This window comes from Miniimonas sp. S16, from assembly GCF_057748195.1.
This window is the reverse complement of sequence record NZ_CM173242.1, coordinates 916558-1147243: the sequence shown is the minus strand read 5'-3', so window position 1 is coordinate 1147243 and position 230686 is coordinate 916558. Positions and strand designations below refer to the sequence as shown.

Below are 230686 nucleotides of genomic sequence, written 5' to 3'. Positions count from 1 at the left end.
GGAGGCGCTGCGCGCGGCGGGGATCGACCCGAGCCGGCGCGGGGAGACGCTCACGATCACGGAGTTCGCGTCGATCGCGGCGGCACGCCCCGCCTGACCGTTCGCGAGGTGATCTTCGTCCTTTCGCGAGAGGATCTTCGTCCTTTCGCGAGGTGATTCCCGATGCGCGACGGCGAGTATCGCCACGCGGACAACCTCGCGCTCGCGGAGCGACGGACTTGCTCTCGCGAAAGGACGGACTTCCTCTCGCGAAAGGACGGACTTCCTCTCGCGAACGGGGCGGAGGGCGGGCGGAACCGATCGAGCCCGACAGCTACCCCATCGCCGTGGCGGTGTAGGTGTCGAAGGTGGTGGTGAGGGGGAAGGTGGCGGTGGAGCCGGCCCAGGTGCCGAGGCCGAGGGTGCCGGCGTCTTGGAGGGGCGTGGTGGTGTCGGTGGCGGTGGCGTGCCAGGTGGTGGGTTCGGTGGTGCCGGTGGGCCAGACGCGGGCGCGCAGGGTGGTGGGGTTGGTGCCTTCGGTCTGGACGCGCATGGTGAGGTTCTGTCCGGCGGTGTAGGTGAGGCCGGGGACGATGACGTAGGCGAGGGAGGTCTCGGTGGTGTTGATGGCCGAGATCTGCAGGACGACGGTGCCGGCGGGGTTGATGATCGTCTTGGTGCGGTACTCCTGGGTCCAGCCGGCGGCGCGGGTGGCGAGGAAGGCCTGGGCGGTGGAGGCGGCTGGTCGGGTGGAGAAGGAGAGCTGGGTGGTGACGTCGACGTCGCGGGTGCTGGCGGGTAGCTGGGCGAGGGTGGAGCCGGTGGCGGTGAGGGTGGCGCGTGCGGTTCCGCCGGTGACGGTGTAGCGGGAGGCGGTGCCGTTGACGGCCCAGGTTCCGCCGGTGTCGGCGGTGCCCCAGCCGTTGGTGGTGGTGCGGGTGAAGGTGTCGGCGGCCACGAGGGTGGTGGCTGGTGGTGCGGTGACGGTGACCGCAGCGGTGGTGCGGTGGGTGGCGCCGCGGTCGTCGGTGACGGTCAGGGCCACGGTGTAGGTGCCGGCCGTGGCGTAGGTGCGGGTCGCGGTCGCGCCGGTGCCGGTGGTGCCGTCGCCGAAGTCCCACGCGTAGGTCAGGACGCCGCCCTCGGGGTCGGTCGAGCCCGACCCGTTCACCGAGACCGTCAACCCGCTCACCGACGAGGAGAACACCGCCACCGGCGCCAGGTTCGGGCGCACGACGGCGAACGACCGCGTCGCGGATGACGTCGCACCCCGGGCGTCGCTCACCGTGAGCGTCACGGTGAACGTCCCCCCGGCGGCGTAGGTGTGCGACGCCGCCACGCCCGAGCCGGTCGAGCCGTCGCCGAACGCCCACGCGTAGCTCAGCGCGTCGCCGTCGGGATCGGTGGAGCTCGTCGCGTCCACGTCGACGCGCAGCCCGTCGGCGCTGCCCGTGAACGCGGCGACCGGAGCGCGGTTGGGCGCCGCCACCGTGACGTCCCGCGCCGTCGCATCGGTCAGGCCCTCCGCGTCGGTGACGACGAGTCCGACGCGGAACGTCCCTGCCGCCGCGTAGGTGTGCGAGGCGGTCGCACCCGAGCCGGTCGCGCCGTCCCCGAAGTCCCAGGCGTAGGTGAGTGCGCCGCCGTCGGGGTCCGTGCTCACGGAGGCGTCCACGGCGAGGGTGAGATCGGTGACGGTCACCCCGAACGCCGCCGTCGGCGGTCGGGGCGCGACGGAGACGCTCGCCTCGGTCCAGGCGGTCTCGCCCTCGTCGTCGGTGACGGTGAGGCGGACGGTGTAGGTGCCGGCCGTCGCGTAGTTGTGCGACGTCGTCGCCCCGGTTCCGGTCGCACCGTCGCCGTACTCCCAGGCGTAGGTGAGCGTCCCGCCGTCGGGGTCGTGCGAGGCCGAGCCGTCCAGCTGCACGGTGAGGCCGCTGGTCGTCGTCCCGAGCACGGCCGTCGGGCCGACGGGCGCGACCTGCACGGTGACGGTCGCGGTCGACGTGGCCGCGAGACCTCCCGGGTCGACGGCGCGCAGCACCACCGCGTACGTGCCGGCCGCGCTGTAGGTGTGCTGCGCCGTCGTCCCCGTGCCCGTGGCGCCGTCGCCGAAGTCCCACGCGTAGGTGAGCGCCCCGCCCTCCGGGTCGCTCGACGTCGAGGCGTCGACCCCGAGGGTGAGGCCCGTGACCACGCTCGTGAACGCCGCGGTCGGCGGGGCGTTCGGCGCCGTGGCCGTGACCTCGTGCGACACGGCGTTCGTCGCGCCGCGGTCGTCGGTGACGGTGAGCGTGACGACGTACGCGCCCGCAGCCGCATAGGTGTGGGTCGCCGTGACGCCGCTCGCCGAGCTGCCGTCACCGAAGTCCCACGCGTAGCCGGACACGCTGCCGTCGGGGTCGAACGACGAGGTGGCGTCGAGCAGCACCGTGAGATCCGTCGTCGTGGGGGTGAACGCCGCGACCGGACTCGCGTTGGGGGGCGGCGCGACCGTGACCGGGACCGAGACCTGGTTGGTGGCTCCTCGGGAGTCCGTGACCGTGAGCACCATCGGGTACGTGCCGGCCGCCGCGAAGGTGTGCGACGTCGTCGCGCCGGTCGCCGTGGCGCCGTCGCCGAACGCCCACGCGTAGGTGAGGGCGTCGCCGTCGGGGTCGGTCGACGTGCGGGCGTCGGCCGTCACCGTGAGCCCGGTGACCGACGAGGTGAGGCCTGCGGACGGCGCGCGGTTCGGCGGCGGCGCGAGGCGGCTGACCTCGAGCCGGTCCACCAGCACGGTGGCGGCGGCGGTCGCGGTGGAGGAGACGTACGCGGAGATGCCGACCCCGACCGTCGGGGTCTGGAAGCCGGCCGTCGCGTCGGATGCGGTGAGCGTCCAGGCGGTCGGCTCGGTGGCGCCGGTCCACGTGCGGGCACGCAGCCGCACGGGCGAGGTCCCCTCGGCCTCGAACCGCAGGTGGAGCATCTGGTTGGCCGCCGGCGTCGTGCCCAGACGCAGCGACGCGAGCGTCGTCTCGGTGCTGCCGACCTGCCGCACGAGGGTCAACGTGGGGGCGCCCGTGCTCGAGTACTGCACCTTCGCGGTGTAGAGCTGCGTCGACGACTTGCGCTGGACGGCGGACACGTACGCTCCAGACCCGGTCGCCGTCGCCGTCGTCGCGATCGACGTGAGCACCGAGACGTCACCCGCAGACGTGTCGAGCATCCCCTCGTACCGGCGCCCGACGTCGACCGCCAGGACGCCGGCCGAGCCGTTGACGCTCAGCCGGTTGAGGTTGTTCAGCACCCAGGCCTGGCCGGTGTCGGTGCTGCCCCAGCCGCTGGTCTGGGTCCGGTTGAACTCGTCGCGGACCACGACGGGGTCGTAGGGGGTGCGCAGGCGTTAGGTGGGCGACTCGGTGGTCGAGGTGCCGTCCGAGACCACGGCGCGCCACTCGTACTCCGTGTCACGCGCCAGACCGGCCCAGGTCGTCGAGGCCGTCTGTCCGGACGGCACGGTGACCGTCGCGATGGTCTGGAACGGCGCGGGAACCTGGCCGACGAGGTCGAACGGAAGGGTGAAGGCGGAGGAGTCGTCCGTCTCGTACTGGCCGAGGGTGGGGGAGTAGGTCGTCGCCGTGAGGGTCGCGGCAGCGGGGTCGAAGCGGTAGTACCGCAGCCACCCGTTGCCGCCGTTCGCGCGGTCCTGGTAGTCGGTCGTGAGCTGGTGCACGTCGTTGCCGCACGCGTTCTTGTCCGTGCGGCGGGCCTCGCCCAGGTCGTTGTCGTGCACGTGTCCGCTCACGACGAGCCGGATCTGGCAGTGCGTGCGCACGAACTGGTCCCACATCACCGCCGGCGCCGTGCCACCGGGCCGCTCGGGGTTGGTGTTGCGCGAGTTCGCCAGGTTGAGGAAGGAGTGGGTCGCGAGGATCGCCGTGCGGTTCGGGTAGGCGGCCAGCACGCGGTCGGCCCAGTCCAGGGCGTAGGTCGGGGCCTCGAACTCGAGCGAGAGCACGAGCCAGTCCACGCCGCCCGCGGTGAACAGGGCGTAGTTGTCCATGTTGCCGCGGTCCACGGGGTCGGGGCCGAACTGCTTCCAGTAATCGCTGACGAGGTCACCGAGGTGGGACACGAACTGGGTGTTCAGCTGCGAGCGGGAGTCGGCGATCCACTGAGCTTGAGCGTCGATGACCAGTCGCGGGCGAGGTAGGTGTAGTTCTGCGTGTCCGGGATGACGACGAACGTGAAGGGGGCGGCCGTCGAGGTACCGGGGACGGTCGCTCCGCGGCGGCGCCCCTCGAACCGAACGGTGACGTTGCCGCCGTCGGGGTCTGTCGGGGTGACCGCGAGCACGGGATCGACCTCCGCCGCGGTCGTGCCGTCGGCGGGTCGCACGAGCGTCGGCGTGCCGGGCGGTGCCGCGCCTGCCGGGACCGCGGTGGCCGCGGTGAACACCATCGCGGCCGCGGCGACACTGGCCAGGATCCGGGCTGCCTTGCGTCGCATCTCCCCTGATGCCCGCATGGCCACCACCCCCCACGGGAGAGCCGATCAGACGCGCCATGCTCCCACCGCGGCACAGTCGGCGTACAGGGCGAGTTTCCTCAGGCGTCCTCGGCGAGCTCCAGCCACTGCTCCTCGAGGTCCGCGACGTCGGCCTCGATCCCGCGCAGCCGTTCGGTGAGCGCGGCGAGGCCGGCGTAGTCGGCGACGTCGTGGGTCGCCATCTGCTCGTGCAGCGCGAGGGCCTCGGCCTGGCGCTTCTCCAGCCGCCGCTCGAGTGAGGCGAGCTCCTTGCGGGTGGCGTGCCGCTGCGCACCCCCGTTCGCGAGGCGATCTTCGTCCTTTCCCGAGATGATCGTGGTGACGGACTGTCCGGAAGAACGTCTCGAGAAAGGACGGACTTCCTCTCGCGAAGCGGCGCGGAGGGTGAGGTACTCCTCGACCCCGCCGGGCAGGTGCCGAAGGGTCGCGCTGCCCCCGCCGTCTGCCCTGGGCAGCACCGCGTACTGGTCGTCGGTCACGCGCTCGAGCAGGTACCGGTCGTGCGAGACCACGAGCAGCGTGCCCGGCCAGCCGTCCAGCAGGTCCTCGATCGCGGCGAGCATGTCGGTGTCCATGTCGTTCGTCGGCTCGTCCAGCACGAGCACGTTCGGCTCGCCGAGCAGCACGAGCGCGAGCTGCAGCCGCCGCTTCTGCCCACCCGACAGGTCCCGCACCGGGGTCGCGAGGTGCGCCGAGGTGAACCCGAGCCGCTCGAGCACCTGCCCCGGGGTCAGCTCGTCCCCGCCGACGGACGTGAACGCCGCGCGCAGCGGCGCGATGACGTCGGCCACCCGCGACCCGACGTGCGGCGTCAGCTCGGCGAGGTCCTGCGAGAGCCACGCCGCGCGCACGGTCTTCCCGCGCTTGACCCGCCCCGACGTGGGCGTCAGCGCGCCGGTCACGAGCCCCAGCAGGGTCGACTTGCCGGCGCCGTTCTGGCCCAGGATGCCGACGCGGTCGCCCGGCCCCAGGATCCAGCTCACGTCGTGCAGCACGTCGTGCTCGCCGTCGTAGCTCACCGAGGCGTCCACGAGCTCCACGACGTCGCGGCCCAGCCGGGCCGTCGCCGTGCGGGTGAGCGCCACGGTGTCGCGCACCGGCGGCACGTCGGCGATCAGCGCGTTCGCCGCATCGATCCGGAACTTCGGCTTCGACGTCCGCGCGGGCGCCCCGCGCCTCAGCCACGCGAGCTCCTTGCGCATGAGGTTCGCCCGCCGCGCCGCGACGGCCGAGGCCTGCCGGTCGCGCTCCACCCGCGCCAGCACGTACGCGGCGTACCCGCCCTCGAAGGGCTCGACCACGCCGTCGTGCACCTCCCACGTCGTGGTCGTCACCTCGTCGAGGAACCACCGGTCGTGAGTCACGACGGCGAACGCACCCTGCCCTGCGGCGTACCTCTCCTTGAGGTGCTCCGCGAGCCAGGTCACGCCCTCGACGTCGAGATGGTTCGTTGGCTCGTCGAGCAGCAGGACGTCGACGTCGGACGTGAGCAGCGCCGCGAGCGCGGTGCGCCGGCGCTGCCCGCCGGACAGCGAGCCGACCGTCGCGTCCCACGGCACGTCGGCGACGAGCCCGGTGATGACGGACCGGATCCGGGGATCGGCGGCCCACTCGTGGTCGGCGGCGTCGCCGACGATCGCGTGGCCCACGGTCGCGGCCTCGTCGAGCGAGTCCGTCTGGTCGAGCATCCCCACCCGGACGCCGCGGCGCGTCGTGACGCGACCGGAGTCCGGCGTCGTGCGTCCGGCCAGCAGCCGCAGCAGCGAGGACTTGCCGTCGCCGTTGCGGCCGACCACCCCGACCCGGTCGCCGTCGTTGAAGCCGAGCGAGACGCCGTCGAGCACCACGCGGTTGGGGTAGGCGAGGCGGAGGTCGTCCGCGCCGAGGAGGTGAGCCACAGGGATCAAGCCTAGGCGGGGGTGCGACCGCGGGCTTGGCTCCCGCTATTGACTACACCAACGGTACTGTGAATACTTCATCGGGTCAGTCAACCCGATGTCCCCTCTGGAGCCACGCATGAGCTCGTCCGTCCTTCCCACGGCGCAGACAGCGCTGTCCGCCTCGCCGGAGCCGCCGGCACCACCCCGCCGCCCCGCCCCCGGCGACATCGCCTCTCTCCGCGCGAGCCTCGCCGGCTCGCTCGTGCTCCCCGGCGAGCCGGGTTGGGAGGCCGCGAGCGCGCCGTGGAACGTCGCCGTCGCGGAGCGTCCCAACGCAGTCCTGGTCGCCGCGAACGCGGGTGACGTCGTCGCGGGGGTGCGGCTCGCCGTCGCCCGTGGGGTGAAGGTGGCCGTGACCGGGCCCGGCCACGGCGCGAGCGCGACTCTCGCGAGCACGCTGCGGGTGCGCACCGACAGGCTGCAGCGGATCGAGGTCGACCGGGCGGCGCGCACCGCACGTGTCGGCGCCGGCGTCTCCTGGGGCGCTCTGCAGGCGGCGCTCGACGGCACCGGCCTGACCGGTCCGGTCGGCTCGAGCCCGTCGGTCTCGGTGGTCGGCCTGCTGCTTCAGGGCGGCTACTCGTGGTTCTCCCGGCAGGTCGGCGCCGCGGCGGGCTCGCTGCGCGCCGCGGAGGTCGTCGCCGCCGACGGCTCGATCCGGTGGATCGACGACGGCGTGGATCCCGAGGCCATGTCGGCCCTGCGCGGGGGAGGGGGCGGGTTCGCCGCGGTCACCGAGGTGCTGCTCGACCTCATCGAAGCGCCGAACCTCGCGGGCGGCCGCCTCATGCTCCCGATCGAGGCCGCGCCCGCCGTCCTGGCGGCCTACGCCGCCGCGACGCGCACGGCGCCGCCGGAGATCACCCTGTGGTGCAGCGCGCTGCGCTTCCCGCCGCTGCCGGAGCTGCCCGAGCCGCTGCGGGGGAAGGCCTTCGTCGCCGTGGACGCCGTCTCGACGGCGGGCCTGGATGCCCTCGAGTTCGCACTCGATGGTGTGCGCGCGGCCGGCCCCGTGGTGCACGACACGGTCGGCGTCCGCACCGCGAGCGGCATCCCCGCGATCTGCGAGGAGCCGGTCGCGCCGACACCCACGGTGCAGCGCGGCTTCACGCTCGCCGACCTGCCGGACGATGCCGTCGCCGCCTTCACCGCGGCCGTCACCCAGCCGGGCCCGCACCTCGCGATCCAGCTCCGGCACACCGGCGGGGGGCCGGTGCTGCGGGACGGGCTGGGCACGGCGGTGGCCGACGGCTACGTGGTCAACGCGCTCGCCGTCGCGCCCACGCCCGCCGCGCAGGAGGCGGCGCGGCAGGCGAACCAGCGGCTCGCCGTCGCGCTCGCGCCCTGGCGGGGCGGGCGTCCGCTGCCGAGCTTCGTCGACCCGGTCGACGGTCTCGCGGCGGCGTACGACGGCGAGCAGCGCGCCCGCCTCGACGCCGTCGCTCGGCGGTGGGACCCGGAGGGCACGTTCGTGCGGTCGCTCGCGTGAGCGCACGAAAGGGCTGACGCGGGTCGCGAGTGCGAGCGACCCGCGTCGGACGACGGAGCGCGCCGGGGTGTGGGGGCCGGCGCGCTCCGTCGAGCGCAGGTGTCAGCCGTCGAGCACCCCCGTCGAGCGCGCAGCCTCAGCCGTCGGGGCCGGGCGTCAGTCGCCGAGCGCCGCTCGGTGCGCGGCCGCGATCGCGACGTACTGCGTGGCGTTGTGCTGCAGGTGCGCGCGCTCGTCGGGGGTGAGGTCGCGGACCACGCGCGCGGGCGCGCCGGCCACGAGGACGTGCGAGGGGAAGGACTTGCCGGGCGTCACGAGCGCGCCCGCCGCGACCATCGCGCCGGGGCCGATCACGGCGCCCGACATCACGGTCGCGCTCATCCCGACCAGGCAGCCGTCCCCGATCGTGCAGCCGTGCAGCACCGCCGCGTGGCCCACCGAGACGCCGTGCCCGACCACGGTCGGGAAGGCCTGGTCGACGTGCACCACGACGCCGTCCTGGAGGTTCGTCCGCTCGCCGATCGTGATGCTCGCGATGTCGCCGCGCACGACGGCGTTGTAGAAGACGCTCGAGGAGGCGCCGATCGTCACGGCGCCGGCGACCACGGCGCCCGGGGCGATCCACGCCAGGGGGGAGATGCGGGGGCGGGAGTCGCCGACGGCGAGCACGAGGTGGTCCATGAGGGCTCCGTTGCGATCAGGGGAGGGGTGGGAACGACGTGTTGAGCTGCGGTGGGAGCTACGGCGCGGCGACGGTCCGCGGCACGGGCACGGGCGCGCGGCCCGAGCGCGCGACGCCCGTCTGCGTCTCGTACCGGTGCAGCAGCGCGCGCAGCGCCTCGGCGAGCTCGCCCGCGTGCGGCACGCCGTCCTCGCCCGGCCCGTCCAGCGCCGCGAGCACGGCGCGCTCGCGGGTGACGAGGTCGGAGACCGCGGCGTCCACGGCGGCCCGACCCGCGGGGGTGAGCCGCACGAGCACGATGCGGCGGTCGTCGTTCGACCCCCGACGATCCACCAGACCGCGCTCGGCGAGCCGGTCGATGCGGTTGGTCATCGTGCCGGAGGAGACGTGCGTCTGCGCCACGAGCCGGCCGGGCGTGAGCTCGTAGGGTTCGCCGGCCCGGCGCAGCGCCGCGAGCACGTCGAACTGCCACATCGTGAGGTCGTGCTGGGCGAACGTGGCCGCGCGCATCGACTCGATGTGGTGCGCGAGGCGGTGCAGCCGGGAGAACACGTGCATCGGCTCGACGTCGAGCGTGGGCAGCTGCGCGTGCCACGCCGCCGTGATCGCGTCGACCTCGTCCGCGAGGTCGTTCGACGTCGGGCTCATGAGGGCAGCCTAATCTCTCGACGTCGAGATTTTCGACCCGTGGGGAATGATCGGGTGACGGCGACGCGCAGGTCGGCCTCCGCGGGCGCACGCCCTGCGAGCCCGGACCCGCGCGCCCGACGGCGAGCCTCGCCGTCGGGCGCCTGGTCGCCCCGCGCTCAGCGCGGGTTGCGAATCGCGGGCGACCCCTGGAGCGAGCCGAGCCCGTTCCAGGCGAGGTTGACCAGGTGCGCGGCCACGACGCGCTTGTCGGGCGAGCGCGCCTCGAGCCACCACTGCCCGGTGAGCGCGATCATCCCGACGAGCATCTGCGCGTAGATCGGGGCCGTCGCCGGGTCCAGGTCGCGCCGCTCGAACTGGTCGGCGAGCAGGTGCTCCACCTGCGTCGCGACGTCGCCGATCAGCGAGGAGAACGTGCCGGAGGCCTGGGCCACGGGGGAGTCGCGCACGAGGATGCGGAACCCGTCGGTGCTGGACTCGATGTAGTCCAGGAGCGCGAGCGCGGCGCGCTCCACGATGATCTTGGGGTGCCGGTTCGGCGCGAGCGCCGTGGTGAGCATGGACAGCAGCCGCTCGACCTCGCGGTCGACGATCACGGCGTACATGCCCTCCTTGCCGCCGAAGTGCTCGTACACCACGGGCTTGGAGACGTTCGCGCGGGCTGCGATCTCTTCGACGCTCGTCGCCTCGAAGCCCCGCTCGGCGAACAGCGCGCGCCCGACGTCGAGCAGCTGTTCCCGGCGTTCGCGCGCCGTCATGCGCGGTCGCGCCGCGCGGCGGGGGCGGACGCGGAGCGGTGCGGGATCGGGGGGCGTGCTCACGCCCCCATCATGCCCTGGCAGAATCGCCAGGGCCCGGGGACGTCGACGCGGTCCACCCGTCCGACGCCTGCGACGTCCCGGCGGTCCGCCCTGGTGTAACGGCAGCACGCCGGCCTTTGGTGCCGGGAGGTCCGGGTTCGAGTCCTGGGGGCGGAGCGGCGGCTGACGAGACGCACAGCCGGCGCGAAGCGTTCACCCGCCGTTCGGGCGGATGCCGTCGGCGCACTAGAGTGGGCAGGCCCGCTCGTGCCAGTCCCCCGGGAGACCGTTGCCGTGACCACCGCACGTCCCGCCGCCGTCGTCGTCCTCGCCGCCGGCGAAGGCACCCGGATGCGGTCCACCACCCCCAAGGTTCTGCACGCCATCGGCGGACGCACCCTGTTGGGCCACGTGCTCGCCACGGCGCGCGACCTCGCTCCCGAGCGCCTCGCCGTCGTCGTCCGGCACGACCGCGACCGCGTGGCGGCGCACGCGCTCGAGCTCGACCCCGGCGTCGTCGTCGCGGACCAGGACGAGGTCAAGGGCACCGGCCGCGCCGCCTGGTGCGCGCTCGCGGCGCTGGACGACGCGAGCCGCGTCGAGGGCCCGGTCCTCGTCCTCGCCGGTGACGTCCCACTCCTGGACTCCGGCACGCTCGGGGAGCTCCTCGGAGCGCACGTCGCGGACGGCAACGCCGTCACCGTCCTCACCACGCGCGTCGCCGACCCGGCCGGGTACGGCCGGATCGTGCGCGACGGCGAGGGGCACGTCGAGCGCATCGTCGAGGACCGCGACGCGAGCCCGGGCGAGCGGGCGATCGACGAGATCAACACGTCCGTCTACGCGTTCGACGCCGCCGTGCTGAGGCAGGGACTCGAGCACCTGCAGGACCCCGACTTCGCCGCGACGAGCAACGCGCAGGGCGAGGTCTACCTCACCGACGTCGTCGCGCTCGCGCGCACGCACGGCCCGGTGCGAGCGCTCGAGACCGACGACCCGTGGCTCGTCGAGGGCGTCAACGACCGCGTCCAGCTCGCTTCGCTCGGCGCCGAACTCAACCGCCGGGTGCTCGAGGACGCGATGCGCGCCGGCGTCACGGTCGTCGACCCGGCCACCACCTGGGTGGACGTGACCGTCGAGCTGGCGCAGGACGTCACGCTGCTGCCCGGCGTGCAGCTGCACGGGGCGACCCGGATCGCGGCGGGTGCCACGGTCGGTCCCGACACCACGCTCACCGACACCGAGGTCGGCGAGGGAGCGGAGGTCGTGCGCAGCCACGCGTTCGCCGCGCGGATCGGGGCCAGCGCGCACGTCGGCCCGTTCACCTACCTCCGTCCCGGTGCTGACCTCGCGGCGGACGCGCACGTCGGCGGGTTCGTCGAGGTCAAGAACTCGACCGTCGGTGAGGGCGCCAAGGTGCCGCACCTGTCCTACGTGGGCGACGCCGAGGTGGGCGCCGGCTCGAACCTGGGCGCCGGCGTGATCGTCGCGAACTACGACGGCGTCTCGAAGAACCGCACGCGGGTCGGGGCGCACGCGTTCGTCGGCAGCAACAGCGTGCTGGTCGCGCCGCTCGACGTCGCGGACGGCGCGTTCGTCGCGGCCGGTTCCACGATCACGCGAGACGTGCAGCCGGGTGCGCTCGCCGTCGAGCGTGCGCAGCAGAAGTCGGTGCCGGGGTGGGTCGCGCGGCGACTCCCCGGGACGCGCTGGGCTGCGGCCGCCGAGGCCGCGGCCGGGGCGGGCAGGGGCGAGGACGCCGACGGCAGTGACGGCACTGGAGGAGACCAGGCATGAGCGGCATCACCACGTTCGGGGAGCGCAGGCTCGTCCTCATCTCGGGTCGAGCGCACCCCGACCTCGCCGAGCGCGTGGCGCAGGAGCTCGGCGTCGACCTCGTGCCGACCACGGCGTACGACTTCGCGTCGGGCGAGATCTACGTGCGGTTCGCGGAGAGCGTGCGCGGCGCGGACGCGTTCGTGCTGCAGAGCCACACCGCTCCGGTGAACCAGTGGGTCATGGAGCACCTGCTCATGGTCGACGCGCTCAAGCGCGCCTCCGTCAAGCAGATCACGGCCGTCATGCCGTTCTACCCGTACGCGCGCCAGGACAAGAAGCACCGCGGCCGCGAGCCGATCTCCGCGCGCCTCATGGCCGACCTGTTCCGCACCGCCGGCGCGCACCGCCTCATGTCGGTGGACCTGCACGCCGCGCAGACGCAGGGGTTCTTCGACGGGCCGGTGGACCACCTGTTCGCGATGCCGACGCTCGTGGACTACGTCCGCACTCGGATCGATCTCACGAACGTCGTGGTGGTCTCCCCGGACGCGGGCCGGATCCGGGTGGCCGAGCAGTGGGCGGCCAAGCTGGGCGGCTGCCCGCTGGCGTTCGTGCACAAGACGCGCGACATCACGCGGCCCAACCAGTCGGTGGCCAACCGCGTGGTCGGTGACGTGGCCGGGCGCGACGCGGTGCTGGTCGACGACCTCATCGACACCGGCGGCACGATCGCCGAGGGCGTGCGGGTGCTGCGCGAGAACGGCGCGAAGTCGGTCACGATCGTGGCCACGCACGGCGTGCTGTCCGAGCCCGCGCCCCGCCGGCTCGCGGAGTGCGGCGCGCTCGAGGTCGTGGTGACCGACACGCTGCCGATCCCGCACGAGAAGCGCTTCCCCGGACTGACGGTGCTGTCGATCGCTCCGCTGCTGGCGCGGGCGATCCGCGAGGTGTTCGACGAGGGCTCGGTGACGAGCCTGTTCGACGGGAACGCCTGACCGCAGCGGCCGGATGCGGCGGGTGGGCGCCCGACCTACTTGCGATGCCAGCGTTTTGTGCCGCTCGCGAGGGCGGTGCCAGCGATTCGTGCCGGTTCATGGCTCCCACCCGGCACAGATCGCTGGGTTCGCGCTTCAGCCCGCGACAGATCGCTGGGTTGGGGGTCTGGGCCCGCGACAGATCGCTGGGTTCGCGGCTGATGCCAGTTGTTCGTGCCGCTTTCGCGTGTGGTGCCAGCGATCTGTTTCGGTTCGTGGCTCCCACCCGGTACGGATCGCTGGGATGGGGTGTTGCAGCCGGCGCGGATCGCTGGGTTCGTGTTGCAGTCCGCGACAGATCGCTGGGTTCGCACGACCGCGAGTGAAGAACTACGGACGCCGCTCGAGATGCTGCGCCACGCGCCGCACCATGCGACCGTGCGCCCCGAGGTGGACCGCCCAGAACTCGAGCACGGTGTGCTCCTCGAGCATGACGTCGTCGCGACGCTCTCCGTCGTCGATCACAGCGTCGGCATCCACGTGGTTCCGCCGGCCCTGGAGCTCGATCAGCAGCCACGTCCCGTCGCGCCGGAGGAACCCGATGTCTCCGCGGGCGACGAGTCGGCGTTGGGGGTCGCGGATCTCGACCTGGATATCCGTGGGCTGAAGGCCCGCAGCCACCAGGTCCCAGTACGCCCACGACTCCAAAGGTGACGCTCGTTGTCCGTCTGCCATCGCCCAGACCGCTTCGAGCTCCGGTAGCCGGTGCCGGGACGGTCCTCGGAGCCGATGTGTGAGCCGTCGGACCTGCGTGAGACCCTCGCCGCGGAGCAGCTGAAGGTGCAGGGCCGAGTCGAGAACGCCGAGAGCCTCACGCGGAGCGAGCTGCACCAGCGTCTGCGCGAGAGCGACGATCGGATCGATCGTAAGGAACCCGTCCGGGCTCACGACCGTCTCCGACGCGATGCACTCGCGGCATCTGACGCCGCCGCGGTCGCGGCGCGGTCCGCCGCCGGGCACGGTGACCTCGGGTGACATCGTCGACGGCAGCCCTTGCACGCCGTGCAGTGCGAGAGCCGACGGACCGATCGCGATCGCGTGCGGGCCGAACGCGAGCAGCGCGATCACCGCGGCTCGTCGTACCCGGAGCTGGGGCGTGAGTATTGATGGCGGGTTCGCGCCGAGGTCGACGACTCCCGACGTGGGGAAGCGCCACCGCTGCGATGCCCGACGGCGAGCGATCGCCGGGCGTGACACGCCGGCCTCGCGAAGCTGGGCGCTCGAGAGGCATCCCAGCTGTCGCAGCGCGAGCGCACGAACGTTCTCCGGGACGCCGCCGTCGGCGACCAAGGTGATCTCGTCCACGAGCTCGGTCCGCGCCTGGCTCGCGCTGCGGCTGAGCGTCCGGGCACGTCGCTCGCGAGCGATCGAAGGGCCTTCGGTGAGTGGGACGACGGGCGGAACGACGGCGCGCTGGCGCTCGCCGAGATCGAGGCGTCGCACGGTGTTCACCGAGCCAGTGCACAACAGTTCGCGTCACTGTGTCCGGTGGGTTGTGGAAGGAGCTTCGAACGCCCACGCCTCGCACGAGTGTGGACAATCGGACGCCGAGCCCCGCCCGGCGCCGAGCCCAGCCCGACGCCGAACTGACCGCGACCCGCCAGGCGATTCAGTCCCGCCCGTAGATGTCCCGCGTGTACACCTTGTGCCCGCCGCCCGCGGCGTCGAGCTCGTCCGACCGCCGGTTGGCGACGATCACGTCCGCGCGCTTCACGAACTCGCCGAGGTCGCGCACCACCTCGGAGTGGAAGAACTCCGGTTCCTCCAACGCGGGCTCGAACACGATGACCTCGACGCCCTTGGCCTTGATCCGCTTCATCACGCCCTGGATCGCGGAGGAGCGGAAGTTGTCCGAGCCCTCCTTCATCACGAGCCGGTACATCCCCACCACGCGCGGCTGGTGGGAGAGCACGTCCGCGGCGATGAAGTCCTTGCGCGTGGAGTTCGCGTCGACGATGGCCGAGATGAGGTTCTGCGGCACGTGCCGGTAGTTGGCGAGCAGCTGCTTGGTGTCCTTCGGCAGGCAGTACCCGCCGTACCCGAACGACGGGTTGTTGTAGTGCGAGCCGATCCGCGGGTCGAGCCCGACGCCCTCGATCACCTTCGCGGTGTCGAGCCCGCGGGTCGCGGCGTAGGTGTCGAGCTCGTTGAAGTACGCGACGCGCAGCGCGAGGTAGGTGTTGGCGAACAGCTTGATGGCCTCGGCCTCGCCGGACCGGGTGAGCAGCACCGGGACGTCCGGGGCGAGCGCACCCTCGCGCAGGAGCTCGGCGAACTGCCGTCCGCGCGGGGAGTCCGAGCCCACCACGATCCGGCTGGGATAGAGGTTGTCGTGCAGCGCCCGACCCTCGCGCAGGAACTCGGGGGAGAAGATGATCGCCGCGCCCAGGTGGGTCTCGCGCATGGCCGCGGTGAACCCGACCGGGACGGTCGACTTCACGATGATCGTCGCCTCCGGGTTCACCTCGAGCACGTCCCGGATCACGGACTCCACCGACGAGGTGTCGAAGTAGTTCGTGACCGGGTCGTAGTCGGTGGGCGTGGCCACGACGACGAACGCCGCTCCCGCGTACGCCGCGCGCCAGTCGGTGGTCGCCTCGAGCGACAGCGGCACCTCGGCGAGGTAGCGCTCGATGTCCGGGTCGACGATGGGGGAGTGGCGCTCGTTGAGGAGCGCGACCTTGCTCTCGTCGATGTCGACGGCGACGACGTCGTGGTGCTGGGCCAGGATGACGGCGAGGGAGAGTCCGACGTAGCCCGTGCCGGCGACTGCGATCTTCACGCCTCGATCCTAGGGACGAGCGACGCCGTCGCGCGCACGAGAGCCGACCGGGCCGAGGCGACCCGGCCGAACCGACCCGGGGATCGCGAGCGGTCAGACCCCGCTGATGGCGTCGAGCAGCTCCCGGGCCACGGCTTCGGACGCCGCGGCCAGCACCGACCGCGAGGCGAACGACCACTCCGCACCCGCCAGGTCGAGCACCACGCCGCCCGCCTCGCGCACGGCCAGCGCCCCGGCGCCGGTGTCCCACGGGTGGTTGCCGTAGAGGATCGCCGCGCTGGTCCGTCCGGTCGCGACCCACGACAGCTCCGTCGCCGAGCTGCCGACCATCCGCAGGCGCCCCACTCGCGCGGCCACCGCCGTGGTGAGCGCGGCGCGCCGCTCCAGCGGCCAGGGTCCGGTGTTGGTCCAGGAGAAGTCGCCCACGGTGATGCAGCCCGTGGCCAGCTCGCCGTCGGACGTGTGCGCGCGAACGGGTGGCTCGCCGTCGAGCACCTCCCACGTGCCCAGGCCGCGCGCGCTCCAGACGACGCGCCCGCTCTCGACCTCGCCCGTGGCCCCGGCCACGGGCGCGCCGCCGCGCGCGAGCGCCACGGTGCTGGCGACGAGGCCGATCCCCGCCACGAAGTTCGCCGTCCCGTCGACCGGGTCCACGATCCAGCGGTCCGGCACCGTCAGGTCCGGCGACCCCTCCTCGCCCTGGACGGGCAGGTCGGACGCGGCGAGCACGCCGCGGATGGCCTCCTCGGCCGCGAGGTCGGTCGCCGTCAGCAGGTCGGCGGGGTGCGCCTTCACGGCCACGACGGCGCGGGAGTCCGCCGCGCGGATCGCCGCCAGGCCGGCGCGCACCGCGGCAACGGCGAGCTCGGCGTCGGCGGTCGCGGTCGGGTCGTCGAGGGTGGGGGAGAGATGGGTCATGTCAACCATCCTCCCCTGCACAGCGGACGGGTCCGGCGTGCAGGGGGCGAACTCCGGGTGAACGGGGTCACCGACGACTCGCACGGGCGGTCCGCGTTCGCGCAGCAGTGGGGCGCTCCGGGCTGAGTGGGCGGGACAGTGTGCGCGAACGCGGACGGCCGATTATGCGCTAGCGTCGTAGAGTCATCCCTGGGGAGGGTTGGGCCCGCTGAAGCGGGTGAACGAGCACGACGGGGGCTACACGTGCGCGTCGACTTCTGGTGTCATTTCCGCCTGCCCGAGTTCGCGCCGACAGGCTCGGTTGGCGCGGACGCAGACGTCGTCGCGGCCCTTCCGTGAGCTCGTGCCACCCACCGCGGGCGTCCTCGCGCATCGCGTGGATGGATCTTCTCCGGGGCGCATCCATCTTCCTGGTCACGTTCAACCACGCCATCCTCTTCTCGGTGGAGTTCGGTGGAGCCCCACTCGTAGCGCAGGTCGCCAATCAGGCACTTGCCCCGGTTCGGATGCCGCTCATGGTCTTCATGTCCGGGCTCCTCGTTGGACCCTCTCTCGCGAAGGGTTGGCGGCCCTACGTGTCCGGGAAGGCGCGACGGGTCCTGTACCCGTACGTCGTGTGGTCGGTGATCGTCTTTCTGATGAGGTCGATCGGCGATCCATCGGGGATGGTGGCGCGGGCGCCTGAGTTCCTGCTCGCCGTGGCCATCGAGCCCGTCTCCCACCTGTGGTTCCTGTAGTACCTGTTCGTCTACTACGTGGTCGCGCTGCTCGCTCAGCGAGTCTCCGCGCTGTGGGTCGCGCTGCCGGCCGTCGGGGTGTGCGCACTGCTCGACGCCGAGAACGCAAGACGGTTCTTCCTTCTCATGGCGTTCTTCATGTTCGGCACGATGTTCGCGGGGCGGCTCGACGCCCCGATCCGCCTGGTGCGCACCCCGGCTGCGCGGGTTGCCGGCGTGGCGGCTGTCGTCCTCGCGGTCGTCCTAGCGTGTGTGGGTGTCAACGCGAGGTACGTAGCATGGTCGGCACCAATCGTCTGCGGCGGGATCGTGACCGCAGTCGTGGTGGGCCTCCGTTTCGGCGAGTCGCGAGTGCTCAGACCCCTGCGCTTCATGGGAAGGGAGAGTCTGGCGATGTATCTGGTGCACTGTGTCGCGCGTCAGACTTTGTGGCAGGACCCGTTGCTTGCGGGTCCGACGCTCGAAGGAGTCTGATCGATCATGGCGAGACCGACGGCCGTTACGGCTGAGGAGAAGACGAGGATCGTGCTGTCGATCCTGGCCGGAGAGGTGAGCGTGGCAGAGGCTGCTCGCCGGGCCAAGGTGTCGGAGCAGTCCGTGGGGAACTGGAAGCGGCAGTTCCTCGAGGCCGGTAAGACAGGTCTGGCAGCGGGCAAGTCCGGTCCCTCGACCCGGGAGAAGCAGCTCGAGGCCGAGGTAGCCGATCTGACCCAGGCACTGGGTGAGGCGCACCTGGAGGTCCGGGTCTGGAAGAAGTCCGCCGAGGGCCGCTTGGGCCCTTGGCGGACCTCGAGGTGATCCGCATCGAGGCGGGCATGCCGACCACGAGGTTCTGCGAGCTGATCGGCATGCCCGAACGGACGTGGCGCCGCTGGCAGGCCCGTGCCCGGGCCGGCGCGCCGGTCAAGGGCCCGTGGCCGCGCCCGGTGCGTCAGGGCGTCCACGACGCAGCCCGTCGGCACGCCCTGGCGCACCCGGCCTGGGGGCATCGCAAGGTCTGGGCGATGGTGCGCCACGAGGGCTACCAGGTCTCGGCGGCGACAGTGTTACGGCTGCTGCGCGAGGACGGGCTGATCCTGCCCGCGGCCTATCAGCGGGAACGGCGCCAGCTCGCCCAGCGCAGGAAGGCCGCGTTCGCGAACGAGCCGACCGGTGCCAACCAGGTCTGGCAGCTCGACTTCTCCGAGTTCGAGACCACGACCGGTGGCACCTGGCGGATCGCGGGGTGCCGGGACTACTGGAGCAAGTACGAGCACCCGTGGCACACCTCTGCGACGGCGAACCTCCCGCGACGCGATCGCGGCGATCGAGCTCGCGCTGTCGGACTACGAACGGCTGTTCGCGCGAGCGCTGATCGATACCTGCGCCCGGGACGAGAACGGGAACGTGATCCCCGCGGTCACGATCGTGACCGACAACGGCGGCCCGTTCCGCTCCTTCAGGTTCGAGGGCTTCATGACCGCTCACCCCGAGCTGCGCCACGTCCGCACCCGCGCACGCACCCCTGGCCAGAACGGCTCACGCGAACGCGGCTTCGGGTCCCTGAAGTACGAGCGCCTGTTCCTCGAGGAGATCGACGACGTCCTGCAGCTCGTCCACCACGCCGAGGCCTACCGAGCCGAGTACAACACCATCCGCCCGCACGAGGCCATCGCCTGGAACCGGCCACTGGACGTCCACCTCGGCCTGGCCGACCCCACCATCCCCAACTTCCCCACCCCCGAAAACCTGCCAACTACTTGACGCGGGACACACTGGTACCCGACGTTCTTCGGAGTCTCGGCCGGGTACCGCCTCGGCGGTCCGTGGATGGGACTACTGCTTGGGGTCGTGTCCGGCGTGGGCGTCAGTGTCTTGGTCGCTCTCGCCGCGCGCAGATGGCGCCTGGTGAGCTCGCTCTTCGTGATGCCCAAGCGCGGAGACTCGCCCCGGCGCGGCCGCAAGGGGGAGGCACTGGTCGCATGAGCAGAGAGAGCAGGTGGTGGCGCGTGGGTGGGACGGGCCTCGCGACCGCTTGACGCTGAACTGGCGCGGTCGGCTCGATCCGCGTTGGTCGAGTCCCGTCGACCGCGACCACGCGTGAGTACCACGACCGCCCGGCAGCATGAGGACCTACGCTGGCTGACGGGTGGCATCGCACGGACGCTCCGTAGCCGACGGTGCGCTGAAGTCGAAAGATCACGTGCAGCCGCCCGGGGGCCCTGAGTCCGCGCTGACGAGTGAGAGGAGACGACTGTGTCTCAACCAGACGATGTGAGCGCCGAGGTCTCCGAGGCCGTTGAGCGTGAGGTTCTGGTCGCGGCGGCACAGAAACCCAAGCTGGGGTCTTCTTCGGCGCTGCGTCAGGTGGGCTCGACTGCGGTGGTCAAGATCGCGGCGATGGCCCTCGCAGGTGTGGCCGGAGTGGTCACGGCTCGTCTCATCCTGCAGCACTACGGCATCGAGGCGTACGCGCAGTACGGCGTGCTCGCGTCGCTCCCCGCGTTGCTCCCGTTCGCTGATCTTGGCGTGGCCGCGGTGCTCGTCAACGTCATCGCCGAGTCGAAGGACCCGACGAACGACCGGGAGGTCCGCCGGACGATCACCTCGGCGTTTCGCATCCTGCTCGGTTCGGCTGCCGTCATCGCCGCGTTCTCGATCGTCGCGGGACTCGCGCACTGGTGGCCCGCTCTGATCGGCGATGCGCTGATGCCCAACGGGGGAGTGCTGGCTGTCACGCTCTGCGGGGTCGTCTTTGCCCTCGCCCTGCCGCTCGGCGTCGGCCAACGGCTCCTGGTCAGCTCGGGCAAGACGGCGCTTCAGACTGCGTTCACGGCGCTGGGGTCACCCCTCGTCCTCGGCCTCGTAGGCATCTCCGTGGTGCTCGCATGGCAGGTGGGGCCGTACGTCGGCGTGTACTCCTACGTGGCGAACGCTGTCGTGGCCGGACTCTGCTTGTTAACCGCGGCACGTCTCCTCCGGCCACAGGTTGGAGCGGCGATCCGCGACGTTCCGCGCGTGAGGAAGGTGCGAGGAGCGCCGGTGATCGATGTCGCCTGGCCCATGCTCCTCCAGATGATGGCGCTCCCCATCGCGATGCAGACGGGCCGTCTGATCCTCAGCCACATGGCCACACCGCAAGACATCGCTGAGTACACCATCGCCTACCAGCTCTTCAACATGATCGTCCAGACCGTCGGAGCCGCTGGCCTCTCGTTGTGGCCGTTGTACGCGCGGGCCAGGGCCGCCGGTCGTCCACGCTCACCGATGCCCGCAAGCTGGCTCTTTCTCGCTGCGGCAACGGTGCTTGCGCTCCTGCTCTGGGCCGTCATGCCGACCGCCGTGGATCTGATCTCGGCGGGGAAGGTCACCGTGTCGGCTGCTCTGTCTGCCTCGTTCGTGGTCTTCGTCGCGCTGCAGGCGTTCAAGTACCCCGCCGGCATGTACATGACTGACGCGGCGGGGTTGAAGTTTCAAGTCGTTCCGATCATTCTCATGATCCCTATCAGCCTCGGGCTCTCCTTCATCCTCGTGCCCAGCATGGGAGCTTCGGGGCCGGTCATCGGAACGTCAGCCGCAGTGCTCCTGTGCCAGGTTCTCCCGAACTGGTGGTACGTGAAGCGATCGCTGCGCCGCGGGGCTCCGGCGCCCGCAGGGGAGAGCGTGGGGCGGGAGTCATGACGACCAGGCCGAGCGAGGCATCCCTGAGCGTCGTGCAGCTGTACGACGTAGTCCGGACCGTCCATCTCGAACGAGTCCAAGCGCTCGGCGCCGAGACGCACAAGGTCACGATCCTCTATCGCGAGCGACGCTACGACTTCGACTCGGAGCTCGCGAAGACCTTAGCGCTCCAACGCGCAGGCGCGTGGCGGTCGTTCTGGTACGCCGCTCGGCACGACATCGACGTCCTTGAGGTCGCCGAGCCCTACGTGGTGCAGTCAGCACTGCGGAGTCTTCTCGTGATCGCCGCCGCGCGGGCGCGCTCTCGCGTACGCAGACGCCCGCCACCAAGGGTCGTCAGCTACGCGATCGAGAATCTCTCGCCGTACGAGTCCGCGCCGAGACTGCCGCTCAAGGCACGACTGAAGCGACGGGCTCTGATCGTGTTCGTACCAACCCTGTGGAAGCGGCTCGATCGAGTCGCGTTCGGCACCGGTGAGGCGGCTCGCTTGTACGGCGCGCAGTTCGGGGGCCACGAGCCGCCCGTGACTCGACTGTTCGAGTCGATTCCCACGGCGGAGAACCCGGGCGTCAAGGATCCTGCGCCCGTCCTCGTGTTCCTGGGCGACATGTCGATACGTAAGGGGTTCCCCGACGTTCTGTCGGCCTGGGCCCGTGTGGCAGCCGAGGCGCCGACAGCGCGACTGATGCTGGTGGGCCGTGGGGCCGGAGTGGCCGACGCACGCCTGCTCGCGGCGTCGGATGATCGCGTGGGTGTGCTCGTCGACCCCCCGCGGGACGCGATCTTCGAGACTCTGCGGAGCGCCAAGGTGCTTGTGCTGCCGTCTCGACGAATGCCCTTGTGGAAGGAGCAGGTCGGTCTGCCGATTCTCGAGGGCCTGGCACGCGGTTGCCTCATCGTGACGACCACGGAGACCGGGATCGCCGGCTGGCTGAGCGCCCACGGGCACTGGGTGGTCCCGGAGGCCGCGGTCTCCGAAGCCCTTCCGCACGCGCTGGTGGAGGCGCTCACCTCAGCTCGGTCGCCCGAGAGCGTGATCGCGGATCTGCCACCCACCGAGGGTCGTGCTGCGGCCCAGGAGTGGATGTATCGCGAGGAGTGACGTCAGGGCGGATCGAGGCACCGACGCTCATCGGGCGCGGCCGTCGGCGTCAGTCCGGCAGGAGCCGCGCGTTCGTCCCGAAGTCGGCGCGCAGACGGGGACCGGTCGCGGCGAGCTCGGCGAGGTACGCGCTGACCCACCCGCCGTACGGGGTGCTCGCGAGTGACTCGTTGGAGAACCGCCGGTCGTCGGTGAGCTCGGTGACGCAGAACGCCGGCACCTGAAGGTCGGTCACCGGGCCGGACCGCTCGCACTCGGCGATGATCAGCGGGTGGTTGGCGCCGCCGAAGACGTCCACCGACCAGCCGTCGCCGCCCGCCCACACCGAGTAGCGCGTCTTCACCATGGCCCGCCCGCCGCGGTGCACGAGCTCGAGGGCGACCTCGGGGTCGAGCCCGCGCTCGGCCTCGTAGCGCGTGCCCCCCACCGCGGGGCCCTTGACCGTCACCGTGGCCATCGAGATCTCGCCCCGGTGGTCGGCGAGGACGCTCATCGGCGTGGAGTCGGCGTCGAGGGCGGCGTCCAGGCCGCTGGCCTGCACACGGACCCGGAGCGCGTACCCCTCGTCGGCGAGGTAGTACGACTGGACGATCAGCGTGGGGGCGTCCCGCAGGTGCGCGGGGAACTCGGTGACGAGGAATCGGCGCTCGTACTCGAAGTCCTGCGCGTCGGCGAGCGTCTCCAGCGAGTCCCCGGTCACGGCGCCATCGTCGCACCCGCGCGGTGCGACGGCGCCGAGGCGCGCAGACGACGGCGAGCACCGCGTCCCGCGTCGGGTCACCATTTCCACGGGGTGCTGGCGTCGGCTCTCCGTCCGTTCCTTCGGCTCACGTGACGCGGGTGCGGGGAGAGTCGGCGGCTTCCGCATGGGTGCGCGGCACACGCGGTGCGGGGTAGACTCCTGCGGTTGCCTCGGCGAGGGACGCGAGTCGTCCGTGATCGACGCGGCGGGCCGACACCTCCGGGTGCCCGGCGCCGCGCCGCGTGCGCTCCGCCCCCCGCCGCAACCCGACCACACCCGTAGGAGGAACCCCATGGCAGATTCCATCGCCGCCGAGCTTCGGACCGAGTTCGGCAAGGGCGCCGCGCGCCGCGCGCGCCGCGCCAAGAAGATCCCCGCCGTCCTGTACGGCCACGGCACCAACCCGGTGCACCTCAACCTGCCGAGCCACGAGGTGTTCCTCGTGATCAAGCAGAGCGCCAACGCGGTGCTCGACATCGCCTTCGACGGCAAGAGCGAGCTCGCGCTCGTGAAGTCGGTGCAGAAGGACGTCGTGAGCAACGACATCGAGCACATCGACCTGCTCCTCGTCCGCCGGGGCGAGAAGGTCACGGTCGATGTCGCCGTCGTCACTGAGGGCGAGAGCGCGCCCGGCACGATCCACGCCGTCGAGCTCCAGTCGCTCACCGTTCTCGCCGAGGCGACGAGCATCCCCGAGCGGATCGTCGTGTCCGTCGAGGGCCTCGAGGAGGGCACCGTCGTGCGCGTCGCCGACCTCGAGCTGCCCGAGGGCACGACCACCGAGGTCGACCCCGAGGCCGCCGTCGTGCTCGTCACCGTCCCTCGGGGCGAGGAGGAGCCCGAGGCCGAGGGCGCCGAGGGCGAGGGCGCTGCCGAGGAGTCCGAGGAGGCCTGACCTCCCGTGCCACGCACAGGCGACGGCGCCCCGCCAGCTGGCGGGGCGCCGTCGCCCGTTCTCGCTGCGTGAGGCGCAGCCACCACCCAGACCACACGCGCGCCACGTCTTGCGCGCGACGTCGCTCCAGCACCCTCGGAGGTCACCGTGAGTCAGCCGTGGCTCGTCGTCGGGCTCGGGAACCCCGGACCGAAGTACGCCGGGAACCGGCACAACGTGGGCGCGATGGTGCTCGACGTCCTGGCCGGGCGGATCGGGGCGTCGTTCACGCAGCACAAGGCGCGTGCGGCGGTGCTCGACGGTCGGCTCGGGACGCTGCCGGGCGGCGCGCCGGGCCCGCGGGTGATCCTCGCGCGGCCGGCGACCTACATGAACACCTCGGGCGGTCCGGTCGCCGCGCTCGCGCAGTTCTACGGCGTGGACGCCGAGAACCTGCTCGTCATCCACGACGAGCTGGACATCCCCGAGCACCAGCTGCGCCTCAAGCGCGGCGGCGGGGAGGGCGGGCACAACGGGCTGCGCTCGATCTCGTCCGCGCTCGGCACCAAGGACTACGCGCGGCTGCGGATCGGGGTCGGCCGGCCGCCGGGCCGGCAGGACCCCGCCGACTTCGTGCTCTCGAACTGGCCAGGATCGGCCCGTGCCGAGGTGGGCGTGACGCTCGAGCTGGCCGCCGACGCGGTGACGGACGTGGTGACGCAGGGGCTGCTCGCCGCACAGAACTCCTGGAATGCCAAGGCCTGAGCGGTTCCACGAGGGATGGGCTACTCGACGAAGTCGAACCCCCCGAGCGTGTTGCGGTCGCCGAAGTCGTAGCCGTCGTTCACGCCGAACACCTCGGTGTGGATCGTGTCGGCGTTGACGTCGATCGTCAGCAGGCGGAGCGGGTTCGTGGAGTTGGAGTGGATCGTCGTGAGGTAGAACGCCTTTGTTCCGCTCGACGTCTGTGCGGTGCGGGTGAGCGCCCAGCCGGCATGCCCGGAGAGCACCACCTTGATGTTCGAGTGCTGAGAGAACAGGTTGTCGAACAGGTACTGCGGGGACGCGTCTCCGTAGCTGCACCGGGTCGGTGCGCAGTCGTTCCAGATACGGCCGTCGCTCTCCAGGAAGCTGTGCGTGGAGACGATGACGTTGTGGTGCGGGTGGGAGGCCACCACCTGGTTCGCCCAGTCCACCACACCGAGGCGGGGCCACAGCTCGAGGTTGAGGATCAGCCACTCGTGGCCCTCGGCGGTGAACGTCGAGTAGACGTTGTCGACCTTGCCGGGCTCGTAGGCGCCCCGCACGGCGCCGAATCGGTCGGCCGTGAAGTAGGAGTTGAATGTGGTCGTGGTGCGCTGGTACTCCCGCGTCAACTTCGAGTCACGCGCACTCCCGCCCTCACCCGTTGCCATCGAGTCGTGGTTCCCGATGCTCATCGAGTAGGGAATGCCGGCCTGGTCCAACGGAGCCATCGCGGCACTCGCGACCTCGTACTGCGCATGGTCCTCGGTGTCCCAGTTGACGACGTCGCCGGTGTGGTTGACGAATCGCAGGTCGAGCGCGTCTCTGTTGGCCACCAGCCAGTTCGTGCGGTCGAGGAACCGGGAGGTTCGGCGCACCTCCTGTTGAGTGTCCGGGTAGACAGCAATCGTGAGGATCCCGTCGCCCTCGCCGGGGATCCGAGACGTCCGGACCTCGGGGTTCGGTGAGCCGGCAGCGATCCACTCGTCGAGGGTGACGGGCCTGTTCATCGTCGGACCGGAGTACCAGATCGTGTCGGAGCCACGGTTGCGGTAAAAGGCGTCTCCCGGAAACCGGGTGACAGAGATCGGCGTGGGCCAGTTCTCAGAGGCCCAGGTTCCGTAGTCGATCCGGTATCCCTGGCCTGATCCGAGGCTGGTCATCCTGGCGATGTCGGGAGTCCGGGTGAGCTTGGCGAAGCCCTGGTCTCGATGGACGTTCGGCCAGGGCCGACCCATCGCGTTCCACTCGTCGAAGGAGAGCCAGTGGTATGCGCCAGCTGGGTCGATCAGGCCGATCTGGTCGTTCGTGTCCCACTTGTACACGTAGCTCCCCGGGACCCACGGCACTGACTCGGGCCACGGGCTGCCCACCGAGGTCCACTGGGCGTAGGTCAGCGGAGTCGACGTCTGCGGGGTCGCGGTCCAGGTCGTCACGCCGTACACGGTCGGAGACCACGCGTACTGCGTGTATCGGACCGTTGCCTGGGTCGGCGTGGGCCAACCGAGTGCCGCCCACTCGGGTTAGCTCAGCGCGCGTACCGAACCACCGTTGACCTGGTAGATGACACCGTTGTACGGAGTGATCTGATAGGTGACCGGGTCAGCCGCGGCCGACACCGCGCCGAGGGCAGTCATCGAGATCGCAGCGAGCGTGACCGCAACTCTCCGCACGAATGTCGTCGCCATGGTGAACGTGTTGTTCCCTTCGTCGAGGAACCGGCGCACCCCCACCGTTCCGGAACCTGGTCGATGCCGGTTGGGGCCAGCCGCGATGGCACATCGTAGGCGCCGCAGGTGTCTGGCAGCGAGGGTTGGGTCAGGAAAGGGACGCCAAGACGTCCGCAACCTCGGCTCGGTAGCGACTCACCGAAAACCGCTCCACGGCGCTGGCACGCCCTGCGCCTGCGAGACGGTCCGCGAGCTCATGGTTCTCGACGATGCGACGAACGGCGCGAGCGAGCGCGGGGGCCGAACCGGCCTCGGCGTGCAACCCGTCGACCTCGTCCGTCACGATCTCGGTCAATCCCTGGATCGCGGCGACGACCACCGGTCGATGCGCGAGCTGGGCTTCTACGGCGACGTTCCCGAACGGCTCCGTTCGAGACGGCACGACCACGATGTCCGCCGCAGCCAGGGACGTCCAGACCGGGCGTACGTAGCCGTGAAAAGTGACAGCCCCATCGAGGTCGGCTCGGGCCGCGCGCTCACGGAGATCGGCCTCGTACCACTCGTACCCGGGAAAGACGGCGCCGTACAGGTCGAGGTGTACGTCGACACCACTCGTTCTGAGCAGGGCTATCGCGTCGAGTGCGATGTCCGTGCCCTTGCGCGGGCTGAGCCGGCCGACCAGAGCGACATGAACGACGCCGTCTCGGCGACCTCGCGGCAACGGCTCGGTCTCCGGTTCCGGCACTCCGTTGTAAACGAGAACGAGCCGGGGTTCGAGCAGCGGTAGCACCTGGACGAGCGCGCGTGCCGCCGCCCTGCTGTTCACCACGGCGCGGCGTGCCAGCGCGGTCGGGAGGGTGAGCGCGGTCCGGACGAGGCGCGATCCGTCCTCCTCCGCCTCGTGGACGTGAACCACGCTGGGAACTCTGCAGCTCCATGCGGCAACGAGCCACACGGGCGCGGTCACCGTGTTGACCCAGACCGCCTTCGGCTTGAGTACTCCCAGAAGCTGACGGGCCCCTCGCCACGCGCGAATGGTCTCGATGGCGAAACGAGCGAACGCACGCGGACGAAGCAGAGAACGGCTCACGGTCGGGAACGGCGCCAGGAGCACCTCGGCGCCCCGCTCGCGCAGGAGCGGAGCGAGCGGGCCGCGCTCGGGCAGGGCCACGACCGTCCGCCAACCCCGGTCGACGAAGCCCGAGACGGTCTCCAGGAGCTGCAGGTCGGACCCGTACAGGTCGGGCGACGGGTGCGCGACGAGCACCGTGGGACGTGCGGAGGGGTTCACGAGGGTCACCTGGTACCGGGTCGGAGGCTTGGCCACGAGGACGCGACCACTGTCGCACACACGGACCTTCGGCTACGCTAGTGCTCGGCGTCAACCTGTGCTTGCCCTGGGAAAGCGGTACAGGCCGAAGGATCAAGGCGCCTGGTCACCGAGCGTCGGGTCCTGAGCGCTTACACGAGGTGGCGGGGAGATCGGGACATCGGGGGGAATCACTCATGGACACGCGTCCACCGGTCGTCGGGTATGTACCCGGCGGCTTCGACATGCTCCACATCGGGCACCTGAACATCCTGCGCGCCGCGCGGGAGCGGTGCGACCGACTGGTGGTGGGTGTGGCGACCGACGAGTCGCTCATCGCGATGAAGAACCGCGCACCCGTCGTCCCGCACCACGAGCGCATGGAGCTCGTTGCCCACCTGCGTTTCGTCGACGACGTGGTGACCGACGTCTCTCAGGACAAGCGTGAGGCGTGGCGCCGGCACCCGTTCGACGTGCTGTTCAAGGGCGACGACTGGGCCAACACCGAGAAGGGCGTGCGACTCGAGGCCGAGATGGCACAGGTCGGTGCCCGCGTGGTCTATCTCCCGTACACGCAGTCGACCTCCTCCACGATGCTGCGTCAGTTCCTGACGACCGGCGTCGCAGTCGACAACGCCGCGGCCGTCAGGTCAGCCTCGTGAACGCGACGAAGGATCCTGCCAGACCGCTCTCGATCGCGATGGTCGGCACGCGTGGTGCGCCGGCCCACTACGGCGGTTTCGAGACCGCTGTCGAGGAGATCGGGAGCCGGCTGGCTGCGAACGGCCACCGAGTGCGCGTGTACTGCCGCACCGGGAACAGCGAGATCACCGGCACCTACCGGGGCATGGAGCTCGTCACGCTGCCCGCACTGCGGCAGCGGACGCTGGAGACGCTGAGTCACACCGGGCTCTCGGCCTTCCACCTGCTGGCCCACCGCACCGACGCCGCCTTCCTGTTCAACGCCGCGAACGCGCCGTTCCTGCCCGTGCTCCGCGCTGCACGGGTGCCGTTCGCGACGCACGTCGACGGCCTGGAGTGGAAGCGCGCGAAGTGGGGCCGCAACGGCAAGCGCTACTACCGTGCTGCGGAGACGGCGTCGGTGTGGTTGTCCGATGCCCTGATCGCCGATGCTCAGGGCATCGCGGACTACTACCGGGCGGAGTACGACGTCCCGACCGAACTACTCACGTACGGCGCTCCGATCCTCACGGGCGTAGCGACGGACAGGCTTGCGACTCTCGGCCTGGAGCCAGATCGGTTCCACCTCGTGGTCGCGAGGTTCGAGCCGGAGAACCACGTCGATCTCATTGTTGCGGGCTTCGTCCGCTCGGAAGCAACGCTTCCGCTCGTCGTGGTCGGGTCCGCGCCGTACGCCGACGCCTACACCGCGCGGATACGTGAGCTCGCCGGCGATGATCCGCGCGTCCGCCTCGTCGGCGGGGTCTGGGACCAAGACCTCCTCGATCAGCTGTACGCCCACAGCCTCACCTACCTGCACGGGCACTCTGTCGGCGGCACCAACCCGTCGCTTCTGCGAGCAATCGGGGCGGGAGCCGCGACTCTCGCGTGGGACGTGTCGTTCAACCGCGAGGTGGTGGGGGAGCACGGGCGCTTCTTTCGGCGTCCGGCAGACGTGGCATCACTTGTGGAACGAGCCGAGACGGATCCCGAGGCCGAGCACTTGCGTGGGAAGAACCTCCAGGTGCGTGCCGGCGCCTACGACTGGGATGCTGTGGCCGATGGGTACGAGGATCTGGCGCGGCGCCTTGCCTCGCGGACCACGGCCGGTACCCACATCGGAGCACGGCGAAGCCGGTCCTTGACGCGGGATTGGGGGCGAGCATGACGGAGTCCTATCGCGACGTCGTAGCCCGCCTTGCCAGCGCCCAGAAGGGCGCCGCGCGGAGTGCTCCGGCGTACTCCCGGTTCGTGAACCGCAGGATCGGGCGCCTTCTGGCCGCCGGAGCGTACAAGGCCGGCCTGACCCCGAACCAGGTGACCGGCGCCAGCGCTCTGCACACCTTTGCCGGCATCGCGCTCCTGGTACTCCTCCCGCCCAGCTGGTGGCTCGGCGCGGTCGTGTGTGTGCTCCTAGTGCTCGGCTACGCATGGGACTCGGCGGACGGGCAGGTTGCCCGGCTGACCGGGACGGGCAGCCCTGCCGGCGAGTGGCTCGACCACGTCGTTGATGCTGTCAAGGTCGTGACACTGCCTCTCGCGCTGCTCGTGGGCCTGTACCGGTTCGGTGCGGCGGACGACGTCTGGCTGCTGGTGCCGCTCGTGAACGCGGTGACCTCCTCGGTGATGTTCTTCGGCATGATCCTCACGGAGCAGCTCCGGCGGGCTCACGGCGTGACGTCGAAGGCCGAGACCGGGGGGCGGATGCCGTGGCTGCGCTCGGTGATGGCTCTGCCGACGGACTACGGGGTGCTATGCCTGACGTTCCTGCTCTACGGCGCCAGGTCGCTGTTCGTCGGCATCTACGGCCTCATCACCCTGGCGACCGTCGCCTTCCTCGCTCTTGCGCTCCCAAAGTGGTTCCGCGACGTCAGGGCGCTTACCAGCTCGGACCATGTTGGGCGCGAAGGAACAGTGCTCGAAGCCGTCACTATGCGGGATCCGCGACGCGAGGCGGCGGGGCGATGACCGGAGGCGCGCGGCACGATCTGCGCTCCAGCCTTGCTCGCTGGTCATTTCAGATCAAGCACTCGACGGTGCGTAGGCGCTCAGGCCGATTCCTCGATGATCTCATGGCTTTTGAACAGCTCGACCGGGACGAAGTCCTGAAGGTCCAGACCTCCCGCGCCGCTTCGATTGCTAGCTTCGCAGCGACCCAGACGCAGTTCTACAGAGAGTCCCTCAGCCGCGCCGGTGTCGAGCTCACTGAGCTGGAGAACCCGGGTGAGTGGGCGAAGATCCCTGTGATCGGCCGGTCGGATCTGAAGGAGAACGAGACCCGAATCCTCTCGACGGAAGCGAGCCGACGCACCGCGGTTCCACAATTCACGGGCGGAAGTACTGGTGAGCCGCTCCGCATCCACCGTGATGTCCGGGTGCCCGCGCTCGCGTTCGCCTGGCGCTGGTACCGATGGTGGGGAGTGGAGCCGTGGGACAACCTCGCTCGCGTCGGTCGTTGGGGATTCGGCCGTCTCGGCTCGCTCAAGACGACAGTCGCGTGGTGGCCCTCCCAGCAGCTGTATCTGGACGCCAAGTACATCGACAGCGAATCGGTCGGTCACTTCCTGAGGGCCCTGCGCTCGTCAGAGCCGGCGCTGCTCGAAGGCTACGTGGGCGGCTTGCTCGCGCTCGCGGAACACGTGGACAAGACGGGCGCCTCGATTCCGGGCTTGCGAGCAGTCGCGACGACGGCCGCGCCGCTGTCGCCAGGTGTCAGGGCGAGCCTCGAGGCGGCTTTCGGGGTGCCGGTCTTCGATGAGTACCGCGGATCCGAGGTCAACTGGATGGCGGCGGAGTGTCGGGAACAGAGCGGCCTGCACATCAACGCCGACGCTCGCCTGATCGAGGTACTGAACCAAGAAGGCAAGCCTGCCGCTCCGGGTGAGGTCGGTGATGTGGTCGTGACAGACCTCATGAATCGCGCCTTCCCAGTCCTGCGATACCGCCCCGGTGACCGCGCGGCGCTGCTCGAGGAAGCCTGCCCGTGCGGAATTGGCCTTCCTCTCATGTCCCCGGTGCAAGGTCGAGTGACCGACCTTCTTCGGCTTCCAGGAGGCGTAGCCGTGAACCACGGCGTGATGGGCATGTTCTCGTCGAACATACGCTCGGTGAGGCTCTTCCGGGTTCACCAGGCTGCCGACTACTCCGTCAAGGTCTCGGTCATTCAAGGCGACGAGCCAGACGCGCGCCGTCACATCGAAGAGGCCGTGGAGGGTTTGCGCAAACAGGTGAAGTACGCCGTCCCAGTCGAGGTCGAGTACGTCGAGGAGCTTCCATCGGCGAACGGGAAGCTGCAGTTCCTGACAAGCGATGTGTCCGATGATGTGTGACAACGATCGCAAGCCCCGAAGCCAGACGCCGCGCGACGCGTCCGTTCGCTCGGCAGATCTCCGCATCGGCCCTTCTCCTCACAAAGCAGGCGCCGCCGCGCTCGTCGAGTCGTTCCGGGGGGAGCGCACTCGACGTACTGTCCCGCCCAGGAGGACCCATGCCTGAGACCCCGCGCGCCCACGGGCACGAGCCTGACGCCGTGATCAGCCTGAACCCGATGTACGTTCGTCCGCCCGAGTCCGCGACGATCGCGCGATGGCGGCTCGCCCCGGGCGAGACCGAGCCCTCGGCTGCGTACCAGGTGGTGCACGAAGAGGCTGGCCTTGACGGCAACCCCAGGCGCAACCTCGCCACTTTCGTCACGACGTGGATGGAGCCCGAGGCCGAAAGACTGTACTCCGAGTCCGTGGGAAAGAACCTCGTGGACAAGGATGAGTACTCGGCTACTGCCGCGATAGAGGAACGGTGCTGGAGGATCGTCGCCGACCTGTGGAATGCTCCAGAGCCGCTTGACACGATCGGAGCCTCCGCTATCGGCTCGTCCGAGGCGGGAATTCTCGGTGCCCTGGCACTCAAGCGCCGCTGGCAGCACGCGCGTCGCGCAGCGGGAAAGCCGACGGACCGTCCCAACCTGGTGATGTCGAGTGCCGTCCAGGTGTGCTGGGCGAAGTTCTGCAACTATTTCGAGGTAGAGCCCAGGCTTGTGCCGATCTCGAAGGAGCACCCGGTGCTCGACGGAAGCATGCTCGCCGACTACGTCGACGAGAACACCATTGGTGTTGTTGCGATCCTGGGCGTGACATACACGGGGATGTACGATCAGGTCGAGGACATCTCAAGGGCCCTGGATGAGATCGAGGCGCGCACCGGCCTGAGCATTCAGATTCACGTCGACGCCGCTTCAGGTGGGATGATCGCCCCTTTCCTTCAGCCTGAGCTCAAGTGGGACTTCCGCCTTCCTAGAGTTGCCTCGATCAACACTTCCGGACACAAGTACGGATTGGTCTACCCGGGGTTGGGTTGGGTCGTCTGGCGTGAGAAGACGGCCGTCCCCGAGGACCTGATCTTCTGGGTTCCGTACCTCGGGGGTAACACACCGACGCTGGCGATCAACTTCTCGCGTCCCAGTGCCCAGGTACTGCTCCAGTACTACGAGTTCCTCAGGTTGGGCCACGAGGGTTACAGGCGAGTGCAGCGGGCCAGTCAAGACGTTGCCAAGCACTTCGCCGCTGGAGTACGCACGATGCCGGAGCTCACCTTGTGGAGCGATGGGGGCGACATACCTGTCGTCGCGTGGCAACTCTCGAGCGCAGCCAACGGGTTCTGGACCCTTCACGACCTGTCCGATCGGCTCAGGATGCGCGGCTGGATGGTACCGACGTACGCGATGCCCCAGGACCTCACTGACATCGTGGTCCAGCGGGTCGTGGTCCGGAACGGACTCTCCCGAGACCTCGCTGACGTCTTCCTCTCGGACCTCAGGTCGGCCATCGCCGAGCTGCAGTCCGTGTCCTCGGTCTTGACGCTTCCCCCGCACCACGTCGAGTCGGCCCATGAGAGGGCCGTGAGCGTGTTCTAGCACGGCTCCGGTTAGCCGGCAGTCTCGTTCTCGACCTGGCGCCGCGGTCAGGCCGATAGTCCGTCTTCGCCGGCCGAGAGCGACGCGAGCACGGCACGGACCGCGTCGAGATCGAAAAGCCTTCTAGCGTCCCGCCTTGCGACGAGGTCAACGCCCGGGTCACCGAGCCTCTCCACCAGAGCCTCGGCGAAAGTCTCGGGCGTGTCGGCGATGCCGAACTGGGAGCGACACGCGGGGGGAAGTCCCGAGACGCCCTGACTCGTTGTGACGATCGGTGCGTCGGTCATCAGCATGTCGAGCATCTTGAGCTGGACACCACTTCCTACCGCCACTGGGTTCACCAGTACCCGAGCGCCGAACTGGTAGGGAGTCACATCCGCGACGTCGAAGTACGTCTGGACGCCCTCGATGGACGCGAGCTCGGCCACCAGATCAGGACGAGGAAACGCGCCTACCACTCCGAAGGTGACGCCGTGTTCGCTGACGCTCGGCTCCTTGAGGTCGTCAACGAGGACGGACGAGCATTGCCTCCGGGTGAAGTGGGCGAGATCGTGGTGACGGACCTGCTCAACCGGGTGTTTCCGATCGTGCGATACCGGCTCGGCGACCGGGCGGCGCTGATCGACGAACCGTGCGTGTGCGGCGTGAGCCTTCCGCGAATCACGCAGGTGGAGGGCCGAGCGGCCGACGTCATCCGCCTCCCTGGCGGCGGAGGAGCCAACCACGGAATCATGGGCATGTTCGGTAAGCACCCCGGGTCGGTGCGGCAGTTCCAGGTGCGACAGGACCGCGATTACGCGGTGCGTGTGCTCGTGGTCGAGGGCGACGACGTGGACGCTCGCGGCCACATCGAGGAGGCGGTCGCCGGCTTCCGCAGGCAGCTGCACGAGAAGGTCCCGGTGCGGGTCGAGTACGTCGATGCGCTCCCGTCGACCAACGGCAAGCTGCAGTACGTGATCAGCGAGGTGGAGAACTGACGATGGCCTCCGAAGCGTACGGTGACGTGGTCCGAAGGCTTGCTTCCGCGCAGAAGGGCGCGGCGCGAAGCGCGCCCGCGTACTCGCGCTTCGTGAACCGCAAGATCGGACGTCTCCTTGCCGCTCTCGCCTACAAGCTCGGGATGAGCCCGAACCAGGTCACTGCCGTCAGCGCCCTGCACACGTTCGCGGGTGTCCTGCTACTGGCGCTGGTTCCGCCGAGCTGGTGGCTCGGAGTGTTGGTCTGCCTTCTCCTGGTGCTCGGGTACGCCTGGGACTCGGCCGACGGCCAGGTCGCTCGCCTCACCGGCACTGGTAGCCCAGCTGGCGAGTGGCTTGACCACGTGGTGGACGCAACGAAGGTCGTGGCGCTGCCGCTCGCCCTGCTCATCGGCCTCTATCGCTTCGACGTCGTCGAAGACGGGTGGCTCTTCGTGCCGCTCGTGAACACGGTGCTCTCCTCGGTCATGTTCTTCGGCATGATCCTCACGGAGCAGCTACGCCGAGCGCACGGGGTGGCGTCAACTGCAGCGACGGGAGGGCGCGCGCCGTGGCTCCGTTCGGTCCTTGTCCTTCCGACCGACTACGGGGTGCTGTGCCTGACGTTCGTCATGTACGGAGCGCCGAGGCTGTTCCTCGTGGTCTACACCCTGATCACGGCAGCCACCGCGATCTTCATGCTCCTCGCGCTTCCGAAGTGGTTCCGAGACGTCCGCTCGCTCACGACTTCGGCGGTGGCCAACAGTTGACGTCCTTCAGTCAGTACGGCGCGATGCCTGCGGAATCGTTGCGAGCGCGTGGCTGATGGAGTGCAGATCGAACAGGCTACGCGCCGACTGCCTCGCGTCGCGGTCGACCGCAGGGTCGTCGAGTCGGCGGAGGATTGCGGCGGCGAAGTCCTCAACCGAGTTCGCGATGTCGAACTGATTCAGGCTGGCAGGCGGCAGGCCGGAGACTCCCTGGCTGGTCGTCACGATCGGCGCGTCCGTCATCAGCATGTCCAGCATCTTGAGCTGGACACCGCTCCCGACTGCCACGGGGTTGGTGAGAACGCGCGCGCCGAACTGGTACGGGGTGACGTCCGGGACGTCGTAATACGTCTGCACTCCCTCGATGGCGGCAAGCTCAGCGGTGAGTTCATCTCGGGGGTACGAGCCGACGACACCGAGAGTGGTGCCTGGCCGCTCGCGCCGAACTACCGGAAGCACCTTGCTGGCAAGCCAGCGGACCCCCTGGACGTTGTTGGGTGTTCGGAGTCCGCCGACGAAGAGGATGTCTGTCTCGACCCGCTCGGAAGACGGCGTGCGGAGCGCGAGCTCGGGAAGTGGAGGCAGCCATTGGGCGCCGCGAACGCCCAGGCCCCTCCAGAACGCGAGGTCGTCTAGGGAGATGTCGAAGACGGCATCGGCGCTGGTCATCATCGCGAGCTCGTACCGCTTGAGACCGATGCACGCGATCCGCCAGGTGATCTGGTCTTTGACGCGCGTGGCGGCCGACGCCTGTCGGCGGAGGTAGAGATGCTCCACGTTGTGGGACCGGTAGACAACAGGGGTCGTGCCGTCAGCCGAGAGCCTACGCGCGAGTTCTCCGAACCACGGTCCGTCGAGCCAGATCAGGTCGGGTTTGAACCGCCCGATAGCGGCGTCGAGCCGGCGCTGGTCGGCTGCACGAGGCGTGCGTTGCGCGACGTGAAGCGGCACACGCCAGAGGTTGATCATGTGGCCAGCGGCTCGCGCAAGCGAGTCGGCGTGAGGGAATGAGAAGCGCGACGCCAGCGTCACGTCCATGGTCGCCAAGTCTTCCTCGTCGGGAAGTCGAGGGCTGGTGGGGTCGTAGTTGTTGACGAGCATGACTTCGTGACCGAGTCGAGCGAAGGCTTCGATCCGACGCCAGATGTCGGCTCGTCCGCCGCCACGCGCGGGGTACGGGTAGTCGAGCGCACACACCAGGATTCTCATGCCCGGCCACCTCCGGTCCGCAGCGCGAGAACGAACGCATTCCGATGGCGGCGACCGGCGTCGTTCCAGTCTCGACGCGTCAGGTCTGGTTCGCCGCCGGCGTCGCGGCGTACCCTCGCGACGGCGTCGACGAGCGTTCTCGAGGAGAGCTCGCCGTCGAACATATGCACCCAGCGTGCTCCGACCTCGGACGCTAGGGCGCGGTTGAACGGTGTATCCGGCACCAGTACCGGTCGGGCGAGCGAGAGCACAGCCAGGACGCTGCCCGAGTTGTGCATCTCGTGGTACGGGAGCGCGACGATCTCAGCCTGGGTCACCTCGGCCACGAGGCGGGCGTCCTCGACGAACGACAGGTCGAGCGTGACGCGCTCGTCGTCGGCGGAGAGGGCGAGCAGTGACTCTGCCAGGTCGGCACTGGACGGGCTGCCGGCGACGTGGAGGCTGAACGACTCGTCGTCGACCTGCTTGAACGCGCGAACGAGTCCCTCGACGTTCTTGTAGCGCCGCACCTTGCCGATGAACGCGATGCGACCTCTGACGGGCTCCGACCGTTCGTGCGGCGCGAACCACGCGCGGTAGTCGCCGTGCTCGATCAGGACGTTGCGCGCGTTGGCGACCTCGGGCGTGAACTCATTGAGGACGATGCGGACTCTCGTGAGCCGGTCTACCACTCGTAGGTATAGGCGCTCGACGTTCGAGAGTCCGTCAGGAAGCTCGAGGTTGTGCACTGTTCGCACGACCGGCGTTCGGGTCACCCACAGCCGGGCGAGGAAAATCCCGAACAGCGCGCGGCGGACGGTCGTGGAGCGCCACCCGCGTCGCTCGATGAGCGCCTCGGTCCAGTGCGTGTGGAAGACGTCGAACCGGCCGGTGAGTGCGTCACGCCAGCTCCAGCAGGTCAGCTCGACGCCTGGCGACGCGCGCAGCGCGTCCCTCAGCTGGACGATGTAGGGGTTCGTCTGCTCGGAGGGGACGGGGAACGACTCCAGAACGCGGACCGTGCGACGAGACCGACCGCGCGAGCGTCCGAGCGCGAAGGGAATGGACGCGGCGAGTCCGCGCGCGTAGGCGCGCCACGGCCGCACGCTGTGCACGAGCTGACGACGGCCTCCGGTGAGGATCGTGCCCCACGCGACCCGGGGGGTGAGAAGTGCCCAACGGCGCCTGGACGCTGGATCCAGCCATTTGGCCGCGTACAGACTGCGGTTCCGGATGTTGTAGTAGTAGTACGTCTCGGACTTCGCCCGCCCGCCCCCGTCGGCATGCGTGCCGCCCTCGTCGTGGACCGCTATGACGGACTCGTCGACCGCCACACGGCCGCCTGCCGCTTGGACGCGGCGGCAGAGGTCGACGTCTTCCCAGTAGAGGAAGTAGTCGGGATCGAACCCGCCGGAACGACGCCAGAGGTCGGCGCTCAGCGCCATCACGGCACCTGACACCCATTCCATGACCTGGGCGCCAGGCGGCCGCCGGCGGCTGCTGGCGACCGACCCGTCGGCAAGCCGGAGATCCATGGTCGTGCCCATCCACGGCGTCCCGTCCGGGCGCTCGATCCGGGGGGCGAGAAGAATGTCCGCGTCTGCCTCCGTCTGGGAAGCCAGCCGTGCCACGTCCTCGGGCGCGAGTCTTGCGTCCGGGTTGAGCAGCACGAGCGACGTCGCTCCGCATCTGAGGGCTCGCGAGGCTCCGCGGTTCATACCGATCCCGAAGCCCGTGTTGGTGGCGGGCTCCTCGACCAGCCAACCGTGTTCGCGGGCCAGCCGGCGCACGCGTTGGCGCTCAGCATCGTCAGTCCAGTTGTCGACGACCACGACGAGATCGGTCGTGCTCGCGCTCGCCACGAGATTGCTCTCGAGCAGAGCACTGCTCCCGTAGTTCACGACAACGATTGCCGTCCTGCTGTTCGCCATCATGCCTCCAGTCCTCTCTGACGCGAGTGGACGTACGCGCGCAGCGATCTCAGAACACGCTACCGGGCCGGTTCGCGGCCCGCGACTAGACTGGCGGTGCACGCGCGGGACACAGGGGACCACGCGCGAGGTTCTTTGGGGGGAACAGATGTCTGGAGAAGCGCCGAACGCGAAGGCGTCTCGACCAAAGCGAGCGACTCTGGGATGGGTCGCTCTCCTGCTGCTCGTGACGGCGACGATCTCCGCATGTCAGGGGGACGATCAGTCTGGGGCCGTCGGCGCCACGGGAGCGTCCACCAACGACCAGCCGTCGGCGTCGACTGCTGGCAGCACTTCGGGCGAGTCGTCCACGACGTCGGACCCAACCGCTCCGAGCGCCGAGACGACGGACCTGGGCGTCCCACCGCTGGGTCCGGGCCCCGTGGAGAGCGTCCCGTCTGGAGGCGCGGGACAGCTCGGGGACTCGCTCCAGGTCACCATGACAAGTGTCGAGGCCACGGACGGCACGGCGTCTGGCTTGGGCGAGGTCAGCGGTCCCGCGCTCCTGGTGACTCTCGAGATCGAGAACACCAGTGGAGAGGCCATCGCACTGGACGGCACCACGGTCGCTGCGTACACCGGCGACGACGCGGCTCCTGCCCGTACGTATGCGCAGGACGACCGGCAGTCTCCGTTCGCGGGAAGCGTTCCCGCGGCTTCCGCCGTGAGCGCGGTGTATCTGTTCGGCCTGCCCGAGGGCACCGATCGGTTGACGATCGCGGTGCTGGCGTCCGACGGCTCGACGACGGCAGTGTTCGAGGACGTCGGAGCGGCCTCGTAACGTTTTGGTAACGCCATCCTGCCCGACTACCAGGCATCTGGGAGGACTGTTAGGGTTCGGCTGAGTCGTCCCCCGTGGGGGGTGGGCGACCACGCGGCGAGGGTGGGGCCTCGCGGGGGGAAACATGAATACACGCACGCTTCTGGGCCGCGCCGTCGCGACTGTCGTCGCGACGAGCATGACGTTCTTCGGGATCACCGCAATGGCTGCGGCCGACTCCAAACCACTCGATCCGACCAACCCGGCGACGCCGACGACTGTGACGGCGGACATCCTGCCCACCGTTCAGGTCAACGGAGTTGTCTGGGCGCAAGCCGTGGTGGGCAACACCGTGTACGCGGTCGGAAGTTTCACCAAGGCCCGCCCTGCTGGATCGGCGCTGGGCCAGAACGAGGTGGACCGTTCGAACATCCTCGCCTATGACATCCGTACCGGGAACCTGATCGACAGCTTCGCGCCCGTTCTCAACGGTCAGGCGCGAGACATCGAAGCCTCGCCCGACGGCAAGCGGATCTACGTGGTCGGCGACTTCAGCCAGGTGAACGGCCAGTGGCGCGTCAAGGCTGCCGCCTTCGACACCGCCACCAACACCCTCGTGGCGAACTGGCGTCCGACGCTGGCCTCGAACGCCCTCTCCGTGGCCGCGACCAACACGACCGTGTACATCGGCGGCGACTTCGTCAAGGCGGCCTCCGTGACGGGCGGAACGCTGGTAGACCGCAAGTATCTTGCGGCGTTCAACGCGTCCGACGGCTCGCTCACGAGCTTCGTCGGTGACGCCAACGCCAGCGTGACCGCGCTGACGCTCAACTCGACGAAGGACCGACTCGTCGTCGGAGGTCGTTTCACGACGTTGGCGGGTTCTGATTTCTATGGGTTGGGTTCACTCGATCCGGTGACTGGCGCACCCCAGGCTTTGCCGGCCAACGCTCAGATTCGAAATGCGGGTGATGCGTCGGGAATCACCTCCCTCACCGCGGACGCGGACGGCATCTACGGCTCGGGCTACCACTTCGGTGCCGGCGGGAACACCGAAGGCACGTTCATGATCGACAACGCCTCCGGGACGCTCGACTGGGTCGCAGACTGCCATGGTGACACCTACGGGGTATTTCCGCAGAACGGCGTCGTCTACTCGGCGTCTCACGCTCACTACTGCGGCAACATCGGCGGCTTCCCGCAGACCGACCCCTGGACCTTCCACCACTCGCAGGCGTTCTCCAAGGCCGCAACGACTGTCAACACGGCGGACATCTACGGATACCAGGACCACCCGGGACAGCCCGCTCCCTCTCTTCTGAGCTGGGAGAACTCCTGGACCGTGGGCACGTACACTGGAATGGCGCAGGCAGGCTTCAGCATCGCGGGCAACAGCCAGTACGTCGTGTACGGGGGCGAGTTCAAGGGTGTGAACGGTGTCGCCCAGCAGGGCCTTGTGCGATTCACCGTGCCTTCGAATGCTGCGAACAAGGGCGGTCCTGTTCGGTCGTTCTCCACCTGGGTCCCCACGGCTACGTCCCAGCAGGCGGGCGAGGTGCGGTTCAAGTTCCCGATCAACTGGGACCGAGACAACGCGACCCTCACTTACAAGGTGTACCGCGGATCGACACTCGTCAGCACGCAGGACATCACGCACAACTTCTGGGACTCCCAGATCAACTCGAAGTTCGTCACCGTCAAGGACACGGGCGCCACCCCTGGCTCGACCCAGACCTACTACGTCACGGCGACTGACCCTTTCGGCAACACGGCGCGCTCCAACAGTGTGACTGTCACCGTGTCGAACCAGGACCTTCTTGGCGCGTACGGCGCCAAGGTGCTGGATGACGGCGCAACGAACTTCTGGCCGCTCAGCGAGACGAGTGGCTCCGACGTAATCAATCTTGCCGATGGCGCCAACGCCACGGCCCAGGGCGGCGTGACGCGCGGTGTCACGGGCGCCATCCTCAGCCACGCCGGCACGGCGTCGCACTTCTCCGGCTCCGGCGACGGTCTCGCCGTCGCGAACGAGGCAACGAGCGGTTCGAACGTGTTCTCGGCCGAGGCGTGGATCCGTACCACGTCGACCAGCGGCGGCAAGATCCTCGGCTTTGGCGGCAGCAACAGCGGCAACTCCGGGTCTTACGACCGACACGTCTACATGACGAACGACGGACGGATCATCTTCGGTGTCTACCCCAACGAGGTGCGCACGGTCGGCAGCTCGACCTCGTACAACGACGGGCAGTGGCACCACGTCGTCGCGACTCTCGGCCCGAACGGCCAGACGCTGTACGTCGACGGCAAGCGCGTGGGTCAGCGCAGCGACACGACTACCGCACAGAGCTACACCGGCTACTGGCGGATCGGCGGCGACAACATCGGTGGCTGGCCGGACCAGCCCTCGAGCTTCTACTTCAACGGCGACATCGACGACGTCGCGATCTACCCGAGCGTGCTCACCACGGCGCAGGTTCGCGACCACTACACGACGGCCGGCTACACGTTGCCCGAGAATGTGGTCCCGACCGACGCATACGGCCGCTCGGTGGTCGGTGCGGAGCCCGATGTGTACTGGCGATACAGCGAGACCAGCGGATCGGTGCTGACCGACACGAGCGGAAACAGCAACGACGGCGCCCTTGTCGGGGCGACTGCTCGGACCTCCGACGGTGCGCTCTTCGGATCGACTGGCTCTGGACTGCAGATCGGCCCCGACAACGGGTGGGGCTACACGACGAGGCAGTTCTCCTCGCCGGGCTCGTTCACTCTCGAGACCTGGTTCAAGACGAGCTCGACCTCGGGCGGCCGGCTCATCGGGTTCGGCGACGGCACAACCAACACGTCGGGCAGCTACGACCGCCAGGTCTACATGGAGCGCGACGGCCAGCTGACGTTCGGCACGTGGACGGGCCAGACGAACACCGTGACGTCCCCGAAGTCGTACAACGACGGCACGTGGCACCACGTGATGGCGGTCCAGGGCGCGAGCGGTCTGGTGCTGTACGTCGACGGTGACCGCGTCGGTACCAACCCACAGACGTCCGCTCAGGACTACAGCGGCCACTGGCGAATCGGTGGCGACAACAACTGGGGCTCGGGCGGTCAGACTCTCAACGCCACGGTCGACGAGACGGCGATCTACGGCACCGCCCTGACCTGGGACGACGCGATCCTGCACTACGCGCTCGGAACCACAGGCCAGCCGCCCGTGCCGGAGGAGGGGCCGACGGCCACCTTCGACGTGCACGCCACGGACCTCGCGGTGACGGTGGACGCCTTGGCGTCGTCGGACCCGAACGACCGCGAGATCACCTTCGCGTGGGACTTCGGTGACGGCACCACGGCGACGGGCGCAACCGCGTCCCACACGTACGCCACCGGCGGCGACAAGACGGTGAGCCTCACCGTCACGAACTCGCGAGGGCTGTCGGCGACGACTACACGCACCGTCACGGTCCTCCCCGCCAACGTCTTGCCGACCGCAGCTTTCACGCCGACGGTCACCGACCTGACGGTCGCTGCCGACGCATCGGCGTCCGCGGACAGTGACGGAGCGATCAGCACCTACGCATGGGAGTTCGGCGACGGCGCGACTGCGACCGGCGCGTCGACCTCGCACACGTACGCCGACAGCGGCACGTTCACGGTGAAGCTCGTCGTGACCGACAACCGCGGCGGCACGGCGACCGTCTCGCACGACGTGACGGTGGTGAAGCCGAACCTCCCGCCGACCGTGGACTTCACGCTCGGCGTCAACGAGCTGGCCGTCTCGGTGGACGGTTCGGCCTCAGCGGACCCGGAGGGCACAGCGCTCGGCTTCGCGTGGGACTTCGGTGACGGCGCGCACGCGACCGGGGCTACCGCCCAGCACACCTACGCAGCACGCGGGTCCTACGACGTGACGCTGGTCGTCACGGACGGGGCTGGCAAGACGGCGACGAAGACGGTGCGTGTCACGGTCGCTCCCGCGAACGTCGGCCCGACGGCGGCGTTCTCGGTGACGACGAACGGTCTGCGGCTGTCCGTGGACGGCTCGCAGTCCTCGGATCCCGAGGGTGACGCGCTCACGTACGCCTGGGACTTCGGTGACGGCGCGCACGCCACCGGTGCTACTGCGGAGCACATCTACTCCAGCTCTGACACGTACACGGTCGGACTCACCGTCACGGACGGCAGCGGCGCATCGGGCAGCACCACCTCCAGCGTCACGGTCGTGAACGCTGACCCGACGGCGCTGTTCTCGCTGCAGCACACTGCTCTCGCGGTCTCGGTAGACGCCTCCGCGTCGAGCGACCCCGAGGGCCGGCCCCTGACCTACGCGTGGTCCTTCGGTGACGGTGCAACCGGTTCCGGCGCCGCGGCGAGTCACACGTACGCGACCGCCGGGACGTACACGGTGACGCTCACGGTGACCGACGCCAACGGCGGGAGCGCGCACTCCAGCCAGCAGGTCACCGTCGTAGCCGCGAACCAGGCGCCCACGGCGTCCTTCACGGTCGCGCTCGACGGGCTGTCGGTGTCCGCAGACGGCACGGGGTCCAGCGATCCCGAGAACGGCGCGCTGACGTACGCCTGGTCCTTCGGGGACGGGGCCACCGCCACTGGCGCGACGACCTCGCACACCTACGCGAGCGCCGGGCAGTACACGGTCACCCTGACGGTGAGCGACCCGCTCGGCGCGACCGGCTCCACGACCCGCTCGGTCACGGTGGTTGCACCGAACCGCGCGCCGGTGGCGCTGTTCTCGTCGTCGGTGTCGGATCTGGCGGTGTCGGTGAACGGTTCCGGTTCTTCGGATCCGGAGGGTGCTGCGCTGTCGTACGCGTGGGACTTCGGTGACGGGGCGACGGGTACGGGTGTGGCGTCGTCGCACTCGTACGCGGCGGCCGGGACGTACACGGTGACGCTCGTGGTGACGGACGACAAGGGTGCGACCGGGACGGTGTCGGCCCCGGTGACGGTGACGGCTCCGCCGGCCACCTCGGTGGTTGCTTCCGATGCGTTCGGTCGCACGACCGCTAACGGCTGGGGGTCGGCCGATGCGGGCGGCGCCTGGACGCTGGCGGGTGCGGCTTCTCGGTACGCGACCAACGGCTCGGCCGGGACCATGACGCTCACTGCGGGTGGGTCGACGTTCGCGCAGCTCGGGTCCGTGAGTGCCCGGGATGTGGACGTGACCACGCAGCTGTCCTTCGGGTCGCGTCCCTCGGCGAGCACGGTGCAGGGCTTCGTCTCGGTGCGTGCATCGGGTCAGACGTCGGACTACCGGGCGAAGGCGATCGTGAACGCGGCTGGTGTGGTGGTGCTGCAGGTGTCGGCGGTGAACACCACGGAGACCTCACTGGCCTACGTGATCGTGCCGGGCATCACTTACACGCCAGGTCAGGTGCTGAACGTGCGGTTCCAGGCTGAGGGCACCGGCACCACGACACTGCGGGCCAAGGTTTGGGCGGCTGGGGCGAGCGAGCCCTCGGCGTGGCAGGCGAACGTGACCGACTCCACGGATGCGCTGCAGGACGCGGGGACGCTGGCGCTGGCCTCGTGGGCTGGCTCCACCATCGGCGCGTTCCCGTTCACCACCACCTTCGACAACTACAAGGCCACCACCATCGGTGCGCCGGCACCGAACGCGGCGCCGGTGGCGCTGTTCTCGTCGTCGGTGTCGGATCTGGCGGTGTCGGTGAACGGTTCCGGTTCTTCGGATCCGGAGGGTGCTGCGCTGTCGTACGCGTGGGACTTCGGTGACGGGGCGACGGGTACGGGTGTGGCGTCGTCGCACTCGTACGCGGCGGCCGGGACGTACACGGTGACGCTCGTGGTGACGGACGACAAGGGTGCGACCGGGACGGTGTCGGCCCCGGTGACGGTGACGGCTCCGCCGGCCACCTCGGTGGTTGCTTCCGATGCGTTCGGTCGCACGACCGCTAACGGCTGGGGGTCGGCCGATGCGGGCGGCGCCTGGACGCTGGCGGGTGCGGCTTCTCGGTACGCGACCAACGGCTCGGCCGGGACCATGACGCTCACTGCGGGTGGGTCGACGTTCGCGCAGCTCGGGTCCGTGAGTGCCCGGGATGTGGACGTGACCACGCAGCTGTCCTTCGGGTCGCGTCCCTCGGCGAGCACGGTGCAGGGCTTCGTCTCGGTGCGTGCATCGGGTCAGACGTCGGACTACCGGGCGAAGGCGATCGTGAACGCGGCTGGTGTGGTGGTGCTGCAGGTGTCGGCGGTGAACACCACGGAGACCTCACTGGCCTACGTGATCGTGCCGGGCATCACTTACACGCCAGGTCAGGTGCTGAACGTGCGGTTCCAGGCTGAGGGCACCGGCACCACGACACTGCGGGCCAAGGTTTGGGCGGCTGGGGCGAGCGAGCCCTCGGCGTGGCAGGCGAACGTGACCGACTCCACGGATGCGCTGCAGGACGCGGGGACGCTGGCGCTGGCCTCGTGGGCTGGCTCCACCATCGGCGCGTTCCCGTTCACCACCACCTTCGACAACTACAACGCCGTCGCGCTCGGCTGACTCGGTGAACGCCGTGGTCGGGAGGCCTGCCTCCCGACCACGGCGCTACCGTGAGAGCAGTGGCGCCTCGCGGGCGCACCAGGAGACTGACAGGATCTGTCGAGCGCTCGACTCGGGGGAGGACTCGGTGCCGTGCTGAACCCTCCGGAGCAGGTCGTGCGGCCACGAAACTACCTCGGCATTCAGGCCCTTCGCTTCGTGGCTGCCGCGCTGGTCGTCGTCACGCACTCGACTCTGTACGCATCTGATCGTCTTGAGCCCGAGATGCCTGTCTGGCAGGCGGGGACGGTCGGTGTCGACATCTTCTTCGTGATCTCGGGTTTCGTCATGATGATCACGGCGCCGCCTTTCCGCCGCCTGTCCGGCGGGTGGCGGTACTTCGCGATGCGGCGGGTGACTCGGATCGTCCCGATGTACTGGATTGCGACGACGGTCAAGATCTTGACGGTGCTCGCGATACCTGGCGTCGCGATCAACAACGCACTCAACCCGGAGCACCTCGTTGCCTCCTACTTCTTCCTTCCGACGAGGAATGAAGTGGGCGTGGTCGAGCCCGTGCTTGGAGTCGGTTGGACCTTGACGTTCGAGATGTTCTTCTACGCGGTGTTCTGTGTCGCGCTTTTGCTCCGGGTCAGTCCGTACATCTTCTCGACCGTCGTCATGGTCCTGGTGGCAGCCGGGCAGGGCCTCGGGCTTGGCGAGGACTCGACGATCGTCTGGGGCTTCTACCTGGATCGCGTGGTGCTCTACTTCGTGATCGGCATGACGATCGCCAAGCTCGTCGTCAGCCCGCGTGTGCGGCGTTGGCTCGTTCCCCTGGCAGTGCTCGCGAGTGTCGTAGCCGTGTGTCTCGCCCTCGCGGGGCGCCTCGAGTGGTTCCGTGATGCGCCGTTCCGGATGGCGGTTGTCTGTGCGCTCGTGCTCACCGTCGTTGCTCTCGAGGACTGGCTGGCGCCCCGGCTGCCACGCCTCGTCCTCTTTCTCGGCGATGCCTCCTACTCGGTCTACCTCTTTCATCCTCTCATCGCGCCGATCGTCCCGGCCGTGCTTGCCTACCTCGGTTGGCGCGTGGGCTGGTTGTCGGTGATCGGATCGGTCCTCGCGGCGCTCGTGGGATGCTCGCTGATCTATCGGTTCGTGGAGCGGCCGATCATCCGAGCGTCGCGGCGTTTGCCCTTCGCTGGGCCGCTCCCCGGCGGCGGAGCGACGCGACCTAGAGCCGCCGTCAGCTGAGGCCACTGCTCGTCGGGATCCAGTCGGGTACGCTCCCGACCTGGTGCCGCCGCCACCAACGACGCAGACCGTGGAAGAGGGTGAGGGCATGACAGGGACACAGGTCGACCGCCTCGCGCTCGTAGGTCTCGCGTTCGTGTCGGCCGTCGCGTTCGGTTTGCTCATCCGACGGCGTCCCGTAGTCGGTCTCGTTGCCTTCATCGGGTCGGTCGCACTCGTGCCCTACTGGATGGGCGTGACGGTCAGCTGGTACTTCCCCCCGGCGACTGCTGCGGCTCTGCTCTCTGCGGCCGCGTTGATAGGGGTCGGCTCGCTTCGCCTCGGGCTGGTGGATCTCTGTTTGGCGGGGGTCGGTGGGCTCGTCGTGCTCATGTACCTCGCGGGGTTCGTCGGTTTCGGCGAGGTCTTCGACGTTCTGGTCGCATGGGGAAGCGCGTACCTGGCAGGACGAATACTTGTGAGCGTGCTCGGGGGGGACGCCGTCTATCTCTGGGTCTCTCGCGCGTTCGTCCTGGTCGCAGTGCTTGGCCTGCTGGAGGCCGCGACGCGCCGAAATCTCTTCGTCGAACTGCTCGCACGGGGAAACTCGTTCTACGCGACGTGGGGGCCGCTTCAGGAACGCGGGGGCCTCCTTCGGGTAGAGGGCGCGTTCGGGCACTCAATCGCACTCGGCGTTTCGCTCGCGTTGGCAATACCTTTCGTGCTCGCGGCCAGAATATCGAGTCGTGCCAAGGCTGTTGGAGTCACCCTTGTGCTCGCGGCGACGGTGCTCACGCTGAGCCGTCTTGGTATCGCGTGCGCCGTCATTGCGCTGATTCTCTCGCTCCTCGTGATGACGGACCGTGTGCAACCGCGTATTCGACGGGGTCTGGGAGTGGGTCTTGTCGCGGGCGCGGGCCTCGTCCTCCCGTTCATCGCGGGCGTGTTCAGCGACGCGGGCGACGAAGCGTCAGAGAGTGCTGACTATCGCGAGCAACTAACGGTACTGATCCCCGAGATGAGATTCGTAGGTACCTCCGACGCGCTGCAGCAGACTGCCGATGGCAGGGCGTACTTCGGAGCCTTTCGATCGATCGACAGCGAGCTGATCCTCATCGGCCTGCGCTTCGGGATCATCGTTCTGGTCGTCCTGGCGGCACTGTACGTGGCGGCGTTGGTGGCGGCTTTCCGTCGTCCGGCGAACCCCGGCGCGATCGCCGTGGCTGCGTCGCTTCCGGCGCTCACGAGCGTGGCGTTCATCACGCAGTACACGACGTTCCTCTGGTTCGTGGCTGGCGTCGCCGTCACGGTGGGCACCCTGCGTTCTACGGAGGAGACAACGCTCTTCACTGGGGTTCGCGCGGGCCCGAGCACAGAAGTACGTGGTAGTGGTCAAGCTGGCCTTCAGAGGCTTTTCGTTCAGGGGGAACTGACATGACAATGACCGGAGCGCTCGAGACGCTGAGGAAGCGATGGTGGGTGGTCCTCACCGCAGTGGTGGTGGTGGCGGGAGGGTTTATCGCTGCCTCACTGAACGCGGTCCCCATGTACCAGACGTCAGCCAGCCTCTTCTTCTCGGCCACGGCGAGCAGTTCGGGCACGGACCTGAACCAGGGTGCGAACTACACGCAGAGTCAGATGCTCTCGTTCGCGGAGCTCGCGACGATGCCGATCGTGCTCGACGACGTGGTCGATGACCTGGATCTTGATATGAGCGTGAAGGCTCTGGCCCGCACCATCACCGCCTCGACAGCCAAGGACAGCGTGATCTTGAGCATCACCGCGGTCAGTTCCGATCCGCAACAAGCGGCGGACGTCGCCAATGCAGTGGCCCAGCGGCTGACCGAGGTGGTAGCGACCCTGTCGCCGGAGAGCGAGGCGGGCCAGCCTCGAATCACCGCGACCGTCGTCGCGGATGCGGTGCCACCTCTCGCCCAGTTCGCGCCGAACACGCGTCGCAACGCGATCACAGGAGCGGCGATCGGCGCGATCGTGGGCGTGCTAGCGGCGCTGCTCTGGGCGGCCCTTGACACGCGAGTCCGGCGCGAGACCGAGGCAGACGCAGCGTCCGGTTCGACCGTTGTCGGACGGATCAGGCTCTCGCGCAAAGGCCCCGTCATTCTCGACACAGAAACGACCGGGGCATTGGCAGAGGACGTGCGCCGGCTCCGGACAAACCTGCACTTCCTTGCCGTGAAGGGTGAGGCGCTGCGGATCTTGGTCACGAGCGCGGTAGCGGGAGAAGGGAAGTCCACGGTCGCAGTGAACCTCGCGGTCGCTCTCGCCGGAGCGGGCGATCGGGTGCTACTGATCGACGGCGACCTCCGCAAGCCTACAGTCGCGAAGTACCTTGGGCTCGAAGGAGGAGCGGGGCTCACGGAGCTCCTGATCGGTGAGGTTGAGCTGGAGGAAGTCATCCAGCCCGTGTACGAGGGACTCGACGTGATCGCCTCAGGCTCCCAGCCGCCCAACCCTTCCGACCTCGTGAGTCGCCACACTCTGGCCGAGCTCGTCGATGCGCTCGAAGAGCAGTACGACGTCATCCTGCTCGATTCGCCGCCGGTCCTGCCGGTGGCGGACGCGGTCACGATGTCCCGCGTAAGCCAGGGCGCTCTCATAGTCGTCGACACGACGCGAACGAGCCGGACGCAGCTCCGACATGCCGCCGAGGGGTTGCGCACCGGCGGTGCGTCCGTCATGGGCGTGGTGCTCAACAAGGTGCGCACCGGGCACGCTTCTAGTTACGGATACGGCACCGACGAGCGCTAGTCGGCTCATCTGCGCCGATCGAGCCGGAGGGCCCGGGCAGTTGGGCGAGCCACCTCGTGACGAGGTGTTACCAGATCGTGACATCTTGCACGATCACCTGTGATTGCCCGTTCGGGCAAGGTACGGTGTGTCCCGGCGGGGGCGCCACCTACCCAGGAGTACGACCCGTGCGCTTCCTCGCCGAGCGGCCAGCCGGCCGCGCTCACAGCCATGTCCGTCGGGTGTCATTCGCCCTCATCGCAACCATCGCGCTCGTCACCACGGCATTGGCGCCTTCGACCGCGGCTCCCGACCAGTCGACCGGCTCGCTAGGTGTCGTCGGTGGCGCAGGGTGGACGGAGCAAGGTGCTTCGACGACCTACGAGACCGCCGGTCGGTTTCCGGCTGATGGCGTGGTAGACGTCTCCAAGGCGGGTTCCATGGCGCGATGGAGCCTCGCGGGCGTTCAGGCACAAGACGTCGTCCAGACGGTGTCGTTCACGACCACCAGCCTCGCCTCCGCGGGCTCGGGAGTGCGAGTCGCAACGGAGGCGCGTCGTGTCGGAGACTCGCTCTACCGAGCAGTAGCGCGGTGGGCGCCCGACGGGCGCTTGCTTATTTCACTCGACAGGATGGACGGCTCCGCTTCTGCCGTCACTTCGCTTGCGGCAGAGAAGCTGGCGCTCTCCGGGCTCGCCCTCGGCGACACCGTGACGCTCGAGCTCTCCGTCTCGGGGCAGTCTCCCGTCGCGCTCGAGGCGCGCGCTTGGAGGACGAGCGGTCCTCGTCCAGAGGTCGCATCGGTGTCGGCATCGGACGGGTCGGCGAAGAGGCTTGCGACGGGTGGCGTCTCTTGGTGGGCGTACTCGCCATCGGGGCAGTCGACGGGTGCGGTGCTCTCCCTGATCGGCTATCAGGCTCGATCCGGAGCTTCCGTACTGGGCGGCGCTGGGCGGTCGAGCACGTCGGCAACGTGGGACAGCCCGGCGAGCGGTGGTCCCATGACCTTCGTCAACAGGTCGATTTTCGGCGCCCCGGACACGATCAACCTCACCGGCGGGGGGGCGATGGGGAGTGCCACCTTCTCGGGCGTGAAAGCGTCCGACGTGCGCGTGACGTCAACGGTCGGGTTCGACAAGCTTCCGAGCTCCGGTGGAGGCGTCCGCTACGGCGTGCTCGCGCGCTCGAGTGGCTGGTCGGGCTACCGAGGAACTGTGACGGTGCAGCCCTCGGGCGCGACGAGAGTTCTGCTGGACCGTCTTGACGGGACCGCCTCAGCGGTGACCACGCTCGCCAGTGGCGCGGGTCCCACGGTCGCAGTCGGGTCTGAGGTGACAGTGGCGCTCGACTCGGTGGACACCAGCGCCGGTGTGAGTCTCACCCTCGCGGTGATGTCCGGGAGCTCGACCGAGACGGTGACCTTCACCGACTCATCCGCCGCAGCGATCAAGGCTCAGGCGAGTGCGGGGCTTTGGACCTACCTCGCTGGGACCAGCGACGCTGCGACCCTCCGGGTCAAGTCGCTCGACGTCACGGCCAGTTCCTCGGTTGGAGCGGTCTCTCCCACTCCGGCACCGACGACGCCAGCGCCGGCTCCGACTACGTCGCCGAGCCCTTCCGCTTCGGCCGCTCCAACGTCCGCGCCGGTGGAAGTTCCGGACGTGCCGACTCCGTCAACAGGAACGGTCGGTTCCGCGGTCGTTGGCACAACCGCCTACGCCATCCCTGCGGGTGCAGTCTTCGTCTCTCCGTCCGGCTCGGACTCGTCGGCTGGAACTCAGGCCGCCCCGCTCAAGACGCTGGCGCGAGCCCAGGAGCTCGCCGCAAAGGGGGCGACGATCGTCCTCCGCGCTGGCTCGTACCACGAGAACGTCAAACTGAATGCGAACAAGGCGCTCACGATTCAGGCATACCCCAAAGAGGCGGTGTGGCTGGACGGAAGTTCGGTCGTGTCTGGGTGGGCGAAGTCGGGCTCGGTCTGGGTGAAGTCCGGCTGGACTGCGGAGTTCGACGCGAGTCCCACCTTCACCAAGGGCGCGCCTGACGGTGAGGCCGAAGGATGGGTTTCCGTCAACAAGAACTATCCGATGGCGTCGCATCCCGACCAGGTCTGGCTGAGCGGCGTCGCGCTCGCTCAGGTGGGCAGTCTTGCGCAGGTCACTGCGGGGAAGTTCTACGTAGACTACGCGGCGGACAAGCTGTATGTCGGCAGCGACCCAACCGGGAAGGAGGTTCGAGCGTCAGACCTTGCCATGGCCCTCGCCGTGCAGACGCCCAACTACACGATTCGCGGAATCGGGATCCGGCGCTATGCGGTCCCTACCTTCGAGATGGGTGCGGTTCGGGTGGATAAGCCCGCCGTCGCGACGACGATCGAGAACGTGGTCCTCGAGCAGAATGGTTCGATCGGGCTGAGCTTCGATGCAATCAACGGCTCGATCACTAATGTCACGTCACGTGGGAACGGCCGCATGGGGTTCCATGCCAATAATGCAGACGGCCTCGTCGTAACGCGCGTGCTGGCGACCAACAACAATGTTGAGAAGTTCAACACTTCGCCGTTCTCTGGTGGCTTCAAGATGAGCCGATCTCGAAATGTGGAGTTCCGACAGAGCATTTTCTCGGACAACACCGGAACGGGGCTCTGGATGGACGAGTCGGTGTTCAACTCTTCGATCGTGTCAAACGAGATCTCGCGAAACACCGGGAACGGACTCGTTGTTGAACTGTCCTCGAAGTCTCTTGTGTCCAACAACGTGGTGATCGATAACGGCGCCACCGGTCTGGTCGTGATGAACACGGATCGCGTGGACCTGTGGAACAACTCCATCGGGGGGAGCCGAATCGCGCTGATGTTCCAGCAGGACTCGCGTACCTATGGTCCCACCGCAACTGGGCGTGACCCCCGCTACCCCAACGACCCCGAGATGACATGGAAGATCGGCAACTCGACGGCGCGCAACAACGTGATCATCGGTCAGACGGGATCGGACCGCTGGTGCGCGGCGCTCTGTGTGTACGACGGCACGAAGGCGCGAACGGCTAGCCAGATGGGCTTCACCTTCAACGGGAACGTGTTCTACCGGGCGACTACGTCGACTCCATCCGAGCTAGTTCGTTGGTCGGTGGACTCGGTGGGTGGCAACTGGCGAACGTACGCGAACCTCGCCTCTTACCAGGCGGGTACGGGGCAGGACAAGTCGAGCCTCGAGTACACGGGTGCAGCAGCGTATCCGCTGACCTCCTCGGGCGTCGTGACCTCGACCGTCGCGGCGAAGGCCGCGCAGGTAGCGCAGGCCGTGCCTGCGGCCGTCAGCGCGAGGACGCCGGGCCTGACGTCCGGGAGTAAGGTCCTGGGCCCCCAGCGCTGAGCTTCGTTGAGGTCGCTCTCCCGATCCCGGGAGAGCGACCTCGACGTAGCCGGACTCCGCGACGAGGCGAGAGTCGCTCGTCGAGAGGTGAGCGGCGACTTCTCGCGACGAGGCGGAGACGTGTCGGACCCCCGACCTACACTGGACAACGCACCCGCGACCCCCGCCCGGCGGTCGATCGGGGCCCGTCGTGCTGCCCGCACGGGGTCCCGGCGGCCTCCGCGCGGTACGCCTGTAGCGCCTGCTCCACCCGCCGTCGAACGGATCCCCATGAAGCTCACCGGCATCCTGCCCCTCCTCGCCGAGGACGCGGCCGTGCCCGCCGCCGTCGCCGCGCTGCCCGCCGGCGGACGGCTCGAGCTGGTCGCGCCCGCAGGCGCCCGGGCGAGCGTCCTCGCCGAGCTGGCGCTGGCGGCCTGCGGTGGGTCCGACGAGCCCGGCGCGGGCGGCGGATCAGGCGCCAAGGCCCGCCAGCTCGTCGTCGTCACCGCGACCACGCGCGACGCCGACGAGCTCGCCGCAGCGCTGCGCGCCTTCGTCCCGGCCGACGACGTCGCCGTCCTGCCCGCGTGGGAGACGCTCCCGCACGAGCGACTCAGCCCGCGCGCCGACACCGTCGCCCGCCGGCTCGCGGTGTTCCGCCGGCTCGCGCACCCCGAGACCGACCGTCACACCGACGGTCAAGTAGCCGCCACAAGCGCCACTCAAGACCCGGCAGCGAAGACGGACGCCGGCCCGACGAAGGCGAGCCGCGCGAAGACGAGCGCGACGCCCACGGCGAGCGACGCCGTCGGGCACGCGCACGACGCGCGCGCCCAGGCCGGCCCGATCCGGGTCCTGGTGGTGCCCGCCCGGGCGCTGCTGCAGCCGGTGACGCGCGGGCTCGGCGACCTCGAGCCCGTCAGCGCTCGCGCGGGGGAGACCCACAGCATCGAGACGCTCGTCGAGCAGCTCGTCGCGGCTGCGTACACGCGCGTGGACATGGTGGAGAAACGCGGTGACTTCGCCGTCCGCGGCGGCATCCTCGACGTCTTCCCGCCCACCGAGGACCACCCCCTGCGGCTGGACTTCTGGGGCGACGAGATCGAGGAGATCCGCTGGTTCGCCGTCGCCGACCAGCGTTCGCTCGAGATCGCGCCCGAGGGCCTGTGGGCCCCGCCGTGCCGCGAGCTGCTGCTCACGCCGGACGTGCGCCGGCGGGCGCTGGCGCTGCGCGACGCGCTGCCCGGGGCGACCGACATGCTCGAGAAGATGGCCGAGGGCATCGCGGTGGAGGGCATGGAGTCCCTCATCCCCGCCCTCGTCGACGACATGGACCAGGTCCTTCGGCTCGTCGACCCCGACGCGCGGCTCATCCTCGTCGACCCCGAGCGCATCCGCCGCCGCGCGCACGACCTCGTCGCGACCACGAGCGAGTTCCTCGCCGCGGCGTGGACGTCCGCGGCCGCGGGCGGCTCGGTGCCGCTGGACCTGTCCGCCGCGAGCTTCGTCACCCTCGAGGAAGCACGAGACGTCGCCGCGCGCCGCGGCCTCGGCTGGTGGACCCTCACGCCGTTCGGCGGTGACGAAGAACTCGCAGCGCTCACCGACCTGCTCCCGGACGAGCCCGCCGACGACGGCGAGGACGCCTTCTCCGGTCCCGTCACCACGTTGCGGCTCGGGGCGCGCGACGTCGAGGGGTACCGCGGCGACCTCGCGCGCGCCATCACGGACCTCCAGCAGCTCACGCACGACGGCTGGCGGCTCGTGCTCGTCACCGAGGGCGCGGGTCCCGCGCGGCGGCTCGTCGAGCAGCTCAAGGGCGCCGACGTGCCGGCCCGCCTCGTCGCCGATCTCGAGGAGGTGCCCGAGCCCGGGCTCGTCCACGTCACCACGGCGCAGTTCGGCCGCGGCTACGTGCTGCCGGCCCTCAGGTTCGCGATCTTCACCGAGGCGGACCTCACGGGGCGCGCGGGCGCTTCGACCAAGGACATGCGCCAGCTCGCGCCGCGCCGCCGCAACGTGGTGGACCCGCTCGCGCTGCGCGCCGGCGACTACGTGGTGCACGAGCAGCACGGCGTCGGGCGGTTCATCGAGCTCGTGCAGCGCAGCGTGGGCGGCGGGCCGGGCGCGAGCGGCACCGCCACCACGCGCGAGTACCTCGTCATCGAGTACGCCAGCAGCAAGCGCGGCCAGCCGGGCGACCGGCTGTACGTGCCCACCGACGCCCTGGACCAGGTGACGAAGTACACGGGCGGGGAGTCGCCGTCGCTGTCCAAGATGGGCGGCAGCGACTGGCAGAACACCAAGGCGCGCGCCCGCAAGGCGGTCAAGGAGATCGCGGGCGAGCTGGTCCGGCTCTACGCCGCGCGGATGGCCACCCAGGGGCACGCCTTCGGGCCCGACACCCCCTGGCAGCGCGAGCTCGAGGACGCGTTCGCCTACGTCGAGACCCCCGACCAGCTCGTGACCATCGACGACGTCAAGCGCGACATGGAGAAGACCGTCCCCATGGACCGCCTGATCTGCGGCGACGTCGGCTACGGCAAGACCGAGGTGGCGGTGCGGGCGGCCTTCAAGGCCGTCCAGGACGGCAAGCAGGTCGCCGTGCTCGTGCCGACCACGCTGCTCGTGCAGCAGCACCTGCAGACGTTCGCCGAGCGGTACGCGGGCTTCCCGGTCAACGTCGCGGGGCTCTCGCGCTTCCAGACCGACGCCGAGGCGAGGTTGGTCCGTGAGGGGGTCGCGGACGGGACCGTCGACGTGGTGATCGGCACGCACCGGCTCATCACCGGCGAGGTGCGGTTCAAGGACCTCGGGCTCGTCATCATCGACGAGGAGCAGCGCTTCGGCGTCGAGCACAAGGAGACGCTCACGCAGCTGCGCACCAACGTGGACGTGCTCGCGATGAGCGCGACGCCGATCCCGCGCACGCTGGAGATGGCCGTCACCGGCATCCGCGAGATGTCCACGCTCGCGACCCCGCCCGAGGAGCGCCACCCGGTGCTCACGTTCGTGGGGCCGTACGAGGAGAAGCAGATCACCGCCGCGATCCGGCGCGAGCTGCTGCGCGACGGTCAGGTCTTCTTCGTGCACAACCGCGTCGAGTCGATCGAGCGGACCGCCTCGCGGCTGGCCGAGCTCGTGCCCGAGGCGCGCATCGCCGTCGCGCACGGGAAGATGAACGAGCACCAGCTCGAGCGGGTCATCGTGGACTTCTGGGAGAAGCGGTCCGACGTGCTCGTGTGCACCACGATCGTGGAGACCGGGCTGGACATCTCCAACGCCAACACCCTCATCCTCGACCGCGCCGACGTGCTCGGGCTCTCGCAGCTGCACCAGCTGCGCGGGCGCGTGGGGCGCGGCCGGGAGCGGGCGTACGCCTACTTCCTCTACCCGCCGGAGAAGCCGCTCACCGAGACGGCGCACGACCGACTCGCCACCATCGCGGCGAACACCGATCTCGGCGCCGGCATGCAGGTGGCGCTCAAGGATCTGGAGATCCGCGGCGCGGGCAACCTGCTCGGCGGGGAGCAGTCCGGGCACATCGCCGGCGTCGGGTTCGACCTGTACGTGCGGATGGTGTCCGAGGCCGTGCAGCGCTACCGCGGCGAGGAGGTCGCCGAGCTCGCCGACGTCACGATCGAGCTCCCGATCGACGCGCATATCCCGCACGACTACGTGCCGCACGAGCGGCTGCGGCTCGAGGCCTACACGAAGATCGCCTCGGCGGCGGGGCCCGACGACGTCGCTGCGGTCCGCGAGGAGCTCACCGACCGCTACGGTCCGGTGCCGCGCAGCGTGGAGCTGCTGTTCGCCGTCGCGAACCTGCGCACGGTGGCGCGCGAGGTGGGCGTCACCGCCGTCACGATCCAGGGGCAGTTCATCCGGTTCGCGCCCGTCGACCTCACCGACTCCATGACCGTGCGGCTCAAGCGGCTCTACCCGCGCTCGATCATCAAGGGTGCGGTCCGCACGATCCTCGTGCCCGCGCCCACGACGGCGCGCGTGGGCGGGGAGATGGTGCGCGACGGCGAGCTCCTCGACTGGGTGCTCGGCGTCCTTCGCGGCGTGGTCGGGGGGAGCGTGGCGGCCGCCGCGGCGTCGGTCGGAGCGTCCTGACCGCCCGACGGCGAGCCTCGCCCGCGCGGAGGCGGGCGGGGGTCCGCCGGCGCTCGCGACGGGAGGGGCGCCGTCGTCGGACATGGCCTCGGCGGCGCCTCGCCGGCGGACTACGATCGGGGCGGACCGCAGCGCCACCCGCTGCCGACCCCAGCCACCACCGGAGGTCTCCGTGCGCGCACGCCACGCCGTCGCCGTCGTCCCGCTCGCCGCCGCACTGCTGCTGGCCGGCTGCTCAGGTCGCCCCGGCACCGCCGCGACCGTCGACGGCACCCGCATCACGGACGGCCAGGTCGCGTCCCTGCTGTCCGACCTGGCGATCATCAACGGCAGCGACACGGCCACCCCGCGGCAGGCGGTGCAGTCGCTCATCATCGCGCCGACCGTGCTGGACGTTGCTGCCGACGCCGGGATGGGGGTCTCGCGCCAGCAGGGCATCGACCTGCTCGACGACGCGGCCGCGCAGATCGGCGCCGGCCCGTGGGAGTACTCCGACGAGCTCGTGGAGATCGCGCAGATGGCGGTGGCGACGAACCAGCTGGACACCGACGCCAGCGAGGAGGTCCAGACCCGCGTCGCGGACCTCGACGTCACGGTCAACCCGCGCTTCGGGACCTGGGACTCCAGCGGCGTGACGGCCACCACGTGGCCGTGGATCCTCGGCGCCTCCGACTCCACGAGCGCAGGCTGATGCCCGCGCCGCAGGACGGTCCGCGGGGCACGCTCGTCGCCGTGCGGCACGGTGAGACCGAGTGGAGCAAGGCCGGCCGGCACACCGGTCGCACCGACCTGCCGCTCACGGCGGCCGGCGAGGAGCAGGCGACCACGGCGGGGAAGTCGCTCGCGGGCCAGGAGTTCGGCCTCGTCCTCGTCTCCCCGCTCGGCCGCGCGCGCCGCACCGCCGAGCTCGCCGGGTTCCCCGACTACGAGATCGTCCCCGACCTCGCCGAGTGGGACTACGGACCCGTGGAGGGACTGACCCGCCAGCAGGTGCGAGACGAGCTCGGCTACGCCTGGTCCGTGCTGCCCGACGGCGTGCGACAGACCCTGTCGATCTCCGGCACCGACGACGTGCCCGACCGCCTGCGCAACCCCTCCCCTGGGAAGGGTGAGCTGGTGGAGGAGGTCGCGGCGCGCGCCGCGCGCGTCATCGCGCGGGTCGAGCCGACGCTCAAGGAGGGCAAGGACGTGCTGATCGTGGCGCACGGCCACCTCCTGCGGATCCTCGCGTGCGCGTGGCTCGACTTGCACCCCGAGGTCGCGGAGCGCCTCGCCATGGGCACCGCGGCGCGGTCGGTGTTCGGCTACGACCGCGGCGTGCGCTCCCTCGTGCACTGGAACGTGCCGCCGTCGGTCGTGTTCCCGGCGTGACGGACGCTCGCGGGGGCGACGACGAGCGGCTGGTGTCCGCTCTCCTGGACGTGGTCGCCGTGATGGACCGGCTGCGCTCCCCGGGCGGATGCCCGTGGGACGCCGAGCAGACCCACGCCTCCCTCGCCCCGTACGCGGTCGAGGAGGCGCACGAGGTGGCCGAGGCCGCCGAGGCCGGCGACCTGCCCGCGCTGCGGGAGGAGCTCGGCGACCTCCTCCTGCAGGTCCTCTTCCACGCGCGCGTCGCGCAGGAGGCGCCCGACGGCGAGGCGTTCGACCTCGCGGACGTCGCCTCGGTCCTCGCGGCCAAGCTGCGCCGCCGGCACCCGCACGTGTTCGCCGTCGGGCCGGACGGGCCGTCCGTGACCGACGCCGACGGCGTCAACCGGCAGTGGGACGCGATCAAGGCGGCCGAGCGCGCCGACCGCAGCGGCGGCGGCGAACGCGGTGACGGCGGCGCTGGTGCCGGGGCTCCAGCCTCGGTGCTCGACGGCGTGCCCGCGACGCTGCCCGCGCTGATGCGCGCCCAGAAGGTGCTGGGCCGGGCGCGAAAGGCGGGGATCGCCGTCGGGCCGGTGTTCGCCGACGACCCCGACGACCCCGACAACGCTGGGAGCGAGATCGGCGCGGAGCTGCTCGCCGTCGTGGCGCGGGCCGCCGCGGCCGGCGTCGATGCGGAGGCGGCGCTGCGCGCGCAGGTGCGCGGCGTCGTCGCCCAGGTGCACGACGCCGAGGCGAACGCTCGCTGAGAACGGGTGCGCTCGCCGTCGGGACCGGTGCACGTCGTCGCGTGTGTTCGGGGACCGAACGTCCCTCCTGCGGCCCACGGCCCATCCTCTAGGCTCGTTCCGGGCAGTAGGCCCGACATCCGGGCTTGCTCCGGGCCGAAGGACGGCGTGTCTTCCGGCCCCCGTTGGCACTACCGAACGGAGCTTTCATGGCCACGATCGAGGCCGTTCTCGCCCGCGAGATCCTTGACTCGCGAGGCAACCCCACCATCGAGGTCGAGGTCGGGCTCGACGACGGCACCGTCGGCCGCGCCGGCGTCCCGTCCGGAGCGTCGACCGGTGCGTTCGAGGCCGTCGAGCGCCGCGACGGCGACAAGGGTCGCTACCTCGGCAAGGGCGTGCAGGACGCCGTCGAGGCCGTGCGCGACGTGCTCGCGCCCGAGGTCCTCGGGTTCGACGCCGCCGACCAGCGCGACATCGACCAGACGATGATCGACCTGGACGGCACCCCCAACAAGGGCAAGCTCGGCGCGAACGCCATCCTCGGCGTCTCCCTCGCCGCCGCGCGCGCCGCCGCCGAGAGCGCCGGCCTGCCGCTGTTCCAGTACATCGGTGGGCCGAACGCGCACGTGCTGCCCGTCCCGATGATGAACATCCTCAACGGCGGCTCGCACGCCGACTCCAACGTGGACATCCAGGAGTTCATGGTCGCGCCCATCGGCGCGCCCACGTTCAAGGAGGCCCTGCGCTGGGGCGCCGAGGTGTACCACTCCCTCAAGTCCGTGCTGAAGTCCCGGGGCCTGGCCACGGGCCTCGGCGACGAGGGCGGCTTCGCTCCCAACCTCGCCTCCAACCGCGAGGCGCTCGACCTCATCCTCGACGCGATCGAGAAGGCCGGCTTCAAGCCGGGCGAGGACCTCGGGCTCGCGCTCGACGTCGCCTCGACCGAGTTCTTCAAGGACGGCGCGTACTCCTTCGAGGGCGGCACCAAGACGCCCGAGGAGATGATCACCTACTACAAGCAGCTCGTGGCCGACTACCCGCTGGTCTCCATCGAGGACCCGCTGAGCGAGGACGAGTGGAGCTCGTGGGCCGAGCTCGTCACGCAGGTCGACGACAAGGTGCAGATCGTCGGTGACGACCTCTTCGTCACCAACCCCGAGCGGCTCGCGCGCGGCATCAAGGAGAAGTCCGCGACGTCGCTGCTGGTGAAGGTCAACCAGATCGGCACGCTCACCGAGACGCTGGACGCCGTGTCCCTGGCGCAGCGCGCCGGCTTCACCGCGATGGTCTCGCACCGCTCCGGCGAGACCGAGGACACCACGATCGCCGACCTGTCGGTGGCCGTGAACTCCGGTCAGATCAAGACCGGTGCGCCCGCCCGCGGTGAGCGCATCAACAAGTACAACCAGCTCCTGCGCATCGAGGACCTGCTGGGCGACGCGGCGGTCTACGCCGGGCGCTCGGCGTTCAAGCGCCTGGGCTGAGCCTCAGCTCTGCGGGCGGCTTCGGCTGCCTCGGCTGCCGGCCGGCTGCCCTGCTCGACGTTCGCGGCCCCGGCCCCTTCGTGGGGGTCGGGGCCGCGCCGCGTCATGGGTGTCACGCAGGCGCATGTGCGGGCACGCCGGGCGCCCTTGCCGGTATCGCCGACGGCGTGAGGCACCATGAGTCGGTGAGTGTCCGACCGGTGGGGGTGCGTATGGCAGGGACGACCGCGTCGCCCGGCCGTGCGCGGCAGGCGTCCCGCCCTGGCGGTCGAGCCGGCAGCGCGCCCCGCGCGACGCCCTCGCGGACCCCGTCGGGCACCGGCCGATCCAAGGACACCTCGGGCGGCTCCTCGTCCGGCGCGCGCGACGGTGGCGCCCGCTCCGGCGGTGACGCCCGCTCCGGCGGCGGCGGCTCGGGACGCGACGGCGCACCCCGCGAGCCACGCGGCCTCACGATGCGCACGGTCGGCCTCGGCCTGGTGCTGCTCGTCGCGTTCATCGTGCTCGCCCCGACGCTGCGCGCCTACGTCGCCCAGCAGGAGCAGCTGCGCGACATCAACGCCCAGATCGCCGACTCGCAAGCGCAGGTCGAGGAGCTGCAGCACGAGCTCGACCGCTGGGAGGACCCCGAGTACGTGAAGTCCCAGGCGCGTGAGCGCTTCGGCTACGTGCTCCCGGGCGAGCGGGTGTACCGGGTGATCGACCCGGAGACGGTCACCGGCGACGGTCCTGCGCCGACCGACGACCGCGGCGCTTTCACCGCCTCGGTTGCCGATCCCTGGTACGTCTCCGTGTGGAGCTCGGTCGAGGTGGCCGGCGCCGCCGAGCAGGCCGCCGCCGGCGCCGGCTTGGATGGCGCAGACGACCCAGCCACCGCGACTGACGACGCGACGGCGGCCGACGGTGCCGCGTCGCCCGCCGACGGCGCGGCGACCCCGTGAGCGCGCACCGCGACCTCCCGGGTACCGACGCGCGCCCGGCGGACGTCGAGGCCGACGCAGGGCGAGCCGACTCCGACGGCGCTGCGACGGGCACGCAGGCCTCCACGCTCCCGCCCGTCGACCCGGCCGACCTCGCGGTCGTCGCCGAGCAGCTGGGCCGCGAGCCCCGCGGCGTCGTCGCGATCGCGGCGCGCTGCGTGTGCGGACGGCCGACGGTGGTGCGCACCGCACCGCGGCTCCCGAACGGGACCCCCTTCCCGACGACGTACTACCTCACCCACCCCGGCGCCGTCGCCGCGGTCTCGACGCTCGAGGCCTCCGGTCTCATGACGCAGATGACCGCCCGCCTCGCCGAGGACCCCGCGCTCGCGGCCCGCTACCAATGCGCGCACGAGGACTACCTCGTGGCGCGCGGCGAGCTCGGCGACGTGCCCGAGATCGCGGGGATCTCCGCCGGCGGGATGCCGGGCCGCGTGAAGTGCCTGCACGTGCTCGTCGGTCACGCGCTCGCGCGTGGCCGGGGCGTCAACCCGTTCGGCGACGAGGCGCTCGACCTCATCGCCGACGTGTGGACGCCGACGCGCTGCACCTGCTGACGAAGCCGCCTGCCGCGCCCCGTTCCCCGTGAGCACCCCCTCCCGCTACGGGTCGTCCGGCAGCAGCGGCACCGCGATCCCCTCCCCTCGGCGCACGAGCGAGCCGCGCACCACGGCGCTCGAGCCGAACCGCTCGCGCATCCCGTCGAGCGCGACGTCAAGCAGCGTGGTGTCGGGGACCAGCGACAGCTCGGGCTGGTACGCCGTGTCCGCGGCGAGCCCGCTGACCGCGACCCCCACGAGCGTGATCCCGCGCTCGCGGATCATCGGCCGCGCCGCCTCGAGCAGCGCGACGGCCGCGGCCGCGGTGCGGTCGGTCGAGCACGTCGGGTGTGGCAGCGTGCGCGACCGCGTCGCCTTCGTGTAGTCGTCGAACCGCAGGCGCAGCTCGACGGTCGCGGCGATCCGGTTGCCTGCGCGCAGCCGACGGCAGACCCGGTCGACGAGCCCGAGCAGCGCCGCCTCGACCTCGGCAGGCGAGTGCGGCCCCCGCCCGATGGCCCGCTGCGCGCCGACCGACCCGCGCCGTCTGCCCACCACCACCGACTCCGGCGTGAGGCCGTGCACGACGGCGAACAGGTGCCGCCCGGCCGCCGGCCCCAGGATGCCGACGAGGATCGAGCGGTCGAGGACGGCGACGTCGCCCGCCGTGCGCAGCCCGAAGGAGTGCAGCCGCTCCGTGGTCTTGGCGCCCACGCCCCAGAGCTGCTCGACGCCGAGCGGGTGCAGGAAGGCGGCCTCGCCGTCGGGCTCCACGAGGAGGAGGCCGTCCGGCTTGGCGACCCGGCTGGCGACCTTCGCGAGGAACGGCGTCCGCGCTACCCCGACCGTGATCGGCAGCCCGACCTCCTCCCGGACCAGGCGCCGCACGCGCGCGCCGATGTCGATCGGCGGCACGTCGATCCGGTGCAGCCCCGCGACGTCGAGGAACGCCTCGTCGATCGAGACGCCCTGCACGAGCGGCGTGGTGCGCCGGAAGATGTCGAACACCGCGCGCGAGGCCTCGGAGTACGCCTCGAAGTGCGGCCGCACCTCGATCAGCTGCGGGCACAGCGCCCGGGCCTGGCGGCCGGACATCGCCGTGCGCACCCCGAACCGCTTGGCCTCGTAGCTCGCCGCGAGCACCACCCCGCCGCCGACGGCGATCGGCCGCCCGCGCAGGCGCGGATCGTCCCGCTGCTCCACCGAGGCGTAGAAGGAGTCCAGGTCGGCGTGCAGGATCGCCGCTCGTCGCTCACCCGACCCGGTCATGGCGCGAGCGTCGCACAGGGGTACGACATCGCCGGCGGACGGGTGCGTGGGTGACGGCCGGCGACCCCGGGTGTCACCGCCCCGGGTTAGGGTGACCGGCGTGAGAGTGGCTGCGATCGACTGCGGGACCAACACGATCCGCCTCCTGGTGGCGGACGTCGAGCCGGGCGAGCGGGCGGTGCGTGACGTCGTGCGCACCGGCACCGTGACCCGGTTGGGCCAGGGCGTCGACCGCACCGGCGAGCTGGCACCGGACGCGCTCGCCCGCACGATCGACGCGGCGCGCGAGTTCGCCGACCTCGTGACGGAGCACGGCGCCGGACGCGTGCGGTTCGTCGCGACCTCCGCGACCCGCGACGCCCGCAACCGCGAGGACTTCGTCGCCGGCGTGCGGGACGCGCTCGGCGTCACGCCGGAGGTCGTCACGGGGCAGGAGGAGGCGGCGCTCTCGTTCGCGGGCGTCGCGAGCGGCGTCGCGACCGGGCATCCCGGCCCCTACCTCGTCGTCGACCTCGGCGGCGGCTCGACCGAGCTCGTGCTGGGGGAGAGCGCGCCGGAGGCCGCGATCTCGCTCGACGTCGGCTCGGTGCGCCTGCACGAGCGGCACCTGCACTCCGACCCGCCCACCCAGGCCGAGATCGAGGCGGCGACGGCGGACGCCCGGTCCGCGATCGACCGCGCCGCCGCGGCGGTGCCGCTCGGGCGGACGGCGACCCTCGTCGGCGTCGCGGGCACGATCACGACGGTCACGGCACGCGCCCTCGACCTGCCGGCCTACGACCGCGACCGCATCGACGGCGCGGCGCTCGCGACGGCGGACGTGCTCGCCGCGTGCGACGCCCTGCTCCGCGCGACGCAGGCCGAGCGCGCGGCCATGCCGTTCCTGCACCCCGGGCGGATCGACGTCATCGGCGCCGGCGCCCTGCTGTGGCGCGAGATCGTGACGCGCGTGACCGCGGAGGTCGCGGGGGAGGGGCGCTCGCTCGACGTCGTCGTGACGAGCGAGCGCGACATCCTCGACGGCATCGCGCTCGGTCTGGCTGCCCGCCACTGAGTCGTCTGCCTGAGTCGTCTTCCTGAGTCGTTCCGCTCGCCGTCGCGCCCCGGCGACACGCCCGTCGCGACACGACCTCTTCTGCGCGCACTACTACGGCATCCGCGCTACCGTGTGGCTCACGACACCGCCGCAGGCGGGGCGCGGCGCGGACACGGGAGGAGCGAGGCCGATGGACACCACCCAGCTGCTCAAGGGGGTGCTGGACGTGGCGGTGCTCGCCGTCGTCCAGCAGGAGGACTCCTACGGGTACGACGTCGTGCGCAAGCTGCGCGCGGCCGGCCTCGAGGACGTCGGCGACGCCTCCGTCTACGGCACGCTGCGCCGGCTCTACGCGGGCGGGTCGCTGACGAGCTACGTGGTCCCGTCCGAGGAGGGCCCGCACCGCAAGTACTACGGCGTGACGTCCCAGGGCCGGACCGCGCTCGCGCACCAGACCAAGCAGTGGCACGAGTTCTCCTCGACCCTGTCCGATCTCCTCGACGTGGAGGCCTGAGATGTCCGAAAAGTCGATCCTGGTGCGCTCGGAGTCCGTCGCGTACTACGCAGCTCGTGTCCGCGCGGCGCTGGACGGGCTCGACCCCGACGTCGTCGACGAGCTGACCGACGGGCTCGAGGCGGACCTGTCCGAGGCCGTGCTCGACGCTGTCGCGCTCGAGGGAGCCGGGCCGGGGGAGTCGGTCGAGTCGCCCGCCGCGGTACTGGAGAGCATCGACGGGGAGGCCGTCCTCGCGAGGTTCGGCCCGCCGTCGGACTACGCGGCGGAGCTCGCGGCGGCCGCCGGGGTCGAGCTCCCGCTCGCCCGCCAGGAGGCCCGACGGCGTCCGTTCCGTGACGCCTTCGCCCTCACCTCCGCGGGGGTGCGCGGCCGCGTGGACGGCCTGGTGGCCAAGCACGCGTGGCTGCGCGAGGGGGTCGAGATGCTCCGCACGCTCCGGCCGGTGTGGTGGGTGGCGCGCGGCTGGGGGTGGGCGGTCGTCGGGATGTGGCTGGCGAACCGAGCCCTGCCCGGGCGGACCTCCACGTGGGTGCCGGACAACGTCCTGGACTGGGCGGTGCTGCTGATCCTGGTCGCCGCGTCGGTCCAGCTCGGGCGCGGACGGATCTGGCAGGGACGGTGGGGGCGCCGCCTGGGCGTGCTGGCCTCCTGGGTCGGCGGCGTGCTCGCGTTCGCGGCCCTCTGCAACGTGCTGAGCGTGGTCGGCACCGACCACGAGGCGAACCTCCAGAACGCCTACGACGCCGGTGTGAGGTCGCGGGACAACGGCGTCTACATTGACGGGTTGGCAGCGACGAACATCTTTGCGTACGGGCCCGATGGGCAACCGCTGCCCGGAGTCCGGATTCTGGACCAGAACGGGCGCGAGATCATCCTCTCGAACGGGTGGGACGGCTCGAGCTGGGCGCAGACTCCGCCGGACGCGATCTGGTGGGGCGGCTCCGTCCCAGTGGCCCTGCTAGACCCGGACCTCGCACTCAACGCCTACCCCCTGGCTTTCCTGCCGGTGGACGAGAACGGTCAGCCAGTCGGGGTGAGCATGAACGACTACGGGGTTCCGGTGCTCGACCCGGACGTGACGCTGGCAGCGCCGCAGTGGCCGGTCCCTTCGCTGCCCGTGCTCGTGGTCCCGTCGTCGAACGACGCCACCACGCCCTCGGTCGACCCGACTCCTTCAGCCGACCCGACGGCCGAGGCCGACTCGAGCGCCGACCCGAGCGCTGAGGCGAGCGCCACGCCGGAGGAGGCTGCGCCGTCGGACGCCCCGGCCTCGAACCCGGAACCCACGCCGTAAGCGAGGGCGAGGTGGGAGGAGGCTGCGCCGTCGGGCACGCGACCTACCCTGGCCGCATGACTGACCACGCCGCCTCACCGACCGAAGACCCGTCCGGCACGCCCGCCCACCTGCCCGACGGCGAACGCCGCGTCCGCGACGCGCTCACCAGCCTCGGGCTCGAGGCGAGCGTGACGCGGCACGGCCGGGTGTCCTCGCTCGCCGAGGCGGCGGCCGCGCGCGGCGTCACGCCGGACCGGCTGATCAAGACGATGGTCGTGCGCCGCGGCGGTGACGACTACCTGCTCGTCCTCGTGCCGGGCAACCGGACGATCAGCTGGCCCAAGCTGCGCGCACTGCTCGGCGTCAGCCGCCTGTCGATGCCCGACGCCGCGACCGCGCTCGCCGTCACCGGGTTCGAGCGCGGCACGATCACGCCGCTCGGCACGACGCGGGCGTGGCCGGTGGTCGCCGACGCGCGCGTGACGGGCGTGATCTCGATCGGGGGCGGCGGGCACGGCGTCGGCGTCACGCTTGACGGCGACGCCCTCGTCGCGGCGCTCGGCGCCACCAGCGCCGACGTCACGGACCCGGAGCAGCCCACGGCGTGAGCCGACCCCGAAGCACCCCTGTGTCAAGGGACACAGGTCCCGACCGGCCGGGGACTTGTAGGGCCACCTAGCATGGGCGGGTGACCTCCTCGACCGCACCCACCGCGCGCGCCGCGGCCCGCCGGACGCCGCGCATCCTCATCCTCGGGGGCGGCTACGTCGGCCTCTACACCGCGATCCGCCTGCGCAAGCAGCTGGGGCGCAAGGACGCCGCGATCGTCGTCGTCGACCCCCGGTCCTACATGACCTACCAGCCGTTCCTGCCCGAGGCGGCGGCCGGCTCGATCGAGCCGAGGCACGTCGTGGCCTCCCACCGCCGCGAGCTGCGCGGCTCCACCGTCATCAACGGGCGAGTCACCGCGATCCAGCACGGCAAGCGCGCCGTGCAGGTCACCCCGTCCGTGGGCGAGGCGTACTGGGTCCGCTACGACCACCTTGTCGTGTCCCTCGGCTCGGTCGCGCGCACGCTCCCGATCCCGGGCCTCGCCGAGGTCGGGATGGGCTTCAAGCAGGTCGAGGAGGCGTTCGCGCTGCGCAACCAGGTCCTCGGCCTGCTCGACGAGGCGTCCTCGGTGTGGGACCCCGAGGTCCGCAAGCGGATGCTCACGTTCACGTTCGTCGGCGGCGGGTTCGCCGGCATCGAGGCACTCGGCGAGATCGAGGACATGGCCCGCTCGGCCACCAAGGACTTCGACTCCATCGACCGCGACGACCTGCGGTTCGTCCTCATCGAGGCCACCCCGCGGATCCTGCCGGAGCTCGGCGAGGAGCTCGGCGGCTACGCGCTCGAGCAGCTGCGCAACCGCGGCATCGAGCTCAAGCTGTCCACGTTCCTCAACTCCTGCGTCGACGGGCACGTGGTGCTCTCGACCGGCGAGGAGTACGACTGCGACACCATCGTGTGGACCGCCGGCGTGAAGGCGAACCCGGTGCTCCAGCAGAGCGACCTGCCGCTGGACAAGATGGGCCGCGTCACCTGCGACGCGCACCTGCGCGTGGTCGACGAGGAGGGCAACGTGGTCGAGGGCGCGTGGGCCGCGGGCGACTGCGCCGCCGTGCCCGACCTCGCCAAGGGCGACGGCGCGTTCTGCGCCCCGACCGCGCAGCACGCCGTGCGCCAGTCCAAGCACCTGGGCGACAACATCGTCCGCGACATCGCGGGCCAGGAGACCACGCCGTACGTGCACGCGAACCTCGGCACGGTGGCCTCGCTCGGCCTGGGCAAGGGCGTCGCGCAGATCTTCGGCGTCAAGCTTCGCGGCCCGCTCGCCTGGTTCATGCACCGCACCTACCACCTGTGGGCGATGCCGACGCTCGAGCGCAAGGTCCGCATCGTGCTCGACTGGACCACGGCGCTGCTCTTCCGCCGCGAGCCCGTCGCCCTCGGCGGCGTGCAGACCCCGCGCGCCGAGTTCGTCGCGGCCGCGGCGCCGGCGCCCAGCCGGGACGACGTCCCGCAGCCGCCGGAGCTGAGCGCCACCCACTGAGCAGCACCGCCACACGAGGCGGACGAGGCGCCCGACGGCGAAGGCCGGCTCCCGAAGGGAAGCCGGCCTTCGCCGTCGTCGGCTGGTCGGGGTGCCCCCGACGAGAGTCGAACTCGCACCTGGGCCGGGTTTAAGCCGGCTGCCTCTGCCAGTTGGGCCACGGGGGCGGCCTCCCGACCCTAGTGCGCCCGGGGTGGCCGGGCGGCTCGATGTCAGCGGTGCGTGCGAGGCTGGCACCGTGCGCGACGTCCTGCTCGAGTTCCGCGCGGACACCGTCGTGGTGCACGACGGCGAGCCTCGCGTCCTCGACGTCGCCCACCTTCCGCAGCTGGTCGCCTCGCTCGACGACGGGCACGTGTCCGACGTGCGGTGGGTGTGGGACTCCACGGCGCTGCGCTACGACGCGCTGCTGCGCGCCGGTGTCCGCGTCACGCGGTGCCACGACCTCTTCCTCGCCCACCGCATCCTCGCCAGCACGGCGCTCCTGGCCCGTGACTCACCTGACACCGGCGCGGGCGCCGACCCCGCGTGGTCGCACTGGGACGGTGGCCAGGCTCCCGTCGAAGCCGGCGCCAGGGCACCGGTGCCGAGCGATCGGCGCGAGTCGCGCGAGGCGCGCCACGAGGGTGGCGAGCCGGCGGACGACGCGCTGTTCGCCGTCGGGCCGCCCGCGGACGCCGCGCCGGAGCCGATCCGCGACGTCGTCGCCGAGTGGACCTGGCAGCGGCGCATCCTCGAGTCCGTGACCGGATCGGTGCGCCACCGCCTGCGCCTGCTGCTCGCGGTGGAGTGCTCGGGTGCGCTCGCCGCGGTCGAGCTGCGGCACGACGGCCTGCCGTTCCGCCGCGACCTGCACGAGGCGACGCTCACGCGCCTGCTCGGCGAGCGGCCGCGCCCGATGGCCGGACACACGGTGCGCCCGCGGCTGCTGGAGGAGCTCGCCGGCGAGATCCGCGACCGCCTCGACGCCCCCCGCCTCAACCCCGACTCCCAGCCGCACCTGCTGCGCGAGCTGCGGCGCAACGGGCTCGACGTGGAGAGCACGAACCGCTGGGAGCTCGCGCGGCAGGAGCACCCGGTGGTCGAGCCGCTGCTGCGGTACAAGTCGCTCGCGCGGCTCGCGTCCGCGAACGGGTGGGCGTGGCTGGACGCCTGGGTGAGCGACGGCCGGTTCCGCTCGGACTACGTACCCGCGGGCGTGGTGACGGGTCGCTGGTCCTCACGCGGCGGCGGCGCACTGTCGCTGCCCAAGGTGATCCGTGGTGCGGTGCGGGCCGATCCGGGCTGGCGGCTCGTCGTGGTGGACGCCGCGCAGCTCGAGCCGCGCATGCTCGCGGCGATGGCCGCCGACCAGGCGATGCTGCGGGCCGGCGCCGCGGGCGACCTCTACCAGGGCCTCGTGGACGCGGGCGTCGTGGACACCCGCGCGCACGCGAAGGTCGGCATGCTCGCCGTGCTCTACGGCTCGACCAGCGGGCAGTCGGTGCTGCTCCTGCCGCGGCTGGCCCGCGCCTACCCGCGGGCGATGCACCTGGTGGACGACGCCGCACGGGTCGGCGAGGCGGGCGGCATCGTGACGACGTGGCTGGGCCGGAGCTCGCCGCCGCCGTCGGCCGCGTGGCGCGAGACCCAGCAGGCCGCGTCCGACGCGGACGCCGGCGCCGCCGCGGAGTCCCGCGCGCGCAGCCGGGCACGCGACTGGGGGCGGTTCACCCGCAACTTCGTGGTCCAGGGGACGGCGGCGGAGTGGGCGCTCGCGTGGCTCGCCGGGGTGCGGCTCGGGCTGCGCGCGCTCGGTCGGGTCGAGGCGCCGGATCGGCCCGACCACCGGGGCGTCGTGCCCGACGGCGAGCCCCACCTCGCGTTCTTCCTCCACGACGAGCTGGTGGTGCACACCCCGGCGGCGCTCGTGCCCGACGTCGAGCGCGTGCTGCGCGAGTCCGCCGCGCAGGCCTCGCGCCTGCTGTTCGGGCACCTGCCCGAGCCGGCGGCACTGGCCGAGTCGTCGGGACTCGCGGGGCTGGCACCGTCGACGCCGGACGACGGCGGCTGGGGATCGCTCGTGCCGCTCGACGTCGTCGTGGCGGAGAGCTACGACGAGGTGGACGGCGGCGCGGAGGAGGCGCTCGCCGAGGCGTCCGACGCGCCCTCACGAGCCGAGGCGCTCGGCGGCGAGCCGACGGGCTGAGGTGCGCCCTCGCCGTCGGACATCTCCAGGAGCATGGTCCAGGTGCCGCCGGGGCCCTTGCCCTCACCGACGCTCACGAACCCGGCCTGCGTGTACAGCCGGACGGCGGCCTCGTTGTCGCGCGCGACCGAGAGGCTGATCCGTCGCACGCCGGACTCCCGGGCGCGCGCGATGAGCGCGGCGAGCAGGGCGTGGCCGATGCCGAGCCGGCGCCGACCGGGCACGATCGCGAGCGTGAGCTCGGGGACGCCCGGCTCGTAGAACCCGTAGCCGGGCTCGGAGCTGGCGAAGTACCGCAGCCACGCCGCGCCGATGGGCACGTGCAGGCCGCGCGGGCCGTCGAGGTCGACGGCGACGAGGCCGAGGTCGCCCTGTCGCCCCCAGCCGACGGCGTACCGGGACAGGCGCGCGTTGCCGAGCACGCCGCGTCGGGTGTGGTGCTCGCGCTCCCAGTTCACGGCTTCCAGGACCATGTCCACGAGGAACTCCCCGTCCGCAGGCGTGATCTCGCGAACGGCGATGTGTGGCGCTCCCACGGTCGGCGTCGACCCCATGCCGGGCAGGGTACCCGCGCGGGGTGCGCCCGCGGGGGAGGTCGCGCTGCCGCGCCGGGAGTGGTGGCGTCGCTCGTCAGCGCGGCTGGACCAGCCCCGTGGAGTACGCGAGCACGACGGCGTGCACCCGGTCACGCGAACCGGTCTTGGCGAGCACGTTGCCCACGTGGGTCTTGACCGTGGCCTCGGAGACGACGAGCCGGTCGGCGATCTCCGTGTTGGACAGCCCGACGCCGATCAGCTCGAGCACCTCCAGCTCCCGCGGCGTCAGCGACGCGAGCGCGGGATCGGCCGCCGCGGTGCCTTCGCCGGCGCCGTCGGGCAGCCGGGCGCCGAACAGGTCGAGCATCCGGCGGGTGACGCGGGGGGACACCACGGCGTCGCCGCTGGCCACGGACCGGATCGCGGCGACGAGCTCGTCCGGCTGGGTGTCCTTGAGCAGGAAGCCGCTCGCCCCCGCGCGCAGGCCCGCGAACGCGTACTCGTCCAGGTCGAACGTGGTCAGGATGAGGACGCGAACCTCGGGCAGCGCGGTGGTGATCGCGGCCGTGGCGTCGATCCCGTTGCGGCCCGGCATCCGCACGTCCATGAGCACGACGTCCGGTCGCAGCGCGCGCGCCATGCGCTCGGCGACCTCACCGTCGGCCGCCTCGCCGACGACCTCGATGTCCTCGACCGCCTCCAGCACGAGCCGGAAGCCCGTGCGCAGGAGGGCCTGGTCGTCGACGAGCAGCACGCGGATCACGGCTCGATCCTTCCAGGTGCGCCGGCGCTCCCGTCGACCCGGTCGCCGTCGCCTTCGCCGTCGCGCTCGCCGCCGTCGTCGTCGTGCCACGGCAGCACCGCCCGCACGCGCCAGCCGCCGGGCGCTGCCCCGACGTCGAGCGTGCCCCCGAGCACCGCGACCCGCTCGCGCATCCCGATGAGCCCGCGACCCGAGCCCGGCACCGGGCGCTGCGGTCCGGGGCCGGCGGTGTTGGCGACGCTGAGCCGCACGTCGTCCGGCGTGCGCTCGACCTCGACCGTGATCGACGTCGCGAGCGGCGCGTAGCGCAGCACGTTGGTGAGCGCCTCCTGCACGAGCCGGTAGACCGTGAGGCGCAGCGCGGAGTCCTGGGGCAGGTCGGGACCCGTGCGGGTGAGGGTGACCGCGAGCCCCGCCGAGCGGAACTGGGCCACGAGATCCTCCAGACCGCGGGTCGGCGCGGGCTCGAGCGGCGCGCCACCGTCGTCGGAGCTGGCCGCTGATGCCGGGCCGGCGTCCTCCTCGCGCAGGTCGAGGAGGCTGCGCGGCTCCCCGGTGAGCCGGTCCGCGCGCAGCACGCCGACCACGCGGCGGGTGTCGGCCAGCGCCGTGCGCCCGGTCGCGGCCACCTCGCGCATCACGGCGGCGGCGCGCTCGGCGTCACGCGGTGCCACGCGAGCCGCGCCCTCGGCCAGGGTGACCATCACGGTGAGGGAGTGCGCCACGACGTCGTGCAGCTCGCGCGCGATCCGCGCCCGCTCGTCGGCGACGGCGAGCTGCTCGCGCTGGTCCCGCTCGAGGGCGAGCTGGTTGAGCCGGTCGACGATGCCCTGCTCGTGCCGGCGGCGGTTGTACACGCCGTTCCCGATCGTCAGCGCGGTGAGGTTGAGCAGCGCGACGAGCGAGCCCACCACGATGCGCGCCTCCCACGGGCTCGCCGGGATCGGCGCCTCGTCCGCCGTGGCGACGTCCTGCGGGGTTGACTCGGCCACGAGCACGTCGAGCGGCACCGTCGCGGCGCTCGCACCCGCGATGAGCAGAGTGGCCACCGCGAACGAGGTCCAGCCGCGGCGGGGTCCGCGGTTTGCGGCGACGGCGTAGATCGTGAAAGCGACCGCGACGTCGCCGCCCAGCGACGTGCCCAGGACGAGCATGCCGACGACGGCGAGCACGAGGCACGCCGCCAGCGCCACCTCCGGCCGCGTGCGCCGCCACCACAGGGCCGCCGTCGTCCCCACGAGGACGACGACGGCGACGACGAGCAGCACCAGGTCCGACCACGTGCCCTGCGCCGGACCGAGGAGGGGACCGGTCGTCGGCGCGCTCATCGTGACCTGAAGAAGGGCGGGCACCGCGTAGCCCGCCATGACGAGGACGTCGACGGCGCGCGGGTGGCGCGCCGCCCACAAGCGCACCGGACCGAGGCGACGGACCGCGAGGGTGGCGTCGCTCGCCGTCGTGCGCGGTGCGAACCCGGTTCCGCTGCTGCGGCCGTGGTGACCACCGGCGCCGGGCACGCCGCGGGCCGGGCCCGAGGGGCCCGGCCGGTCGGTCGCGGGGCGGTTCACGCGCGGTCGCGCTCGAGGCGGGAACGGGCGATCAGGCGTCGCGCTTCTTGGCGAGGGTGAGCCCGACGACGAGCAGGACGGCCACGTAACCGGCGAGCACGAGCCCGCCCTGCCACCACTCCAGCGTCGTCCCGGCGCTGTTCGCGGCCTCGAGCGCGCTGCCCGTCGACATCAGCCGCTCCCCGGCCGTGCTCGGCAGGTACGGGTAGACGTTGACGGCCCACTTCTGGCCCATCGCGGTGAGGATCTGGAACGCGAGCGGGAGCATGAGCAGGACCCCGAGCACGGCGGCGATCGTCCCCGCGCTGTTGCGCACGATCGTGCCGATCGCGAACGCGAGCAGGGCGACCAGCGTGAGGTACACACCGGCGCCCGCGATGACCCGCCAGGTCGAACCGTCGCCGAGCGAGGCCGCCATGCCGCTGCCCGTGAGCATCGGGTAGGTGACGAGGTAGGAGAGCAGGACACCGACGACGCCGACAACGAAAACGACGGCGGCGAGCACGCAGGCCTTGGCGAGCAGGGCGCCGATGCGCCCGGGGGCGGCGGCGAAGGTCGAGCGGATCATGCCCGTGGAGTACTCGCCGGTCACGATGAGGGCGCCCAGCACCGCGACGGTCACCTGACCGAAGAAGTAGCCGAACGTCATGACGGTCTCGCCGATCCCGGCGGTCGCGGCGGCGCCGCCACCCGCGGCGTCGGCCATCACGTTGGCCGCCGAGCCGATCGCGGCGGCCATGCCGATCATCGCGAGCACCGTGATCGCGAGCGTCCACCACGTGGAGCGCAGGGTGACGAGCTTGATCCACTCCGAGCGGATCAGGTGGGCGAACGTGACCCGGCCGGGCTGCCGCGTGCGGTGGCTCGTGCGGCTCGGGGCGTCGATGGTCGCGGTGGTCATGCCGCCTGTCCTTCCTGGGGTGCGGGCGAGGAGTGGTACTCGACGTCGTCCGCGGTGAGGGTCATGAAGGCCTCCTCGAGCGAGGCGGTCTGGGGGGTCAGCTCGTGCAGCGCGATGCCCTGCGCGGCGGCGAGGTCACCGATCCGCGCGGCGTCGAGGCCGCGGACGCTGAGGGTGACGTCGTCCGACGCCGTGACCGTGACGCCGTCACCGGCGATCCGGTCGGCGAGCTCGCGGGCGCGGGGGGAACGGACGAGCACCGAGGAGCTCGTGGTCTGCTCGATCACCTGCTGCACCGGGCCGGTGGCGATGATTCGGCCGCGCCCGATCACGACGAGCTCGTCGGCGGTGATCGCCATCTCGCTCATGAGGTGGCTCGAGAGGAATACGGTGCGGCCCTGGTCGGCGAGGTAGCGCACCATCGTGCGGACCCACTTGACGCCCTCGGGGTCGAGGCCGTTGACCGGCTCGTCGAGGATGACGGTGCGCGGGTCGCCGAGCAGCGCGGCGGCGATGCCGAGGCGCTGCCCCATGCCGAGTGAGAATCCGCCGACCCGCTTGTCGGCCACCGAGCCGAGCCCGGTCATCTCGATGACCTCGTCGACCCGCCGCGTGGGCATGCCGTGCGTGGCGGCCAGGGCGCGCAGGTGGTTGCGGGCGCTGCGGCCGGTGTGCACGGCCTTCGCCTCGAGGAGGGCGCCGACCTCGTGCAGCGGGGCGCGCAGCTGCGCGTACTGCTTCCCGTTGACGGTGACCCGGCCCGCCGTCGGTGTGTCCAGGCCGACGATCATCCGCATCGTGGTCGACTTGCCGGCACCGTTCGGGCCGAGAAAGCCGGTGACCCGGCCCGGCTCCACACGGAACGACACGCCGTCGACGGCGACCTTCGATCCGTAGTGCTTGGTGAGGCCTTCTGCCTCGATCATGGTGGGCTCCCTTCCGCCGGGCTCCACGCTAGGACCCCGACGGCGAGCGGGTCAGCGCCAGCGGACGGAACCTCGCGCGGGGGTGCTCACCCGGTCGGGGGAGACGTTTCATCCCGCAGGGGGAGTCGGGAACACGCCGTTCGCGGGCGGCGTTCTCTACGATGAGTGAGCACGACCCATCACCCCATCGATTCTGGAGAGCTCGCGTGAGCAACCCGTACTTCACCAACGACCCCTACTTCGGGGAGAGCGAGCAGGCGAAGAAGCAGCGCCAGCAGCTCGGCGTCCCGAACGTGGCGCCGGCCCCCGGGCAGCAGGCGTACGGCCAGCCCGGTCAGTACGGCAGCTACTCGCCGACCTCGACCCTCCCGCCCGTCCCGGTGGCGGCCGACCAGCTCGAGCAGCAGTACCGGATGCCCGCCGCCGGCGCCGCCGAGACCGGCCGGATGACCTACGACGACGTGATCGTCAAGACCGGGCTCGTGCTCGGCACCATCGTGGCGTTCGGCGCGTTCTCCTGGTTCGCCCCGTCGCTGCTGGGCATGCCGGCGATCCAGACGCCGCTCATGATCGTCGGCCTCATCGGCGGCCTCGTGCTCGGCCTGGTCAACGCCTTCAAGCGGGAGCCGTCGGCAGGCCTGATCATGGCCTACGCGGCGTTCGAGGGCCTGTTCCTCGGCGCGATCTCCTCGGTGTTCGAGTCGCAGTGGTCCGGCATCGTGGCGCAGGCGGTCCTTGCGACCGTCGCCACGTTCGTCGCGGTGCTCCTGCTCTTCCGCAGCGGCAAGGTGCGCAACACTCCGCGCTTCCAGAAGATCGTGCTCACCGCGCTCGTCGGCTACCTCATCTTCTCCCTCGTGAACCTGGTCCTGATGTGGACCGGCGTGCTCGACGGCTGGGGCCTGCGCAGCGGCTGGCTGGGCGTGCTCATCGGCGTGGCGGCCGTGGTGCTCGCCGCGGCGACGCTCGTCATCGACTTCGACTCGATCCAGAAGGGCGTCCGTCGCGGCGCCCCGGCGCGCTACGCCTGGTCGGCGGCCTTCGGCCTCGCCGTCACCCTGGTGTGGATGTACCTGGAGTTCCTGCGCCTCCTCGCGATCCTGCGCAACTGATCGCGTCCGCCGCTCGACGCGGCGGTTCTGCTCGATGCGACGCCCGGTCCCCGGTTGGGGGCCGGGCGTCGTCGTTGCGCGGGCGAGCGTCGTGGCTCGGCGGCGCGCGCGCGGCCCGGGTCATCTGCCCGACACACGGTCGTGGCAGCATCGCGGCATGGCCACGGACACCCCGGGCGCTGCCACCGCACCGTACGGACCCCAGACTCCGGGGCTGCGGCACTCCGTGGCCGAGGACGTCTTCGGCATCCTCTCCGGTGCCTTCGTGGCATCGCTCGGGCTCGACCTGCTGCACAGCGTGAACGCCGTGACCGGAGGCACCGCCGGGCTCTCCCTCCTGCTCGGGTACGCGACCGGCGTGCCGTTCGGGCTGCTCTTCTTTCTCGTCAACGTGCCGTTCTTCGCGCTCGCGGTGCGAGTCAAGGGCTGGCAGTTCACGCTGCGCAGCGTCGCGGCGGTGGCGCTCGCGTCGGCCCTCGCGTCGGTACACCCCTTCACGCGGCTCGCCGTGCCGATCGAGCCGGTGTACGCCGTGCTCACCGGCAACCTGCTCGCCGGCATCGGCCTGCTCATCCTGTTCCGGCACCGGGCGAGCCTGGGCGGCTTCAACGTGCTCGCCCTCACCCTTCACGAACGGCTCGGCTGGAGCGCGGGCTACGTGCAGATGGCACTCGACGTCGCGGTCGTGCTGCTGGCGTTCACCGTGGTCGAGCCCTCGAGGGTCCTGCTCTCGGCCGCGGGCGCGGTCCTGCTCAGCGTCGTGCTCGTGCTCAACCACAAGCCGGGCCGCTACCTCGGAACCTGAGCGAGCGACCCGCACGGCCTAGGCTGGTACGCCGTGGCCTTCTTCGACATCCCCGCCGCCGAGCTCCCCTCCTACCGCCCGATCCTCCCGGTCCCGCGCGACTTCTCCGTGTTCTGGACCTCCGTCCTGGAGGAGACGCGTGAGCACGACCTCGACGTGCGGATCGCGCCTGTCGACACCGGCCTGAGCGCGGTCGAGGTGTTCGACGTCGACTTCGCGGGCTACGGCGGCCACCGCATCAAGGCGTGGCTCGCCCGGCCAGCACACGGTGGCGCGGGACGGGCTGGCTCACCTCGCCCGCACGCGAGCAGCGCGGGCATCCCCGGCGTCGTGGAGTACCTGGGCTACGGCGGCGGCCGCGGTCTGCCGCACGAGCGGCTCGCCTGGGCCGCGTCCGGCCGCGCGCACCTCGTGATGGACACCCGCGGCCAGGGTGCGACGTGGGGGACCGGCGGCGGCACGCCCGATCCGGTCGGGCCGTCCGGCCCCACCGTCCCGGGCCTCATGACGCGCGGCATCGAGGATCCGCGCGAGCACTACTACACGCGCGTCTACGTCGACGCGGTGCGCGCCGTCGCCGTCATGCGCGGCCTGGACGGCGTCGACCCGGCCCGGGTCGCCGTGACCGGGGTGAGCCAGGGCGGGGGACTGGCGCTCGCCGTCGGCGGCCTCGCCCCCGACCTGGTGGCGGTGATGCCCGACGTCCCGTTCCTGTGCCAGGTGACCCGCGCGATGGGGATGACCGACGCGTACCCCTACCGCGAGCTCGCCGACTACCTGCACACCCACCGCGACCCGGCCGCCGAGGCCATGGTGGCGCGCACGTGGTCCTACCTCGACGCGGCCCACCACGGCATGCGCGCGACGGCGCCCGCGCTGTTCTCGGCGGCCCTCATGGACATGACGTGCCCGCCGTCCACGGTGTACGCCGCGTTCAACCACTACGGGCACCGCGCCGGGTCGCAGATCGACGTCTACCGCTACAACGGCCACGAGGGCGGGGAGGGCTACCGCTGGCCGCGCCAACGCGCCTTCCTCGAGCAGCTCGGGGCGTGAGGCCGTCGACGGCGCGCGCGGGGGCCTCCGCTTAGGCTGAGGTGTTCGCACGACTCCACCCGAGAAGGGACCCCCATGGCTCAGTCGCTGCCCACCGTGACCGGCACGTTCGGTGAGAAGCCCGTCCTCTCCTTCCCCGAGACCCCCGCACCCGAGGACCTGCAGGTGCAGGTGCTCGAGCAGGGCAGCGGCGAGGAGGTCGAGGCCGGCCAGAGCATCGAGGTGCACTACCTCGGCCAGACCTGGGGTGGTCGGATCTTCGACAACTCCTACGACCGCGGCTCCTCCATCTCGTTCCCGATCGGCGTCGGTGCCGTGATCTCCGGCTGGGACGACTCGCTCGTCGGTCAGCAGATCGGCTCGCGCGTCCTCGTCTCGATCCCGCCGCACCTCGGCTACGGCCACCGCGGCATGCCGGCGGCCGGGATCAAGGGCACGGACACGCTGGTGTTCGTCGTCGACATCGTCGGGGCCCGCTGAGCCCGGTCTCGTCCCCAATCTCGAACCCGACCCCGACCCGACGGATGAGCGACCCGTACGTCTTCGACCCCGAGGCGCCCGACCCCGTCGCGGCGCTGCGGGAGATTGCGTTCTGGCGCGAGCGCGCGCGGGTCGACAGCCACCGCGTCATGGCCTACCGCAACGCGGCCGACGCGGTCGAGGGCCTCCCGGCGCAGGGCCGGGAGGCCCTCGGCACGTCCGCCGCGGCGTGGCAGCGACTGCCCGGGATCGGGTCCTCGACGGCGACCGCCATCACCCAGGCTCTCGCCGGGACCGTCCCGACGGCCCTCGTGAGCGCGCGCGCCTCGGCCACCGAGGTACTGGCGGTGGACGACGACGCGGGCCGGGCCTTCGCCGCCCGGCTGCGCGGCGACCTGCACTCCCACACCGAGGCCTCCGACGGCTCCACGCCGGCCGGGGAGATGGCCCGCGTGGCCCGCCGCCTGGGCCGCTCCTACCTCGCGGTCACCGACCACTCCCCGCGCCTCACGGTGGCGCGCGGCCTGAGCCCGGCGCGCCTGCGCGCGCAGCTCGACGAGATCGCCGCGCTCAACGAGGCGCTGGTGGCCGAGCACGAGGCGTCCGACGGCGAGGGCGAGCCGTTCCGCGTCCTCACCGGTATCGAGGTGGACATCCTTCCGGACGGGTCGCTGGACCAGGAGAGCGAGCTGCTCGGCCGGCTCGACGTCGTGGTCGCGTCGGTGCACAGCGAGCTGCGGATGGAGTCGGCGGCGATGACGCGGCGGCTGGTGACCGCCGTCGCGAACCCGCACGTCGACGTGCTGGGCCACTGCACGGGCCGCAAGGTCGAGGGGAAGCCGCGCCCGCCGTCGACCTTCGACGCCGAGATCGTGTTCGAGGCGTGCCGGGAGCTCGGCACCGCCGTCGAGATCAACTCCCGCCCCGAGCGGCGCGACCCGCCGCAGGAGCTGATCGCGCTCGCCGTCGAGACGGGCTGCCTGTTCTCGATCGACTCCGACTCCCACGCCCCCGGCCAGCTCTCCTGGCTGCCGCTCGCGGCGAGTCGCGCGGCCCGTGCCGGGGTGGACCCGGACGACGTGATCACGACGTGGCCGGTGGAGCGACTGCTGGAGTGGACCACGAGCCACGGCTGACACGACCTCGCCGTCGCGGACTACGCTGGACGGTTCGCCGCAGCCCCGACCCCACTCGATCCGACCCGCGAGGAGCCCAATGTCCGTCCGCCGACGCGTTCTCGTCAGCGCCGTCGCCACCCTTGGCATCGCCGGGACCGCGACGGCGACCTACCTCGCCCAGGCGCCCGGCCTCGCGGCGACCGAGGTGCAGATCGAGGACACCGCGGGGATCCTCTACGCGCCCGACCTGCTCGACGGCGTGGACGACGTGCGGTTCTACGAGCCGACGACCGTCGCGGTCTTCACGAACGCGGGCGGCACCGCGGCGCTCACGGACGACTACGCGCTCAACAACGCGGTCCTCGCCTACGCGCAGGAGGAGCGCCCGGACTGGCTCTCGGCCGACGGCCAGACGTGGGCCGACGATCTGTTCATCCTCGCCGTCGATCCCGAGGGTCGCCTCGTGGGCACGTACTTCGGGGAGAACCGCGCTGTGGCCCAGGAGGCACAGGACCAGATCCAGGAGGCGACCAAGGACGACTTCCGCGCCGGGCAGTGGACCGACGGGGCGATCGACGGGATCGACGCGGCCGCCGCGCGGATGAACGAGCCCGGCGTGCGCTGGGCCGGTGGCATGCTTCCGGCGCTCGCGTGGCTGCTCACCCTCGGCGGCTCGGCCGCCTACGTGGGCACCGGGATGCGCCGGTCCCGCCGCAGCGCGCAGGCGCGTGCAGCGGGCGACACGGCGTACGCGAACGTGGTGCGGGACCTGGACGTCACGCAGGTGCACGCGCGCGTGATCCCCGAGTCCTCGCGCTACGGCGGCGCGATGCTCGAGCGGCTCGACGAGTACACCCAGGCGTTCCGCACCCTCACGCCCCTGGCAGGCGAGGCGCAGGCGATCCCGGAGCCCGACTACGACTCACCCGCCGCGCTCGCCACCCTCACCCGGTTCCGCGCCGAGGCCGAGCGCCTGGACGCCCTCGACGACGTCATCGCGGCGACGGCGACGTTCCTCACCCGCGGCGCGACCTGGGAGAGCGTGTGGGCGCACGAGGTCGAGCCGCTGCGGCGCGATCTGGACCAGGTGCCGGACCTGCTGAGCGACACCCTGCCCGACGAGGCGCGCGACCTGCCCGAGGTGGCGGCGCTGCGCGAGCTCGCCGGGCGCCTGGACGGGGAGCTGAGCGAGCTGCGCGGCGGCCTCGAGACAGGCGTGCTGACCCCTGACGACGGCCTGGACCGGCTCCGTGCCGCGCGCGACGCGCTGTCCACCGCGCTCGACACGCTCGCCGCCGCCGTGGCGCGGGTGGTGGGGGAGAAGGAGTCCGAGGAGGAGCTCGTCACGGACGAGCTGCGCAAGGCCCGCGCACGCCGCCCGGCCGAGACGACCATCCTCGCGACCGGTGATCCCACGTGGACCTGGTTCGCGGTCGGGGCCTTCCGCAGCGGCGTGGTCTCCGGGACGCACGCCGTGGAGTCCTCGCGCGTGAGCGCGTCGGGCGCCGGTGGCTCGACGGCGGGCTACAGCAGCGGCGGCAGCTTCAGCGGGTCGGGCAGCTCGTCCCGGTTCTGAGCGCTTCTGAGCGCCGCGCTCGCGTCGCCGGTCGGGCGCGCGCTCACCAGGGCGCGGTGAGGAAGATGTCGAACAGCTCGGGGTTGTGGGCGTGCACGAGCACCATGAACACGACCGCGTCGAAGAGCAGGTGCACCGTCACCACGTAGGTGAGCGACTTCGTGAGCGCGAACGTCCAGCCCTGGATCAGCGCGAACGGGATCGTGAGCAGCGGACCCCACGAGCGGTAGCCGAGCTCCCACAGGAACGACACGAACACCACCGCCTGCAGCAGGTTGGCCAGCCAGAGCGGCACGTGCCGGCGGTAGAGCGCGAACACGATGCAGACGAAGAACAGCTCGTCCCAGATCCCCACGGCGTTGACGCCGACGAACAGCCGGCCGATCTCGTTGCCGGTCTCGATCGCCGGCCAGTTCCGGTAGGCGCCCGAGGACAGGAAGTACCACGGCAGGACGAGGTAGCCCGCGGTCACCACGACGAGGAGGTACGCCCACGCGCCGCGCGACCAGCGCCGCCCGGTGCGCAGCGGGAACACCACGGCGTCGCGCGCCACGAGGCGCCGCGACGCGAGCGTCGGCAGCAGCACCGCCAACGAGAGCACGACGGCGAAGCGCACCATCCCCGCATCGCTCAGGTCCGCCGCGAGGTCCGTCGCCGAGAGCAGCAGGAGCCCGACGGCGACGCACGCCAGCGAGCGCAGCAGCACCCGGTCCACGGCGTACGCCAGGAGCAGGCCGGCCGCCAGCACCGCGTAGCCCCACGGCGAGCGGGCGACGTAGAGCACGACCGCGCTCGCGCTGACCAGCGCCATCGCGGCGACGCCCCAGCCGGACGTCGGGCTGGCGAGCGTCGCGCGGGGCGCCGGGGTCGTCATCGGGTCAGTCTGTCGCACGGGACGTGCGGTGCCGCCGCCGGCGAGCGGTCCACGTCCGGAGGCGGGACCCGATCACGTGCGGCCACGGTCGGATCACAGCCTGAGCACGACGCCACGTCGCATCCGATTGCCGGGGCCCGTCAGTGTGAACTGCATCACATCTCCGCAACGTCGCTTGCGGCAAGTTGCACCGGTTTCGGGGCTCCTGCGGGGCACGACGCCCCGATCCGGTCCGGCCGCCGCCGACGTCGAGCGCCACCAACCGTGTCCCGCGAGGCCACGTACCCGTTAGCGTTGGCGCGTGTCCGAGATCACCGCAGGAGACTCCGTGCCGAACACCGCACCGACGAACGAGACCCAGGGCTCGCCGTCGTCCCCCGCAGCGCAGGCTGCCACGACCGCGCCCGCGGCCCACCGCCTGAAGGCGACCCACCCGCTGGCGCTGTCCCCGGTGGGATCGCCGGCGAGCTCGGTCGACGGGTTCGTGCGCGAGTTCCTGCGCGAGCTGAACTTCGGTCAGGGTGTGGCGCTGACGGGGTCCGAGGTCAACGACCAGTACCTCGCGCTGGCCCGCACGGTGCGGCACTACCTCATGGCGCGCTGGCTCGAGACGCTGCGGCGCCAGGCCGACACGCAGTCCAAGGGTGTGGCGTACCTGTCCGCGGAGTACCTGCTCGGGCGGCAGCTCAACAACGCACTGCTCGCGACCGGTCTGACGGACATCGTGAAGCAGGGCCTCGCGCAGTGCGGCATCGACCTCGCGGACCTGCGGGCCCAGGAGGTGGAGCCCGGGCTGGGCAACGGCGGCCTCGGCCGGCTCGCCGCGTGCTTCATCGACTCGCTCGCGACGATGAGCGTGCCCTGCATCGGGTACGGCATCCGGTACGAGTACGGCATCTTCCGGCAGACCTTCGTCGACGGGCGCCAGGTCGAGCAGCCCGACTCCTGGCTCGCGCTCGGCGCACCGTGGGAGTTCCCGCACCCGGAGGCGGCGCAGACGGTCCACTTCGGCGGTCGCACCGAGACCTACGACGACGAGGGCGTCGAGCGCTCGCGCTGGATTCCGGCGTGGAACGTGCAGGCCGTGCCCTACAACTACATGGTCCCGGGCTACCAGAACGGCCGCGTCAACACGCTCCGGCTGTGGCGCGCGGTGGCGACCGACGCGTTCGACCTGCGCATCTTCAACTCGGGTGACTACGAGGAGGCCGTGCGCGCGCAGACCTTCGCGGAGAACATCTCCAAGGTGCTCTACCCCGAGGACTCCACGCCGCAGGGCAAGGAGCTGCGGCTGCAGCAGCAGTACTTCTTCGTCGCCGCGTCGATCGCGAACTTCCTCGACGACGTGCTGCCCGAGGGTTTCGACCTCGCCAGGCTGCCGGAGCGGATCATCTTCCAGCTTAACGACACCCACCCGGTGATCGCGGTGCCGGAGCTCATGCGCGTGCTCGTCGACGAGCGCAAGATGGACTGGGACGACGCCTGGGCCATCACCCAGAAGTGCTTCGCGTACACCTGCCACACCCTGCTGCCGGAGGCGCTCGAGGTCTGGCCGGTCGCGCTGCTCGGCAAGCTGCTGCCGCGGCACCTGGAGATCATCTACCGGATCAACGACGAGTTCCTCGAGGCCGTGCGCGAGCGGTTCGGCGACGACGAGCTGCGGATCCGGCGGATGTCGATCATCGCCGAGCACCCCGAGCGGTCGGTCCGGATGGCCTACCTGGCCACCGTCGCCGGCGCGAAGGTCAACGGCGTCGCCGAGCTGCACTCCCAGCTGCTGCGGGACAAGGTGCTCCCGGACTTCGACGAGTTCTACCCGGGCAAGTTCACGAACGTCACCAACGGCATCACGCCGCGGCGGTTCGTGCGCCTGGCGAACCCGGCACTGTCGGAGCTCATCACGGACGCGGTCGGGGTCGGCTGGATCACCGACCTCGAGCGGCTGCGCGAGCTCGAGCCGTTCGCCGAGGACGAGGACTTCCGCCTGCGCTTCCGTGAGGTCAAGGCGCACAACAAGCGTCGCCTCAACGGCGTGCTGCAGCAGCGCGACGGCCTCTCGGTCGGGGACGACCACATGCTCGACGTGATGGTCAAGCGCCTGCACGAGTACAAGCGCCAGCTCCTCAAGGTGCTGCACATCGTCACGCTCTACGACCGGATCTCCACAGGCGAGCTGGACCCCGCCGACGTCACGCCCCGGACCTTCGTGTTCGGCGCCAAGGCGGCGCCGGGCTACAAGATGGCGAAGGAGATCATCCACCTCATCAACGCCGTCGGCACCGTGGTGAACGCGGACCCGAAGGTGCAGGACCGGATCAACGTCCTGTTCCCGCCGAACTACAACGTCACGCTCGCCGAGAAGCTCATCCCGGCCGCCGACCTGTCCGAGCAGATCTCGCTCGCCGGCAAGGAGGCCTCGGGTACGGGCAACATGAAGTTCGCGCTCAACGGCGCCCTCACGATCGGGACGGACGACGGCGCGAACGTCGAGATCCGCCAGCTGGTCGGCGACGAGCACTTCTTCCTGTTCGGGATGCTCGAGCCCGAGGTCGAGGCGCTCGCGGCGAAGGGATACGTGCCGAGCTCGTTCTACGAGGCGGACCCGAACCTGCGCCGCGCGATCGACCTCATCTCCTCCGGCGCGTTCTCCGGCGGCGACAAGACGACGTTCGAGCCGGTGGTGGCGAACCTGCTGTACGAGGACCGCTTCATGGTGCTGGCCGACTACGCCTCCTACCTCGAGGCGCAGGAGAAGGTCGACGCCGCCTACGCCGACCAGGAGGCGTGGACCCGCTCGGCGATCCTCAACGTCGCCCGGTCCGGGTACTTCTCCTCCGACCGGTCGATGCGCGACTACATCGACCGCATCTGGCACACGCCGCCGACGTTCTGACGGCGGTCCTCGCCGGGTGGGCGACGCGCACGTCGGGTGCCACGGGCACGACGGCGAGGGGGCGCCTCCTGCGGGAGGCGCCCCCTCGCCGTCGTCGGCTCGGGTGACCGGCGCGTGGCGCGGGCCACCGCCGCCTGCCCGGCGGCCCGGTCGGTTTGACTGGTGGCCCGGTCGCATTGACTGGCCAGATCCTCGAGCGGCTCTGGCCCCTGGCGTCGCCGCAGGTCAGCGGGATGACCGAAGTGCCCGTGCGGGTGCCGGGTGATCCAGCCAGTCAATGTGACACGGCGACCAGTCAAAGCGGCGGGGGGACCCGAGCGTACGCTCGGGTGTCCGGCTCCCGCGGCCGCGCGCGCCGGACTCACGCCCGCCCGGGCCGCGCCGCAGCGTGGCACGCCCGAGCAGCGCTTCTAGAAGGTGACGCCCGTCGCGTGCAGCGGGCAGTAGCCCGTCGGGTTCCACACGAGGTACTGCTGGTGGTACGGCTCGGCGTACCAGAACGGGCCGGCCTCGTCCGCGGGCCGCGCGTCGGTCGTGATCGCGCCGTACCCGGCCGCCGTGAGGCGCTCCTGGTAGACCTCCCGCGTCGCGGCGGTCTTCTCGGCCTGCTCGGGCGTGGTCCAGAAGATCGCGGACCGGTACTGCGTGCCGCGGTCGTTGCCCTGTCGGTACACCTGGGTGGGGTCGTGCTGGGTCCAGAACGTCTCCAGCAGCGTGTCGAGCGAGACGCGCGCGGGGTCGTAGGCGATCAGCACCGTCTCGGTGTGACCGGTGCGGCCCGTGCACGTCTCCTCGTAGGTCGGGTTCGGCGTGAAGCCGCCCATGTACCCGACGGCGGTCGTCACCACCCCGGGGATCTGCCAGAAGTGCTTCTCCTCGCCCCAGAAACACCCCATCGCGACGTACAGCACCTGCGTGCCCTCCGGCCAGGGGCCGTGGATGGGGGTTCCGAGCACCCGGTGGGTCCCCTCGGTGTCGAACGCGGGCGTCTCCCGGCCGGGCAGTGCCTCGTCGACGGTGACCATGACGGGGGCCTTCGCAAAGAACATGGCGCTCTCCTCTCCTCAGAGGGTCAACCGTGCCGGGCGCCGGAGTGTTCCCCGTGGCAGGCTGGCGGGGTGCGTGAGCAGCCCTTCGATCTCGCCCCCGACCGCGCCCTGGAACCCTCCGACCACGCGGTCGACCACGCGGTCGACCACACGATCGACCACGGGACCGGCCACGCCGTCGGTGAGCACGCCGGACACGGTGCCGGCACCCCGGCCGCCGCCTCGCAGGCAGCCCCGCCCACGGTCTCGCTCGAGGACGTGCTTGCCGCCCGGGCCGTGCTGGGGGACGCGCTGCACCGCACGCCGATCGAGACCTCGGAGGCCTACTCCGCCCTGTTCGGCGCGGACGTGCGACTCAAGTGCGAGCACCTGCAGCGCACCGGCTCGTTCAAGGTCCGCGGCGCGATGAACCGGATGGCGCAGCTGTCCGACGGCGAGCGGCGCCGCGGCGTCGTCGCCGCCAGCGCGGGCAACCACGCGCAAGGCGTGGCCTGGGCGGCGCGGCGACTGGGCGTGGACGCCGAGGTGCACATGCCTGCCGACGCGGCGCTGCCGAAGGTCGAGGCGACGCAGTCCTACGGAGCGCGCGTCGTCCTGGACGGCGACACGGTCGAGGACGCGGTGGCGCGGGCGCGACTCGTGGCGCTGGAGGAGGGCCGCACGTTCGTGCACCCCTTCGACCACCCCGCCGTGGTGGCCGGTCAGGGCACGGTCGGACTGGAGATCCTCGAGCAGGTGCCCGACGTCGGCACGATCGTCGTGCCGACGGGCGGCGGTGGGCTGCTGGCCGGGATCGCCGCCGCGGTGCCCGCCGACGTGCGGGTCATCGGGGTCCAGGCCGCGCGCGCCGCGGCCTACCCGGCGTCGCTGGCCGCCGGCCGCCCCGTCAGCGTGCCGCCGCAGCGGACGATGGCCGACGGCATCGCGGTGGGCCTGCCGGGAGACGTGCCGTTCGCCGTCGTGGCCGGTCGCGGGGTGCCGGTGGTGACGGTCTCGGAGGACGAGCTTTCCCGCGCCGTGCTCTCGCTCGCCGAGCGGGCCAAGCAGGTGGTGGAGCCCGCCGGCGCGGCCGGGATCGCGGCGCTCGTGCCCGCCTACCGGGCGGGCGGGAACGCGGCGGCCGCCGACCTCGTGGACCGCGAGCGGCCTGTCGTCGTCGTGCTGTCGGGCGGCAACGTCGACCCGGTGCTACTGCGCAAGCTGTTCCGGTACGGCATGGCGGCCGCGGGCCGCTACCTGCACCTGCGCGCGACGATCCCGGACCGCCCCGGCGCTCTCGCCGGCCTGCTCGGCGTGGTCGGTGCCTGCCGGGGCGACGTGGTCACGGTCTCGCACGTGCGGACCGGCGTCGGCATCTCGATCGAGGACACCACGGTCGACCTCGAGATCGCGACGAAGGGCTGGGACCACTCGGCCACGATCGTGGCGGCGATGCGCCGGGAGGGGTACCCGACGGTCGAGCGGTGAGGCTCGCCGTCGGGCACCGCTCGCCCCCTGCGATCGGCGCCCACCGCGCGCGGCGAACGCCGCGACCGAGGCACGCAGCACGAAGGGCCCACCGCGTCGAGGCGGTGAGCCCTTCGAGTGCGCGTCGCGCTGAGCGGCACGGCAGGACCGAGGTCGGTCGGTCAGCCTGGCCGGTCCGCCGGGTCAGCCGGCGAACGGCTTGGCGTCGATGATCTTGACGGAGATCTCCACGCCCTTCGGCGTCGTGTACGACGTCGTCTCGCCGACCTTCTTGCCGTCGATCGCCGCACCGAGCGCGGACGACGGCGAGAAGACGTCGAGGTCGGTGTCGCCGGAGACCTCGCGCGAGCCGAAGAGGAAGCGCAGCTCGTCGCCGCCGACCTCCGCGGTGACGACCATGCCGGCCTCCACCACGCCGTCGTCCGGGGGAGCCTCGCCGACCTCCGCGGTCCGGAGGATCTCCTCGAGCTGGCGGATGCGGCCCTCGGCCTTGCCCTGCTCCTCGCGGGCGGCGTGGTAACCGCCGTTCTCCTTGAGGTCGCCCTCGGACCGGGCCTGCTCGATGCGGGCCGTGATCTCGGCGCGGCCCGGACCCTTGAGGTGCTCGAGCTCGGCCTTCAGCCGGTCGTAGGCGTCCTGGGTCAGCCAGGTGGTAGCGGCCACGTCTGTCTCCTTCGCGTGCGATGGGGGAGGGCAGTCCGGCGACGGCGCCTCGCACCCTACGTGCCGACGCCACGTCCCGCCGGGACGTGGCGTCGAGTGCCGCATGAGCGGCGAAACGACCATGATACCGCCGATGCCGCGCGATCGTGGCGCGTACCGCCGTCGAATCCGGGCGCGCGGGTGTTCCGCGGAGTCAGGAGTCGGCGGCGACGCAGCTGTTCTCGATCGCCCGGCCCTGCTCCGCGCGGGTGAACGTGGTGATCTCGACGGGGACGGTCACGTGGCCGTCCGTGCCCGCGGGGATCTCGACGTCGCGCGCGCCGACCTGCGCGAGTGTGCCGTCGAGGGCCTCGACCGAGCAGCGGACGGCGATACTCGGATCCGAGCGGACCACGGTGAGGTCCACCTCGACGACCGAGTCCGAGACGATGCGCGAGGTGCCGACCGTCGCCGTGGCGACCGGCGCGGTCTGCCGGACGAGGAGCCACACCACCACGGCGGTGACGAGGAGCGCGACGACGACGCTGCCGATCACCGCGAGCCGGTTCGAGCGCCCGGCGCCGCCGCCCGCGCCCCGGCGCGACTGCCCGTACCGGCGTACGAGCAGGTCGGGGGAGGGCTGGCTCACCCGTCCAGTGTGGGGTGCGAGGATGGGAACGTCCAACTTCCGCGGGGCCCGTCCGGGCCCGCGAACCACCCTGGAGGCTACGTGAGCGAGCTGCGCCTCATGGCCGTGCACGCGCATCCCGACGACGAGTCCAGCAAGGGCGCCGCGACCATGGCGAAGTACGCCGCGGAGGGCGTGGACGTCCTGGTCGTCACGTGCACCGGAGGTGAGCGGGGCGACGTGCTCAACCCCCGCCTCGCGCACGACCCCGAGGTCCTGTCCGACCTGCCCGGGCTGCGCCGGCGCGAGATGGCCGCCGCCGCGCAGGCGCTCGGCGTGCGGCAGGAGTGGCTCGGCTTCGTGGACTCCGGACTGCCTGAGGGTGACCCGCTGCCCCCACTGCCGGACGGCTGCTTCGCCCTCGCGCCGCTGACCGAGACGGTGCCGGCGCTCGTGGCCCGCATCCGCGACTTCCGCCCGCAGGTGCTGCTCACCTACGACGAGAGCGGCGGCTACCCGCACCCGGACCACATCATGACTCACGTCGTCTCGATGGCCGCGGTCGAGGCGGCCGCCGACCCCACCCAGCACCCCGAGCTCGGGGAGCCGTGGCAGGTCGCGAAGGTCTACTACCACGCGGCGTTCCGCCGCCAGCGGATGGTCGCGGTGCACGAGGCGCTGGTCGCGGACGGCGCGGAGTCGCCGTTCGGGTCGTGGCTCGCGGAGTGGGACGGCGAGGGCGGGCGCACCCCGACCACCCGCATCGACGTGGCCGAGTACTTCCCCGCCCGCGACGCCGCGCTGCTTGCGCACGCCACGCAGATCGACCCGGACGGCTTCTTCTTCGCCGTCCCGCGCGACCTCGAGGCACGCGTGTGGCCCTGGGACGAGTTCGAGCTCGTCGCGAGCACCCTCGGCTCGGGCGCGGACGGCGCGGCGGGTGCGTCCTCCGGCGCAGCGGCCGACGACGGCGAGCTCGAGACCGACCTGTTCGCGGGGCTGCGCTGATGGCCGGGGCAGGCGTGCTCGCCGTCGGCCTCGTGCTCGCGGACACCGCGCCCGACCCGGACGAGGTCACGCCCGGCCTGCTCGGGTTCGTCGTGACGTTCGCGCTGGCGCTCGCGCTGCTCGTGCTCATCCGCTCCTTCATCAAGCACCTGCGCCGCGCGCAGAACGCCGAGCAGCGCCTCGCCGACGAGCAGCTCCTCGCGGAGCGCGCCGCGTCGGGCGGGCGGTCCGAGGGTGGCCCGGCGCAGGCCGGCTCGGGTGCCGGCGCTGGGATCGTCACCGGCGCGGACGGCTCGGGTGACGTGGTCCGCGTCGCCGACGCGGCCGACGCGCCCGTGGCCGATGCGCCCGTGGCCGACGCGCCCGCGAGCACGAAGGAGCGGCGGGAGGAGCCGTGAGGGTGCGCCTCGCCGTCGTGCAGCTGTCGGCCGACCACGGCGCCGAGCCGGCGGGTCGGGCGGCCGCGCGAGCCGAGGCGGTACGCGCCGTGCGGGAGGCGGCCGCGGAGGGCGCCCGGCTCGTCGTGCTGCCCGAGTACGCGTCGGGCTGGGAGGCGCGGCTCGTGCCCGCCCTCGCCGAGCCGGACGACGGCCCGTTCCTCGCCGCCCTGCGCGAGGTCGCCACGGCGTGCGGCGTCACCGTGGTCGCGGGGGTCGTGCTCCCGACGGCGCAGGAGGGTCGTGCGCTCAACGTCACCGTCGTCGTGGGTCCGGACGGCGCCGAGCTCGGGCGCTACGCCAAGGTGCACCGCTACGACGCGTTCGGGGCGCGTGAGTCGGACCTGCTCGACGCGGGCGACCCGGCCCGCCCGCTCGTGCTCGACGTGCCGTGCCGCGACGCCTCGCTCCGGCTCGGCGTGGTGACGTGCTACGACCTGCGGTTCCCCGAGTCCGTCCGCGCGCTGCTCGACCTCGCGGACGGTGCCGCCACGCCGGCACGGGCCGGGCAGGCGGCGGCGGCAATCGAGCCGCCACGGCCGCCCGACGTCGTGGCCGTGGGCGCCGCGTGGGCGAGCGGGCCCGGCAAGGTCGAGCAGCTCTCCGTGCTGACGCGGGCCCGGGCCATCGAGACGACGGCCTACCTGGCGCTCGCGAGCCAGGGCGGGCACGGGCGCGTCGGCGCCAGCGCCGTGGTGGACCCGACCGGGGCGGTGCTTGTCTCCGCGGTCGGCGAGGACGACGGCGCCCCGTCCGACACGCACGTGCTCACGGCGGACGTCGACCTCGCGCAGCTGCGGGCCGTGCGCGAGCGGGTCCCCGTGCTGGCACACCGGCGCTACCGCGTGGTGCCCGCCGAGCGCGCGACCGACTGACCGCGGGGGACGATTGACCCGCGCGACCGACTGACCCGCGCGACCGACTGACCCCACGGGATCGGCCGTCACGCGGGCGACGGACCGGCGCGCACGACTCACCCGCGCCGCGCCGGGTGGCGCCGACGCCGGGAGGTCAGCTCGCCGTCGTGCCCTGGTCCTTCGTCTCCTCGAGCGCGGCGCGGGCTGCGTCGACATCGAAGTCGGCGACGGGCCAGCCGAGGTCGAGGTCGCGCAGCGCCTGCGTGAGCAGCTCGGTGACGACGAGCCGGCTGAACCACTTGTTGTCGGCGGGCACGACGTGCCAGGGCGCACCCTCGGTGGAGGTCCGGTCGAACACGCGCTGGTACGCCTGCGTGTACTGCGGCCACTTGGCGCGCGTCGCGAGGTCGCCGACCGAGAACTTCCAGTGCTTGTCGGGGCGCTCGAGCCGCTCGTGCAGGCGGTCGTACTGCTCCTGGGGCGAGATCACGAGCGCGACCTTCACGATCGTGGTGCCGCTGCCCGCCAGCTCGGCCTCGAAGTCGTTGATCTCGCCGTAGCGGGCGTCGAGCTCCTCCGGCGGCGCGAGCTCGTCGACCACCGCCACGAGGACGTCCTCGTAGTGCGAGCGGTCGAACAGGCCGATGCGCCCGGTGGGCGGAAGCGCATTGCGGATGCGCCAGAGGAAGTGGTGCTCACGCTCCTGGAGGGTCGGCACGCCGAACGAGCGCAGTGCGACGCCCTGCGGATCGACCATGCCGAGCACGTGGCGCGCGATACCGCCCTTGCCCGAGGTGTCCAGGCCCTGCAGCACCAGCAGGACCGATCGAGTCCCGCCGGAGCGGCCCTCGGCGTACAGCCGCTCCTGGAGCTCGGACAGCTCCTCGCCGAGCGCTGCCATCCGCCGCTCGGCGTCCTTCTCCGAGCCGTCCCAGCCCGGGGTGGCGCCGGCGTCGAACGTCGCGAGGTCGAACCCGTTGCCCGGGCGCAGGAGCGGGCCGACCGGCTCGGACCAGTCCTTCGCGCCCTCCTGGGTGACCTCGACCGGGTCCGCGGTGTACACGTCGGGCTCGTCGGCGTCCGTGGGTTCGGGCTTGGCGGGCTTGACGGGCTTGGTGGCCTTGGTGGCCGTGCTCGTGTCCGGCGCAGGCTTGTCGGGCCCGGGCCGCCTGCCCTTCGGGGGTTTGGCCTCCTCGGCCTTGTCGGGCTCGGTCTTCGACTTGCCGGCCTTGCCGTTCTTCGCCTTCTCGGGCTTGCCCTTCGACTTGCCGGCCTTGCCGTTCTTCGCCTCCTCGGGCTTGCCGTTCTTGCCGGTCTTGCCCTTGGCCTTGGCGGCCTTCTTCGATGCGGTGCTCTGCGCCACTGCTGTCTCCGTCGCTCGGTGAGGCGAGCGTAGGCGACCCGAGCGCTCGGCGCTGCGGTCGCCGTCGGGCGCTGGTCCGCCGTGACGGGAGAGCGACTGGGCGTGACGGGAGAGCGACTGGGCGTGCCTCCGCGTCGGTCGTCCGCGCGTCGCTGCAGGTCAAAGCCAGGCGTTCGGGCGGTGTCGCGAGGCGAGTCGCTGCGGCGTGAGGGTGAGTCGCTCTCGCGTCACACCGTGTCACGGCCCGACCGCGTGTCACGACCCGACCCCGTCGCACCCGGCCAGTGTGGAGCAGCGCGACCCGGGTGTGCGGGGACGGCTCAGCGCAGCGCGAGCACCGTGATGAAGATCGCGATCGCGTGGCACGTGTACCCGAGCAGCGTGCCGACGTGGAAGATCTCGTGGAAGCCGAACCACCGCGGGCTCGGGTTGGGGCGCTTGAGCGCGTACACCACCGCGCCGAGGGTGTAGGCGAGCCCCCCGCCGATGACCAGCCACATCACGGCTGGGCCGCCCGAGCGGTAGAAGGACGGCAGGAACGCCACCGCGACCCAGCCGAGCGCCAGGTAGATCGGGACGTAGAGCCAGCGCGGGGCGGAGAGCCAGAACACGCGCAGGGCGATGCCGACGAGCGCTCCTGCCCAGACCACGAGGAGGAGGGTTCTCGCGGTCGGCGTCGGCAGCAGGAGCACCGCGAGGGGCGTGTAGGTGCCGGCGATGACGAGGAAGATGTTCGAGTGGTCGATCCGGCGCAGGATCGCCAGGGTGCGCGGGGACCACGTGCCGCGGTGGTAGACGGCGCTCGCGCCGAACAGGATCGTCGTCGCGAGCCCGAAGACGAGCGTGCTCCAGCGCGCCGCGGGCGTGGGCGAGATCACCAGGAGCGTGACGCCGACGGCGATCGCGAACGGCGTCATCCCGGCGTGGATCCAGCCGCGCAGGCGCGGCTTGACCGCGGCCGCGAGCTGCTCGACGGCGGACTCGACGGTCGGGCGCTGCGGTCGCTGCGGGCGCCGCTCGTCCTGCTCGTGCTGGGGGTCGCTCACGCGCGTCATCCCACCTCCTGGCTCGTCGCCGTCGCGCGGCCGAGGGCGGTTCGCCGTCAGCGCCCGCGGCCCGGTGGCCGTCATGCGTCCGGTGCGGCCACGGCGCACGGGCGGCGCGTGGTTACGTCACCGTAGGTTACCGCACCGTAGGTTCGTGACGGCAGGACCGTCCGCCCCTGACGTGGTCGACCCGTGACGAGATGGTGAGCATGCGGAGCGACCGCGTGCGGCACGGGCGCGGACCGCGCGGCGCGGCCTCGAGCAGCGGGGTAGTTTGTCGCGGTACGGCGAGGCAGGACTCGGCCAGGACGACGCGCGGGCACGCGCGACGAACGAGCGCGGATGGACGGCGCGGACGAGCCGCACAGGGCGACAGGAGAGGGTCGGGTGGCCGAGAGCATCGTGGACCGGGCGCTGTACGGCCTGTACGAGCGCCGCCTGCAGCGCGCGCTGCGTACGGCCGAGGTCCCGCACCACATCGGCATCATGATGGACGGCAACCGCCGCTGGGCCCGGCAGGTCGCCGCGCCGCCCGCGCACGGCCACCGGGCCGGCGCCGAGAAGATCGTCGACGTGCTCGGCTGGGCGGACCAGATCGGGGTCGGGGTCGTCACGCTCTGGATGCTCTCGACCGACAACCTGCGCCGCGACCCGCAGGAGCTGAGCGACCTGGTGACGATCATCGAGGACGCGGTCGCCGGCCTCGCGACGTCGCGACGCTGGCGCATCCACGCACTCGGCGCGCTCGAGCTTCTCCCGGAGAGCACGGCCGAGCAGCTGCGCGCGGCGGAGGCACTCACGGCGGACGTCGAGGGGATGACGGTCAACGTCGCCGTCGGGTACGGCGGGCGGCAGGAGATCGCGGACGCGGTGCGCTCGCTCCTGAGCGAGCACGGCGCGCGCGGGGAATCGGTCGAGCAGGTCGCGCAGAGCCTCACGGTGGAGGAGATCGCCGCGCACCTCTACACCAAGGGGCAGCCCGATCCGGACCTCGTGATCCGCACGTCCGGCGAGCAGCGGATCGGCGGCTTCCTGCTCTGGCAGAGCGTGCACACCGAGTTCTACTTCTGCGAGGCCTACTGGCCGGACTTCCGGCGGGTGGACTTTCTGCGCGCCGTGCGGTCCTACACGACGCGCGAGCGCCGCCTCGGGCGGTGAGGCGCGCCGCGCCGTCGCCTCCCCACGCCCACCCCACCGCCGCGCACGAATGTGAACACTGCGTGACATCTCGTGCAGGCGCGTGTCGGAGCCGAGCCCGGATCCGTAGCGTGCCTAGCGTGCGAGACGTGACCGGTACCTACGCCGGTCGCCGGGAGGCCACCTTGAAGCAGCTCCGCTGCGACGGCAGGGGCCGCCGGCCCCAGCGGCCGACCGCCCCCACCTCGCCAGGTCCCCTCCGGCCCCGCGCCGGACGGGACTGATCCACCAGGCGCGTCCGCGCGCCGGAGGGAGCCCCCGTGAGCGAAGGCACCACCATCGACCCGACGACGGGGGAGGAGGTGCCGCGCATCACGTACGTGCTCGACACCTCGGTCCTCCTCTCGGACCCCCGCGCGATGTTCCGCTTCGCGGAGCACGACGTGGTCCTGCCCGTCGTTGTGGTCACCGAGCTGGAGGGGAAGCGTCACCACCCCGAGCTCGGCTACTTCGCCCGGAGCGCGCTGCGCGCCCTGGACGACCTGCGCGTCACGCACGGCCGGCTGGACCGGCCCGTCCCGGTGGGTGATGCCGGCGGGACGCTGCGGGTCGAGCTCAACCACTCCGACCCCACGGTGCTGCCCTCGGGGATGCGCCTGGGCGACAACGACACGCGCATCCTGTCGGTCGCGGCGAACCTCTCGTCCGAGGGGCACCGCGTCGTCGTGGTGAGCAAGGACCTCCCGATGCGCGTCAAGGCGTCCTCGGTCGGCATCCAGGCGCAGGAGTACCGCGCGATGCAACCGGTGGAGGTTGGCTGGTCCGGCATGGTCCAGGCCGACGTCGACGAGGCCGAGCTGGCGGCGCTGTGGGGCGGCGAGCGCCTCGCCGTCGCCGAGATGCGCGACCCGAGCCCACTGCGCGACCTGCCGGTGCACACCGGCCTCGTGCTGCACTCCACGCGGGGCAGCGCGCTGGGCCGGATCACGCCGGACAAGCAGGTGCAGCTGGTCCGCGGCGACCGGGACGTCTTCGGCGTGCACGGCCGCAGTGCCGAGCAGCGCATCGCGATCGACCTGCTCCTTGACCCGAGCATCGGGATCGTGTCGCTGGGGGGTCGAGCCGGAACGGGGAAGTCCGCGCTCGCCCTCTGCGCCGGCCTCGAGGCCGTGCTCGAGCGCCGCGAGCAGCGCAAGGTCATGGTGTTCCGGCCGCTCTACGCGGTCGGCGGCCAGGACCTGGGCTACCTACCCGGCAGCGAGGCCGACAAGATGAACCCCTGGGCGCAGGCGGTCTTCGACACGCTCGGTGCGATGGTCTCCAGCGAGGTCGTCGAGGAGGTGATGGACCGCGGGATGCTCGAGGTCCTGCCGCTCACCCACATCCGCGGGCGCTCGCTGCACGACGCGTTCGTGATCGTGGACGAGGCGCAGTCCCTCGAGCGCAACGTGCTCCTGACGATGCTCTCGCGCATCGGGCAGAGCTCGCGCGTGGTGCTCACCCACGACGTCGCGCAGCGCGACAACCTGCGGGTGGGCCGGCACGACGGCGTCGCCGCCGTCATCGAGGCGCTCAAGGGCCACCCGCTGTTCGCCCACGTCACCCTCACGCGGTCCGAGCGCTCGCCCGTCGCGGCGCTCGTCACCGAGCTTCTGGAGGGGATCGACCTGTAGCGGTCGACCAGCCCGGTCGCTCGCCTCGGCCGGGACCGCGCGACGGCGAGCCCACCTCGAGGAGGTGGGCTCGCCGTCGTGCGTGGCTCGCCCACGCAGGGCGAGCCTCCGGGCTCAGCGCCAGACGATCGGGTTGCTCACGTACTGGTTGCCCTCCGTGGCGATGAACGCGCCGTAGTCCTCGCCGTCGTACTTGGCGCCGACGATCGGCAGGTCCTTGGTGAGGCCGACGAAGCAGCTCACGAGCGTGCGGGTGGTCTCGTCGTAGGGCGGGAGCTGGAGGCCGCACTCGTCGCCGGCGGAGGAGAACGCGGTGGTGAACATCCCGCTCACGAGGTACTCCGCGTTGGAGCCGTCCTCCTTGATCGGGAAGAGCGCCGGCGCCTCGAGGTCGTACCCCTCGGGCGCGTCGGCGAGGAACTGCGCCTGGAACACGACCGCGTACGGCGTGTAGCCGGCGAACTCCTCGGCGTTGGAGTAGCTGTCGAACATGCTCGGGTCGAGCGCCCGCACCTCGAGCACGGTGAGGCCCACGCCGACCGTGGTCTCGGTGTCGTACGTGACGGTGTGGTTGACCCACGCGGGCTGGCCGAACGTGAGCGGGGTGCCCGGTGCGGTGGTGTCGCCGGGGGCGCCGAGGTCGGCGACCTGGACGTCGTAGGCGGTGGACAGGACGGTCGGTGCCTCGGTGGGCTCCTCGCTCGGCTCCTCGCTGGCCTCCGCGTCGACGTTCTCGGCGGTCTCCTCGGGGGCGGCCTCCTCGGAGGTCGCAGGGGTGTCGACGGGGGTGTCGTCAGATCCGCCGCACGCGGTGAGCGCGGCGGTCGCGAGGACGAGGGCAGCGGCGGCGGTCAGTCGGCTGGTCGTCGTGCGCATGGGGGTGTGCTCCTTGGTCAGGGGGAGGCGAACCGAGAAACATACCCACGCTGTCAAGGGGCTGAGGTCCCGGCTGCGATCCGGGACGTCGCCGATCAGCGCAGCGGGTCCAGCGGCCGGAGCACGTCCGGCACCACGCCGGTCGTGATCGCCTCGGCCACCAGCTCGCCCGTCAGCGGTCCGAGCGTCACGCCCCACATGCCGTGCCCGCCGGCCACGTGCACGCGCGGGGACCGGCTCGGCCCGATCAGCGGGAGGCCGTCCACGGTGCACGGGCGCGAGCCGACCCACTCCTCGCGCCGGTCGGTGAAGTCCGCGCCGGTGAGCATCGGTTCGGCAGCCGCGACGATCGCGCGGATGCGGCGCGCGTCCAGGGGCTCGCCGGGCCGGCGGAACTCCATCATCCCGGCGACCCGCAGGCGGCCACCGAGCGGGGTGCAGGCCACGCGCTGCGTGGGGAGGTAGAACGGACCCTCGGGCAGGTGCTCGACCGGGACCGTGAACGAGTAGCCGCGGCCGGCCTGCACCACCCGGCGCACCCCGACGGTGTGCGCGAGCTCGCCGAGCCGCGCCCCGGAGGCGAGCACGACGACGTCGGCGGTGAGGTGCTCCCCGCCGCGGTCGCCCCGCGCGGTGCGACCCCGTGGGGGCACCCCGGTGTGGTCGACGACCGTGACGCCGGCGGGTCGGCCGGGCGCGCCGCCGTCGACCGACGTGACGCGCAGGCCCTCGGTGAGGGTGACGCCCTCCCGGCGCACGAGCGCGGCGAGCGCCTCGAGGTAGCGCGGCGGGTCGATGAACCGCGTGTCGTGCAGCTGCACGCCCGCGACGACCGCGGACGAGGCCGCGGGGACGAGCGCGCGCACCTGGTCGCCGTCGAGCAGGTCGTACGCGGCGTGCTGTCCGGCCTCGTTGATGATCCCGAGCTCGTGCAGCAGCGTCTCGCGGTCCTTCTCGGCCGCGTACGCCGCGACGAAGGGGGCGTCGGAGATCGCGGGCGCCGCCACGCCGTCGTCGGCGAGCGCGTCGTAGGCCGCGAACGCGCGGGCGTTGAGCGGCACGAACGCCCGCATCGAGCGACGCCACGCGTCCCACGTGCAGTGCCGCAGGAAGCCCGCGAGGAAGCGCACGAGGTTGGCGTCCGCGCGCACCGGCACGTAGACGGGGGAGTTCGGCGAGACCAGCGCGCGGACCCCGGCGGCGAGGATCGAGGGGTCCGGGAGCGGGATCGTGAGGCTCGGGGTGAGCCAGCCCGCGTTGCCCCACGACGCGCCGGCCGCGACGTGCTCGGCCTCGACGACCTGGACCTCCAGGCCCGCCCGACGCAGGTGGTGCGCCGTGGACAGGCCGACGATGCCGGCCCCGACGACGATCGCGGTCCGCGGGCGAGGGAAGGGGCGGGTGGCCATGGGGGAAGTCTGCCCGCGCGACGCCGGTCCCGGAACGCCGAACGACGGCTGATACCGTGTCGGGTTCGCCACAACCGGGAGGATGTCGTGTCGCACGAGCAGGGCTGGCCGCCGGCCGGCGGGGCCGATCGCACCAGTGGCCCCGGCCGGTACCCGTCACCGGGCGGACCCGGGACGTACGGCGCCTCCGGGGTGCCCAGCCCGTTCGGGTCCGCCGCTGCGTACGGAGTGCCGGACCCGGTCGACGACCCCGACCCGTACGGGCGGTCCGTCGGCGGTTCCCCTGCCGGCGGGTACGGGACGCCGCCCGCGCCCGTGGACCCGGTGTACGGAACGCCGCCCGCGCCGCAGGGCCCCGCCGGGTACCCGGCGGCCGGGTACGGGCCCGCGCCGGTCGACGCGACCGACGGCGGCGCTCCGGTCTCCCCGTACGGCTCCGGCTACGGGACCGGATACGGGACGGTGACGGCGCGGCCTACCAGTCGCCGTACGGAGCCCCGCCCTCGGGCCTCGACCCGAGCCTCGACGCGCGGGGCGCCGCCGCGGTGCAGCGCATCCGCAGGCTGCGCTCGTGGTCGACGGTCTGGTTGGTGGTGGGCTGGCTGCTCGCGGCCGTCTGCCTCGTCTTCACCATCGCGGCGGTGGCAGTGCTCGTCGACGTCATGGGCGAGCGCCTGAGCGGGCCCGAGCTCGCCGGGAACTTCATCGGGCTCCTGCTGGTCGGCGCGCTGCCGTGGGCCGTTCCCGTACCGCTGCTCCGCCTCGCGCGGCGTCAGCGTCGCGAGGCCCGCACGATCGAGGAGAGCCTCATGTCGGAGTGGACCGGGCGCTGGCCGCGCTGAGCCTCAGACCTCGGGCTCGGCTCCCACGTCGCCCTGGACCGCGACGAGCCGTGCGCGACCCTCGGCGAGCGCGTACTCCACGCCGACGACGGCGAGCCGCCCTTCTGCGACGGCGTTCGCCAGCGCCTGGGAGTAGGCCGTGAGCGTGCGCGTGGTGTTCGTGACGTGCTCGCGCAGGATCGCCTCGCCGGACGGGCGGTGCGAGGGACCGAACGCGAACGCCGACTCCAGCGAGCGGCGCGTCATGATGCTCGGGATCACGCGGTCGACGATCGCGCGGACGAAGCCCGGGGGCATCTCGCCGGTCTCCAGCGCCGTGATCGCCGCCTGCACCGCGCCGCACGAGTCGTGCCCGAGCACCACCACGAGCGGCGTCCCGAGCACCTCCACGCCGTACTCGATCGAGCCGATCACGGTGGTGTCGATGACGTGCCCCGCGGTGCGCACCACGAAGGCGTCACCCAGGCCCTGGTCGAAGATGATCTCGGCCGCGAGCCGGGAGTCGGAGCAGCCGAAGATCACCGCGAACGGGTGCTGGGAGGAGCTCAGGGACTCCCGATGCGCCACCCCCTGGGACGGGTGGGCGGGTTCGCCGGCCACGAAGCGTGCGTTGCCGGCGGTGAGCGCCGCCCAGGCCTGCGCGGGCGTGGTGGGGCGCTGCTCGCCGTCGGGCGAAATCGGTGCGTCCGGAGTCGTCACGCGTCGTCCCTTCCGGGGGCGTTGAGAAGCTCGAGGCGGGTCGGGGGGTTGGCCCCGGGACGCGAGACCGTGATCGCGGCGATCGCGGCGGCCTGGCCGAGCAGGGTGAGCAGCACGGACGGCCCGACGGCGGCGATCGCCTCGTGCTTGTCCGCCCCGACGAGGCCGGTGGACCACAGGCCGTCGATGAGGCCGCCCATGAACGAGTCGCCCGCACCGACGGTGTCGGCGACGGTCACCGACGGCGCCGGGACCTCCGCCTCGACGCCGTGGGCGGTGGTGGCGAAGGAGCCCTCCGCCCCGAGCGTCACGACGACGAGCGCGGGCCCGCTGGCCGCCCACGCCCGCGCGACGTCGCGAGGGTCCTTGCCCGGCTCGAACCACGCGAGGTCCTCGTCGGAGACCTTGACGACGTCGGCGCCCGCGACGAGACCGAGCACGCACTCGCGCACCTGCGCCGCGCTGCCCATGATGCTCGGGCGCAGGTTCGGGTCGTACGTGATGATCGCGCGGTGGCGCGCGGAGCCGATGAGCGCGGCGGCCTTGTCGGCCCCGGGCTGCAGCACGGCGCCGATCGAGCCGAGGTGGACGACCACGACGTCGTCCGCGACCTGGTGGTCGGGGTAGTCGATGGTGAGGTCGAAGTCGTAGGTGGCGGAGCCGTCGTCGGCGATCGTGGCGGCTGCGGTGGACGTGCGCTCGGCACGCTGGGAGCCCGAGGCGATCCGCACACGGCTGCTCTCGAGGTGGTGGCGGACCTGGTCGCCGTACTTATCCTCGCCGAGCCAGGTGAGCAGCTGGACGTCGCGGCCCAGCCGCGCGAGCCCGATGGCCACGTTGGCGGGGGAGCCGCCGGGGTAGACCTCGGGCTCGGCGCCGGGGCGCTGCACGATGTCGACGAGCGCCTCGCCGATGACGAGAGCCTGCATCAGTCCTCCTTCACCGACGGCGCAGTGCTGGTGCGCTGCGCTGCGCCGCCCTCGGCCAGCCGGTCCGCCGGGCGGTCGGTCGCGGCTCGCAGGCGCTCGCGGGCGCCGTCCAGCCAACGCTGGCAACGGGCGGCCAGCGCCTCGCCGCGCTCCCAGAGGGCGAGGGAGTCCTCGAGGGTGGCCGCCCCCTGCTCGAGGCGCTGGACGACGTCGACGAGCTCGGCCCGTGCCTGCTCGTAGCTCAGGGTCTCGACGTCGGGACTGCTCTCACGTGCGGTGGTGCCGGACACGGTGCTCACGTCCTCCATCCAAGCAGATCAGGCGGGGTTCGCCGGGGTGCGGACCAGTGTGAGTCGGCCGTGGGCGACGACGGCCTCGAGGCTCGCCCCGGGTTCGACCTCCGCCTCGTCGCGCACGACGGCGCCCCCGGGGGTGCGCAGCACGGCGTACCCGCGTTCGAGGGTCTGGGCGGGGGAGAGCGCACGGACCTGCGCGGCGAGCCGGGCCACCTCGCCGGAGCCGCGGGCGAGGCGGGCGTCGAGGTGGTGGCGCATGGTTCGAACGTCGTGGCCGAGCCGCTCCTCGTGCGTGCGGATCAGCACCTCGGGATCGGCGAGCACCGGGCGGCTGCGCAGGGCGTCCAGGCGTTCCTGCTCCCCGGCGACGCGGCGGGTGACCGCGGCGGTGAGCCGCTGACGGGCGACGGCGAGGCCGTGTCGCTCCGCCACGACGTCGGGCACGATCCGCTTGGCCGCGTCCGTGGGGGTGGAGGCGCGGTAGTCCGCTACGAGGTCGAGCAACGGCGCGTCGGTCTCGTGGCCGATCGCCGACACGACGGGCGTGGTTGCGTTCGACACGGCGCGCACGAGCGCCTCGTTGGAGAACGGCAGGAGGTCCTCCACGCTGCCGCCGCCGCGGGTGATGACGATGACCTCGACGCTCGGGTCGGCGTCGAGCTCGGCGAGCGCGCGGGAGACCTCGGCGACGGCCTTCACGCCCTGCACCGCGACCTGGCGGACCTCGAACCGGACTTCGGGGAACCGCTCGCGCGCGTTGACGAGCACGTCGTCCATCGCCTTGGCCTCCCGGCCGCAGATGAGGCCGATGCACGAGGGCAGGAAGGGCAGCCGGCGCTTGCGCTCGACGTCGAACAGGCCCTCGGCGGCGAGGACCCGGCGCAGCTGGTCCAGCCGAGCGAGGAGCTCTCCGAGGCCGACCGGCCGGATGGCGTTGGCCTGGAGCGTGAGGTCGCCACGCTTGGCGTAGAAGGTGGGTCGGGCGTGCACCACGACGTGGCTGCCGGTGGTCAGGGGAACCGAGAGCCGATCGAGCACCTGGGAGTAGGCCGTCATCCGCAGCGACATGTCGGCATCGGTGTCCCGCAGCGTGAAGAAGCTCATCCCGGAGCGCCGGTTGGACTCGACGATCTGGCCCTCGACCCAGACCGGCGCCATCCGTCCGATGTACTCGGCCATCTTGGCCGACAGAAGGCGCAGCGGCCACGGACGCTCGGCGGTGGTGTCGAGCGCCTTCTGCGGGAGCGGCTGCGGGCCGGCGTCCCTCGCCGTGTCGGCCGGGTCCGGGGAGGAGGTCACGGGTCCAGCCTGCCGCATGCCCCCGACGAGCGAGGCTGCGTCGTCCACAGGCTCAGGCGTGCCGGCGGTCGCGGTCCTCGCGAGAGCCGGGCTCGAGCGCCTCGGCGCTCGCGAGCTCGGTGAGCTCCGCGAGCAGGTCGTCGCCCTCGAACGGGTCGGTGGCGGCGAGGACCCGCTCCCGCTCCGCGCGCTGGGCAGCGAGCTCGTCCTCGCACGGCTCAGCGTGCTGGGAGGGCTCGGTGGACTGGGTGGGCTCGGTGGACTGGGTGGGCTCGCTCTCGGTGGGCCCGGGGTGCTGGGTGGTGTGCGCGGGCTCGGCGGGCTGCGCCTCGAGCTCGCCCCCGGCCGGCTGCGCGGGCGCGGCGGGCAGCAGGTCGGCCGGGATCTCTCGCAGGTCGGCCTTCTGCGCCGGGACAGCGAGCACCTCCAGGGGAGCGGGCACCTCGAAGGCCGCCTCGAGCCCCTGCGTGGCGCTGAGCCGACGGACCTGCGTGACGACGTTGCGGTCGAGCGAGCTGCTCATCGCGTTGAACGCCTCGACGGTGGAGTTCAGCCGCTTGGCGAGCGTGTCCAGGTGCTTGCCGAACGTGGCGAGCCGCTTGTGCAGCTCCCGGCCGACCTTGAAGACCTCGGCGGCGTCCTTGGCGAGCCGTTCCTGCCGCCACGTGTAGGCCACGGTGCGCAGCAGCGCCACGAGGGTGGCGGGGGTGGCCGGCACGACGTTCTTGCCGAAGGCGTACTCCAGCAGCGTCGGGTCCTGCTGGAGCGCGGCATCGAGGAAGACCTCGGAGGGCACGAACATCACGGTGAACTCGGGCGTCGCGTCGAGGTGGGACCAGTACTCCTTGCCGGAGAGCTGGTCCACGTGCGTGCGCATGTGGCGGGCGTGCGCGGCCAGGCGGTCGGACCGCGTCCGGTCGTCCCGCGCCTCCATCGCCTCGAGATAGCCGTTGAACGCCACCTTGGAGTCCACGACCACCTGCTTGCCGTCGGGCAGCGTGACGACGAGGTCGGGACGCAGCTTGCCGTCCTCGAGCCGCACCTGCTCCTCGAAGGAGACGTGCTCGACCATGCCGGCGGCCTCGACCGTGCGGCGCAGCTGCATCTCGCCCCACTGGCCGCGCACCTGCGGCGCGCGCAGCGCGGTGACGAGCGCGCTCGTCTCCGTGCGCAGCTGGTCGGAGGTCTCGCGCATGCCCTTGACCTGCTCGGCGAGGGAAGCGTGCGCGGCGAGCCGGGACCGCTCCGCCGACGTCATCTCCTCCTTGACCTGCGCGAGAGTCTTCTCCAGCGGCTCCACCAGGTTCTTCACCGCGGCCTCGCGCTTGGCGAGCTCCGCCGCCTGCTCGACTCCCGTGCGCTTGAGCCGCTCCTCGGCCTGCTCGAGGAACGTCTTGGCGTTGGCGTCGAGCGCCTGCTTCGACAGCGCCGCGAACTCGTCCGCCAGGCGCTTCTGGTCTGCCTTCACCTCTTCGAGGCGGCGCTCCGCGTCCTCGCGCAGGGTCAGGACCTCCTGGCGCCCTCGCTCCTCGAGGGTGCGGACCGTCTCGGCGGCGCGCTGCTCGGCCCGGCGCAGCTCCTCGGCCGCGCGCTCCTCGGCCTCGGCGAGCGTCCGGGCGTGCCGACGCTCGGCGTCGCCCAGGCGTGCCGCGGCGTCCTCGCGGGTGCGGGTGAGCTCGGCGTCGGCGGCCGCGCGCTGGTCGGCGAGGCGCTGGGCGGAGGCGCGCTCCGCCGTCGTGACCGCGTCCTCCGCGGCGGCGAGCCGCGTCCGCAGCGACGCGAGCTCCTCGGAAGCGGACGCGCGGCCGGCGACCAGGCGTGCGGAGGCGACGAAGTAGCCGGCGACGCCACCCACGGCGACCCCGACCACCAGCATGAGAAGGCCCAGCAGATCCATGCGAGAAGTCGACCACGGACCACCGACATCGCGGACGACGACGGGCCGCCGACCCCCCGATCGGGCGGCACGGACGGGGGTGCCGAGGGCGGTGTCCAGCCGGGATCCCCGTAGAATCGCGGCCCGTGGCACTCACTATCGGCATCGTCGGCCTGCCCAACGTCGGCAAGTCCACCCTCTTCAACGCCCTGACCCGTGCGCAGGTGCTCGCCGCGAACTACCCGTTCGCGACGATCGAGCCGAACGTCGGTGTCGTGCCGCTGCCGGACCCGCGCCTGACCACGCTCGCCGAGGTGTTCTCCTCCGAGCGGATCGTGCCGGCCACGGTGTCGTTCGTAGACATCGCGGGCATCGTCAAGGGCGCGAGCGAGGGGGAGGGCCTGGGCAACCAGTTCCTCGCCAACATCCGTGAGGCGGACGCGATCTGCCTGGTCACGCGCGCGTTCGCCGACCCCGATGTGGTGCACGTGGACGGCCGGGTCGACGCGCTCGCCGACGTCGAGACGATCATCACCGAGCTCGTGCTCGCCGACGTCCAGACGCTGGAGAAGGCGATCCCGCGGCTGGAGAAGGAGGTCCGCGGCAAGAAGACGGACGCCTCGGTGCTCGCGACGGCGCAGCAGGCGCTCGCCCTCCTGCTCACCGGCGAGACGGTCGCCGCCCACCGCGCGGACTTCGACGAGGAGGCGCTCGCGCACTTCGGGCTCATGACGGCCAAGCCCTTCATCTACGCGGTGAACACGGACGAGGCCGGGCTGGCGGACACGACGTTCCAGGAGCAGGTGCGCTCCCAGCTCGCACCCGCTGACGTGATCTTCCTCGACGCCAAGTTCGAGTCCGAGCTCTCCGAGCTCGAGCCCGAGGACGCGGCCGAGATGCTGGCGGACTCCGGGCAGGAGGAGTCCGGCCTGGACCAGCTGGCCCGCGTCGGGTTCCACACGCTCGGGCTGCAGACGTACCTCACCGCAGGGCCGAAGGAGGCGCGCGCGTGGACGATCCGACGCGGCTGGACCGCCCCGCAGGCTGCCGGCGTCATCCACACCGACTTCCAGAAGGGTTTCATCAAGGCCGAGGTGATCGGCTTCGAGGACCTCGTGGCAGCCGGGTCGGTCGCCGCGGCGCGGGCGGCGGGCAAGGCGCGCATCGAGGGCAAGGACTACGTGATGGCCGACGGTGACGTCGTGGAGTTCCGGTTCAACGTGTGAGCCGTCCCCGGTCGTTGAGCGAGCGGAGCGAGACGAAACACCGTCTTGTAGGCTTCCTCGCATGGTTGCGTTCCTCAATGACTCTGCGAACTCAAGGCCGACGCTGGCGTGAGCGATGCAAGGATGAGGGAGCGACACCTGCTCTCATTGCACGGGTGGGATAGGGGCGCGCTCGCCGAGTTCTTCGAACTTGTGGATCAGTACAGAGCCGGTACCGGGCCGCGGTTCAATGCTGCGGCGGCCATGTTCTTCCCACCCTCGAGTCTGCGCACGCGATTCTCGTTCGAGCGGGGTGCTTCACTTATGGGCATACAGCCAGTCGTTTTCCCGCCGGAGACGCTCGACAAGAGCGAGGACCTGATCGACGTGGCGGGGTACCTCGGGCAGTGGTCGGACCTCATGGTCGTGCGGCACGCCGATATCCGTGTTCTTGAGCGGCTGGCCGCGGCTGGCGCGCTACCCATCGTCAATGCGATGACGGCGGTCAATCATCCTTGCGAAGTTCTGTCGGATCTTTATGCGCTGTCACTGGAAGCGGATCCCACACAGCTCCGCTTCCTGTTTGTTGGTGCGGACGGGAATATCGCACGCGCATGGTGGGAGGCCGCTGAAGTCTTCGAGCTCGACATTCGGCAGAGTTGCCCCGCTGGTCTGCGCGTCGATGGGATGCCGTGGGTGGAGGAGCTTCAAGATGCGATATCAATCGCCGATGTGGTGATCACTGACGGTCCAGGTTCCTACGTTGACGAGCTCGCTTCGTACCGAGTCACGGCTGAACTGATGGATTCCTCTCCGCGTGGGGTCCGACTCATCCCATGCCCTCCGTTCGTCCGTGGCAGAGAAGTCAGCGCTGACGCAATCTCGCACGGTGCGTTCGTCGGCTATGAGTTCAAGCGATACTTGATGCCGGTGCAGCAAGCTGTGATGGCAAGAGCGCTCACATACCGCTAACCGTGACGTAACCCGGTAGAGTTCCGCTTCAACGTGTAGCGCCATCGACGCTACGCGCCATGCGCTGAGGCTGGTCTCGGGCGATCTGGTTGAGACCGACGTGCGTCGCATGGCCGCGCAGCACGACGGACGCCCAGACTGCGGCAATCTGCCGGGTCCACCCGCCCCGCGTGCGCGACGCGGAACGCCAAAGACTTCGCTCAGACCGGCGTCGAGCTGGTCGATCCGTGGTCCGCGTCGTGGGCACAGGCGGTGTCAGGAATCACGCCCGGTCCTCACCCGCCGGACGGCGCGGACGCCGGCGTGCTGAGTGAGGCCAGCACGCGGTCGAGCGTCGCGAGCGCGTCGGTCCCGCGGATGTCGGCCCCGATCCGCGCCGCGGCCTCGCGGTAGCGCGGCTCGCGGAGCACGCGCTCGACGGCGTTCGCCACCTTGGCGGGCTTCGGCGCGTTCGTCCGCAGGTTGATGCCGACATCCGACCAGCCCACCCGTGCGGTCACCTCGATCTTGTCCTCGGTCTGTCCGGCGACGACGAGCGGCACCCCGTGCGCCAGCGCCTGCTGCACGCCGCCGTACCCCCCGTTCGTCACGATCACGTCGAGCTTCGCGAACAGCGCGCCGTACGGCAGGTACCGCTCGACGCGGACGTTCGCCGGCACGGGGCCGACGTCCTCGACCGGCCGACCGCCCGTCGAGACCACCACGATCACGTCGCGGTCGGCGAGCCCGTCGATCGTCGGGCGCACGAGCGAGCCGAAGTCGGTGTTGGCGACCGTGCCCTGCGTCACGTGCACGACCGGGCGCTCGCCGTCGAGCTCGTGCCACCACGTCGGCAGCTCGGTCGAAGCGCCCGCTGCGGAGGGCAGCGGCCCCGTGAAGTGGACCGTGGCCGGGAGGTCCGAGCGCGGGTACTCGAACGACGGCACGGTGAGCTGGGCGATCGCGTCGGCCCGCGCCGGCCACTCCAGGAAGGAGCCGCCGAAGGTCCGTCCGACGAGGTCCTGCGCGAGCCGGTCGGCCTCTGTGTTGACCGGCCCGAAGATCACGTTCCGCGTCACCGCGGCCAGAACGCGGTTGCGCAGGCGACCGACCGGACCCCGCATCGGGGTCATCCCGATACCGAACGGTGCGGTGTCCCGGCTCGGCGTGCCGAGCGGGAAGATCCCGAGCACGAGCAACGGCGGGCGCTCCTCGCGAGGACGGAGGGCGAGCAGCGCTGCACCGAGGAACAGACCCTCGGTGATCACGGCGTCGACCGGTTCGGCGTCGAGGGCGGCCGCGAGCGCGCCGTACTGCGCGCGACCGGGCGCGAGGAAGAGGTGCCGCATGTCGTAGCGGATCCCGGCGGGCCCCTTGAGGTTCGCCCGCTCCGGGAAGAGGTCGCCGGCGCGGTCGAGGTCGATGTCGGCCTCGGCGGGGACCGCGAGGAACTCCGCGCCCGCAGCCACCACGTCGGCGCGGTAGCGAGACCCGGTCAGGACCCGGACCCGGTGTCCCGCCGAGAGCAGGTGACGCGCGACCGCGAGCGCCGGCACGACGTGCCCGTGCGCCGGGGTGATGCAGAGGAGATACGAGGCCATGGTGTCCTCCGGTAGGGTTTGGCTTGCTCAATCAATGATTCACTACACCTGGAGGTTGGTCAATATGTCGGCCACCCCTTCCCGCGTCTACCGCTCCGAGCTGCGAGCCGAGCAGGCCGAGCGCACGCGACGCCGGATCCTCGAGGCCGCAGCCGCCGAGTTCTCCGAGCGCGGCTACCAGGCGACGACGATGGCGGCCATCGCCCGGGCGGCCCGCGTGTCCACCGAGACGGTCAAGTCGGCGGGCTCGAAGGCCGAGCTGCTCATCGGCGGTTTCGAGATCACGTTCGCCGGGCAGGAGGGCGCCGACAGCCTGGCGGACACCGAGACGGCCGCGCCGGTGTTCGAGCTGCCCGACGATGCCGTCCTGACCGCGGTCGTCGGCCTCGTCACGGCAGCGAACGCCGCGAGCAGTCGGCTCTGGACGGTCCTGCTGGGCGCGTCGCTGTCCGACCCCGTGGTCGACGAGGCTCTGCGGCGCATGCTGGAGCACCGCCGTCGGGACTTTCGCCTGCTCGTCACGGAGCTGGTGCGCCGCGGGCTTGCCGGCGGCGCCGACGGCGAGCTCGACGTCGAGCGCACGGCGGACCAGCTCTCGTTCCTCATGTCGCCGGAGGGGTACCAGCAGCTCGTCGACCAGTCGGGGTGGTCGCCCGAGGACTACCGCGCGTGGGTGCACGACGCCGTGCTGCGCGTGGTGCGCGGGTGAACACGTACGCGATGACCGAGCAGCCACGAACCGTGACGCGTGATCGGTTCGTCGCCGACGCCGACGCCGACGCCGGGATCGTGGACGCCGCGACGATGCGAGAGGTCGACGGCTGGCTCCGCGACTTCCTCGCGCTGCCGTAGATGGTCGACGACATCGACGGGCATGAGGCCGTCCTCGGACGCCCTCGCCGGCCATCGCCGATGGGCGGCGGGCGTCCGGTGCGCGCGGACCTCGCCGCGTTCGACGGGATGCCCGACGGCGTGGACGACGTCCTGCCCGCCAGCGGACGTGTGCGCCTGCTCATCGTGGGCGTCAACCCCGGCCTGTGGACCGCGGCGGTCAACGCCCCGTTCGCCTTTCCCGGGAACCGGTTCTGGCCGTCGCTGCACCGAGCCGGCCTCACCGAGCGGCTGGTCGACGCCGCCGCGGGACTCAGCGCCGACGACGAGGCGCAGCTGCTCGGCCGCGGCATCGGCATCACCAACCTCGTCGGGCGGGCGACGGCGCGGGCCGACGAGCTGACCCGAGACGAGCTGCGCGCGGGCGGGGCCCGGCTCGTCGAGCGACTGACCCGGCCGGGCGTCTCGCAGAGCTCCGACGCGAACGCCGAGCACGGCGCCGGCCCGAGCGTGAATCCTCACCCCGGCCTGCGTCCGGACGCGGTCGCCGTCGCCGGCATCACCGCGTTCCGCACCGCTTTCGGTCTGCCGAAGGCGCGACTCGGCCGCCAGGACCCCGCCCTCGTCCCCGGCTGGCCGCCCGGCGTCGCGCTCTGGGTGGTGCCGCAGCCCAGCGGCCTCAATGCGCACGCGACCGTCGACTCGCTCGCCGGCCAGTGGCGCGAGGTCTGGTCCTCACTGCCACCGGTTTAGCCACCCCGCGCAGGCTTCTCGTCGAGTAAGTGGTACCGTTTTCCCGTACAAGTCGCCCACCGACCAAGGCGGTCCGATGTCCATCAGTGCGAGCGAGGCGCGCAAGACCCTCTTCCCGCTCATCGAGAGGGTGAACGACGACCGCGAGGCGATCGAGATCGTCTCGCGGCGCGGCAACGCCGTCCTCATGGCGGCCGACGACTACGCCGCGTGGCAGGAGACGGCCTACCTGTTCCGATCGCCCGCGAATGCGCGCCGGCTTCTGGACGCGTTCGAGCGTGCCCGCGAGCACCAGACAGAGGCGCACGAGCTCGACCAGGCGGACTGAGTGCGACTCGTCTGGGACCGCTCGGCCTGGGAGGACTACACGTACTGGCAGGCGGCCGACCGACGGGTCCTCAAGCGGATCAACACGCTGATCGAGGCGTGCCTGCGCGAGCCGGCCCACGGCATCGGCAAACCCGAGCAGCTCAAGTACGGCGCCCAAGGCGCCTGGTCCCGGCGGATCACAGACGAGCACAGGCTCGTGTACCTCGTCGACGGGGACGACCTGGTGATCCTCCAGGCGCGCTACCACTACTGAGCGAACACGCGGCTGCGAGTCCACCACCGACCGAGATCCGGCGCGCCCGCCTGCGTCAGGAGGTCGACGAGCCGCCGGGTGCCGCTCCGTCGCCCGGGGGAGTCCCCCCACCGGGAGCGCCGGCGCCCGCGCCGCCACCCGTCCCGGACGCGGCCTGCTGCGTGACGCTCCCCGCGTAGTCGTTGCTCGGGTCGCGGTAGATCGTGTGCACATGGCCCCAGCCCGAGGTGCTCACGCCCTCGACGTCCGCCCCCGCGGAGCCCTGCTGCGCCTGGAACGCGACGTAGACGTCGGGCCCGGAGATCGAGAAGCTGATGCCGTTCCCGGTGGTCATGTCGTAGGTCGTCTCGCCCGACCACGCGATCACCGTCTCGTCGAGCGTCGCCTCGATCTGCGCGAGCGTGGTCGCGGTGGTCTCCTCGTAGGCCATGCCGGCCCAGTTGGCGACGAGCTCGAGCAGCAGCTGCTTCTGCTCGTCGGTGATGTCCGACCCCGTGAGCCCGGACCCGGTGGCGAAGTCGCACGCGTCGCCCGGGGCGCACATGCTCACCTCACCCGAGGTCAGCGTGGCCTGCTGCTCGGCCGTGAGGCTGTCGAAGAACGCGAACGCGTCGGTGTAGATGCCGTCGAACGGCTGGACCTCCTCGCCGTCGTCGTTCGTGTAGACCGCGGGCTGCACGCCGAGGTGGGTGGGCGCGAACGTGATCGTGCCGCCGTCGCCCGCGGAGCCGTTGAGGTCCGCGTTGATGCCCAGGAGGCGAGCACGCCGGCTCCGCGACGGGGAGCGGCCTGGGGGGAGGTCGAGGTGGTCATGGCAGCACGGTGCTCACCGATCGTGTGCGTCCGCTGTGCGCGCTCTGGGTCCCGCCTTCGACGTGCGCCCACCCCGCACCACGCACGACGGCGAGCTCGCCCGCGGCGGCGAGCACCGGTCCGCGGGGCGCGAGACGCCGTGCCGGCCGCTCGGACACCGGCACTACATTCGCGACCATGAGCGAGGTCAGCACGCCCTCCCCCTGGAGCCCCGCGTGGCTGCGCGAGCGGGTCGCCGCGAACGTCGCGGGGGAGAAGGGCCTGGAGACGCTGGCTCTCACGTGCGGCGCGCTCGCCTTCGTCGTCGGGGCGCTCGTGAGCATCGCGGTTTTCAACCTTCGGCCGGTCCCGATCGAGGGACCAGGCTCGCTCGGCCACCTCGTCGCGCTCTCCTGTGGTGTCGCCGGCACCCTCGCCTTCGTCGCCGGGCAGCTGGTGCTTGCGCGGCGCGGCGCCGCCCGGCCGGTGAGAGGTGTCCTCGACGTCGTGGACCTGGTGGCGATCGCCGTCGCGCACGGCGCCGTGGCGCTGCTCCTGGCGACCCTGCTCGCGGAGATCTTCGCGCTCGGCTTCGTCGGCGCGAGCGTCTACCCGCTCAGCGGCGTCGTCCTCGCCGGCGCCGTGCCGGCCGTCGCCGCCTACCTGACCTTCACCTCGGCGACGCACCTGTCGCTGCAGAGCCTCGCCGTCGTGCTCGCGGCGTTCCTCTCGATGGGCGTGCTCACCTCGACGATCACCGCAGCGGACCCGCAGTGGTGGCAGGTGCACCTCAGCGAGCTCGGGACGACCGGGGACCTCTCGGCGTCCGCCTTCAACGGCACGCTCGTCGTGGCGGGCATCCTCGTGACGGTGCTCGCGCGCCGGTCGGCCGACCTCATCCCGAGCCCGGTCCGCAGCGGCCGCGAGCGGGTCCGGCTCTGCCTCGTGCTCGTGGGGGTCTTCCTCGGCTGCGTGGGGACCTGCGTGCCGTGGCGGCGCTCGCAGGGGACGCCGCCTCGGACATCCCGGTGAACCCGCCCGACGGCGAACCGGACGCCGCGTAGGTCGGCTCCGGCCCGCTCAGCTCGCGGGGGCGGACCCGGCGGGCTGCTCGTCCCGCGAGGCGCGCGGGTCCCACTCGGGGCAGTCGGCCGTCGCGTCATCCTCGTCGACGTCGACAGCCTCGACGGCGACCGCGTCGTGCTCGGCACCCGCACGGCCCTCGGCGACCTCGTCCCGCTCCGGCGCGGCGGCCGGACCGCCCAGCTCGGGCTTGCGCAGGAACCACCGGACGACCTCAATGAGGAGCCACACGATGAGGAGGTTGCGGGCCGCGAGCGTGAGGGTCATCCCAGGAACGCCGTAGACGAGTGCCGGGTAGGACCACGGGAAGATGAACTGGGTGACGAACGCGACGACGAGCACGGCCGCGGCGGTACGGCGCCACCCGCGCAACCCGTAGGCGAGCGCGACCGCCACGGGCGGCGCGATCCAGCCCACGAACTGGGGGCTGAACACCTTGTTCGTGACGAGCAGGATGAGCACGACGAGCAGGCCGCCGTGCGTGACCATCTGCAGGCGCGCGGCGGGAGTCCAGAACCGGCGGCCGGCCCGCACGCGCCAGGCGATCATGAGCGCGACCGCGCCGGCGATCGCGATCGGGAGCGCGACGTCGAGGAAGGTTCCGGCCGCCGGGGTACCCGGCCCGTGCACCTCGTACGTGATGATCTGCCGGTTGTAGAGGCGCGGGAAGGTGTCCGGGGCGAGGAGGCCGGCGAGCATCCACGGCGTCGCGCCGACGGCCTCGAGCTGGAGCCCGCGCTCGCCCTGCTCGGCGAGGAACGACGCGAGCTGGTCGGTCCCGCCGAGTGCTACGACCGACCCGGCAACCACGAGGCAGACCGCCGCGGCGGGCAGCACGACGTCGCGCCACGGACGCCGGCTCGCGATGACGAGGGGGAGCATGAGCGCACCCGGTGCGACCTTGATCCACGCGGCGGCGGTGAGCAGCGCCGACGCCGTTCGTGGATGGTCCACGGCGCGCAGCAGCGCGAGGATCACGAGCGGCGCAACGATCGCGTCGAGCCGGCCGAGCGCCACGGGGCCGAGGAAGGCGATGAAGCCGACCCACCACCACGCCGCGGTGAGCCCGCGACCCCGGCGCAGCAGGGCTCCGACGGCGATCGCGTCGAGACCGGTGACGAGCAGGATCCATGCGATGAGGAAGACGGTGGCGCTGCCCGGCACGAGACCCGCGAGGGTCATCGGGACGAGGGCGCCCGCCGGGTACACCCAGTCGAAGTCGAGGACCGGCCACCACCCGGTCGCGAAGCCGTCGACGATCCAGCGGCGGTAGAGCGAGAGGTCGCCGTACCCACCGGGCCGGTTCACCAGGCCGACGACGAGCAGGCCGCCATGCACGACGGCGAACGTCGTCCACAGCCACGCACGGGAGGCCAGGGCAGTTCTCGTGACCTCACCGGCGCGCACACGCACGGGCTCGGGCACGAGCCCGGTCAGGAGTGACGACACCGGTCCACTCTCCCAAACCCGCGGCGCCTGCGGTGCGGAGATGCTGTGTGGGATGTGTCTCCGAGGTCGTGCTCGGCACCGCGGCCGTGGTCGAGCGAGCGTGCGCCGCGACGTCGCCTACGTCGTCGCGGCGCGCAGCTCCTCGAGTGCGGAGCGCACCCGCCTGAGCACCGCGCGCAGGCGCTCGCTGTCGCGGTAGCAGCCGAAGACGATCCTCAAGCAGCCCGCGCCCGACGCACCGTACGCCGCTCCGTCGTTCACGATGACGCGGGCCGAGTCGAGCACGTGCGCGGCAACATCGGCGCCCGAGCCGAGGGACGACACGTCGAGCCAGAGCAGGAAGCCGCTCTCCGGCCAGGTCGCCCGGACGCCCTCGATCTGCCCGAGCTCCTGCCATGCGATGTCTCGGTGCGCGAGCAGCGCGTCTCGAACGCCGGGCACGATCGTCGGGTCGGTGAGTGCGGCGAGCGCACCGGCCTGAGAGACGGTGGAGGTCGCGCCCACGACGTTGACCGCCGCACCGTAGTAGAAGTCCATCAAGGCTTCATCGGCGACGAGGTACCCGACTCGGAGTCCGGACAGGCCCAGACCCTTCGACAGCGAGAAGACTGTCACGGTGCGGGCCCACATCCCGGGGAGCGCGGCGGGGGTCACCATCTCCAGGCCGTCGTACACGTGATCCTCGAACGCCTGGTCGCACACCAGCATGAGGTCGTGCTCGACGATCCAGCGCGCGAGCGCCTCGAGACGCTCGCGGCGGAACACCGTCCCGGTCGGGTTGTTCGGATGGGTCAGAAGGACCACGCGTGTGCGATCCGTGCGCGCCGCCTCGAACCGTGCCACGTCGAGCTGGAAGCCGGCCGCGGGGTCCAGCTCGACCGTGACGGGGACTCCGCCGAGAAGTTCGACGTCGCGCGCGTTGGAGGGGTAGGAGGGGTCGGGCACGAGGACCTCGTCTCCCGGCTCGATCAACGGCAGCAGAGCGAGCAGGAGGCCTGAGTCCGAACCGGGGGTGACCATGAGGTTGCGCTGCGGGTCGACCGTGAGGCCGTTGACCTTCGCCACCTTGTCCGCCAGGGCGCGGCGGAGGTCGAGAGCGCCGACCGGCATGGTGTAGTGCTCCGCGGATCCTCGCTCGATCTCGGCGACCATGGCCTCCCGCACCGACCGCGGCAGAGAGCGGTCGGGGAAGAACGGATCGGCCCAGGCGAGCAGGTCGTAGCCCTGTGCGAGCAGGGTGCCGGCGGTCTCGCCGACATCAGCCTTGGTCGCGGGACGCAGGAGTCCACCGGAGACGTGGCGGACGTGGCGGGCAACGCGCATCGGGAGGCTCCGGGTTGTCGGGTCGAGACGAGGTCAGCCTGCTCGACGGGGTCGGTCTGCTCGGTTCAGGGGGTGGGCGGCGTCACGCTGATCAGTACGGTCGCGGCCGCGGCGGACGTGTTGACGTAGCGGTGCGCCAGCCGCGAGTCGAATGTCAGGGACTCGGCCTGCTGTACCCGGTAGTGCTCGCCGCCGACCTCCGCGACGATCTCGCCGGAGAGCACGTAGACACACTCGGTGGACACGTGCGAGCGCGGCGCCGCTGCCGTGGCGGAGCCCGGCGGCAGGACCGCGCGCAGCACCTCCAGATCGCCTCGGCCGGGGGTGAGCCGCTCGTAGTCCACCTCGTGATGCGGTCCCCGCAGCACGGTGCGGTCACCCGGTCGGGAGAGGTGCACGAGCGGCGCGGACGGCTCGCGAAAGAGTTCCGCGACGTCGGAGTCGAAGACCTCGGCGAGCTTGCGCACCGTGGCGATGCTCGGGTCGGTGCGCCCGTTCTCGATCTGACTCAGCAATGCGGCGGAGAGGCCCGTGTCGCCGGCCAGCGATCGCAGGGAGAGTCCGCGTGACTCCCGGAGTTCGCGGAGGCGTGCGCCGATCACGGGTTCCTCCTGACGTGTACTCCGGACGACTGGTGTTCACTCTGACTGTACAGTGGTGAGTGTCTCGACACGCAACCGGAGGTAGGACGTGGGCGTCACCGCATGGCTCGACTGCACGTTGTGGGACGGAGCGACGGACGGCTGGAGGTCAGACGCTGGTCTGCTGGTCGACCACTCCGGCCGCGTGCTGCGCGTGGGAAGCGGCGACGACGTGCTCGCCGAGGCGCGCTTCCTTGCGCGTGCGGGCTCCGGCGGGCCCGACGGCGCGGCCCGAGTCGTCCAGCTGGACGGCGCGCGGGTGGTGCCGGGGCTCGTCAACGGCCATGTCCACTTCTCGCTCGCGCTGCCCGGGCCGATGCAGGACTCGGTCCACTCGGCGAGCGAGGCCGACTTGGTGCTGCTCATGGCAGGAAACGCACGCGAGACGCTGCATGCGGGCGTCACCACGGTCCGACTCGTCGGGGAGTCGCGCTTCGTGGACTTCGCCCTCAAACGCGCGGTGGCCGCCGGGCTCGTGCCGGGTCCGCGGATCCGCTCCGCCGGGCACGCGCTGTGCTGCACGGGCGGTCACGGACACGACGCCGACGGTCAGGAGGCCGACGGTGCTGACGGGTTCCGGCGTGCGACCCGAGAACAGCTGCGCGCCGGCGCCGACCTGATCAAGGTGTGCATCTCCGGGGGCATATCCGGTGAGCACGAAGCCATCGATACCCCCCAGCTGACCGACGAGGAGCTGCGGGCCGTCATCGACACCGCTCACGACTGGGGCCGCAAGGTCACGGCCCATGCCGGGCCTTCGCACGCCGTCGAGAGGGCGTTGGCGCTGGGACTCGACGGTGTGGAGCATGGCTACGAGCTGACGCGAGACGTGTGCGACACGATGGCAGCGGGTGGTGTCTGGTTCACTCCGACGATCTCCGTGTCGCGATGCGAGGACTACTTCGTCGCCAACCGCGTTCCCACCTGGATGATCGATCGAGCCCTCGGCGCCGGGCCACGGCACTGGGAGAGCCTTCAGCACGCGATCGCCGCCGGTGTCCCCATCGCACTCGGCACCGATATGCCACCGCAGGCGCTTTACGACGGGACAACCGCCACCGTGCGCGAGCTCGAGCACATGCAGGACGCCGGGATGACGCCGCTCGAGGTCATGCGAGCCGCCACGGCGAACGGAGCCCGGTGGCTCGACGAGGACGGTGAGTACGGGACGCTCGTGCCCGGTGCAGCGGCGGATCTGCTCGTGCTCGACGGCGATCCGCTCGCCGACGTGAGTGCCCTGCGCGATCTGCGCGCAGTGGTCCAGGGTGGTCGCGTGGTGCGCGACGACCGGGATGCGCTCCGGACCCGGATCCTGCGGTGACGCGGCCACGTGCGCACGGGTCCGTGCGCGACATCGCAGATGCGTATCTCGCTGACCTCGCGGTGTTCGACCCGGACGCTGCCCAGGCGGTGGGGCGAGATCCCGACATCCTGGTGCCCGATCTCACCGACGATGCGTTCGCGGCGCGCGTCGATCTCGCGCGAGGCACGCTCGACCTGCTGGCCAACCTTCGTCCGGGGTGGGGGGCTGGAGGCGAGGCGCTCCCAGACGATCGGCACGACGCCGTCCCTGACGAGGTCCTGCGGCTCGCTCTCACCGAGCGTCTGGCGGCCGAGATCGCGCTCGACGATGCCGGCTTCACGCGCAGCCTGCTCGCTCCGCTCGCCACACCCGTGCATCTGGTGCGGCAGGTCTTCGACAACCTGCCCAGGGGAACGGCCGAGGAGATCGAGCGCGTGCGGCGCAACCTCGACGCCGTTCCGGGCGCGTACGCGGACTACCTCGCGACGCTCCGCGCGGCGGCCGACCGCGGGCATGTCGTGGCGCGCCGGCAGGTTCTCGGGGTGGCCCGGCAGTGCGAGTCGTGGGTCGATCGGCGCTTCTACGACGAGGTCGCCGGTCGTGACGATCGCCTGACGCGCGCCGCCGAGCGCGCGGCCGCTGCCACCGCCGAGCTCGCTGCCCGGCTGAAAGTCGAGCTCGCTCCGCGTGCTGACGAAAGGAACGGCGTGGGGCGAGACCGGTACGCGGTGACCTCGTCAGCGTTCCTGGGTTCGCGGGTCGATCTGGACGAGTTGTACGGCTGGGGCTGGAGTGAGCTTCGCCGCCTGTCGCAGCGCGCGCGGGAGCTCGCTCGTGCCGCCACCGGGGAACAGGACGTCCGCGCGGCTGCGGAGATCCTCGACGGCCGCGCGGCCGGTCGAGTCGCGGTGGGAGAGCTCGAGGAGTGGCTGCAGGGGCGGCTGGACGCCGTGACCGACGCGGTCGACGGCGTGTGGTTCGACATCCCACCGGCCACGCGGCCGGTCGAGGCGCGCATCACCTCGGCGGCCGAGGGTGTCATGTACTACACCGCTCCTGACGCAGGGCTCACGCGGCCGGGGCGGGTGTGGTGGACCGTCGCCGAGGGGGCCGACAGCGTTGCCACCTGGCGCGAGGTGAGCACCGTGCATCATGAGGGTGTCCCGGGACACCACCTCCAGCACGCCGTGACGCACGGACTCGACACCCTCCACCCGTGGCAGCGCTACGTGTGCCACGTACACGGCTACGCCGAGGGTTGGGCTCACGACGCCGAACAGCTCGCCGTGGACCTCGGCCTCGTGTCGGGTCCCGATGAGGAGCTCGGCGTGGTGCTCGCGCAGCTCTGGCGCGCGTGTCGGATCGTGATCGATCTCGGCCTGCACCTCGACCTGCCCGTCCCCCGGGACAACGGCCTGGTCGACCACGAGCAGTGGAGCATCGAGCGGGGAGTGGACACGCTGCGACACCTCGCGGGAGTCGACCTGAGCACGGCTCGGTTCGAGGTGCTGCGCTACCTCGGCTGGCCAGGTCAGGCACTCGCCTTCAAGGTCGGTGCGCGGCTGTGGGCGCAGGCTCGAGACGACGCTCGACGGCGCGAAGGAGGGCAGTTCTCATTGCGCGACTTCCACGCTCGTGCACTCGGTCTGGGGCCGATGGGTCTGGGGCCGCTGCAGACGCTGCTCGCCCGTTCCTGACCCCGGCCCGCGCTGGTGTTACGGCAATGTGTCGTCCCGCCAGTACCGGGTACCAATTGGGTAACGATCGACCGTAGAAGGCAGCAACGTGTCGCTCGGGTGTTCCGCGGTGTGGTTACCGTGGCGTCACCCGCGCGCTCGGGATGTTGGACGCGGCTCGTGCGTCCCGCAGGAACGGGTCATCGTTATCCGTTGAGGCCCAGCACGTCGAATCAACCATGGAGGAACATTGACCATCAGGCGAATCACGGGGGGTGTCGCCGCAGCCGCGGCGCTCGCACTGGTTCTGACCGCGTGCGCCAACACGCCGTCCGACGACGCAACGGGCGACGCGACGGGGGACGCGGCGGCCACCGACGCAGCCACTGAAGCGGCGAGTGGCGGCACTCTGACCGTTGCCGAGACGAACGCCTTCACCTCCCTCAACGGGGAGACGGCCGACACGAACCTCGACATCAACAACAAGATCCTCAACGCCACGCACGGCGGGTTCTGGTACCTCAACCCGGACATGGAGATCGTGCATGACGAGGACTTCGGCACGTTCGAGAAGACCAGCGACGACCCCCTGACCGTGACCTACACGGTCAATGACGGCGTGACCTGGTCCGACGGCGACCCGGTCGACGCCGACGACCTGCTGCTGTCGTGGGCGATCTACAGCGGCTACTTCAACAGCCTCGGCCCGGACGGGACGACTGGGGACGAGGCGTCGTCGGCCGACGACATCACGTACTTCGACTACGCCGGCGACACCGGCACGATGGCCCTGGCGGGCAAGCCCGAGGTGGGTGACGACGGACGCTCGCTCACGTTCACCTACAGCCAGCCCGCGGCCGACTGGGAGTCCGCGTTCAACGTGGCGCAGACGCCGGCCCACGTGGTGGCGAAGAACGCTGGTCTCGACAGCGCTGGTCTCATCGACCTGCTGACCACGGCTGCCTCAGGTGCTGAGACCACGGAGGAGAACGCCGAGCTGCGTGCTGTGGCCGACTTCTGGAACACCGGCTTCAACTCCACGACCCTGCCGAGCGACCCTGAGCTCTACCTGTCCTCCGGGCCGTTCATCATCTCGGAGATCGTGGAGAACCAGAGCGTGACTCTGGTGCCGAACGAGTCCTTCTACGGCGAGGCGCCGAAGCTCGACACCATCATCATGCGCACGATCGGCGACGCGACCGCTGCCGTCCAGGCGCTGCAGAACGGTGAGGTCGACGTCATCTCGCCCCAGTCCTCGGCGGACACGCTGCAGGCGCTGAAGGCGCTGTCTGGTGTCGAGATCGTGCAGGGGGACCAGCTCTCCTACGACCACCTCGACCTGACGTTCAACAACGGCGGTCCGTTCGACCCGGCGACCTACGGCGGTGACGCAGAGAAGGCCCTCGCTGTGCGCGAGGCGTTCCTGCTCTCGATGCCGCGTCAGGCGATTCTCGACGCGATCGTCACGCCGCAGAAGGAGGGCGCCGAGGTCCTGAACTCGCAGCTCTTCGTCTCCTCGCAGGCCGGCTACGCCGACTCGGTCGCGGAAAACGGGTCGGACGCGTTCCCCCTCGCGGGTGATGTGGAGGCCGCCAAGGCGAAGCTGGCCGAGGCCGGTGTCACCAGCCCGACGGTGCGCATCCTGTACAACACGAACAACCCGAACCGAGTGAACTCCTACACCCTGATCGCGGCCGCCGCAACGGAGGCCGGGTTCACCGTGGTCGACGCGGGCGACCCCAAGTGGAGTGCTCGCCTGGGTGACGGGTCGTACGACGCGTCGATCTTCGGATGGATCAGTTCGGGCGTGGGCGTCTCCGGCGTTCCGCAGATCTTCTCCACCACGGGCGGCAGCAACATGAACGGCTACAGCAACGCCGAGGCCGACGCGCTCATGGAGAAGCTCCTGGTCACGACCGACTCTGACGAGCAGGTCACGATCCAGCAGCAGATCGACCCGTTCTTCTTCGCCGACGCGTACGGTCTCCCGCTCTTCCAGTCCCCGGGCCTCGAGGCTCACGCCGAGGGCGTGTCCGGCTTCGACGTCTACATGGCCAACCAGACCGGTGTCTGGTGGAACGTGGCCGACTGGGCGGTCAGCGGCTCCTGAGCACACGGGGGAGCAGCCTGCTCGGGCTGTTCCCCCAGGCTTCACGAAGGTGCGGTCCCGTGCTGCGGGACCGCACCTTCGTGCGTTGACCAGTCGGCGCGTCACGCCGGTGTCGCGACCCACGTCACAGCGCCGTGACACGAGTGACCTAGACTCCACCCGATCCCGCCCGCACCGTCAGGGGAACGATGACGACTTACATCCTGAGGCGACTGCTCCAGTCCGTCCTCATCCTCCTTGCAGCCTCCTTCCTCGTGTACTGCCTGGTCGCGTGGTCGGGCGATCCGCTCATGGAGTTGCGGCAGAGCAACGCCCCGAACAAGGACCGGCTGATCCAGGCGCGTATGGATCAGCTCAACCTCGATGTGCCCCTCGTCCCTCGGTACTTCCTCTGGCTCAAGGGCGCGCTCGGTTGTGTGGTGCCGTTCGCGGGCGTGTGCGATCTCGGCACCAACGTCGGCGGTCTGCAGGTGACCGACCTCCTGGCCTCGGCGATCCCCTCGACGTTGCGGCTCGTGACCACGGCCACGCTGCTTGCGATCATCCTCGGCGTCGCGATCGGGATCGTCACGGCGCTGCGTCAGTACTCGGGCTTCGACTATCTCGTCACGTTCACGACGTTCCTGTTCTTCTCCCTTCCCGTGTTCTGGGTCGCGGTGCTTCTCAAGGAGTTCGGCGCGATCCGGTTCAACGACTTCCTTGCGGATCCCACGATCCCCCCGATCGGGTTGGCGGCCATCGGGTTGGTCCTTGGCGTTCTCGCGTATCTCGTGGCCACGGGCTCTCTGCGCCGCAGGCTCCTCTTCTTCGGCGGCGGAGTGGTCGTCGGTGCCGGTGTGGGCTACTACCTCTCTGCGTCCCAGTGGTTCCTCTACCCCGGCCTCGGGCTTCCCCTGGTGGCGGTGTTCGGCGTCGCGATCGCGTTCGCCTGCACGATCCTGTTTGCGGGACTGAAGAACCGCCGAGCCCTGTACGCCAGCCTCATCGCGGTGGCACTGGCGCTGATCGCGATGGTGGTCTTGGTGCCGCTGTTCGAGCGGGCCACGCTCTGGCTCATCGTCGGCCTGGGTGCTCTCGCCGTCGCCGTGGGGATCGCGGTCGGATACTTCATGGGCGGCTTCGACCGCAACCAGTCGATGAAGGCGGCTGGCCTGACGTCGCTCCTCGTGGCGGGTCTGGTGCTGCTGGACCGCTACTTCCTCGCGTGGCCCAGCTACATGGCCAACCCTCGCGTCAAGAACCGTCCGATCGCGACCATCGGCTCGCAGACCTCGGGACTGAACGGCGACTTCTGGGTCAACGGGATCGACACGTTCACGCACCTCGTGCTGCCTACTGCGGCGCTGATCCTGATCTCGCTCGCCAGCTACACCCGGTACTCGAGGGCCTCGATGCTCGAAGTGATGGGCCAGGACTACGTGCGCACCGCACGCGCCAAGGGCCTGCCCGAGCGGGTGGTCGTGACACGGCACGCGTTCCGCAATGCACTCATCCCCATTGCCACCATCGTGGCGTTCGACATCGGGGCGCTGCTCGGCGGCGCGGTGATCACCGAGAACATCTTCTCCATCCAGGGGATGGGCACCCTGTTCATCCAGGGTCTGCGCAATGTGGACCCGCCTCCGGTCATGGGCTTCTTCCTCGTGACGGGCCTCATGGCCGTCACATTCAATCTGCTGGCGGACCTCGCGTACTCCGCCCTCGACCCGAGAGTGCGGGTGAAGGCGTGAGCGCCCCGGAGAACCTCGAGACCGTGGCGCCCACCGACGCCCACCTGCAGCCAGAGGTCAAGGGCCTGAGCCAGGCGGCGATCGTCCGTAAGCGCTTCCGTGGACACACCGGCGCGATGGTGTCCATCGCGGTGCTGGCGGTGGTGGTTGTCCTCGCACTCACCTCTGTCGGCGTCGGCCCGTGGCATGGATGGTGGAAGTACACCCACACCGACATCCCCGCGCTCCAGAACGGCGGGCGGCCGACTCTGTCGCTGTGGCCGTTCTCGCTCGGTGAGCACCCGTTCGGCCAGGACACCGTGGGACGCGACTACTTCGCGATGACGATGCGCGGAACCCAGATCTCCCTGTTCATCACCGTGCTCGTGGGCGTGATCTCGGCTGCGGTGGGAGTCGTGATCGGCGCCTCGTCGGGCTTCTTCCGTGGTCCGGTCGAGACCGTGCTGATGCGGTTCACCGACGTGATGATCATCATTCCCGCGCTTGTGGCCGCTGCGGTCGTCGGTCAGAACGCCAAGGATGGCGGCGTCATCATGCTCGGCGCCTTCCTTGGCCTGATCAGCTGGACGGGGATGGCCCGGCTCGTGCGAGGGGACTTCCTCACGCTGCGCGAACGTGAGTTCGTCGACGCAGCTCGCCTGGCGGGCGCGTCCAACCCGCGGATCATCTTCAAGCACATCCTGCCCAATGCTGTCGGCGTCATCACGGTGAACACGACGCTGCTGATGTCCGCGGCCATTCTGACCGAGACCTCCCTGAGCTACCTCGGATTCGGCGTGCAGTCACCGGACACCTCGCTCGGCAAGCTGATCAGCGAGAACCAGGCGGCGTTCTCGACCCGTCCGTGGCTGTTCTGGTTCCCGGGCCTCTTCATCATCACGGTCTGTCTGTGCATCAACTTCATCGGCGACGGCCTGCGCGACGCGTTCGATCCGCGCCAGAAGAAGCTCCAGTTGCGTCGGGTCCGTGAGACGGGTGAGGCCGCGCGTCGCCGAGAGGCGAACGACCGTCTCGTGCGCGCGAGCCACGCCCCAGCACCGCTAGCGCACGGCGAGCAGGACCCCGTGGACCCGAACCCGGACGGCACCGGAACGGATCGCGGGTGACCGCGCCGGCCTCAGCCGAGCGCCGCGGCCGCAACTCCGAGCGCGGCCAGCACGCTGGCCGCCGTGATCCACGGCCACGCGTAGGTGATGACCACGAGCGCAGTCTCCGCCTGCCCTGCGTCGAGCTGGCCGGTCTCGACGAGACGCTGCCAGCGCACGCGCACCTGGTGTGCGGCCACGCCGGAGGGTGCGGTCGGCAGGTCGCCGAACCCCACACCGGCGGCGCTTCCCCCGCGGGCCACACGGCGAACGTCGGCGACCGTCGCCACGGATGTGCCGTGCCGGCCGGGCCCGGGTGCTGCCCACGCCGCATAGCGCCCGTGCGGGGTGTGCAGGGTCATGGCGTGACGCGTGCTGACCTGGATGAGGGCTTCCCACGGGACGTGGACGGTGCGGAGCGGGTTCACCAGCGTTACGCCGTGCGGCGTCACGTCCACCCGCGGTCGGACGAACGCAAGCCAACCGGCAAGTGCGACGAGCGCGGCCCATGGCAACGCTCCAGTCAGGTCGCGCGGACCGCTCTCGGCGGCCGCCCACAGCCACCCCGCGGCGACGCTGGCCGTCAGGACCGCCCAGGCGTAGTTGCCGCGTGGTCGGAACGTCCATGCCGCCGCCTGCGGTGCGCGTCCGTCGAACTCAGTCGTACCCACGTCAGCATGATCGCAGGAGGCACACGATGACCGAGACCGCTGCCGACGCCATCGAGCCCGGTACCACGGAACGCGTCGAGGGCGAGGTGGTGATCGAGGTCTCTCACCTGAGCGTGGACTTCGCCGTGGACCGGGAGTGGGTGCCGGCGGCCATCGATCTCGACTATCGGGTCCACGCGGGCGAGGTCCTCGCGATCGTCGGGGAGTCCGGCTCGGGCAAGTCGGTCTCATCGATGGCGATCCTCGACCTACTGCCCAAGAACGCGCGGATCTCCGGCAGCGTGAAACTGGCCGGGCGTGAGCTTCGGGGCTTGTCGCCGGCGAGGATGCGCAGCGTGCGCGGTGACGACATCGCGATGATCTTCCAAGAGCCCATGACGGCGCTCAACCCCGTCTACACCGTGGGCAACCAGATCATCGAGACGCTGCGGCTGCACAATCCGATCTCGCCAGAGCAGGCCCGCGAGCGGGCGATCGAGCTGCTCACCCTGGTCGAGCTCCCAGACCCGGAGAAGGCGTTTCGGTCCTACCCGCACCAGCTCTCCGGTGGTCAGCGTCAGCGCGCGATGATCGCGCAGTCCTTGTCGTGCGATCCCAAGCTCCTGATCGCCGACGAGCCGACGACCGCACTGGATGTCACGGTTCAGGCCGAGATCCTGGACCTCATGCGCAACCTCAAGGACAAGTTGCGCAGCGCCGTCATCCTCATCACGCACGACATGGGCGTGGTAGCCGACCTCGCCGACCAGATCATCGTGATGCGACACGGGCTGATCGTCGAGCGCGGCTCGGCGGCGCAGATCTTCGACTCTCCCACGCACCCGTACACGATCGAGCTGCTCGACGCTGTTCCGTCGCTCGGCGGCGCCGACATCGACCTGACCGCGGCGCTTGCCGCTGCGTCCGACTCGGACGCGGCGGTGGCCGTGGATCCGCAGGAGTTGGCCGTGCGCGAGGCGGCCAACGCGCGAGCCCTCGCGAAGGCCGAGGAGGATGCGAGGCGCGGGGCCGAGCTGGATCTCGCCGAGCCCATCCTCGAGCTGCGTGACGTGTCGATCGAGTACCCCAAGCAGGGCCGGATGCCCGCGTTCCGTGCCGTCGATGAGGCCAGCCTCGTGATCCGGCCAGGAGAGGTCGTCGGCCTCGTGGGCGAGTCGGGTTCGGGCAAGACCACGATCGGGCGTGCCGCCGTCGGTCTGCTGCCCGTGGTCGCTGGCACGCTCACCGTCTCGGGCGTCGACGTGTCGACCAAGGATCCGAAGGTTCGGGCACAACTGCGCCGCAAGGTCGGCATGGTGTTCCAGGACCCCTCGTCCTCGCTGAACCCACGTCTGCCGATCGGCGAGAGCATTGGTGAGCCGATGCTGCTGGCCAAGGTGGCCAAGGGTGAGGCGCTGCAGCGCCGCATCGAGGCGCTGCTCGACCAGGTCGAGCTACCACGTGCCTACCGCAACCGTTACCCGCACGAGCTGTCCGGCGGGCAGAAGCAGCGCGTCGGCATCGCCCGCGCACTCGCACTCGGCCCGGAGCTCCTGGTGGCCGACGAGCCGACGTCGGCGCTCGACGTCTCTGTTCAGGCACACGTGCTGGAGCTTTTCCAGGAGCTTCAGCGCGAGCTGAAGTTCGCGTGCCTGTTCGTCACGCACGACCTCGCGGTCATCGACCTGCTCGCCGACCGCATCGTCGTGATGCAGCACGGCCGCATCGTCGAGCAGGGGACGCGTGATCAGATCCTCCGTTCGCCGCAGGACCCGTACACACAGCGCCTCATCGCAGCCGTCCCGGTCCCGAACCCGGAGAAGCAGCGGGAACGGCGCGAGTTGCGCTCGCTGCTCCTCGACGTGAGCTGACCCGAACGCAGCGCACGGGTGCCTGCGTCCCGCGGCACGAGGATCCGGTGTGGCGACGGGCACAACACCGCCGGAGGACTCCTCCTGAGGTGCGCAGTAGAGTAGAGCGGCGCCCGCCCGGTCCCCGGCCGCTGCGGGTCCGCCGTCACGGCGCCTCCGCCTGCGCGCGCCTCCTCCGAGCAGAGATGACCCGATGAGCACACCTATGCCCGCCGTCCGATCCGACCTGCGTAACGTCGCCATCGTCGCGCACGTCGACCACGGCAAGACGACCCTCGTGGACGCGATGCTCTGGCAGTCGGGTGCGTTCGGCGAGCACGCGCACGTCGACGAGCGCGCCATGGACTCGGGTGATCTCGAGCGCGAGAAGGGCATCACGATCCTCGCGAAGAACACCGCGATCCGGTACGCCGGACCCGCGGCGGCCGCCGCCGGACAGCCCGACGGCGTGACGATCAACGTGATCGACACCCCCGGCCACGCCGACTTCGGCGGGGAGGTGGAGCGCGGCCTGTCGATGGTTGACGGCGTGGTGCTGCTCGTCGACGCGAGCGAGGGCCCGCTCCCGCAGACCCGATTCGTGCTGCGCAAGGCGCTCGCCGCTCACCTTCCCGTGATCCTCGTGGTCAACAAGGTGGACCGACCCGACTCGCGCATCGAGGAGGTCGTGCACGAGACGACCGACCTGCTGCTCGCCCTCGCGAGCGACCTCGAGGACGAGACCGAGGTCGACTACGACGCGATCCTCGACCTGCCCGTGCTGTACGCCGCCGCCAAGGCCGGCCGCGCGAGCCTCGAGCGCCCCGGCGACGGCTCGCTCCCCGAGTCCCCGAACCTCGAGCCGCTCTTCGCCACGATCCTGGACCGGATCCCGGCGCCGACCTACGACCCCGAGGCGCCGCTGCAGGCCCACGTCACGAACCTCGACGCCTCGCCGTTCCTCGGCCGCCTCGCGCTGCTGCGCGTGCACAACGGCACGCTGCGTAAGGGTCAGACCGTCGGCTGGGCCAAGCGGGACGGGACGATCTCGCCCGTGCGCATCTCCGAGCTCCTGGAGACCAAGGCACTCGAGCGGGTACCCGCCGAGAGCGCCGGACCCGGCGACATCGTGGCCGTGGCCGGGTTCGAGAGCATCACGATCGGCGAGTCGCTCGTCGACCTCGAGGACCCGCGTCCGCTGCCGCTCATCACGGTGGACGACCCGGCCATCTCGATGACGATCGGGATCAACACCTCCCCGCTCGCGGGCAAGGGTGGCAAGGGCCACAAGATGACCGCGCGCCAGGTCAAGGACCGCCTGGACCGCGAGCTCGTCGGCAACGTGAGCCTGCGGGTGCTGCCCACCGACCGCCCGGACGCCTGGGAGGTGCAGGGTCGCGGCGAGCTCGCGCTCGCGATCCTCGTGGAGCAGATGCGGCGCGAGGGCTTCGAGCTCACCGTCGGCAAGCCGCAGGTCGTCACGCGCGAGATCGACGGCAAGGTGCACGAGCCGATGGAGCGACTCACCGTGGACGTGCCTGAGGAGTACCTCGGCGCCGTCACGCAGCTCCTCGCCGCGCGCAAGGGCCGCATGGAGACGATGAGCAACCACGGCACCGGCTGGGTGCGGATGGAGTTCGTCGTGCCGGCGCGCGGCCTCATCGGCTTCCGCACGCAGTTTCTCACCGACACCCGGGGCACCGGCATCGCCTCCTCGATCGCCGAGGGCTACGAGCCGTGGGCAGGCGCGATCGAGTTCCGCACCGCGGGCTCGCTCGTCGCCGACCGGCAGGGCGTCGTCACGGGCCACGCGATCATGAACCTGCAGGAGCGCGGCACGTTCTTCGTGCAGCCCACGCAGGACGTCTACGAGGGCATGGTGGTGGGGGAGAACTCCCGCGCCGACGACATGGACGTCAACATCACGCGCGAGAAGAAGCTCAACAACATCCGCTCCTCGACCGGCGAGGAGCTCGAGCGCCTCACGCCGCCCCGCGTCCTCACGCTCGAGGAGTCGCTGGAGTGGGCGGCCGAGGACGAGTGCGTCGAGGTCACCCCCGAGATCGTCCGGATCCGCAAGGTCGCTCTGGACCAGCACGAGCGGGCCCGCGCGGCCTCGCGCGCCAAGAAGAACGCATGAGCTGGGCGGCGGGCAGCGGACGGGGCGCCGGGGTGGACACCCCGGCGCCCGGGCCGGTGCTCGCCGTCCTGGCTCATCCCGACGACGAGACGCTCCAGCTCGGCGGCGTGCTCGCGCTCGCCGCGGCGGCGGGGCGTCACGTCGTCGTCGTGACGGCGACCCGCGGTGAGCGCGGGGAGATGATCGGGGCGCCGGAGCTTGAGGGCACCGACGCTGTCGCCGACGTGCGCGCGCGGGAGCTCGCGGACGCGCTGGCCGCGCTCGGCGTCGCCGAGCACCGGTGGCTCGAGGACGAGACCCGCTGGACCGACTCGGGCATGGCGTGGGTCGCGCCCGGTCAGGCCGGTCCGGCGCCCGACGCACCCGGCAGCGCGCTCGTGCGCGGCGATGCGGACGCCCAGGCCCGCGCGCTGGCGCGCCTGCTGCGGGAGCTGCGGCCCGCCGTCGTGCTCTGCGACGAACCCGGCGGCTCCTACGGCCATCCCGACCACGTCCACGTGCACGCGCTCGTCCTCGACGCGGTCGAGCGTGCCGCCCACGCGGCACCAGGCGACGGGCCCGACGGCGAGCCCTGGGACGTCCCGGTCCTCGCCTGGGCGGTCCAGGACGCCGACCGGCTGCGTGCTGCGCGGGCGGCGCTGGCCGACGTCGCGCTGCACTCCGGACCCGTGGGCGTGGACGGCGCCGCGCTCACCGTCCCGACCGAGGAGCTGCCCGCGCTCGCGCGGCCGAGCGCCGAGGTGGACGTCGAGCTCGACGTCACGCCCGTGGTGCCGGCGCTGCTGGCGGCGCTGCGCCGCTACCCGAGCCAGGTGCAGGGCGCGAGCGTGCCCGTGCTCGACGCTGCGGGCGCGGGTCGCCAGGAGAGGGCGACGCGTGCGCTGCGCCCCGACCAGGCCGCCGTCGGCTGGTACGCGCTGAGCAACGGCGTGCTCGCGCCGATCCTGCCGGTGGCCGGTCTCCAGCTGGGCCGCGGCGACGTGGCGGCGCTCGGCGTCGGCCTCGGGCTGGGGGTCGACCTGCCGGCCCGCCCAGGCGGGTCGTCGACCGCGGCCGACGCCGCCGCTCCGGTCCAGCCCGCCGCGCCCTCGCTCCTGCCGGCCCGCCCCGGCGTGCTCGCCGCGCGTGCCGCGGCCGGCCTCGCGTTCGGCCTGCTCATCGGGGTCGTCGGGACCGTGGTGCACCGCGTCCGGCCGTGGGACGTGCCGCTCGGGCTGGTGCTCGCCGTCGCGTGCGTCGCGGCGGCCGGGCTGCTCGCGCGCGCCGCGGGCAAGGGTGCGTGCCTCCTCGGCTACGGCGTCGGGATCGTGGTGTCCGTGCAGGTCCTCACGTTCGCGGGCGACGGCGACGTCCTCGTGCCGAGCGACGCCCTCGGGATGGCCTGGCTCCTGCTCAGCGTGCTCGCCGTCGGCGCCGCGGCCTTCCTGCCCCGGCGGTGGGTGGGGGAGCGCCGGTGACCCTCGAGGACACCTACCGGGCCGCGATGGCGCGCCTGCCCGGCGGGGTCGCCGTGGTCACCGCGCGGGCCGGCAGCCGCGACATCGCGGCGGTCGTCACGTCGCTCGTGTCGGTCTCGCTCGAGCCGCCCACCGTGCTGGTCGTGGTGCACGCCGACGGACGCCTCGGCGACCTGCTCGTGCCGGGCGGGCGATGGGCGGCCACGGTGGTCGGGGAGCACCAGGCGGCGCAGGTCGCGTGGATCGCCGAGCCCGGCCGGCCCGACGTCGGGCAGCTCCAGGGGATCCCGCACCGACGCGGCGAGCACTCCGGGGCGGCCCTGCTCGACGGCGCGGCGTGGCTGGAGCTGCGCACCACCCAGACGATGGAGGTGGCCGACCACCGGGTGGTGGTCGGCGAGGTGCTCGCGGCCGGGCTCGGGTCGGAGACCGGCGCGCTGGTGCACCGCCTCGGCCGCGTGCGAGCGGTCGGATCGTCACAACTTGGTGACAACCGCCTCCCCGGCTCTGCGCAGCCCTGACCGTAGAATTCGCATGGCCGCCTCGCCCGACGCGGTCGACGAGGAAGGGACCCGCGTGACCGACAGCGCGACTCAGATCGGCTCCCCGCTGGACTCCCTGGAGGGTGAGGCACCCTCCAAGCGTGGCCGCCGGATCGGCACGGGCATCGGCATCGCGATCGTCGTCCTGGCCGCCGCCTACGTCGGCGGGGTCTTCTGGACGGCCGACCGGACCCCGCGCGAGGCCACGGTCTCGGGCGTCGAGGTCGGCGGGCTCGGTTCGGCCCAGGCGGTCACCGCGCTCGAGGACGGGCTCGCCGACCGCGTCACGCAGCCGTTGTCGATCCGCGTCGGTGACATCGAGGCGACCCTCGACCCCACGCAGGCGGGGCTCGCCGTCGACGCCCAGGCGTCGATCGACGCCCTCACCGGCCGGTCGTGGGACCCGCGCGTGGTGATCGAGCGGCTGTTCGGGCAGGTCGACACCGACGCCGTGACGAACGTCGACTCCGAGGCCCTGACCGCGGCGCTGAGCGGCGCGGAGGACTTCGTCACCGTCCCGCCGGTCGACGCGACGATCGCCTTCGCGAACGGCACCGCCGTGGTGTCCGACCCCGTGGACGGCTCGGGTCTCGACGTCGAGGCCGCCGTCACGATCATCGAGGACACCTGGCTCACGGCCACCGACACCCTCGACCTGCCGGTCACCACGATCGCGCCGACGATGGACCAGGCCACCGTGGACACCGCGATGACCACGATCGTCGACCCGCTGCTGTCCGGCCCGGTGACCGTCGTCGCGGGAGAGGCGACCACCACCCTCGAGCCCGACGCGCTCACCGCGATCGCCACCGTCCCGGCGCAGGACGGCGCGTTCGTCCTGCAGCTCGACGCCGACCAGCTCACCCAGCTCGTCGACGCGGCCCTGCCGGGCGTGGGCCAGGCCAGCACCGACGCCAGCTTCACGTTCACGAACGGGACGCCGACCATCGTGCCGTCGCAGGACGGCACCGGGTTCGACCCCGCGCAGCTCGCGGCGGCGGTGACGGCCGCGGCGCAGTCGACGACCGAGCGCACCGCGACGCTCGAGCTCACCGCGCAGGAGGCCGAGTTCTCCACCGCCGACGCCGAGGCGCTCGGGATCACCGAGGTGATCGGGGAGTACTCCACGCCGCTGCCGGCGGGCACCGACGTGCCGCGGACGAACAACATCAGGCACGGCGCCGAGATCGTCACGGGCACGCTGCTCATGCCGGGCGACACGTTCTCCCTGAGCAAGACGCTCGGCCCGATCAACGGCAGCACCGGCTTCTTCATGTCGCACGTCGTGGAGAGCGGCAACGTGTCCGAGGCGTGGGGCGGCGGGCTGTCCCAGCTGTCCACCACGTTGTTCAACGCCTCGTTCGAGGCCGGCCTGGAGGACGTCACGCACCAGCCGCACTCGCGCTGGTTCGAGCGCTACCCGCCCGGGCGGGAGGCCACGCTGTTCGAGGGCCAGATCGACATGCAGTTCAAGAACCGCACCGACCACTGCGTGCTCGTGCAGGCGTGGGTCGAGAACGGCCGGACCTACGCGCGGCTGTGGGGCACGAAGACCTTCGACACCACCATCACCTCCGGTGGCAAGTACGCGATCACGAGCCCGAAGACGATCTACAACACGCGCGCCACGTGCACGCCGGAGTCCGGCGGCGCGAACGGCTTCACGATCGACGTGACGCGGGTCGTCATGGGCCTCGACGGCTCGCAGGTCGAGTCGCGCACGTACACGACCACCTACCAGCCGTGGAACAAGATCGTCTGCGGTCCGGATCCGAACGCCGGCTGAGCCTCTTGCTGCCCCGTGCCGCCGACGAGCGAAGGTGCGCGGGCGGCGAGCCGGCGTCAGCAGCGCGGCGGCGCCGGCGGCAGGCGCTTGGCGAGCACGACGGCGGAACGCGCCACCGTGACCGGCCCGCGGCGGGAGTCCACCACCACGGCGTCGGCGCCGACCTGCGTCAGCACGCCGACGACGTCGGTCAGGTGCGGGCCGTCCGGCGCGGCCGCCACCTCGGCCTCGGACAGGCGGTAGCGCAGGACGACGCGGTCCCCGGCTCGCAGCGGCTCGGTCACGACAGGGGATACTAGGACGAGCCGGCCGCGTGGCGCGGACGGCGGGAAGGACCCCCTCGTGACCTATGTGATCGCCCAGCCGTGCGTGGACGTCAAGGACAAGGCCTGCATCGACGAGTGCCCCGTCGACTGCATCTACGAGGGTGAACGCTCGCTGTACATCCACCCGGACGAGTGCGTGGACTGCGGCGCCTGCGAACCGGTCTGCCCGGTCGAGGCCATCTACTACGAGGACGACGTGCCGCCGGAGTGGTCGGCCTTCACGGCCGCCAACGTCGAGTTCTTCGACTCCATCGGGTCCCCCGGTGGTGCCGCGAAGCTGGGCCTCATCCCGACCGACCACCCGCTGATCGCCGCGCTCCCGCCGCAGACCGAGAGCTGAGCGGGTCGATGGGATTCGCACCGCTCGGCGTCGCCTACCCCTGGGACGCCGTCGTTCCGCTGCGCGAGCGCGCCGCCACGCACCCCGACGGCCTGGTGGACCTGTCCATCGGGACCCCGGTGGACCCCACCCCGCGGATCCTGCAGGACGCCCTCGCCACTGCCTCGGACGCGCACGGCTACCCCACGGTGGCCGGCCCGACCGCGCTGCGGCAGTCCGTGGTCGACTGGTTCGGCCGGCGCCGCGGCGTCACCGGTCTCACCCCGGATCAGGTCCTGCCGACCATCGGGTCCAAGGAGCTCGTCGCCCTGCTGCCCAGCCAGCTGGGACTCGGGCCCGGCGACGTCGTCGTCATCCCGACACAGGCGTACCCGACGTACGAGATCGGGGCCCGGCTCGCCGGCGCGGAGGTGCTGGCCAGCGACGACCCCGCGGACTGGGTGGGCCGGGAGGAGGTCGCCCTCGTGTGGCTGAACTCCCCGGGCAACCCGACCGGACGGGTCCTCCCGGCGGCCGCCATGGCCGAGGTGGTGCGGGCCGCCCGGGCGACCGACGCCGTCGTCGCCTCCGACGAGTGCTACGCGATGCTGCCCTGGACGTCCCCCTGGACCGACGCCGTCTCCGGCGGTGGTGGCGTGCCGTGCGTCCTGCGCGAGGACGTGTCCGGCGGTGACCCGCGCGGCCTGCTCGCCGTCTACTCGCTGTCCAAGCAGTCCAACCTCGCCGGCTACCGCGCGGCGTTCGCCGCGGGCGACCCCGACCTCGTGGGCCAGCTGCTCCTGCAGCGCCGGCACCTCGGGATGATGGTGCCCGCGCCCGTGCAGCACGTCATGCGGGTCGCGCTCGACGACGACGCCCACGTCGCCGAGCAGGCCGCCCGCTACGCCGCGCGGCGCGCGCTGCTGCTGCCCGCGCTCCTCGCCGCGGGGTTCGAGCTCGACCACTCCGAGGCGGGCCTGTACCTGTGGGTACGCCCCGGGGAGGCACTGCGCGCGAGGCTGGAGGCGCGGCCCGCCGCCCGCGAGCGGGCGCTGTGCTGGGCCAGCATGGACCTGCTCGCCGACCTGGGCATCGTCGCGGGTCCCGGGGAGTTCTACGGCCCCGCCGCACAGGACCACGTGCGGGTATCGCTCACGGAAAATGACGCGAACATCTCCTCGGCCGCGGAACGCCTGCGGGCGTTGGCGTGAGAGAATCGGGGCAACTTCTTTGCCGTGACATGATCGCCGCCCGGCGCCTTCGCGACGGGTCCGCAGAAACGGAGAACCGATGACGGTGACGTCCGAGGCCTCGCCCCGTACCGGAGCCACCCTCCGGGTGAACGAGTCCGAGATCCAGTTCGACCGGGTGCCCGCCGTGGAGGGCTCCGACGGCCTCGCGATCTCCTCGCTGCTGGCGCAGACCGGCGTCGTCACCTACGACCCCGGGTTCATGAACACCGCGGCCTGCCAGTCGGCCATCACCTACATCGACGGCGACGTCGGCATCCTGCGCTACCGCGGCTACCCGATCGAGCAGCTCGCCGAGAAGTCGAACTACCTCGAGGTCTCCTACCTGCTCGGCCGCGGCGAGCTGCCGACCCGGTCCGCGCTCAACGCGTTCGAGACCCGCGTCCTGCGGCACACCCACCTGCACGAGGACTTCCGCCGACTGATCTCGTCCTTCCCCCGCAACGCGCACCCGATGGCGATCATCGCCAGCGCCGTCTCCGCCCTGCCCGGGTTCTACCCCGAGGTCTTCGACGTGAAGAACGAGGAGGTGGAGGAGCTCGCCACCGTGCTCATGCTCGGCAAGCTCCCCACGATCGTGGCGTACGTGCTGCGGCACGCGCGCGGTCAGCGGATGCCCGACGCCGAGCCCGAGAACGGCTACGTCGCCGACTTCCTGCGGATGGCGCTGCACGAGGTGCGCGGCCCGGAGTTCGGACCCGAGGTCGTCGCCGCGATGGACAAGCTCCTCGTGCTGCACGCCGACCACGAGCAGAACTGCTCGGCGTCCGTGGTCCGCAACGTCGGGTCGGCGCACGCGAACCTGTTCCTCTCCGTCGCCGCGGGCATCAACGCGCTCTCGGGCCCGCTGCACGGAGGCGCGAACGAGGCCGTGCTCTCGATGCTCGAGGACGTCCGGGACAACCACGGCGGCGACGTCGCGACGTTCGTCAACCAGGTCAAGGACCGCAAGAGCGGCGCCCGGCTGATGGGCTTCGGCCACCGCGTGTACAAGAACTACGACCCGCGCGCGGCGATCGTGAAGCAGGCGGCGGACTCGGTGCTGGAGGCCCTCGGCAAGCGGGACGAGCTGCTCGACATCGCGATGGAGCTCGAGGAGGTCGCGCTGCACGACGACTACTTCGTCTCCCGCAAGCTCTACCCGAACGTCGACTTCTACACCGGCCTGATCTACCGCGCGATGGGCTTCCCGACCTCGATGTTCACGCCGTTGTTCGCGCTCGGCCGGATGCCCGGGTGGATCGCGCAGTGGCGCGAGATGATGAACGACCCGTCCACCAAGATCGCCCGGCCGCGCCAGGTCTACACCGGCCCCGGCGAGCGCGACTACGTGGACGTCGCCGACCGCTGACGGAGCCGGCTCACGGCGCGAGCAGCACCTGCCCGGCGGGCTGGGGCTGCTCGCCGTCGAGCAGCGCGCGCCACACGCCGTCGGCGCGGTCCCACACCTGGTCCGCGACGGCGACGCGCGCCACGCCCGTCTCGCTCGCCGCCGCGACGCCGGACTGCGCCACGGCCCATGCGAGGCGGTCCACCTCCGTGCCGAGGGCGTTCGCGTCCACGGTGAGCACCTGCACGGTGGACCCGCCCGACGCCGCGCCGAGCGCCGCCGCCGTGTCCGGGGCGAGCTCGCCGTCGGACGCCGCGCGCAGCGCTCCCGTGACCCCGAGGTCGCGGGCGAGGCGGTCCGACGCGGCCTGCGCCACGCCGTCGGGCGTGCCCTCGCGAGCCGTCAGGGTGCAGGTGAGGTCCGCCGTCGTCCATCCCGCGAGCGCGGAGGCGAACGCGCGCGCGAGCGCCTCGTGCTGCGCGTACGCCTGCGGGAAGGCGCTGCGCTGCACGGCCTGCGCCGCGTCGGTCACCGCCATGTCGGGGTACCCGTCGACCTGCACGAGGTGGTCGTAGAAGGTGTTCACCGCGTACACGGGGTCCATCACCTGCTCGGGCGTGCCCCAGCCCTGCGAGGGACGCTGCTGGAACATCCCGAGCGAGTCCCGGTCGCCGTAGTCGATGTTCCGCATCCGCGACTCCTGCATCGCGGTGGCGATCCCGATCGTGCCCGCCCGCGCGGGCAGGCCGCGGCGCACCGACGTGCCGACGATCAGCGCGGCGTTCGCCGTCTGGTCCGGCGCGAGCGTGTGGCCACCGGCGGTGCACGCCTGGACGACCGGACGCTGCGGCTCGAGCCTGCCCAGCAGGTGCACGACGGCGAGCACCCCGCCCGCTCCGACGGTCGCCACGACGGCGAGCACGAGCAGGGCGCGCAGCGCCCGCCGGCCCGGACCGCGCGGCCGCGTGCGGCGGGGGCGGGCGCTCACGGTCGGGCCGGTCGGGCCGGTCGGGCCGGTCGGGCCGCCGGGCCTGTGGACGGACGGGCCGCCGGTGAGGTCGACCGGGTGGCCGCCGGCGCGGAGCGGGCGTGGGTCACTGCGCGTGCAGCGCCGCGTTGAGCTCGACGGTCCGCGTGGCGCGCGGCAGCACCTCGACGCCGCCGGTGAGGGAGTTGCGCCGGAAGAGCACGTTGTCCACGCCGGAGAGGGTGCGGGCCGACACCACCGGACGGCCGGCCTCGTCGCGCCGGGCGGTCGCGAGGTCCGGGACGGCCGTGCACAGAGTCTCGAGCGCCTGCCGGTCGCCGAGGACCGTGACCTTGGTGCCCGCGGTCACGTAGAGCCCGGCCTCGACGACGCAGTCGTCCCCGAGGCTGATCCCCAGGCCGGCGTTGGCGCCGAGCAGGCTGCGTCGGCCGATCACCACGCGCGCGGTCCCGCCGCCCGAGAGCGTGCCCATGATCGACGCGCCGCCGCCGATGTCCGTGCCGTCGTCGATCACGACGCCCTGCGAGACGCGCCCCTCGATCATCGCGACGCCCAGCGAACCGGCGTTGAAGTTCACGAAGCCCTCGTGCATCACCGTGGTCCCCGGAGCGAGGTACGCCCCGAGTCGGACGCGCGAGGCGTCGGCGATGCGGACCCCGTCGGGCAGGACGTAGTCGGTCATCCGCGGGAACTTGTCGACGCCGTGCACCGTGAGGCCCGGGTGGTGCGCCTGCAGCAGCGCGCGGGTCGTCTCGAAGTCGACGGGGGAGCAGGGGCCCGCGCTCGTCCAGACCACGTTGGCGAGACGAGCGAAGATCCCGTCGAGCGCGATCGAGTTCGGGGTCACGAGGCGGTGGGAGAGCAGGTGCAGGCGCAGGTACGCGTCCTGCGCCGACTCCGGGGGCGCGTCCAGGTCGATCGTCGTCCGCACCACGGTGCGCGCCACGCGACGGGTGGGGTCGCTGCTCTCAAGGGCGGCGACCGCGGCGGGGACGTCGAACGGGGACGCGGGGCCGGGCTCGCCGAGGGCCGGGCTCGGGTACCAGGTGTCCAGGACCGTGTCGTCGAGGGTGGAGATCGTGGCCAGGCCGATGCCCCAGGCAGTGCGCGTCATGGGGCCAGGATAGGTCGGGCGGTCGCGGCTCAGCCGCGCTCGAGAGTCTCCCGCAGGGCGCCGGGTCCCAGGGTCCGGGCGGTGGCGGGCAGCCGTGCGCGCAGCCCCCGGTCGGCCGTGGCGACGAGGAGCGGGTCCGCACCGGCCTCGAGCAGGCGGCCGGCGAGGGCGACGATCGCGTCGTCGCCCGACCCCGGCGCGCGGTGCACCGTGAGCTCACCGTCGGGCGGCGCCGCGGCGTTGCCCTGGCCCTCGGTGACGACGTGGACGTCGGGCCGCACGCCGTCGGCGTCGAGGTCGAACCACGCGCCCGGGAGCCAGGCGCCCGCGGCGAGCTCGCGCCTGCCCCCGGCGAGAGACGTGAGCAGCCGCTCGGTGGCGCCGGCGCGGTCGCGCCACCAGCCGTCCGGCCGGGCGCCCACCACGTTGGCGGCGTCGACGAGCAGCGTCGGTCGTGCCTCGACGAGCCGGCGCAGCGCTGGCCACGCCTCGCCGAACGCGGGCAGCAGGTCCAGCCCGGCCACCTCGTCGACGGGCACCCAACGCAGGTCGGCGGACTCGCCGTCGAGGGGGTGCAGCTCGGGCGCCGGCCCGTGCACCCGCGCGACGAGCGTCGTGTAGCGCCACGTGCCGTGGTCGAGGACGCGCACCGCGGCGGGCGCACCCGCGTCGGGCGGGATCGCCGCCTCCTCGCGCGCCTCGCGCCAGGCGGCGGTCAGGGCGTCCTCACCGGTCTGCACGGCGCCGCCGGGCAGCCCCCACGTCCCGCCGTGGTGACTCCAGGCGGCCCGCAGCTGCAGCGCGACGCGCGGCTCGCCGTCGGGCGCGGTCGACCCGTCGACCAGCAGCAGGCCGGCCGCCCCGGCCAGGCCCCAGTGGCGGCGGCCGCACGCGCAGTCCACCCACGCGTCGTTCGGGTCGCGGTGACCCGCGCGGGGCGGGAGGCTCACTCGGCGGCGATGATCTGGCAGAGCACCTCGCCCGAGGAGACGCCGGCCCCGACGGCGGCGCTCAGCCCGGTCACAACGCCCGCCTTGTGCGCGACGAGCGGCTGCTCCATCTTCATCGCCTCGAGCACGACGACGAGATCGCCCGCCGCGACGGCGTCGCCGTCCGCCACGGCGACCTTGACGATCGTGCCCTGCATGGGCGAGGCGAGCGCGTTGCCGCCCGCGGCGGCTGCCGCGCCGGCGGGGCGCGCCAGGGGGCGCGGACGGCCGGGCCGCTGGCGTGCCCGCGCGCCACCGAGGATCCCGAGGCTCGCCGGGAGCACGACCTCCAGCCGCTTGCCGCCGACCTCCACGACGACGCGCTCGAGCGCGCCGTCCTCGGCGTCACCGTTCGTGCCGGTGGCCGTCGGGCTCGCGGCGCTCGCCGCGGCCGCGGGGGTGTGCGGGGCGAGCGCGCCGAGCCGCCCGGACATCTCGGACTCGATCCACGTGGTCCACACGCCCAGGTCGGTCTGCTCGACGCCGGGCTCACCGGCGAACGCCGGCTCCTGCAGCACGGCGCGGTGGAAGGGCAGCACGGTGGGCAGGCCCACGATCTCGGTCTCGGCGAGCGCGCGTCGCGCGCGCTCGATCGCCTGCCGGCGGGTGGCCCCCGTGACGACGAGCTTGGCGAGCATGGAGTCGAAGTTCCCCGTGACGGCCTGACCGGCCACGATGCCCGCGTCCACGCGCACCCCGGGGCCGCCGGGCCACGTGATCGCCGACGGCGTGCCGGGCGCGGGCAGGAAGTTGGCGGCCGGGTCCTCGCCGTTGATGCGGAACTCGATGCTGTGCCCGCGGATGTCGACGTGGTCGTACCCGAGCGGCTCACCCGCGGCGATGCGCAGCTGCTCACGCACGAGGTCGATGCCGGAGACCTCCTCGGACACGCAGTGCTCGACCTGCAGGCGGGTGTTGACCTCGAGGAACGAGAGCGTGCCGTCCACCCCGACGAGGAACTCGCACGTGCCGGCGCCCTCGTAGCGCGCCTCCCGCAGGATCGCCCGGGAGGCGCGGACGAGCTCGGCGTTCTGCTCGTCGGTGAGGAACGGCGCGGGGGCCTCCTCGACGAGCTTCTGGTGGCGGCGCTGGAGGGAGCAGTCCCGCGTGGACACGACGACCACGGCGCCGTACGCGTCCGCGAGGCACTGCGTCTCGACGTGCCGGGGCCGGTCGAGGAAGCGCTCCACGAAGCACTCCCCGCGGCCGAAGGCGGCCACCGCCTCGCGGGTCGCGGAGTCGAACAGCTCGGGGATCTCCTCGAGCGTGCGGGCCACCTTGAGGCCGCGTCCACCGCCGCCGAACGCCGCCTTGATGGCGACGGGAAGGCCGTGCTCGCGGGCGAACGCGACGACCTCGCTCGCGTCGGTGACCGGGTCGGGGGTGCCCGCCACGAGGGGCGCGCCGGCGGCCTGCGCGATGTGGCGCGCGGACACCTTGTCGCCCAGCGCGTCGATCGCGGCCGGGCTCGGGCCGATCCACGTGAGGCCCGCGGCCGCCACCTGGCGTGCGAAGTCGGCGTTCTCGGAGAGGAAGCCGTAGCCGGGGTGCAGCGCGTCGGCGTTCGAGCGGCGTGCGACGTCGAGCAGCTTCGCCGCGTCCAGGTAGGTGTCCGCAGCCCGCACGCCGTTCAGCGCGAACGCCTCGTCGGCCAGCCGCGCGAACGGGGCGTCCCGGTCGGAGTCGGCGTACACGGCGATCGAGGTCAGGCCTGCGTCACGCAGCGCGCGGACCACCCGCAGCGCGATCTCCCCACGGTTGGCGACGAGGACCCGGGTGACCGGGCGGGTGATGCGGTGGGGGGAGGTGTCCGCCGACTGCGGGTCCACCTCGTCGTGCGTCTCGACCGACATGCACACTCCTCCTCGGGTCGGCCCACGGTAACGCCCTGCGCCGGTCGGCCCCAATGCGCTCGGGGGCGCGTCGACAAGTCTGTGTCGCGCGGCAAGGTCCCGGCCGTGTGGTTGTAGGACATCGACAAACGCCGGGCGTCGGATGCGGTTCCAGGGCGCCGGTGGGCAGGCGGCGGTCGTGGGGTGCGGCCAACGCGTCCACCAGGCTGACGGCACGCGGTCGACGCCGCAGGCCGGCTCGGGGAGCGATCAGGCCGGTTCGGGGCCCGGGTCGCCCGGGGCGGCCCACAGGTCGGTCCAGCGCAGGCCGTGCGCCCGCACGAGGGTTCGCAGCGTCGGCAGGCTCAGGCCGATGACGCCGTGGTGGTCGCCCTCGACGCCCGTCACGAACGCGCCGCCGTAGCCGTCGAGCGTGAACGCACCGGCGACGGCGAGCGGCTCGCCCGTCGCGACGTACGCCGCGATCTCCTCCTCGTCGACCTCGGCGAAGTGCACCCTCGTGCTGCTGACGGCCGCGTGCGCGGCGGGCCGGGCCGCCGCGGTCGCCCCGGCTGCCTGACGCGGGCCGGGCGGCTCGAGCAGGAGGAGGTGGTGCCCGGTGTGCAGCACGCCCGAGCGTCCGCTCAGGGCGCGCCAGCGCGCGGTGGCGCGCTCCGCCGTCGCCGGCTTGCCGTGCGCCCGGCCGTCCACCTCCAGCAGGGAGTCGCAGCCGAGCACGAGCACTCGGCCCGACCCGGCGTCGTCGCCCGCTGCGCGCGGGCCGGCCCCGAGCCGACGCGCGACGGCGGCCGCCTTGGCGGCGGCGAGCACGGCGACCTGCTCGGCGACGGCGAGCGGGTGTCCGGCGTCCGCGGCGGCACGTTCGAGGGCGGCGTCCTCGTCGACGTCGGAGACCACGACGACGGGTTCCACGCCGGCGCGGCGCAGCGTCGTGAGCCGGGCCGGCGACGCGGACGCGAGGACCAGGGTGACGGCGGCGCCCGAGGTGGGCGCCGCCGTCGTCGGCTCGCTCACGGGAGTGCTCAGCGCAGCGCCTGCGCGAGGACGTCGAGGCCGACCGAGCCGACGTCGAGCGCGCGGCGGTGGAAGGCCTTGAGGTCGAAGTCGGCGCCCTCGCGCGCCCGGGTCTCGTCCCGGATGTTCTCCCAGAGGCGCTGGCCGACCTTGTACGCGGGCGCCTGTCCCGGCCAGCCGAGGTAGCGGTCGAGCTCGAAGAGCACGAAGCCCTCGCCCATGTTGACGTTGGCGAAGAGGAACTCCTTGGCCTTGTCGGCGTCCCACGTGCCGCCGCCGAGCTCGGCGGGGGCGGGCTTGCCCAGGTGCACGCCGATGTCGAGCACCACGCGCGCGGCGCGCATCCGCTGGCCGTCCAGCATCCCGAGCCGGTCCGCCGGGTCGTCGAGGAACCCGAGGTCGGCCATGAGGCGCTCGGCGTACAGCGCCCAGCCCTCGCCGTGCCCGCTCACCCAGCACGCCAGGCGGCGCCACTTGTTCAGCAGCGCGCTGCGGTAGGTGGTCTGGCCGATCTGTAGGTGGTGACCCGGGACGCCCTCGTGGTAGACGGTCGTCTTCTCGCGCCAGGTGCCGAACTCGGTGATGCCCGCCGGCACGGACCACCACATGCGCCCGGGGCGGGAGAAGTCGTCGGTCGGGCCGGTGTAGTAGATGCCGCCGGTCTGCGTCGGGGCGATGCAGCACTCCAGCCGGCGCACCGGCTCGGGGATGTCGAACTGGGTGTCGGCCAGGGCGGCGACGGCGGCGTCGGAGGTCTCCTGCATCCAGCGCTGGAGCTCGTCGGTGCCGTGCAGCTTGCGGGCCGGGTCGGCGTCCAGGCGGGCCATCGCCTCCTCGGGCGTGGTGCCCGCACCGAACAGCTCCGCGGCGGTAGCCTCCTGCTCGGCGACGACGCGGGCGAGCTCCTCGCGGCCCCACTCGTACGTCTCGTCGAGGTCGATGGTCGCGCCGAGGAACGAGCGGGAGAACAGCTGGTAGCGCTCGCGGCCCACGCCGTCGCGCTCGGGTGCCTGCGCCGCGAGCTCGTCGCGGAGGAACTGGGCCAGCGCGGCGTACCCCTCGCGGGCCCGGGCCGCGCCCGCCTCGAGCGCCGCGGCGTCGCCGCCCTCCTGCGCGCCGCGCGCCGCGAGCTGCGTCCAGAACGAGCCCTCGGGCGCCGCGAGCTCCTCCGACTGCGCGATGCCGATCTCGACCTGGCGGCGCGCGGCCACCAGGCCGGTCGCGGCCCCCTCGCGCAGCGACTCGACGTACCCGGCGAGCGCACCGGGCACGTTCCCCATCCGGGTGGCGATCACGGCCCAGTCCTCGGGCGTGTCGGTGGCCATGAGGTCGAAGATGTCGCGCGCCTCCTGCAGCGGTGAGGCGATGTTGTTGAGCGTGGCGAACGCCTCGCCGGCGTCGTAGAGCTCGGACTCCAGGCCGATCCGCTCACGCATCGCGGCCAGCGTCACGCGGTCGACGTCGTCGACCGGCGCCAGCTTCGCCAGCCTGCCGAGCACGGCGGTGCGCTCGGCGTCGAGCTCGGCGAGACCGGCGGGGGAGACGTCGTCGAGCTCGCTCTGGTCGCCGGGCAGGCCGAGGTAGGTGCGCAGCCCGGGGGACAGGCGCGCGAGGGTGTCGACGTACGCGTCGGCGACGGCGTCGATCGCCGTGGGCGTGCGGGTGGCGGTCGCCTCGTCGGCGGTGGAGGGGGTGGGGGTGGTGTCGGTCACTCGCCCAGCGTACGAGGGCGCGCCACGCGAATCATCGGGCGCGTGGGGGTGCCTGGTGGCTGGTGTGGCCCTTGGGGCTGCATGAGGGCGCGTGGGCTGCGTCGGGGCGGCCGGGTGCCCGGGGCGGGTGGAGCCGCGTGAGTCACGTCCGAGCGTGGGCACGTCCGGCGCGCGTCGTGTCCGACCAGCGGCCTCGTCGTCGGGGGTCGTGGTAGTGGGGGTCCTGGTACTGGGGCCGTGGTCGTCGGCGGGCCGTCGCGCGGGCGGTGGTCTGTGGTGTGTTAGGGAAGGTTCGTACCCGCATCATCGAGCACGGCCCCCCGGCACCATTGAGAACTGCCGAGGGGCGCCGCGGCGAGGGCTCCCCGAGGATCCGCCGTCGACAAGCCCTGCGGGATCGCACCTCGGTGCCTTCTTGCCACCGCGTGGGACCGGGTGCGTGGGCGGAGGTGCGTTCGGGATGGTTCGTAGCCTCACCATCGGGGTCGGGGCATGCGGGGTCGGGGCATGCGGGGTCGGGGCATGCGGGACCGGGCGCGTGGGACCGGGCGCGTGGAACCGGCTCGCGGGACCAGGTCCGCGGGACCGGGCGGTCCTCGACGACCCGTCTGTCGAGGCTTACGTTGCGTCCCACAGTCGCTCGCTGCTCGGGTCAGCCACGGCGCGCAGCTGGTCGACCGTCTGCCGAGGCCGTCGGAGCTGGGGTGGATGGCGAGGTGGTGAGGGTGCGAACGAACCCACGACACATGTGTGCCGCCGTCCGGCTGGGACGTCGAGCGGGTCCGCGTCGGAGCTGGGGTGGATGGCGAGGTGGTGAGGGTATGTGTGTTGCCGTCCGGCTGGGGCGTCGAGCGGGTCCTCGTCGAAACCGGGACCTCGAAGGACCGGCCCCGCGTCGGGTCGGCGCTCGGTATGTCGGCGAGTAGCGCCACGAGTGGTCAGCGCATGTCGTCCCCGGAGCCGGACTCGGACACCGGCGGATAGACGCCCGGCGGCGGTGTGACGGGAGGGATGCGAGAAGGCCGAGTCCTCCGGGACTGTGCGAGTCCGTCCTCGAGCGCGCGGAGATCCTCGAGCAGGGCGCGTGCGGCCGCGGAGCCGGGCGCGAACCCGGCCGCGCGCTCGACCCGCTCGCGGCAGGCAAGCCCTGCTCGCACCACACGCGCTCCGCGATGCGTCACGCGGATGAGGCAGGCGCGCGCGTCGGCGTACGCCTCGCTGCGTGTCAGCAGGCCGCGGTCGACGAGCACCCGCACCACGGGCGAGATCGTCGATCGAGCCATGCCGATGCTGTCCGCCACCTCGCCCGGTGTGGTGGGAACGCTCCGGGCGGCCTCGTGGAGCACCATCCACTGCGGAAACGTCACCTCGTGGAAGGCGAGATCGTCGTTGAGGCGAGCCTGGAGCTCCCGCGCTGCGCGGGTCAGACGTCCAGCGAGGGAGTCGGTGACGGGGTCCAGAACGTCCCAGAGGCCGTGCCCGAGGTCTGCGGGAGGCGATGCGGCCGCCTCGACGAGACCGAGTACGTGCCGGGTTCGCGGCGTGGTGACTGGTGGGATGCCGTCGGGGGCGTCTGCATCGTGGTACGGCACGTCCATGCCCCGAGCGTGCCTGCCGTCGGCCTCCGAGGTCGGCGTCCGGGTGAGCGCGGTGGACAACGTTCCGCCGGCGCGGGCGTGGGACAACCGCCGGGATGAACGCCGCGCGTACGGCGTCTCGCCGACTCTCAAGGATGAAGCGACCAGCGCCAGGAGTCCGGCCCGCGTGCGGGCAGGCCGCGGTCGCCCAGGCGCAGCTGGTGGGACCGGTCGGTCCAGCGGTGCCGCACGGCCTCGGCCTCCTCGGGGGCGGCCGCCGCGGCCGAGGCCGCCGTGAGGCCCGCGATGAGGGCCGCGAGCTCGAGCGCGTCGGGGGTGCCGCGCACCACCCGCACGAGCGGTTCGGGGCCACCCGCGCCGTCGTCGCCCGTGGGGCCGCCGGACGCGCCCGCGTCCGACCCGTCCGCGCCCGCCGCTCCGCCCGGGCGCGTGGCGCCGTCGTCGGGGATCTCGCCGAACACCTCGCCGAGCCGGGTGCGCTCGGACGCCCCGGGCCGGTCGGCGCCGGTCGCGCCGCCCAGGTCGACGGCAGCGTCGCTGCTCACAGCGGGATGTTCCCGTGCTTCTTGGCCGGGAGCCCGGCGCGCTTGGTGCGCAGCGCGCGCAGCGCCTGCACCACCTGCGCTCGGGTCTCCGACGGCGCGATGACGGCGTCGACGAAGCCGCGGTCGGCCGCCTCCCACGGGTTCACGATCGCGTCGTTGTACTCCGCCACGAGGCGCGCCCGCTCCGCCTCGACGTCGCCGCCCGCCTCCTCGACCGCGCGCAGCGCGCCGCGCTGGAGGATGTTCACCGCGCCGGAGGCGCCCATGACGGCGATCTGAGCGGTCGGCCACGCGAGGTTGACGTCCGCGCCGAGCTGCTTGGAGCCCATCACGATGTAGGCGCCGCCGTAGGCCTTGCGCGTGATCACCGTGACGAGCGGGACCGTCGCCTCGGCATACGCGTAGATGAGCTTCGCGCCGCGCCGGATGATGCCGTTCCACTCCTGGTCCGTGCCGGGCAGGAAGCCCGGGACGTCGACGAACGTGAGGACGGGCACGTTGAACGCGTCGCACGTGCGCACGAAGCGCGCGGCCTTCTCGGCCGCGTCGATGTCGAGCGTGCCGGCCATCACCTGCGGCTGGTTCGCGACGATCCCGACGGCGTGCCCCTCCACGTGCCCGAAGCCCACCAGCACGTTGCGCGCGAAGAGCGGCTGCACCTCGAGCAGGACGCCGTCGTCGAGCACCGCCTCGACCACCGCGCGCATGTCGTACGGCTGGTTGTCGGAGTCGGGGACGAGCGTGTCCAGGGCCAGGTCGGTGTCGCTTCGCTCGAGCGAGGCCTCCTCGGGGTAGGAGGGCGGGTCGGCCAGGTTGTTCGACGGCAGGTACGCCAGCAGCGCGCGGACGTACTCCAGCGCCTCGGCCTCGTCCGCGGCGAGGTAGTGCGCCACGCCGGAGCGCTGGTTGTGCGTGAGGCCACCGCCGAGCTCCTCGAACCCGACGTCCTCACCCGTCACGGCGCGGATGACGTCCGGCCCGGTGATGAACATGTTCGACGTCTTGTCCGCCATCACGATGAAGTCCGTGAGCGCGGGGGAGTACACCGCGCCGCCCGCCGAGGGTCCCAGGATGAGGCTGATCTGCGGGATCACGCCCGACGCGGCCACGTTGCGGCGGAAGATCTCCGCGAACTGCGTGAGCGCCGCGACGCCCTCCTGGATGCGCGCGCCCCCGCCGTCGCTGATGCCGACGAGCGGCACGCCCGTGCGCAGCGCGAAGTCCTGGATCTTGGCGATCTTCGCGCCGTGCACCTCACCCAGCGAGCCGCCGAACACCGAGAAGTCCTGGCTGTAGACGCAGACGCGGCGCCCGTCGATCGTGCCGTGCCCGATGACCACGCCGTCGCCATAGGGCCGGCGCGCGGCGAGTCCGAAGTTGGTGGACCGGTGCCGGGTGAACGCGTCGATCTCGGTGAACGACCCCTCGTCCAGCAGCGCGTCGATCCGCGAGCGCGCCGACCCCTTGCCGCGCGCGCCCTGCTTCTGGGCCGCCGCCGCGGCCGGTGCGTCGATCTCCTCGGCGCGACGGCGGTGCAGGTCCTCGAGCCTGCTCGCCGTGGTCGGTGCGGCGGTGGGTGCGCTGGTCGGCTGAGGCGCGCTCGTCGGGGCGGCTGCGGTGTCACTCACGCACGCGAGGCTACCGCTGCACCGGTCCGCGGCCTCGGGCGCGGTGCTCACGGGGTCGGTGCCAGGGTGGAGCCATGACGGACGAGACCGCCGCTGCGGCACCGTACGAGCGAGCGCGCACCGAGGTCGCCGAGTTCGCCGAGTTCGCCGAGGAGTGTGCGACGGCGTTCTCCCGACTTGTGACCGTGGCGGAGGCGGGCTCGACGAACGCCGACCTGGTCGCCGCCCGCGGCGCGGCACCGCAGGACTGGCCGCACCTGTCGGCCCTGCGCGCCGTGCACCAGACGGCGGGTCACGGTCGGGCCGGACGAACCTGGGTCACCGGGGCCGACGACGCCCTCACGGTCTCGATCGTGGTCGCACCCGCCGAGGTCTCCGGGGCGACCCCCGCCTGGCCGAGCCTCACGCCGGTGGTGGCGCTCGCCGTCGTGCGCGTGCTGCGCGGGTGGGGGCTCGCCGCCGCGATCAAGTGGCCCAACGACGTGGTGCTCGACGGCGTGGAGCCGCCGCTGCCCGGCTGGGGCCCGACGCGCAAGATCGCGGGCATCCTCGCCGAGGTCGTCCCCTCGGCAGCGGGCGTGGCGCCCGCGGCCGTCGTGGGGATCGGCGTCAACCTGGGGCAGCGCGCGCTGCCGGTGCCGTGGGCGACGTCGCTGGCGCTCGCGGGTGTGGCGCTCTCGCCGGCCGAGGTGCTGGACGGGATCGGGCGGGCGTTGCTGGAGCTGCTGCCGCGGTGGACCGCCGGCGAGGCCGCGCTCGCGGACGAGGTCGCGGCCGCGTCCGCGACGCTCGGGCGCCGCGTGCGGGTGGAGACGGGCACCGGCGCTGACCGGGCGGACGGCGGCGGTGGTGGGGCGCTCGAGGGCGTCGCCGAGGCGCTCGACGGCGAGGGGCGGCTCGTGCTGCGGACCGCGGCGGGGGAGCGCGTCACCGTGGCGGCGGGCGACGTGCACCACCTGCGCCGCGCCGAGCCCGACGCCGTCGGGCGCACCCGAGCAGGCGAGGACGCCGACGCCGTCGGGCGCACCCGAGCAGGCGAGGACGCCGACGCCGTCGGCACCCGCACCGCTGCCGCACCGGAGGAGCCGGCGAGCGACGAGAGGCGACCGGACGAGGCCTGACCCGGCGTCCGCCGAACCCCTCGCGGGCGAGGGCGGCGCGGGTAGGGTCGGGGCCGTGGACGACGTGAACGGGCTGCCCGGCAGCGTCGATGCCGGGACCGACGGGCCCGGTGCGGGCGCCGGTGACGCCCCCGGCAGCGCGGCCGAGGACGCCGTGTCGCCCGCCGTCGCGCAGGACGCGGTCGAGGCGGCCGTCGCGCAGGACGCGGTCGAGGCGTCCGACGAGGGTCGGCGCACCCTCGAGCGCCAGACGCTCGCCCTGCTCGGCGAGCTGCCCCGTCTGGACGCGTACGACGTCGCCCGGCTGGTCGGCACTAGCGCCGCCCGCGTGCTGCAGTTCTGGCGGGCGCTGGGCTTCGCGGGGGAGCCGGCGTCGAGCCGGGTGTTCACGCACGCCGACGCGGACGCGCTGCGGTCGGCGCTCACGCTGCTGGAGAAGGCGGAGCTGTCCGAGGGCGCGTTCCGCACCCTGATCCGGGCCGCCGCGCACTCGGCGGACCGCCTGTCGCTGTGGCAGGTCGAGGCCCTCGTCGAGGACGCCGAGCGGCGCTACGTGCTCGACAACGTGTCCGCCCGGCTTGTCGTGCTGGACACCATCGACCAGACGATCGACGCGCTCGTGGCCCTGCAGAGCCACGCGTGGCGCCGCCACCTGCTCGCACTGCTCACGCGCACCGAGCGCTCGGTGGGCCGGGCCGGGATGGCCGATCTCGGCGACGAGCTGCCGCTGGAGCGCGCGATCGGGTTCATCGACGTCGTGTCCTACACGCAGCGGACCGCGCACCTCGGTGCGGCGGAGCTGAGCGCGCTCGTGCAGGAGTTCGACGGGCGCGCCCGCGACGTCGTCACCGAGCTGGGCGCGCGCGTGGTCAAGACGCTGGGCGACGGCGTGATGTTCGTGTCCGACGACCTCGGCACGTGCCTCGCGGTCGCGTTCGCGCTGCGGGACACCTTCCGGGAGGGCGCCGTCCCCATCCAGGTGCACGGCGCGCTCACGTGGGGCCGGGTGCTGTCCCGGTCCGGAGACGTGTACGGCCCGTCGGTCAACCTCGCGGCGCGTCTGGCCGACCTCGCGCACGCCGGCCAGCTCCTCACGGACGAGGTCACGTGGGCCGTCGCCGAGCACGAGCCGGATATCGAGGGCTTCGTGGCCGAGGCGCTCCCGCCCGCCCAGGTGCACGGAATCGGCGCGGTGTCGCCGTACCTGCTCCGGCGAACCGGAGAACCGGGCGGGGCGCCCGACGTCGAGTGAGGCGCGCGACGGGACCATACCCGGACCACAGCCAGACTTGGTGAGTCGATTGCACTAGGATCGCCGGGTGACCAAGGTGCTGCTCGCTGAAGACGACCCGGCCATCGCCGAGCCCCTCGCTCGCGCCCTGACTCGCGAGGGGTACGACGTGTCCGTCCACGGGACCGGACGCGGCGCCATCGACGGCGCGCACAGCGCCGACCTCTTCGTGCTCGACCTCGGCCTGCCGGACATGGACGGGCTCGACGTCGCCCGCTGGATCCGCAGCCAGGGCCTCTCGACCCCGATCCTCGTGCTCACGGCCCGCGCCGACGAGGTCGACCTCGTCGTCGGCCTGGACGCCGGGGCCGACGACTACGTGACCAAGCCGTTCCGCCTCGCCGAGCTGCTCGCGCGCGTGCGTGCGCTGCTGCGCCGGGCCGGCGTCGAGGGCGAGGACGCCGACGAGCTGGTCGCCCAGAACGTCCGGGTGGACGTCAGCGCGCACCGCGCGTTCCAGGGCGAGCGCGAGTTGCAGCTGACCGCCAAGGAGTTCGACCTCCTCCGGGTGCTGGTCCGCGAGGCCGGTTCGGTGGTTTCCCGGGACGCGCTCATGCGCGAGGTGTGGGCCTCGGACCCGTCGGGCTCGACCAAGACGCTCGACATGCACGTGTCGTGGCTGCGCCGCAAGCTCGGCGACGACGCCGGCTCGCCGCGGTACATCTCCACCGTGCGCGGGATGGGCTTCCGGTTCGAGAACGCGGCGGCGTAGTCCGCCGCGCCGAGGCGACTCATCCGGGAGGAACGGTGCAGCGCAAATTCCTCCAGGCGACGGTCGCCTCGGTGCTCGTCGCGATCGTGCTCATCGGCGTCCCCGTCGCGGTGCTCTCGGCGCTGACGGTCCGGCGTGGCATCGAGGGCAACCTCGAGGTGCGCGCCCAGGCGGTGGCGCGCGCCGTCGAGCGCCGCGTCGCGATCAACGAGCCGGTCACCGAAGACCTGCTCATGGACTGGGTGTCGGACGGCAACGAGCTGCCCATGCGGATCGTCGTGACCCCGCCGCGCGGCTCGGTCGTGACGGTCGGCCCCGAGCTGCCGACCCAGCAGGTCGCGCGGAACATCACCACCGCCTCGGGTGCGGAGGTCTGGGTCGGGATCTCCGGGAACGCCGTTGCGTGGCGGATGGGCGAGGTGGTCGTCTTCGTCGCGTTCGCCTCCGGCGTCGCGGCGGCCGCCGCCGTAGCCCTGGCGCGCTTCCAGGCGCGCCGGCTCGCCGCGCCCCTCATCTATCTCGCCGCGTCGGCCGAGCAGCTCGGCTCGGGCCAGGTGCGACCCCGGATGGCCGAGACCGGAATCGAGGAGATCGACCTGGTCGCCGCCGAGCTCGGCCGCACGTCCGACCGGCTCGCGGCCCGGCTCGCCGCCGAGCGGCAGTTCAGCGCGGACGCCTCCCACCAGCTGCGCACGCCGCTGACGGCGCTGTCGATGCGGCTGGAGGAGATCCAGCTGATGAGTCATGACGAGGAGGTGAGCGAGGAGGCACGGGTCGCGCTGGAGCAGGTCGAGCGCCTCGTCGGAGTGGTCGACGACCTCCTGTCCTCCTCGCGCAAGCAGGCCGGCGGCACCACGCAGGTCGTGCACCTGCGCGAGGTCTTCGACCAGCAGAACGACGAGTGGGGGCCCACCTACACGAAGGCGCGGCGCACCCTCGTGTTCGAGGACGCGGGCACGACGTCGGTGCTCGCCACGCCCGGCGCGCTCGCCCAGGTGCTCGCCACGCTCCTGGAGAACTCGCTCAAGTACGGGGCCGGCACGACGCGGGTGTCTTGCCGCGCGGCGTCGACCCGTCAGCGGGTGGTGATCGAGGTGAGCGACGAGGGCGACGGCGTGGCGCCGGACCTCGCACCGCGGATCTTCGAGCGCTCGGTCTCCGGCGGCTCGAGCACCGGGCTCGGGCTCGCGCTGGCGCGCGACCTCGTGGCCTCCGACGGCGGGAAGCTCGAGCTCGCGCAGGCGGTGCCCGCGGTGTTCCAGATCTTCCTCAGCGCCGTGCCCACCCAGCTCGACCCGGACCGGGTGCTGCCGCCGGGGGCGCTGGTCGCGGTCGGACGGCGGCGCCGGCGGCCCTGAGGCGCGGGCAGCGGCCACGATGCGGTGAGTCTGGACCACGGACTGCCTCGCAGCGCGGCGGACTAGACTCAGCGCGCCATGTCGACACCAGACCCTTCCACTGCGGTTTCCCCTCCGCTTGCGCTGACGACCGGGGCCCGCGCGGTCCGCGCCCTGCGCCAGTTCGTGAAGTTCGGCCTCGTGGGTGGGGCGGGCGTCGGAGTCAACATGGCCGTCGCCGTGGTGATGAACAAGGCCAACGGCGGCACCGCGAATGCCCAGGACGTGCTCTTCGCGATCCCGGGCACCGACTTCAACGTGCGCTTCACGTCGCTCGTGTGGATCGTCGGGTTCCTCGTGGCGAACCTCTTCAACTTCCAGCTCAACCGGTCGTGGACGTTCCGGTCCGCGAACCGGGCCCCGTGGCTGCAGGAGTTCGGCCCGTTCCTCCTGGTCGGCAGCGTGGCGGCGTTCGTGGGGCTGTTCCTCAAGGTCGCGCTCACCAACCCGACCTCGCCGATCTACCTCGCCTCGGACTGGTTCCACGAGGACGCCGGCCTGCACTCGCGTGAGTACTGGGCGCAGCTCATCACCATCGTCGTGACGATGCCCGTGAACTTCCTCGTCAACAAGCTCTGGACGTTCCGGCACGTGCGCAACCGGCACCTGGCGCGCGTGGAGGAGATCGAGCGGACCAAGGCCGCCTGAGCCCGGTTGCCGGCAGACCCCGAGCGACTCGGCTCAGCCCGACGGGTCTGACGGGCTCAGCCCGCGCTGAACCCGGTCGCCTGCGTGCGTCCCTGCCGCAGCTTCGCGCCCTTGGCGCGGGCGACGTCGGCGAGGTCCGCCTGGAACGCCTCCATCGCGGGGCGCAGGCGCGCCGCGAGTGAGTCGCCACCCGCGGCAAGGATTCTCAACGCGAGCAGGCCGGCGTTCCGGGCCCCGCCGATCGACACCGTGGCCACCGGGACGCCAGCCGGCATCTGCACGATCGACAGGAGGGAGTCCATCCCGTCGAGGTGCCGTAGCGGCACGGGGACGCCGATGACCGGGAGCGGGGTCACCGCGGCCAGCATCCCGGGCAGGTGGGCGGCTCCGCCCGCCCCCGCGATGATGACGCGCAGCCCACGGCCGGCGGCGGAACGTCCGTACTCGATCATCTCGGTCGGCATGCGGTGCGCCGAGACGACGTCGACCTCGACCGGCACGTCGAACTCGGCGAGCGCCAGGGCGGCTGCCTCCATCGTGGGCCAGTCCGAGTCCGAGCCCATGACGATGCCGACGAGCGGGTGGACGGGATCGCCGGCGGAACTCCCCGCGGCGACGGGGGTGGGGGCGTGGTTCGGCTCCGACATGTCAGTCCTCTCCGGACAGCAGGGCGACGGCGCGGGCGGCCTGTGCGCGCGCGGTGGCGAGGTCGTCCCCGACGGCGGTGACGTGACCGAGCTTCCGGCCCGGCCGGACCTCCTTGCCGTACAGGTGCACCTTCACGCCCGGCAGCTCCGCCATCAGCGCCGGGTAGGCGGAGGTCGGCTCGGCGAGCTCCGAGCCCAGGAGGTTGGCCATCACGGCGACGCGCTCGCGCTGATCGGTCGCGCCGAGCGGCAGGTCGAGCACGGCGCGCAGGTGCTGCTCGAACTGGGACGTCGTGTGGGCGTCGATGGTCACGTGCCCGGAGTTGTGCGGCCGCATGGCGAGCTCGTTCACGCTGAGGCGGCCGCCGTGCTCCTCGCCCTCCTCGAGGAAGAGCTCGACGGCGAGCACCCCGGTCACGCCGAGGCCCTCCGCCACGAGGCGAGCGATCCCCTCGGCGGCGCGGGCGGTGCTGGGGTCGAGGTCGGGTGCAGGGGAGAGGACCTCCGCGCACACGCCGTCGCGCTGGATGGTCTGCACGACCGGCCAGGTGCGCATCTCCCCGCTCGGCCGACGCGCGACCAGGGCCGCGAGCTCGCGGGTGAACGGCACACGCTCCTCCAGCAGCACCGGGGTGTCCGGGCCGATCGGGAAGGGGACCTGCTCGCCGTCGTGCACGATCGCGACGCCCTTGCCGTCGTACCCGCCGCGAGGAGTCTTGGCGACCACGGGCCAGCCGACGCGCGCGCCGAACGCGGCCACGTCGTCCGGCGTACGCGCCACGGCCCAGCGCGGGCACGGCACGTCCAGCGCGGTGAGCCGCTCGCGCATGGCGATCTTGTCCTGCGCGTGCAGAAGGGCCTCGGGTCCGGGCTCGACGGCGTGGCCCGCCGCGCGGATCGCGGCGAGGACGTCGTTCGGGACGTGCTCGTGCTCGAAGGTGAGCACGTCGGCGCGAGAGGCGATCGCGGTGAGCGCCTCGCCGTCGGACGCCGCGCCGACCACCGAGTCGGGGACGACCTGCGCGGTCGCCGAGCCCGGGTCCTCGACGAGGGCGACGAGGTGGACCTGGAGGCCGATGGCGGCCTGCTGCATCATCCGGGCGAGCTGACCGCCGCCGACGACGGCGACCGTGGGCTGGGGCATGGTCGCGAGCCTACCGAGCGGCGTGCGAGTGGCGGTCGTCGTCGACGCACGTGACCACGCACTCGCGCCTACAGCCGCTCCGGGGCGACGATGCGGCAGACTGTCCCGGGCGGCGACGGTCGCCGCGACCTCGGGGAGACCTCACATGCAGCCGCTCGTGCCCGCCCTCCAGCACTATGCCTGGGGATCGTCGACCGCGTTGCCGGCGCTCCTGGGTCGCGGCGCAGACGGTCGTCCGGTCGCGGAGGCGTGGTTCGGTGCCCACCCGAGCGCGCCGTCCCAGCTCGAGGACGGACGCACGCTCGTGCAGCTCGTGGAGGACGATCCCGTGGGCGTGCTGGGAGCGGACGTCGTGGCACGCCTCGGGCGACAGCTGCCGTACCTGCTCAAGATCATCGCTCCGGCCTCGCCGCTGTCCCTCCAGGTGCACCCGACAGCGGAGCAGGCGGCGCTGGGCTACGTCCGGGAGGAACGGGCCGGGACGCCGCTCGACGCGCCCCAGCGCACCTACCGCGACGCGAACCACAAGCCGGAGATGGTGTTCGCACTCGAGACTTTCGAGGCCGTGAGCGGCTTCCGTGCGCCACGCCGAGCGCTCGAGGTGCTCTCGGGGCTGGAGACCCCGCTCATCGCCAAGACGGTCGAGCGCCTGACCCACGGCTCGTCCGCGCAGGGCATGCGGTCGGCGTTCGAGTACGTCCTGCTCGGTGCGCGCGACAGGGAGTCGGACGTCTCCGCCGTCGTCGACCAGATCGATCGGCGACTGCGATCCGGGCAGAGCCCGTCGGAGCACTCGGACCGGGTCGCGCTGAGGCTCGCGGAGGCGTTCCCCGGAGATCGCGGAGTGCTGGCCTCGCTCCTGCTGAACCCGGTGACCCTGTATCCCGGAGAGGTCATGTTCGTGCCCGCCGGGTGCCCGCACGCGTACCTCTCCGGACTCGGCGTCGAGATCATGGCCAGCTCGGACAACGTGGTGCGCGCCGGTCTGACGCCGAAGCACATCGACGCCCGCGCTCTGCTGGACATCGTGGACGTGCGACCCGCGCCTCCCATGCGCGTCGCGGCCGAACGGATCAACGGCCACGTCCAGGTGTACTTCGCGCCCGTGGAGGACTTCGAGCTCGCGGTGCTCGAGCCCGACCACGCGACGATCCCGGTCCGCGGCGCCGGTCCGCGGATCGTCCTCGCGCTGGACGGAGCCCTCGAGCTTCGGGCGGGCGAGGACGAGCTGCCGGTACGACCGGGCAGCGCGGTCTTCCTCGCGGACGGTGAGGACGTGTGGGTGTCGGGCTCGGGTCGGCTCATCCGCGCCTCGGTGCCCTGACGGCCGAAGCCGTGGCCCGCCGTCGACGGCCCGGGTCCGCATCAGGTGCGCCAGTCAGCTCCCCGTGAGGCGTCGGCACGCGAGCAGCGGATTGGTTCCGCCCTGGGAGTCGATCGCGTAGACGCACACCTCGCGGCTCGCGGGACCTGCAGGAACCGTCACCTGGAAGCCGTGGTCCGACCCGTTGCCGAACACGCGACCCACGTCGGGCCTGGCCCGCGACGCCAGTGCTCCGGTCGCGAGCTGCCCGTCCAGGTAGACGTGAACGGCGATGGGAGCCGCAGTGTCCGGATCCATCGCCCAGCCCGCCACGGTGACGCTGTCGGGGCCCCTCGTCACGCGGTCGAGCGAGCCGATCGGTGTGGCGTTCACGACCGTCACCCGACGGCACGCCAGGACCGGGTTCGGCCCACCCTGCGAGTCGATCGCGTACAGGCACACGTCGTGCTCGCCAGACCCCGTCGGCACGAAGGACGTGAAGCCGTGGGCGGCGCCGTTGCCGAAGATGCGCCCGACGTCGGGCCGGGTGTCCGAGGCGGTCCACGCCCCCGCGAACCGGCCGTCGACGTAGGCGTGCACCGCGATCGGCGCGGACGTGTCGGGATCCATCGCCCAGCCGATGACCGTCACGCCGGCGGGAGTGGTGCGCACGACGTCGAGCGCGCCCATCGGAGGCGAGTTGACCACCGTGATCTCGCGACACTCCACGAGCGTGTTACGGCCGCCGACGGCGCCGATCGCGAACACGCACACGCTGTGCGTGCCCGGACTCGCCGGGATCGTCACCGAGAAGCCGTGTTGGGCACCGTTGCCGTAGACGGCGGCAACGTCGGGACGAGCGGCACCGGCGGTCGTGTTGGACACGCCGCGGCCGTCGACGTAGACGTGGACTGCGATCGGGTCCGGAGTCATCGGATCCATCGCCCAGCCGGCCACGGTGAGGCTCGAGCTCGTGGTCCGGACCGCGTCGACGTACCCGACGGGGAGCAGCAGCTGCGCGACCCTCGTCCGGACCGCCGCGAGCGTCGCGTACCCGGCGTTGCCCGGACACGCGGTGTAGGCGGTGTCGCGGTGACCGAAGACGCGCGGCAGGGTGACCGTCTGATTCTGGTACCGCGAGTTCTCGCCCGTGGTGGTCGTGTAGGCCATCGTCCCGGTGGCATCCAGCCCCCACGCCCCGAAGCGGGCCGCGATGGCACGGGCGACGGTCGCGGTGGTGGCAGCGCTGGGCGTGAGCGTCGAGTAGTCACCGAGCATCGAGATACCGAACGTCCCCGTGTTGAACCCGCCGGTGTGCACCCCGATCACGGGTTCGGTCATGCTGTCGTCGCGACCCTCGTACAGGTTGCCCCACTTGTCGACGAGCATGTTGTAGCCGATGTCGCACCACCCTCGAGCGGCGATGTGATAGGCCTGGATCTGGCGGAGACGAGCCTTCGCCTCGTCCACCGTCGCGTAGTCGTTCCCCGGTTGGGCAGTGTGGTGCAGGACCGCCCCGACCAGCCTGGAGGCGACGTCCGGCTGACAGGCCGGGGCGGCGGCTCCCCACTCCTCGCGGGTGATCATCGAGACGCCCCCGACCGGACTCGCGACGGTGGAGGATGCCTGGACGACGCGTGCGTCCGAGGTCCTCGTCCAGAGCGCGGGTGCGACAGCGGGGGCGTCCGTGCGGACTGCGGTCGAGGTGGCGGTGCCTGTCCCGGCACCACCACCACCGCTTGCGCTGGCTGCGTCGTCCCCGATCAGGGCGAGCGTCAGCCCAGCGGGTGCGACGGACTCGGCGAACGCGAGCTGGACGGCGTCCGCATCCCCGACCCAGAATGCGTCGGTGCCTGCGCGTCGATCGGCCCTGTCGTCGGCAGTTCCGGCGTCGACCCCGACGTCGTCGGCCTCGAGCTGCGCCCACTCGGACCAGACCCCGTCGGTCTGGGTGCGCACGCGGGCGTCGACCACGGTGTCCGCGCCCGCGTCCCACGTGAGTGCCACGGTCTGAGCACCCGCAGCGTCGAGGGCGGCCGTGACGACGCCGGCCCCGTCGGCCACGGGCACATCGGCCACGACGCCATCCGTCACCGGGTCCTCCACCGGCTGCACCGCGACGGCGGGATCCTGCGCCAGCTGGGTCACGCCGGCCTCGTCGTCACCGACCTCTGCGGGGTCGAGGACCACCGGGACCTCGGCGATCGTCACCTGGCCGAGCTCCGACACGGTTCCGGAGGGTCCCGCAGTCGGTTCCCGGGCGTCGTCGGCAGAGAGCGGTGACGTGGGCGGGGCGGTCGGCGTGGGCGCGCCCGTCGCGCTCGGCGACGGCGTGTCCGTCGGAGGCGGTGCGACCGGCTCCGCGGTGGCGACCCCGGAGGGGACCTCGGTCGCAACGTCGGGGGACGACCCGGGGGACTCGGTCGGCTCGGCGCCACCTGGCGCGGCCACACCGAGACCGAGGAGCAGCAGCGCCGTCACCAGGAGGGAAGAGGTCGTGCGACGCATCGTGTGCTCCATCGCGGGGGACGTGTCGCGAAGCACGCTACCCCAGACTCATCGGGAGCCGAGCGACTCGAGCACCTCGGCGAGGGTGGGCGCCGCCGCGTCCTTCGCGGACAGCTGGGCGCGGTCGTCGGCGTCGATCGGGATCGGCCATGCGATGCCCAGGGCCGGGTCGAGCGGAGTCACCGCAACTCCGGCCATGCCGGGTCGCCACTCGTCGTCGAAGCAGTAGAGGTACTGGCTGACCCCGTCGCTCGTGGACTGGAAGCCGTTCAGCACACCGCGCGGGACGAGCACCTGCACGCCCAGCTCGATGGGCACGGTCACGACGGCGCCGACCGTGGGGGAGTCCGGCCGGGCGTCCACGTACGCGCCGAGCACCGTACCGTTGACGACGGACACGAACTTCGTCATGGCCTCACCGTGCAGGCCGCGCACCGCGCCACGCGAGGTCTCGGTGAGGTTGAGCTGCTGCCACGGCCCGGCGTGCAGCCCGGCGTCGGCCATGGCCGAGGCGCGGAAGAACTCGCGCACCGTGCCCCGCTCGTCGTGGATCTGCTTCATCCGGACGACGTGCAAGCCGTCGATCGCCGTGGACTCGGTCGTGAAGTCGTCGATGCGCACCATGGCCCTCACGGTACCGACGAGGCGTCCTAGATCCCCAACCGGGCCGACTCGATCGCGGGGCACCGATCCATCACGACGGCGAGCCCGGCCTCCTGCGCCCGCGCGGCGGCCGCGTGGTCGACGACGCCGAGCTGCAGCCAGACCGCCCGTGCGCCGCGGGCGATCGCGTCGTCGACGATCGCGCCGGCGCGCGCGGAGTTCACGAAGACGTCCACGACGTCGATCTCGCCCGGGACCTGCGCCAGCGTCGGGTAGCCCGGAGCGCCGTGCACGGTCTCGGCCCGCGGGTGCACGGGCACGATCGCCATGCCGAGCGCCTGCAGCCGCAGCGCCACGCCGAAGGCGGCCCGGGCGGCGTTCGTCGAGAGCCCGACGACGGCCCAGGTCGCCGGCTCACGCAGCAGCCGCTCGACCGTGGCGGAGTCGTTGATCGGGATCGGCGTCACCTCTTCGTCTCCCGTCGCGCGGCCGTGCCTGTGTCCACGGCTCCGGAAGCGCCCGAGCGCAGACCCGAGTCGGTTCCCGTCCCGGGTGGTGAGAGCTGGGACTCGACGGCGCGAGCCGTGACCTGCGCGCTGCGGGCAATGCGACGTCGCTCGCGCAGCGCGTGGGGAAGAAGGGCGACGTAGGAGCCCAAGGCCCGGAGCCGGACGGCGATCACGCCGCGGCGTCCTCGCCAGGGTTCACGGCCGCGGAGGGTGATCGACGCGGTCGTGAGCGCGAAGCGAGCGACGCAGCGCACGGCGAGTCCCGCGGACGCGTTCTTCGTGACGACGACCAGCCTGTTGCGTGCGTCGTGGAAGCGGAAGAACGCGCTGCCCTCTCCGGTGGTGGCGGAGTGCAGGTGGCTCGCCACCGCGTCCTCGCAGTAGGTGATGCGGTAGCCCGCGCGGCGCAGGCGCCACGACAGGTCGGTGTCCTCGTAGTACATGAACAGTCGCTCGTCGAAGAGCCCGACCTCTCGGAGCGCGGCGGTGCGGAGCAGGACCGCCGCACCGGAGAAGCCGAACACGTCGGGAGCGGGGTGATGTCGTGTCGCGTCGGCGAGCCAGCCGCGGTCGAGCCCGAAGCCGTCGGCGCGCACGAGGTTCCCGGTGGAGTTCACGAGCCGGTCCTCGCCGTCGTCGTCAGGCAGCCAGGCGCCGTCGGGCCCGTGGACGGCTCCTGCGGTCTCCGCCGGCACCCGCCGGAACCTCTGGGACAGCAGGACTCGCGCCGCGACCGCCGCGACATCGTCATCTGCCTGCCGTGCCGCGGCCACGAGCGCGGCCACGAAACCCGGATCGGGCACCGCGTCGTTGTTGAGCAGGATCACGTACGGAGCGCGCACGTCGCGCAGGGCGAGGTTGTTCCCCGCCGCGAAGCCGAGGTTGCGGACGGACCGCGCGAGCCGAACCCCGGGAAAGTCGCGGGCGACGAGGTCGGCCGTGCCGTCGCTCGAGGCGTTGTCGACCACGACCACCTCCATCCGCACGTCGCCCAGCTCCTGGCCCTCGAGCCCCCTGAGACAGTCCGCGACGAGGTCGGCGGCGTCGTACGTCACGGTGATCACCACCACGTCCGGTCCGGGTGCGTCGACGGCGTGGGGCCCGGCGGGCGTCATGGTGCGACCGCCCGGTAGACGTCGAGGGTGAGCGCCGCCGTGCGGTCCCAGGTGAAGGCCGCCGCCCACGCGCGCCGCACGGCGCGCTCGGGCTCGCCGTCGGGCACGTCGAGCAGAGCGAGGAGTCCTGCTTCGAGGCCCTCGACGCTCGGATCGCACGCCAGCTCGTGTCCGCCACCAACCTCGCGCAGCGCCGGGACGTCCGAGACGAGCACGGGACGCCCGCAGGCGAGCGCCTCGATCACCGGCAGTCCGAAGCCCTCGTCGAGCGACGGGAGCACGAGCGCCCGACAGCCGGCGACGACCCGGCGCAGGTCGGCGTCCTCGAGCCAACCCGTCTGGCGGATCCCCGGCCCAGCCACTCCCTCGGCGCGCCCCGCCGGGCCCGCGAGCACGAGATCCGGTACGTCCACCTCCTGCTCGCGCGCCGCACGGTGGGCGGCCACCAGTGCCGGGAGATTCTTGCGCGGGTCCAGCGAACCGACGAACAGCAGGTATCGCGCCGGCAGACCCAGCCGATGACGGTCCTGCTCGTCGAGCGGCTCGGCGCGCTGCCACGCAGGGTCGACCCCGAGGGGGGTCGCGGTCACGCGTCCGTGCGGCAGGTCGTAGCGCTCCGCCACCTGACGGGCGACGGCGTGACTCGGCGTGACCACGTGCGCCCCTCGCGCGAGGGCGCGGGGAACGAGGGTGCGGTAGTCGAGGACGTCCGGCGTGACGGTCCGCGCGTGGAGCTCGTAGGTGAGGTCGTGGATCGTGACGACCTCACGGGCGCGCAGTGTCGGTGGCGACACGAAGTTCGTGCCGTGGACCACGTCGCACCGTCCCGCCACGAGCTCGACCGGCGGGAACGGGGAGCGTCGCCAGCCCGCCCGCAGCGCGCGTGCGGGAACGGGCAGACCGACCTGACGCACGTGCGGTGGGAGGTCGTCGATGCGACGCCCTCGCGCGGACCACGTCGTCACGCTGACCTGGAGCTCCCCCGAGGCCGTCTCCGCACGCCGCGCGATCGCCGAGACCAGGTTGGCGGTGTAGGCCCCGATGCCGGTGCGCCGCCCCAGCATCGGCGTCGCGTCGAGGAGCAGCTTCACGGCGCCGATCGTCTCATGGACACGTCGGAGGGGTCCCGTCGTCGGCCGCGGAGGTCGCCGGACGGCTCGGCCAGGGGAGGTCGAGGAAGCCGCCGAGCCGGTACCCGAGCCGTGCGACCTCGGCTCGGGTGCGCGGGTCGGTCAGGGCCGCGAGCTCCGCACCCCACGCGTACCCCCAGGCGAAGCGCCCGAGGTCGGGGTCGTCCGGCAGCGACGGGTGGGCGTTGACCTCGAGGCTCGCCGCGCCGCGGCGGCGCGCCGCCGCGAGCGCCGCGCGCAGGCGGTCGAGGTCCATCGCGCCGGCCTCGTCCAGGCCGGCGTAGTCGTGCGTGCCCACCAGGCCGGCCGCGGTGACACGGCGCCGGGTGCGCGCCGCCATCAGACGCACGCCCCAGCCTAGCGCGGAGCGAGCGTGACTCGTGGGCAGGCGGACCGCCCGCACGCGGTGGCGCGCGGCGAGCTCGGCCACCACGGTTCCGACGGTCGGCCACAGGTGGGTGTGCTGGTGGGTGTCGAGGTGGGTGAGCGCCAGACCGGCCCCGAGGAGCCGGTCGACCTGGGCGCCGAGCTCCCGCCGCACGTCGTCGGGGTCGATCCGGCCCAGCGCGCCGCGGCGCACCACCGTGCGGTAGCTCAGCGGGAGACGACCGCGTCGGTCGAGAAGGGTGGGGATCTCCCGCGCGCTCAGCACGGGCGGATCCTCGCCCACGAGCGCCAGGTGGGCCCCGACCTCCAGGGTGGGGCGGGAGCGCAGCATCGCGACGGCGTCGTCGAGCTCCCGCCCGACGGCCAGCAGCGACGTCGCCGTGACGACGCCCTCGTCGTGTGCGTGCGCGACCGCCGCGTTCACGCCCCGGGTGAGTCCGAGGTCGTCGGCCGTGACGACGAGGAGCCGCTCGGTCACGGGCGAGCCAGCTCGCGGCGCAGCGCGAGGAGCTCGCGGACGAGGGCTCGGATCACGGCCGGCGAGGACAGGGTCGAGACGCCGCGCGTCCGCGGGAAGTAGTCCACCCCGATCTGCAAGATCTCGAACCCGGCGTTCCGGGCACGCACCACGATCTCGGCGTCGATGAACGAGCTCTCGCTCTTGGGGTGCACCGTGTCGACCACGCGGCGCGTCATGAGCTTGAAGGAGAAGTTGATGTCGCGGACGCGGGTCTTGAACAGCACGCTGATCAGCCCGTTGTAGACGAACGAGTAGACCGTCCGCAGCGGACCCTCACCCGTGCGGTCCAGCCGGTAGGCGCTCACCATGTCGACCTCGTAGGTGCGCAGGACCCGCAGCGCGCGCCGCAGCTCACCCATGTCCCAGGGCAGATCGGCGTCGGTGTAGAGCACCACGTCCCCGCGGGATGCGGCGAGCCCGGACTTGATCGACCCGCCGAGCTTGCGGTTCCTCGCGTGGTGCACGACCCGGACCCGGTGGTCCTGCGCGGCGAGCCCGTCGGCGATCTGCGGGGTCGCGTCCGTCGAGGCGTCGTCGACGATCACGATCTCGTAGTCGCCAATCTCGCCAGCCGCCACCATGAGGTCGCACGTGCCGCTGGCGGCGGTCACGGCCCGCTCGACGTAGTCCTCCTCGTTCCACATGGGCAGGAAGATCGACAGCAGCTGGTCGGCCGTGGACCAGACAGCGGGTTCGCGGTGCGAGTCTCCGCTCGACTCGCGCTGACCGGGGCCCATCAGGCGACCTGGATCATGTGGGTGAAGCACCACGCCAGCGTGACCAGCGTCAGTGCCAGCACGGTGACGGTGGCGATCTGCAGCCATCGTGGTCGCTGCGCCAGCCAGTCACCGCTGACCAGGAGCGCGGGGAAGGCCGCGAGCGCGTAGCGGCCCGCGCCCATGAAGTCCTTCGTGCCGATGATCGGGATGGCGATGACGATCGCGGTGTACGCGAGGTAGCCCCAGCCGAAGCGGCGCTGCACCCGCGGCAGGAGGAGCACGACGGCGAGGCACGAGAGAGCCTGCACCGTCAGGTTGAGCACGATGGCCCACTCGCCGTGCCAGATCGCGCCGAAGTATGGGATCTTGAACCACGTGTGCGGTCCGACGCCCTGGTTCCAGCCCGGTGAGGACTGCGTCTCGACGAAGGCGAGGGGGTTGCCGAACTCGACCCAGAGCCACGTCATCCACGCCACCAGGCCGAGCGGCGCGATCAGGACGCCGAGATGGCGTGGTCGCACGAGCCGCACCGCAGCCATCAGGTCGCGCAGGTGGACGGGTCGACCGGGCTGGGTCGCGAGCTGGTCGAGCACCCGGACCACGAGCCCGACGGCGACGGCGATGCCGAACGGGCGGGATGCGACGGCGGCTGCCCCGACGATGCCCGCGAGCAGGTAGTGACGGCGCTCCAGGAGCAGGAAGGCACTCACCGCGAGTGCGAGGTTCGTGCCGTCGGAGTACGCGGGACCGTGCAGGAAGAACGCGTAGGGGTAGGTGAGGAGCACGGCGACGCCGAGCATCGCCGAACGGGCGGGCAGCCGGTCCCACGCCCAGCGCGCCGCGAGCACCGTGGCGAGCAGCCCGGCGAGCGAGGCGACGAGGTAGCCGGCGAGCTGCGTGTCCCCGACGACGAGCGCGGCCGCGCGGACGAGCATCGGGAAGACCGGGAAGAACGCGATCGGCGACTGCTGACCGGGGACGTAGTAGTACCCGTTCTCGGCGATCCCGACGTACCAGTTCGAGTCGAAGCGAAGCCACCCGTCGACGAAGGCGATCCCGGTCGCGCCCTCGCTGGGGACGGCTCGCGCCGAGCGGGCGCTCATGAACGAGAGCAGCACCGTGATGGCAAGGTAGGTGCCGATCACCCCGAACCAGGGGAACCTCGCGCGAATCGACGTCTGACCCACCGCCGGAGCCGCTTCGATCGACGACACGCAGACCTCACAAGGGATGGTGGTGTGTCCCGGCGACACCCGGGACGACCATAGTGATCCCGGGGGCACCGAGAGGCGGTTCTCGTGCGCTTCTCCCGTCGGTTCTTGTGGAGGCTCTGTGACGTCGCTCGTGGGTTACGTGGCCCTGGTCGCTGCGGCGCTGTGCTCGGGGACCGCGCTGCTCCTGCAGGCCCGTGCGGCCCGCGGCGTGGACGTGGACCACCCGGTGTCGGTGCTGGCGCGGCTCGTGCGGAGCCCGGCCTACCTGTTCTCGCTCGGGCTGGTCGTGGTGGCGTTCGTGCTCGCGGCCGCGGCGCTGCGCGTGCTACCGGTGTTCACGGTCCAGGCGGTCCGGGCGTGCTCGGTGCTCGTGCCGGCGCTGCTGGCACCGCGTCTGCTCGGGATCCGGGTGCGGCCCCGGGAGTGGGCGGCGGTGGTCGCGATCGGAGTCGGCCTCGTGCTGCTGGCCTCCTCGGCGCAGGCCGGCGCCTCGCACCCGCACCGCGGGGCGACCTGGTGGGTCCTGGGCACCGTGGTGCTGGCGGCTGTCGTCACGCTCGTCGTGGTGGGTCGTCCGCCCTCGCCCGCCGCGGGGGTCGTGCTCGCGGTGGCGGCCGCCCTGGGGTACGGCTCGCTCGCGGTGGGCATCCGGCTGGTCGGGCCGGTGGCACCGACGCAGATGCTCGCGCACGGCGTGTTCTGGGTCGCGGGTTCTGGTGGTGCGCTCGCTCTCGCGGCGACCGCCCTCGCCTTCCAGCGTGGCGGCGCCGTGATGGTCGCCGCGCTCGTGACGGGTGGTGAGACGGTGCTCGGCGCGCTGGGCGGGGTGCTGCTCGCGGGCGACGGCGCGGTCCCCGGTCGGGGCTGGCTCGCCGTCGTCGGCCTCGGGTGCGTGCTCTCAGGCGCGGTCTCGCTGGCGCGTTTCGGCGCCGCCGCCGAGGTCGGCGTCGGGGCGGTGGAGCCACGCGCTCTGGAGGATCTCGGTCGGCCCGCGTGACGCCGTCCAGCCCAGGGTGTCGCGCGCCAGTGTGACGTCCGCGACGACGGCGGCGGGGTCCCCGGACCGGCGCCCGGCCTCGGCCCACGCACCCGGCCGCCCGGCCAGCTCGCAGAGCCGCGCCACGACGTCGCGCACGGAGGTCCCCACGCCCGTCCCGAGGTTGAGGGCGGGAGGCACGTCGGCCCCCGCCCAGAGCGCGTCGAGCGCCCGGACGTGCGCCTCGGCGAGGTCCTGGACGTGGACGAAGTCGCGCACGCAGGTGCCGTCCGCGGTCGGGTAGTCGGTCCCGTTGACCACGGGGCTGCGGCCCGCGCGCAGCGCGGCCACCGTGGCGCTGACGAGGTTCTCGGTGCTGCGGTCGGCGAGGACGCCGTCCTGCGTGCCCGCCACGTTGAAGTAGCGCAGAGCGATCGTGCGGCTCCCGGTCGCACGTGCGAAGTCGGCGAGGAGCCACTCGCCGGCCAGCTTCGAGCGGCCGTAGGGGTTGACCGGGCGTGGCGGGTGCCCCTCGGTGACGCGGCCGGCCGTGACGTCGCCGTACACCGCGGCCGAGGAGGAGAAGACCACGGTGCGGACCTCGCCGTCGGCCAGCGCGCGGAGCAGCCGGAGCAGGCCGGTGACGTTCTGCTCGGCGTACTGCAGCGGTCGCACCACCGACTCGGCGACGCGCTTGTGCCCGGCCAGGTGGATCACGGAGCCGACCCGGTGCTCGCGCAGCGCCGCCGCGAGGCGGGCCGGCGTGCCCGGGTCGGTGAGGTCGAGGCGGAGCAGGGTCAGGCCGCGGACCCGTTCCGGACGTCCCAGCGACAGGTCGTCCAGCACGACGACGCCGCGTCCCGCGGCGGTCAGGGTGTGGGCGACGTGCGACCCGATGTAGCCGGCACCGCCCGTGACGAGCACCGTGTCGGGTGCCGCGCTCGGACGTCGGGGCGTGGTCACCCGGCCTGCTCCTCCTGCTCGGTCTGGGTCGGCAGGGTCCCGTCGAGCACCTGCTGCCAGAACACCGGCGCGGCTGCCTCGTCGAGCAGGACGGTGGAGCCGAGGTCGCCCGGACGGTAGTCCGAGTCCGCGATGGGGGGCGCGCCACGGAAGCCGCCGGGGCCGGTCGCGTTGCGGAACGTCAGGGCCATCCGGCCCAGCGCGAGGATGCCCGTGTCCGGGTCAGTCACGAGGTTGTCCGTCGCGACGCGGACGAGGTTGAGCTGGCGCCCGGGCTCCAGCAGCGACGGACCCTTGAGCTTGCCCATCACGGCCTGGATCACCTGCTGCTGGCGCTGGCCGCGCCCGATGTCGCCGGTCGGGTCCGACTTGCGCATCCGGGCGAACGCCAGCGCGTCCGTCCCGTTCACCTCGTGGCAGCCGGCTGTCCAGACCATGCCGGAGTCGACGTCGTCCACGTCGGAGTCCCAGCACAGCTCGACGCCGCCCACGCCGTCCACGATGGACACCACGCCGCCCATGCCGACCTCGACGTAGTGGTCCACCGTGATGCCGGTCAGCTGCTCCACCGTCTGGACGAGCAGCGGGGCCCCGCCGTACGCGAAGGCGGCGTTGAGCTTGCCCGGCCCGACCCCGGGGATGTCCACGTAGGTGTCGCGGGGGAGCGAGACGAGCGACGGCGTGCCGTTCGCCGGCGCGGTGAGCAGCATGATCGTGTCGGTGCGCTGGCCGGTGGTCGTCGTGTCCTCGATCGCGCCGTCCGCGCGGGAGTCCGAGCCCGCCAGGAGGTAGGTGACCCCCGGGGTCGCTGCGGCGCCCGACAGCGCCTCGACGTGCTGGATCCGGCCGTTGGCCCAGATCAGGAGCCCCACGGGCCACGCGAGCAGGAGCACCAGGGCGATCACCGCGGCGAGGACGATGCGGCGTCGCCGGTGGGTCGAGCGGCTGACCGGCCGGTCGGGCACGCCCGTCGTCCCCGGTCGCCCGGGACCACCGGGGCCGCCACCGGCGGTCCCGGCGAGCGGCCGTCCGACGGTGGGCCGGTTGCCTCCCGCGCCCGCAGCGACGGGCTGTGCGCCGCCGGGGCGCGCCGAGACGCCAGGGCGGCCCGGGGCGGCCCCGGACAGGGGGACGGCCCGCGTGGCACCGACCGCCGGATCGGTGCGCGACCCGCGGGCGGGCGCGGTGGGCCGGCCGGGACCGGAGGCGGGGCGCTGCACCGGGATGGGACGGGCCACCCCGGGTGGCGGCTCGGCCGCCGGGCGCTCGGCCCCGGCCGAACCAGGCGAGCGCTCGCCCGGGGTCGTGGACGTCCGGCCGGGTTCAGGAGTGGTCCGGCCGAACGGCGCGCGCCCCGGAGGCGTCGCCGGCTGCCGCGGCGGCAGCGGGGCGCGCGCCGGCGCCTCGGGCGCACGGGCGCCCGACGGCGGACGCGCGGGCACGCCCGGGCGAGGAGAGGGGGGCGCGCCCCGTCCGCTCGCGGCCCGCTCGGCCGGCGAGGGCCCCGTCCGTCCCGGAATCCGGCGTCCGGTGCCGGGTTCGAACGACGGCGGGAGCTCCTCGTCGGCCATGTCAGCGTCCGAGCTGGGCGTACTTCGCCTCGGTCGCGTCCTTCTGCGGCCGCCACCACGCCTCGTTGGCCTGGTACCACGCCACGGTGGCCGCGAGGCCCTCGCCAAAGTTGCGGTAGCGCGGCTCCCAGCCCAGCTCGGTGCGCAGGCGGGTCGCGTCGATCGCGTAGCGCATGTCGTGGCCCGGTCGGTCGCTCACGTGGTCGTAGGCGTCCCGCTCCAGCCCCATGATCTCGAGGATCGCCTCGACCACGTCCTTGTTGCTCGTCTCGCCGTCGGCGCCGATGAGGTACGTCTCGCCGATCGCGCCCTTCTCGATGATCGACCAGACGGCCGAGTTGTGGTCCTCGACGTGGATCCAGTCGCGCACGTTCTCGCCCTTGCCGTACAGCTTGGGCCGGATGCCGTCGATCACGTTGGTGATCTGGCGCGGGATGAACTTCTCCACGTGCTGGTAGGGGCCGTAGTTGTTGGAGCAGTTCGAGATCGTGGCCTGCACCCCGAAGCTGCGGACCCACGCACGCACCAGCAGGTCGGACGACGCCTTGGTCGAGGAGTAGGGGCTCGAGGGGTTGTACGGCGTGTCGGGGGTGAACTTCGCCGGGTCGTCGAGCTCGAGGTCGCCGTAGACCTCGTCGGTGGAGATGTGGTGGTAGCGGGTGTCGTGGCGGCGCACCGCCTCGAGCAGCTGATAGGTCCCGATCACGTTGGTGCGCACGAACGGCCAGGGGTCGTGCAGCGAGTTGTCGTTGTGCGACTCGGCGGCGAAGTGCACGACGACGTCGGTGTCGGCGACCAGGGAGTCCACCAGGTCGGTGTCGGCGATGTCGCCCTTGACGAAGGTCACGGCGTCCGCCACGGGGTCGAGCGAGCTCTCGTTCCCCGCGTAGGTGAGAGCGTCGAGCACGGTGAGCTCGACGTCGGGGCGCTCCCGCACCGTCTGGTGGACGAAGTTGGCTCCGATGAAGCCGGCTCCGCCGGTCACGAGCATGCGCATGGTTCCTCCGGGGGTGAGTGTTCTGCCCGCCAGGCTACCGAGACGAGGAGGGGTTCTCGCGGAGGACTAGCGGATGTCGAGCGACGAGCCGAGCGCGAGCACGCCCGAGCCGAGCGTGGGCGTCACCATCCGGAAAGACGCCCCCTCGGGTACACGGTGCAGGTCGCGGCCGTCGCGGTCGCGCAGGGCAGCCTGGATGACGTACTCGCCCTCGGCGACGTGCATGTCCTGCAGGTGGACGGTGAAGCGGTGCGTGCCGGGGGCGAGATCCAGGGTCCGGCCGAGCTGCGTCGTCGTGATCCCGTAGATCGAACCACCGGACGTCGTGCCGATGCCGATCTCGATGTCGACGCCCGGGAGCGGGTCCTCCGCCTCGAGCTCGAACAGGATGTCGAGCCCGTCCCCGGTGCGCAGCGCCGGCACGCCGCCTGCCTGCGACCCGCTGGAGAGCGCGAACCCGGTGAACCGTGCTCGGGCCTGCGGCTGGATCTGGGCGCCGGACTGGCGCTGCTTGTCGAGCTCGGCGAGCCGGGTCTCCTCGAAGTCCTCGCGCAGCGCGCGCAGCGCATCCCGCGGGGTGCCGTCCGCGATCATCGTGCCATGGTCGAGCACGACTGCGCGGTCGCAGAACTCTGCCACCTGGTCCAGTCCGTGCGTCACCAGGATGATCGTGCGTCCCTCGCGCTGGAACGTGCGGATCTGGTCGAGGCACTTGCGCTGGAAGGGCTCGTCTCCGACGGCGAGGACCTCGTCGACGAGCAGGATGTCCGGATCGACGTTCGTCGCCACGGCGAACGCGAGCCGCACGTACATGCCGGAGGAGTAGAACTTCACCTGCGTGTCGATGAACTCCTCGATACCGGAGAAGTCGACGATCGAGTCGAACGCCGCGTCCGTCTGCGCGCGCGAGAGCCCGAGGATGGACGCGTTGAGGTAGACGTTCTCGCGCCCTGTCAGGTCGGGATGGAAGCCCGCCCCGAGCTCGAGCAGAGCGGCGATCCGCCCTCGGTAGCGCACCTCTCCCGTGTCGGGCTGCAGGATGCCCCCGATGACCTTGAGCAGCGTGCTCTTGCCGGAGCCGTTGTGTCCGATGAGGCCGACGGTGCTCCCGGCGGCGATCCGCAGATCGATGTCCCGCAGCGCCCAGAACTCCTCCTTGTGGCGCTGGGACCGTCCGAAGTTGACCACGCGCTCCTTGAGCGACTTCTCCTTGCGGATGACGAACCTCTTGGAGACGTTCTCGACGTCGATGACAGTGAGATCGCCCATCAGAGCTCCTGAGCGAAGTTGGCCTGGAGACGGGCGAACACACGCTGCCCGATCCACAGGACGAGGACACCGACAACCAGGGCGACGAGCAGGCGGAGCATGAGCTCGTCCGGGTGGGCGAACTGCGCGGTGTTCACCTCCGCTGCGGGACGGCCGACCTGCGCCGCCGCGGCGCCGGGCGCCCAGATGGCCTGCTGGAACCCGATCACGGCCACCGTGACCGGGTTCGCGAGAAAGACCTCGTTGAGCCAGTGGGCTCCCATCTCGTCGAAGGCGTCGCGGGCGTAGGACCACGCGTACACGATCGGGGAGGCCCAGAAGAAGACCATGATGAAGACCTCGACCAGGTAGCCGACGTCGCGCAGATACACGTTCCACGCCGACAGCATGAGCGCGAGCGCCGTCGCCCAGACGACGATGACGAGCAGCGAGACGGGGAAGTACCACCACGCGCTGGTGGTCGGGAACCCCGAGAGCACCACGGTGGCCGCGATCAGGATCCCGAACTGGATCGCGAAGTTGAACAGTGCGGAGCCCACGCTGGCGATCGGAAAGATCTCGCGGGGCAGGTACACCTTCTTGATCAGCCCCGAGTTGTTCACGATGGAGCCGGTCCCGGCCGTCACGATCTCGCTGAACAGCGTCCACAGCGTGAGGCCGGAGTAGATGAAGATCGCGAACCCGTCGATGCCTCGCGAGGCACCGAGGAACTTGCCGAGCGCGACGTAGTAGACCAGCAGCATCACCAGGGGGCGGATGACACTCCAGACGAACCCGAGCGCACTGTCCTTGTAGCGCGACTTCAGCTCGCGCCGAACGAGGTAGCCGAGCAGCTCCCGGCGCGCCCAGATGTCCCGGATCGTGCGGAGCGTGCCGAGCGCGAGGCCCCGTCCCGCGCCGGCCTGCCTCATCGGCTCGTCGGCCAGCTCCGCGCGCCGGCGCTCGGCTGTCGTGAGCTGGGTAGCGCCGCTGGCGCCAGTCGCTGCTGGATCTCCTGCACTCGGGGGCACCGGGGTAGCCTACCGAGGGGTCGCGCCGCCCCGGTCCGTGGGCGTCCGGCGGAGCCACACGGGGCGGATGGAGAAGCGTGGAAGAGCAGAGCACGAAGTCGCGCGACGGCGTGGTGTCGGTCGTCATCGTCAACTTCCGAGGCGCACAGGACACGATCACGTGCGTCCGGGCGTTCGATGCGATCGAGTGGCCCAAGGACCGCCTCGAGATCGTCGTCGTCGACAACGACTCCGGCGACGGCAGCGAGGAGCTTCTGCGCAGCGAGCTGCCTGACGTACGGGTGATCCAGTCCGGCGGCAATCTGGGGTTCGCGGGTGGCTGCAACCTCGGTGTCCGCGAGGCGACCGGGGAGCACGTCGCGTTCATCAACAACGACGCTCGTCCCGGCTCTACCTGGATCTCCGCCGCGGTCGAGGCCATGGCCGCCGACCCGGCGATCGGCGCCGTCGCGAGCAAGGTCCTGGACTGGGACGGGGAGCTCATCGACTTCGTCGACGGTTCGCTCACCTGGTTCGGCATGGGCTACAAGCGCGAGGCCACCTGGCCCGACTCGCCCGAGTACGACGAGCCCAAGGACGTGCTCTTCGGGACGGGCGCGGCGATGCTCATGCGGCGTGACCTGTTCCTCGAGGTCGGCGGGTTCGACGAGCGGTTCTTCATGTTCTACGAGGACGTCGACCTCGGCTGGCGGCTCAACATCCTGGGCTGGCGCGTGCGCTACGTTCCGGGTTCGGTCGCCTACCACAAGCACCACGTCACGATGAAGAAGTTCGGTCAGTACCGGGAGAACTACCTGCTCGAGCGCAACGCGCTCATGTCGATGTACAAGAACCTCGACGACGTCTCACTGGCGAAGGCGCTGCCGGCGGCGATGGGACTTGCCGTGCGGCGTGGACTCGCGCAGGGCGGGGTCGACGCCACGGCTCTGGATCTGCAGCGCTCCCCCGGAGGCGACGACGTCGGTTCCCTGGAGATCCCGAAGCTCGGGCTCACGGGTGCTTACGCCGTGGACTACTTCGTCGACAACATCGCGACCCTTGCCGAGTCCCGCGCGCAGCTGCAGGCGTCTCGCCGGCGTACGGACCGCGACATCTTCCCGCTGTTCCGGCACGCGATCGAGCCGGCGTACCCGATCGAGTCCTACCTCGCGGCGCACGCGGCGCTCGTCCAGGCCTTCGGCATCGACGAGCACTTCGTGACCAGCCCGCGCATCCTCGTCGTGACGGGCGAGCCCATCGCCGAGCGGATGGCCGGTCCTGCCATTCGCGCCTGGGAGATCGCCAAGGTCCTGTGCCGGACGCACGAGGTGCGTCTCGTCTCGACCGCCGGCGTGCGCATCGAGGGAGCCGGGTTCACCGCGGAGTATGCGACCGGTCAGGCGCTCCACGCGGCCACCGACTGGGCGGACGTGATCATCTTCCAGGGCTTCCTCCTCGAAGGCGCTCCGTGGCTCAAGGACAGCGCCAAGATCCTTGTCGCCGACATCTACGACCCGATGCATCTCGAGCAGCTCGAGCAGGCCAAGGACCTGGGCGAAGCCGGACGCGCGGTGACGATCTCCGAGATCACCCGGATCCTCAACGACCAGCTGGTGCGAGGCGACTTCTTCCTCTGCGCGTCGCAGAAGCAGCGTGACTTCTGGCTCGGTCAGCTCGCCGGCATGGGTCGCGTCAACGCTCGCGTGTACGACCAGGACCCCAGTCTCGACTCCCTGATCGAGGTGGTGCCTTTCGGCATTCAGGACGACCCGCCCGTCCAGCGCCGGCACGGCATCAAGGGGACGGTGCCCGGAATCTCCAGCACGGACAAGGTGATCCTCTGGGGGGGCGGGATCTACAACTGGTTCGATCCGCTCACGCTGATCCGGGCCGTAGGTCGCCTCTCGGCGACGCACCCGGAGGTGCGCCTCTTCTTCATGGGGCTCAAGCACCCGAACCCCGGGGTGCCCGACATGCGCATCGCGTGGGAGGCGCGTGAGCTGGCCGACGAGCTCAGGCTCACGGACCGGATCGTGTTCTTCAACGAGGGGTGGGTCCCGTACGACGAGCGCGCGGATCTGCTGCTCGACGCCGACGTCGGTGTGTCGACCCACTTCCATCACATCGAGACCGCCTTCTCCTTCCGCACGCGCATTCTCGACTACCTGTGGTGCAGCCTTCCGATCGTGGCGACGCAGGGCGACGCCTTCGGTGATCTCATCGCCCAGCGCGGCCTGGGAGTAGCTGTGCCCCCGGAGGACGAGGAAGCGCTCGTGCAGGCCCTGGAGTGGATGCTGTACGACGAGGAGGCGCGCGCGGCGGCGACGAGCGCGATTCAGGTGGTCGCGCAGGAGTACCGATGGTCGCGCGTGCTCCAGCCCCTCGTGGACTTCTGCCGGACGCCCCTTCGGGCGCCCGACCTCGTGGAGCGGCTCGGCGGTGCCGGAGCGGTGGCGCACGCGTTCCCGCCGCGCCCGTCGAGCCTCAAGGGCGACCTCGCTCTGATGCGCGAGTACTTCCAGGCCGGCGGCGTGCGGGAGGTCGTCAGCCGGGCCAAGGGTCGCGTGATCAAGGTGATCGGCTCGAGATAGGAGCCGTCCCCCGGAGCCCGCAGACAGGGCTCCGGGGGACGGGTCCCGGACGGCGTGGCGCGGGAGCGCTAGGAGCGGCGCACCGGGACCGATATCACCCCGAGGAGCATGCTGGACATGATCGTCTGCACGCCGAGCATCATGAGAAGCGAGGCGGGAACGGCGAGGCGGACGGTGTCGACGACGTCCTGGGGCCCGAAGCCCGACGCGGCCCAGACGGCGAACTGGACGATCCCGACCACAAGTCCGAGAAGGAACAGGACTACTCCGAGCAGGGCGCCTGACTCCAGCGACACGCGCGCAGCGAACCGCTCGAATCGGGCCGATCGAGGTATCCAGAACCCCTCGTGCTGGGCGTACATCTTCGTGAGGACAGCGAACAGCAGCGCCTGGTAGCCCACCACGGCGAGGGCGGCGAGGTAGACCTGGGTCGCGACGTTGAGGCCCACCTGGCCGAGCTGGATCGGCGTGATGGCGAGCACCGCGCTTCCGATCAGGCCCACGAGGAAGGCGATGAGTCCCGGGTACAGGAAGAGCCAGCGAGGGCTGTAGAGCAGCAGGAAGCGAAGGTGTCGCCATCCGTCGTGCCACGATCGCAGGTGGGGTGGGCGCGAGCGTCCGTCCTTCTTCAGCGTGGTGGGGACCTCGCTGATCTTCAGGCCCGAGAGCGTGGACTTGACCACCACCTCGCTCGCGAACTCCATGCCCGTGGTGATGAGCCCGATGCGCAGGATCGCGTCGCGTCGGAAGCCCCGCAGCCCGCAGTGGAAGTCGCGGATCTGGCTCGGGAAGAACAGGCGGCCGACGAACGAGAGCACAGGGTTGCCCAGGTACTTGTGGAGCGGTGGCATGGCGCCGGGCTCGATACCGCCGCGGAACCTGTTCCCCATGACGAGGTCGTCACCCGAGCGCAACCTCTCGACGAAGGGGTCGAGGTCGGAGAAGTCGTAGCTGTCGTCTGCGTCGCCCATGATGACGAACGTCCCCCGAGCGGCGCGAATGCCGCCCATGAGCGCGCTGCCGTAGCCCTTCTCCGCAACCGGCACGACCCGAGCCCCGAGCCGGGTCGCGATCTCCTGGGAGCCGTCGGTTGATCCGTTGTCAGCGATCACGATCTCGCCCAGCACGCCGGAGCGATCCAGGTACCCCTGTGCCTTGCGGATGCACACCTCGAGCGTCTCGGCCTCGTTGAGGCACGGCATCACGATCGAGAGCTCGACCGGGGAGGTCGTCGCAGGGGTGTCAGGCTGTGCAGGCATGGCTTCTCGTTTCCTGAGTTGGTATCAGACCAGCGTAGGAGCCATGGCCTCGATCGGTCGCCGACGCCACGCCAGAAGACCGTGGACGACTGCGGTCACGAGCGTACCCATCGCGAGGCCGCCGGCCGCCGCGGCACCCGCGTCGATCGTGCGTCCGAGAATCACCATGCCGAGGACTCCGACGACCGCTCCACCGATGGTGACGATCGCCGACTGTCGTGCCCGTCTCGTGACGAGGAGCACACTGGCGGCCACGGTGGTGAACGAGAAGAGCAGGACGCCCCCGAGCAGGGCGAGGGTGTATCCCACGGCAGCCTGGTAACGATCGCCGTAGACCACGTCCACCACGAACGGAGTGAGCGCTGCCACCGCCGCGAACGCGACGGCGAGCAGGGCCGAGATCGCGACCAGCGCTCGCCGCGTGTGGCGCACCGCGGCCACTGCGTCCTCGTGCTGCCAGTGCGACATCCGCGGGATCAGGACCTGGCTCACGGCATGGGCGAGCATGGACGCGGGCGTGGCGATGGCGATCGCCGCCGCGAACTGACCCGCGGTGTCCGGCGTGCCGGTCAGGTAGGTGAAGACCATGGTGAACTGGATCAGGCCGTTGGAGGCGAGCAGCATGCCGGAGTTCCAGGCGATGAGCTGGGTGAGCTCGTGGCCGAGCGGGCCACGCCCCGTCTCGTCGGCGCTGGCACCGGCGCTCGCGCGGCGGGCGGCGAGCGCCGCCGCAGAGGCGAACACCGCATACCCGACCGACAGCGGCAGCAGCGCCAGCGTGCTTATCTGACCAACCGAGACGAGGGCGACGGTCGCCAGGGTGGCGGCTGTGGAGATGCCGTCCCACACCGTGGCCGACTCGACCTGACCCATCCCCATGCGGACTCCCCGCAGGTAGATGTACGCCGACCACGTGACGACGAGCAGGGTGAACTGGGCGACGTCGCCGGGCGCCGCCCGGATCGAGAACGCGGCGATCGCGGCGAACACCACGGCGATGCAGGCGACCGACGTGAGGAACGACCGCGACAGCGCGTCGAGGGTAGGTCGGGTCGGGCGTCCCGCCGCGAGATCGCGCGCGAGGGCCGTACCGGCCGCGTTGCCCGCGGCGGTCGGCCAGAGCAGAGACGCGAGGATGGACAGCGAGAGCAGCGTGTTCACGACACCGAAGCGCTCGGGCCCGAAGACTCGCGCCACGACCGTGGTGTAGGCGAATCGCCCCAGCCCCTGGACCAGCAGCCCGCCGGTTGACAGCACTGTCTGGCGGATCAGGGATGATGAGGGCACCCGCGCATCGTAGTTGGAGGCGCGCTCACGACTGGAAGGACGCAGGGCCGTGCCGCACGACATCATGCTTCCGTTCTACGGCAGGCCGGACCACCTGCGGATCGCGGTCGCCAGCGTCCTGGCGCAGACGGATCCCGACTGGCGACTCGTGGTCATCGACGATCACTACCCGGACGAGTCGGCCTGGACGTGGCTGCAGGGCCTCGACGACCCCCGGGTCCATGTTCGTCGACACACCTCGAACCGGGGGATCAACGCCACGTTCCAGGAGTGCGTCGAGCGCTCGAGCGCGGAGTGGGTGACGATCTTCGGCTGCGACGACGTCATGGACCCGCGCTACCTCGAGGGGGTGCGCCGCCTGGTTCGTACGAATCCGGGCGCCACCATGGTCCATCCCTCGACGCGGATCATCGACGGTGACGGGAACGAGGTCCGGACCCTCGTCGACTCGGCGAAGGCGTGGTACCGCCCCCACGGTCGAGGCGTGCACGTCCTGACCGGTGAGGAGCTCGCCGTGAGCGTCACGCGCGGCAACTGGATGAACTTCCCCGCCGTTGCCTGGCGCGGTGAGGAGCTTCGGGCGGTGGGGTTCCGACCCAACCTCAACGTCGTCCAGGACCTCGCGCTCGTCGTGGACCTGTGCGAGGCGGGTGGATCGCTGGCCGTGGAGATTGCCGACCCGACCTTCTCGTACCGACGCCACGCCGCATCGGTCTCCTCGTGGCGGGCTGTGGACGGGAGCCGGTTCGCGGAGGAGCAGGCCTTCTTCCGCGCACTGGCCGAGCGCTTCGGGAGGCGGGGATGGCGTCGGGCCGCACGTGCGGCGCGTTGGCACGTCTCGAGCCGCGTCAACGCCGCCTCGCAGCTGCCGCGCGCGCTCAAGGCGCGCGACCTCTCCGGTGCGCGCGTCCTGACGCGGCACCTCGGCGGTCTCACGCTGCGGGGATGACCTCCCAGATCGTCAGGGAGCCGCTGGCGACGTCGAAGGACTCCACGGGCGCGAGGCAGGACGGGTCGAGCGAGACCGAGCTGTCGGACAGCACGAAGTCGACGTTCTCCTGCGCGAAGGTCGAGCACCCGTCGAAGGTCACCAGGATCTGGTCGGGGGCAGGGTTGGCCACGACGGGTTCGCCTGGACCTGCGGTCCAGCTGACCCCGGCCAGTCTGTTCCACTCGTCCTCGAACTGGTCGTCGGGATCGATGAGCGACCACATCTCCTCCGACGGCGCGCCCTGGAACCCGTTGAACCCTGTCACGCCCGACTCCAGGAGCAGCGCGGTCGGGAGCCGTCCGCCGACGCCTACCCATGTCGCCGCAGGCTCCTCACCGTCGAGCGTGACGATGGCCTGAGACATCGGTGTCTCGCGCAGGTCGAACACGCCGCGGTAGAGCGGGTTGACGTCGTAGGTGGTGACCGCGCCGACGACCAGCAGGAGCGACACCCCGGCCGCCAGGTGCGCCCGCGCCAGGAGCAGGAGCGCCAGCGCACCCAGGACCGCGAGAACCTTCCAGTACTGCGCCGCCGCGAGGGTGCCCGGGAACGCGTCGCGGACCTGAGCCGCGATGAGGATCTGAGAGCCGAGGTACGCGACCGGTCCGATCGCGCACACCACCCACCCCGGTCGGCGCTCGTGCGAGAGGTCGCGCGCCAGCGCCACGACCACCACGATCGAGGCGAACCCCAGGCCCATCCGTAGCCGGTTCGGCAGGACCTGATCGAACAGCATGATCCGCGCGACGGTGTCCCATCCGGGCACGTACTGGAACGCGAAGACGAGGACCATGGCGGCAGCGCCTCCGAGCGCCAGCCAGGGAAGCCGTTCGTGCGCCCGGGACCGCTGCACCGTCAGCCAGGCCACCACCGGGAGGAGGAAGAGCCCGGCGAGGAAGAAGGTCGACGCCTCGGACTGGTTCGTGCCGTACCACTCGCCCTGCTTCAGCGCGCGCGCGAAGGAGGAGGAGAACGTCCACACGAGCCAGTCGACCCCGCCCTGACCGCTGGGGAAGGACCTGTCACCCGGGTACGTCGTCGAGAGAAAAGCGTCGATCGTGGCGCGCCGTCCGCCGAGCCACACCAGCACCACCGCGGCCCCGGCCACTCCGGCCGCCGCGACGGGGGAGAGCCGCCGCAGAGTCTCGCGCCAACCGAGGCCGTCCCGCACGGCCGAGATCGCGAGACCTGCCCCGCCCAGTGCCGCGACCAGGGCAACCGGTTGGATGAAGGGGACGTAGATGCCCATCGCCATGACGGGGGTGAGGTACGCCAGCGCGGCGGACCACGCTATCCGAGGTCGCCACGAGCGCGCTCTCAGGCACCAGACGACGGTCGTGAGCACGACAAATCCCCATGCTGGCGGCCACAACGTCGTCTGCAGGAACCACCAGTGGAGCAGCGGGGAGAGGTAGAACGCGAGGCTGAGGCCCGCCGCGAGCACAGGGCGCCGCGGGAGCAGGGTCACCGCGAAGCAGTACCCCGCCGCGAGCAGCCCCAGCGCGGGCAGCCACCACTTGAGCGCGACGGCCCGATCGATGTCGAGGAAGAGAAATCCCAGCAGATGGGGACGGAAGGCCACCGACCAGTCCGCGCGGGGGAGGTCCTGCGGCACGGTGGCGTCCATCCCGCCGATGAAGGACTCGTTGACGTCCGGGAGGCCCTGCTGCGCCTGGGCGATCGCCCACACCGTCTGCACGTTCCACTCGTCGGTCCGGATCATGACCGGCGCACCGGCCACGAGGTCAGGATCGGGGCTCGAGGAGATCTCCGACCGCATCGCCGCCGAGGACGAGCCGTTGAGGCCGGTGAGCACGAGGGCGACACCCAGCACGAGGAGGAGCGCTGGCCCGGCCAGAAGGACTCGCCAGTTGGGGAGCCCGTCGGAGCGGGGCGTGGTCAGCCGCGACCACGTGAGGCGGGCACGCGACCATCGCGAGGGAGAGTCGGCGGATGTCATGGAACTCCTCGAAGCGCGTGCTCGGAGCTGTCGTCGGTCGGTCGGGTCGGCGCGGCGGGCCGAGCCCGCGGCACCTCAGACGCCAGGAAGGTACAGGTCGTGCTCGGGGGTGCCCCACCGCTCGAGGATCGCACGATGCTCCCACTCGTGCACCGTGCTGACCCGGGTCCTCGACTCGAAGTGCGTGGCGTGGACGTCGGCCAGCCACACGAGCCGGCGGCCGGTGCTGCGCACCTTGTAGGAGAGGTCGACGTCGTTGAAGTTCGAGGGGAGGAAGGTCCAGAAGCCGCCCACCTCGTCGATGACCTCCCGCCGCAGCGCGACGCAGGCGGCGGTGAGTCCCGAGACCTCCCGGTCCACGACCAGCGCCCCGAACGGTCCGGGGTCCTCGTCGAGTGCACCGTGCAGCGTGTGGACGAACTGGTCGGCGTAGTACGAGTGTCCTGCGTGCTGGATCGTTCCGTCGGAGAAGGTGAGGCGAGCGCCTGTCATGCCGACGCCTGGCTCCTCGAGCGGGGCGCAGAGCTGCTCGAGGAACGACTCGGACTGGATCTCGACGTCGTCGTTCAGAAACACCACGACATCGCCGCTGGCCCGCACGTAGCCGAGGTTGCACTTCTCCGAGAAGTTGAACGGACGTGCGTACTCGACCAGGACGAGCGCCTCGCCACACGTCTCGCGGAGGCTGGACAGCACGTCGTCGGGAGTGTCGGAGTCGTACACCACGACGATCTCGAGCAGGCCGTGGTCCGTGTGAGCCAGGAGGGACAGGACCGCATCGAGCACGAAGCACCGCTCCACTCCCCAGGCGAGACCGTGCGCGCCGCGCGTGGGAATGACGACGCTGACGAGGGTGCGCGGGTCGAGGTGGCGAATCGTGCGGTACGTGTGGGCGATCCGCGCCATCACGACGCGATCCTGGGCGCGGCCGACCCGGTCGAGATGGTCGCGGACCGCACGCAGCCCAGCCTCGGAGGCGTAGTCCTTCGCGGTCGTGTCCCCCGCGGTGGAGCCGGGGACGATGCGCCAGTGGTAGAGAACCTCCGGCAGGTGCACCACCGGATCGCCCAGCTCGGTCACGCGCAGCGCGAGGTCGTGGTCCTGCGAGCCGTCGAAGCCCGCACGGAAACCGCCCACACGCCGAACGAGGTCGTGCCGCAGCGCGGAGAGATGACCGAGGTACATCTGGTGCCGAAGCCGCTCGGGGGACCACTCCGGTTTCCGGAACTCGCCCGTGAGCGTTCCGTCCGGGCCGATCTTGTCCTCGTCGGTGTACACGTACCCGACGCCCGGGGAACCGGCGATCGCCTCGGCCACCCGCTCCAGAGCGGTCGCCTCCAGCAGATCGTCGTGGTCCAGGAGGACCACCCACTCCCCGGTTGCGCGCTCGAGCGCGTCGTTCGACGCCCGCACGATATGACCGTTCGAGTCGCGTTCGCGCACGCGGATCCGGGGTTCGGCCTGGGCCGCCGAGCGCAGCACGGCCAGAACCTCCGGGTTCGGGCTCGCATCGTCGACGACGATCCACTCCCAGTCGGTGAACGTCTGGGCCAGCACGCTGTCGACCGTTGCCTGCAGGTCGCGCGGCGCGGGGTCGTACACGGGCGTCACGATGCTGAAGAACGGGGTTGCCACGACGGATCAGCCCTCGTGACGCAGGCGACGTCGCACGCGACCCGCCAGCGACCGCAGCCTGCGGGTCACCCCGGGCTGCTGCCGGAGGCTGGCGTTCTCGGCCAGTGCACGGGCGAGGCGCTCGTGGGTCTGGAGGACGTCCTCGACCGTTGACGCCAGGCGGGCGTGCGTCTCGATGAGCTCCTCGCGCGTTGACGCCAGGCGGGCGTGCGTCTCGATGACCTCCTCGCGCAGCTGAGCGGTCGTCGCGCGCAGGGACTCGGTCTCGTGCCGGTAGCGGGCGGCCGCGGCCTCGCTGCCCATGGCGTAGTCCCGCAGCGAGAGCAGTGCCAGGCGTTCCTGCTGAAACGACTCCAGGATCGCGGCCTGGCGGGCCGCTCGGGCCGTCGGGACGTCCCCGATCCGGCGCCGGGCGGCGTGCACGTCGTGCGGGCGGTCGTAGTCCACGAGAGGGAGGCACGCAGGAGCGTCCTCGGTCGGCTCGCCCGCCTCAGCCTCGACGATGAACTGGAACGCCGACGCGTGCTCCTGGTCCCGCACCCATTCGACGATGTCGTCCGGGAGCGCCTTGTCGTCCACGTCGACCTCGGTCGCCAGGACGTCGAGCACCGTCGACTCGAGCGAGGTGATCCGGAACCCGTTCTCCTGGAAGAGAGCGACGACGGACTCGTAGGTGAAGAAGCGGACGTGCGTCTCGTCGAGCAGACCTTCGGGTGTATAGCGCCACCGGCCCTCGAGCAGCGCGAGTCGGACAGAGCCGTGGGCGACGTTCGGGATCGACGCGATCAGGCGCCCGCCCGGCGTCAGCATCGAGAGGGCGTCCCGTACGTGCCGTTCGGGCGTGAGGAGATGCTCGAGCACGTCGCCGAACACGATCGCGTCGAACGGGCCCTCGACGAGCGCGTCCAGGCTGGAGACGTTCAGGTCACCGACCGCACCGCCGGACAGCGTCCCGCTGGCCAGCTCGTACGCGTCCGGGTCCATCTCGATGCCCCAGACCCGGTACCCGTGCTGGGTGAGTGCGGACGCCAGATCACCCGACGCGCAGCCGACGTCGAGAATCGATCCACCCGGCGGCACGCAGTGCTGGATGCGGCGCAGGATCGCGGACTGGCTGTTGTTCATGTTCGCCACGTCGACGCTCGTGCGGTACTTCACGGGATCACGCGTCCGGTCGTCGCCACGCCCTGACCATACTCAGCCCCACCGGTCCTCACGGGACCACCACGTCGCGGCACGCGAACAGCGTGTGTGCCGCGCCGAAGGGGTCGATCGCGAACTGACAGACCGAGTGCGTCCCGGAGGCCACCGTGAGCGTCGTCGTGTAACCGTGCGCAGTGCCGTTGTTGAAGACCGCTGCCACGTCGGGCCGAGGGTTCGAGGCCAGTCCGGAGTGAGCGCCGACGTTGTCGACATACGTGTCCACCCGGATCGGGTCCGGGGTGTGGGGGCTCATCGCCCAGCCGATGAGCGTGATCGTCCCCGGCGCCGTCGTGACGACGTCGAGCGTTCCTCGCGGCGCGAGACCAGCCACCGTCGCTGTCCGACAACCGATCTGCCTGGCGGCCGACGTGTACGGGTCGATCGCCTCGACGCAGACGTTCCGGGTCCCCGGCGCCGAGGTGAACGCGAGGTCGAACCCGTGGTTCGCTCCGTTCGCGAACGCCCGGTCCACGTCGGGCCGGCTTCCGGCGGCAGTTCCGGTCGCGACCACCACGCCGTCGACGAGGGCCCGCACCTGGATGGACGCAGAGGTGTGCGGCGTCATAGCCCAGCCCGACGCGGTGACGACTGCGCCGTTCACCGAGACCGCGTCATAGGACCCGCGCGGCATCGCGCCCGCCACGGTGACGGCGGCGCACCGCTGCGTGTGCGTGCTCCCGTACGGGTTGATGGCGTAGACGCACACCTGATGCGCGCCCGGAGTGGCCACGATCGCGAGGTCGAACCCGTGGTTGTCCCCGTTGCCGAACGCGCGCCCGACGTCGGGTCGAGACCTGTCGGCCGGCACGCTCGCCACGCCCTTGCCGTCCACGTAGACGTCGAGTCTGACCGAGGTCGAGGTGTGGGTGCTCATCGCCCATCCGCCGAGCCGGATCACGCCCTCCGAGCCGCTCGCAAGGTCGAGCGAGACTGCGGGTGGTGCCGATCGAGTGGACACGGTGGCGCACCGGAGCAGAGTGTTCGGGTTGCCCGTCGCGTCGATGGCGAACACGCAGACCGAGTGCGTCCCGTCGCTCGCCGCCACTCGGGTCGCGAACCCGTGGGCGTCACCGCGGCCGTAGATGGCCCCCACGTCCGGCCGGGAGCCCGAGGCTGTCACGTTGGCGGCTCCGACGCCGTCGACATAGACGTGCACGGGGATGGAGGCGTTGGTGTCCGGATCCAGGGCCCAGCCGCCGACGGTGATCCAGGGCCCGTCCGCCGTGAGCACGTCGAACGACCCGATCGGTGCCTGCCCCGTGGGGCTTCCGAACCAGTCGGAGAAGTAGCTGTGGAAGTTCCGGTTCCCGTAGGAGGAGCAGGCGTCCCCAGAGCCGTACGCAGTCGCCAGGGCCGCAGCGTTCGGCTGGTACGGCGTGTAGTTGTACAGGCCCGCAGTCGCCTGGTTGCTGATGTATACCTGACTCGAACCACAGGCGGCGTTCGGGTGGTACCCGATGGTGTTGGTCCTGCCGGCCACGTAGCCGTAGCGAGTCGGGTTCGCGCGGTAGCGCTGGAACTGGGACGCGGCGTTGTAGAGCTGGTTGAAGAACCCGTAGTACTGCGTGTCGCACGGCGCGCCGTCCGGGCATCCGTACCCCATGGCGATCTGGTACTTGCGTGCGGTCGGAGACGTCGTCGTGACGAGACCTTGCTCCTTCTGCAGCGTCACGAGCAGGACCTGCGGGTTCACGCCGCAGATCCTGGCGACATCCGCGATGATCGTCGCCGCCGACTGGTTGGTCGCGCCCGTGTACGCCGAGCACACGGAGGTCGCCTGCCGCGACGTCGTCGTCTCGGCGTAGTCCTTCAGGCACGCGACGGCCTTGTTCGCCGACGTGCAGGCGGAGCCCTTCGCCTGGAGGAACGACTGCACCTGCGCCTGGCTCATGCGGCCGGAGTCGTAGAACGTCGCGTCGCTGATGATGTACCCCGCGTCGAACCCCGGCGCCGCCGAGGAGGGTGCGACGACGGCGCTCGGTACCAGCGTGAGACCCGACGCGAGGAGGAGAGTCGTCACGACGAGTGTCGTCAGGCGCCGCAGTCGCTCGGTCACCGCGAGACCTCGACGGTCGTGGACCACCCTTCGTAGCGGTCGGAGGCGAAACCGAGTCTCACGGTCACCGGTCCGTCTCCCAGCTCGTCGGTCGGGACGGTGAGCGTGCCGCACGACGTCGTGGTCGCGTCCTCGTAGCTCGGTCCCGATGCCGTGGCCGACGCGCCGCTGCCGTTGGTGACCTCGGCGGTGCACGTCCCTGAGTCCTTGATCGAGACGAAGCCGGCGACTTCGACCGCGTCGCTCGCCGCACCTGCGTAGGTCACCGTCACGGTGGCACCCGTTCGTTGCGGTGTCGGTGCTGGGCTTCCCGACGCTGACGGCGACGTCGTGGACCCGGACGGCTCCGGCGACGAGGACGCCGACGTGGACGGCCCCGCTGCCGTTGGTGTGGTCGTGGCCTCGGAGACCGCCGATCCGTGAGCGGACGGCGACGCCGTCCCGGTGTCGGCGCCGGTGGCAGTCGCGGCGTCCCCCTGACCGCCGGGACTGGTGCAGCCGGCAAGTGTTGCGGACATCGCGATCAGCAGTGCGAGCGCTGCCGATCGAAGGGTGCTCACGGAGGCATCCTCCAGGACAGGGGAACGGGGGCGGGGACCACGGTAACGCGGACGGCGCACCTCCGAGCTCGTTCGGCTCGCGACCGGAACGCGCCCCGGCGCCCGAACCTCCGCCTCAGCCGCGCTCGAGCAGGCCGAGGAGGTATGACCCGTAACCGGACTTCACGAGCCTTTCCGCGCGTTCGCGCAGCTCGTCGTCCGTGAGGAACCCGCGTCGCCAGGCGACCTCTTCGGGCGCGCCGACCTTCATCTCCTGGCGCTTCTCGATCGTGCGCACGAAGTTGGACGCGTCGAGCAGCGAGTCGAACGTCCCGGTGTCCAGCCACGCGGTGCCGCGGGGGAGCACCTCGACCTGCAGGCGGCCCTGCTCGAGGTAGTGCCGGTTGACGTCGGTGATCTCGTACTCCCCACGCGCGGAGGGCTGCAGGTCACGGGCGATCGCGACGACGTCGTTGTCGTAGAAGTACAGGCCCGGAACGGCGTAGCTCGACTTGGGCCGTGCGGGCTTCTCCTCCAGCGAGAGCGCCCGCCCCGCCTCGTCGAACTCGACGACCCCGTACGACGTCGGGTCGGCCACGCGGTACGCGAAGACTGCCGCGCCGTCGATGTCCGCGAACCGCTGCAGCCGCGAGCCCAGGCCCTGCCCGTAGAAGATGTTGTCGCCGAGCACCAGCGCGGCCTTCTCCTGGCCGATGAACGGCGCGCCGAGCACGAACGCCTGCGCCAGCCCGTTCGGCTCGGCCTGGATCGCGTACGTGAGCGAGATGCCGAACTGCGACCCGTCGCCGAGCAGCCGCTGGAACTGAGCCGCGTCGTGGGGAGTCGTGATCACAAGGACGTCCCGGATCCCGGTAAGGAGGAGCGTCGACAAGGGGTAGTAGATCATCGGCTTGTCGTACACGGGAACCAGCTGCTTGCTGACGCCCATCGTGATCGGGTGAAGTCGAGTTCCGGAGCCGCCGGCCAGGATGATTCCACGCATGTGCGCATCCTCCCACGACCCCACCCGGCGCTCTCGCACCCGGGCCTGTGCCACCCGGTAGCGGGACGGCGCGGTAGTCTCGCTCCATCCCGCACCCGAACGAAACATTCTCATGAAACGCGCCCTGATCACTGGTGTCACAGGCCAGGACGGCCTGTACCTGTCCGAGCTCTTGATCTCCAAGGGCTACGAGGTCTACGGACTTGTCCGTGGCCAGAACAATCCCAAGCTCGGGCTGCTCGCAGCCACGGTCCCCGAGGTCAGGGTCCTGACCGGCGACCTCATGGACATGTCGTCGTTGCTGCGCGCACTTCACGCCGCTGAGCCGGACGAGGTGTACAACCTGGGTGCCATCTCGTTCGTCGCGTACTCCTGGGAGAACGCCCACCTCACCACGGACGTGACGGGTAAGGGCGTGCTCAACCTCCTCGAGGCGGTTCGCCTCTACTCGCGCGACGACCTCACGCGGGTGCGTTTCTACCAGGCCTCGAGCTCCGAGATGTTCGGCAAGGTGCAGGAGGTCCCCCAACGGGAGACGACCCTCCTCTGGCCCCGGTCGCCGTACGGCGTGGCCAAGGTTTTCGGGCACCACATGACCATCAACTACCGAGAGTCCTACGGCCTGCACGCCTCATCGGGCATTCTCTTCAACCACGAGTCCCCGCGCAGGGGTCCCGAGTTCGTCACCCGGAAGGTCTCGCAGGCCGTCGCTCGGATCCGGCTCGGGCTGCAGGACCGCATCGCGCTCGGGAACATCGATGCGAAGCGTGACTGGGGCTTCGCCGGCGACTACGTCGAGGCGATGTGGCGCATGCTGCAGCAGCCGCACGGCGACGACTACGTCGTCGCCACGGGGAGCACCCACTCGATCCGCGACCTGCTCGAGGTCGCGTTCACGCACGCGGGTCTGGACGACTGGCAGAGGTACGTGGTCCAGGACGAGCGGTTCATGCGTCCGGCGGAGGTCGACCTTCTCGTTGGAGACCCTAGCAAGGCGCGTTCGGTCCTCGGCTGGGAGCCGACGGTCTCCTTCGACGAGCTCGTGCGCATGATGGTCGACCACGACCTCATCGAGCAGCGGGCCTTGGCGGGGGTCTGACGCGTGACCGTCGTCCTCGTGACCGGTGCGGCAGGGCAGGACGGCTACTACCTGTGCCGGAGGCTCGGTCGGGAGGGATGTGACGTCCATGCGCTCCTGCGCCCCGGGACGAGCCTGGCAGACCCACGAGTCCGCGATCTGAGGACGGTTGCGCCCAGCCTGACGTTCCACGAGGTCGACCTTGCTCGCACGGGACGCCTCCGCCCGGTGATCGAAGCGATCGCGCCGGACGAGATCTACAACCTCGCCGGAATGTCGTCCGTCGCGCGCTCGTGGGAAGACCCCGTGGGCGCCGGAGAGGTGAACGGTCTCGCAGCGGCCTCGCTTCTCGAGGCCGCGCACGCGCTCCAGGAGAGCAGCGGCAGGCAGGTGCGTCTGCTGCAGGCCTCCAGCGCGGAGATCTTCGGCAGTGCCGCCGAGTCGCCCCAGAGCGAGGCAACCCCCGTCCGTCCGACGTCCCCCTACGGAGCCGCGAAGGCCTACGCCCACCACATGGTGGAGGTCTACCGGCAGCGTGGGCTCCACGCGACGAGTCTGGTGCTCTACAACCACGAGTCCCCTCGCAGGCCGCTGACGTTCGTGACGAGGAAGATCACTCACGGCGTGGCCCGTATCTCGCTCGGCCTCGAGACCCAGCTGGTGCTCGGTTCGCTCGACGTGCAGCGTGACTGGGGTTGGGCGCCTGACTACATGGACGCCGCGGTCGCGGCAGTTCGCGCGGACAGGTCACAGGACTACGTGGTGGCCACAGGGGTGGCTCACACGGTCCGAGAGTTCGTCGCGGCAGCCTTCGCATGCGTCGGAGTGACCCGCTGGGAGCCCTACGTCCGGACCGACCCGGCTTTCGTCCGCCCCGTCGATCCCTCGGTCCAGCTCGGCGACGCGGGCAGAGCCGCGGCGGACCTTGGCTGGCGTCCGACGATGGACTTCGACGGCATCGTCTCGGCAATGGTGGCGAACGACGTCGAGGAGCTCTCTCGCTCGCAAGGCGGCGAGCGCCCATTCCCGGTACGGTAAATCGAATTGATCTCGGCGCAGTAGCGCTGACCCCGCACGGAACATGCCGACAGCGTTCGGCTGAAGGAGAAGAAGTACTGATGCGTCGGCACGCAGCGGTCACCATCGTTGCGCACAACTACGTCGCGCAGGCACGCGTGCTCGCTGCCTCGTTCATGGCCCACCACCCGGACGGGGAGTTCTTCACCCTCGTCATCGACGGCAGGAGCGAGGACCGTCGTCTCCACGGACTCGGTGCCGTGCTTCTGGTCGAGGACCTGCCGCTCACTCCCGAGGTCCGCTCCGAGATGGCGATGATGTACGACGTCATGGAGTTCGCCACGGCGCTCAAGCCTGCAGCGCTCCTCCACCTTCACCACCTCGGTGCACTGACCGCCACGTACCTCGACCCCGATATCCGCGTCTACGCCGATCTGCGTGACGTGTTCGAGTCCGCTGCGAGCGCAGGCATGGCGCTCACCCCCCACATGCTTCGTCCCTACCCCGATGATGATCTGCGGCTTCAGCCCAGCGATGTCATGCACTCGGGGATGTACAACCTCGGATTTCTTTCGACTGGTCCTGCAGCCATCCGCTTTCTCGCCTGGTGGTGCGAGCGACTCAAGACCGATGCGGTGGTCGACCTCCAGCAGGCACTCTTCACCGATCAGCGCTGGATGGACTGGTCGACCAGCTTCGAGCGACCCGCCATCCTTCACGACCCGGGTCTCAACGTGGCGTACTGGAACCTCCACGAGCGCGGTGTGGTCGAGGTGGAGGGCGGGTTCGAGGTCAATGGCGGTCCCCTTCGCTTCTTCCACTTCTCGGGGTACGACCCACTGGCCCCGTGGCTGTTGTCCAAGCACATGCTGGACCGGCCACGCCCGCTGCTCAGCGAGATGCCCGGACTGCGCACCCTTGCGGACGCCTACGGTGCCGAGCTCGTGGAACAGCGCCACACCGAGCTGCGGACGAAGCGCTACCGGCTCGACAGGTTGCCCGACGGTTCGCTGCTGAACCCCTACGAGCGACGTCTCTACCGTGACGCCGTCCTCGGTCGCGACGCGAGGATCGGTGCACCGCCAGACCTCGTCGCAGAACCGTACGGACTGCGGCCGTGGCTTGACGAACCTCTCCCCGCCCGCGAAGGACTTCCTCCGATCACGCGGACGGAGTTCGCGCTGTGGCGCACGCGTCCTGACCTCGTCGCGGCGTTCCCTGAACCGTTCGGCGCTCATGCCGAGTCGTTCGCCAGCTGGTTGCTGCACGATCCACACTCTCCCAGCCATGCGAGGCCGCGGCCGCTGGGCATGCCCCGGCACTCCGACGCCGGGTTGAGTCGTGCCGGTTGGAGCGTCGCCGCCTACGCGCGAGCGGAGCTCGGAGTGGGTGGTGCAGGCCGCAGGGTGGCCAAGCTCGTGGCGCACTCCGGCATTCCCTCGGAGCTCGTCGGATACACCGGCACCTCGCTGTCACGGCAGGCGCACGCTCCGTGGCGGGCCGTGGCCGACCGAGCGCGGTACAACCACACCATCTTGTGCGTGAACGCGGACCAGACGCCGAGCGCCATCCACGACCTGGGTCTTCCGAAGGCGAACGGCGCTCTCGTGGGCTACTGGTTCTGGGAGCTGGAGTCCTTCCCCGCGCACTACCGACGTGCGGTGGACATGGTCGACGAGATCTGGGTCTCCAGCGAGTTCAACAGACGATCGATCAGCGAGCTCTCCGACACACCGGTGCGGCTCGTCCCGCTGCCCATGCGGGCACCGTCTGCCCCGACCGCGCTGCGCCGTCAGGATCTCGGACTTCCCGAGGACCGGTTCGTCTTCCTCGTGAACTTCGACTACCTGTCAGTGATGAAGCGCAAGAACCCGTTGGGTGCCCTGCGCGCCTACCTCGCCGCTTTCGGCCCGGACGACGGTGCCTGCCTCGTGATCAAGTCGATCAACGGCGAGTATCGCCGAGGTGAGCGCGAGCGTGTTCGGCTCGCTGCGACGGGTCGACCGGATGTGGTCCTTCTCGAGGACTACGTGACGGCCTCCGAGATGGCCGCCATGATCGAGGTGTCCGACGCGTATGTGTCGCTGCACCGGTCTGAGGGGTACGGACTCAACATCGCCGATGCCTTCGCTCTGGGAACCCCCGTCATCGCCACCGCGTACTCGGGCAACATGGACTTCTGCGACAGTGGCAACACCTTGCTCGTCCCCGCCTCCAAGGTTCCGGTGGGGCCGGGCGCCGAACCATACGACGCGACGAGCCTGTGGGCGGAACCTGACCTCGACGTGGCCTCGTCCCACATGCGCCGACTCTTCGACGACCGGTCGATTGGTGAGGACCTCGTCGCCCGCGGGCGTGAGCGCGCGGCACACTTCTCGGCCGAGCGGCTCGGCAACGAGCTCAGGCCGGTACTTCTGGATCTCATGATGGGAACGATGCGCTGATGGATCCGCTCAAGATCGTTGTGCTCGGGGACGTCGGTGGTGCGGGTGGCTACCATCTCGGCGACGAGGCGATGGCAGAAGCACTGGTCGAGGGTCTCGCAGCCCGACGCCCCCTCGAGGTGACCGCTGTCACAGGGGACGCGGCCGACACCGAGCGTCGGTACGGGTGGGGCACGGTAGCGCGCATCGGCTTCGCCTCGGGGGACGGCGCGGCGGAGGCTGCTGAGCGAGCGTCTCGGGCCGAGCGAGTCCTGGCCGGGGCCGAGGGCGACACGAACGCCCTCGCATGGGACGACCCCGCGTGGGACGTCATCCACGCTGTTGCTGCTGCCGATCTGGTGGTGGTGTCGGGCGCGGGCAACCTCAACAGCGCGTGGCCGGAGCACATCGCCGAGCGGGCCGCACTCGGCGCACTCGCGGCTCGGTTCAGCAAGCGGCTGGTCGTCTCGGGTCAGATGCTGGGGCCCACGCTCACCGAAACGGACGGCGTGACTCTCGCGGGTCTGGTGAACGGTGCCGCGCTCCTCTCGGTCCGAGACCGGGCCAGTCGTGACCTCGCGTCCGAGCTGGGCGCCCCGCGGTCGCGGACCTCGTTCCTGGTGGACGACGCGATGTTCCTCGCGCCGACGAAGAGTCAGGTGCCGCTGCCCGAGTCGGGCTACGTGCTGGCGACCTTCGCTGCCCACTCCGGGGACGCACCCTGGGAGACGGTGTCGGGTGGCTACGCCACCCTTCTGCGCACGATCCTGCGCGAGTCCCAGCTGTCGGTGCTCCTGCTTGCCCACCACGGCACGGACGGCGAGGATCCGACCGGTGACTACCTGGTGCATCGGCGCCTGGCCGAGGAGCTGGACGATCCCCGCGTGGTCGAGCTCGGCCCGACGACGGCCCGTGAGGCCATGGACCTGACCCGCACCGCCGCCGCGGTGGTCAGCAGCCGGTACCACCCCGTGGTGTTCGCCACCGGCACCGCGGTGCCGGTGCTGGGCATCGGGGTCGACCACTACACCCAGAGCAAGATCCGAGGCGCACTGGAGAACGTCGGGCTTGCGGACTACGCTCTCGGCGTCGGATCCCTGGTACACGGTGACCTCACACCCGTCGTCCGGCAGCTGCTCGACGACGGGCCGCAGATCCGGGACCACCTGCGCGCGGTCTCCGAGGTGCGACGCGAGGAGCTGGGACGGTGGTGGGACCTCGTGATCGCGACCGCCGCGTTGCCGCTCGGCGCCGAGCCCGGACCGGCGGTCTCGCTCTCCGACGTTCCAGAGCTGCACGCGGACCCTGCCTGGGCGGCGGAGGCACGTGGCCTTGCTGACTGGAGCGCGCTGATCTCCCGGCACGGAGAGAACTCCCGACGAGCGAGCGCCGAAGCGCTGCGACCTGTTCTGGCCGACGCACTGCACGCCGCCGATCGCGAGCGGGAGACCCTCGTCCTGCGTGACGAGCTGCGTGACGTTCGACTCGCCCTCGATGAGGCACGTACCGAGATCGAGATCGCCAACCGCGAGGGCGAGCACCTGATGGAGGCAGCGCTCGAGGCGGCCGAGCGGCGTCTGGTCGATGCCGAGGCGGAGCTCGATCTCGCCCGGAGCGAGATCGCCGCGCTCCACCGGAGCAGGGCTGAGCTGGACGCGCTCATGCGTACCAGGTCGATGCGTGCGCTTCGACTCCCGCGGCGTGTGTACTCCCGCGTGCGATTCGTCCTGCGGGGGGCGCGCGACGTGTGACATGCCCGCGAGCGAGGCCCCGATCAAGGTGCGCCGAGCGGCGCGGGACCCGGGCAGCGCGTGCGACGAGCGATGTGGCGGCCCGCCCCGCATCAGGGCGAGGAGGGTGCCGGCCCGAGCCTCGCCGCGGATGACGTGCGCGCACCGCTACGTCCGGGTCACCACCACCCGGTCGCGGAGGCCAGCGCGGCGGCGAGCGGCTCCCGCAGCGTCGCCGCGAACGACGACGTGAGGTGGTTGTCGTCGCGGTAGACCGGGTAGCCGTTCAGCACGGCAGGACAGAAGTTCTCCGGGCACACGAAGTCGTTCAGGTCGATCGTTCGGGTGAGCGCGCCGAGCGAGGCCTGGGCAGTCGGACTGACGGCCTGCAGCACGTCCTGGCGGGCCGTGCCGCACGAGTGCGCCTCACCGCCGTCGGCGAGACAGTCCAGCGGGTTCTTCGCCAGCCAGGGCGTGTCTCTCACTGCCACCACGGGGATTCCGGCGTCGGCCAGACGCTGCCACGACGCGAGATAGCCCTGGGGGACCCACTCGCTCCGGACGCCGTCGATGAGGTTCGAGCGCGTCGCCGTCGTGAAGACGGCGTCGACCTGGTCCGCCACGAGACGGTCGGCCACCGCGACGTTCCAGGCGTCGCACTCGTCGCTGAGGTAGAGGTCGAGCCCGGGCTCACCGAAGTAGCACTCGTCTCGCAGGTACGTGATCAGCCTGAACCCCTCGGCATTCGCAATCTCCTCCAGCGGAGTGAACCACTGGCCGGAGTGAGATCCGCCGACGAGCGCGAGAGCTCGCGTCGCGTCGTCCGGGCCGTACTGGCAGACGACGACGTCCGTGCCGCGGGCTATGCAGTGATCCGCGTAGATCCGGGGAGCATCCTGTGCCGCCGAGAGGACGGCGTCGAGATCCAGGGTTGCGGCCTCGTCGTCCACGGGCGCGAGCTGGCCGGCAGCGTCCGACGACGCGAGGTCTGCGTTCTGCGACGGCCCGGTAAGGCTCGCCGTGCGAGCGATCCAACCCGCTGGAACGGCGAGGCTCAGGAGCACGAGCGTTGCCAGGACAAGGCGCGCGCCCCTGCGAGGGCCCGTGACAGCCCGGAACGGCGTCTCGACGAGTCGACGCGAGAGCTCCGCGAGTGCGAACGAGAGCGCGATGATCACCACTCCGGCCACGACCGGAACGCTCTCGCGCTCCGTGACCTCGAGGTACCCCACGAGCAGCGGCCAGTGCCAGGCGTACAGTCCGAAGGCGAGGCGGCCGGTGAACTGCGCCGGGCGGGTCCGCAGCAGCGCGTCGACGCCGACGCGCGTCGGACGTACGCCGGCGACGATGACGAGGAGCGTGCCCCCGACCGGCAGCAACGCCCACGGTCCCGGGAACGTGACGGCTCCGTCGACGACCCACATCGTCGCCAGCAGCATCCCGAGGCCCGCCCAGCCCAGCACGGTACGGACGCTCGGGGCGAGGGGGAGCCGCATCATCACGAGCCCGACGAGGGCACCCGCGAGCAGCTCCCACGTACGGGCGAACGTGTCGAAGTAGGTCCAGACAGGGTCCTGGGCGATCCCGATCGACGCATAGGTGAAGGACGCGACGGCGAGCACCACGAGCGCGGTGATGAGCACGCGTCGTCGAACCGCGTGGGACAGCGACCGCACCGTCCAGCCGAGGCAGAGCAGCAGCACGGCGACGCCGAGATAGAGCTGAGCCTGTACGGACAGCGACCACAGGTGCTGGAACGGGCTTGCACCGACGTCGGCGCCACCGTATGCCGTGCCCTCGAACGCGAGCCACCAGTTCTGCGTCATCGTGACCGAGGCGATCGCCTGCTCGGAGACGTCGGACCACCGTGTCGGCGGGTAGATCAGGACCGCTCCCACCACAACGACGAGGACGACCGGGACGACGACCGGGAGAAGACGACGGGCGACCTTGAGGGCGAACGGCCCCAGCCGGAACTCGTGTGCGGCAACCCGTCGAAGAGTGGCGCCGACGACGAACACCCCCGACAGGACCAGGAAGGCGTCCACGCCGCCGGAGACGCGTCCGAGCCACACGTGGCCGAGGACGACCAGCAGGATGGCGAGTCCGCGCAACCCGTCCAGGTCGTGGCGGTACGGGGTGGAGGTGCGAGCGCGCGTCGCGGGCGCGTGGGTACCGCGCGGCGCGACCGAGGGGATCGAGCTGATCATGGCCTGCATCTGGGTCGGGTCTGGAGAGTTGGGCTGCACATGTGGGTGCCGAGGGCGCCGACCCTGCGTCATCCTATCGGCCGACAACGTTGCGTCCGTCGCTCGAACGAGCCGGTCACCGCCATAAAATCGCCCTCATGAGTTCGGTGAAAGTGGCTCGCACGACCTTTGACGGCCGCAGCGCACGGGTCGTGATGGACATCGCCGGAGATCGGGTCGAGATCTCCCTCGAGGCGAACCGCCGCTTTCGCCGACCGGTTGCGTTCGGCGACGTGTGGCTGCCGCTCGCGATCTTCCCCGCCATGCGGCTGGGCGTGCCCGTCGAACTTGCTGATCCCGTCTCCAGCAAACGCCTCGAAGGTGTGCTCGAGGCGCAGCGCGTCCTCGCGGCGTGGGACGACACCCTCACGCCCCAGGCAGTGCGTGCGCCCGTCACGCGACGATCGCCGTTGCGCCGTCGGCCCCCGATCCAGCTGATGACGGGTGGCGTCGACTCGAGCTTCAAGCTGCTGGAGCATCCGGAGACCGTGGACCTGCTCTACGTGCACGATGTGCTGCACGAGCCGCCGGCGGTGCGGGAACGGGTCGACCAGCAGCTCGACTCGATGGCTCGCGCGCTGCGGCGTCGCGTCACCAAGGTCGACAGCGACATTCGCCGGGTGCTCGACCCCTACGCCGAGTGGGGGAGCCAGACTCACGGGGCCGCGCTCGTCGCCGCGGCGTCGCTCGTGGCCGAAGGTCGGCGGACGCTCTACGTCGCCGGGAGCCACCACTACAGCGACCTGGAGCCCTGGGGTTCTCACCCGGTTCTGGATCACCTCTACTCCAGCGGAACGCTCCGCGTGGTGCACAGCGGGGCGCACGCCACCCGGCCGGAGAAGGTGCGGGCGGTGGCGCGAGACGCCGTACTGACCGCCCACCTCCGGGTCTGCTGGCGCTCCACCGATGCCCTCAACTGCGGACGTTGCGAGAAGTGCCTGCGCACCATGGTGGCACTCGAGCTCGCCGGGGCGCTGGGCACGGCGACGACCTTCGACGTTCCGCTCTCGCTCGACGCCCTGCGCACGATCGAGATCGCGAACGAGAGTGAGCGGGTGTTCGTTCTCGAGAACATTCGCGCCGCGAGATCAGCGGGGCGCGACGACATAGCCGAAGCTCTGGCAGTGGCGGTCGGAGCGTCGCCGTGACCCGCGACCCGCGCGTGCTGCTCGACGCCACCGCGATCCCCGCCAACCGCGCCGGCGTCGGCCGCTACGTCGAGGAGCTCGTGCGGGCGCTGTCGGCACGGCACTACCCCCTCGCGGTGGTGACCCAGGCGCGCGACGCGGAGCGCTTCGCGGCCCTGGCGCCGCACGCCCGCATCGAGTCCGCGCCGGCCGCGATCGAGCCGACCGCGCGCCGACTGGTGTGGGAGCAGACCGGGCTGCCGAGCCTGGCGCGGCGCCTGCGGGCCGACGTCGTGCACTCCCCGCACTACACGATGCCGCTGGCCTCGCCGGTGCCCGTCGTCGTCACGCTGCACGACGCCACTTTCTTCTCCGACCCGGCCGTGCACGTGCCCGCGAAGCGACGCTTCTTCCGCACCTGGACGCGGCTGTCGCTGCGCCGCGCGGCGGCCTGCGTCGTGGTGTCGCAGGCGTCCGCGGACGAGCTCGTGACGTGGGCCGGCGCGGACCGCAGGCGGCTCACGGTGGCGCCGCTCGGCGTCGACCACGTGCGGTTCCGCCCGCCGAGCGAGCAGGAGAAGCACGACGCCGCCGCGCACCTCGGCCTGTCTGGTCGCCGGTACGTGGCGTTCCTCGCCACGCTCGAGCCGCGCAAGAACGTCCCCGCCCTGGTCCGGGGGTTCGTAGCGGCGGCCGGGCGGATGAGCGACCCCCCGGCGCTCGTCCTCGCCGGACCGCCCGGCTGGGACGACCAGGTCGGACCGGCGGTCGCGGCGGTGCCGGACGGGCTGCAGGTGCTGGTGCCCGGCTACCTGCCGATCGAGGACCTGGCCGGCTACCTCGGCGGCGCGGAGCTCGTGGCCTACCCGAGCCTCGGCGAGGGGTTCGGGCTGCCGGTGCTGGAGGCCATGGCGTGCGGGGCGGCGGTGCTCACCACGCGCAGGTTGTCGCTGCCCGAGGTGGGGGGCGACGCGGTGGCCTACACCGGGACGAGCGACGAGGAGATCGCCGGCAGCCTCGAGGCGCTCCTCGGCGACGCCGAGCGACTGGCCGAGCTGCGCCGTCGGGCACCGCTTCGCGCGGCGACGTTCGACTGGGACCGGACCGCCGACGGGTGCGTCGCGGCCTACCGGGCGGCCGCGGGAGCCTGACCGGCCCGTGCGACCTGATCGAGAACGCGTGGTCGGCCGGCGTCGCGGGCGAAGCCGGGGCTCGAGGGGGTCAGCGGGTCGGCTCGGTCCCGGTGCCAGTGCCGGAGCTCGCCCCGGAGACGCGGGGGCGGCCCCGACCCACGAGGCGAGCAAGTCCCCATCCGGTCACCTTGACGACCGCCTCGGCAACGATCGAGCCGCTCATCTTGGACTCGCCGTTCTCGCGCTCGCGGAACTCGATCGGGACCTCGACGAGCTCGTAGCCGGCGGCGTAGGCGCGGCGGGTGAGGTCGATCTGGAAGCAGTAGCCGCGCGAGTCGACCGCGCCGTCGATCATCTGCTCGAGCACGGCGGCGCGGTACACGCGGTACCCGGCCGTCACGTCCCGCACCGGCAGCCCGAGCATCGTGCGCGCGTACCAGCTGCCGCCACGGCTGATGAACTCGCGCGATCGCGGCCAGTTCACGACGGAGCCACCCGGCACCCATCGCGACCCGATGGCGCCACCGACCCGGCCCGTCTCGTCGCCCGTGACCGCGGCGATGAGCGCGGGGAGGCGCTCCGGCGGGTGCGAGCCGTCGGCGTCCATCTCGATCAGCAGGTCGTAGCCGCGCTCGAGGCCCCACGCGAAGCCCGCGAGGTACGCCGCGCCGAGGCCGTTCTTCTCGGTGCGGTGCATGACGTGGACCCGCTCGTTCGCTGCGCTCAGCGCGTCCGCGATCTCGCCCGTGCCGTCCGGGCTGCCGTCGTCCACGACGAGGACGTCCACGGTCGCGGCGCCCAGAGCGCGGGCCACGATCGACTCGATGTTCTCCCGCTCGTTGTACGTCGGGATGATGACGAGCGCGGAGGCAGGGTCGGTGCTGCGTGACACGGTGACCTCGATGGCGTGCGGGATCGACGAGCGATCGGCGGAGACCTCAGAGTACCGGTGGGCGGCGCCGTCCTGCGCTGCATTCGGCCGCGTCAGCGGTCGGCGCCGGTCATGTCCGAGCCGCGCGGGAGCACGCGCGGCGTGGTGGCGTCACGTGCCGGACGACGCGGTGAGGTCGGCGTACAACGACCACAGACGCGCGGCCGTGTCCTCCCAGCGATGGCGGGTCGCCACGGTCCGGCCCGCGGCGACCGCTGCGACCCGATCGGCGGGCGAGGAGAGCAGCCGGCTCGCCTCGGCGGCGAGCCCGGCTGCGTCGCCGACGGCGAAGGTCGCGCCCGCGTGCTCGGCGACCTCGCCGAACACCGGGATGTCGGAGTGCAGCACCGGGGTGCCGACTGCCATCGCCTCGACGAGCGGCAGGCCGAAGCCCTCCTCCCGACTCGCGTGCACCGACACGGCGGCACCCGCGACCACTGCTGCCAGGTCCGCGTCGCTGAGGCGGCCGAGCAGGTGGACCCGCTCGGAGGCGCGCGGGGCGGCGCCGCCCCAGCCCGACGGGCCCACGACGGCGAGGTGGACGTCCTGGGGGAGCAGGGGGAGCGCCTCGATGATCGTCGAGAGGCCCTTGCGCGGCTCCAGCGTTCCCACCGCCACGAGGTAGCGCTCGGGGAGGCCGAGCCTGTCGCGCACGCGGCTCACGGAGTGCGGCGTGACCGGCTCGAGGAAGGCTTCGGCGACCCCCTCGCCGATCACCGCGACGCGGGTGTCCAGGTCGACGAACGAGCTGAGGACGCGTCGCACTGCCTCGGTCGGCACGACGACCGCGTCGGCTGTTCGGGCGGCCCGGGCGATTATCCGGCGGTGCCACGCGGCGCCGCGTGCGGTGAGCAGCTCGGGATGGGTGAAGGGCACCGCGTCGTGCACGGTGACGACGAGCGCGCCGCGGCGCAGCCGGCGTGCCGTCGGCGCGAGTGGGGTCGTCGCGTGCACCACGTCGCCGGGGACCCGCGGTGGAAGACCACGCTCCCACAGTGCCGTGAGGGCGCGCCGCGGTACCGGGAGTCGCGTCGGTCCGGCGACGCCACTGACCCGGGCGGGGCCGACGTCCCGGTGCCAGGCCGACAGGCCGCGGATCTGCCAGTCCGCGGGGGCGGACCGCACCAGCGCGCGGCCGACCTCGAGCGTGTAGCGGCCAGTACCGCCGGGTACCGGCGCGAGGGCCTGCTCGGTGACGAGGGTCAGGACGGGCACGAGGGCCACGCTAGTCGCGGGCGAACGCCAGGCAGGGGTGCCAAGAGCGAGCACTCCGTACGGCGCGCGCTCCGATTTCAGCAGTCAGCGTCGCGCAAGGCGTGGCAACCTCGCTCGTCGGTCCACGGCGGGCGTGTCGGAGTGCCCACATCGTCATCGCCGCGACCACGAGGTCTGGATCCGGAGCCGGGCCGCGAGTCCGACGCGCAAGGCGAGCCGGACGGGAGCGTGGTACCAGCGCGGATAGCGGCGGCTGAGGTAGAGGTAGGCGCTGACGTGGTGGGCGCGCAGCATGGCCGCGGGCTTCGCACGCCACGAGTGGCCCTGGTCGTGCCGGATCCGCGCCGCGGGCACGTACACGCTGGACCAGCCGCGCGCCGCGAGCCGGGCGCAGAGGTCGACGTCCTCGAAGAACATGAAGTAGTCCTCGTCGAAGCCGCCGACGTCCGCGAGCGCCTCCCGGCGCAGGACCAGGCACGAGCCCGACAGCCAGTCGGTGGTGCGGTCGGCCGTCGGGTCGCCCCCCTCCTGACGGTAGGCGCGCGTCCATGGGTTGGTCGGCCACACACGGGACAGCAGGGCATGGCCCACGCCAGTCGCGATCGAGGGGAAGCGGCGGGCCGAGGGGTAGGCGGAGCCGTCCGGCTCGAGCACGGTCGGTCCGAACGCGCCGGCGCGCGGCCACGCGGCCGCGTGCGCGAGGACGGTGTCGAGCGAACCCGGCTCCCACACGACGTCGGGGTTCGCCACGACCACCCACTCGCCACGGGCGTCGGCCAGACCAAGATTCGCGCCGCCCCCGTACCCGAGGTTCGACGGAGCGCGGACCAGGCGCACGCCGTCGGGCAGCTCGTCGTGCCGGAGCGGAACCCGCGACGCGTTGTCGACGACGACGACCTCGAGCTGCCGGGTGGAGGCGGTGCGGACCGACTCGAGGAAGGCCGGCAGCGCCTCGCGCGAGTCGAAGAAGACGGTCACGACCCGGACGTCCGGTGGCGCGGAGCCGGTCGCCGCCGGGTCGGTCGACTCGAGATCCGGCGACTCGATGTCAGGCATGGCGGGGTCCGGCACGGCAGGGAGCCTATCGAGCGCGCGCGGGTGACGTCGGGTCAACAGGTCGCGGTGATGGTCTTGGGCGTTGCGTCCTGAGTCGGCTGCGGCGCGTCGCTCGTAGCCGGAGCGGCCGGGTCCGAGGCACCCGAGCCGTCCGACGTCGCCACCTCGCCCTCGGGCGCCGGGTCGCTCGTGGCCGGGTCCCCGGCGGGAGCGTCCTGGGTGGCGGTGGGGGCCGGTGCGAGCTCGGGCAGCGCGGTGTAGAGGGGCTGGTCGGCCGCGAGGGCCGCCCACACGTCGTCGGCCGTCGCCGTCGCTCGGACCCGGGCGCCCTCGTAGACGAACGGCACGGTGGCGAACGTGACGTCGCTGAGCGACAGGTTGTCGAGCGACATGCCGAGGCCGACGAGCGACGTGATCTGCGACAGCCCCGGGCTGGTGGTGAGCGACTGCGTCGCCGCCGAGAGGAACTGGTAGAGCTCGCGGGAGTTCGTCAGCAGGTTCTTCGACATGAGCTCGTCGATCATGGCCGTGAGGAGCTGCTGCTGGCGGTCGATCCGGTTGATGTCCGAGCCGTCGCCGATGTTGTGGCGGGCGCGCGCCAGCTGGAGCGCCTGCACGCCGTCGAGCGTCTGCTGGCCGGCGGGCAGGTCCAGGCCGGTGTAGTCGTCCTGGAGCGGTTCGGCCAGGCACACGTCGACCCCGCCGACCGCGTCCACCATGCGCTGGAACCCGGCGAAGTCCACGAGGGCGAACTCGTCGACGGTCAGGCCCGTCATCTGCTGGACGGTGAGGATCGTGCAGGCCGCGCCGTACTGGCGGGCCTCGTCCGACCCCGTGTCGGACTGCGAGGAGCCCTGGGAGAACGCCGAGTTGAACATCGCGTCGTCCTGCGCCCACGTCGACGACCCGTCGGGGAGAGTGCAGGCGGGGATCGGCGTGAGGAGGTCGCGCGGGATGGAGACGGCGTCGATCCGGCTGCGGTCCGCTGAGATGTGGAACAGCAGCGTGGTGTCCGAGCGCATGCCCGCGTCGTTGCCCCCGATCTCAGCGTTCTCGCCGCTGCGATCGTCGGTCCCCATGACGAGGATGTTCATCGGCTGACCCGTCTTCGGGTCGTCGTACGTCGCCTCCGCGGAGGCCGACTGCGTCGGGCTCGTCGCCATGGCCCCGTTGACGAGGTCCTCGACGTCGAGCGACGTGATGTTGTTCTGGATGTCGGCGTAGGCGAAGGTGACGCCGCCGACGACGAAGGCGATGATCCCGACCCCGGACGTGAGCACACCGCGCAGCAGGGATCGCGACGGGTTGCGGCGGGCATGCCGCCAGCGAGCCATGGGGGAAGAGGTCACGCCCCGATCGTATGGGGACGGGCAGGAGGGCACCGGTCAGGCGCGAGGGTGCTCTGCGGGGCGCCCGTGGAAGTGTTGTGAACGTCGGTCACCGAGCCGGGCGACGCGGCCGGCGACCTCAGCGAGGCTCGCGCACGTCGGCGGACGCGCCGGCCGCCAGCGCGAGCACCTCGGCCACGGGGGTGACGCGTGCCGCCCGCGTGACGTCGGCGAACGGCGCGTGCCAGCCCGCACCGGCCAGCGCGACGGCGTCGGGCCGGAAGGCGGCGACCGGGCCGAGCGCGTCGGGCTGCGCCGCGACGTCGACCGCACCGTCGAGCCAGCCCGACGCCAGGTCGCCCGGCCAGCGCAGCGCGAACGACGGCAGCGGGACGGCGACGGCGAGCTCCGGCCGCGCACGGCCCGCGGCCCACGTCTCCTCCCACGGGCCCGGGCGCGAGGTGACCACGACGTCGAGGGGAGCCGACGCGACCGGCCGAGGCTCGCCGTCGGGCGCCGGAGTCGCGTCGGGGCCGTCGTCCGGAAGGACGAGGCAGGACCCGGTCAACCACGCGCCGAGCGCCCACACGACCGTTCGCCAGTGCGGCGGGAGATCGAGGTGGACCCGCGTGTTCGGCCCGGCGTCGATCTCCTCGACGAGGAGGTTGGCGACCTTGGCCGCCCAGGTGGCGCACACGCGGCCGGACAGCTCGAGCTGCTCACCGCCGCCCGACCAGGTCAGACGCGGGCGGGGACCGCTCGCCAGCAGGGACGAGAACGCGGCATCGGGATCGAGCATCATGCTCCCGAACCTACGGCGATCCCCCGGCGACACGCCGAGGAGCCGAGGCGGATACCACGCATCGGCTTGACTACGAGGGGATGACACGCGTGTAATTCACATGCCGCCGCAGCGCTGCGGTGGACCTGACCAGCGAGCGAGACCTTCGGAGGCAGCGGATGTGGAACATCCTGGGCGAGGGACCTCTCGCCTCACCGACCGCATGGTCAGCGCTCAACTCGGGGCCCTTCCTCGGTGAGGGCGCCCTGGAGTGGCAGGAGCGCGCACTGTGCGCCCAGACGGACCCCGAGGCGTTCTTCCCGGAGAAGGGCGGCTCCACCCGCGAGGCCAAGAAGGTGTGCGCCTCGTGCGAGGTGCGCGCCGAGTGCCTCGACTACGCGCTCGCGAACGACGAGCGGTTCGGCATCTGGGGCGGGCTCTCCGAGCGGGAGCGGCGCCGGCTGAAGCGCCGAGCAGTCTGAGGCGCCGCACGTCGTGAGTTCCGCTGCGCCGCTGCGCGAGCCCGTGTCGGTGCTCGCCGTCGTGGCGACCCGGAATGTCACTCCCTGGCTCGAAGGCACGCTGTCCGCGATCCTGCGGCAGTCCACCCCACCCGACCGCGTCCTCGTCGCGGTGTGGGACCCCACCGCGCTCGCCGCGGTCCGGGACGCCGCGGAGGCGGCCGGCCTCGCGGGGGCCGACGTGCTGCCGGCCGCGAACGCCGCCACGTTCGGCGCTGCCGTGCGCGCGGTGCTGCGCGACCGACCCGGCGCGCGCGGGCAGTGGCTCTGGCTCCTGCACGACGACAGCGCCCCTGAGCCCGACGCGCTCACGCAGCTGCGTCGCGCGGCCGAGCAGGGCTCCTCGGTCGCCGTCGTGGGCGCCAAGCAGGTCGAGTGGACGGCCCCGGACGAGCTGATCTCGGTCGGCGTCGGGATGACCCGGTCCGGTCGCCGCTTCACGGCGCTGGAGGAGCACGAGATCGACCAGGGCCAGTACGACGACCGGTCGGACGTGCTCGCCGTCGGGACCGCCGGCGCGCTCGTGCGCCGCGACGTGTGGGACGCCCTGAGCGGGACCGATCCGGCGCTCGGCCCGTTCGGCGACGGCGCCGATCTCGCCCGGCGCGCACGCCTGGCCGGGCACCGCGTCGTCATCGCGCCCGGAGCGACCGTCCGGCACGCCCGCGCGAGCTACTTCGCGCTGCGCGCCCCGCGGCACGGCGAATCGGCGGTGGACGCGGCCCCCGAGCCCGAGCGGTCCTGGCCGGCGCGGCGCCAGGCGGTGCTGCACGCGCGGCTCGCCGGTGCGACCCCGATGGGTGCCGTGCTCGCGTTCCTCGGGATGTACCTGCTCGCGCCGGTCCGCGCGCTCGGACGGCTCGTGACCAAGGAGTTCCACCTCGTCGGGGCGGAGCTGCGCGCGCCGTTCGCGGCCACGGCCGGCCTCTCCGCGGTGAGCCGGGCGCGGCGCCAGGCGCGGCGCACGAGCGTGCTGCCGCGTCGCGTGCTGCGTCCGCTGCAGGTCGGGCTCGGCGAGCGCCTCGCGACGTGGCGCGACCAGCGACTGCAGCGGGCCGCGCTGCGCCGCGCCGCGCGAGCGCGCTCCGAGCTGGAGATCCGCGAGGCCGCGGCGCTCGCCCGGCGCCGCCGCACCACGCTCTCGCTCGTCGTGCTCGCGACGGTGGCGGTCGCGCTCGTCACCGTCGGTTCCTGGATCCTCGCCGGTCCGCTCGTCGGCGGTGCGCTGCTGCCCGTCGACGGCGACGTGCGCTCGCTCTGGACGCTGGCGACGTCGCCGTGGCTCGCCGTCGGGGACGGCCATGCCGTGCTCGCCGAACCCCTCCTCCTGGTCCTGGCCGCGCTGACGACCCTGGTCGGCGGGCTGTGGGGGACCCCCGTCACGGTGGTCCTGACCGCGCTCCTGGTCGGCGCGCTGCCGCTCGCGGCGATCGGCGCGTGGTTCGCCGCCGGTGCCGCCACGCGCAGCGTCGGGGTCCGCGCCTGGGTCGCGGGGGCCTGGGCGCTCATGCCCCCGCTCCTCACGGCCGTCGCGGACGGCCGGGTCGGAGCCGTGGTCGCGCACCTCGCGCTGCCCTGGGTCGCGCTCGGCGTGGCGCGCGGGCTCGGCGTCCAGCGGCGCGACGTCGTGCTGTCTGGCATGGTCGGGGCGCAGCGCGTCCACCGTTCCGCGGTCGACGACGCCGAAACAGCGCCCGCCCTGGCGCTCACCTCCGGGCGACGTTCCTCCGGGCCCGTCGGCTCGATCGGCGCGTGCGCGGCCGCCGGGCTCGCCTTCGCCGTGGCCTGCGCGGGGGCGCCCCTGCTGCTCCCGCTCGGGCTCGTGCTGCTCGCGGTGCTCGCGATGGCGCTGCCGCGTCGGGCGCGTCGCCTGCACGCCGGCCGCGGGCGCCTCGTGCTCGTGGCGGTGCCGGCGCTCGCGCTGCTCGGACCGTGGCTCACCGCACCGTTCACGTCGGCTGCGGGCGCGGACGGCGGCGCCGACCAGCTCGTCCGGCTCCTGCTGTCCGAGCCGGGCGCCGTCGAGGCCTTCACCGTGGCGTCGCCGTGGCAGTCGGCCCTGCTCTGGCCCCTGGATCCGGCACCCGTCACCTGGCTGCCGTCGGCGCTCGCCTGGCTCCCGCTCGCCCTCGCGGCGCCTGTGGTGCTCGCCGCACTCGCCGCGCTGCTGCGCGGCGGCGCGCAGGCGGTGACCGTCCGGATCGGCTGGCTGCTGGCGGTGCTCGCGCTCGCCGCCGCGGTGACCCTCCCGCTCGTGGGCGTGGGCACCGACGTCGACGGCGGGGTCGAGTCGAGCGTCGGCACCTGGCCCGGTCCCGCACTCTCCCTCGCGCTGCTCGGTGCGCTGCTCGCCGCAGCCGTCGCGGGGGAGGGCATGCGCCGTCGCCTCGGCGGCGCGACCTTCGGCTGGCGGCAGTCCGCCTCGGCGGTGCTCGTGGCGCTGGCCGCGCTCGGGCCCGCCGCGGGCGCGGTCACGTGGGTGCTCGCGGTGCGCAGCGACCCCGGCGTCGTCGAGGTAGCCGCGCGTGGCGCCGACCCCGTTCCGGCCCTCGGGCGCCAGGTGCAGGTCTCGGCCGCCTCGGCTCGTGTGCTCTCGCTCACGCCGACCGCGGACGGGCTCGACGTCCAGCTCTGGCGCGCCGACGGACCCCAGCTCGTCGACGGTGCGCTGACGACGCTCGCGCTCACGGGCTCACCCCTGAGCCCCGAGATCGCCGCGCCGGACGCCGCGGACGCCGACCTCGCGGTCGCGGTGTCGCGCCTGACCGTCGCCGCCGACGAGGCCGTGCCCGCGCTCCTGACGCACGGCGTCGCCGTCGTGGTCGTCGCGAACCCGGACTCGACCGCGCGACCGGGTGCGGACCCGTCGGCCGCGGCGGCCCTGGCGGCCGAGCTCGACGCGACCGCGGGCCTGGAGAAGGTGACCACGAACGCGTCCGGCTCGATCTGGCGCGTCGTCGCGGACGTCGCGGCGCGCGCCCGGGTGCTCGAGGCCGACGGCACCGGGTCCCCGAACGTCGTGGTGACCAGCCGCGACCTGCCGGTGGGCGGCCTGACGTCCGGCGTCGTCCAGGCCGGGGGCGAGATCCTCTCCGGCGAGGCCGACCGCACGGTCGTGCTGGCGGAGCGAGCCGATCCCGGCTGGGTGGCGCGCCTGGACGGCGTCACGCTCGAGCCCGTGACCACGGACTGGCGTCAGGCGTGGACCCTGCCCGCGGGCGCGTCCGGGCAGCTCGAGATCAGCTACGTGGACCCGGTGCGGACCCCGTGGGTCGTCGTGCAGATCGTGGTGCTGGGCCTCACGCTCCTGCTCGCGCTCCCGGCCCGACGGCGCACCCCCGAGGAGGTCGTATGAGCACGTCCGAGACCGACTCCGGGCTCGACGCCGGCCGCGAGCGCGAGGTGAGCACGACCGGCGACGAGGCCACGGCGCCCGAGCGTGCCGAGGCGACGAAGGCGCCCCGGCAGGGTGGGAAGCGCCGGCCTCGCTCGATCCACCCGGGCCGCGAGGGCCTCACCCGCACGCTGCGGATCGTGTCCGCGCTCGGGGTGCTCGCGCTCGGCGCCGGGGTCGTGGTCGGCGCGAGTGCGCTGCCGACGGCGCAGGTCGCGCAGGCGCAGCCGCTCGCCGTGGCCGTGCCGCCGACGGGGGTGGCCCTGACCTGCCCGACGGCGCCCGCCGCGACGTCCGGTGCGGCTACCGACTCCGAGCTCTCCGGCGCCTCGACGACCACGACCCAGGTGCTCGGCGCCGTGCTCGCGCGCGGCGGAGCGCTCCCGAGCGCCACCCTCGGTACGCTCACCGCGGCCGGCACGGCCCTCACCCCCGGCCCTGACGGCGCGATCGGGACGCTCGCTGACCCGGCCGAGCCGAGCGTGCTGCGCGCCGACCCCGCCGGGGGTGCGGCCGCGTTCGCCGTCGCCGCGACGGCGTCGCGGGCGGACTCCGGCGACCTGCGGGGCCTGTCCGCGGCCTCGTGCCCGGCCGGGTCGTCGACGCTCTGGTTCGCGGGCGGTCGCACGACCATCGGCTCCTCGGCAACGCTGAGCCTGCGCAACGCCGGGGGAACGGCCGCCACCGTCACGCTCGCCGCCTGGGGCGCGACCGGACCCGTGGCGCTCACCTCGACCGCCGTCGTGGTGCCGCCCGGGTCGCAGCAGACGGTCTCCCTCGAGGCCGTCGCCCCGGACCAGGACCGGCTCGCGCTGCAGCTGACCGCCGCGGGCGGCCTGGTCAGCGCCACGATCGCGACGAACCAGCTCGACGGCCTGACCCCCGCGGGCACCGACGTCGTGTCGGCGACCGCGGCGCCCGGCGTCGAGGCGCTCGTGCCCGGCGTCGTCCTGGGCAGCAGCACGATCGACGACGAGGACACCGCCCTCGTCCGCGTGCTCAACCCCGGCGAGACGCCCGCGACCGTCTCGATCGAGCTCCTCGGCTCCGACGGCGTCGTCCCGATCAGTGGCTTGAACGGGCTCGTGGTCGAGGCGGGCGCGGTGACGGACGTGACCCTCGGCGGAGCGCCGCCGGGGACCTACACGGTGCGCGTCTCCTCCGACCTGCCCGTCGTGACCGGTGCGTCCCTGGTCCGCGTCGGTCAGCCCGCGCCCGAGGACCCCGACGTCCCGGTCATCGACCGTGCCTGGCTGCCCTCGGTCGCCTCGGGGACGTCGCAGGCCGTCGCGCTGCCCGGCCTCGGGTCGGTGGTCGAGCGGGCACAGCTCGTGATCGGCGCGGTCGAGGACGCCACCGTGACGGCCACGGCGCTCGACGCCACGGGCACCGTGGTGGGCACCGTCGAGGTCGACGTGCCCGCCGGTCGGAGCGTCGCGCTGGACGCCTCGCAGCTCGGCTCGTCGCCCGCCCTCGTGCGGCTCACGTCAGACGCGCCCGTCGCCGCGGGCGCCGTCCTCACCTACACCGACCCGCTGGGGGAGCTCGTCAGCGTGATCGGCGCGCAGCAGGACCCGCAGGTGGAGCGGTCCGCCGCCATCCGCGTGTCGCTGGGCTGACCTCTCGTCCTGCTCGGATCCTGCTCGGACCGGGCCCGCGGCTCAGGCCAGCACGGCTTCGGCGGCCACCGACCAGCGCTCCTGCCACGGCCCGATCGGCTCGAGCCCGGCGGCGCGCAGCCGATCGTGCCCCAGGACGGAGTAGGCGGGCCGAGGCGCCGGGCGCTGGAACTTCTCGCTCGTCGTCGTGCGCACCTTCTCCGGGTCCTGCCCGGTGGCGAGCGCGACGGCGCGCGCGAACTCCCACCACGACGCGCTGCCCGAGCTCGTGGCGTGGTACGCCCCGCCGGGGGCGCCGGCCTCCAGGAGGCGCGTGACGACGTCGGCCACGTCGGCAGTCCACGTGGGCTGACCGACCTGGTCCGCCACGACGTCGAGCGTCGGCTTCTCGCGCAGCAGGCGGGCGATGGTCCGGGGGAAGTTGTTCCCGCCGGCGCCGTAGAGCCAGGCCGTGCGCACGACGAGGTGCTGGGGCCCCGCGGCTCGCACCGCCCACTCGCCCGCCGCCTTCGTGCGGCCGTAGGCCGAGGCGGGCCGCTGGGCGCCCTCTTCGGCGTAGGGCGTGCTGGCGTGCCCGTCGAAGACGTAGTCGGTCGAGATCTGGACGAGGCGAGCCCCGGCGGTGGTCGCCGCGCGCGCCAGCAGCTGGGGCGCGACGGCGTTGAGAAGGAACGCGTCCGCCTCGCGCTCCTCGGCGACGTCCACGTTCGTCCAGGCCGCGCAGTTGACGACGGCGTCGAAGCCGGCGACGGCCGACTCCACCTGCGCCGGATCCGTAATGTCCAGGTCGTCCCGGTCGGTCGCGACCACGGTGTGCTCGGCGGACAGGCGCGGGCACAGGTCCTGCCCGAGCATGCCGTGGGCGCCGGTGATGAGGATGCGCATGGAACTCCAGACGGACCGAGGCGACGAGGCGCCGGGACGGGTGAGACGGAAGGACGACGGCGTGCTGCTCCGAGCGACGCCCCGATCGTCAGTCGGGACGATACCCGGGGTCGACGGCCTCGGGCGGCTGCCCGATCAGCTCGGCGACCTGCTCCACGACGACGGCCCGCACCAGTGCGCGGACCTCCTCCTCGCCGTCGCACCGCTCCTCGACCACCCGGCGGTAGAGCACGATCCGCGCGCTGAGGCCGGCGACGGCGTCCGCCGCGAACGCCCGGCCGAGCGCGGGGCCGTGCTCCCAGGGCGCCGGATCGGACGGCGGAACGTCCTCGACGGCGAACTCGACGTCGCGCAGCTGGCGTGACCAGCGCTGCTCGAGGAGCTCGACCGCGTCGAGCACCGCGTCCTCGAAGCGCTCCGCGCGGGTCCGGCTCGCGGGCATCCCGGGGGGCAGCAACGGGCCCCGCAGGCCGCGACCGCGGCGGTCACGCCGACGCGCGCCGCGGCGCGACGGGATCGTGAGCGGGTCGAGCGCGCGGGGGGTGCGGGACACCGTCCGAGCCTAACGTCGGGGGCTCGGGTGAGCGGGTAGCGTGGCGGGGTGAGGATCCGCCAGTGCACGCGCGCCACGTGCGTTCGCCCCGCCGTCGCGACCCTGACGTACGTGTACGCCGACTCCACGGCGGTCCTCGGCCCGCTCGCCACGCAGGCCGAGCCGCACTCCTACGACCTGTGCGCGGAGCACGCCGGGCGCCTGACGGTGCCGCGAGGGTGGGAGGTGGTGCGCCTCGCGGTCGACCTCGATCACGCAGCGCCGGCGCCCACCCCCGACGACCTCGTCGCCCTCGCGGACGCCGTGCGCGAGGCCTCGCGCGCGCCCGCGCCCACGGCACCCCCGCCGCCGTCGGCTGCCTCGGGCTCGCGCCGCGGACACCTTCGCGTGCTCGACGGCGGGGAGTGACGCGGGCGCGACGGCGCACCGTGCGCTTCGTGCGCAGGGCGTCAGCCACCCAGGAACCCGAGACCCCGGGGACCGAGACCACCAGCGAGGAGCGACGACGATGACCACACCCGATCTCGGAGCGGGCGATGCGCAGTGGGTGCGCGACGCGCTGCGCTGCCCCGTGACGCGCACGCCCCTGCGCGAGGGCACCGGGCCCGACGGCGAGCCCGAGCTGCACAACACCAGCCCCGACGAGCCGCTGGCCTACCCCGTCCGGAACGGCGTCCCCGTGCTGCTGCCTGACGAGGCTCGACCGCTGGGCTGAGGCACCGCGGGCGCCCTCGCTCGCGGCCCGTCCCGGCTGGGCAGCCGGCGACGGGGGAGCGGCCGGTGGGCGCCCGTCCGACCGCGGTCGCGAGGGACGCTCGTCGCGACCGCCGCGTGGACCGCCGTGAGCGGCGCCCGTCGTGGGCGCCGGTACGACGCCCGATGTCACGTCGTTACGATGCGATCCGCAACCCGGTCGAGAGGCGGACATGTCAGCGCAGCACGGCACCAAGGCGATCCTCGCGGCGCTCGCCGCCAATCTCGGCATCGCCGTCACCAAGTTCGTCGCGTACGTGCTGACCGGCTCCTCCTCGATGCTCGCGGAGGCCGTGCACTCGGTCGCCGACTCGGGCAACCAGCTCCTCCTGCTCCTGGGCGGACGCCGTGCGGTGCGCGCGGCCGACGCCGAGCACCCGTTCGGCTACGGCCGCGCCCGGTACTTCTACGCGTTCGTCGTGTCGATCGTGCTCTTCACGCTCGGTGGCGTGTTCGCCCTCTACGAGGCGTACGAGAAGTTCCGCCACCCCCACCCGATCGAGGGGCAGTGGTGGTGGGTGCCGCTCGTCGTGCTGGCCGCCGCGATCGGGATGGAGGGCTTCTCGTTCCGCACCGCCATTCACGAGTCGCGGCCGCACAAGGGCTCCGGGTCGTGGTGGCAGTTCATCCGGCGCTCGAAGTCGCCCGAGCTGCCCGTCATCCTGCTCGAGGACTTCGGCGCCCTGATCGGGCTCGTGTTCGCGCTCGTCGGGGTCTCTGCCACGCTCCTCACGCACGACGGGCGCTGGGACGCCCTCGGCTCGGCCGCCATCGGCGCGCTGCTCGTCTGCATCGCGTTCGTGCTGGCCCGGGAGACCAAGTCGTTGCTGCTCGGCGAGGGCGCCGAGCCCGACGTCGTGGACGCGGTCCTCGCCGCCGCAGCCGGCGACGGCGTGACCTCCGTCATCCACCTCAAGACCCTTCACCTCGGGCCCGAGGAGCTGCTCGTCGCGGCGAAGATCGAGGTCCCGAGCGCGTCGACCGCCGCGGACGTGGCGGCGGCGATCGACGCGGCCGAGGGTCGGATCCGCGCCGCGGTGCCGATCGCCCGCGTGATCTACCTCGAGCCGGACCTGCGCCGCGCCGTGAGTCAGGACACCGCGACCGACTGAGTCGCGCCCCCTCGAGTGCCGCAGCGTCGCATCCGCCGTCGAGAACGGCCCATGGCGACGAGAATGGTCCGCTGGGCACCGCTGCGGTGGCCCCTGCCGAGCCCCGGTCGTCGAGAACGGCCGTTGGCGACGAGGACGGTCCACTGAGCACCGCCGCGGTGGCCCCCTGCCGGACCCCGGTCGTCGAGAACGGCCTGTGGCGACGAGAACGGCCCTGGGGGTCTCCACCGCGGCGCCACCTTCGTCGAGAACGGCCCGTGGAGTCGAGAACGGCCCGCTGCGGGCCGGTCTCGTCGCCACGGGCCGTTCTGGGCGGTGCGGCAAGCTCCGGGCTACCCGCGCGGCGGGCGGCCGCGCGGTCGAGGCGGCTTCTCCGGCCGACGGAAGGTCCGGCGGCGTGCACCGACCGCGACACCGACCGCAAGACCGGCGGCGCGCACCGACCGCGACACCGACCGCAAGACCGACGCCGCACCCCGACGACGACGGCGGCGGCGCACCCCGGGCGCGTACGCTGGGCGACCGTGACCGCACCCCAGCGCCAGACCTTTGCCACGCCGTCGGGCACGCTCGACGTCCGCGTGCGCGACCTCGCCCTCGCCGACTCCGGTCGCCACCAGATCCGCCTCGCCGAGCACGAGATGCCGGGCCTCATGGCGCTGCGCGCCGAGCTCGCGGAGTCGCAGCCGCTCGCGGGGGCGCGCATCGCGGGCAGCCTCCACATGACGGTGCAGACCGCCGTGCTGATCGAGACGCTCACGGCGCTGGGCGCGCAGGTCCGCTGGGCGAGCTGCAACATCTTCAGCACGCAGGACGAGGCGGCGGCCGCCGTCGCCGTCGGACGTCCCGAGGACGGCGGCACCGCCGAGGCGCCGCGCGGGGTGCCGGTCTTCGCGTGGAAGGGCGAGAGCCTCGCGGAGTACTGGGCGTGCACCGACGAGATCCTCACCTGGATCGACCCCGCCACGGGCGAGGACGTGGGCCCGACCCTCATCCTCGACGACGGCGGCGACGCCACGATGCTCGTGCACGAGGGCGTGGCGGCCGAGCGGCGCGGCGCGGTCGAGAGCGACCCGCAGCCGGGCGAGCGCGGCTACAGCGCCGAGCGGATCGTCTTCCTCGAGACGCTGCGGCGCAGCCTGGCGGCCGACCCGGGTCGGTTCACCCGGATCGCGGCGGGCCTGCGCGGCGTGAGCGAGGAGACCACCACGGGTGTGCACCGCCTCGCCCAGCTCGCCGAGCGCGGGGAGTTGCTGTTCCCGGCCGTCAACGTCAACGACTCGGTCACGAAGTCGAAGTTCGACAATCGCTACGGCATCCGGCACTCCCTGCCCGACGGCCTCAACCGCGCGACCGACGTGCTCATCGGCGGCAAGACGGCGTTCGTGGTCGGCTACGGCGACGTCGGCAAGGGCGCGGCGGAGGCCTTGCGCGGTCAGGGCGCCCGCGTGATCGTGTCGGAGATCGACCCGATCTGCGCGCTGCAGGCGGCGATGGACGGCTTCCAGGTGGCGCGCCTGGAGGAGGTCGTGGACCGCGTCGACTTCGTCATCACCACCACGGGCAACGTCGGCGTCGTCACCGTCGACCACATCCGTGCGATGAAGGACAAGGCCGTGCTCGGCAACATCGGCCACTTCGACAACGAGATCGACATGGCGGGCCTCGAGGCCGTACCGGGCGTGGTTCGCACCGAGATCAAGCCCCAGGTGCACGAGTGGACGCTGCCTGCGGAGGACGAGGAGATCGGTCCGGACGGCGTGGTCCGCCCCGCGCGCCCCGAGCGCAGCGTCATCGTGCTCTCGGAGGGCCGGCTGCTCAACCTCGGCAACGCCACGGGCCACCCGAGCTTCGTGATGAGCGCGTCGTTCACGAACCAGGTGCTCGCGCAGCTCGACCTGCACGCGGGCGCGGCGTACCTGCGCCCGCGGGTGGCGGACGCGGAGCAGGACCAGGAGGGCGCGCACGACGGCGAGCTCGCCTCGAACGGCGAGGTCCGGCAGGAGGGCGCTCGGGAGGGCACGGGGTTCGACGTGCACCGCCTCCCGAAGGCGCTCGACGAGAAGGTCGCGCGTCTGCACCTGGAGGCGCTCGGCGTCGACCTCACCGAGCTCACGAAGGAGCAGGCGGAGTACCTCGGCGTCGACGTCGCCGGGCCGTACAAGCCCGAGCACTACCGGTACTGAGCCGGAGGCGCCGGCCGGTGCGTCCCACCACGGGCGCGGCAGGGCGCGGGCACGCTCCGCGGCAGGCTCGGTAGAGTCTCTCGCGGAGCGCCGGGAAGCCTGGTCGGCACCGCCTCGTCGACCCCGGAGCCACCGTGACCCTCCCGCGCACACCCCTCTTCAGCCGACTCACCCCCGGCGCCGAGCGCAACCTCGCCGACACGCTCCGGGGTGAGCGCACCGGCGGCGTCCTGCTCATCGCCGGCGCGGTGCTCGGCCTCGTGCTCGCGAACGGCCCGACGGCCGACGCGTTCGAGCGCCTGTCCCACCACCACCTCGCCGTCGGTCCGGTGGACCTCTCGGTCGCGCACTGGGCCTCCGACGGTCTGCTGGCGGTCTTCTTCTTCGTGGTCGGCCTCGAGCTCACCCGCGAGATCCAGGTGGGCGAGCTGCGCCACGCACGCACCGCCGTCGTGCCCATGGTCGGGGCGCTCGGCGGGATGCTGGCGCCGGCCGCGATCTACGTCGCGATCAACGCGACCGCCGCGGGCGGGGACGTGTCCGGCTGGGCCGTGCCCACCGCGACCGACATAGCGTTCGCGATCGCCGTGCTGGGGCTCGTCGCGCGTTCGCTCCCGACGGCGGTGCGCGCCTTCCTGCTCACGCTCGCCGTGGTCGACGACCTCCTCGCGATCCTCGTCATCGCGCTCTTCTACTCCGACGGCCTGCGGCTGGGCTGGCTCGCTGTGGCCGCGCTCGCCGTCGCGTCCTTCGCCCTCGTGGTGCGCACGCGCCTCGCGGACGGCCGCTGGCTCGCCGTCGTCGCGGTCCCGCTCGGGCTGCTCGCGTGGTTCGCGACGCTCGAGGCGGGCGTGCACGCCACCATCGCGGGCGTCGCGCTCGGGCTCGTCGTGCCGGCCGTGGCCCGTCGGAGCAGCCGGCCCCGGTCGGAGGCCTCGGCGCCCTCGCCGGACCCGGGGCAGGTCGCGGCCGAGGACGGGCGCGGCAGCCTCGCCGAACGCCTCGAGCACGGCTGGCGGCCGGTCTCGGCCGGCGTGGCCGTCCCGGTGTTCGCGCTGTTCACGGCCGGCGTCGTGATCGACCCGAGCCTGTTCGGCTCGACGCTCGCCGACCCGGTGGCGTGGGGCGTCTTCCTCGGTCTCGTCCTCGGTAAGCCGCTCGGCATCACCGGCGCGACGTGGCTGCTGTGCCGGTTCACGCGCGCGACGCTCGCGCCCGGCGTGCGCTGGCGTGAGATCGCGGCCGTCGCCACGCTCGGCGGCATCGGGTTCACCGTGTCGCTGCTCATCGGCTCGCTCGCCTTCGAGGGCACCCACCGTGCGGAGGAGGTCGTCCTCGTGGTGCTGCTCGCCTCGGTGGTGGCGGCCGCGATCGGGGCCGTGGCGCTCCGGCTGGTCCGGACCGGGCGCGGGAGGTCCGCGCCGTAGCAGGGGCCGCGCGGCCGGCGGCCCGGGCTAGGGGCTCGGGTGCCCCGGGTGCGGCGGCTCCGCGGGGGTCGTGGGCGCTCCTGGCGCAGCCGCGGGCGGGACGTACGGAGGGGCCGTGGGCGCGGTCGATTTCGGCCCGGCAGCATGCGCGGCGTCGACCGGGGTGGCGGCGCCCGAGGGTGCCCCGGCGCCGAGCCCCGCGACCTCGGCGAGGTCGGCGTGCACGACGGCGAGCACCAGTGCGCCGATCGGTGCGGTGAGGGCGGCGGCCACGGTTCCGCCGAGCACCGCGACGACCCAGCCCGAGACCGGCCCGGACGTCGCCGGGAGCAGCGACGCGACGAACGCGACGGGCGAGCTCACCACGCCCGCGGCGATGTGCAGCGTGATCGTCGTGAGCAGCCAGATGCCGATCAGCCGCCAGCGCGTCCCACGCGCCAGGACCGTCGCGGCACGCAGGGCGGCAGCCACGCCCGGGGCGGGCGAGACGCCGAGCTGCGGCGCGGCGAGCGCGAGCACGGGCAGCACCCGGGCGGCGGCGACGAGCGCGGCGGTCGTGGCGAGCACGCCTGCACCGACGGCCACGAGGACCCCGCCCAGCGCGCCCGCGAGCACCACGGCACCCGCGACCGCGGCCACCAGCGCGGTGAGGAGCACGACGACGAGCGCCGCGATCGCCAGCACGCCCGGCATCCGGGGGCGCACCGCGCGCCACACCCCACGCACGTCGGCCCGGCCGCGGGTCGCGACCTGCCGCAGGGTCACCGCGGCGACCGCGCCGAGCAGCGCCGTCCCGAGGACCGACGTGAGGGCGCCGAGGGTCGAGACGAGCGCCTGCGAGAGCATCGCGTCGATCTCGGCTCCGGCGTCCGGCGGGACGGCCACGTCCAGGCCGTGCTCGATCTGGGCCGCGAACCGCGAGTGCGCCGAGAGCAGCGCGGCCAGCACCCCCAGCGGCACCACGACGAGCGCGCCGAACGTCCACATCACGCGTGGTGCGGCGCGGATCGCCGCGATGGTGGCGTCGACGAGGTCGCCGACGGCGAGCGGCCGTCGGTCCGCGGGCGGAGGGCCCGCGGGGGCCGGCGGGGGAAGGACGGGCGGGGCGGCGCCGTCGTCGCCGCCGGCGCCCGCGGCGCGTCCGGGAGCGCCCGCGCGGCGGCCGGTGGTGGGCCGTGGCGGGGGCGTGAGGTCGGGGGGCTGCCACCGCCCGTCGTCCCAGCCCCGGCCAGTGGTCACGGAATGACACGATAGGCCCATGAGCTCACGCATCCTCGTGGTCGACGACGACCCCGCCATCTCCGAGATGATCGGCATCGTGCTGGCCTCGGAGGGGTTCGAGGCGGCCTTCTGTCCCGACGGCGAGCACGCGCTCGAGGTGTTCAGCGAGGTCGGCCCCGACCTCGTGCTGCTGGACCTCATGCTGCCGGGCAAGGACGGGATCGAGGTGTGCCGCGACATCCGCCGCCTGGCCGACACGCCGGTGGTGATGCTGACCGCGCGCAGCGACACGCTCGACGTCGTGCGCGGGCTCGAGGCGGGCGCGGACGACTACATGGTCAAGCCGTTCAAGCCCCAGGAGCTCGTCGCGCGGGTCAAGGCGCGACTGCGCCGCCAGGACCACGACTCCACCGAGCGCCTGCACATCGGCGACCTCGTGATCGACGTCGCGGGCCACCGCGTGCTGCGCGGCGGGGAGCAGATCGCGCTCACCCCGCTGGAGTTCGACCTCGTCGTGGCGCTCGCGCGCAAGCCGTGGCAGGTTTTCAGCCGCGAGGCGCTGCTCGAGCAGGTCTGGGGCTACCGGCACCAAGCCGACACCCGCCTGGTGAACGTGCACGTCCAGCGCCTGCGGGCGAAGATCGAGCGGGACCCCGAGCACCCCGAGGTGGTCGTCACGGTGCGCGGCGTGGGCTACCGCGCCGGGACGCCGACCACCTGAGCGACCGAGCCTCGAGCCACCGCGACCCGCGACCTCCCAGACGGCCCAGCACCGTGAGCCCGCCGAGACCCCCGAGCAGTCCGTGAGCAGCCCGTGAGCACTGTCGCCTCCCCGACTGACGCCCGCCCGCGCCCCCGCTGGCGAGGCCTGCGCCCGCGCCGACGCATCGCCATCGCGCTGGCGCAGGCGCGCAGCGCGTGGCGGCGCTCGCTGCGCCTGCGGGTGCTGGCCGTCACGACCGTGGTGGGCATCGTCGCGCTCGCGCTGGTCTCGGCCTACCTCTCCGACCGGGTGCGGGACGCCCTCTACGACCAGCGCGTCGCCGAGGCGCTCGCGGACGCGTCCTCGCGCACCGCGCAGATCCAGGCCCAGCTGGACGCCGCCACCGCGACGACGCCCGCTCAGGTGCAGTCGGTCGCGTTCGAGATCGTGCGGGCCGCGCAGAGCCCGGGATCGGGCGCGATCGGCACGATGCTGCGCCGCAGCCCGTCGGACACGGGGATCAGCCCGATCGACTTCTCGGTGGGTTCGCCGGTGACCCTGAGCGAGGACCTGCGCAGCGCCGTGCAGGACTCCACGACGCAGCAGTGGCAGGCGGTCACGGTGGACACCGCCGACGGCACGGGCCCGGGCGTGGTGGTCGGCGCCCGCGTCTTCCCGCCGGAGGTGGGCGCGTACGAGCTGTACTTCGTCTACAGCCTCATCCCCGAGCAGAGCACGCTCACGCTCATCCAGCAGACCCTCGCGCTCGCGGCGTTCGCGCTGCTCGGGCTGCTCGCCGCGATGGCGCTGTACCTCACCCGGCAGGTGCTCGGCCCGGTGCAGCAGGCGGCCCGGACGGCGGAGCGGCTCGCCGCGGGGCACCTCGACGAGCGCATGACGGAGCACGGCCGCGACGAGCTGGCCCTGCTCGGCCGCAGCTTCAACGAGATGGCCGAGAGCCTCCAGGACCAGATCGAGCGGCTCGCGGGCCTCTCGCGCGTGCAGCAGCAGTTCGTCTCGGACGTGTCGCACGAGCTGCGCACGCCGCTCACCACCATCCGGATGGCCAGCGAGCTCCTCTACGACGCCCGCGGGGACTTCGACGCGACCACGCGCCGGTCCGCCGAGCTGCTGCACACCCAGGTCGACCGGTTCGAGGCGCTGCTGGCCGACCTGCTCGAGATCTCGCGGTTCGACGCGGGGGCGGCCGTGCTCGACGTCGAGCACCTCGACGTGCGCACCGTGGTGCGCCGCGCCGTCGACCTCGCCGCGCCGCTCGCGGAGCGGATGGGGACCTCGTTCGTGCTCGAGGAGCCGGGTCAGGCGTGCCGCGCGGACCTGGACCCGCGACGTGTGGAGCGCGTGCTGCGCAACCTGCTCGCGAACGCGATCGAGCACGCCGAGGGGCGGGGAATCGAGGTGGTCGTGGCGGCGGACGACCGCGCCGTGGCCGTGAGCGTCGTCGACCACGGGGTCGGCATGACCGCCCGGCAGACCGAGCAGGTGTTCGACCGCTTCTGGCGCGGGGACCCCTCCCGCGCCCGCACCATCGGCGGCACGGGCCTGGGGCTCGCGATCTCGCTCGAGGACGCGCGGCTGCACGGCGGCCGCCTGGAGGCGTGGGGCAGGCCCGGCGTCGGCGCGTCGTTCCGACTCACGCTGCCGCGTCGCGCGGGCGTCGTGGTGACGAGCTCGCCCGGGCCGCTCGAGCGCACGACGGCGGATCCCGAGCCCACACGCGTGAGCACCGGTCCGTCTCCGGCGGCGCTGCCGGAGCTCGGCGAGACGAGGGAGGTGGGGCCATGACCCCCGTCGCGGAGCGAGCGGGTCGCACGACCGGCCGGGGGACCGGCCGTGGTGTTACCCGTGGGAGCGACCGCAGGACCAGGCGCGCGGCGGTGCTCGCCGTCGTGCTGGCGCTCGCGGGCCTCGTCGCGGGCTGCGCGCAGCTGCCCGTGTCCGGCCCGGTGCACCAGGGCCGCACGGCGGCGCCCGCCGCCGACGCGATCCGCATCGAGGCGAGCCGCCCCGGCCCGGGGGACGGGCCGCAGGAGATCGTCCAGGGCTTCCTCGCCGCCGGACCGGCCGGTCTGTCGGCCGACGGGGACTTCGAGGTCGCCCGCTCCTACCTCACGACGTCGGCCGGCGCGCAGTGGTCGCCCCTCGCGGAGGTGGTGATCGCGCGCAACGACGAGCCGCAGAGCTTCCGGGTGGACGACCAGGACGCGACGACCGAGGACGCGACCGACTCCGCGACGGACGACGTCGACGGTGCCGGTGCCGCCACGAGCGCGACCGGCAGCGGGACGGACGGCACGGACGACGGCGAGCCCGCCCCCGTCACGCCGGCACCGGACACCGACGGCACGGACGCGCCCGGCGGCGGGGGTGCGGACGGTGCGGGCAGTGCCGCCACCGCGGGCGATCGCGTGACGGTCACGCTCGCCGTCGTCGCGGCGGGCGACCTCGACCCGGGCGGGGTGTACTCGGTCTCGGAGTCGCCCGGGACGTCCGAGCTCGCGTTCGGGCTGGTCCGGGTCGAGGGGGAGTGGCGCATCGAGACCCTCCCGCAGGGCCTCCTGCTCACCGAGTTCCAGTTCTCCCAGGTGTTCCGGGCCGTCCCGCTGCAGTTCCTCACGCCCGACGTCGCCTCGTTCGTGCCGGACGTGCGCTACGTGCCGGTGCGCAACTCCGCCTCGTACGCGGTGACGCTGCTGCTCGGCGGGCCGGCGACGTGGCTCGCGCCCGCCGTCGTGACGCGGATCCCGACCGAGGCGAGCCTCGAGCAGGGCCGCAGCGTCGCGGTGGCGGACGACGGCAGCGTCGAGGTGCACCTCGCGCAGTCGGCCGCGGACGTCCCGGCGGCGTCGCGCGACCTGGCGGTGGCCCAGATCGAGGAGACCCTGCTCGGGGTGCCCGGCGTGCGGGACGTGACGGTGTGGCTCGCGGGCACGCCCTACGAGCCCGCCGCCGACGCCCCCACGCCGAGCCTCGGCGCCGACGTCGGCGACGTGCTCGTCGGCGTCGGCGAGGAGGGGCTCGTCGTCGTGACCGACGACGACGTGGTGCCGTGGGTCGCGTGGGCCTCGGGCGTCGCGGCGGACGACGCGCCCGCGGTGACGGGACTGACCGACCCGGCGCCCGCGTACGACCCGGCGGCGGGGCTCGCCGCGCTCGCAGGGTCCTCGCTCGTCCACGTCGCTCCCGACGGCGCGGTGAGGGAGCTTCTGGCCCTCACCGATCCGCTCCCGCCCTCCCAGGACCCCCTCGGCTGGGTCTGGACCGGGGATCGCGGCGCCGCGGACCTGCGGGCGGTGGGCCCGGACGGCCAGGTGGTCACGGTCGCGGCCGACGGCCTCGCCCAGCTGAGCCCTCGTCAGGTGCGGCTGTCCCGGGAGGGGGCGCGCGCCGTCGTGCTCGGGGAGAGCGACGGGCGTGCGGTGCTGGTGGCTGCGTCGGTGGTGCGCGGGGGCGACGGCGAGCCGACGCGTCTCGTGCTCGGGCCCACGCTCGCCGCGTTCGCGGGCGGGCTCGACGTCGCGTGGGCCGACCCCACGACGGTGGCCGCGCTCGTGACCCAGGACGCCTCGGCGGCCCCGCTGGTCCGGTCCGTCACGGTGGGTGGGCCGTCCGCCGTGGTGTCCTCCACGCCCCAGGCCATCACCCTCGCGGCGGGCGAGGGGGTCTCGCACCTCTTCGTCGGGACGGCGGACGGTCGGCTGCTCGTGCGGGTCTCGCTGCGCTGGGACGAGGTCACCACGGGCGTGGGGGAGCCCGCCTTCCCGGGCTGACGCCGTCCACAGGCTCGGCGCGGCCGCGGGGCGCGCCTGCCAGCATCGAGGGATGGCACGGCTCCCGCGACCGCCTCGGCTCGCCGCCCTCGTGCGCGACGTCGCCGCGGAGGCGACGCGCCTCGCGGTGCCGCTGGAGTGCGCCGGCTGCGGTCGCTGGGACGTCGTGCTGTGCGCCGCGTGCCTCGAGCTCCTGCGACCCGAGCGCGTCGACGGCGGCGCGCCCGCGCTCGAACCCGGCCTGCCGGTGTGGGGCTGCGGGTGGTACGAGCGCGAGGTGCGCCGGATCGTGCTGGGCTGGAAGACCCGGGGCAGGCTCGACGTCGAGCCGCACCTCGCGCGGGTGCTCGCCGCGTGCGGAACCCGGGCCGCGGGTGGTCCCGACGCACCCGGCGGCGCCGCCGAGGTGTGGGTGGTGCCCGCGCCGTCGGGCCCGCACCGCCGCCTGCGCGGCCGCCCTCCCGTGACGCGGCTCGCCCTCGCCGTCGCCCGCGGCCTGGCCGAGGCGGGCCGGCCCGCGCGCGTGGTCGTCGCGCTCGGCGGAGGCGGGCGGCGCACCCACCGGGGCGCGGGAGCGCGTGCCCGACGGCGGCACGCGCCCGTGCGCACCCGGCTCGCCCTGGACGGGACGGCCGTCGTGCTCGTCGACGACGTGCTCACCACGGGCGGAACGCTCCAGGCCTGCCGGACGGCCGTGACGGCGGCCGGGGGCACGGTGCTGGGCGCCGTCGTGCTCGCCGCTGCCCGCCCACCGGGACGCGCCGTCCACGGACTGTCACGCTCGGTCATGGTCGAGTAACGTCCCTGTATGGAGCGCGTCCCGAACCCGATGGCGGGGACACGTGGGGCGGCGCTCACCGAGGGGGTGGTGCCCTGATCGCGCCACCCGGCACGGGTGGACCGCCCCACTCAGCCCAGACCGGCACCGACCGGTCACTCTCCTGGAGGTGGAGATGGAAATCGTCGTCGTCGGACGGCACACCGAGGTCCCGGCCCGGTTCCGCAGGCACGTCGAGGACAAGCTCGGCAAGGTCACGCAGCTCGCACCGTACGCGCAGCGCGTGGACGTCGAGGTCACGCACGAGCCCAACCCGAGGCAGGCCGCCTCGTCCGAGCGCATCGAGCTGACGGTGCGTGACCGCGGACCGGTGGTCCGCGCCGAGGCCAGCGCATCCGACGCCTACGCCGCGCTCGACGTGGCGACCACCAAGCTCATCGAACGCCTGCGCCGCGCGCACGACCGCAGGAAGGACCGGTCGCACCGGCGCGAGGCGAAGGCGCTGCCCGTCCTCGAGCCCGACGGCCTGGTCACCGGGTCCGCGGAGCCGGACCACGAGTCCCGCATCACGGCTCCCACCGAGCCGGACGTCGCGGTCGAGAGCCAGCTGGGCGACTCGCCCGTGATCGTGCGGCAGAAGGTCCACAAGACCTCACCGGTCACCGTCGAGGACGCCATCGACGAGATGGAGCTCGCCGGGCACCCCTTCTACCTCTTCATCGAGGCCGAGACGCGACAGCCCGCGGTGGTCTACCACCGGCACGGCTGGACGTACGGCGTGATCCGGCTGGACGCGCAGGCCGAGACGCGCGACTGAGGCGCCGCGGTCGACCGACCGCCGCCACGTTGGTCCGGGGCCGGCACCCGCACGGGTGCCGGCCCCGCCGCGTGCCGGGCCGCTGGCCCTCCGGTGCGTCCCGGGGCGCTCACCCCCCGCTGCGGGCAGGACCGCTGACCGCCTGGCGCCTGCCGGCGGCGGTGTCGGTGGTGGGTGGCACGATGCCCGCATGAGCGCCGCCGGCCCGCCCGTCATGTCCCTGCCGCAGGCGCGCCGGGTCGGGGTCGCAGCGCAGCAGCTCACCGGCCGTCGGCCCGCGCGGGTGACCCGCGCGAACCTCGCCCGGATGACCGAGCACGTCGGGGTGCTGCAGATCGACTCGGTGTCCGTGCTGGCGCGCGCCCACCTCCTGCCCGTGCTCGCGCGGCTGGGCCCCTACGACCTCGCGGTCCTGGACCGTGCGACCGCGCGCGCCCCGCGGCTGCTCGTCGAGGAGATCGCGCACGAGGCGGCCTACGTGCCGCCCGAGGTGTACGCGCTCCTCGCGCACCGGCGCGCCGCCCGGCGGGAGGGCTCGTGGGCGCTCTCGTTCGGGGCGGAGCGGGCGGACCTCCTGACGAGGATCCAGGCCGTGATCGGCGAGCGCGGCGCCCTCACGAGCCGCGAGGTCGAGCGCGTGCTCGAGAGCCCGGGCGGCCGCGCGGGCTGGTGGGAGTGGAGCGAGGTGAAGACCGCGCTGGAGCTGCTCGGTCGCCGCAGCCGCGGCCGCCTGAGGGCCCGACGCGAGGCACGCCGTCGTGCCCGACGGCGACGCCGCGCGGGTCGTGACCATCGTCCTGCCGCACACCGACCCGAGGTGGGATGCTGGCGCGGTGAGCACGAACCCGCTGCACGGCTGGGCGGCGCGTGAGGCTCTCGACGACGAGATGGACCTCGTGCGTCGCTCCGGCCTCGTGCTCCGCGTGGGTCGGATGAGCCTCGCGTCCGGGACCGGCAGCTATCGCGTGAAGTCCTCGATGGCCGCGGTCGCCGCGGCGCTCGGGATCGAGCGGCACCAGGCGCACGTCACCCTCACCGAGATCACGACGACGTCCCACCGCGGGCGCTCGTTCCGCACCGAGGTGACCGAGAGCCGCGACATCGGCGTCAATGCGGACCGGCTCACCCGGCTGCAGCTGCTCGTGTCCTCCCTCCGCGGCCGCTCCATCACCCCGGCGGAGCTCGAGGAGCGGCTCGACGAGATCGAACGACGTCGTCCCCTGTGGTCCCCGCTGCTGTCCGGGGTGTGGGCCGGCATCGCGTGCGGCGCGTTCGCGTTCCTGCTCGGGGAGGGCTGGGCGGAGATGCTCGGCGCCGCCCTGGGCGCCTTCGCGGGCCAGGTGGTGCGCCGCCTGCTGCTCGCACGCCGGTACAACCAGCTCGGCGTCACGATGCTCGCGGCGCTGACGGCCACCCTCGTCTTCCTCGGCGCCGTCACGCTGCTCACGCTCGCGGGGGTGGCCGCCGGCGGTCCGCAGTCGGGCTTCATCGCCTCGGTCCTGTTCCTCGTGCCCGGGTTCGCGATCGTCACGGCCGCGCTCGACCTCGCGCGCCTGGACCTGTCGGCGGGGCTCGCGCGACTGACCTACGCCGTCGTCATCGTGTGCTCGGCCGCGATCGTGATCTGGGCCGTCTCGCACACGTTCGGCGCGACGCCGAGCCCGCCGCCGGCCGTCACGGGCACCGTGCTCCTGCGGCTCGCGCAGCTCGCCGCGAGCTTCGTCGGCGTGCTGGGCTTCGCGCTCATGTTCAACTCGCCGGTCCGCACCGCGCTCGCCGCGGCCGCCGTCGGGACGCTGCCCAACGTCGGGCGCATCGCGATGATCGAGGTGGGCGCGTCGGCGGCGGTGGCCGCCGCGGCGGCCGCGCTCGTCGTCGGCGTCGTCGCCGCCTACGTCGCGCCGACCCTGAAGATCCCCCGGATCACGGTCTCGGTGCCCGCCGTCGTGATCATGGTGCCGGGCTCGGCGACCTATCTCGCCGTCTCGGGGCTGGGCGACGGCGCGACGTCGCAGACCGTCGCCTACGCCGTGCAGGCCGTCGTGGTCGTGCTCGGCATCTCGGTCGGGCTCGCCGTCGCGCGCATGCTGACCGACCGCGAGTGGGCGTTCGAGCGCTGAGCCGAGCCGCGTCGGGACCGTCCGCCCGCGGGGGCGCCTACGATGGACGGGCAGCGCGTCCGGGTTCCGGGCGCCCGTGGTGCTCGCACGAGCGCCGCCGCGACGACTCCGGGAGCACAGGGTGGCCATTCTCGACCGCATCCTCCGCATGGGCGAGGGACGCGTCCTCAAGAAGCTGCACGGCATCGCTGCGCAGGTGAACGCGCTCGAGGACGCCGTCAGTGACCTCACCGACGCCGAGCTGCGCGATGAGACGGACGTCTTCAAGAAGCGCCACGCGGACGGTGAGTCGCTCGACTCGCTGCTGCCGGAGGCGTTCGCCGTCGCACGTGAGGCCGCCAAGCGCACCCTGGGCCAGCGTCCCTTCGACGTGCAGCTCATGGGTGGTGCGGCGCTGCACCTCGGCAACATCGCGGAGATGCGCACCGGTGAGGGCAAGACCATCACCGCGACGCTGCCCGCCTACCTCAACGCGCTGTCGGGCAAGGGCGTGCACGTCGTCACCGTGAACGACTACCTCGCGAGCTACCAGAGCGAGCTCATGGGCCGGGTCTACCGCTTCCTCGGGCTCACGTCCGGCGTCGTGCTCACGGGGCAGAAGCCCGAGGAGCGGCGCGCGATCTACGCGGCCGACATCACCTACGGCACGAACAACGAGCTGGGCTTCGACTACCTGCGCGACAACATGGCGTGGTCCACCAACGACCTCGTGCAGCGCGGGCACAACTTCGTCATCATCGACGAGGTCGACTCGATCCTCATCGACGAGGCGCGCACGCCGCTCATCATCTCCGGGCCCGCCTCGGGCGACGCGAACAAGTGGTACTCGGAGTTCGCGCGGGTCGTGCGCCGGATGGAGCGCGACGCCGACTACGAGGTCGACGAGAAGAAGCGCACCGTCGGCGTGCTCGAGCCCGGCATCGAGAAGGTCGAGGACCACCTCGGCATCGAGAACCTCTACGAGTCGCTCAACACCCCGCTGATCGGGTTCCTCAACAACGCCATCAAGGCCAAGGAGCTCTTCAAGCGCGACAAGGACTACGTCGTCCTCAAGGGCGAGGTGCTCATCGTCGACGAGCACACCGGGCGCGTCCTGGCCGGTCGGCGCTACAACGACGGCATGCACCAGGCCATCGAGGCCAAGGAGGGCGTGCCGATCAAGGCCGAGAACCAGACGCTCGCCACGATCACGCTGCAGAACTACTTCCGGCTCTACGACAAGATCTCCGGGATGACCGGTACCGCCCTCACCGAGGCGGCCGAGTTCCAGAGCACGTACACGATGGGCGTCATCCCGATCCCGACCAACCGGCCGATGCAGCGCGTGGACAACAGCGACCTCGTGTTCGTGTCCGAGGACGCCAAGCTGCGCGCCGTGGTCGACGACATCGTCGAGCGGCACGCTGCGGGCCAGCCCGTGCTGGTCGGCACGACCTCGGTGGAGAAATCCGAGGCCCTCTCGGTCCAGCTCAAGCGCCAGGGCGTGCCGCACGAGGTGCTCAACGCGAAGAACCACGCGCGTGAGGCCGCGATCATCGCGATGGCCGGTCGCAAGGGCGCCGTCACGGTCGCCACGAACATGGCCGGCCGCGGCACCGACATCATGCTCGGCGGCAACGCCGAGCACCTCGCGGTGGCCGAGCTGAGCAGCCGCGGGCTGAGCCCGACCGAGACCCCCGAGGAGTACGAGGCCGCCTGGCCCGAGGCGCTGCGCGAGGCGCAGGAGTCGGTGGCCGCCGAGCACGACGAGGTGGTCGAGCTGGGCGGGCTGTACGTGCTCGGCACCGAGCGGCACGAGTCCCGCCGCATCGACAACCAGCTCCGCGGCCGCTCCGGCCGACAGGGCGACCCGGGGGAGTCCCGGTTCTACCTGTCGATGCAGGACGACCTCATGCGCCTGTTCAACTCCGGCCTCGCCGAGCGGTTCATGAGCTCCTCCGCCTACCCCGAGGACCTGCCGCTGGAGTCGAAGATGGTCTCCAAGGGCATCGCGAGCGCGCAGAGCCAGGTGGAGGCGCGCAACTTCGAGATCCGCAAGAACGTGCTCAAGTACGACGACGTGCTGTCGCGTCAGCGCGAGGCGATCTACGGCACGCGGCACCGCGTGCTGGCCGGCGAGGACCTCGAGGACCAGGTCCGCTCCTTCATCACCACGGTGCTCACGGACGCCGTCACGAACGCCACCGCCGGTGAGCCGGAGTCCTGGGACCTCGAGGAGCTGTGGAACCTCCTGCGGCCGATCTACCCGATCTCCCTCACCGTCGAGGAGGTCGAGGAGGAGGCGGGCGGCAAGATCCGGCTCACCCGCGAGGTCCTGCTGCGGGAGATCCTGTCCGACGCCGAGCTCGCCTACGCCCGCCGCGAGGAGCAGCTCGGTCCGGACCTCATGCGCCAGCTCGAGCGCCGCGTGGTGCTCGCCGTGATGGACCGCAAGTGGCGCGAGCACCTCTACGAGATGGACTACCTCAAGGAGGGCATCGGCCTGCGCGCCATGGCGCAGCGTGACCCGCTGGTGGAGTACCAGCGCGAGGGCTACCAGATGTTCCTCGTGATGAACGAGGCGGTGCGCGAGGAGGTGGTCGGGTACCTCTTCAACTTCGAGGTGCCGCAGGCCGCGCCCGCCGAGGCCGCCACCGAGGGCGCGGAGGTCGCGGCGGGCCAGCAGGCCGCCGACGCGCCCGTGCCCGCCGCGACGGACGACGGCGAGCCCGACCCGGTCGACGACGTCGCCTCCGCGCAGGAGCCGGAGCCCGACGGCGAGGAGTCCGGCGACGAGAACGTCGCCGAGGCCGAGCAGCGCCCGGCAGGGCGGACCGTGGAGGAGAACGCGCTCGACGCCGCGCTCGGCATCGCGGCGCCGCAGCGTCCCACCGGGCTGCAGTACTCCGCGCCCGACGAGGACGGCTCGGCGTTCGTGTCGACGGGCGCCGCGCGCCCCGGCGTCGTGCGGGCCACTGCTGCGTCCGGGCGTCCGGGCGGCGCTGCGGGCGGCGGAGCCGGTGCTGCGGGTGCCGGTGCGGCACCGGGCGGCGCGGCGGGCGCCGGCAACAACCGCGAGGAGCGGCGGCGCGCCGCGAAGCAGGCCAAGAAGCGCCGCTGACCCGGCTCGTCGGCTCGTCAGCCGACGACGAGCGCGTCCACGCGCCAGCGGCCGCCGAACGGCGCGACGCGCAGGGCGACGGCCCGGACGCGGGTGCCGTCGTGCACGGCCGCGGACACCTCGTGGCTGCCCGACGGCGTGGTGCACGAGCGCAGGGCCACGAGGTGCGCGTGCACCCGCCGGGCCGGCCGCCCGTGCAGCCGCACCGCGAGCCCCGCGCGCCGCACGATCGCGGCGTAGACCTCCTGCGCGTACCAGCGGCTCAGCTGCTGCGGCGGCCGCGACCCCACGAGCACCTCGGTCGTCGCGACGGCGAGCGCGCCCGCCCACCGCTCGACCTCGACCGGTGGCGGCACCGCGTCCGCGACGTCCGCGACGGCGGCCCGGGTCGACGCGCGCGCCCCGGTGCGCGCGCCCTCGCCCACGGGCGAGGCGGCACGCACCGCCGCCGTCGGCGTGGCTGCACCGGAGGAGCCGTCGACGGCGACCATGAGCGCCGGTGACGTCCGTGGCCGGGCGGTGCTCGCCGTCGCGGGCCGGGTGGTGGGCCGCGCCGGGGTGAGGGGCGAGCCGACGTCCGGGGCTCGCCGGCACATCGGGCAGTTCTCGGGCAGGGCGGCCATCGTCACTCCTCGGGGTGAGCGGGTTCCCGGAGCAGCTGCCCCGGGAAGATCAGGTCGGGGTCGTCGCCGACCACCTCACGGTTGAGCTGCCACCACTCGCGCCACGCCGCGTCGGCCTCGGCGACGCTCGCCGCGCCGTGCGTGACGGCGATCGACCAGAGGCTGTCGCCGGACTGGACCTCGTACCGGATCTCCGGCGCGGGGGCGAAGGAGTCGGCGGCGGGCGGCGTCGACGGGACGGCGGTCGGCGACGCCGTCGGGACGGCGGTGGGTGTGGCGGCTGACGCGGGCGCCACGGCGGGCGGCGCCATCGGGACGGCGGCCCGCGTTGCGTCTGCCGCGAGGCTCGCGGGCAGGGCGGCGGGCGCTTTGGGTCGCTTGGTGACGGCGGGACCGGTGGTCGACGTGGACGTCGGCGTCGTGACCGGCGTCGTGACCGGCGTCGACGACGCTGAGGCGATCGCCGACGGCTCCGTCGCGGCCGTCGTGGGCGACCCGGTGGTCGGCGCCTCGCTGGTGGGCGCCTCGCTGGTGGGCGTCGTGCCGGACCCCGCGGGAGGGGCGGTCGCGGCCGGCGCCGCGGAGGACGGCGCCGGGTCGGTGACCGAGCCGGTGGGACCGGCGGACGCCGACGCGACGCTGGTCGGTCCGGGCGAGGGTGCCGCCGGTGCGCCGTATCCGAGGTCGGCGGGCAACGGGCCGGCCACCGCCGTCGCGGCGAGGGCCATCGCGGCGCCGCCCGCGCTCGCCCCGAGCACGATCCGCCGCACGAGGCGCGGGGCGAGCACGAGGGCACGACCGTCTGCACGAGCGCCGGGACGAGCGCCTGGCCGCGAGTCGGCCCGGAACGCCGAGGGGGTCTGGCGGCGGCCCGACAACGCCAGCACCGCCGCAGCCACGAGCGCCGTGAGGGCATACCAGGCGGCCGCGAGGGCGCCCGCGCCGCACACGACCCGGGTGACGAGGTCGGACAGTCGGACCGGCTCGAGCCCCGGCTGGCCGGCGACCGCCGTCAGCAGCGCCGCGAGCACGCCGGTGCCCAGCCCGAGGGCGACCAGGCGCGCCACGGCCGTGCGGCGGGGGTTGCGGCGCGGGTTGCGGCGGTGGGAGGGATCCATAGCACGTCCTCAGTGGTTAGAGGCGATATGACATTCCGAAATGCTGACAGTGGCGGTGCGAGAGTGTCAAGGGATGTGGAAGCATGCCTGTGTGCGCTGGGAGGAGCTGTTCGCGGACCTGGAGCGGCAGGTCGAGGCCGAGCTCGCCGACGAGCTCGATGCGGAGGTCGCCGACCTGGCCGTCGCCGAGGACTCGCAGGTCGAGCTCGCGGACCGGGTGCGTGCCCGCCTGGGCACTTCAGTCGTGCTGGGCGCACGAGGCGGCGAACGGGTCGCGGGCGAGCTGCTGGACGCGGGGTCGACGTGGTTCCTGCTCGGTCAAGGCCGTCGGCGCGTCGTGGTCCCGTTGCACGCCGTCGAGTGGGTCGAGGCGCTCGCCCACGCGGCGCCCGAGCAAGGGCGCGCGGCGCGCCGGCTGGATCTCGGGCACGTGCTGCGTGCGCTCGCCGAGCTCGAGGGGGACGTCGCGGTGACGACGCTCGGACGCGTCGTGGTCGGTGAGCTCACGAAGGTCGGCCGCGACCACGTCGACGTGGTCGAACGGCCCGGCAGGTCACGCGTGACGATCCCGTTCCACGCGATCACGTCGGTGGCTGAGCGCTGACCTCCGCGCGCGCGGGCGGGCACACGTGCGGACGTCCAGGTGGCCGAGGCGGTGACGCCGAGTGGCGGCCTCCGCCCCGACGGGCGGGCTCAGTCGCGGCCCGCGCGGTGCGCGGCGGCGGCCTTCTCGCGCTCGATGTAGGCGTCGAGGTCGCGGCGCTCGATCCGCCAGATGCCGCGCCCGCCCACCTGGAACCCGGGGATGTCGCCCCGCTTGACGAGAGACCGGGCGGTGGGCACCGTGACGCCGAGAACCTGCGCGACGTCGGACAGCGCCAGCATGGGCTCGGGCTTGGAGTCGGCCATGGCGCAAGTGTGGCATCCCGACGTGGTTCGGTGCGATCTGACACCGGTTCTGTGGATATGTCGCCCTGAGGCCCTTGGACTGGCACGATGGCGCAGATCGAGGCGGGCCGTCCCCGGCGCACCGGCCGGGCGAGAGAGCGGGTGGCGATGAGCGTGGACGAGGCCTCCAGGTCCGGCGAGCTTCGGGGTCCACTGGCCCCCACCGTGACGGTGCGCCCGTTCTGGCGCACCCCGCGGTTCGCGCTGGGGCTCGCGCTCGTGGCCGCCGCCGTCGCCCTGGGGAGCTGGGCCGTGGAGCGCGCGAGCTCGGGCGAGCAGGCCTGGGTGGCCACGACCGACCTCGCGCCCGGGGACCGCCTCACCGCAGACGTCGTGACCGCGGTCCGGCTGAGCTGGGACGGCGCGAGCGGGACCTATCTCGCCGGTGACGCGCTGCCGCAGGACGGCGTGGTGACGAGCTTCGTCGGCGCCGGCGAGCTCGTGCCCTCCTCCGCGGTCGGCACGGCGGCGGACGTCACCGGTCGTCCGGTCCCGGTGCCCGTTCCCGCCGGCGCGCAGGTCCGCCCGGGCGCGGTGGTCGACCTGTGGTCGGTGCCCGACGGCGACGACGGCGAGGCCACCGTGCTCGCCGAGGGCGTCACCGTGCTCGGGGTCGAGGAGGACAGCGGGCTCTTCCGCTCCGCCTCGGGCGAGGTGGCGCGCGTGCTGGTCCCGGCCGACGTGGTCGGAGCCGTGCTCCAGGCACAGGCCGACGGCGCCACGGTCACCCTCGTGGAGCACCCGGGTGGCTGAGCACGGCGTCCTGGTCTGGCTCCCCGGCCCGCACGAGCCCGACGTCGTCGCGGCGCTCGGTCAGGAGGACGGGCTCGTCGTCACGCGGCGCTGCGCCGACCTCGCGGAGCTGCTCGCGGCCGCAGCCGCGGGAGCCGGCCAGATCGCCGTGCTCGCCCTCGAGCGTGGCGTGGACCGCACCCGGATCGTCCCGCTCGCGCGCGGCGGGGTCCTCACCGTGCTCGTCGTCGGTCCGGAGGACCTGCACCGGGCCGGCGCCCTCGGCGCCGACGTCGTGGTGCCGGACGGGACCGACGTCGCCGCCTCGGTCGCGCGCGAGGTGCGCTCGCTGGTCGAGCGCGCCGGCCTCGCGCCGGAGTCCTCGCCCTGGGCGTGGCGGCCGGGTGCCGACTGGGACGTCGACCCGGGCGGTGAGCGCGGTGGCGCCTCGGAGCACGACCACGACTCCGGCCGGGAGAGCGACGCCGTTCGCAGCGGGGACGGGGCGGCGCGTGGCGCCGCCGCGCCTCGCCGCGCGCCGCACCGGCCCGGCCGCGTCCTCGCGGTGTGGAGCGGGGCCGGAGCGCCCGGGCGCACGACGATCGCCGCCGGCCTGGCGGCGGAGCTCGTCCGGCTCGGGCAGCGCACGGCGCTCGTGGACGCGGACACCGTCGCGCCGGCGATGGCGCAGGTCCTCGGGGTGCTCGAGGAGACCGCGGGCCTGGCGGCGCTGTGCCGCGCCGCGGCCGACGGCACCCTCGACCCCGACACTCTGCGCCGTCGCGTGCGCACGATGCCCGACGGCGTCGCGTTCGTCTCGGGTCTCACGCGCGCCGACCGGTGGCGGGAGATCGCGCCCGAGGCGCTGGAGGTCGTGCTCGGCGCGCTGCGCTCGCGGACCGACTGGACCGTCGTCGACGTCGCCGCAGGACCCGAGGCCGCGCCCGTGCGCGGCGCCGACCGGCACGCGGCCACCCGGAGCGTGCTGGGCGTCGCGGACGTGCTGCTCGCCGTCGTGCCCGTGGACCCGGTGGGCGTCCGACGCGCGGTGCAGGCGCTCACGGACCTGCCCGAGCTCGACGCGCCCGGCGAGCTGCGGATCGTCGTCAACGCCACCCGGCCCGGACCGGCCCGCTCCGCGGACGCCGTCGCGGACGCCCTGGTCCGGTTCGTCGGCCGCGCGCCGTCCTGGAACGTGCCGTACGACGACGCGGTCGGCGCCGCGCTGCTGGCCGGCGGCACGCTCGCGCAGCACGCCCCGCGGGCGCCCGCGCGCCGTGCGCTCGCGGGGATCGCCCGGGCGCTCGTCGCCGCCGGGACGACGCAGGGCGACGGCGAGCCCGCCCCGGGGGGCCGTCGACGGGCGCCGTGGGGGCGCCGTCGGGTGTCGGGCCCGGGCCTGCGAGACTGAGCCCGTGCGCCTCTACCTGCCCGCGACCGCCGCCGACCTCGCCGACCCCGACGGCGTGCGCGCCGTCGCCTCCGCTGTCACCCCCGCGCTGCGTGCCGCGCTG

General features: G+C 72.2%; 195 protein-coding genes, 2 tRNA genes and 1 pseudogene (2 of these 198 running past the window's edge). 110 read left to right on the top strand and 88 right to left on the bottom strand.

The window, feature by feature from the left end; all coding sequences use genetic code 11:
- Positions 1–97, top strand: the 3' end of a protein-coding gene (gene rsmA / locus AC3AQ1_RS05085; protein ID WP_108718087.1) for a 16S rRNA (adenine(1518)-N(6)/adenine(1519)-N(6))-dimethyltransferase RsmA. 815 nt of this gene lie to the left of the window's left edge; 97 of the gene's 912 nt are visible here — the last part of the coding sequence; its start codon lies beyond the left edge, outside the window; its stop codon occupies positions 95–97.
- A 216-nt stretch (positions 98–313) separates the two neighbouring features.
- Here rsmA and AC3AQ1_RS05080 read toward each other — a convergent pair whose 3' ends face one another.
- The 4 genes from AC3AQ1_RS05080 to AC3AQ1_RS05065 all read right to left on the bottom strand — a co-directional run bounded on the left by AC3AQ1_RS05080 (position 314) and on the right by AC3AQ1_RS05065 (position 6407).
- Complete coding sequence (locus AC3AQ1_RS05080; protein ID WP_108718086.1) at positions 314–3337, bottom strand: PKD domain-containing protein; 3024 nt, start codon at positions 3335–3337, stop codon at positions 314–316.
- 27 nt (positions 3338–3364) lie between these two features.
- On the bottom strand, positions 3365–4096 hold the full coding sequence (locus AC3AQ1_RS05075) for a metallophosphoesterase family protein (RefSeq protein ID WP_108718085.1): 732 nt from the start codon (positions 4094–4096) through the stop codon (positions 3365–3367).
- Positions 4097–4107: 11 nt separating this feature from the next.
- Positions 4108–4470, bottom strand: coding sequence for a hypothetical protein (locus AC3AQ1_RS05070; RefSeq protein ID WP_108718084.1), 363 nt, complete (start codon positions 4468–4470; stop codon positions 4108–4110).
- A 98-nt stretch (positions 4471–4568) separates the two neighbouring features.
- Complete coding sequence (locus AC3AQ1_RS05065) at positions 4569–6407, bottom strand: ABC-F family ATP-binding cassette domain-containing protein (RefSeq protein WP_108718083.1); 1839 nt, start codon at positions 6405–6407, stop codon at positions 4569–4571.
- 118 nt (positions 6408–6525) lie between these two features.
- Here AC3AQ1_RS05065 and AC3AQ1_RS05060 point away from each other — a divergent pair, with 118 nt between their 5' ends.
- Positions 6526–7938: an FAD-binding oxidoreductase gene (locus AC3AQ1_RS05060; RefSeq protein WP_108718082.1), complete on the top strand. Its 1413-nt coding sequence runs from the start codon at positions 6526–6528 to the stop codon at positions 7936–7938.
- A gap of 156 nt (positions 7939–8094) precedes the next feature.
- Here AC3AQ1_RS05060 and AC3AQ1_RS05055 read toward each other — a convergent pair whose 3' ends face one another.
- The 3 genes from AC3AQ1_RS05055 to AC3AQ1_RS05045 all read right to left on the bottom strand — a co-directional run bounded on the left by AC3AQ1_RS05055 (position 8095) and on the right by AC3AQ1_RS05045 (position 10026).
- Positions 8095–8619, bottom strand: coding sequence for a gamma carbonic anhydrase family protein (locus AC3AQ1_RS05055; protein ID WP_108718081.1), 525 nt, complete (start codon positions 8617–8619; stop codon positions 8095–8097).
- 58 nt (positions 8620–8677) lie between these two features.
- Positions 8678–9268 (bottom strand): MarR family winged helix-turn-helix transcriptional regulator, encoded by a 591-nt coding sequence (locus tag AC3AQ1_RS05050; protein ID WP_108718080.1) that lies wholly within the window; start codon positions 9266–9268, stop codon positions 8678–8680.
- A gap of 158 nt (positions 9269–9426) precedes the next feature.
- Entirely contained in the window at positions 9427–10026 is a 600-nt protein-coding gene (locus AC3AQ1_RS05045; protein WP_108718079.1) for a TetR/AcrR family transcriptional regulator, read from the bottom strand.
- Positions 10027–10173: 147 nt separating this feature from the next.
- Between AC3AQ1_RS05045 and AC3AQ1_RS05040 the strand changes: the two genes are divergently transcribed.
- The 3 genes from AC3AQ1_RS05040 to AC3AQ1_RS05030 all read left to right on the top strand — a co-directional run bounded on the left by AC3AQ1_RS05040 (position 10174) and on the right by AC3AQ1_RS05030 (position 12842).
- Positions 10174–10245: transfer RNA gene (locus AC3AQ1_RS05040), tRNA-Gln, on the top strand.
- A 117-nt stretch (positions 10246–10362) separates the two neighbouring features.
- Positions 10363–11865, top strand: coding sequence for a bifunctional UDP-N-acetylglucosamine diphosphorylase/glucosamine-1-phosphate N-acetyltransferase GlmU (gene glmU / locus AC3AQ1_RS05035; protein ID WP_108718078.1), 1503 nt, complete (start codon positions 10363–10365; stop codon positions 11863–11865).
- Entirely contained in the window at positions 11862–12842 is a 981-nt protein-coding gene (locus AC3AQ1_RS05030; RefSeq protein ID WP_108718077.1) for a ribose-phosphate diphosphokinase, read from the top strand. The genes glmU and AC3AQ1_RS05030 overlap by 4 nt, the downstream gene beginning before the upstream one ends.
- Positions 12843–13211: 369 nt before the next feature.
- Here the strand turns inward: AC3AQ1_RS05030 and AC3AQ1_RS05025 are convergent, their stop codons facing one another.
- The 3 genes from AC3AQ1_RS05025 to AC3AQ1_RS05015 all read right to left on the bottom strand — a co-directional run bounded on the left by AC3AQ1_RS05025 (position 13212) and on the right by AC3AQ1_RS05015 (position 16581).
- Positions 13212–14333: a hypothetical protein gene (locus AC3AQ1_RS05025; protein WP_108718076.1), complete on the bottom strand. Its 1122-nt coding sequence runs from the start codon at positions 14331–14333 to the stop codon at positions 13212–13214.
- Positions 14334–14490: 157 nt separating this feature from the next.
- A complete protein-coding gene (locus AC3AQ1_RS05020; RefSeq protein ID WP_108718075.1) occupies positions 14491–15663 on the bottom strand; it encodes a nucleotide sugar dehydrogenase in 1173 nt (390 codons plus the stop codon).
- A gap of 93 nt (positions 15664–15756) precedes the next feature.
- A complete protein-coding gene (locus AC3AQ1_RS05015; protein ID WP_159096390.1) occupies positions 15757–16581 on the bottom strand; it encodes an inositol monophosphatase family protein in 825 nt (274 codons plus the stop codon).
- Positions 16582–16961: 380 nt separating this feature from the next.
- On the opposite strand from AC3AQ1_RS05015, the gene AC3AQ1_RS05010 reads away from it, so the two are divergent.
- The 7 genes and pseudogenes from AC3AQ1_RS05010 to AC3AQ1_RS04980 all read left to right on the top strand — a co-directional run bounded on the left by AC3AQ1_RS05010 (position 16962) and on the right by AC3AQ1_RS04980 (position 22081).
- On the top strand, positions 16962–17318 hold the full coding sequence (locus AC3AQ1_RS05010) for an acyltransferase family protein (RefSeq protein WP_108718073.1): 357 nt from the start codon (positions 16962–16964) through the stop codon (positions 17316–17318).
- An 18-nt stretch (positions 17319–17336) separates the two neighbouring features.
- Positions 17337–17792, top strand: coding sequence for an acyltransferase family protein (locus AC3AQ1_RS05005; RefSeq protein ID WP_108718072.1), 456 nt, complete (start codon positions 17337–17339; stop codon positions 17790–17792).
- 6 nt (positions 17793–17798) lie between these two features.
- Positions 17799–18116: a transposase gene (locus tag AC3AQ1_RS05000; protein WP_108718071.1), complete on the top strand. Its 318-nt coding sequence runs from the start codon at positions 17799–17801 to the stop codon at positions 18114–18116.
- Positions 18117–18133: 17 nt separating this feature from the next.
- Positions 18134–18337, top strand: a pseudogene (locus tag AC3AQ1_RS04995) (transposase); the annotation flags it as partial.
- A 367-nt stretch (positions 18338–18704) separates the two neighbouring features.
- Positions 18705–19061, top strand: a complete 357-nt coding sequence (locus AC3AQ1_RS04990; RefSeq protein WP_234417797.1) for an integrase core domain-containing protein — start codon at positions 18705–18707, stop codon at positions 19059–19061.
- A 492-nt stretch (positions 19062–19553) separates the two neighbouring features.
- Entirely contained in the window at positions 19554–20978 is a 1425-nt protein-coding gene (locus AC3AQ1_RS04985; protein ID WP_234417796.1) for a lipopolysaccharide biosynthesis protein, read from the top strand.
- 32 nt (positions 20979–21010) lie between these two features.
- Positions 21011–22081 carry a glycosyltransferase family 4 protein gene (locus AC3AQ1_RS04980; protein WP_159096389.1) on the top strand — a complete coding sequence of 357 codons (1071 nt, stop codon included), beginning with the start codon at positions 21011–21013 and terminating at the stop codon, positions 22079–22081.
- Positions 22082–22130: 49 nt separating this feature from the next.
- Here the strand turns inward: AC3AQ1_RS04980 and AC3AQ1_RS04975 are convergent, their stop codons facing one another.
- Positions 22131–22781 carry a CYTH domain-containing protein gene (locus AC3AQ1_RS04975; protein ID WP_108719994.1) on the bottom strand — a complete coding sequence of 217 codons (651 nt, stop codon included), beginning with the start codon at positions 22779–22781 and terminating at the stop codon, positions 22131–22133.
- Positions 22782–23115: 334 nt separating this feature from the next.
- On the opposite strand from AC3AQ1_RS04975, the gene AC3AQ1_RS04970 reads away from it, so the two are divergent.
- Both AC3AQ1_RS04970 and pth read left to right on the top strand, forming a co-directional pair.
- Positions 23116–23718 carry a 50S ribosomal protein L25/general stress protein Ctc gene (locus AC3AQ1_RS04970; RefSeq protein WP_108718069.1) on the top strand — a complete coding sequence of 201 codons (603 nt, stop codon included), beginning with the start codon at positions 23116–23118 and terminating at the stop codon, positions 23716–23718.
- A 147-nt stretch (positions 23719–23865) separates the two neighbouring features.
- Positions 23866–24462 carry an aminoacyl-tRNA hydrolase gene (gene pth / locus AC3AQ1_RS04965; RefSeq protein ID WP_108718068.1) on the top strand — a complete coding sequence of 199 codons (597 nt, stop codon included), beginning with the start codon at positions 23866–23868 and terminating at the stop codon, positions 24460–24462.
- 20 nt (positions 24463–24482) lie between these two features.
- Here the strand turns inward: pth and AC3AQ1_RS04960 are convergent, their stop codons facing one another.
- The 3 genes from AC3AQ1_RS04960 to AC3AQ1_RS04950 form a co-directional block, all read right to left on the bottom strand.
- Complete coding sequence (locus AC3AQ1_RS04960; protein ID WP_159096388.1) at positions 24483–25877, bottom strand: metallophosphoesterase; 1395 nt, start codon at positions 25875–25877, stop codon at positions 24483–24485.
- A gap of 87 nt (positions 25878–25964) precedes the next feature.
- A complete protein-coding gene (locus AC3AQ1_RS04955) occupies positions 25965–26168 on the bottom strand; it encodes a hypothetical protein (RefSeq protein WP_159096387.1) in 204 nt (67 codons plus the stop codon).
- A 91-nt stretch (positions 26169–26259) separates the two neighbouring features.
- On the bottom strand, positions 26260–27378 hold the full coding sequence (locus AC3AQ1_RS04950) for a glycosyltransferase family 4 protein (protein ID WP_234417794.1): 1119 nt from the start codon (positions 27376–27378) through the stop codon (positions 26260–26262).
- Between the two features lie 239 nt (positions 27379–27617).
- Here AC3AQ1_RS04950 and AC3AQ1_RS04945 point away from each other — a divergent pair, with 239 nt between their 5' ends.
- The 5 genes from AC3AQ1_RS04945 (at position 27618) to gad (ending at position 33010) form a co-directional block, all read left to right on the top strand.
- Positions 27618–28082 (top strand): FAD synthase family protein, encoded by a 465-nt coding sequence (locus AC3AQ1_RS04945; RefSeq protein WP_108718065.1) that lies wholly within the window; start codon positions 27618–27620, stop codon positions 28080–28082.
- A gap of 38 nt (positions 28083–28120) precedes the next feature.
- Positions 28121–29269, top strand: coding sequence for a DUF1972 domain-containing protein (locus tag AC3AQ1_RS04940; RefSeq protein ID WP_108718064.1), 1149 nt, complete (start codon positions 28121–28123; stop codon positions 29267–29269).
- Positions 29266–30069, top strand: coding sequence for a CDP-alcohol phosphatidyltransferase family protein (locus AC3AQ1_RS04935; RefSeq protein WP_108718063.1), 804 nt, complete (start codon positions 29266–29268; stop codon positions 30067–30069). The genes AC3AQ1_RS04940 and AC3AQ1_RS04935 overlap by 4 nt, the downstream gene beginning before the upstream one ends.
- Positions 30066–31430 carry a phenylacetate--CoA ligase family protein gene (locus AC3AQ1_RS04930; protein ID WP_159096386.1) on the top strand — a complete coding sequence of 455 codons (1365 nt, stop codon included), beginning with the start codon at positions 30066–30068 and terminating at the stop codon, positions 31428–31430. The genes AC3AQ1_RS04935 and AC3AQ1_RS04930 overlap by 4 nt, the downstream gene beginning before the upstream one ends.
- A gap of 158 nt (positions 31431–31588) precedes the next feature.
- On the top strand, positions 31589–33010 hold the full coding sequence (gad, locus tag AC3AQ1_RS04925; RefSeq protein WP_108718061.1) for a glutamate decarboxylase: 1422 nt from the start codon (positions 31589–31591) through the stop codon (positions 33008–33010).
- 47 nt (positions 33011–33057) lie between these two features.
- Here gad and AC3AQ1_RS04920 read toward each other — a convergent pair whose 3' ends face one another.
- Positions 33058–33468, bottom strand: coding sequence for a hypothetical protein (locus AC3AQ1_RS04920; protein WP_488301228.1), 411 nt, complete (start codon positions 33466–33468; stop codon positions 33058–33060).
- An 81-nt stretch (positions 33469–33549) separates the two neighbouring features.
- Here AC3AQ1_RS04920 and AC3AQ1_RS04915 point away from each other — a divergent pair, with 81 nt between their 5' ends.
- Both AC3AQ1_RS04915 and AC3AQ1_RS04910 read left to right on the top strand, forming a co-directional pair.
- A complete protein-coding gene (locus AC3AQ1_RS04915) occupies positions 33550–33987 on the top strand; it encodes a hypothetical protein (protein WP_488301229.1) in 438 nt (145 codons plus the stop codon).
- 2 nt (positions 33988–33989) lie between these two features.
- Positions 33990–34736 (top strand): CDP-alcohol phosphatidyltransferase family protein, encoded by a 747-nt coding sequence (locus tag AC3AQ1_RS04910; RefSeq protein ID WP_108718059.1) that lies wholly within the window; start codon positions 33990–33992, stop codon positions 34734–34736.
- Between the two features lie 6 nt (positions 34737–34742).
- Here AC3AQ1_RS04910 and AC3AQ1_RS04905 read toward each other — a convergent pair whose 3' ends face one another.
- Both AC3AQ1_RS04905 and AC3AQ1_RS04900 read right to left on the bottom strand, forming a co-directional pair.
- Positions 34743–35945 carry a glycosyltransferase gene (locus tag AC3AQ1_RS04905; RefSeq protein WP_108718058.1) on the bottom strand — a complete coding sequence of 401 codons (1203 nt, stop codon included), beginning with the start codon at positions 35943–35945 and terminating at the stop codon, positions 34743–34745.
- On the bottom strand, positions 35942–37858 hold the full coding sequence (locus AC3AQ1_RS04900) for a glycosyltransferase (protein ID WP_159096383.1): 1917 nt from the start codon (positions 37856–37858) through the stop codon (positions 35942–35944). Before AC3AQ1_RS04900 ends, AC3AQ1_RS04905 begins: the two co-directional genes overlap by 4 nt.
- Before the next feature lie 544 nt (positions 37859–38402).
- Here AC3AQ1_RS04900 and AC3AQ1_RS04895 point away from each other — a divergent pair.
- From AC3AQ1_RS04895 to AC3AQ1_RS04835, 13 genes are all read left to right on the top strand, one after another.
- Positions 38403–38675: a hypothetical protein gene (locus tag AC3AQ1_RS04895; protein ID WP_234417791.1), complete on the top strand. Its 273-nt coding sequence runs from the start codon at positions 38403–38405 to the stop codon at positions 38673–38675.
- 124 nt (positions 38676–38799) lie between these two features.
- Complete coding sequence (locus AC3AQ1_RS04890) at positions 38800–45180, top strand: beta strand repeat-containing protein (RefSeq protein WP_108718056.1); 6381 nt, start codon at positions 38800–38802, stop codon at positions 45178–45180.
- Positions 45181–45312: 132 nt separating this feature from the next.
- Positions 45313–46413 (top strand): acyltransferase family protein, encoded by a 1101-nt coding sequence (locus AC3AQ1_RS04885; RefSeq protein ID WP_159096381.1) that lies wholly within the window; start codon positions 45313–45315, stop codon positions 46411–46413.
- Between the two features lie 70 nt (positions 46414–46483).
- Entirely contained in the window at positions 46484–47830 is a 1347-nt protein-coding gene (locus AC3AQ1_RS04880; protein ID WP_108718054.1) for a hypothetical protein, read from the top strand.
- Positions 47827–49161 carry a tyrosine-protein kinase domain-containing protein gene (locus AC3AQ1_RS04875; RefSeq protein WP_108718053.1) on the top strand — a complete coding sequence of 445 codons (1335 nt, stop codon included), beginning with the start codon at positions 47827–47829 and terminating at the stop codon, positions 49159–49161. Before AC3AQ1_RS04880 ends, AC3AQ1_RS04875 begins: the two co-directional genes overlap by 4 nt.
- 167 nt (positions 49162–49328) lie before the next feature.
- The gene (locus AC3AQ1_RS04870; RefSeq protein ID WP_108718052.1) at positions 49329–52511 is read left to right on the top strand and encodes a right-handed parallel beta-helix repeat-containing protein; all 3183 of its coding nucleotides are present in this window, start codon (positions 49329–49331) and stop codon (positions 52509–52511) included.
- Between the two features lie 270 nt (positions 52512–52781).
- Positions 52782–56612: a transcription-repair coupling factor gene (gene mfd / locus AC3AQ1_RS04865; protein ID WP_234417789.1), complete on the top strand. Its 3831-nt coding sequence runs from the start codon at positions 52782–52784 to the stop codon at positions 56610–56612.
- Positions 56613–56784: 172 nt separating this feature from the next.
- Positions 56785–57303 carry a SurA N-terminal domain-containing protein gene (locus AC3AQ1_RS04860; RefSeq protein WP_108718051.1) on the top strand — a complete coding sequence of 173 codons (519 nt, stop codon included), beginning with the start codon at positions 56785–56787 and terminating at the stop codon, positions 57301–57303.
- Entirely contained in the window at positions 57303–57983 is a 681-nt protein-coding gene (locus AC3AQ1_RS04855) for a histidine phosphatase family protein (protein WP_108718050.1), read from the top strand. Before AC3AQ1_RS04860 ends, AC3AQ1_RS04855 begins: the two co-directional genes overlap by 1 nt.
- A gap of 32 nt (positions 57984–58015) precedes the next feature.
- Positions 58016–58732 (top strand): MazG family protein, encoded by a 717-nt coding sequence (locus tag AC3AQ1_RS04850; RefSeq protein ID WP_234417787.1) that lies wholly within the window; start codon positions 58016–58018, stop codon positions 58730–58732.
- 188 nt (positions 58733–58920) lie between these two features.
- The gene (gene eno / locus AC3AQ1_RS04845; protein WP_108718049.1) at positions 58921–60198 is read left to right on the top strand and encodes a phosphopyruvate hydratase; all 1278 of its coding nucleotides are present in this window, start codon (positions 58921–58923) and stop codon (positions 60196–60198) included.
- A gap of 212 nt (positions 60199–60410) precedes the next feature.
- A complete protein-coding gene (locus tag AC3AQ1_RS04840; protein WP_234417785.1) occupies positions 60411–61139 on the top strand; it encodes an FtsB family cell division protein in 729 nt (242 codons plus the stop codon).
- A gap of 152 nt (positions 61140–61291) precedes the next feature.
- On the top strand, positions 61292–61735 hold the full coding sequence (locus AC3AQ1_RS04835) for a DUF501 domain-containing protein (RefSeq protein WP_234417916.1): 444 nt from the start codon (positions 61292–61294) through the stop codon (positions 61733–61735).
- A 45-nt stretch (positions 61736–61780) separates the two neighbouring features.
- On the opposite strand, the gene dinB is transcribed toward AC3AQ1_RS04835, so the two are convergent.
- Entirely contained in the window at positions 61781–62986 is a 1206-nt protein-coding gene (gene dinB / locus AC3AQ1_RS04830) for a DNA polymerase IV (protein ID WP_108718046.1), read from the bottom strand.
- A gap of 106 nt (positions 62987–63092) precedes the next feature.
- Here dinB and AC3AQ1_RS04825 point away from each other — a divergent pair, with 106 nt between their 5' ends.
- The 5 genes from AC3AQ1_RS04825 to AC3AQ1_RS04805 all read left to right on the top strand — a co-directional run bounded on the left by AC3AQ1_RS04825 (position 63093) and on the right by AC3AQ1_RS04805 (position 67910).
- Complete coding sequence (locus AC3AQ1_RS04825; RefSeq protein WP_370445348.1) at positions 63093–64040, top strand: Ppx/GppA phosphatase family protein; 948 nt, start codon at positions 63093–63095, stop codon at positions 64038–64040.
- A 172-nt stretch (positions 64041–64212) separates the two neighbouring features.
- Positions 64213–64536 carry a PadR family transcriptional regulator gene (locus tag AC3AQ1_RS04820; protein ID WP_108718044.1) on the top strand — a complete coding sequence of 108 codons (324 nt, stop codon included), beginning with the start codon at positions 64213–64215 and terminating at the stop codon, positions 64534–64536.
- Position 64537: 1 nt separating this feature from the next.
- Positions 64538–65833: an HAAS signaling domain-containing protein gene (locus AC3AQ1_RS04815; RefSeq protein ID WP_108718043.1), complete on the top strand. Its 1296-nt coding sequence runs from the start codon at positions 64538–64540 to the stop codon at positions 65831–65833.
- 56 nt (positions 65834–65889) lie between these two features.
- The gene (locus tag AC3AQ1_RS04810) at positions 65890–66423 is read left to right on the top strand and encodes an aminoacyl-tRNA deacylase (protein WP_108718042.1); all 534 of its coding nucleotides are present in this window, start codon (positions 65890–65892) and stop codon (positions 66421–66423) included.
- 80 nt (positions 66424–66503) lie between these two features.
- A complete protein-coding gene (locus tag AC3AQ1_RS04805; RefSeq protein ID WP_108718041.1) occupies positions 66504–67910 on the top strand; it encodes an NAD(P)/FAD-dependent oxidoreductase in 1407 nt (468 codons plus the stop codon).
- Positions 67911–68002: 92 nt separating this feature from the next.
- On the opposite strand, the gene AC3AQ1_RS04800 is transcribed toward AC3AQ1_RS04805, so the two are convergent.
- A tRNA-Leu gene (locus AC3AQ1_RS04800) sits at positions 68003–68077 on the bottom strand.
- A gap of 71 nt (positions 68078–68148) precedes the next feature.
- Between AC3AQ1_RS04800 and AC3AQ1_RS04795 the strand changes: the two genes are divergently transcribed.
- The gene (locus AC3AQ1_RS04795; RefSeq protein ID WP_234417782.1) at positions 68149–70098 is read left to right on the top strand and encodes a bifunctional 3'-5' exonuclease/DNA polymerase; all 1950 of its coding nucleotides are present in this window, start codon (positions 68149–68151) and stop codon (positions 70096–70098) included.
- Here AC3AQ1_RS04795 and AC3AQ1_RS04790 read toward each other — a convergent pair.
- The 5 genes from AC3AQ1_RS04790 to AC3AQ1_RS04770 all read right to left on the bottom strand — a co-directional run bounded on the left by AC3AQ1_RS04790 (position 70002) and on the right by AC3AQ1_RS04770 (position 74792).
- Positions 70002–70652 (bottom strand): GNAT family N-acetyltransferase, encoded by a 651-nt coding sequence (locus AC3AQ1_RS04790; RefSeq protein ID WP_108718039.1) that lies wholly within the window; start codon positions 70650–70652, stop codon positions 70002–70004. The two genes, AC3AQ1_RS04795 and AC3AQ1_RS04790, sit on opposite strands and share 97 nt — an antisense overlap.
- A 76-nt stretch (positions 70653–70728) precedes the next feature.
- Positions 70729–71397 carry a response regulator gene (locus AC3AQ1_RS04785; protein ID WP_108718038.1) on the bottom strand — a complete coding sequence of 223 codons (669 nt, stop codon included), beginning with the start codon at positions 71395–71397 and terminating at the stop codon, positions 70729–70731.
- A complete protein-coding gene (locus tag AC3AQ1_RS04780; protein ID WP_108718037.1) occupies positions 71394–72965 on the bottom strand; it encodes a sensor histidine kinase in 1572 nt (523 codons plus the stop codon). The genes AC3AQ1_RS04785 and AC3AQ1_RS04780 overlap by 4 nt, the downstream gene beginning before the upstream one ends.
- Before the next feature lie 31 nt (positions 72966–72996).
- Positions 72997–73866: a DUF2705 family protein gene (locus AC3AQ1_RS04775; RefSeq protein WP_108718036.1), complete on the bottom strand. Its 870-nt coding sequence runs from the start codon at positions 73864–73866 to the stop codon at positions 72997–72999.
- Positions 73863–74792 carry an ABC transporter ATP-binding protein gene (locus tag AC3AQ1_RS04770; protein WP_108718035.1) on the bottom strand — a complete coding sequence of 310 codons (930 nt, stop codon included), beginning with the start codon at positions 74790–74792 and terminating at the stop codon, positions 73863–73865. The genes AC3AQ1_RS04775 and AC3AQ1_RS04770 overlap by 4 nt, the downstream gene beginning before the upstream one ends.
- A gap of 206 nt (positions 74793–74998) precedes the next feature.
- Between AC3AQ1_RS04770 and AC3AQ1_RS04765 the strand changes: the two genes are divergently transcribed.
- From AC3AQ1_RS04765 to AC3AQ1_RS04740, 6 genes are all read left to right on the top strand, one after another.
- Complete coding sequence (locus tag AC3AQ1_RS04765; RefSeq protein WP_139986690.1) at positions 74999–75904, top strand: Bax inhibitor-1/YccA family protein; 906 nt, start codon at positions 74999–75001, stop codon at positions 75902–75904.
- Positions 75905–76061: 157 nt separating this feature from the next.
- The gene (locus tag AC3AQ1_RS04760; RefSeq protein WP_108718033.1) at positions 76062–76709 is read left to right on the top strand and encodes a DUF6198 family protein; all 648 of its coding nucleotides are present in this window, start codon (positions 76062–76064) and stop codon (positions 76707–76709) included.
- Positions 76710–76742: 33 nt separating this feature from the next.
- Positions 76743–77765: an acetylxylan esterase gene (locus tag AC3AQ1_RS04755; protein ID WP_108718032.1), complete on the top strand. Its 1023-nt coding sequence runs from the start codon at positions 76743–76745 to the stop codon at positions 77763–77765.
- A gap of 75 nt (positions 77766–77840) precedes the next feature.
- Positions 77841–78245: an FKBP-type peptidyl-prolyl cis-trans isomerase gene (locus tag AC3AQ1_RS04750; RefSeq protein ID WP_108718031.1), complete on the top strand. Its 405-nt coding sequence runs from the start codon at positions 77841–77843 to the stop codon at positions 78243–78245.
- Between the two features lie 44 nt (positions 78246–78289).
- Positions 78290–79381 carry a PHP domain-containing protein gene (locus tag AC3AQ1_RS04745; RefSeq protein ID WP_108718030.1) on the top strand — a complete coding sequence of 364 codons (1092 nt, stop codon included), beginning with the start codon at positions 78290–78292 and terminating at the stop codon, positions 79379–79381.
- 79 nt (positions 79382–79460) lie between these two features.
- Positions 79461–80939 (top strand): DUF5129 domain-containing protein, encoded by a 1479-nt coding sequence (locus AC3AQ1_RS04740; protein ID WP_108718029.1) that lies wholly within the window; start codon positions 79461–79463, stop codon positions 80937–80939.
- Between the two features lie 43 nt (positions 80940–80982).
- Here the strand turns inward: AC3AQ1_RS04740 and AC3AQ1_RS04735 are convergent, their stop codons facing one another.
- Positions 80983–81813: a CPBP family intramembrane glutamic endopeptidase gene (locus tag AC3AQ1_RS04735; protein WP_234417780.1), complete on the bottom strand. Its 831-nt coding sequence runs from the start codon at positions 81811–81813 to the stop codon at positions 80983–80985.
- A gap of 418 nt (positions 81814–82231) precedes the next feature.
- On the opposite strand from AC3AQ1_RS04735, the gene AC3AQ1_RS04730 reads away from it, so the two are divergent.
- Positions 82232–84706 carry a glycogen/starch/alpha-glucan phosphorylase gene (locus AC3AQ1_RS04730; protein ID WP_370445347.1) on the top strand — a complete coding sequence of 825 codons (2475 nt, stop codon included), beginning with the start codon at positions 82232–82234 and terminating at the stop codon, positions 84704–84706.
- A gap of 410 nt (positions 84707–85116) precedes the next feature.
- On the opposite strand, the gene msrA is transcribed toward AC3AQ1_RS04730, so the two are convergent.
- Entirely contained in the window at positions 85117–85755 is a 639-nt protein-coding gene (msrA, locus tag AC3AQ1_RS04725; protein ID WP_108718028.1) for a peptide-methionine (S)-S-oxide reductase MsrA, read from the bottom strand.
- A gap of 69 nt (positions 85756–85824) precedes the next feature.
- Between msrA and ilvA the strand changes: the two genes are divergently transcribed.
- Positions 85825–87222 carry a threonine ammonia-lyase gene (gene ilvA, locus AC3AQ1_RS04720; protein ID WP_370445326.1) on the top strand — a complete coding sequence of 466 codons (1398 nt, stop codon included), beginning with the start codon at positions 85825–85827 and terminating at the stop codon, positions 87220–87222.
- A 183-nt stretch (positions 87223–87405) separates the two neighbouring features.
- Here the strand turns inward: ilvA and greA are convergent, their stop codons facing one another.
- Positions 87406–87885 (bottom strand): transcription elongation factor GreA, encoded by a 480-nt coding sequence (gene greA / locus AC3AQ1_RS04715; protein ID WP_234417778.1) that lies wholly within the window; start codon positions 87883–87885, stop codon positions 87406–87408.
- A 193-nt stretch (positions 87886–88078) separates the two neighbouring features.
- The gene (locus AC3AQ1_RS04710) at positions 88079–88513 is read right to left on the bottom strand and encodes a DUF4307 domain-containing protein (protein WP_159096380.1); all 435 of its coding nucleotides are present in this window, start codon (positions 88511–88513) and stop codon (positions 88079–88081) included.
- 99 nt (positions 88514–88612) lie between these two features.
- Here AC3AQ1_RS04710 and mca point away from each other — a divergent pair, with 99 nt between their 5' ends.
- From mca to AC3AQ1_RS04695, 3 genes are read left to right on the top strand one after another with little or no spacing between them, the layout of a single operon-like run.
- Positions 88613–89500, top strand: a complete 888-nt coding sequence (mca, locus tag AC3AQ1_RS04705) for a mycothiol conjugate amidase Mca (protein ID WP_108718026.1) — start codon at positions 88613–88615, stop codon at positions 89498–89500.
- Positions 89500–89898 carry a hypothetical protein gene (locus AC3AQ1_RS04700; protein WP_108718025.1) on the top strand — a complete coding sequence of 133 codons (399 nt, stop codon included), beginning with the start codon at positions 89500–89502 and terminating at the stop codon, positions 89896–89898. Before mca ends, AC3AQ1_RS04700 begins: the two co-directional genes overlap by 1 nt.
- 2 nt (positions 89899–89900) lie before the next feature.
- A complete protein-coding gene (locus tag AC3AQ1_RS04695; protein WP_488301226.1) occupies positions 89901–90812 on the top strand; it encodes a nitrilase-related carbon-nitrogen hydrolase in 912 nt (303 codons plus the stop codon).
- Positions 90813–90948: 136 nt separating this feature from the next.
- On the opposite strand, the gene AC3AQ1_RS04690 is transcribed toward AC3AQ1_RS04695, so the two are convergent.
- Together AC3AQ1_RS04690 and trhA are read right to left on the bottom strand one after the other, a co-directional pair.
- Positions 90949–92157 (bottom strand): PPK2 family polyphosphate kinase, encoded by a 1209-nt coding sequence (locus AC3AQ1_RS04690; protein WP_199916528.1) that lies wholly within the window; start codon positions 92155–92157, stop codon positions 90949–90951.
- A gap of 320 nt (positions 92158–92477) precedes the next feature.
- Complete coding sequence (trhA, locus tag AC3AQ1_RS04685) at positions 92478–93212, bottom strand: PAQR family membrane homeostasis protein TrhA (RefSeq protein WP_108718023.1); 735 nt, start codon at positions 93210–93212, stop codon at positions 92478–92480.
- Between the two features lie 378 nt (positions 93213–93590).
- On the opposite strand from trhA, the gene AC3AQ1_RS04680 reads away from it, so the two are divergent.
- Together AC3AQ1_RS04680 and phoH2 are read left to right on the top strand one after the other, a co-directional pair.
- On the top strand, positions 93591–94361 hold the full coding sequence (locus AC3AQ1_RS04680; RefSeq protein WP_234417777.1) for an isoprenyl transferase: 771 nt from the start codon (positions 93591–93593) through the stop codon (positions 94359–94361).
- A 398-nt stretch (positions 94362–94759) separates the two neighbouring features.
- Positions 94760–96013: an RNA 5'-3' helicase PhoH2 gene (phoH2, locus tag AC3AQ1_RS04675; RefSeq protein ID WP_234417913.1), complete on the top strand. Its 1254-nt coding sequence runs from the start codon at positions 94760–94762 to the stop codon at positions 96011–96013.
- Between the two features lie 114 nt (positions 96014–96127).
- Here phoH2 and AC3AQ1_RS04670 read toward each other — a convergent pair whose 3' ends face one another.
- Together AC3AQ1_RS04670 and AC3AQ1_RS04665 are read right to left on the bottom strand one after the other, a co-directional pair.
- A complete protein-coding gene (locus AC3AQ1_RS04670; RefSeq protein ID WP_108718020.1) occupies positions 96128–96889 on the bottom strand; it encodes a hypothetical protein in 762 nt (253 codons plus the stop codon).
- A 95-nt stretch (positions 96890–96984) separates the two neighbouring features.
- On the bottom strand, positions 96985–98298 hold the full coding sequence (locus tag AC3AQ1_RS04665; RefSeq protein WP_108718019.1) for an NAD(P)/FAD-dependent oxidoreductase: 1314 nt from the start codon (positions 98296–98298) through the stop codon (positions 96985–96987).
- 545 nt (positions 98299–98843) lie between these two features.
- On the opposite strand from AC3AQ1_RS04665, the gene AC3AQ1_RS04660 reads away from it, so the two are divergent.
- Entirely contained in the window at positions 98844–99140 is a 297-nt protein-coding gene (locus tag AC3AQ1_RS04660; RefSeq protein ID WP_108718018.1) for a hypothetical protein, read from the top strand.
- Positions 99141–99143: 3 nt separating this feature from the next.
- Here the strand turns inward: AC3AQ1_RS04660 and AC3AQ1_RS04655 are convergent, their stop codons facing one another.
- Genes AC3AQ1_RS04655 through AC3AQ1_RS04635 form a run of 5 tightly spaced genes read right to left on the bottom strand, consistent with a single transcriptional unit; the run spans position 99144 to position 104260 of the window.
- Positions 99144–99839 carry a carbonic anhydrase gene (locus tag AC3AQ1_RS04655; RefSeq protein WP_281285348.1) on the bottom strand — a complete coding sequence of 232 codons (696 nt, stop codon included), beginning with the start codon at positions 99837–99839 and terminating at the stop codon, positions 99144–99146.
- Entirely contained in the window at positions 99836–100768 is a 933-nt protein-coding gene (locus tag AC3AQ1_RS04650) for a carbohydrate kinase family protein (RefSeq protein ID WP_108718017.1), read from the bottom strand. The genes AC3AQ1_RS04655 and AC3AQ1_RS04650 overlap by 4 nt, the downstream gene beginning before the upstream one ends.
- Positions 100768–101076 carry an exodeoxyribonuclease VII small subunit gene (locus AC3AQ1_RS04645; protein ID WP_108718016.1) on the bottom strand — a complete coding sequence of 103 codons (309 nt, stop codon included), beginning with the start codon at positions 101074–101076 and terminating at the stop codon, positions 100768–100770. The genes AC3AQ1_RS04650 and AC3AQ1_RS04645 overlap by 1 nt, the downstream gene beginning before the upstream one ends.
- A 9-nt stretch (positions 101077–101085) precedes the next feature.
- Positions 101086–102363, bottom strand: a complete 1278-nt coding sequence (gene xseA, locus AC3AQ1_RS04640; RefSeq protein ID WP_234417776.1) for an exodeoxyribonuclease VII large subunit — start codon at positions 102361–102363, stop codon at positions 101086–101088.
- Between the two features lie 52 nt (positions 102364–102415).
- The gene (locus AC3AQ1_RS04635) at positions 102416–104260 is read right to left on the bottom strand and encodes a DNA recombination protein RmuC (protein ID WP_108718015.1); all 1845 of its coding nucleotides are present in this window, start codon (positions 104258–104260) and stop codon (positions 102416–102418) included.
- 125 nt (positions 104261–104385) lie between these two features.
- Here AC3AQ1_RS04635 and ychF point away from each other — a divergent pair, with 125 nt between their 5' ends.
- The gene (gene ychF / locus AC3AQ1_RS04630; RefSeq protein ID WP_108718014.1) at positions 104386–105465 is read left to right on the top strand and encodes a redox-regulated ATPase YchF; all 1080 of its coding nucleotides are present in this window, start codon (positions 104386–104388) and stop codon (positions 105463–105465) included.
- 123 nt (positions 105466–105588) lie between these two features.
- Positions 105589–106416 carry an ornithine carbamoyltransferase gene (locus tag AC3AQ1_RS04625; RefSeq protein WP_108718013.1) on the top strand — a complete coding sequence of 276 codons (828 nt, stop codon included), beginning with the start codon at positions 105589–105591 and terminating at the stop codon, positions 106414–106416.
- Between the two features lie 275 nt (positions 106417–106691).
- Here the strand turns inward: AC3AQ1_RS04625 and AC3AQ1_RS04620 are convergent, their stop codons facing one another.
- Positions 106692–107996: a glycosyltransferase gene (locus AC3AQ1_RS04620; RefSeq protein WP_108718012.1), complete on the bottom strand. Its 1305-nt coding sequence runs from the start codon at positions 107994–107996 to the stop codon at positions 106692–106694.
- Between the two features lie 64 nt (positions 107997–108060).
- Here AC3AQ1_RS04620 and AC3AQ1_RS04615 point away from each other — a divergent pair, with 64 nt between their 5' ends.
- From AC3AQ1_RS04615 to AC3AQ1_RS04600, 4 genes are all read left to right on the top strand, one after another.
- Positions 108061–108705, top strand: a complete 645-nt coding sequence (locus AC3AQ1_RS04615; protein ID WP_108718011.1) for a TetR/AcrR family transcriptional regulator — start codon at positions 108061–108063, stop codon at positions 108703–108705.
- 143 nt (positions 108706–108848) lie between these two features.
- Positions 108849–109580 (top strand): mismatch-specific DNA-glycosylase, encoded by a 732-nt coding sequence (locus AC3AQ1_RS04610; RefSeq protein ID WP_234417775.1) that lies wholly within the window; start codon positions 108849–108851, stop codon positions 109578–109580.
- A gap of 76 nt (positions 109581–109656) precedes the next feature.
- Positions 109657–109908, top strand: a complete 252-nt coding sequence (locus AC3AQ1_RS04605; protein WP_108718010.1) for a type II toxin-antitoxin system Phd/YefM family antitoxin — start codon at positions 109657–109659, stop codon at positions 109906–109908.
- Positions 109909–110163, top strand: a complete 255-nt coding sequence (locus AC3AQ1_RS04600; protein ID WP_108718009.1) for a Txe/YoeB family addiction module toxin — start codon at positions 109909–109911, stop codon at positions 110161–110163.
- Positions 110164–110218: 55 nt separating this feature from the next.
- Here AC3AQ1_RS04600 and AC3AQ1_RS04595 read toward each other — a convergent pair whose 3' ends face one another.
- Complete coding sequence (locus AC3AQ1_RS04595; protein WP_234417773.1) at positions 110219–110842, bottom strand: DUF3500 domain-containing protein; 624 nt, start codon at positions 110840–110842, stop codon at positions 110219–110221.
- A gap of 311 nt (positions 110843–111153) precedes the next feature.
- Here AC3AQ1_RS04595 and AC3AQ1_RS04590 point away from each other — a divergent pair, with 311 nt between their 5' ends.
- The gene (locus AC3AQ1_RS04590; RefSeq protein WP_108718007.1) at positions 111154–111987 is read left to right on the top strand and encodes a hypothetical protein; all 834 of its coding nucleotides are present in this window, start codon (positions 111154–111156) and stop codon (positions 111985–111987) included.
- Between the two features lie 48 nt (positions 111988–112035).
- Here AC3AQ1_RS04590 and AC3AQ1_RS04585 read toward each other — a convergent pair whose 3' ends face one another.
- From AC3AQ1_RS04585 to AC3AQ1_RS04575, 3 genes are all read right to left on the bottom strand, one after another.
- On the bottom strand, positions 112036–113487 hold the full coding sequence (locus AC3AQ1_RS04585) for a glycosyltransferase 87 family protein (protein ID WP_108718006.1): 1452 nt from the start codon (positions 113485–113487) through the stop codon (positions 112036–112038).
- A gap of 117 nt (positions 113488–113604) precedes the next feature.
- Positions 113605–114810: a pyridoxal phosphate-dependent aminotransferase gene (locus AC3AQ1_RS04580; RefSeq protein WP_108718005.1), complete on the bottom strand. Its 1206-nt coding sequence runs from the start codon at positions 114808–114810 to the stop codon at positions 113605–113607.
- 65 nt (positions 114811–114875) lie between these two features.
- Positions 114876–115412: a helix-turn-helix domain-containing protein gene (locus AC3AQ1_RS04575; RefSeq protein ID WP_108718004.1), complete on the bottom strand. Its 537-nt coding sequence runs from the start codon at positions 115410–115412 to the stop codon at positions 114876–114878.
- An 88-nt stretch (positions 115413–115500) separates the two neighbouring features.
- On the opposite strand from AC3AQ1_RS04575, the gene AC3AQ1_RS04570 reads away from it, so the two are divergent.
- The 5 genes from AC3AQ1_RS04570 to AC3AQ1_RS04550 all read left to right on the top strand — a co-directional run bounded on the left by AC3AQ1_RS04570 (position 115501) and on the right by AC3AQ1_RS04550 (position 123376).
- Entirely contained in the window at positions 115501–116772 is a 1272-nt protein-coding gene (locus AC3AQ1_RS04570) for an amidohydrolase family protein (protein ID WP_108718003.1), read from the top strand.
- The gene (locus AC3AQ1_RS04565) at positions 116769–118451 is read left to right on the top strand and encodes a DUF885 domain-containing protein (RefSeq protein ID WP_108718002.1); all 1683 of its coding nucleotides are present in this window, start codon (positions 116769–116771) and stop codon (positions 118449–118451) included. Before AC3AQ1_RS04570 ends, AC3AQ1_RS04565 begins: the two co-directional genes overlap by 4 nt.
- Before the next feature lie 229 nt (positions 118452–118680).
- Entirely contained in the window at positions 118681–120540 is a 1860-nt protein-coding gene (locus AC3AQ1_RS04560) for an ABC transporter family substrate-binding protein (protein WP_108718001.1), read from the top strand.
- Positions 120541–120728: 188 nt separating this feature from the next.
- The gene (locus AC3AQ1_RS04555) at positions 120729–122270 is read left to right on the top strand and encodes an ABC transporter permease (RefSeq protein ID WP_108718000.1); all 1542 of its coding nucleotides are present in this window, start codon (positions 120729–120731) and stop codon (positions 122268–122270) included.
- Between the two features lie 23 nt (positions 122271–122293).
- Positions 122294–123376, top strand: coding sequence for an ABC transporter permease (locus AC3AQ1_RS04550; RefSeq protein ID WP_234417770.1), 1083 nt, complete (start codon positions 122294–122296; stop codon positions 123374–123376).
- 11 nt (positions 123377–123387) lie between these two features.
- Here the strand turns inward: AC3AQ1_RS04550 and AC3AQ1_RS04545 are convergent, their stop codons facing one another.
- Positions 123388–124026: a PH domain-containing protein gene (locus tag AC3AQ1_RS04545; protein WP_108717999.1), complete on the bottom strand. Its 639-nt coding sequence runs from the start codon at positions 124024–124026 to the stop codon at positions 123388–123390.
- Between the two features lie 26 nt (positions 124027–124052).
- Between AC3AQ1_RS04545 and AC3AQ1_RS04540 the strand changes: the two genes are divergently transcribed.
- The 5 genes from AC3AQ1_RS04540 (at position 124053) to AC3AQ1_RS04520 (ending at position 131780) form a co-directional block, all read left to right on the top strand.
- Entirely contained in the window at positions 124053–125876 is a 1824-nt protein-coding gene (locus AC3AQ1_RS04540) for an ABC transporter ATP-binding protein (RefSeq protein WP_108717998.1), read from the top strand.
- A 193-nt stretch (positions 125877–126069) separates the two neighbouring features.
- Complete coding sequence (gene typA, locus AC3AQ1_RS04535; RefSeq protein ID WP_234417767.1) at positions 126070–127995, top strand: translational GTPase TypA; 1926 nt, start codon at positions 126070–126072, stop codon at positions 127993–127995.
- Positions 127992–129452: a PIG-L family deacetylase gene (locus AC3AQ1_RS04530; RefSeq protein ID WP_199916527.1), complete on the top strand. Its 1461-nt coding sequence runs from the start codon at positions 127992–127994 to the stop codon at positions 129450–129452. Before typA ends, AC3AQ1_RS04530 begins: the two co-directional genes overlap by 4 nt.
- On the top strand, positions 129449–129973 hold the full coding sequence (locus AC3AQ1_RS04525; protein WP_234417765.1) for a flavin reductase family protein: 525 nt from the start codon (positions 129449–129451) through the stop codon (positions 129971–129973). Before AC3AQ1_RS04530 ends, AC3AQ1_RS04525 begins: the two co-directional genes overlap by 4 nt.
- Before the next feature lie 13 nt (positions 129974–129986).
- The gene (locus tag AC3AQ1_RS04520; protein WP_108717996.1) at positions 129987–131780 is read left to right on the top strand and encodes a VanW family protein; all 1794 of its coding nucleotides are present in this window, start codon (positions 129987–129989) and stop codon (positions 131778–131780) included.
- A gap of 56 nt (positions 131781–131836) precedes the next feature.
- Here AC3AQ1_RS04520 and AC3AQ1_RS04515 read toward each other — a convergent pair whose 3' ends face one another.
- Positions 131837–132064 (bottom strand): putative acetyltransferase, encoded by a 228-nt coding sequence (locus tag AC3AQ1_RS04515; RefSeq protein ID WP_108717995.1) that lies wholly within the window; start codon positions 132062–132064, stop codon positions 131837–131839.
- A gap of 58 nt (positions 132065–132122) precedes the next feature.
- Between AC3AQ1_RS04515 and fdxA the strand changes: the two genes are divergently transcribed.
- From fdxA to AC3AQ1_RS04500, 3 genes are all read left to right on the top strand, one after another.
- Positions 132123–132446: a ferredoxin gene (fdxA, locus tag AC3AQ1_RS04510; RefSeq protein WP_108717994.1), complete on the top strand. Its 324-nt coding sequence runs from the start codon at positions 132123–132125 to the stop codon at positions 132444–132446.
- 8 nt (positions 132447–132454) lie between these two features.
- The gene (gene dapC / locus AC3AQ1_RS04505; protein WP_108717993.1) at positions 132455–133636 is read left to right on the top strand and encodes a succinyldiaminopimelate transaminase; all 1182 of its coding nucleotides are present in this window, start codon (positions 132455–132457) and stop codon (positions 133634–133636) included.
- 79 nt (positions 133637–133715) lie between these two features.
- Positions 133716–135026: a citrate synthase gene (locus AC3AQ1_RS04500; RefSeq protein WP_108717992.1), complete on the top strand. Its 1311-nt coding sequence runs from the start codon at positions 133716–133718 to the stop codon at positions 135024–135026.
- 10 nt (positions 135027–135036) lie between these two features.
- On the opposite strand, the gene AC3AQ1_RS04495 is transcribed toward AC3AQ1_RS04500, so the two are convergent.
- From AC3AQ1_RS04495 to AC3AQ1_RS04455, 9 genes are all read right to left on the bottom strand, one after another.
- Entirely contained in the window at positions 135037–135993 is a 957-nt protein-coding gene (locus AC3AQ1_RS04495; protein ID WP_108717991.1) for a hypothetical protein, read from the bottom strand.
- A 106-nt stretch (positions 135994–136099) separates the two neighbouring features.
- Positions 136100–137107 (bottom strand): 2,3,4,5-tetrahydropyridine-2,6-dicarboxylate N-succinyltransferase, encoded by a 1008-nt coding sequence (gene dapD, locus AC3AQ1_RS04490; protein ID WP_108717990.1) that lies wholly within the window; start codon positions 137105–137107, stop codon positions 136100–136102.
- A 29-nt stretch (positions 137108–137136) separates the two neighbouring features.
- Positions 137137–138057, bottom strand: coding sequence for an NUDIX domain-containing protein (locus AC3AQ1_RS04485; RefSeq protein WP_108717989.1), 921 nt, complete (start codon positions 138055–138057; stop codon positions 137137–137139).
- Complete coding sequence (locus AC3AQ1_RS04480) at positions 138054–139949, bottom strand: acetyl/propionyl/methylcrotonyl-CoA carboxylase subunit alpha (protein WP_108717988.1); 1896 nt, start codon at positions 139947–139949, stop codon at positions 138054–138056. The genes AC3AQ1_RS04485 and AC3AQ1_RS04480 overlap by 4 nt, the downstream gene beginning before the upstream one ends.
- A gap of 249 nt (positions 139950–140198) precedes the next feature.
- The gene (locus AC3AQ1_RS04475; RefSeq protein ID WP_108717987.1) at positions 140199–140963 is read right to left on the bottom strand and encodes a Maf family protein; all 765 of its coding nucleotides are present in this window, start codon (positions 140961–140963) and stop codon (positions 140199–140201) included.
- Positions 140964–140971: 8 nt separating this feature from the next.
- Positions 140972–142675, bottom strand: coding sequence for a DUF885 domain-containing protein (locus tag AC3AQ1_RS04470; protein WP_108717986.1), 1704 nt, complete (start codon positions 142673–142675; stop codon positions 140972–140974).
- A gap of 938 nt (positions 142676–143613) precedes the next feature.
- Entirely contained in the window at positions 143614–144273 is a 660-nt protein-coding gene (locus AC3AQ1_RS04465; protein WP_108717985.1) for a MarR family winged helix-turn-helix transcriptional regulator, read from the bottom strand.
- A gap of 128 nt (positions 144274–144401) precedes the next feature.
- Positions 144402–144818 (bottom strand): acyl-CoA carboxylase subunit epsilon, encoded by a 417-nt coding sequence (locus tag AC3AQ1_RS04460; RefSeq protein ID WP_234417763.1) that lies wholly within the window; start codon positions 144816–144818, stop codon positions 144402–144404.
- The gene (locus tag AC3AQ1_RS04455) at positions 144815–146446 is read right to left on the bottom strand and encodes an acyl-CoA carboxylase subunit beta (RefSeq protein ID WP_108719980.1); all 1632 of its coding nucleotides are present in this window, start codon (positions 146444–146446) and stop codon (positions 144815–144817) included. Before AC3AQ1_RS04455 ends, AC3AQ1_RS04460 begins: the two co-directional genes overlap by 4 nt.
- Positions 146447–146520: 74 nt before the next feature.
- Between AC3AQ1_RS04455 and AC3AQ1_RS04450 the strand changes: the two genes are divergently transcribed.
- From AC3AQ1_RS04450 to AC3AQ1_RS04430, 5 genes are all read left to right on the top strand, one after another.
- Entirely contained in the window at positions 146521–147567 is a 1047-nt protein-coding gene (locus AC3AQ1_RS04450) for a biotin--[acetyl-CoA-carboxylase] ligase (RefSeq protein WP_108717984.1), read from the top strand.
- Positions 147568–147622: 55 nt separating this feature from the next.
- Positions 147623–148819 (top strand): adenylate/guanylate cyclase domain-containing protein, encoded by a 1197-nt coding sequence (locus AC3AQ1_RS04445; RefSeq protein ID WP_108717983.1) that lies wholly within the window; start codon positions 147623–147625, stop codon positions 148817–148819.
- Between the two features lie 67 nt (positions 148820–148886).
- Complete coding sequence (locus tag AC3AQ1_RS04440; protein ID WP_108717982.1) at positions 148887–149570, top strand: response regulator transcription factor; 684 nt, start codon at positions 148887–148889, stop codon at positions 149568–149570.
- Positions 149571–149605: 35 nt separating this feature from the next.
- Positions 149606–150928: an ATP-binding protein gene (locus AC3AQ1_RS04435; protein WP_108717981.1), complete on the top strand. Its 1323-nt coding sequence runs from the start codon at positions 149606–149608 to the stop codon at positions 150926–150928.
- A gap of 78 nt (positions 150929–151006) precedes the next feature.
- Positions 151007–151615, top strand: coding sequence for a GtrA family protein (locus tag AC3AQ1_RS04430; protein WP_108717980.1), 609 nt, complete (start codon positions 151007–151009; stop codon positions 151613–151615).
- A gap of 56 nt (positions 151616–151671) precedes the next feature.
- On the opposite strand, the gene purE is transcribed toward AC3AQ1_RS04430, so the two are convergent.
- Positions 151672–152262, bottom strand: coding sequence for a 5-(carboxyamino)imidazole ribonucleotide mutase (purE, locus tag AC3AQ1_RS04425; protein WP_108717979.1), 591 nt, complete (start codon positions 152260–152262; stop codon positions 151672–151674).
- Position 152263: 1 nt separating this feature from the next.
- On the bottom strand, positions 152264–153406 hold the full coding sequence (locus tag AC3AQ1_RS04420) for a 5-(carboxyamino)imidazole ribonucleotide synthase (RefSeq protein ID WP_108717978.1): 1143 nt from the start codon (positions 153404–153406) through the stop codon (positions 152264–152266).
- Positions 153407–153551: 145 nt separating this feature from the next.
- On the opposite strand from AC3AQ1_RS04420, the gene manA reads away from it, so the two are divergent.
- On the top strand, positions 153552–154730 hold the full coding sequence (gene manA / locus AC3AQ1_RS04415; RefSeq protein WP_108717977.1) for a mannose-6-phosphate isomerase, class I: 1179 nt from the start codon (positions 153552–153554) through the stop codon (positions 154728–154730).
- A gap of 54 nt (positions 154731–154784) precedes the next feature.
- Here manA and AC3AQ1_RS04410 read toward each other — a convergent pair whose 3' ends face one another.
- Genes AC3AQ1_RS04410 through AC3AQ1_RS04375 form a run of 8 tightly spaced genes read right to left on the bottom strand, consistent with a single transcriptional unit; the run spans position 154785 to position 163345 of the window.
- Positions 154785–157217 (bottom strand): N-acetylmuramoyl-L-alanine amidase, encoded by a 2433-nt coding sequence (locus AC3AQ1_RS04410; RefSeq protein ID WP_159096379.1) that lies wholly within the window; start codon positions 157215–157217, stop codon positions 154785–154787.
- 48 nt (positions 157218–157265) lie between these two features.
- On the bottom strand, positions 157266–157841 hold the full coding sequence (locus AC3AQ1_RS04405) for a dTDP-4-dehydrorhamnose 3,5-epimerase family protein (protein WP_108717975.1): 576 nt from the start codon (positions 157839–157841) through the stop codon (positions 157266–157268).
- Between the two features lie 26 nt (positions 157842–157867).
- Positions 157868–158278, bottom strand: a complete 411-nt coding sequence (locus tag AC3AQ1_RS04400; RefSeq protein WP_108719979.1) for a CoA-binding protein — start codon at positions 158276–158278, stop codon at positions 157868–157870.
- 5 nt (positions 158279–158283) lie between these two features.
- The gene (locus tag AC3AQ1_RS04395; protein ID WP_108717974.1) at positions 158284–159444 is read right to left on the bottom strand and encodes a glycosyltransferase family 2 protein; all 1161 of its coding nucleotides are present in this window, start codon (positions 159442–159444) and stop codon (positions 158284–158286) included.
- Positions 159441–160535, bottom strand: coding sequence for a glycosyltransferase family 4 protein (locus AC3AQ1_RS04390; protein WP_218975324.1), 1095 nt, complete (start codon positions 160533–160535; stop codon positions 159441–159443). The genes AC3AQ1_RS04395 and AC3AQ1_RS04390 overlap by 4 nt, the downstream gene beginning before the upstream one ends.
- Before the next feature lie 13 nt (positions 160536–160548).
- The gene (locus AC3AQ1_RS04385; RefSeq protein WP_108717973.1) at positions 160549–161439 is read right to left on the bottom strand and encodes a carbohydrate deacetylase; all 891 of its coding nucleotides are present in this window, start codon (positions 161437–161439) and stop codon (positions 160549–160551) included.
- Positions 161436–162218, bottom strand: coding sequence for a glycosyltransferase family 2 protein (locus tag AC3AQ1_RS04380; protein ID WP_108717972.1), 783 nt, complete (start codon positions 162216–162218; stop codon positions 161436–161438). Before AC3AQ1_RS04380 ends, AC3AQ1_RS04385 begins: the two co-directional genes overlap by 4 nt.
- Positions 162218–163345 (bottom strand): hypothetical protein, encoded by a 1128-nt coding sequence (locus AC3AQ1_RS04375; protein ID WP_159096378.1) that lies wholly within the window; start codon positions 163343–163345, stop codon positions 162218–162220. The genes AC3AQ1_RS04380 and AC3AQ1_RS04375 overlap by 1 nt, the downstream gene beginning before the upstream one ends.
- A 187-nt stretch (positions 163346–163532) precedes the next feature.
- On the opposite strand from AC3AQ1_RS04375, the gene AC3AQ1_RS04370 reads away from it, so the two are divergent.
- Entirely contained in the window at positions 163533–164411 is an 879-nt protein-coding gene (locus tag AC3AQ1_RS04370; protein ID WP_108717970.1) for a hypothetical protein, read from the top strand.
- Here AC3AQ1_RS04370 and galE read toward each other — a convergent pair.
- From galE to AC3AQ1_RS04345, 5 genes are all read right to left on the bottom strand, one after another.
- Positions 164313–165353, bottom strand: coding sequence for a UDP-glucose 4-epimerase GalE (gene galE / locus AC3AQ1_RS04365; RefSeq protein ID WP_108717969.1), 1041 nt, complete (start codon positions 165351–165353; stop codon positions 164313–164315). The genes AC3AQ1_RS04370 and galE overlap by 99 nt on opposite strands.
- Entirely contained in the window at positions 165350–166318 is a 969-nt protein-coding gene (locus AC3AQ1_RS04360; protein ID WP_234417761.1) for an LCP family protein, read from the bottom strand. The genes galE and AC3AQ1_RS04360 overlap by 4 nt, the downstream gene beginning before the upstream one ends.
- Before the next feature lie 607 nt (positions 166319–166925).
- Positions 166926–167921 carry a dTDP-glucose 4,6-dehydratase gene (gene rfbB / locus AC3AQ1_RS04355; RefSeq protein ID WP_108717968.1) on the bottom strand — a complete coding sequence of 332 codons (996 nt, stop codon included), beginning with the start codon at positions 167919–167921 and terminating at the stop codon, positions 166926–166928.
- Positions 167922–167987: 66 nt separating this feature from the next.
- Positions 167988–169190: an ABC transporter ATP-binding protein gene (locus AC3AQ1_RS04350; RefSeq protein WP_108717967.1), complete on the bottom strand. Its 1203-nt coding sequence runs from the start codon at positions 169188–169190 to the stop codon at positions 167988–167990.
- Complete coding sequence (locus AC3AQ1_RS04345) at positions 169190–170101, bottom strand: ABC transporter permease (protein ID WP_108717966.1); 912 nt, start codon at positions 170099–170101, stop codon at positions 169190–169192. The genes AC3AQ1_RS04350 and AC3AQ1_RS04345 overlap by 1 nt, the downstream gene beginning before the upstream one ends.
- 176 nt (positions 170102–170277) lie before the next feature.
- On the opposite strand from AC3AQ1_RS04345, the gene AC3AQ1_RS04340 reads away from it, so the two are divergent.
- Positions 170278–172770, top strand: coding sequence for a glycosyltransferase (locus tag AC3AQ1_RS04340; RefSeq protein ID WP_199916525.1), 2493 nt, complete (start codon positions 170278–170280; stop codon positions 172768–172770).
- 68 nt (positions 172771–172838) lie between these two features.
- Here AC3AQ1_RS04340 and AC3AQ1_RS04335 read toward each other — a convergent pair whose 3' ends face one another.
- Positions 172839–174029 (bottom strand): glycosyltransferase family 2 protein, encoded by a 1191-nt coding sequence (locus AC3AQ1_RS04335; protein WP_108717965.1) that lies wholly within the window; start codon positions 174027–174029, stop codon positions 172839–172841.
- Positions 174030–174053: 24 nt separating this feature from the next.
- Positions 174054–175316: a lipopolysaccharide biosynthesis protein gene (locus AC3AQ1_RS04330; protein ID WP_159096377.1), complete on the bottom strand. Its 1263-nt coding sequence runs from the start codon at positions 175314–175316 to the stop codon at positions 174054–174056.
- A gap of 49 nt (positions 175317–175365) precedes the next feature.
- Between AC3AQ1_RS04330 and AC3AQ1_RS04325 the strand changes: the two genes are divergently transcribed.
- The gene (locus AC3AQ1_RS04325; protein ID WP_108717963.1) at positions 175366–176265 is read left to right on the top strand and encodes a glycosyltransferase family 2 protein; all 900 of its coding nucleotides are present in this window, start codon (positions 175366–175368) and stop codon (positions 176263–176265) included.
- Here the strand turns inward: AC3AQ1_RS04325 and AC3AQ1_RS04320 are convergent.
- The 5 genes from AC3AQ1_RS04320 to AC3AQ1_RS04300 form a co-directional block, all read right to left on the bottom strand.
- Positions 176249–178267, bottom strand: coding sequence for a DUF7657 domain-containing protein (locus tag AC3AQ1_RS04320; protein ID WP_108717962.1), 2019 nt, complete (start codon positions 178265–178267; stop codon positions 176249–176251). The two genes, AC3AQ1_RS04325 and AC3AQ1_RS04320, sit on opposite strands and share 17 nt — an antisense overlap.
- Positions 178268–178342: 75 nt before the next feature.
- Positions 178343–179902, bottom strand: coding sequence for a glycosyltransferase family 2 protein (locus tag AC3AQ1_RS04315; protein ID WP_108717961.1), 1560 nt, complete (start codon positions 179900–179902; stop codon positions 178343–178345).
- 6 nt (positions 179903–179908) lie between these two features.
- Positions 179909–181060 (bottom strand): methyltransferase domain-containing protein, encoded by a 1152-nt coding sequence (locus tag AC3AQ1_RS04310; RefSeq protein WP_108717960.1) that lies wholly within the window; start codon positions 181058–181060, stop codon positions 179909–179911.
- A gap of 55 nt (positions 181061–181115) precedes the next feature.
- Positions 181116–183125 (bottom strand): hypothetical protein, encoded by a 2010-nt coding sequence (locus AC3AQ1_RS04305; protein ID WP_159096376.1) that lies wholly within the window; start codon positions 183123–183125, stop codon positions 181116–181118.
- A gap of 32 nt (positions 183126–183157) precedes the next feature.
- The gene (locus AC3AQ1_RS04300) at positions 183158–183433 is read right to left on the bottom strand and encodes a hypothetical protein (RefSeq protein ID WP_159096375.1); all 276 of its coding nucleotides are present in this window, start codon (positions 183431–183433) and stop codon (positions 183158–183160) included.
- A gap of 1 nt (position 183434) precedes the next feature.
- Here AC3AQ1_RS04300 and AC3AQ1_RS04295 point away from each other — a divergent pair, with 1 nt between their 5' ends.
- Positions 183435–183584, top strand: a complete 150-nt coding sequence (locus AC3AQ1_RS04295; RefSeq protein WP_488301225.1) for a hypothetical protein — start codon at positions 183435–183437, stop codon at positions 183582–183584.
- 252 nt (positions 183585–183836) lie between these two features.
- Here AC3AQ1_RS04295 and rfbA read toward each other — a convergent pair whose 3' ends face one another.
- Complete coding sequence (gene rfbA / locus AC3AQ1_RS04290; protein ID WP_108717957.1) at positions 183837–184703, bottom strand: glucose-1-phosphate thymidylyltransferase RfbA; 867 nt, start codon at positions 184701–184703, stop codon at positions 183837–183839.
- Positions 184704–184815: 112 nt separating this feature from the next.
- Here rfbA and AC3AQ1_RS04285 point away from each other — a divergent pair, with 112 nt between their 5' ends.
- The 4 genes from AC3AQ1_RS04285 (at position 184816) to AC3AQ1_RS04270 (ending at position 190972) form a co-directional block, all read left to right on the top strand.
- Complete coding sequence (locus tag AC3AQ1_RS04285) at positions 184816–185802, top strand: GDP-mannose 4,6-dehydratase (RefSeq protein WP_108717956.1); 987 nt, start codon at positions 184816–184818, stop codon at positions 185800–185802.
- Between the two features lie 3 nt (positions 185803–185805).
- On the top strand, positions 185806–186819 hold the full coding sequence (locus AC3AQ1_RS04280) for a GDP-mannose 4,6-dehydratase (protein ID WP_108717955.1): 1014 nt from the start codon (positions 185806–185808) through the stop codon (positions 186817–186819).
- A gap of 293 nt (positions 186820–187112) precedes the next feature.
- A complete protein-coding gene (locus AC3AQ1_RS04275) occupies positions 187113–189242 on the top strand; it encodes a glycosyltransferase (protein ID WP_159096374.1) in 2130 nt (709 codons plus the stop codon).
- Complete coding sequence (locus AC3AQ1_RS04270) at positions 189242–190972, top strand: polysaccharide pyruvyl transferase family protein (protein WP_108717953.1); 1731 nt, start codon at positions 189242–189244, stop codon at positions 190970–190972. The genes AC3AQ1_RS04275 and AC3AQ1_RS04270 overlap by 1 nt, the downstream gene beginning before the upstream one ends.
- 158 nt (positions 190973–191130) lie before the next feature.
- On the opposite strand, the gene AC3AQ1_RS04265 is transcribed toward AC3AQ1_RS04270, so the two are convergent.
- Positions 191131–193161 (bottom strand): acyltransferase family protein, encoded by a 2031-nt coding sequence (locus AC3AQ1_RS04265; RefSeq protein ID WP_159096373.1) that lies wholly within the window; start codon positions 193159–193161, stop codon positions 191131–191133.
- A gap of 41 nt (positions 193162–193202) precedes the next feature.
- On the opposite strand from AC3AQ1_RS04265, the gene AC3AQ1_RS04260 reads away from it, so the two are divergent.
- Entirely contained in the window at positions 193203–194348 is a 1146-nt protein-coding gene (locus tag AC3AQ1_RS04260; RefSeq protein WP_159096372.1) for a hypothetical protein, read from the top strand.
- A complete protein-coding gene (locus AC3AQ1_RS04255) occupies positions 194345–195478 on the top strand; it encodes a glycosyltransferase family 4 protein (protein ID WP_108717950.1) in 1134 nt (377 codons plus the stop codon). The genes AC3AQ1_RS04260 and AC3AQ1_RS04255 overlap by 4 nt, the downstream gene beginning before the upstream one ends.
- Positions 195479–195548: 70 nt before the next feature.
- On the opposite strand, the gene AC3AQ1_RS04250 is transcribed toward AC3AQ1_RS04255, so the two are convergent.
- The 5 genes from AC3AQ1_RS04250 to AC3AQ1_RS04230 all read right to left on the bottom strand — a co-directional run bounded on the left by AC3AQ1_RS04250 (position 195549) and on the right by AC3AQ1_RS04230 (position 200789).
- On the bottom strand, positions 195549–196352 hold the full coding sequence (locus tag AC3AQ1_RS04250) for a polyprenol monophosphomannose synthase (RefSeq protein ID WP_108717949.1): 804 nt from the start codon (positions 196350–196352) through the stop codon (positions 195549–195551).
- A gap of 150 nt (positions 196353–196502) precedes the next feature.
- Positions 196503–197606: a glycosyltransferase family 4 protein gene (locus AC3AQ1_RS04245; RefSeq protein ID WP_108719975.1), complete on the bottom strand. Its 1104-nt coding sequence runs from the start codon at positions 197604–197606 to the stop codon at positions 196503–196505.
- Between the two features lie 153 nt (positions 197607–197759).
- Positions 197760–198677, bottom strand: a complete 918-nt coding sequence (locus tag AC3AQ1_RS04240) for a glycosyltransferase family 2 protein (protein WP_234417759.1) — start codon at positions 198675–198677, stop codon at positions 197760–197762.
- Positions 198678–198715: 38 nt separating this feature from the next.
- Positions 198716–200011 carry an LCP family protein gene (locus AC3AQ1_RS04235; protein WP_159096371.1) on the bottom strand — a complete coding sequence of 432 codons (1296 nt, stop codon included), beginning with the start codon at positions 200009–200011 and terminating at the stop codon, positions 198716–198718.
- 118 nt (positions 200012–200129) lie between these two features.
- Positions 200130–200789, bottom strand: a complete 660-nt coding sequence (locus AC3AQ1_RS04230) for a TIGR03089 family protein (RefSeq protein WP_370445346.1) — start codon at positions 200787–200789, stop codon at positions 200130–200132.
- Positions 200790–200950: 161 nt separating this feature from the next.
- Between AC3AQ1_RS04230 and AC3AQ1_RS04225 the strand changes: the two genes are divergently transcribed.
- The 3 genes from AC3AQ1_RS04225 to AC3AQ1_RS04215 are packed head-to-tail and all read left to right on the top strand — an operon-like array spanning position 200951 to position 206305.
- Entirely contained in the window at positions 200951–201253 is a 303-nt protein-coding gene (locus AC3AQ1_RS04225; RefSeq protein ID WP_108717946.1) for a WhiB family transcriptional regulator, read from the top strand.
- Between the two features lie 13 nt (positions 201254–201266).
- On the top strand, positions 201267–204647 hold the full coding sequence (locus AC3AQ1_RS04220) for a glycosyltransferase (RefSeq protein ID WP_108717945.1): 3381 nt from the start codon (positions 201267–201269) through the stop codon (positions 204645–204647).
- Entirely contained in the window at positions 204644–206305 is a 1662-nt protein-coding gene (locus AC3AQ1_RS04215; protein ID WP_108717944.1) for a DUF5719 family protein, read from the top strand. Before AC3AQ1_RS04220 ends, AC3AQ1_RS04215 begins: the two co-directional genes overlap by 4 nt.
- A 42-nt stretch (positions 206306–206347) precedes the next feature.
- Here the strand turns inward: AC3AQ1_RS04215 and rfbD are convergent, their stop codons facing one another.
- Complete coding sequence (gene rfbD / locus AC3AQ1_RS04210; protein WP_108717943.1) at positions 206348–207190, bottom strand: dTDP-4-dehydrorhamnose reductase; 843 nt, start codon at positions 207188–207190, stop codon at positions 206348–206350.
- An 88-nt stretch (positions 207191–207278) separates the two neighbouring features.
- The gene (locus AC3AQ1_RS04205; RefSeq protein ID WP_234417757.1) at positions 207279–207743 is read right to left on the bottom strand and encodes a metallopeptidase family protein; all 465 of its coding nucleotides are present in this window, start codon (positions 207741–207743) and stop codon (positions 207279–207281) included.
- 48 nt (positions 207744–207791) lie between these two features.
- On the opposite strand from AC3AQ1_RS04205, the gene AC3AQ1_RS04200 reads away from it, so the two are divergent.
- The 5 genes from AC3AQ1_RS04200 (at position 207792) to nhaA (ending at position 213221) form a co-directional block, all read left to right on the top strand.
- Positions 207792–208151: a DUF3499 domain-containing protein gene (locus AC3AQ1_RS04200; protein ID WP_108717942.1), complete on the top strand. Its 360-nt coding sequence runs from the start codon at positions 207792–207794 to the stop codon at positions 208149–208151.
- 100 nt (positions 208152–208251) lie between these two features.
- Positions 208252–208458 (top strand): Trm112 family protein, encoded by a 207-nt coding sequence (locus AC3AQ1_RS04195; protein WP_108717941.1) that lies wholly within the window; start codon positions 208252–208254, stop codon positions 208456–208458.
- A 211-nt stretch (positions 208459–208669) separates the two neighbouring features.
- Entirely contained in the window at positions 208670–209608 is a 939-nt protein-coding gene (locus AC3AQ1_RS04190) for a cation diffusion facilitator family transporter (protein ID WP_108717940.1), read from the top strand.
- A 524-nt stretch (positions 209609–210132) separates the two neighbouring features.
- Complete coding sequence (gene ahcY / locus AC3AQ1_RS04185; RefSeq protein ID WP_108717939.1) at positions 210133–211794, top strand: adenosylhomocysteinase; 1662 nt, start codon at positions 210133–210135, stop codon at positions 211792–211794.
- Between the two features lie 134 nt (positions 211795–211928).
- Entirely contained in the window at positions 211929–213221 is a 1293-nt protein-coding gene (gene nhaA / locus AC3AQ1_RS04180; RefSeq protein ID WP_108717938.1) for a Na+/H+ antiporter NhaA, read from the top strand.
- A 27-nt stretch (positions 213222–213248) separates the two neighbouring features.
- Here the strand turns inward: nhaA and AC3AQ1_RS04175 are convergent, their stop codons facing one another.
- The gene (locus tag AC3AQ1_RS04175) at positions 213249–214460 is read right to left on the bottom strand and encodes a hypothetical protein (RefSeq protein ID WP_108717937.1); all 1212 of its coding nucleotides are present in this window, start codon (positions 214458–214460) and stop codon (positions 213249–213251) included.
- 19 nt (positions 214461–214479) lie between these two features.
- On the opposite strand from AC3AQ1_RS04175, the gene mtrA reads away from it, so the two are divergent.
- The 8 genes from mtrA (at position 214480) to secA (ending at position 225751) form a co-directional block, all read left to right on the top strand.
- Positions 214480–215163 (top strand): MtrAB system response regulator MtrA, encoded by a 684-nt coding sequence (gene mtrA, locus AC3AQ1_RS04170; protein ID WP_108717936.1) that lies wholly within the window; start codon positions 214480–214482, stop codon positions 215161–215163.
- A gap of 93 nt (positions 215164–215256) precedes the next feature.
- Complete coding sequence (mtrB, locus tag AC3AQ1_RS04165) at positions 215257–216951, top strand: MtrAB system histidine kinase MtrB (RefSeq protein WP_108717935.1); 1695 nt, start codon at positions 215257–215259, stop codon at positions 216949–216951.
- A gap of 92 nt (positions 216952–217043) precedes the next feature.
- A complete protein-coding gene (locus tag AC3AQ1_RS04160) occupies positions 217044–218936 on the top strand; it encodes an LpqB family beta-propeller domain-containing protein (RefSeq protein ID WP_159096370.1) in 1893 nt (630 codons plus the stop codon).
- 52 nt (positions 218937–218988) lie between these two features.
- Positions 218989–219735, top strand: coding sequence for a ComF family protein (locus AC3AQ1_RS04155; protein WP_108717933.1), 747 nt, complete (start codon positions 218989–218991; stop codon positions 219733–219735).
- Positions 219736–219889: 154 nt separating this feature from the next.
- Positions 219890–220531, top strand: a complete 642-nt coding sequence (hpf, locus tag AC3AQ1_RS04150; RefSeq protein WP_108717932.1) for a ribosome hibernation-promoting factor, HPF/YfiA family — start codon at positions 219890–219892, stop codon at positions 220529–220531.
- 190 nt (positions 220532–220721) lie between these two features.
- Positions 220722–221402, top strand: coding sequence for a winged helix DNA-binding domain-containing protein (locus AC3AQ1_RS04145; RefSeq protein WP_108717931.1), 681 nt, complete (start codon positions 220722–220724; stop codon positions 221400–221402).
- Positions 221365–222651 carry a threonine/serine exporter family protein gene (locus tag AC3AQ1_RS04140; RefSeq protein WP_234417755.1) on the top strand — a complete coding sequence of 429 codons (1287 nt, stop codon included), beginning with the start codon at positions 221365–221367 and terminating at the stop codon, positions 222649–222651. The genes AC3AQ1_RS04145 and AC3AQ1_RS04140 overlap by 38 nt, the downstream gene beginning before the upstream one ends.
- Positions 222652–222799: 148 nt before the next feature.
- A complete protein-coding gene (gene secA / locus AC3AQ1_RS04135) occupies positions 222800–225751 on the top strand; it encodes a preprotein translocase subunit SecA (protein ID WP_108719971.1) in 2952 nt (983 codons plus the stop codon).
- A 17-nt stretch (positions 225752–225768) separates the two neighbouring features.
- Here secA and AC3AQ1_RS04130 read toward each other — a convergent pair whose 3' ends face one another.
- Positions 225769–226374 carry an Rv3235 family protein gene (locus AC3AQ1_RS04130; protein WP_108717930.1) on the bottom strand — a complete coding sequence of 202 codons (606 nt, stop codon included), beginning with the start codon at positions 226372–226374 and terminating at the stop codon, positions 225769–225771.
- A gap of 2 nt (positions 226375–226376) precedes the next feature.
- Positions 226377–227492, bottom strand: coding sequence for a LysM peptidoglycan-binding domain-containing protein (locus AC3AQ1_RS04125; protein WP_108717929.1), 1116 nt, complete (start codon positions 227490–227492; stop codon positions 226377–226379).
- A gap of 91 nt (positions 227493–227583) precedes the next feature.
- Between AC3AQ1_RS04125 and AC3AQ1_RS04120 the strand changes: the two genes are divergently transcribed.
- Positions 227584–228096, top strand: coding sequence for a hypothetical protein (locus AC3AQ1_RS04120; protein ID WP_108717928.1), 513 nt, complete (start codon positions 227584–227586; stop codon positions 228094–228096).
- 89 nt (positions 228097–228185) lie between these two features.
- Here the strand turns inward: AC3AQ1_RS04120 and AC3AQ1_RS04115 are convergent, their stop codons facing one another.
- Positions 228186–228401 carry a helix-turn-helix domain-containing protein gene (locus tag AC3AQ1_RS04115; protein ID WP_234417753.1) on the bottom strand — a complete coding sequence of 72 codons (216 nt, stop codon included), beginning with the start codon at positions 228399–228401 and terminating at the stop codon, positions 228186–228188.
- 87 nt (positions 228402–228488) lie between these two features.
- Between AC3AQ1_RS04115 and AC3AQ1_RS04110 the strand changes: the two genes are divergently transcribed.
- The 3 genes in view from AC3AQ1_RS04110 to AC3AQ1_RS04100 are tightly spaced (at most 4 nt apart) and all read left to right on the top strand, a layout consistent with a single transcriptional unit that may run on beyond the window.
- Positions 228489–229193 carry a CpaB family protein gene (locus AC3AQ1_RS04110; protein WP_108717927.1) on the top strand — a complete coding sequence of 235 codons (705 nt, stop codon included), beginning with the start codon at positions 228489–228491 and terminating at the stop codon, positions 229191–229193.
- Positions 229186–230583 carry a CpaE/TadZ family protein gene (locus AC3AQ1_RS04105; protein ID WP_108717926.1) on the top strand — a complete coding sequence of 466 codons (1398 nt, stop codon included), beginning with the start codon at positions 229186–229188 and terminating at the stop codon, positions 230581–230583. The genes AC3AQ1_RS04110 and AC3AQ1_RS04105 overlap by 8 nt, the downstream gene beginning before the upstream one ends.
- A 4-nt stretch (positions 230584–230587) precedes the next feature.
- Positions 230588–230686: the start of a DUF6912 family protein gene (locus AC3AQ1_RS04100; RefSeq protein WP_108717925.1), read on the top strand. 366 nt of this gene lie beyond the right edge of the window; 99 of the gene's 465 nt are visible here — the first part of the coding sequence; it begins with the start codon at positions 230588–230590; its stop codon lies off the right edge, out of view.

Coding starts and splice junctions, on each gene's coding strand:
- AC3AQ1_RS05070 (WP_108718084.1), bottom strand. CDS start 4,470: ATGCGACGCAAGGCAGCCCGGATCCTGGCCAGTGTCGCCGCGGCCGCG.
- AC3AQ1_RS05060 (WP_108718082.1), top strand. CDS start 6,526: ATGAGCTCGTCCGTCCTTCCCACGGCGCAGACAGCGCTGTCCGCCTCG.
- AC3AQ1_RS05055 (WP_108718081.1), bottom strand. CDS start 8,619: ATGGACCACCTCGTGCTCGCCGTCGGCGACTCCCGCCCCCGCATCTCC.
- AC3AQ1_RS05050 (WP_108718080.1), bottom strand. CDS start 9,268: ATGAGCCCGACGTCGAACGACCTCGCGGACGAGGTCGACGCGATCACG.
- AC3AQ1_RS05045 (WP_108718079.1), bottom strand. CDS start 10,026: ATGACGGCGCGCGAACGCCGGGAACAGCTGCTCGACGTCGGGCGCGCG.
- AC3AQ1_RS05030 (WP_108718077.1), top strand. CDS start 11,862: ATGAGCGGCATCACCACGTTCGGGGAGCGCAGGCTCGTCCTCATCTCG.
- AC3AQ1_RS05015 (WP_159096390.1), bottom strand. CDS start 16,581: ATGACCCATCTCTCCCCCACCCTCGACGACCCGACCGCGACCGCCGAC.
- AC3AQ1_RS05010 (WP_108718073.1), top strand. CDS start 16,962: ATGGATCTTCTCCGGGGCGCATCCATCTTCCTGGTCACGTTCAACCAC.
- AC3AQ1_RS05000 (WP_108718071.1), top strand. CDS start 17,799: ATGGCGAGACCGACGGCCGTTACGGCTGAGGAGAAGACGAGGATCGTG.
- AC3AQ1_RS04970 (WP_108718069.1), top strand. CDS start 23,116: ATGGCAGATTCCATCGCCGCCGAGCTTCGGACCGAGTTCGGCAAGGGC.
- AC3AQ1_RS04945 (WP_108718065.1), top strand. CDS start 27,618: ATGGACACGCGTCCACCGGTCGTCGGGTATGTACCCGGCGGCTTCGAC.
- AC3AQ1_RS04940 (WP_108718064.1), top strand. CDS start 28,121: ATGGTCGGCACGCGTGGTGCGCCGGCCCACTACGGCGGTTTCGAGACC.
- AC3AQ1_RS04935 (WP_108718063.1), top strand. CDS start 29,266: ATGACGGAGTCCTATCGCGACGTCGTAGCCCGCCTTGCCAGCGCCCAG.
- AC3AQ1_RS04930 (WP_159096386.1), top strand. CDS start 30,066: ATGACCGGAGGCGCGCGGCACGATCTGCGCTCCAGCCTTGCTCGCTGG.
- gad (WP_108718061.1), top strand. CDS start 31,589: ATGCCTGAGACCCCGCGCGCCCACGGGCACGAGCCTGACGCCGTGATC.
- AC3AQ1_RS04910 (WP_108718059.1), top strand. CDS start 33,990: ATGGCCTCCGAAGCGTACGGTGACGTGGTCCGAAGGCTTGCTTCCGCG.
- AC3AQ1_RS04905 (WP_108718058.1), bottom strand. CDS start 35,945: ATGAGAATCCTGGTGTGTGCGCTCGACTACCCGTACCCCGCGCGTGGC.
- AC3AQ1_RS04900 (WP_159096383.1), bottom strand. CDS start 37,858: ATGATGGCGAACAGCAGGACGGCAATCGTTGTCGTGAACTACGGGAGC.
- AC3AQ1_RS04890 (WP_108718056.1), top strand. CDS start 38,800: ATGAATACACGCACGCTTCTGGGCCGCGCCGTCGCGACTGTCGTCGCG.
- AC3AQ1_RS04875 (WP_108718053.1), top strand. CDS start 47,827: ATGACAATGACCGGAGCGCTCGAGACGCTGAGGAAGCGATGGTGGGTG.
- mfd (WP_234417789.1), top strand. CDS start 52,782: ATGAAGCTCACCGGCATCCTGCCCCTCCTCGCCGAGGACGCGGCCGTG.
- AC3AQ1_RS04855 (WP_108718050.1), top strand. CDS start 57,303: ATGCCCGCGCCGCAGGACGGTCCGCGGGGCACGCTCGTCGCCGTGCGG.
- eno (WP_108718049.1), top strand. CDS start 58,921: ATGGCCACGATCGAGGCCGTTCTCGCCCGCGAGATCCTTGACTCGCGA.
- AC3AQ1_RS04840 (WP_234417785.1), top strand. CDS start 60,411: ATGGCAGGGACGACCGCGTCGCCCGGCCGTGCGCGGCAGGCGTCCCGC.
- dinB (WP_108718046.1), bottom strand. CDS start 62,986: ATGACCGGGTCGGGTGAGCGACGAGCGGCGATCCTGCACGCCGACCTG.
- AC3AQ1_RS04820 (WP_108718044.1), top strand. CDS start 64,213: ATGGACACCACCCAGCTGCTCAAGGGGGTGCTGGACGTGGCGGTGCTC.
- AC3AQ1_RS04815 (WP_108718043.1), top strand. CDS start 64,538: ATGTCCGAAAAGTCGATCCTGGTGCGCTCGGAGTCCGTCGCGTACTAC.
- AC3AQ1_RS04810 (WP_108718042.1), top strand. CDS start 65,890: ATGACTGACCACGCCGCCTCACCGACCGAAGACCCGTCCGGCACGCCC.
- AC3AQ1_RS04790 (WP_108718039.1), bottom strand. CDS start 70,652: ATGGGGTCGACGCCGACCGTGGGAGCGCCACACATCGCCGTTCGCGAG.
- AC3AQ1_RS04775 (WP_108718036.1), bottom strand. CDS start 73,866: ATGACCACCGCGACCATCGACGCCCCGAGCCGCACGAGCCACCGCACG.
- AC3AQ1_RS04770 (WP_108718035.1), bottom strand. CDS start 74,792: ATGATCGAGGCAGAAGGCCTCACCAAGCACTACGGATCGAAGGTCGCC.
- AC3AQ1_RS04760 (WP_108718033.1), top strand. CDS start 76,062: ATGGCCACGGACACCCCGGGCGCTGCCACCGCACCGTACGGACCCCAG.
- AC3AQ1_RS04750 (WP_108718031.1), top strand. CDS start 77,841: ATGGCTCAGTCGCTGCCCACCGTGACCGGCACGTTCGGTGAGAAGCCC.
- AC3AQ1_RS04745 (WP_108718030.1), top strand. CDS start 78,290: ATGAGCGACCCGTACGTCTTCGACCCCGAGGCGCCCGACCCCGTCGCG.
- AC3AQ1_RS04740 (WP_108718029.1), top strand. CDS start 79,461: ATGTCCGTCCGCCGACGCGTTCTCGTCAGCGCCGTCGCCACCCTTGGC.
- AC3AQ1_RS04735 (WP_234417780.1), bottom strand. CDS start 81,813: ATGACGACCCCGGCGCCCCGCGCGACGCTCGCCAGCCCGACGTCCGGC.
- msrA (WP_108718028.1), bottom strand. CDS start 85,755: ATGTTCTTTGCGAAGGCCCCCGTCATGGTCACCGTCGACGAGGCACTG.
- mca (WP_108718026.1), top strand. CDS start 88,613: ATGGCCGTGCACGCGCATCCCGACGACGAGTCCAGCAAGGGCGCCGCG.
- AC3AQ1_RS04700 (WP_108718025.1), top strand. CDS start 89,500: ATGGCCGGGGCAGGCGTGCTCGCCGTCGGCCTCGTGCTCGCGGACACC.
- trhA (WP_108718023.1), bottom strand. CDS start 93,212: ATGACGCGCGTGAGCGACCCCCAGCACGAGCAGGACGAGCGGCGCCCG.
- phoH2 (WP_234417913.1), top strand. CDS start 94,760: ATGTTCCGCTTCGCGGAGCACGACGTGGTCCTGCCCGTCGTTGTGGTC.
- AC3AQ1_RS04670 (WP_108718020.1), bottom strand. CDS start 96,889: ATGCGCACGACGACCAGCCGACTGACCGCCGCCGCTGCCCTCGTCCTC.
- AC3AQ1_RS04665 (WP_108718019.1), bottom strand. CDS start 98,298: ATGGCCACCCGCCCCTTCCCTCGCCCGCGGACCGCGATCGTCGTCGGG.
- AC3AQ1_RS04650 (WP_108718017.1), bottom strand. CDS start 100,768: ATGCAGGCTCTCGTCATCGGCGAGGCGCTCGTCGACATCGTGCAGCGC.
- AC3AQ1_RS04645 (WP_108718016.1), bottom strand. CDS start 101,076: ATGGAGGACGTGAGCACCGTGTCCGGCACCACCGCACGTGAGAGCAGT.
- AC3AQ1_RS04635 (WP_108718015.1), bottom strand. CDS start 104,260: ATGGATCTGCTGGGCCTTCTCATGCTGGTGGTCGGGGTCGCCGTGGGT.
- AC3AQ1_RS04625 (WP_108718013.1), top strand. CDS start 105,589: ATGAGGGAGCGACACCTGCTCTCATTGCACGGGTGGGATAGGGGCGCG.
- AC3AQ1_RS04620 (WP_108718012.1), bottom strand. CDS start 107,996: ATGGCCTCGTATCTCCTCTGCATCACCCCGGCGCACGGGCACGTCGTG.
- AC3AQ1_RS04615 (WP_108718011.1), top strand. CDS start 108,061: ATGTCGGCCACCCCTTCCCGCGTCTACCGCTCCGAGCTGCGAGCCGAG.
- AC3AQ1_RS04610 (WP_234417775.1), top strand. CDS start 108,849: ATGGTCGACGACATCGACGGGCATGAGGCCGTCCTCGGACGCCCTCGC.
- AC3AQ1_RS04605 (WP_108718010.1), top strand. CDS start 109,657: ATGTCCATCAGTGCGAGCGAGGCGCGCAAGACCCTCTTCCCGCTCATC.
- AC3AQ1_RS04590 (WP_108718007.1), top strand. CDS start 111,154: ATGAGCGAGGTCAGCACGCCCTCCCCCTGGAGCCCCGCGTGGCTGCGC.
- AC3AQ1_RS04580 (WP_108718005.1), bottom strand. CDS start 114,810: ATGCGCGTTGCCCGCCACGTCCGCCACGTCTCCGGTGGACTCCTGCGT.
- AC3AQ1_RS04555 (WP_108718000.1), top strand. CDS start 120,729: ATGACGACTTACATCCTGAGGCGACTGCTCCAGTCCGTCCTCATCCTC.
- AC3AQ1_RS04540 (WP_108717998.1), top strand. CDS start 124,053: ATGACCGAGACCGCTGCCGACGCCATCGAGCCCGGTACCACGGAACGC.
- typA (WP_234417767.1), top strand. CDS start 126,070: ATGAGCACACCTATGCCCGCCGTCCGATCCGACCTGCGTAACGTCGCC.
- AC3AQ1_RS04530 (WP_199916527.1), top strand. CDS start 127,992: ATGAGCTGGGCGGCGGGCAGCGGACGGGGCGCCGGGGTGGACACCCCG.
- AC3AQ1_RS04520 (WP_108717996.1), top strand. CDS start 129,987: ATGGCCGCCTCGCCCGACGCGGTCGACGAGGAAGGGACCCGCGTGACC.
- dapC (WP_108717993.1), top strand. CDS start 132,455: ATGGGATTCGCACCGCTCGGCGTCGCCTACCCCTGGGACGCCGTCGTT.
- AC3AQ1_RS04500 (WP_108717992.1), top strand. CDS start 133,716: ATGACGGTGACGTCCGAGGCCTCGCCCCGTACCGGAGCCACCCTCCGG.
- dapD (WP_108717990.1), bottom strand. CDS start 137,107: ATGACGCGCACTGCCTGGGGCATCGGCCTGGCCACGATCTCCACCCTC.
- AC3AQ1_RS04480 (WP_108717988.1), bottom strand. CDS start 139,949: ATGTCGGTCGAGACGCACGACGAGGTGGACCCGCAGTCGGCGGACACC.
- AC3AQ1_RS04465 (WP_108717985.1), bottom strand. CDS start 144,273: ATGGACGTGCCGTACCACGATGCAGACGCCCCCGACGGCATCCCACCA.
- AC3AQ1_RS04450 (WP_108717984.1), top strand. CDS start 146,521: ATGACGGACGAGACCGCCGCTGCGGCACCGTACGAGCGAGCGCGCACC.
- AC3AQ1_RS04430 (WP_108717980.1), top strand. CDS start 151,007: ATGTCGACACCAGACCCTTCCACTGCGGTTTCCCCTCCGCTTGCGCTG.
- purE (WP_108717979.1), bottom strand. CDS start 152,262: ATGTCGGAGCCGAACCACGCCCCCACCCCCGTCGCCGCGGGGAGTTCC.
- AC3AQ1_RS04420 (WP_108717978.1), bottom strand. CDS start 153,406: ATGCCCCAGCCCACGGTCGCCGTCGTCGGCGGCGGTCAGCTCGCCCGG.
- manA (WP_108717977.1), top strand. CDS start 153,552: ATGCAGCCGCTCGTGCCCGCCCTCCAGCACTATGCCTGGGGATCGTCG.
- AC3AQ1_RS04410 (WP_159096379.1), bottom strand. CDS start 157,217: ATGCGTCGCACGACCTCTTCCCTCCTGGTGACGGCGCTGCTGCTCCTC.
- AC3AQ1_RS04405 (WP_108717975.1), bottom strand. CDS start 157,841: ATGGTGCGCATCGACGACTTCACGACCGAGTCCACGGCGATCGACGGC.
- AC3AQ1_RS04395 (WP_108717974.1), bottom strand. CDS start 159,444: ATGACGCCCGCCGGGCCCCACGCCGTCGACGCACCCGGACCGGACGTG.
- AC3AQ1_RS04380 (WP_108717972.1), bottom strand. CDS start 162,218: ATGGGCCCCGGTCAGCGCGAGTCGAGCGGAGACTCGCACCGCGAACCC.
- rfbB (WP_108717968.1), bottom strand. CDS start 167,921: ATGCGCATGCTCGTGACCGGCGGAGCCGGCTTCATCGGAGCCAACTTC.
- AC3AQ1_RS04350 (WP_108717967.1), bottom strand. CDS start 169,190: ATGGGCGATCTCACTGTCATCGACGTCGAGAACGTCTCCAAGAGGTTC.
- AC3AQ1_RS04345 (WP_108717966.1), bottom strand. CDS start 170,101: ATGAGGCAGGCCGGCGCGGGACGGGGCCTCGCGCTCGGCACGCTCCGC.
- AC3AQ1_RS04335 (WP_108717965.1), bottom strand. CDS start 174,029: ATGCCTGCACAGCCTGACACCCCTGCGACGACCTCCCCGGTCGAGCTC.
- AC3AQ1_RS04320 (WP_108717962.1), bottom strand. CDS start 178,267: ATGACATCCGCCGACTCTCCCTCGCGATGGTCGCGTGCCCGCCTCACG.
- rfbA (WP_108717957.1), bottom strand. CDS start 184,703: ATGCGTGGAATCATCCTGGCCGGCGGCTCCGGAACTCGACTTCACCCG.
- AC3AQ1_RS04285 (WP_108717956.1), top strand. CDS start 184,816: ATGAAACGCGCCCTGATCACTGGTGTCACAGGCCAGGACGGCCTGTAC.
- AC3AQ1_RS04275 (WP_159096374.1), top strand. CDS start 187,113: ATGATGTACGACGTCATGGAGTTCGCCACGGCGCTCAAGCCTGCAGCG.
- AC3AQ1_RS04270 (WP_108717953.1), top strand. CDS start 189,242: ATGGATCCGCTCAAGATCGTTGTGCTCGGGGACGTCGGTGGTGCGGGT.
- AC3AQ1_RS04265 (WP_159096373.1), bottom strand. CDS start 193,161: ATGATCAGCTCGATCCCCTCGGTCGCGCCGCGCGGTACCCACGCGCCC.
- AC3AQ1_RS04230 (WP_370445346.1), bottom strand. CDS start 200,789: ATGCTCGATCCCGATGCCGCGTTCTCGTCCCTGCTGGCGAGCGGTCCC.
- AC3AQ1_RS04225 (WP_108717946.1), top strand. CDS start 200,951: ATGTGGAACATCCTGGGCGAGGGACCTCTCGCCTCACCGACCGCATGG.
- AC3AQ1_RS04215 (WP_108717944.1), top strand. CDS start 204,644: ATGAGCACGTCCGAGACCGACTCCGGGCTCGACGCCGGCCGCGAGCGC.
- rfbD (WP_108717943.1), bottom strand. CDS start 207,190: ATGCGCATCCTCATCACCGGCGCCCACGGCATGCTCGGGCAGGACCTG.
- AC3AQ1_RS04195 (WP_108717941.1), top strand. CDS start 208,252: ATGACCACACCCGATCTCGGAGCGGGCGATGCGCAGTGGGTGCGCGAC.
- AC3AQ1_RS04190 (WP_108717940.1), top strand. CDS start 208,670: ATGTCAGCGCAGCACGGCACCAAGGCGATCCTCGCGGCGCTCGCCGCC.
- mtrA (WP_108717936.1), top strand. CDS start 214,480: ATGAGCTCACGCATCCTCGTGGTCGACGACGACCCCGCCATCTCCGAG.
- AC3AQ1_RS04155 (WP_108717933.1), top strand. CDS start 218,989: ATGGCACGGCTCCCGCGACCGCCTCGGCTCGCCGCCCTCGTGCGCGAC.
- hpf (WP_108717932.1), top strand. CDS start 219,890: ATGGAAATCGTCGTCGTCGGACGGCACACCGAGGTCCCGGCCCGGTTC.
- AC3AQ1_RS04145 (WP_108717931.1), top strand. CDS start 220,722: ATGAGCGCCGCCGGCCCGCCCGTCATGTCCCTGCCGCAGGCGCGCCGG.
- secA (WP_108719971.1), top strand. CDS start 222,800: ATGGGCGAGGGACGCGTCCTCAAGAAGCTGCACGGCATCGCTGCGCAG.
- AC3AQ1_RS04130 (WP_108717930.1), bottom strand. CDS start 226,374: ATGGCCGCCCTGCCCGAGAACTGCCCGATGTGCCGGCGAGCCCCGGAC.
- AC3AQ1_RS04125 (WP_108717929.1), bottom strand. CDS start 227,492: ATGGATCCCTCCCACCGCCGCAACCCGCGCCGCAACCCCCGCCGCACG.
- AC3AQ1_RS04115 (WP_234417753.1), bottom strand. CDS start 228,401: ATGGCCGACTCCAAGCCCGAGCCCATGCTGGCGCTGTCCGACGTCGCG.
- AC3AQ1_RS04110 (WP_108717927.1), top strand. CDS start 228,489: ATGGCGCAGATCGAGGCGGGCCGTCCCCGGCGCACCGGCCGGGCGAGA.